The organism is Chloroflexota bacterium (assembly GCA_016887485.1).
In the GTDB taxonomy this organism is placed as follows: Bacteria; Chloroflexota; Anaerolineae; order Anaerolineales; family Anaerolineaceae; genus Brevifilum.
This window is the reverse complement of record CP069394.1, coordinates 2306861-2537546: the sequence shown is the minus strand read 5'-3', so window position 1 is coordinate 2537546 and position 230686 is coordinate 2306861. Positions and strand designations below refer to the sequence as shown.

Genomic DNA, 230686 nt, shown 5'->3' with positions numbered 1-230686 from the left:
AAGGGTGCATCCCGTGGCGGGATGCACCCTGAATGTCACCTTCCAATTTCACCTTAAGGATCAATCTTCATAGACGTTCAATATGACCTGGAATTTTCCCAATTCCTTGGACTGATAGACTGCCTCGAAGGCTTGCACCAACAGTTCTGAGACCTTGATGTTGGGATATTTCGCCGCTGCCAGCCCCACGGCCCCGATTGAGGCCTTGATGGGAATGTTCTTATCATCTGCCACCTTAATTTCAATCTTGCTGATCCGTTCATGCACCCTTTCTAAAACGGGCCGGAATTGAATCTTGGAGGGCAAGGCAAAATAGATCAGGAATTCATCCCCACCGATCCGGCCAGCGCCGTCATAGCTCCGGGTGGTGATGTTAAGGGTCCGCGCCAGTTCAATCAGACACTGGTCCCCCACCGCTTCACCATATTGCTCGTTGATCTTCTGCATATCATCAATGTCAACAATGGCCAGGCCGAAATATAGCTTCGTGCGTTTTGCCCGAGATAACTCACTTTCAGCACGCCCCAAAACAGCCCGACGGTTAAACAGCCCTGTCAGAGAATCAATGGTGGCCAGAACCTCCAGCCGCTCATTCAACTCTTCAACCTTGATATTCTTCCTTTGCAGCGATCGCTGAAGGCTGGCCAATTCGTTATTCAGTCTGGAGAAATTAGTGCCATCGGTGGCCTCATCCTCCGGGACAGGGAAAAAGATCGAAGCGGACTTATTTTCATTGACTTCTAAATCAAAGAAAAAGGATTCGAGGGGTTGATCTGAGATCCTGACGATCACCAGCCTTAGCCAGGCCAGCACCGAACAATAGACCTTGCTGTATGGGATTGGCATCATCGGCCAAAGCTCCCAATTCATCGCAGCCCGGTCAGTATCGCAGGTGTCGAATAATAGCTGCAATTTCCCCAGCGATTTATCATTGAAGATATCCCGCAGGTTCTTAATTTCAGTCCAGGAACACAGCCGCAGCCCATCAGCCATGACATATTCAAGGTCTTTTCGGCGGTCACAGATAAAGGTGGAAACATTTACTGAATTCATAATAATCCTCGTAATTCCCGGTATTGCCGCTGAATATAATATACACTGATCAATAATCGGGATCGCTTGCTTATTACTATTTTTTCAATGGATCCCTGCAAAATGCACTTTCGCGATATACCCCTTTGTCAATGTCACTGGCTGATATGAGATAAATAATTCTCTAACTTGCTCGATCAAGCAGTAATGGCATTTTGGTCTGATAGTTGAGGTCTATACATTATTATAAATCAAATGACTATCATTTAATCCTAAATTAATGATTTATTCCAACTTTTGGGTGCAATTCGATCATTTGGCTAAGGTACTGCCTGAGTATCGGTTGGCCAGGGCGTAATCGTCGGCTGCGAAGTCTCTTCCCCGCTTGTAGACTGGTCCTCATCAGCAACCGTGGCCGTCTGAGTTGGCAAAGCCATCGGTTCGCCAGGCAGCTCTGTCACGGTCTCCTCTGTAACCTGCTCAGTGATGGTCGGCGTAAGTGTTGTCTCTTGTCTGTCTTTCCACCAGCGGAAGCCAACCACAGTGCTGGCGAGTAAAAAGCTAACTACGGCCAAAATAATTATGCAGCCCACCATCCATTTCCGTTTACGGGGCCGCTTCGGTTTGAATTTCTTTTTTGGGGCCTCCAGCAGAACGACCGTGATATTATCATGCCCGCCTTGTTCATTCGCCATGCCAATCAAAATATCCGGCACCTTGTCCAGCTTTTTATGCATCAAGATTTCCCGGATCGCATTATCATCCACCAGGTCCGTGAGCCCGTCGCTGCAGAGCAGGATCAGGTCCTTTGGCTGAAGCTGCAACCCCTGATTGGCGCGGGCTGCCTCATCGTCCTCTCCTTCAAAGAACCATAACCTGAAATCCGGTTCCGGGGGTGTCTTCGAGCCTAAATATCGGCGGATGATGTGGGCATTAGGGTGGCCGTTGCCGCTCTCGGCATCAATTATTCCGGCGTCCATCGCCTCCTGGATCCAGGTGTGGTCGGTGGTAAGTTGAAAGAAGTGTCGCTTTCGTAATAAATAAATTCGGGAATCGCCAAGGTTTGCTGTATAAAGCCTGTTCCCAATCACCCAGGCACATGCGCAGGTCGCCCCCATCCCAGCCCGGCCATTATCCGCCTTGCTGGCCTGATAAATTGCCTGACTGGCATGAATGATCGCTTCGGAGAGCGTTTCTACTGGTTGGCTGCCATCACCGGCGGTCACGGTGTCCGTAATCAACCGAACACCCATCTCTGCGGCCACTTCCCCGGCCCGGTGCCCCCCTATCCCATCACACAGCACAGCCAGCACGGACCGCTCCTGTGCTTCCCCCGCATCTTCAAAGGCGGTCACGCCATAACGGTCCTCATTTTGTTTCCCGGTCATCCCGGGATGGCTTTCCGCTGCAAAGCGGAGGTGCGCATTCTCAGTTTCAATCATAGAAATGGCTCATATTTTTCAACAGAGGCTTTTCTGGAGTCTTCATCCGTTTTTATTGTAAACCTAAAGCCCAGTTCGCCAAAATAAACCAGGTCACCCGGCTTAACTTCTACCGATTCCATCCCCACCTGTTGGGCATTCAACCATACATCGGCATTGCCACCCACGCTGTGCAGCCAGAAGTGGTTGTCCAATTTATTCAGCCAGGCCCTTTCCACCGTCCATTTATCCTCAGTCAGATAAGGCGATTCGACTGCCAAATCATCTGGCAGGACAAACCGGGGACGTGTTACGGGAATGACGCCCGGGTCTTCCAATCCCAGCAGAGATTGCGCTGGGACAAAATATGCCAAAGGAGCCTTTTCGAGCAAGGGCAGCGGCCTTGGCGTCTGGCTGTCTTCACTTCCCGTAACTGCCCGTGGATGGGCTGCTTTATAGCTGTTTACTGCCTGGCGCACTTGCCAATAGATCAACAGAAGGACTGCCGCGCCGGCAATCACACCAGCCGCGATGCCGCCCGCTTTCAACCAATCAAAGCCTGGTGCAATTTCAGGTGTCACGATCCGCACCTCAACTGGCGAAGAGATCGTCTCGGCAGTCAGCCCCAACTGATCAGTAATTTCCACCTGGATGAAATGTTCACCCGATTCCTCATATGCTCCCAGGTCCCATTTGAAACTATCAAAAGGTTCATTGGTATTAATGTCCATCACGACGCCATCCACCCGCAGCCGACTGGATTCCAGCGCACGAGGATAGCCATCCGGGAATTGAACCAGGATCTCAATTGTCTGAGTGTCAGGTTCCAGAGTTTGCGTATCTCCAGCAGTCCCCCAGGTTCGTTCCACAAGGATCGGTGGTGAGAGCAGCATCGGATTAGGCGCCAACACATTAATCGTAAATGGCTGCCCTTCCCCTTCAACAACCAGGTCACCGAGGTCCACCGATACACCCAACGTGAATGTTCCAGACTCAGCGATATTCGATGTATAGGTCGCACTTTCTACCCGGCCCAGCGCGGCATGCAAACCGTTCAAATCCGGGATGCCCTGCAATCTGTCAAATTGGAGGAAATCACCACCCGTGTTTGCGGCCAGGGCCACCAAGGCCCCACCCTGATCATTACTCAAATAATAGCTGTCACCCACCATCCAGACATCCACCCGGATGCCCTGGTTTCGGGCTTGCTGCGTCAACGCATTGAGTGACTCAATTTGGGCTGGTTCCGGTGGCGGCGTGATATACAGGATCGTCTGATTGACGCCAAAATCAATGTGCTCATCCAGCATAGTCTGAATCGCAAGCTGTAAACTCGCCAGATCCGGTTCCATCAGCCTGAAATTGGGTTGATAGGTCGCCAGGCCGTTCATCCACGTCCGGGGAGTTGTCGTCCAATCCACCTGAGTGCCCTCATTGGTCACGATCGACCAGGCATCATCTCCCTTCAAGGAACTGCTGCGTGCCCAATCCGATAGAGCGGCACTCAATTTTTCAAAGCGTGAAATCCCGGAATCATCCCGCAAATCCATCTCCCGGTTGCCATTGATCGCCAGGGTAAAATGCACACCCCGATACTCCTCAATCAGGGCATCCACCGGCAGCGCTTTCCCATTCTCGATCACCTGCACCTGATCTGCGCCAAAGCCACCTAGTGGCTGGCTGTTGGCATCCAAAGCCTTAAATTCGAATTCGATAACGGGGAAAGTGCTCAGATCAGGGGGATGCACCACGACAGCTGCGGCCGATTGGGCCCGCACAACCGGACATACCCAGCCGGTCAGGAGGGCGAATAGCAGCCCGACAATTAAGAGAATTGATCGCTGCTGGGATAGGAAAACGCCAGGGACAAACCGATGCCCCTGGCGATTATTTACCTTCAATGAATCTGGCAGCGATGCTGTTTTCTTCATAGTCCTATTTTATTACGATTTTTCTTTTTTCTCCTTGGGCAGGGAGATGACTTCAGGATCCAAAGGCGTTTCAGCCGTAATCTCACGATAGGTCAAAGTCCAGGCAGAAAGCACATAGGCCTTTAATACCCCGCCCAGGAAAATGACAATCGGAAGAGCGATTGCAAAGAAGATTAAGGTCAGAGTTACGCCTCCCCTAACAGCCTCAATGCCGTTTGATGTGATGTTAATTATCACCGGGAGCAGACTCAGGATGATTGGAATAGCTAAGAACATACTCAACAAAGTGCCGCCAACGCCAAGGATCAGGAACATAATAGCGACATTTCCAAGATTCTTGATTAAAAGGTTCCAGGCCCGTTTGACAGCGTCTATGATGCCCAGGTTCTCTTCAACAATGGCAATGGTGGTGAACCGGACCAATGTGGTGATGAACCAGCCTAACGGGATCATCAAGATGCCCGCCAGGAAGAAAGTGCAAACGGTCAGGATCAGGATCGGGATCACCAGGATCACGCCCAGAATGAATCCGCCGATATTGACAATCAACGTCATGAGCAGCACTTTCCAGAAATGCGGCTTGAGGCCTTTGAAGATCATCCCAAAGGAAAGCGGCTTATCATCCTCAGCTGCCTGGTCAGCCATTGATGTCCCTTTGATCACACCAGTGGTACCCAATGTGCTTGCCATCAGGGAAAGGAATGAGATCGCCAGGATCAGGATAAATATACTGACGCCAACCAGCACCCAGACACCAGCCTGAACATCAGCTAATGAACGAAAAAATTGTTCAGCCGAATGCTGAGCCTCAGGTCCCAGGAAGGAAGGCATATCCTGATAACCATTGCTGCTCGTAGAATAATTAACATTGCTGCTTGCCCGTCCAGAGCCACTCGCGCTGCAGCCGGCCAGAATGCCGAACAGCCAGAGGATCTTATGCTTCCAAATCGTTTTCCAGGCTTTTGATAAAATTTCTCCGAATTTCATAACGATCTCCTTTAATTTTCTAAATGATTAATTTCCAAGATAATTCCAATCATAATTTAATTATAGTGGGATTCATTTTTCAAACCCAATAAAATCTAGGGAATTAAGCTGACGATATCCTATCAAAGGACTATCAAATATCTCAACGGCAGCAATAATTGACTCATCCCGACGGTTTTGATAGTATTAGAACTTGTAACTGACTGTTTTTCCGTAATTCATTTCAAGAGCCATTTACTGGTATCCTCAAAACCGCTCAATCTACGGTAAATCAACCCTGCGCCTTCATTAAGGACCTGCGTTTTGAAGGATGAACCCAAACACGAAGCTGAAATGATTTTCCTTTTCAAACAGATCTGGAAATACGACAAGGGCATGGTTCTTTCCATGACCCTCTATACCATTTTCTTCAGCCTCATCCCCATGATCGCCATTTACGTCCCCAAGCTGATCATCGATTCCCTCCAATCACAGAATTGGCAGCGGATCCTGATCATCATCATTGGCGGATTTATCCTCTCGGCTTCCTGCGCCTTTATGACTGAATTCCTTAGGGGTAATTACAGAATGCGGTTCAATGCCGTCCGCTATAAGCTGATCGAGCAGTTGAACCTCACCACGATGACAATGGCTTACCCCCTGACGGAAGATGCCGACATTCTGGATCAACTCCGCACCGTCTCCCAGACGCTGCTCAACCCCCATGCCGGGGCCGGTGGGATCATGGAGAAACTGCTCTCGATCTTTGGCAGCATCGTGGGTGTTGTGGGTCTGGTTGCCATCATCTCCACGCTGAATATCTGGGTGCTCCTGGCCCTTTTGGTCACCATTTTCGCAACCTACTACCTCAGTCTTCGTGCAGGTCAATTTGAGCAGCAAAACAGGGACGCCTATCATGGCGCCTATCGGAGACACTATTACACAACCGAGACCTCCGCGGATTTCCGCTTTGGGAAAGATATCCGCATGTACCAACTGGGCGGTCTGCTGAGGGCAAAACGGGAGGAAGCCGCTAAAAATGTAATGGTTCTGAGCAAGGCCGTTGCCAACAAAAGATTCAACAGTGAATTAGCCATTGCTACAATTGGCCTGCTGCGTGATCTGCTCATCTATGGCTATATCACTTATAGTTTGCTGCAGGGTGACATCAGCGCCGGTGATTTCTTCCTCTATTCCGGTGCTGCAACCACAGTTGTCTTCTGGCTCAGTGAGACCATGCGTGATCTCGGTTTTATCCAGGTCCAAAGCAACTATGTTCGTAACTATCAGGATTTCATCCGGGAAACTCGGATTCCAGCCGACAGCGGCCTGCCAGTGACGGCTCATCAGGTCGGCTTCGATATCGAATTTCGGGATGTCTCCTTTAAATATCCAGGCTCCGATAAATTGATCCTGGACCATCTGAACCTCAAGATCCCATATGGCGAGCGGCTGGCCCTGGTGGGCGAAAACGGCGCCGGCAAGACCACGATCGTCAAGCTGCTCACTCGCCTATACGAAGTCGCCTCCGGCCAAATCCTACTGAATGGACGTAATATTCAGGACTATGACTACACAAGCTATCAGGACCTGTTCTCCACGATCCTGCAGGATGCCAAGATCTTCCCCTTCACACTGGCTGAGAACATCGCCCTTGAGACGAATATTGATCCAGAGCGCCTGTCCAATGCTATTGAGCATTCCGGCCTCCAGTCGATGGTCGATTCCCTTCCGGACGGCTCGGAGACCTGGCTCCTCAAGATCCTCAATGAAAACGGCATTGACCTTTCAGGTGGACAGCAGCAGAGACTCTTCCTGGCTCGTGCCCTTTACGAAAACCGCCCCTTCATCATACTGGATGAGCCCACCGCCGCGCTGGACCCGCTGGCTGAATATGAGATGTATCAGTCTTTTGATCAGACCATCGAAGACAGATCGGCCATTTATATCTCACACAGGTTATCCAGCACCCAATTTTGCGATCACATCGCCTTCCTGGAAAACGGACGGATAACGGAATTTGGCACCCACCAATCCCTGCTCCAAAAGGACGGTCCCTATGCCGAACTTTTCGAGATCCAGGCCCAGTATTACCGGGAAAACGAGAAAGCTGAGGAAGGAGGATGTGATGCGTAAAAATGCTAAGCTGCTGATCTTCTTCCTGAAGGTCCTCCAAAGGTTCTCAAAAACATTCCTGCCGGTCTCATTTGTGATGGCGCTTGTGCAGGGCGTTTCCCCTCTGATCAATATCATCGTCCCCAAATTGATCATTGATGAACTACTGGGAGCGCAAGATATTCACCGGCTCATCCGACTTGTCGCCCTTTTGGCCGGTGCGAACCTTTTATTGAAACTGATCGAGACCGTCCTGACCCGGATCAAATCCATTGAATTGGAGAAAATCCAGTTAAAAGTTTCCGAAGCCCTCGCTGATAAAAGCCTCCATCTGCCTTATGAAGATATTGAAAAGAAATCGGTTCTGGACCTCAAGGAAAGAGCCCTGCAAGGCACTTACAACTTCTATGGATTGGTGGAGCAGATCGGTGTTACAGCAAGTTCACTGATCTCCCTCACCAGTCTGTTCGTCCTTTTGTTCACCTTCAATGGCTGGCTGATCCCAATCCTGACCGTGCTGACTTTGTTGAATAGCATCGTCTATAAACGCATCGCCAATCTCCGCTATCAGGACTCGGTGATCTCAATCCCATCAAACCGGGCGTTCTCCTATTATGGCCAACTGGCTAGCGATTTTTCTTTTGGGAAGGACATCCGCCTCTCCCACTGTGCAAAATTCCTACTGCACAAGGCTTCTGTTTATTTACAGGAAATCGTCGATATCTACAGCCGACAATATGATGAGATTGCCAAATTACAGGGAATCACCAACATCAATATGCAGTTTCAGGCCTTCCTGGTCTATGGATGGCTGGCCTGGCAGGCGTTCCGCAGCCTGATCACCATCGGTGACCTCACCATGTATGGCAGCGCTGCCCGTCAGTTCACGCAAGCCCTCACCAGCCTGATTGACAGCCTGATCAGCATCAACGGTTTAACCATGCATATTGAGCCCTACCGGGATTTCATAGAACTGCCAGAAGCAGCGAAAAACAACATTACCAACACAGAATTTGCTATTTCAGCAGATGGCCCATTGACATTCCGCTTTAATCAAGTCTGGTTCCGCTATCCTGATACCGACCGGGACGTCCTCAAGGACATCAACATCGAATTTCTGCGTAATGAGCGTCTCTCGATTGTCGGGCTGAACGGTGCAGGAAAAACCACCTTCATCAAGCTCCTTTGCCGCCTTTACCAACCCACCCAGGGCACGATCACTTTGAACGGTGTGGATATCAACAATATCCCCTTGGAGGAATACCTGCTGGCCTTGTCGGTGGTCTTTCAGGATTTCCAATTCTTAGGCTATTCGGTCGCGAATAACATCGCAGCCTCATCGAAGCCAGACAATAACCGGCTGGACCATGTGATCGATTTCTTTGGGATTGAACAAATTCTGGAAAAGCTGCCCAAGGGACTGGAAACTTCCGTAAATCGGGTGGTGGATAAGGAAGGCGTGAACTTCTCAGGCGGTCAGATGCAGAAATTCGCCATCGCCCGCGCCCTCTATCGGGATGCGCCGGTGACCATCCTTGATGAACCCACCTCCGCCCTGGACCCACGCAGTGAATATGAGGTCTATCGCAACTTCGACAAGCTCGCCCATGGGAAGACCGCTATTTACATTTCTCATCGGTTGTCCAGCACCCGCTTCACCGACAGAATTGCGGTTTTTAAGGACGGTCGCATCGTGGAACTGGGTACGCATGCCGACCTGATCATCGAGGGTGGATTGTATTCGAGGATGTATGCGAAGCAGGCCCAGTATTATCTTTAAGCCAGCCTAATAAGAAGGAATTACCTCTTATGCAAGAACAACCCATCGCCTTAGGTCGCACCGCAGAAATTTATGCCTGGGAAAATAACACTGTCCTCAAGCTCTTTTATGATTGGGTATCAGACGATAGTATTGCGTACGAAATGAAAATCCACAGCATCGTTCAGGAACACTTCCCTGTCATACCTAAGCTCTTAGGACAACATGATATGGATGGGCGAAAAGGATTAATTTTCGAACGGATCCAGGGCCCAAATATGCGCGATGAGATGCTTTGTCAACTCCTCAAAGCTCCGAAAATGGTTCGAGCCTTTGTTGAATTGCATAAAGCAATACACCAATCCGAGATTCCTGAACTTAACCCAGTAAAAAAACGACTCAGACGAGATATTGGGCAGGTTGAAATCCTGAGCCAGGATCAAAAATCAAAATTTTTGAAGCAGTTGGACAGCCTGCCTGACAAACAGAACCTCTTGCATTTTGACTTCCACCCCGGCCAGATTATCGATGCTCCAGATGGCCCTGTTGTCATTGATTGGATTACTGCCGGCCAGGGTGACCCCGCCGCTGACGTGGCGCGTTCGATTGCAACGATTAAATTTTTCACTGCACCTGCGGAAAGTCTCTTTAAACGCCTGGTGCTCAATTTATTTATTCAATGGTATTGCTGGTATTACCCCCGTCTTATGTGTAAATTTAATCCGGAAATTTCAAAAGCTGCCGTGGAGGCCTGGATGCCCCCCATTTTTGCCGCCAGGTTAAGCGAAAATGTCTCCGGTGAAAAGGAACAAATTCTGGCTTGGTTAAGGAAGAAGGGGTATTGAGTTTCACAGTCCCCGTTCATTCAGAACTAACTTACATTAGGGAGATGTCACGTGCCGCGAAGCGCACGTGACCTACGCCAGACCCCGCCATTTCATTTCGGTACCAAAGAAGAATATTATTCGTAGGGGAGCCCCTCTGTGGGCTCCCCAATATTGTCATTGCGAGGCGTCACGAAGTGATGCACGAAGCAGTCTCAAAAGCCGGATCTATAAAATGTAGGTCATACATGGTGAGATCGGATGATCACACTTGCATAAAGTCAAGACCACCCGCATAGCGGGTGGCTTGACCTGACCCTATAAGGGTCTTTTACTTGCAGCACCTCAAGGTGCCGCTTTCACTTCGTTCAAGCCTGGTGCACCGATTACCTAGCTACCCCTAAAGGGGTCTTCTGCTTCTTTCGTTGTGATCTTATCCGTCATCTGGTCGTGTTTCTCTTGCTCCCTCACATACTTCGCTATGGTCGCTTCGTTCAACCCCACCGTGCTCACATAGTATCCTCTCGACCAGAAATGCCGATTCCCATACTTGTACTTCAGATTCCCATGTCGATCAAATATCATCAGAGCACTCTTCCCTTTCAGGTACCCCATGAAGCTTGATACACTGTACTTCGGGGGAATTGATACGAGCAGATGAATATGATCTATCATCGCTGTCCCCTCTATGATCTCTACACCTTTCCATTTGCATAGATCTCTTATTATCTCCACTATGCTCTCTTTGTACTTGGCTTACACAATCTTCCTTCTATATTTTGGCGTAAATACTATATGATATTTACACATCCATTTTGTGTGTGCTAGACTCTTAACCATAGAAATCACTCCTTTCCGTTTGGCGGCTTGAACATCTGCCATTCTACCGGAGTGATTTCTTTCCTATAAGCCTTTGGCTTCCACCGGCTTAGCCGGTGGTTTTCTGTTTCGGGCGTTCCGCCCTCAACTCCCTAAAGGGTTAAGAAAAAGTCACGCTGGAAGCGTGACCTACAAATTTTGATTTACACATTCCCAATCGCGAAAGGGAAGGTGGCATGTAGTGCCAGATGAGGGTGGAAGATGTCACGTGGGCTTCGCGGCACGTGACCTACGCCAGACCCCGCCATTTCATTTCGGTACCAAAGAAGAACATTATTCGTAGGGGGGCCCCTCTGTGGGCTCCCAAATATTATCATTGCGAGGCGTCACGAAGTGATGCACGAAGCAAACTCAAAAGCCGGTTCTATAAAATGTAGGTCATGCATGGTGAGATCGAATGATCACACCTGCATAAAAGAAAAAGTCACGCTGGAAGCGGAACCTACGGATTCTGTTCCTGGCCTTCCCCACTTTTTGGGGAAGGTGGCACGTAGTGCCGGATGAGGGGTAAGTATCACATGCGCTTCGCGGCATGTGACCTACAAGCTAAATCTGGTATGTGCCAAGCGATTTATTCCCACTCAATCGTTCCAGGCGGTTTGCTGGTGATGTCATACACCACCCGGTTCACCCCCCTGACCTCGTTCACTATCCGGTTGGCGACCCGGCCCAGCACATCATAAGGCAGCCTTGCCCAATCGGCGGTCATAAAATCCTCTGTGGTCACCGCCCGCAGTGCAATCACTTCCTCATAGGTCCGCTGGTCCCCCATCACGCCCACCGCTTTCACCGGGAGCAGCACAGCAAAAGCCTGGGATGTGCCCACTTCGCCATCATCCTGCAAATGGAGCAGCCCCTCTGAATTCAATTCTTCAGTGAAGATCGCATCTGCGGCGCGCAGCTTCTCTACCCGCTCAATGGTCAATTCACCGAGACAGCGCACAGCCAGCCCCGGCCCGGGGAAGGGCTGCCGCCAAACCAGCTCCCGCGGCAGGCCAAGCGCCTCACCTACCACCCGCACTTCATCCTTGAAGAGATAGCGCAGCGGTTCCACCAGTTCAAACTGCATGTCCTCCGGTAAGCCACCGACATTATGGTGTGTCTTGATCCGGTGGGCATTGGCGCGCTCCGGCGCACGTGATTCGACCACATCCGGATAGATCGTTCCCTGCACGAGGAAATGCGGATCGCCCAGATCGTGCGCGGCCTGCTCAAACAAGCGGATAAAGGTCTCACCAATGATCCGGCGTTTCTGTTCCGGCGCGGTGACGCCTTCCAGCTTGTCGAAGAAATCCTCTATCGCGTAAAGGGTCAGCAAATTCGCACCCAGGTTCTCACGAAAGGCCTTTTCAACCCACAAGCCCTCATCCTTGCGCATCAGGCCGGTATCCACAAAAACCGCCGAAAGCTGATCACCCACTGCTTTTTGCACCAGGGCGGTGGCAACGCTGGAATCCACGCCGCCGCTGACCGCTGCCAACACACGGGATGACCCCACCTGCGCCCTTATCCGCTCCACTGCCTGGGAAATGATCGACTGCGGCGTCCAATCCCCCCGGCAGCCACAAATTTCATGCACAAATCGGCTCAGGATGGCCGATCCGGCAGGGGTATGACGCACCTCGGGATGGAACTGCAGGCCAAAATAGCCTCGGCTCGTGTCACTGATCGCCGCAATCGGGCTGTTACCGCTCTTTGCTAAGACGGTGAATCCCACCGGCGGCTGTTCGATCCGATCTCCGTGAGACATCCAGACCGAGGGATTATCGTCCTGCCGTAACAAATCCGATTCATCCAACACCTCAATCGTGGCGGGGCCATATTCCCGCTGGCCCGATGGCGCCACCTTGCCGCCAAGGGCGAGTGTGAGCAGCTGCATACCATAACAAATCCCCAAGACAGGCAGCCCCGATCGAATCACATAGTCCGGCAAGGTCGGAGCACCCACGTCATATACAGAACGGGGCCCACCGGAGAGAATAAACCCTTTAGGCGCCATTGCCATCACGGTAGTTTCCGGCGCATCCCATGGCAGCAATTCGCTGTAGACCTGGGCTTCCCGCACACGCCGGGCGATCAATTGGGTATATTGCGAACCGTAATCAAGGATGACGATGGTCTCAGTCATGGGCCTCCTCCCAGTCAGCGCTGACCAGATGCCAATGCCATTGTGGGATAGTCTGGTTGGGACCACCGTTGGTGATCAGACGGTAGCCAACCCTTTCAAGGTCAAATTTACTAATCAGGGATTGCACGAGATCAAAAAGGGCACCGTATGGCTCCCCAGTATCGAAATAAGCTGCCGCCAAAGTGGGGACAGCTTTTTTAGAAACGATCAAAATATGTAATGCATAATCCGGCTGAGGGTGTTGAAAAGCGACCCAATGGTCATTTTCTGCAAATCGCGCAACCGGAAGCAATTGGTCCATATGATTAAAAGCTAACCTCACAAGGGGTTGAATTATCGGCCAACGGGCAGCCTTCAGACCCAGCGCCAGGATCCTAGTCTTCAGCGAACTCGATCCGGCCATCATCTAAAGAAGAAATGCCCACCAGTGATTCCACAGGCACGCCCGCGGCAGAGAGCATCTCACGACCGCCTTCAAAAGTCTTTTCAATCAGGGTACCGATGCCCACCAGGGTGGCGCCGGCTGTCTCGGCCAGGCGGACCAGACCGGCAATGGTTGCACCGGAGGCCAGGAAATCATCAATGATCAGAACCCGTTCGCCATTTGCCAGATACTCCGGGGAGACGATCAGTTCGACCATATGCCCTTTGGTATGCGAAGGGGCCACTGTCAAATAAACCGTGTCGGGCATGGTCACGGGTTTATGCTTGCGGGCATAAACCACAGGCACATCCAGATACTTGGCGGTCATCAAAGCCGGGGCTATCCCGGAAATTTCCGCCGTCAATACTTTGGTAGGATTGGTATATTTAAAACGAGCGGCCAATTCTTGGCCGCAGGCATCCATCAAAACAGGGTCAACCTGATGATTAATGAAGGGATCAACTTTTAAAATCCCGTTTCCAAGGTTCTTACCTTCTTCTGCAATTCGGTTCATTAATGGTTCAAACAAAAAAAGCCTCCATCCCTGAGGATCGTAGTTGTTCAGACATTTTACATCGTTTTAAAGGAAAATCGGGTATTAAATTGGTATTTAACGCAATTTTAAAAATCCAGGTCAGACCAATCCGACTCTTCCGGTCCATCTACATCCCGTCGGCGTTCACGGTAGAGGATCTCTTCCAAAATTTTGCGATTGAAACTCACCAAATCGGCCATTAGACCGATCAGGAAAGTAAGAAAACCGATGATGAGCAGCACAGCCGTCAGGATCAGCGATTGAACATGTCCCCCGCCCATGCCCTGGAAATAGAAATAAAGAAAACGAATGCCCAAAGCTAACCCGGGAACCAGCAGAAGAAGGCTCAGCCAGGTAAAGACCTTCAGCGCCCGATACATGGCAAAGGATCGGATGATGGTCTTGGTGGAATTCACCACATAATTGCGCACGCTGCGGAAAAGCCGTGAGGGTCGCGTCGGTGCATTGGTTCGCACGGGGACAAAGACCACTTTAACTTGTTTCGCTCCGGCCTGGATCAATGTTTCCAATGTATACGAATAATTGCTGAGCACCAGGGTCTGCAGCGCCACCTCGCGGGTGATCGCCCGAAAACCGCTCGTAGCATCGGGGATTTTAAAGCCGGCTGAAACTGACACGACTTTCGAACCTAATTTCTGCAAGAAACGCTTGGTCGGTGAAAAATACGCCAGCGTCCCCACCCCGCGGTCACCGATCACCATTTCAGCCTTACCCTCAACAATGGGACCAACAAGCTTGGCGATCTCACTGCCGGGGTACTGGTTATCCGCGTCGGTATTGACAATCACATCCGCACCCAAGCCCAAAGCCGCGTCCAAACCGCGGGTATAGGCCCGAGCCAGACCCGAATGCCGGTCCATCTCGACGACATGGTCTGCGCCGTTCTGCATAGCAACGTTCACTGTATCGTCTACGCTGCCGTCATCAATGATCAATATCTCAACGGAAGAGAAGCCCCGGATCGCCCGCGGCAGTTGAGCCAGGGTTTCCGGAAGGGTGTCGGCCTCGTTATAACAGGGGATTTGAATGATCAGTTTCATGTTTTTTCTCAGGTATTGAATGCTGGAATTAGTATAACATGGGATAGGTTTCGGAGAATTGCAAAACATTTGTGGATTGCATCTGGTTGATCCAACCTTTTCCTCAATAAGTTGAAGCCCCTCTCCTAATCGTATAAAATGGGTACATTGAGATATAACCACCGTTCTACCCTAACTCACCAAAGGACTTTCCCATGAAATCCAGCAAAATGAAAACGTTCAATTATGCCATTGGGATGTTCGGCACCTCCATCCCAATCAACCTCCTCAAGACCTATGCCGCCATTTTCTACGTGGACCGGATGGGACTGACCACTGAGAATTTTGCCCTAATATTATTTATCTATACCTTTATTGATGTGATTGACAACCCGGTCTACGGTTTTCTTTCAGATCGCACCCGCACCAAGTGGGGCCGGCGCCGTCCCTGGCTGGTGATTGGCACCCCATTGTTGATCCTGGGGCTGATCGCCTTCTACAGCACCCCCGCTTTTCTCGCCGGGAATTCCCTCCTGGCCTGGGCCATGCTGTTCTATATCTTCACCGGCACCCTCGATTCGGTGATCAATGCCAACTATGCCGCCCTCTTCCCCGAGATCTTCGAAGACGACGCCAGCCGGGCCAAGGCCAACGCCTTGCGCCAGGCTTTCCAGTTGGTCGCCATGATCATCAGCATCGCCCTGACGCCGATCGTCACCGGCGCCATCGGCTTCAGCAATACGTCAATCGTTTACGGCATCCTGGGCGGTGTGGTGATCCTCTATATGAGCCTGACCTCCAAAGAAAGGCAGATTGATGAGGATGAAAACCCACCCAAGCTCTGGAACAGCATTAAAGACCTCGTCACCAACAAGAATTTCTGGATCGCCGGGCTGACCAACGCCTTCTATAGCGCGGCCATGTCCCTGGTCCTGGCGGGGCTGCCTTTCTTCGTCAAATACACCCTTCAAATTCCGGATTCTCAATCCACCATCCTCTTCGCCTCCGTACTCTTGATCGCCATCGGTTGTGTGGCTGTTTGGGCCTTGCTGGTCCGCAAACAAAAACTGATCCCTATCTGGCGGATCGCTCTGGCCTCCCTGGCTGTGGCTTTCGTTCCTCTGTTCTTCGCCAACAGTTTGATCACTGCTATTATCAGCAGCGCACTGGTTGGCTTTGGCTTTGCTGGCGTGATCACCACGATGGATCTGATCGGCGCCCGGATCATGGATGAGGACACCCGCAAACACAACGTACGGCGCGAGGGCATCATCGCTAACGCCCTCGGCTTCATGAACCGCCTGAGTGGACTTTTCACCAGCCTGGCCTTCCTGCTGCTCAGCGTCCTTTTCGGGTTCAAAAGCGGAGAGGTCCCCGGTCCCCAGCCTGGTATGGCTTCCCGCTTCCTGCTGACCGTCTTCCCCGCCGTTCTGATGGTGATCAGTCTGGGTTTCTCCCTGTTCCTCAAAATGGATACCCGCGGACCGGATGAGCCGGACGACCTTGAAGTCATGACCGACCTGGACGTAGCAGAAGAGTAAACCATGGCCCTGATCCAACTCGACTTCACCCCCGAAACCGTCAAAGTTTGCCTGCCGCTTTATATGATCGTCCCCGACCCAAAAAACCTGAGCGACCAGTCGCTGCAAGAGCGCAAGGTCCTCTATTTATTGCACGGTCTGAGCGATAACGGCAGCGCCTGGCAGCGCTATACCAACATCGAAACCATCGCCCGCCAGTTTGGCCTTGTTGTCGTCATGCCCTCCATCGGCCGCAGCTTCTATACCGATCATCCCAACGGTCAACAGTATTTCACCTTCCTGATGGAAGAGCTCCCCAAATACCTCAAGGATGTCTTTGGCCTGTCCCCAAAGCGGGAGGATACCCTGATCGCCGGGAACTCAATGGGCGGGTTTGGCGCTTTCAAAGCCGCACTGAATTATCCCGAACGCTTCGCCGCCGCGGCCAGTCTCTCCGGCGTGTTATCGCTGGAGATCCTCAAGCTGAACCCGGACGATCCCCGCTATCACGAGTTCACCTATATCTTTGGCGACCTGACCAAGCTCGCCGGCACGTCTCATGACACGATGGTCTGGTTGCAAAAGGCCGCCCAACACCCCCAGGACCTGCCCAAGCTCTACATGGCCTGTGGACAGCAGGATGACCTCTTCCCGCTCAACGAGATGTTCTATGGCGCAGCCCAGAAGATGGGCGTGCCGATCCAATATGACATGGAAGATGGCGGTCATGTCTGGCCCTTCTGGGAGAAATTCATCCAGCGTTTCCTGGTCTATGCCCTGGGCGAACCCAAAAAGAACAGTTGGGGCGAATGAACGAGATCACCCAAACCCTCACCTTCAGCATCACACCCGAGCAGCAGGGGCAATATCTGACCGTGCCCTTCACCATGGCGGAGGACATCGCTGAATTCCGGCTGACTTATCGCTATCCCCGGTTCCGGGATGAGGCGCAAGTCCTGCCAAATGGACAGTTCACCCCGCGTGATTCAATCAACATCATTGATCTGGGTCTGATCGCACCGGATGGCAGACAGGCAGGCGCTTCCGGCTCGGACAAGGCCAGCTTCTTCATCAATGGCAAAACGGCCACTCCGGGCTACTTCCCCCAGCCGCTGACCCCTGGCGAATGGCAAATCCTGGCCGGGGCCTACAGGATCGCGCCGGAGGGCGTGACCGTCACCTACGAGCTGACCTTCATCCCCAAACAGCGCCGTCTGTTATTGGGCGATATCCATACCCACACAGTTGGATCGGATGGCGTACTCACCCTGGATGAGCTGGCGTCTCTGGCCCAAAAACACGGGCTGGACTTTTTAGCGATCACCGATCACAACCAGATGGTCAGTCCCGCCGTCCTGGCCCGCATTCCGGGCATCACCTTGATCCCCGGCGTGGAATGGACCCATTATTGCGGCCATGCCAACTTCCTGGGCCTCGAAAAACCCTACGATGAGCCTTTCTTCACCAAAACCAACGAGGACATGCAGGCGCGATTTCAAAGTGCGCATGACCGCGGGGCGTTGATTGTGATCAACCACCCTCAGGATGATTCCTGTGGTTTTCAGTTTGACATGACAAAATTGCCGTTTGATGCCATCGAGATTTGGAATGGCCCGATGCGGGAAAGCAACCTGCGCGCAGTTGGCCTCTGGCACCAAATGCTAATTGCGGGGCAGAAGATCCCCGCTGTGGGCGGCAGCGATTTCCATCGGGAGAACCTCTTCCAGATCCTCGGCGGCCCCTGCATGGGCGTTTATGCCGGGTCGGATGCATCCAATGACATCCTGGCTGCGCTGCGAGCAGGACAAAGCTTTATCACCTTCGCTCCCAATGGCCCCACGGTAGATTTCTCCTCTGGTAAAGCGACCTTGGGCGGCACAACACCCTGGCAGGAGGGCTTGATGGCTCAGGTCAGCGCCAAGGGGCTGAAAGCGGGTGATGTCATCCGGCTGGTTAGTGCGGCAAAACAATTTGACCTGTTCCAGGCACCCACCGATGGCGATGCAGAGCTGACAACACAGGTGCCGGGTCCCGGGTTCCTGCGGGTGGAGATCTATCGCAGCTTCTTGCCGGGGATTCCACCCCTGCCGGCGCTGATCAGCAATCCAATTTATTTTTCGTGAGTGATTCGGTTAAATTTGAAGCAGGGAGAAGGTCATAATGAATGAGGAGAACAACTACAACGAGGATTTCGGTGGCGAAGATATTTTCGTCATTGCACTCATCATCTTCAGTGCCTTGGTTGGGGGACTTTTCCTCTTCTTAAATATTTACCATCCCATTGACCCGGAATGCCGAGTCCCTCCAGGTGTGATGGTTGATGGCGGGGCTGAAGCCAGCGTTTACACCTGGCATGACCTCAATGGCAACGGAATGATCGATTCCGGTGAGCCGCCGTTCCCTCGCGTTGAAATCCGCTATCCTTGCGACGACGATTACATCACCGATAAACGCGGTCGAGTTGACACAGTTGAATTCAAAGCGGGATGTGCCTGCTATTGTTGGGAGGGATCCCACGTTGAAGTTATCCCCCCAGAGGGCTATCTGCCAACCACGCCCATCCGTCAGGAACTGACCGGACATTCGCTGTTTTACTCATTTGGTTTCATCGCCGAATCCCCCTGATTTTTGATAGTTTCCCAGCCTTAGAAAGTCTGAAATATCTTCATTACTTCATCAGTATCCGTTAGGTCATTCAGGACATAGTCCGGCTGGTGTTCAACCAATTCTTCCGCTGAAGTATGCCCGGTCGCCACAGCCAGGACCTTGACCCCGGCATGTCGGGCGCATTCAATATCGCGGGAGGTATCTCCGATCACGAGGACCTGATCCCGGTCAATCGACCGACCCCATTGATCCTCCAACCGGGAAATCGCCAACCCCGGCAGGTCATTACGGTGCAGCCGTTCACTGCCATAAGCGCCAAAGGTGAACAGCGCCGGGTTAATCCCCACCGCGCGCAATTTATGCGGGACGGAGTCCCGAACGTTCCCGGTCACCAAACCCAGAGCATAGTCCGCCTGTCCGGTAAGCGCCGCCAGAAGCACCTCCACCCCGGGTAGCAGCAGCATCTGCAAGGTCGGCGCGGCCTCTGCGACTGCGCGGACATAGGCGTCAAATGCCGCCTCGCGTCCGGTATCAATTTGATCCGCTGGGAGCCCAGCCTCAGTCATCAGTTCGGTCACGATCTGCCAATCGGTCTTGCCCGCCATAGGGAAATCCACAATTGGGCCTGTCGTGCCAAAAACCTCCGTCAACGCCTGTGAAAGGCAGATTCGCCCTTCTTTGGCTGGGTTGAGCAGGGTGCCGTCAATGTCAAAAAGTAATACGCGGGGTTCGTTGTTTGCCATGCCCCCAATTCTAATCGCATCCGGGGCCAATCAACAAGCTTCCGGCTATTAATCCACCGCAAAGCCTCATTTCTGTGGTTAAATTAATGAAATCAATATTGTTGAGAGGATGACCAACCATGAAAAAATACCGCCTCTGCCTGGTGGGCTTTGGAAACGTTGGCAAAGCCTTTGCCCGTTTACTGTTGAAGAAAAAGGTCGAACTGGCTGATAAATATGACTTATCCGTTTCCGTCACCGGCATCATCACCGGTTCACACGGCCGGGCGGTCAATCCCGCTGGGCTGGACCTTGAGCAGGCACTTTCTCTTGTCGAAAGCGGCAGCTCTCTGGATTCGCTCAGCACGATGGATGCCCCTGCGGAGGCACTTGCCTTAATCCAGCAATGCCCGGCGGATTTCATGTTCGAGACTACCCCGGTGAACCCTCAAACCGGTCAACCGGCAATCAGCCACATCGAAAAAGCACTCGAGTCGGGCATGCACGCCGTGACCGCCAATAAGGGTCCGGTGGTGCATGGGTACCAACACCTGACCTCTCTGGCGGTAAAAATGGATAAGCGTTTCCTGTTCGAATCGGCAGTGATGGATGGCGCACCGATCTTTGCGCTCTTCCGTGAACCGCTGGTCGGCGCAAACCTGATCTCTTTTCACGGCATCCTCAATTCCTGCACTAACCTGCTGCTGGAAATGATGGAACAGGGGAAGAGCCTCGATGAGGCCGTGGATTTCGGCCGCTCGATCGGCATCACCGAGACCGACCCCAGCAATGATATTGACGGCTGGGATGCCTCCATCAAGGTGGCCGCCCTGGTCACCGTGCTGATGGGCACCCCCCTCACAACCCAACAGGTGGACCGCACCGGTATTCGCGGCGTGACCCCCGAGATGATCGCAGAGGCCAAAGCCGACGGGGAACGCTGGAAGTTGGTTTGTTCAGCAAAGCGGCAGGATGACCGGATCATTACCAAGGTCGCCCCGCAGCGGGTCGGTCCTGATTCACCTCTCTTCAGCGTCAACGGCACCAGCTCCTATTGCCAATTCCAGTTGGATGTGCTCCCCGGCCTGGGCGTGCTCGAAAGCGACCCCGGCCCCGAAACCACCGCGTATGGCCTGCTGGCGGATATGCTCAATATTCTGGAGGTAGTCTAGTCATGGCCTCACCCATCTACCTGGCGCTTGGCACCAATCTCGGTGAGCGGGAAACCAACCTGCAAAAAGCAATCGAGTCCCTGGCGCCCAAAGTGCGCGTGATTCGCAAATCCTCAATTTACGCCACCCCGCCCTGGGGTTATACCGACCAACCCGAATTCCTCAATCAGGTAATTGAGGTCGACACCACCCTTCAGCCGCTGCCCCTGCTTCACTTGCTCAAATCCATTGAAGCAGAGATGGGTCGGGAAGAAACTTTCCGTAATGGCCCAAGGCTGATTGACCTCGATATCCTGTTCTACGGTTCGGAGGTTGTTGAAGGCGAAATCATCACCATTCCGCATCCCCGGCTGCAGGATCGGGCCTTCGTGCTTGTGCCGCTGGATGAAATTGCACCGGATTTTGTTCATCCGGTTCTGAACGAATCCATCCATGATCTGCTCGCCAAGGTCGATCCGGAAGGCGTACGCAAGCTGTGAGCATCCTTGCGCTGGGCTTGATACTGCTGCCCGGACTGGCGGGATGGGCCTGGCTGGGTCGGCGCGGCCGTGACCCAATGGTCGCTCTGGCACAAATCATCGGCATCAGCCTGGCCACCATCGGGCTGCTGGCAGAGTGGGCCTTCACCCTTAGCGTCCGCTTCTCGCCGCTTGGGATAAGCTTGCTTATGGCAGGATTTGCGGGCCTTGCAATCTTTGGTTTCATCCGGTGCAAACCCCAATTTCACAAAAGCCAACTATGGGCCGCTTTAATCGGCCTGGCCTTGTTTGGCGGGCTGATCGCCTGGCGGCTCTATCAGGCTGATGGCCTGCTCTTACCGAATTGGGTTGATTCTCAGCATCACTACCTCATCATCCGCGCCATACTGGAACAACGCGGCCTGCCGGAAAACCTCACACCCTACCTCAACCAGCCTTTCTATTACCATTTTAGCTTTCATGCCGCCACAGCCCTCTTCACAAGCCTCAGCGGTCTATCCATCGACCAGTCAATCCTGACCTTTGGGCAGTTACTGAATGCTTCGGTTTCTCTTTCCATCTATGCCCTGGGGAAAACCCTTTGGAAGGATTGGCGGCCTGCCCTGGCAGCGGCTATCCTGGTGAGCTTCGTCACCCGCATGCCGGCCTATTTCCTAACCTGGGGGCGCTATCCCCTGACCGCCGGGCTGGTCCTGCTCCCCCTGGCGATGGCCGCGGCGCTCAGACTAAAACAAAAGCCCGGCAATAAACGCGAGATCGCCCTCCTGGGCCTCCTCACCGGTAGTGTGCTGTTGGCCCACTACTTCACAGCACTACTTTTGGCCTTCTTCCTTATTATTCTCATCTTGGCCGTTTTCCTGCCCCGCCTGAAGACCCTGCTGACCGCATTATTCAATGCCCGCGGAGTGTTGATCGGTGCGGGGTTGGGATTCCTGCTGGCTTTGCCCTGGGTGTTACGCGTGCTGAACCTTTCCGCACTAAGTACAGGCATCGAATCTAACCTGCCCGACGCACTGGATAGCTTCCAGGCCGCTACGGACACAGCCTCCTATATCTGGAAATTGCTTGGCCCAGCAAGCAACCATTGGCTGTTGATCCCGGCCGGGATTGGCTTGATCTGGGCCTTCATCAAACGCCAGCGAATCGTTTTTGGGGTTTGGACGGTTGTCTGCGCGGTCCTGGCCCTGCCGTGGAGCCTGGCACTCAAGCCCTTCAGGCCGGACCATTTTGCCATCACCTTTTTCCTGCCTCTCTCACTTTTCGCGGGGTGGGCTTTCTGGCAAGCGGGCGTTTTGTTGTCAAAATGGCTCAAGCGAAGCTGGATTACCCTCCTGATCCCTGCCCTGTTTGTGGCTGGCTGGGGCATCTGGGGCTACGACCTCAGCTCGCATATCGTCAATTCGGTGACCGTGCTGGTCACCGAACCCGACATTGAAGCACTGGATTGGGTGACGGAGAACACCCCCACCGATGCCCGGTTCCTGATCAATACCTCCTACTGGCAAAACAACAATTACCGCGGCGTGGATGGCGGGGGGTGGCTGTTACCTTATACCGGCCGCTGGTCCCTGGTGCCAACCGTGTTCTATGGTTTCTCGCCCGATAAAGACAATGTGCGGCAGTTGATCAAATGGGGAAAGGTCGCCAGCACCCTCACAACCTGTGACCCAGCGTTTTGGAAACTGGTGAATGAAGCCAATCTGAATTGGATTTACATCCGGGAAGGAACGGGCAGCCTGCAAGCCGAAGGTCTCGCGGGATGTGAAGGCATATCTGAAATCTATCAAAATGACCAGGTGGAGATTTTCCAAATCCTTCATTATTGAAACGTGGGAAACCCAAAATCCCTGAGATTTATCAGGGCAGCAATGGTAAGATTGAGATGTTACCAAAATGGCTTGATGCCACGCTCAACCCTTGTTCAATGACTGAGACCTTATGAAAATTGCGATTGTCACAACGAATTTTCCTCGGTGGGAAGGCGATTTCCGAGTGCCGTTCATCATTGATGTCGCCCGGGCCATTCAGGCCAAAGGCCACACAGTCCGGATCATCACGCCCCATCAACCTGGCACCAAACAGCACGAAATTTTCGAGGGAATGGAAGTCTTCCGGGCAAAATACCTGCCGGAAAAAGCGGAGGTCCTCCAAAAGGATTCGGCGGGCTTGCCGGCTGCCTGGAAGCGCGGTTTTATCTACAAATTAGCGATGATCCCATATGTCGCTGCGCTAACCGATGCTGTCGCCCGGCACGCTAAAGGCTGCGACATCATCCACGCGAATTTCAGCCTGGCCGGGTTTGCCTCCGCAATCACCCGCCCCTTCCATCACCTGCCCTATGTGGTCACAATCCACGGCAGCGATATTTTCAAAACCGTTGATAAGCCACTGCTTAAGATTCCGGTCAAAACTGCATTAGAACATGCCAGCCACATCATCGCCGTCAGCCAGGCGCTGGCTGAGGGTGCTGAAAGTGTTGGCATTTCACCAGAGAAGATCCAGGTGATCCCCACCGGGATTGATATCAGCAAGTTCCCTGTAGGCGCGCCGGAAGACCGGAAAGACACCCTGATCTATGTCGGCTCGCTGATCAAACGTAAGAGCGTTATCACCCTGCTGCAGGCCATGGAGAAACTCCGGGATCAATTCCCAACCCTGCAATTACAGATCGTTGGAGAAGGTGACCTGCGGCAGTCACTGGAAGTCTACACCGACCAGCATGCCCTGCGAGATCGCGTCCAGTTCCTGGGTACCCAATCCCAGGCTGATGTCGCCCGATTGATGCGGGAAGCCAAAATCTTCATCCTCCCCTCCACCGAAGAAGGCCAGGGCGCTGTGTTGGTGGAAGCGATGGCCAGCGGCACACCCTGCATTGGCAGCCGCGCCGGCGGCATCCCCACTGTCATCACGCCGGAAACCGGACTCACCTTTGAGCCAGGCAACAGCGACGAACTTGCCCAGGCGGTTACGACCCTGCTGGAAGATAAATCCTTCTGGCAGAGCGCAGCCCTTCAGGGCAGGGAACGCGCCAAGGCCCATTATGACTGGAACGTGCTGGCGGAGAGTATAATAGCCATCTACAATAACGTATTGCAGCAAAACTGACCCGCCAACTACGGGCTTGATATTTACTTGATGAATATGGAAAATAAACGCGGCTTATGACCCAGGAACCACAAGCTCAGACTAAACTCGATTGTTCGATCATCATCCCCAACCTGCACTCGCCAGTTATCGACCGGACGATCCAGTCCATCCTATCCCAGGAAACCGACCGCAGCTTTGAGATCATCGTAGTGGGGATGGATAAATTTGGGCTGGTGGAAAATTTCTCTGAGGTCAAATTCATCAAGACACCCGCACCGGTTGGTGCGGCGGAAGCCCGCAACATTGGCATCCGCGAAGCCGCTTCCGATTCGCTGATCTTCATTGATGCCGACTGCATCGCTCTGCCCGGCTGGATTGACACTTTCTTTGCTGATTTCGCCGAAGGCTGGCAGGTGGTTGGCGGCGGCGTCCAATCCCCCACGGATAATTTCTGGCTGCTCGTTTATAATCTCTCGATGTTCCACGAACAGCTTGCATCCCAGCCCCGCGAGGAACATCACTACCTGCCAACCCTCAACCTGGCCATGAAGCGTGAAGTGGTCGAAAAGGTTGGCCCCTTAAACGAGGCCCTGATGCGCGGTCAGGACATAGAATGGACTTCCCGCATGACCCACGCCGGGATCCACTTACTCTTCGAACCAGCCGCGATTGTGGAACATCACCCACCACGGCATGATTTTGAGGCACTCAGGAGAGACAATTACCGCTCAGGATATTACATGATTGATGTCCGCTATGAGCATCCTGAAATCTTTCACATGCCCGCCTTGTTGAAATCCGCCGCGGTCTGGCGAATCTTCAAGCCCTTGATCGCCGCCTGGACCACACTGAAGATTGTGGCCCGGACCAAAGAGGTTCGTAAAAACGCGAAAATCATCCCATACGTTTACCGATTGAAAGCAGCCTGGTGTGCCGGTGCTGCTGATCGTTTGGAAGGAAAGACTGTTGACTGAAAAATTGACTCGCGATTCCTTTTGGGCCGTCATCCCCACCTTTAACCGGGCCGATGACCTGATCGCCACCCTCGATTCACTCGCAAAATCCGAAGTGAACATGGAGCAGGTCATCGTGGTGGATAATGGCTCAAAAGACGACACAGTTGAAAAGATGAAAGCCAATTATCCTAAGGTGCACCTGCTGGCCCTGGAAAACAACATTGGCGCCACAGGCGGCTCCAATGCCGGATTCAACTATGCCCTGGCTCACGGCGCAGAGTATGTGATCCGGATGGACTCAGACATTGAAGTCGATCCTAATTTCCTGGCTCCTCTGATCGAAGTCGCCAATTCCGATCCATCCATTGGCATCATCAGCCCTAAGATCTACTTCTATAATCCCCATGACGTCATTTGGTATGGCGGCGTGGATTCAAAAGGTCGGTTCTTCAAAATAACGGATGGCTTCCGCGGTCAAACTGACTCGCCTGAAAACAGCCATATCCGGCAGGTCGATTACACTTGGGGGGCCACTATGTTGATCAGCCGGGTGGTGTTGGAGAAAACGGGCGGTTTTGACACAGACTTCTTTGTATATTATGAAGAATTTGACTTTTGTGACCGCGCCCAGGCTCTCGGTTATAAGATCATGTATGTCCCCGAGGCAAAGATCTGGCATAAAGTGGGCTCCATCTCCTATACAGCCTTTACGGCTTATAACTGGAATAAAAGTAAGATGATCTTCATTCGCAAACATGCGCCGAACATCTTCTCCAAGCTCTATTTCATCCTCTATGCCTTCGCTTATGCTTTCGCTGATGCCGCAATTCATGCTTTGAAACTTCGTGAGAGAATGGGCAATCGCGGGCCGTTCAAAGACACCCTTCGCGGGCTATGGAACGGACTGACCATTTCCCTCACTGAACCCCGGGAGAAGAAATGACATTACCGAACTTCCTGATCATTGGCGCTGCCAAATCCGGTACCAGTTCCTTATATATGTACCTGATGCAGCACCCCGAGATCTTTATGAGCCCCTCCAAGGAGCCCCATTTTTTCTCCTTCGATGACCAATCGAAAATGACCACAGGACCGGGCGATCCAATCCATGAAGCCATCACGGATTTTGACACCTACCAAGCCCTGTTTGATGGCGTGACGGATGAAAAGGCGATTGGCGAGGCATCCACTTCTTATCTTTATCGTCCTGAGGCAGCCGGGCGTATCCATACGATGCTTCCGGATGCGAAATTGATCGCGATTCTGCGCAATCCTGCCGATCGAGCTTTTTCTGCCTATATGCATGTTGTCCGGGATAAACGTGAGACATCTAATGATTTTGCTGAAGCCTTAACAAAAGAAGAAAGCCGGAAGGCTGCCGGTTGGGAACCCATCTGGCACTTCACCAATGTTGGACATTATTATGAACAATTAAAACGGTATTATTCCCTCTTTCCAAAAGAACAGATTCGGGTTTATCTATATGAAGACCTTGTCAATGACCTGGATAACCTGCTGGCAGAAATTTACGAGTTTCTCGATGTGGACCCCACCTTCGTGCCGGGAAGTCTGATGCGCTATAACGCATCCGGTAATGTCAAAAGTGAAACCGTCCAAAAAGCTTCAAAATGGCTCTTTTCCAGCCCCAACCCCATCCGGTGGGTCTCGCGCAAAGTGTTGCCAAGAAACTGGCGGATGAAGTTCGCTGCCTGGGTTCGTTTCAAGAACCTCAAACGACGTGAGATTCCCAATAAGGTCCGTGAACAGTTGGTCGATGCCTATCGGGACGAAATTTTACAGTTGGAGACTATGATCAATCGTGATCTCTCCTCCTGGCTATCTTAGGAAATTAATGAGGATAGGCCAAACGCGCCATCCCATATGGAGTTGATGTATGTCAATTGTTCTTATTCCAACTGCTTTACGAAAATCAAAAGCCTTTGAGCCTTCTGGATATCTTGTCGTTTATGACACAGACAAGCATGAAATCATCCAGCGGACAGAAATTATTGAACCTCCATATCGGAATGTTGATCCCAACCCACGCGGCGGCTATCGTGGGTTAAAGGGAATCAGTTTTCTTGGAAATCGTGTTACAGTTGCAAATGCCAGTACTATTTTCATCTATGATGAGACCTGGCAACCGATAAATTACTTTTTTCACCCTACATGTGCAGGCTTCCATGATATTCTGCTGACCGATGAAGGGGTATGGGTGACAAGTGCACGCACGGACATCCTCGCACTGTTGGATTTTAATGGGGAAATCATAAAATACTTCGATCTCCGTTCCAATGACCTGATCAACCAATATGCGAAAACACCTATTCAGCCTATCCTGAGTGACCGCGCCATCCGCAAGGGGAAATATGACTATCGCAACCCCTTATCTCATGACAGTGCCATCACCGATTCCCTGCATGTAAACAGCTTCGCCTTTCTTGAAAACGGAGACCTCCTGATCTCCTGTGGTTTGGTTAGGGTCATCTCCCGTTATCATTTCCACAAGTGGAACAATCAACTCAAAAATACAATCTTCTCCGGGCTTCTGCCCTGGCTCTATGACACCTATCAAAAGCTCTTCGTTAAAGAGAATAATAAATTTGAAGCCACCAAAATCACCAAAGAAGAATCCTACAGCCTGATTCTACGCTTCCCCCCAGACGGTCCACTCACAGAGAGCCTCATTCTGGATCATTGCGTCGTACCCAGTCACAGCATCCGAATCCTGCAGGACAAAACAGCGATCTATCTGGATACCAGTTCTGGGGAAATTCTTCATTTTGATCCCTTCACCAACAAGGTTTTTTCCAGAACTAAAATTGGAGAGCATTTTCTGCGTGGCGCCTGCCAATTGCCGGATGGCACTTTACTGATCGGTGATAATAATATCCTGATCCACTTTGACCTCTCCACCCTCACCGTTCTCTCCAAGGTCGAATTCTCTGAAGACCCTACCGAAGGTGTGTTTGATATCAAACTGCTACCGGACAATTTCTCTTTGCCGCCCAATTCATTTGTCAAGCTGCACGAAACAAAGTATCCTGTTCACCAAACGAGTCGTGAAAAGGAAAAATGATCAAACGGATTAAGGACACGATCGCCCAATATGTCAACATGCTAAAGGGGGAAGACCTTCGCGGCCAGTTGATTAATAATAGCATTCGCAGTGTGTTCTTGAATGGTGGCAGTAAGATTCTCTCCTTCCTGATTGGCACTTTTTTAGTGCGGCTCCTTGGAGATGACGGCTATGGTGTCTACAGCTATGTTTTTTCGCTTGCCTATATCTTAATCATTCCAGCGGAGTTTGGTATTTCAACGCTGCTTTTACGCGAAACCTCTAAAGGCCAAGTCAAAGAAGATAACGACACCATCTCAGGCAGTTGGCGATGGTCATTTAGAGCCACCCTATTGGTCAGCTTCATCTTGTTGCTTGTGGGTGCTGCCAGCGGCATGATCGGGAAGCAGTTCTTTGGTTCTGTGGAAACTTCCACTTTCTTCTGGGGCCTTCTCCTACTCCCATTACAATCTTTGGTCATTCTGATCAACGCTGCGCTGCGCGGGCTTAAAAAAGTAATTATTGGGCAGATTCCTGATCTATGGATTACGCCTGGACTTTTCACCGTCCTCATTATAGGTATTGGGTATCTTTCAAAACTGGATTTCACCCCACCTGTCGCAATGGCTTTACGTGTTGTTTCAACCTTTGTGGCTGTCGTGGCCAGTGTATTCTTTTTATTCAAGTACACGCCAAAAGCCATCTTGCAGGCAAAGCCTATTTATCATTCAAAAATCTGGTTATCCAGCGTTATCCCGTTGATCTTCTCAAGCGGAATCAATCTAGTAAGAAGCCGAACCAACATAATCGTATTAGGCTTCTTCGTAGACTCGGCAGCAATTGGAAGTTTTCAGGTTGCACTCAGCACTGCAACCCTGGCCTCTGTGGTGCTAACCGCCATTAATTCCATCATTGCGCCACAGTTCACTTCTCTGCATACGAATGGTGACAAGAATAAGCTGCAGCGCCTGACGGTTCTCAGCGCTCGGTTCGTCTTTGTGCTTAATTTACTTATCTCAGCCCTTTTCATCATCTTTGGTAAGAATCTACTTACCCTGGTCTTTGGCACCAAATTGATCGCTGCCTACCCTGCCCTGGTCGTCCTATTGATCGGCCAGGTGATCAATTCCTTCCTGGGATCGGTAAACATCCTGTTGAACATGACCGGCCATGAAAAAGATGTCATGAAAATCATAATTATTACCAGCATTCTCAATATCGTATTCACCCTTGTTCTAGCCCCTCTCACCGGCATGGTTGCAGGAGCAATTGCTGCTTCAGCATCCATGGCAGTTTCTCAAATTTGGATGTACATCATCGTACGCAAACGAATCGGTATCGTCAGCCACATTTTTGGCAAGGTAAAGTAGCACTTCAAAGCATACCAACCTCTCCCCACATCAGAATAACCCATAGGTATTATGGTAATTTGAGCCAGTAATTCATATACTCATACTAACAATTGTGTTAATCAATCCTTAGTTACTTAGGAGAAGAAAAATGAAACGGTTTCTCATCGCTTTTGCATTTGTTCTGCTCATCGGCCTCTTGACCGTGACATCGGTCTTTGCTGATCTTCCAGGCAGTGGCTGGTGGTCTTCCCTTTACGTCCAAAACCTGGCGACAGGCAGCGTTGATGGGACAATCCAGATGACCGCTTACGCTGGCGGCTCCAGCACAGATGTCTATGGCAGCGAATCCTACGCCTTTGATTTTGGCCAGGCGCTTGCCTATGATCCCGGCGTCACACCAAACTACGGTTCCGGCGGTTCATACATTGGCTTCGACTCCTCCCTCCCCAGTGGGTTCGAGGGTTCCGTCGTGATTTCAGCCAGCGTTCCCGTTGCTTCCGTCTCGGAAATCGCTAACTTCCCGAATGGTTCCGTTGGAACCAACGGCGGTACAGCCTGCGCCCGTTATCAGGGCATCAGCCAGGATATGGCCTCCACCGAATTAATGATGCCGAAAGTCAAGAGCAACTACTTCAATCACACCACAACCTTCTATATCCAGGCCGCCGGTGCTGATTCAGATGTGGTTTACACCTTCCAGATGAATGATGGCTCGATCTATACCGACACCATCTCAATTGATGCCAATAAGATGTATATGCTTGATCCCGCCTCAGCTGGCGTTCCAACTGAAGATTGCGGCACTGGCTCAGCGACATCCCCATGCTACGGTTCCCTGACACTTTCCGCAACCACCCCAATTGCTGCTGTCATCACCGAGCATCCCCACACCGGCTCACCTGCTGGCTATGCCCTCTCCACGAGAATGCAAAGCGCTGCAGATCAGGACACCGTCCTCTACCATCCTGCCGTCAAGAACGATTACTACGGCACCATGAATGCAAGCGCCGCTGTGATGAATGTCGGCTTAGCTGATGCTTACGTGCAGATCACCCTGACCGTGACCAATGTTGACAGCCGCCACTCCGCTTATATCGGCCAACAGTTCACCGATTTCATGATCCTCGCTCCTGGCGAAGCTCAAGTGTTTGATAGCTACTCCAACAACCTTGGTGGTATGCCTGCTGGCACCTATGCCTCGGCGGTCATTGAATCAATTGATAACGACGATTACGATCCTCAGCCACTCATCTCTTCAACCAATGACAAGAAACGGTCATATGTCCCCGGCAATTACGGGATCAACCTCTATGCTGGCTACCCAGCCAATAACGCCTCAACCGATCTCGCTGGTCCAAACCTGATTGAATTTGTCGGCAATATTACCGGTGCCGTCACCGTTCAAAATGTTGGTGGCTCCGCTGCGACAGTTCAGTTCTCATATTACGAATATGGCACGGACAATGTCTATGTTTTCGAAACTACCACTCCTTTAGCCCCGGATGCTGCGATCAACACCTACGGCATCTCAAATCAAACTGATGAATCCGTCTTCACAATCATAAGCGGCTTCACTAGTTTCAGCGAATTAGATGGTAAAACCTTCAGTGTGATCGTCCATGCTGACCAAGCCATCATTGGTCTGGTTGCTGAGAACTCCCCCACTAAAACTCGAGATATGTGCAACTACGAAATGATCAACTACGTTCCGTAAACGATCAGCGTATTACATAAATCAAGCAGGAGTCACTTCAATAGTGGCTCCTGTTTTTATAGGGTTATAATTATCATAAATTGAAAGGACTGCCATGAGAAAAACATTGCCTCTCATCTTCATTATTGCAACCCTGATTTTGGTCGGTTGCCAATCCACCCCAAGTACGGAGCCTGCTCAAGTTGATGTCAATTCAACTGAGGCATCAGAAAGTGGATATCCCATTTCTGATGGTTACCCTGTCGGAGAATATGAAATCACTTATGTTATGGGTCCAGACTTTTCAATTGACACCCCACTGAAAACCGGCGATTTAGTTGTCACTGGCACAGGTCCTGCTGGCGTTCCGATTATTCTAATTGACGCAACGGATGTTGGAGAATTACTGGGTACAACGGTCATTAGTGACGATGGAACATTCCAAATTGATTTAGCCAACGGCCTGCCCGAACAGCATCAGATTGGCATTCAACTTGGAGACCTGACCGGAACAGACCTTAACGCAAATGACTTTGTCTATAACGACAATTACTACGTCCGGCCATTAATTGGAATCATGTTTGATATGGCCCTCGTGGAAAACTAATCTTAATTCTGTTGGAAATCAACAGTGGGCGATGGAATATCGCCCACTTTGTCGTTAAATTTCAAATTCCTTCACTAAGGCACAATCGGGATATAGATGCTGTAATAAAAGGCCTGGTAGGACCAGAATTCCGTTTCGGTCATCTCGGGTGACGTTGCCAGGACATAGAGCAGCTGGCCAATGGAGAGCAGCCGGGTGTGGCTGGTGGTGTAATCCTGCTCCACAGGCAGTGAGACCCAATTCCCTTCCACCAGGATCAACCCTGTTTCCCCTGCGGCGTCCACCTCACCGCCCAAGAGATAGATCAAGTCATATATGCTGGCGGCGCCAAACTCAGCGCGGCCCTGCGGCATATCAACAAATTCCTCCCAGGGATCCTCCCCATTGGCATCACGGGATGGGAAATAAGATTGCGTGGACTGTAGTAATCCAGTCTCGTTTCGCCCACCCAGAATAACAATCCGGTCAGTGAGCGCCACAGCTGCCGCACCTTCCCGAGCGGTCTTCATAGGGGCACCCGGCTGCCAGGTATCCTGCACCGGGTCATAGATCCAGACGATATCGTTGGTTTTGTCACCATCTGACCCACCGAATAAATAAAGCAGGCCTTCATAATCCGCCAAAGCATAATTGGCAAGCGGTTCAGGCAGTGCTGCGCCTGTTGTCCAAATATCCTGCCGGGGATCATAAATTTCCAACGCTGCGGTTGGAGAGCCGCTTGAATCAAAACCGCCGGGGACATATATCTTCTCGCCAATCAAAACCGCCTCAACCTCCGAGACCGGTGTGGGTTTGACCGCTGCGGCGGACCAAATGCCGGTTGCCAGATCAAACCGATAAACATCACCAACGCCGCCTTCCGAACTCTGCCCACCGATGCTGAATATTTCATTGGAATACGTTACGAATGCCATACCGGTTTCAGGCTGGGGCAATGACGCCAATGCCTGCCAGCGTTCCGCCACATCTGCGGTGGGGACCATTGTAACCGGCGTTTCCTCTGCCGTAAAAAGGTTCGTTCCAAGTAAGACGCCAAGAAATATAATTACTAAAACGGCTACCAACCAGATCCAGCGGAAACGGGCCACTAAGCCAGGTGTATTCGTTTGCTCCGTCTGAGTGTCATCCTCGCCACCGGGTACGTCCACGATGCGTTGTTCAATGGCATAAAGAGTCGCCTCAGTGCGAGAGGAAACGCCTGCTTTCTCAAAAATGTTTGAGAGATGGACTTTTACCGTATTATGACTGATGGAGAGCTGCTGGGCGATTTCGCGATTGGTCAACCCTTCGGCCACCAGCCGGAGGATTTCTTGTTCGCGGTCACTAAGCAAATTTTCGCCACTCATTCCATCAATCCTGTTACTTTTCCAAAGCTTTCAGGTCAGCTTCGACCATCAATCGAACCAAATCCTCAAAGCCAACCTCTGGCTCCCATCCCAGCTGATCGTGAGCATAAGATGGATCGGCCAACAATGGGTATTCCTCCACAGGCCGGAAGAACTGGGGATCCTGAGCTACATATTCCTGATAATCCAATCCAACGACTTCAAAAGCAACCCGGCAGAAGTCCCGCACGGTATGCAGGTGACCAGAGCCGATCACATAATCATCAGGGTCATCCTGCTGGAGCATCAACCACATCGCTCGGACATAATCGCCGGCAAAACCCCAATCCCGTTGGCAATCCAGGTTGCCCAGGCGCAATTCATCGGCCTGACCGTTCACAATCCGGGCAACGGTGTGCGTGATTTTGCGGGTGACAAATTCCTTCCCACGCCGGGGGCTTTCATGATTGTAAAGGATACCTGCAACCGCAAACAATCCATAATGTTTGCGGTAATTTTGCGTCAAAAGGTGGGCATAGACCTTGGCTATCCCATAGGGATTCCGGGGATTCAAAGGCGTTTGTTCATTCTGAGGGGAAGTTCCAGCGTCACCGAACATCTCACTGGTGGAGGCTTGATAGAATTTTGACCGAGGCGTCACCTGACGCAAACAATCCAATATCCGGGCCACGCCTAAAGCCGTGGAATCGGCGGTCAAAACGGACTGGGTCCAGGAAAGCTGAACATCCGACTGACCGCCCAGGTTATAAACCTCATCCGGCTTATAGGTTTCAAAAATCTCATAAAGAGATCCCTGATCCGCCAGATCGCCGTGGGTTATTTCAATTTGATCCTGAATATGAGCAATCCGCTCGAAATCCACCGTGCTTGACCGGCGAACCATGCCGACAACACGATAGCCCTTAGCCAGCAAAAATTCTGCCAGGTAAGAGCCATCTTGTCCGGTAATCCCGGTGATCAAAGCAACTGCCAAATTGGTTTCTCCTAAATCGGTTACTCAATATCCTTTTCCATTATACCAAGTTGGCAATTATGGGTTTTTGATATTTCTGTCTTCCTTTTTCTTCCCTAATGATTATTAAAAAATATCGGGAATATTAAACCTTCAGGGAACACATAACCTTCTGAGTATAGCGCTGTTTTTCCAATAGTAACATTCCCGGCATTATCCGTTACGATCAGCCGGATAATAATCAGCTCCGTTTCGTTTACATTGATTATATAGGAAGAAGCCTCTTTGGCGAGCTTACTGTCCAAAGGTTGCCACTCACCATTGTTAACTTTCATATCGAGAGCATAATGACTTATCCCGGTTAACTGATCACCAGCAGTCCAGGTGATAGTAAACTGTCCGGTCAATATAGGCGAATTGATCGAACCAAAATTCACCCATGGATTAGTCTTATCCAAAGTTGCATTGAAGGTCAGGTCCGTACCCTGATTGCCCAGGGCATCGGTCGCCACAGCGAGGACGGAATAAGTCGTTGATTCGCCCAGGCTGCCGGCTTCAAAGGGGGCCTGCCATCCATCAGCACCGTTAGTGTCCGTACCGAGCAGAACCCATTCATCGCCATTCCAATTCATACCGTGGAACCAAAAGTCCACGGAGACGATATTGCTGTTGGTACTGCCCTTAATTACAGTTGCACTGACCTGGCCGCTGTTGGGCAGCAGGACTGTGCCATTGATCTTATTCAACGAAACGTCAGGGTCCACCCCTGCTGAACACTCCACACCCTTGACCACTTCCCGTATGGAAACAATCGAGGAGGGATTGCCCTCATAATCCCAGACCCGCAGGGCCAAATCAAAGGGACCATCAGGCACTTCCGTTTCGCACAAATTCACCTGAGCCGTGAAGGGCGTCGCAGTCTGTTCGTCAATCGTCATCCAGTCGCCATCATCATATCTCGCCAGAATTTCCAATTTGGTAACAGCGATATCGTCCTGGCCCCACCCTGAAACGGTCATCAGGGGATCAGTTTGATATGTCTTTGTAAGCGGTGCCGTCAGAGCGCCAGTCGGCGGATTCGCCGGGGCATTACCCGAGGTGTAGTATGCCTGTCCTTCGCCGCCGTAGGTTGCGGCTTCATACTCGAGCCGCGGGCGACCGCCCTGGGTTGCGGCATCCCAGTTTATTGAGACATCTTTAAAGGTGATATCCAGCGCAACACCCCAGATATAACCACTGACAGAAAGGTATTTCGTTTCGTCCGAAACAACCATGAAGTGAACATGGTGTCCGGTGCTGTAGCCGGTATCATCCACATCTGCTATATACTGCCCCTGCATCACGGGCGCGCCGACCTGTTTCAGGTTAGCTGGGACTGAACCCTGCGCAATATGCAGGTAGATCTGGTATGTCCAGGGTGTGGTGGAACGGTCCTGAATAGTTATGCTGTTGGTGCAAGAAGAATCTCCATTCGCACAGTTGTCCTTCCAATGGTAAACCGTCCCACCCTTGGCAGCCACCATGGGGAACATGGTGCCATCTGCAAAGTCAAAAGCATGGGTGCAGTAATAGGTGGGATAACAGGAGGTATGTCCCACAGACCAGGTCAGACGTTTGGTCAGGTTCTCCGCCCAGGGGAGATAGTAACCACCATACACCTTAGCGTCTTTGGAAATTGCAACCTGCTCCGCATCCACATCTCCCTGAATCGTTTTGGAAACATATTGAAATTCTGTCAGGACGTCATCAAATTTCTCTTCCCCGCTGACCATCAAAATCCATTTGCCTTCAGCATCCTGCTCAGCCATCACCAAATCAGGTTCGCGGCCAATTAATTCACCAGTCTCCGGGTCAATCGCTGCCAACCAAACAGCCGCGACCTGCCCATCATCCTGATATTGGATCATGTCAATAACATAAGACTCCGCCGGCAACCAACCTTCAGATTGATCAATCGCAGTAAGCACTACCTCAGCCAGATCCGAATCACCCCAATCCTGCGGGGTGGAATCGGTCTGGGCGACAACCTGATCCTCGTTCGATTTTCCGGGTAGTTCAAGCAGAGTCAATGCCAGTAAAGCCAGGCATAAAATGGCTAAAATAATAATCCCGAATTTCAATGTTTTACTCACATTAAGCTCCCTTTGCAATATCACCTGACCCTGGCCAGGCACCGGGGTATTTTTTTGATAATGTTTCAGAATAAACCTACCCCTACATGTGCAACATTCATGCCAGGCCGGAATGATTCTTCCGTCCTGAACCATTGAATAAAATTGTCAGGTTTAGGGATGCAATAAACGTTCCAATCCCGATCAGCTCGGTGGAAGAAATATTTATAGATCAAATGATAATGACAGATAATTCGAGCATTACTATGCCTATTAGTGACTTAATTATATTTGGTGTTTATTCAAAATTATTTGATTATATCCACATAACCTGCTTGATTTTGAATCAAAAATATGATAATATAGCATCCAATTGACGATAATCACTGTTTTCCAGAGTAATGTACGGTTAAATCTTGAAAATAGCGAATTTTTTTGTTTAATCTAAGGGGATAATTCTTCCCCGGCAATGAACAGAGCAAAATCGGAAGGAATTTGTCATGCCCAGTTCGTATTTAACACAAGAAGGTTATGATCGGCTGCTGAAAGAGCTGGACTATCTTCGTACGGATAAACGCACAGAGGTCGCAGACCGCCTGCGGAATGCGATGGAAGATGGCGAACTGATCGAAAACGCAGAACTCGAAGCCGCAAAAAATGAACAATCTTTCGTTGAAGGCCGGATCAAGGAATTGGAGATCCTGCTTGCCAACGCTAAATTGATTGAAGAAAACGCGAATAACGACACCATCCAGGTCGGTTCCAAGGTCAAGGTGAAAGAGGACGGATTTGACCCGGAAGAATACGTGATCGTTGGTCATGCCGAGGCTGATCCTCGGCTGGGACGCATCTCAAATGAGTCCCCTTTGGGCAAAGCGTTGCTAAATCATAAGGCTGGTGATAAAGTTAAGGTCGAAGCCCCTGGCGGTGCTTTTGAGATTGATATCCTGGCTGTAGGCTAGCCCACAAAAATCCGCTCAAATGCCCCGCCCGGGAAACCTGGACGGGGCTTTTATTTCATCAAATTAGGAAGGTATTATGCTCGAAGATTCATTCACGGAACTTGAACGCAACCGCTTGGATAAACTCCATGATGTCCAGGCGGATGGGCTGGAACCCTACCCCACCCGTGCAGAACAAACCCACACCAGCCAGGCAGCCATAGATGCTTTCACCAAGGCTGAAGAAGCTGGTGATGAGACTCCTATCAAGGTCACCCTGGCAGGACGTCTGCGGTCACTGCGGACCATGGGCAAGATCGCCTTCGCCCACATTGACGACCGTGCCGGCCGCATCCAGCTTTTCTTCCGGATCAATGACCTCGGTGAAGAAAAAATGGCGGAGCTGGATAAATATTTCGACTTGGGCGATTTCATTCAGGCCGGCGGCTATATGTTCCGGACCAAACGCGGCGAAATTTCACTTTATGTGGAAGATTACAAATTGCTGGCCAAGGCCCTGCGTCCCCTGCCGGCTGCCAAAGACGAAGTCGTCAACGGTGAAGTCGTCCGGCATGCCACGCTGAGTGACCCGGAAACCCGTTTCCGCCAGCGCTATGTCGACCTGGCCGTGAACCCTGAAGTACAGGAAATCTTCAAAATCCGGGCAGCGACTGTCCGCTTCCTCCGTCAGTTCCTGGATGAGCACGACTTCATCGAAGTTGAAACGCCCATTCTTCAACCCATCTATGGTGGCGCAGCTGCGAGGCCCTTCGTCACCCATCACAACCAACTTCATCAAGACCTCTTCCTGCGGATTTCCTTCGAGCTCTATCTGAAACGGCTGCTTGTGGGCGGCCTGGAAAGGGTATATGAGATTGGGCGCGATTTCCGCAACGAAGGCGTCTCCTTCAAGCACAACCCGGAATTCACCCAGTTGGAGTATTACTGGGCTTATGCCGACTATCTGCAGGTGATGGAATTCACCGAGCAAATGATCGCCTTTGTCGCCGAGAAGGTCCTGGGCACCACTAAGATTACTTTCGATGGCAAAGAGATCGACCTCACACCACCCTGGAACCGGGTGGAACTGCGGCAGGGTCTGATTGAAGCCACCGGCATTGATATCGAAGAACACCCCACCGCTGAATCACTGGAAGCCGCGATGAAAGCCAAAGGCCTCAAGGTCAAACCGGGTGCTGCCCGCGGGAAGCTGATCGACGCCCTGCTTGGCGACTTTCTAGAGCCGAACTTCATCCAGCCAACCTTCCTTTATAATTATCCAAGGGACATCTCCCCTCTGGCGAAGAATCAACCCGGCAATCCGGCAATTGTGGAACGCTTTGAAGGCTTTGTTGGTGGGATGGAACTCTGCAATGCTTTCACCGAATTGAACGACCCGCTGGATCAGGAACAACGTTTCCTCGAAATGGGCCGTGATTATGAAAGCGATGACGAAGAACGCCATCCAATGGATGACGATTATTTGAACGCCCTCAGCTATGGGATGCCCCCTGCCGGCGGTTTTGGGATCGGCGTGGACCGGCTGGTCATGCTGCTCACGGGCCGGCGCAGTATCCGGGAAGTGATCCTGTTCCCCCACCTGCGCAGCGTGGGCGATGAGGACACCGACGAATAACATCTGACATTTTTACCTTCATCCACCTGAAAGGCACGTCAAAGACAAACCGGTTGGTATGGACGAACAAGAACTGATCCAAGACGCACTCAATGGCAATCTAGATGCCTTCAATGGCCTGGTCTTGCATTATCAGGACATGGCCTATAACGTTGCCTATCGCGTGATGGGCGAACATGGCGCTGCCGGCGATGCTTGTCAGGAAGCATTCATCTCTGCCTACCAGAAATTGCATCAATACCGGGGAGGTTCGTTCAAGTCCTGGCTGCTGCGGATCGTCACCAACGCCTGTTATGATGAGCTCCGCCGCCGCCAACGCCGCCCGGTGACGCCTCTGACGCCTGAACTAGACGATGGAGAAACGCTGGAAGATCCTTATTGGATCGAAGATGACCAGGCCTCCCCAGAAGAACAAATGGAACAGGCAGCGCTGGAAAAAGCCATCCAGCATTGCATCAGCGAATTGGAAGAAAAATTCCGTACTATCATCGTTCTGGTGGATGTTGAGGGTATGGATTACGAGGCGGCCTCCGAAATTGCCGATACCCCCCTCGGCACAGTGAAAAGCCGACTGGCAAGGGCCAGGTCTCGGGTGCAAGACTGCCTTCAGGGGTTTTGGGAACTTTTGCCTGAAATCTTTCGTCTAAAGAACGAGGAAACAGAATGATGAACGAAAGACAAAGGGTCAAAGAACTGGAGCAGCTTTCTGCCTATCTGGACGGTCAACTCGATGAGACCGAACAGCGGCAGATCGAGTCGCGTCTGGCCAGCGAACCCGAATTGCAGGAAATGTATGAAGGCTTGCGTAATACCAAGTTGCTATTCAGCCGCCTGCGCCGAGTCCGCGCCCCACGATCCTTTACCCTGACTCCTGATATGGTCAAGGTTCGCAAACAAAAGCAGCCCTTCTTCTCCAGCGTACGCTGGGCAACCTCACTCGCAGCGATCCTGCTGGTGGTGATGTTCGGCGCGGAATACATTCTGGGTGGTTTTTCCAGCACCCAATCGGAAAGAGCCGTGGCGCCCATGCTTGAATCGGTTTATGTGCAGGATGAGGCCATACTGGCGGAGGAAGAACCGGAGGCAAAAGTCGCAGAACCACTGATCATTTGGGGTGTACCTGCTTCAGGTTCAGGTGGCGGCGGTGGCGATATTGCTGAAGGAATCGGGGGTGGCGCTGAGCCCTATATCTATGAAGAGTCTATCCCAATCGAGCCTTCCGGCGGCGGTGGTTACCCCATTGATACCGCACCAACTGAGGAAACAATGACCACACGGGTGATGGATAACGGCGAAGAAGGAGACCTGATCCTGGGGATCAACATGGACCAGGCCGGTGAAGTCGTTTCACTCAGCGAACAACCTCCTGCAAAAACATCCACAAACTGGTTGGCTGATCTCACACCCCTGCGCTGGGCTGAGATCGGACTGGCCGTGGTTGTCGTGGCTGGGGGGATCCTTTTAGTCGTCAAAAAGAAATCTTAGGGCGCTCCTGCTCAGATCTGACCTCACGCTGGAACAAAACACCACTGTTATTTCTTCTTCAAATCCCCTATAATTAAAAACACTAGCCAGTTACGAATCCAGTTATAAAAGGTGACATTACTCACCCACGATTCACTTCATTCTGACACAGGCTCGGTTTGACACATACCCCACCGCACGGTATAATCAGCTTTCGTGAATTTTTGTAAGTTGTGAACGGGAGAGAAGCGCTATGGAACAAGAACAAGATATTAAAGCAAAAGAGCGCTATACGGGGACAGTGCTTAAAACGACGCTTCAGGGCGCGTTGGTCAACATTGGTGTTGACAAACCTGCTTTTATCCACATTTCTCAGGCAGTTAAAGACGGCGATCCAAAAGCTCAGATCAACAGCATTGAAGAAGTGCTGAAGGTTGGAGATTCATTGGATTTCTGGGTCAAACGGGTCCGCAAAGACCGGATCGAACTGACCATGAAAGAGCCTTTGGCGATGGAATGGCGTGAGATCAAACCAGGCATGACCGTAAAAGGTAATGTCGTTCGTTTGGAAACCTTTGGTGCCTTTGTTGAAATTGGTGCAGAACGCCCCGGCCTGATCCATATCAGCGAGCTTTCACACAGTTACGTCCGCACCCCTGGCGAGGTTGTCCGGGAAGGCGACGAAGTGGAAGCCAAAGTGTTGGAAGTCAATCGCCGTAAGAAACAGATCAAGCTCAGCATTAAAGCACTCCAGGAACTTCCTGAGACCATGCAGGCCCATCAGCAAGCCAGCAACGTTGTCGAAGAAGAAACCAAAGAACCTGATCTGACCGCAATGGAAATTGCTTTACGGTCGGCCATGGAAAAAGCGGAAAACGAAGAAAAGAATGCCAAGAAGAAGTCCCGCAAGAACAAAGATGCGGATTCAGAGCAGGAAGATCTTCTTTCACGCACACTGGAGAATAAAGTTGGTCAAGAATCCTGATAAGCGACCCTCATCCTCCGAGATGAGGACCAATATCTGAATTAGAGACACCGGGGAGGTGCCGGAATAATCGGCCCTCCCTTTTTCTTTTAATGGATTATAGAGATACCTTTATCGATCTGATTGATCATGAGGCGCTGCCTTTTTAGGCGAGGAGGAAACATGACAACCAAGTATATCTTTTTCACCGGTGGTGTTCTAAGCTCCGTCGGCAAAGGCGTGACCGCAGCCGCAACCGGCCGTCTGCTGCGGGAACGCGGCTTCAATGTCGCTGTGCAAAAACTCGACCCCTATATCAACGTCGATCCCGGCACGATGAGCCCCTACCAGCATGGTGAAGTCTTTGTACTGGATGACGGCGCAGAGACGGACCTGGACCTGGGACATTATGAACGGTTCATTGACATCCGCCTGAACAAGGTCTGCAACGTCACAACCGGTCAGGTTTATGCCGAGGTGATTGGCCGTGAACGCCGCGGGGATTATCTTGGCGGCACCATTCAGGTCATTCCTCATATCACCAATGAAATTAAACGACGGGTCCGGTTGGTGGGTAAAACCACCGGCGCAGATATCGTCCTGGTGGAAGTCGGCGGCACGGTTGGTGACATTGAAGGCCTGCCCTTCCTGGAGGCCATCCGCCAAATGCGCTTTGACCTGGGCCGAGAAAATACAGCTTATGTCCACCTCACCTGGCTGCCCCACATCGGCGCAACCGGTGAACTCAAGACCAAACCCACCCAACACTCCGTGCGCGAACTCCGCTCGATCGGCATCCTCCCCGATCTGATCGTGACCCGCTCGGATTATGAAATTGACCCCGAAATCAACGAAAAAATCGCTCTGTTCTGCGATGTCAAACCCGATGCCGTGATCCCAATGGTCACGTCCTCCATCCTCTATGAGATTCCTCTCTTGCTGGATAAGACCTGCATTGCGGACATGCTGTTGGAGAGGCTGGAACTCAAACCCCAGAAACAACCTGACTGGACCGAATGGGAAGCGCTGATCGCTGAAGTGCGCAAACCCAAGCCATCCATCACCGTGGCTCTGGTCGGAAAATATGTTGAACTGCATGATGCCTACATCAGCGTTCGCGAAGCTCTCAAACATGCGGCCCTGGCCCACGGCGTGGAACTGGACCTGCGCTGGGTACACTCCACCGACCTCGAAAATGATATCGGTTGGGAAGAGTTGGAGGGCGTTGACGGAATCGTAGTGCCAGGCGGATTCGGCAGCCGAGGAATTGAGGGTAAAATTAGGACAGTAACCTTTGCCCGTGAAAACAAGATCCCTTATCTGGGATTATGTCTGGGGATGCAGGTGATGGTGATCGAATATGCCCGAAATGTGCTGCATTTCGATAAAGCCAACTCATCGGAATTCGACCACTCCACTCCAGCCCCGGTCATTGACCTGATGCCGGATCAGCACAACGTCACCGAAAAAGGCGGCACAATGCGGCTTGGTCTTTATCCATGCCATCTAATGCCCGGGACAAAAGCCAGCGATGCCTACCAGACCGATCTGGTCGAAGAGCGCCATCGCCACCGGTTCGAACTGAATAACGAATTCCGTTCGGATCTGGAAGCAGCGGGCCTGGTTTGTTCCGGTGTCTCACCAGATAACCGCCTGGTTGAGATCACCGAAGTGAAGGATCACCCCTTCATGCTGGGAACCCAATTCCATCCGGAATTTCTTTCCCGTCCTAACCGGCCACATCCCCTCTTCAGCGCTTTCATCAAAGCGGTTTGTGAGCGGGCGGGGGTTTGCGGCGAAAAATAAGACTGACAGGAGTTGCGATGAAATCGATCAAGGTCATTACCATCCTTTTCGTTGTGATGAGTATATTGCTCACGGGATGTAAGAGCGCTCAACCGAAAACAACGGACAGCTCCGAGGATAGTGCCTATCCGGTCGATGAGGCCTATCCCGTTTACGCCATTGATGCCACCCAACTGACTGAGGTCCCAGCCTGGACATTGACCACATATCTGGTCAATAACCAGGAAACCGCACACGGCGGCAAGACCTTCACCTTCCTGGCAGATGGCGCTTATACAATCACTACTGACAGCGGCAAGGAAGAAGGCAATTGGTACATCAATACCATTTCCAGCCCCATGCTTGTCCTGATCACCGGCGCCGAACAAGACCTGAGCTATGAGATCGTCACCCTGACAACCGATAGCATGGTCCTAAAAATTGACCAGGATGGCGCCATAATTGAAGAACAGTACCAACCTGCGAACTAACCAAAGGTTGATTCTTGTTTATAATAAGTATGATCTTAAGAACTATGAAAGGAATTTCTGAGGTACGACATGGATACAACAATTATTTCCATTAATGCATTACAAATTCTCGATTCACGCGGCAACCCCACCGTTGAGGTTGAGGTTATTCTGGGTGATGGCAGCTGGGGTCGCGCCGCGGTGCCCTCCGGTGCTTCCACCGGTGTGCATGAAGCACTGGAACTGCGTGACGGCGATAAAAACAAATTTGGCGGCAAAGGTGTTCTGAAAGCTGTTGAAAACGTCAACTCCAAAATTGCTGAACTGCTGCTTGGCGCAGATGCCACCCAGCAGGTTGCTATTGACATGGCAATGATCGATCTCGACGGCACCAAGAACAAGAGCAAATTGGGCGCCAATGCCATTCTCGGTACCGGCCTGGCGATTGCCAAAGCCGCCGCGAATTCACTGGGCCTCCCACTCTACCGCTATCTGGGCGGCACCTATGCTCACGTTATCCCTACCCCCATGATGAACATCCTCAATGGTGGCGCTCACACCAGCTGGCAGACCACCGATGCGCAGGAATTCATGGTCATGCCCCTGGGCGCTTCCACCTTTGCTGAAGGCCTCCGCTGGAGTGCTGAAATTTACCACACCCTCAAGGGTGTTTTGAAAGCCAAGGGTTACGCCACATTGGTCGGTGACGAAGGCGGTTACGCCCCGGCACTCAAGGCCAATGAAGAAGCTGTCGAGACCATCCTCGAAGCCATCGAAAAAGCCGGTTTCAAAGCTGGCAAAGATATCGCCATCGCTTTGGATCCTGCCGCTTCCGAGTTCTATGATGTGGACAAGAAAACCTACAACCTGCGGACCGAAGGTCGCGAACTCTCCAGTGACGAGATGGTTGCGTTCTGGGTTGATTGGGTCAACAAGTACCCGATCGTCTCCCTCGAAGATGGCCTGGCCCAGGACGACTGGGAGGGTTGGAAAGCCCTCACCGCTGAAGTCGGCGACAAAGTCCAGATCGTTGGCGACGACCTGCTGGTGACCAACCCCGAACGGGTTGCCAAGGCCATTGAAGAAAAAGCCTGCAACTCCCTGCTGGTCAAAGTGAACCAGATCGGTTCCCTGACCGAGACCATGGAAGCCGTTTCCCTCTGCCAGAACGCTGGCTGGACGGCCGTGACCTCCCACCGCTCCGGTGAGACCGAAGACACCACCATCGCTGACCTCTCCGTGGCGATGAACATGGGCCAGATCAAGACCGGCGCTCCCGCCCGTTCCGATCGGGTTGCCAAATACAACCAGCTGCTCCGCATCGAAGCCGAACTGGGTGACACCGCCCGCTATGCCGGCTGGGATGCCCTCAAGCAAAAGCACTAAATTTTCGAAGCAAATTACGAGCGACCTCCGGAACTTTCTTCCTCTGGAGGTCGCTTTGTATAGGTAGGGTGCGTTCCTGTTGAAAATTGATTACCAAACAATAAGCTAAGTAAGGCCTGCTCTAGTCCACACCATTCCCATTGGGGTGTTCGAAGAAAAAACACATCCTACAATAACAATTACCAACGACACACCCTATCCCCTGCCCCTCCCTCAAAAGGGGAAGAGTGTGAATACATAACTCGGAGGGTGCGCTCCGCCCATGAGCGCACCAGTTTAATAATCCTAATCTTCCCTTAACGCTTATCTGTTGACAGCGTTTTGATTTCAGATGCATAATGGAAGCATCAAATTAGTAATTTAATGAAAAAGTTCACCCTAAGGAGAGAATAATGAAACGTTTGAACCTCATGCTTGTGATTGGCGCACTGTTACTGGCAGCGCTGGCCTGTAGCCTGCCGGGACAGAACACAACGGAGACGCCTGAACCCAACGTCCCCACTGATGCCCCAACCGAAGCCATCACCGAAGAAGTGACCGAAGCACCCACCGAAGCGCCCACCGAAGAGGTCTACACTTGCGCACCCGGCATGCTGCCCGGTTACGCTTTCACAGTCGAGTTCTGCTATCCCAGTGCCTATGCTACCGGTTTCAACCAGGCCCTCATCGCTGAAGTGGTCCCAGACCCAAACCTGGCGCCCTGGGACTTTAACCCCGACATGATTGAGCTGAACTTCAACGGCTATCCCGTCCCCAATGATTACCATACACCCACCATTTGGATCTATCCCGTGGCGGACTACATAGCCCTGGAACCCAACACCCAAACCACGATCACCAACCTCCAGACGCTGCTGGCCAACCAGGACCCGAACCCCACCAGCATCCCCTTCCTGCCCAAATTCAACGCCGCTCAAATGATGCAAGCCCAGGTGAGTTACCTGACCTTCAGAAATGGCCAGGGCGTCCGCTTCGTCACTCAATACGGGCAGGCTGTCATGCCGATCAACAATGTCAGCGCTTTTTATGCCTTCAGCGGCCTAACAGAAGACGGCCAGTATTTCATCTCGGCCACCTTCCCGATCACCCACCCCAATTTCGCCGTGGACAACATGATCGAACCCGCAGAAGGTTGGGAGGTGTTTTCCAACAATTATGAAACCTACATCACCAATCTGGAAACCACCCTCGCCGGCCAACCCACCAACGCCTTCACACCGGATCTGGCCGCGCTGGACGCAATGATGGAATCCTTCCTGGTGCCAGTCGGAGCCATCCCCTAAATCTGGTTTGAGCCCCCATTAATTAACATCAAGGCGTCCCAATGGGACGCCTTTTTTCAGCCCGAATCCAGTTCTTCTCAGTAAATTCTCCAGTAGAATTAACTCCATGACCACCACCCTGCAAGAACTGGAAAATGAGATCATCACCTGCCGTCAGTGCCCCCGTCTGGTCGCCTGGCGGGAGGAAGTCGCCCAAACCAAGCGCAAAGCCTTTATCAACGAGCCTTATTGGGGGAAACCGGTCCCGGGATTTGGCGACTCCAACGCACGGATGGTGGTCGTAGGCCTGGCACCCGGCGCACATGGCTCCAATCGAACCGGGCGGATGTTCACCGGAGATGCCAGCGGAAAGTTCCTCTATCCAGCCCTCTTTCGTGCTGGTTTGGCGAACCAGCCAAACGGTGATGATCCGGAAGATGGCCTGGTGCTCAAAGACCTTTTCATCACCGCTATTTGCCGCTGCGTGCCGCCCAAGAACAAGCCCAACATAACTGAAATCAAAACCTGCCTGCCCTGGATGGCAGATGAGGTAGAGCGCCTACCATATCTTCAGGGATATGTCGCCCTGGGACGGATCGCATTTGATGGCATTCGCAGGATGTACAAGATGCAGGGCGTAGAGCTGCCGAAAATGGACTTCGGGCATAACACCCTCAACCAGCTCGGTGAAGGACTGCCCTGGCTGCTGAGTTCCTATCACCCCAGCCAGCAAAACACCCTCACAGGGCGGCTGACCGAAGCGATGTTTGATACCGTCTGGGAAAACGCCAAAGCGCAATTACACTAATTTGTTTATCCATCTGGGGATGGCTCAATAATGATTGAGTTTAGCGCACCATGGATGAACAACTGCTGGAAATTTTCCATCATCGCATCAACAGTATAAGGTTAATCAATTTCCAATCGTCTTTTACAAAACATTTACAGAAACCTTGTACGCGCTGTTACAATTCTTATACTCAATCAATATAATAATGATCTGTTTTTAAAATATTATTCTTGTTGGACAAAATAAAGATTTAATTTTTCTTGCATATTGTGGAGGCAGAACGTGTCTGAAACTCAAAATAAAAATAAAAAACGCCGTCGTGGACTGTGGATCGCACTGGTTGTTATCGCAGTTGTGATCATCATTGCTGGAATTAGCATCTGGCGGGCCCAGCAGGCCGCGACCGAACTTTTCGCTGGATTGGAAACCGAACCATATCAACGCCAGAATCTAGATGCCAATATTTACGGAACGGGAACCGTTGAACCTTCCCAATCAGCCGTTTTGACCTGGTCCACCAGCGGAATAATCGGTGAGGTTTATGTCTCCCTGGGCCAGGAAGTGCAAAAAGATGACATCCTGATGAGCCTTGATCCGGAATCTGTTTCAGTGGATGTCCTCCAGGCCCAAATTGACGTGATCAACGCCCAGAATAACCTGGACAACCTCAACGAGAACTGGCAATCCGACCTGGCCCAGGCCAAGCTGGACCTGCTCAACGCCCAAGAGGATCTGGATGACCTCTCAACCGATCGCGAGATCATGAACTATCAGCGCTGCACCGATGAGCGCATTCAGGACCTTGAAGACGACCTCGATCAGGCCGAAACCATTTATAAATACCGCCAAAATGCGGATACCCTCCAGGCCGTGAATACTGCCCAGGCAAATCTCGATTACTGCAATGCCGGATATACCGAAACAGAAATTGCCGAAGCCGAATTAAAAATCCAGCTAGCTGAGGCCAAAGTGGCCGACCTGCAGGAGCAGGTGGATATCCTGACTGAAGGTCCCGATCCCGATCGGGTTACCATTATGGAAACGCAGCTGGCTATGGCACAAAACCGCGCCGACAGCCTGCTGGTGAAAGCACCCTTTGACGGCGTGATCACAGCCCTGCCCGTTCAGGAAGGCGACCTCGTCCAGGCCGGCACCAAGGCAGCTCAGTTGGATGACCTTTCCAACCTCTATCTGGATGTCCAGATTTCCGAGGTGGATATCCCCCTGGTGGCTGTTGATCAACCCGCCGAATTGGTCTTTGATGCCTATTATGACGAAACTTTCTCCGGACATGTGATTCAAATTTCACCGGTTGGCAGCTCCGTGCAGGGCGTGGTGGAATATAACGTCCGCATCCAAATGAATGGCGACACCGACGGCCGGATTAAACCCGGCATGACAGCAGCCGTGAATATCATCGTGGAAGAAAAAGACGATGTTTTTGTCATCCCCAATGACGCCATTGTGATCGTTGATAACCAGGAAAGCGTCTTTGTCAAACGGGATGGCACGTATGTAGCAGTACCCGTCACCCTCGGCGGCTATTCCGACAACTACAGCGAAGTCCTCAGTGCCGATATCGAAGAAGGCGAATTGATCGTGATCAATCCCCCCGATGAACTGACCGGGAATATGCCTTTCGGCCCTGGCAGTCGATTCCAGGGCTTTGGAGATTAGAGATTCATATGACGAAGCAAGATGAAGTCATCCGAGTCGAAGATCTGACCAAGGTCTACCAGATGGGCGAAATCGAAGTCCATGCCCTGCGGGGCGTGAGCTTCTCCGTTCAGCGCGGTGAAGTGCTCGCCATCATGGGTCCCTCCGGTTCGGGAAAATCCACGTTGATGAACATGATCGGCTGCTTGGATAATCCCACAGACGGAAACTATTTCCTGGAAGGCGAGCTGGTCTCCACTCTGAAGGATGACCAGTTGGCCCTGGTCCGCAATCAGAAGATCGGTTTCGTTTTCCAAAAGTTCAATCTGCTTGCCCGGGCCACCGCTCTGGCGAATGTAGAACTTCCCCTGCGCTATGCCGGCATCACCACTGAACGCTCCGAACTGGCCCGAGAAGCGCTTGAAGCCGTGGGACTGGGCGACCGAATCACCCACCAACCCAACGAGCTTTCCGGCGGCCAGCAGCAGCGCGTGGCAATTGCCCGGGCACTGGTCAACAACCCGGCCATCATCCTGGCGGACGAACCCACCGGCAACCTGGATTCCACCTCTGGCGACGAGATTAAAAAGCTCCTGCTGGATTTGAACCAAAACAAAGGGACAACCCTGATAATCGTGACTCACGATCCGGAAGTCGCCCAAATCGCCCAACGGGTGATCCACCTGCGAGACGGCCTGATTGAAAAAGAGGAGGTTCTGGCATGAATTTCTTCCTCAACCTCAAAGAGGCCATGCAAAGCCTCAGCTCCAATAAAATGCGTTCCCTGCTGACCATACTGGGCATCGTAATCGGTGTCGCATCCGTGATCGCCCTGCTGTCAATCGGCCAGAGCGCCGGGGATTCGATCACTGGTGAGATTGAAAGCATTGGCACCAACGTCATCTACATCCTCAAAGGCAACGACGAAGAGGACGTGACCAATCCTGAAGACCTGACCCTGCGGGACGCAGAAGCGCTGGCGAGTTCTTCTCGGACATCCAAGATCGCTTACGTTGCACCAGTGGTCTCCGGCGCCAGTGAGATCTCCTACAGCGATGTGGGTGTTGAGTCTTCCATCTCCGGCATCACCCCGGACTATCAATTCGTCCAGAACATCACCATGGCGGAGGGTGAATTTATCACCGAATCCCAGGTTGAAGGCCGCAGCGCGGTCGTGGTTCTGGGACCACAAATTGCGGAAACCCTGATCGGTCGCAGCAGTGGCGTGGTCGGGCAAACCGTGCGAATCGGCGGCTACCCATACCGGGTGGTAGGCGTGACCGAGGCCAAAGGTGGCAGCGCTTTTAATAATCCGGATAACAATATCTATATCCCCATTTCCACCGCCCAAACCCGGCTCCCCCGCAGCGGTTCATCCAACTCAGTGCAATATATCCTGATCTCGGTGGCTCAGGCAGAAGATGCCGACGCAGCCATTGACCAGATCACAACGGTGCTGCGTTCCACCCATCGGATCCCACCTCGTAGTCCAAACGATTTCACCATCCTGAACCAGCAGGACTTTCTGGCCGTGGCAGCGTCAATCACCAACGTCCTGACAATCTTCCTGGGTGGGATCGGTGCAATCTCCCTCCTGGTGGGCGGCATTGGAATCATGAACATCATGCTGGTCTCCGTCACCGAACGCACCCGTGAAATCGGGCTACGCAAAGCGCTGGGAGCTCGCAAGATCGATATCCTGACTCAATTCCTGACCGAATCGGTGCTGCTGAGTATGATCGGCGGCCTTTTAGGGATTGCCCTGGGCTGGGGAATCTCCCTGGTTGTCAGCCAGATCGCCGTTCAATCCGGCACAATTCTGGATATCAACGTTACTCTAAATTCCATTCTGCTGGCCACCCTCTTCTCGGCGGCGGTGGGCATCTTCTTTGGCTATTACCCCGCCAACAGGGCGGCTTCCCTGGCCCCGGTGGAGGCCCTGCGCTACGAATAACGTAGATTCACCAATATCACAAGCGCCAGGCTGAAGTTAGAGCCTGGCGTTTTTTGTTCTTCTGGAACACAGATCATTTGTAGGGCGATCGTAGGGTAAGCGTCAAGTAATTATGCCGGTTATTTGGTAATATACAGGTAGCTAAGACACTTTTCTTCTCCTTCTGATGACCGCCAGGGTCGGCGTCCCTGGCGGTCCCCATTTTAATTAACACAGAGAAGGTCTTTCGCCAAAGGGAGACTATTCTCCCGCGTGCCGGCGATAAGATTCGTAGTCCGAATAATTTCCAAAATATTCTTCCACGCCATCCCCCTGCAAGGCCACAATTCGGTTGGCAATCCGATCCAAAAAGTAGCGGTCATGTGAGATGGCTAAAATCGTGCCGTCAAAAGCTAATAAAGCATCTTCCAGCACCTCACAAGAGGGGATATCCAGGTGATTGGTCGGCTCATCCAACAGCAGGAAGTTTGACCCGGTCAGGGTGATCAGGGCAATCTGCAACCTGGCCCGTTCCCCACCCGATAGCGAGCCCACTGCTGTGTCCCGCTGGTCATAGTCAAAGAGATATTTCTTCAAGAACGCAATCCCGCGCGATTCTGAAAAATTGCCGGCTTTGCAGATGGTTTCCAGCAGGCTGAGCTTGGGGTCAAGAGTTTCGAATTCCTGGGCGTAATAACCCGCCTTGATACTGGGCCCCAAAACAACTTCACCGGAATCGGGTTGCTCCTGGCCGAGAATGATCCTGACCAGCAGCGATTTCCCCACCCCATTCGGGCCGATCATCCCCACCCGGTCACCATAGCGCAGCAAAAGGTTGATAGCCTCCAGCACAGCCTGGTGAGTACTTTCGGGTGATGGGAAGCCCTTGCTCAACTCGCTAACTTCCAGCACCTTCTCACTGCCGCGCCAGCCACCCAGGCTGATCTCCATCTGGTCTCGTTCCAAAATTGGCTTCTCAATCCGGTCCATCTTATCCAGCCGTTTGAGAATCGCCTTTCCCCGGTTGGAGAATTTGACATTGTCATAGACCTTGCCCCACATCAGGAGCCGCTTGGCCGCCTGTTCCAGCCGGGAGATTTCCTTTTGTTGGGCCTGGAAGCGCTCCGCCTGTTTGGCTAGCCGGATTTGCTTATCAAACATATATTCCGAATAATTTCCCGGGAACTGCGCGATTCTCCCCAAATCAACCTCGAGAATGGCATCAACGACCATATCGAGGAAGTATCTGTCATGCGAAACGATCACAACCGTCCCGGAGAAGTCCTCGATCAGCCGCTGGAGCATCGCCTTACCATCCAGGTCCAGGTGGTTATCCGGCTCATCCAGCAGGAGGATATCCGGCCGCCCGATGATGATCTTGGCCAACCCGAGGAGCTTCTTCTGCCCGCCGCTCAAGTTGGCAACCGGCAGTTCCAATTCATGCGCTTCAAAACCAATCGAAGCCAGCAGCGTGCGAATCCGACCTTCCAAACCTGGGCCGCCCAGTTCAGCGAAACGTGCCAGGAGAGCTTCCTGCCGGTCAATTAACTTTGCCAGGCGTTTCTCACTGCCATAGACTACCGGATCAGCAAACTGTTTTTCCAGCGCGGCCAGTTCCTCTTCAAGCGCCAATACCTGATGCGCCCCCTCCCGCGCCGCCTCATAAGCCGTCAGGGCCGGGTCAAGGTCAAGATCCTGAGCCATGTAGGCCACCGTCAGACCCTTATCCCGCAGGAGAAAACCCGAATCCGGTTTTAATTCGCCCAGGATCAGCTTCAACAAGGTCGTTTTGCCGCTGCCATTCGGGCCGATCACGCCATAACAGCCTTCCTGAAGCTCGCAGGACGCTTCCCGGAAGATCGGCTTGGCGGGATAAGAAAAAGTCACTTTATCAAGACGAATTCGAATCATGAACTAATGTTATCATGCGCGGGTGAAGTCCACCCACGGATTTTTGACGCATTAATGAGATAATCTTGGTAGATTTTTATCCGGACTTTCCCTATAATAAAAGGGAACTCGTCATAATAAAAACATTGAGCCTTTGGAGGAATCATGGCCCGAAAATCACTTGGTTTTGTCCCCTTAATTTGGGACTGCCCATCCTGCGGTACTCAAAATCCCGGCCCCATCAAATCCTGTACTGCGTGCGGCGCTCCCCAGCCGGAAGATGTGAAATTCCTGCGGGTAGATGAAGAACAATTCAACTTCATCAAGGATGAAGCCCTGATCCGGATGGCCAAGGCCGGGCCGGACATCCACTGCCCCTGGTGCGGCACTCGCAACCCCGGCACAGCCACCCTCTGCAGCAACTGCGGCGGCGAACTGGGCCAGGGCGGCAAACTGCGGGCGACCGGCGGGAAAGTTCAAACCGCAAGTGAGGCCAAGGCCGAAGCTGAAAAGCCGCAGCCCGTGCCAGCTTCCCGTCCTTCCACTGCCAGTGGATTCAAGCAGCCTGCTAAACCCATGAATAAGAAAGGTATCATCATTGCGGTGGTTGTCATCGCAGTGCTCTGTTTGGCCGGAATCCTGATCCTAAGCTGGCTCAATAAAACCGATGCCACCACAGCAACCGTTTCGGACCTCTATTGGGAACGCAGCATCCAGGTTGAGTCCTACCAGGAAGTCATCGACAGTGACTGGTGCGACGAACTCCCCAGTGATGCCGTTGTGACAGCAACCTCTCAGAATTATCGCTATATCTCCGAAGACCCGGTTGTTAATGCCACCGAGGTCTGCGGTGATGAATATGTGGTCGATACCGGCACAGGTGTGGGCGAAGTGGTTCAGGACTGTGTCTATGAAGTCTATGACGAATATTGCGAATATCAAGCCTGGGCCTGGGTGGCGCTCGACCCAGTAACGATCTCCGGGCGAGACCTGGTTCCTTATTGGCCCAGCGTTTCTCTCGATGATGGCGTTCGTGAAGCAGGGAATAGCGAAGACTACGCCATCACCTTCAGAGCTGATGGTGAAGAATACACCTACTATACCGATGACGTGGATCTCTTCCTCCAAGCCGAACTCGGTAGCACCTGGACCATCAGTGTGAATCAAATGGGCAATGTGAGAAGCGCTGAACCTTACAATTAAGGTCTAATTTGGGTATAATCTTATAACCAATATAAATAAGAAAGGTTATTTGCAAAAATGGAGGAATACCCGATGGAACTATTTGATTATGCAAAAGTTGGCAAACCCGCTCCTTATTTCGAGATGCGCACCACCAAAAACATAGACACTCTGGATGAGGTCGCTACCCTGGATGACTACAAGGGAAAATGGCTGATCCTCTTCTTCTACCCTGAAGACTTCACCTTCGTCTGCCCCACCGAAATCCTGGCGCTCTCCGATCGCTATGAAGAATTTCTCGAGGTTGGCGCTGATATCCTCGGCGTCTCCACCGACTCCGTGCACTCGCACAAAGCCTGGTTGAACACCCCGCTGGACAAGAACGGCATCATGGGCACCAAGTATCCCCTCGCTGCCGATCGCACCCACGAAGTAGCTGAAGCCTACGGTGTGCTGGTGGAAGAAGAAGGCATCGCACTGCGCGGTCTCTTCATCATTGACCCCGAAGGCGTGCTGCAATATTCCGTGGTCCATAACCTTAATATCGGCCGCAGTGTCGATGAAACCCTTCGCGTCCTGGAAGGCCTGCAAGCCGGTGGGCTTTGCGGCGCTGACTGGGAACCCGGCGACGATCTGCTGTAGAACGGAGCCAAATCATGCCGATGCGCCTAAAAACACCGATGCCCCCACTTGAAGGGGTCACGGAATGGCTGAATAGTGAGCCGGATCTGGAAGCCCTCAAGGGGAAGCCCTTGCTGGTTTACTTCTGGGCCGTCAGCTGCCATATCTGCCATGATAATATGCCCAAGCTTCAGGCCTGGCGAGAGAAATTCGGCCCCAAGGGGTTGAACATGATCGCCATCCACTGCCCCCGGATGAAATCCGACACGGATGTGGAAAAGGTCAAAGAAGCGCTCAAAGAATACGGAATCGTGGAACCCTGTGGAATAGATAATAAGCACCTGGTCAAGAAAGCGTTCGACAACGACCTTTGGCCGGCTTATTTCATCTTCGACAGTGAAGGTCTGCTCAAGCGTCGGGCGGCCGGGAATGCCGGTCTCTCCATGCTGGAACCGATCCTCGAAAAGATGTTTGAGTAAACCAATTTATCCAAAGAGAAACAGCCCGCATGATGCGGGCTGTTTTTAGTTACCTTAGTGATTGACCGGGCTAATTTATCGCTGAAATGATCTCATCCCCACCGACCATCTGAATTTGCTGACCGGGCTTCAGAGACAAAAAATCCTCATCCCACTCGCCATTCAACAGTTTCCGGATCAACACCAAATCCCCTGCCAGCTTCTCAAACCGCCAGCCATTCTCGGCCGCGTCCTGCTGAGCCTTGGCCAGGGCCAGGCGCTCATCCGGAGCGCCCATCTCAATATATCCCGCCCGTTCATAATGCGCCTGCCACGCGGACATCGTCTCCATCAGGTAATCAGCGTTATCCTGACCGTATTTCTCGACATATTCCGCATAGATCGTGTCCGTGTCTGCGCTGCTCATTGCGCCAATTGAGAGCACCCCCGACTCGCTATCCGCCCGTTCAACAAAATCCTGCACATACCAGTAGGTGCCTGGGCAGGACTGGAACTGAGCGTCATAGCGGCCCCGGGAGCCTAAAAAGAGCGTAATGCAGTCATGCGCCCTTGGCAGCACCAGGGGAAGCTCACCAGCCCGCAGGCCATCGGTTGCCTTGCCGCACAGCCCATAGGCCAGCACAATGGCGTCATAGCCCTCCCCTGCCGTGGTCCGGTCAATCTCCTCCTGGAGCGACCGGCGCAGTTTCGCGGGCGTCCGGTGCAGGCCGTAATGGCGCAGGGAAACGTCCACGATCTGCGGTGACCGTGCAGCTGCCAAATAAACCGGGCGAGCCAGCACGTCACAGGCAAGGCACTTCAAACGCAGCGGTTTCATATCACTCAATCTGAATTACAGTTCTTTCCAGAACGCTTCCAGAGCACTGAAGGTCTTTTCGGGCTGTTCCCAATGCGGGAGCCCTCGGGTGGGTGGAATCCGCTCCGCCCGCCAATTTTCCTTTTCCTGCAGCATGCCCGGCAGCATCTCAAAGTTGGTATAGGGGTCCTGATCATAGATTACCAACACGGGTTGTTCCAAAACCTTGTAAACCGTTTCCCGGACCGCGGGAGTGAACAGTTTCCCGCTCAGGAAGTAAGTCGGTGCATATTGCGCGCCCAGTTGGTGAGCAGTCACATAGGCATAATCCACAAAACTGGGCGGCACATAACCCTCAAAACTCAGATTGAGGAAATGTTGAATACTGGGCCGGCTGGAAACGAGATCATAGAACGGTCGATTCCAAAGCGGAACGGCCAATCCGGCATAAACCTGGCTTTGAGCGCCATGTTGACGTGCCCGCTGGCTGATCTTATCCGTGCGGGGCTGCTTGAAACCGGTAGGTGAGATCATCACCAGGGATCGGATCCATTCCGGTGAGTAGACGGCAGCCAGAGCGGCAAATTCACACGATAAGGAGAGCGCCACAACATCCGCCGACTTCCCCACCACCTCGCGGATGAATTCCACAATGGCATCCTGATAGAGTCGGGCACTGTAGAGACGATCGGAGCGATCAGAGAAGCCAAACCCGGGCAGGTCCAGCGCATAGATCGGCCGCTTGCCACGGTAATGGTCGAAAATCGGCTTCATCTCCAGCGCGCTGGGGGCAGCGTTGATGCTGTGCAGCAGGACCAGGGGAGTCCCCTTCCCGCTCAGGTCAGCATAATAACCCAGCCTTCCGGCGTTTTGGGTCGTCACTTCAAAAAGGTCCGCGTCGAGTGCGCCGGTTATGCCTTGATGATGATTGATGTATTTCTTGCTGTAGACAATCCATCCGGCAATGGAGGTCAGGAGGGCCGCAGCCGTCCCGCCCAATCCCCAGAGGAGTCCTTTTCCAACTTTCTTAATTGTGTTATCCATTATTTTTTCCTCCCGGCCTTGCATTGAATGTCAGGTGGAGCGCAAAGCCACAGTGTTAAATTTAGCACATTTCAGGGGGAAGGGGAAATTCTCACCCTTACTGACCTCTACAGGACTAAATGGTAGAATCAGGGCAAGATTGAAAATCAGGAGCATCCATGAAATCCAAAACCTTATGGTGGATTTTGGGCGCGGTGGGGATCTTTTTCTTCATCAGCAGCCTGACCATCACCATCGTTGAATATTCCCGCTTCAAGGGCCAATCCTCCAACTTCCCAACCGGCAGCACCATTGCCGGAGTGCCGGTGGGCGGGTTGGATGCCGCCACGGCGGTCACCCGAGTGGAAGAAGTCTACAGCCTGCCTTTGGACCTGGTTATCGCAGATCACACCATTGCAGCTAACCCCGCTGACCTGGGATTTGAGATGGATGCTTTCTCTCTCGTCCAAACTGCACTGAACGAAGTTCAGACCGGCGGCTACTGGTCGTCCCTTTGGAACCGGGCCTCATCAGAGGCGGTCACTGTCCCCCTGGAAGCAACCGTGAATTCTGAAACATTACGAGCCTATCTTTCTAATGAAATTGAACCTCGCTATACGCAGGCCGGCACGCCGCTTTCCCCGATCGCCAACACCACCAACTTCGCCCTGAGCACAACCGGCAACGGGCTGGATCTGGATCAATCGGTCACGGATATCACCGCCGCCCTGCTGGACCCCGATATCCACCAGGTCACCCTCTCCGTCACCAACGCTGCAACCGGCTCACTGGACTGGTCTGCCCTGGAAGCCTTTCTCAAACACAATATCGAATGGACCGGTTTCGACGGGCTGGTAGAAGTCTATGTGCAATCCATGGAAAACGGGCAAACCCTGCACTTTGCCACCTGGGATGGCGTGGATGTTACCCCGAACATAGCAACCACCGGCGCCAGCACTATCAAGGTGCCAATCATCATCTCCCTCTTCCGTCATCTGGATGAGCCCACCCCCGATGTCGTAATCGGGTTGATGGAGGAAATGATCATCAACTCCGAGAATGCAGCCGCCGACACTTTGATGCAGTATTACCTTGATGAAGACCGGGGACCGCTGATCGTCACCGAAGATATGGAAGCCCTGGGAATGGAAAGCACCTTCCTGGCAGGCTATTTCTATTACGATGCGCCCTTATTACGCTGGATCGACACTCCCGCAAACACCCGCACCGATATTGATCTCGACCCGGACCTCTATAACCAGATCACCGTCGGAGAGCTGGGCACGCTGATGACCGGGATCTATCATTGCGCAGCGGATGGCAGCGGCCTGCTGACTGAGACCTTCCCCGGTGAGATCACCCAAAGTGAATGCCAGACGATAGTGAGCATCCTGTCCGAACTCAAACCGCTCCAGTTCATTGACACCACCCTGCCACCGGAAGCGACCGTGGCGGATAAATATGGCTACGTGATCGAGCTGGATGGGTTATTACATTCGATCACAGACGCTGCAATCATCTACACCCCTGATGCAGATTTCGTGATCGTGCTCTCCGTCTATCAATCGGATTGGCTTTACGAAGTCAATGGGGCGCGGGTCATTGGACGTCTCGCCCAGACAGTATATAATTTCTTTAACCCTAATAATCAGGCCTACTGGTGGCTGGACTGACCATGAAAGTGATATTGACGCACGAACAAGCGGATATGGATGCCCTGGCATCCCTGCTGGGCGCCTGGCTGTTACATCCGGATGCCCTGCCCGTCTTGCCGCGCGCTATCAACCGCAATGGCCGCCGCTTCATCAAGCGCTATGACGATCAACTCCCCTTTATTGAACAAAAAGACCTGCCTAAAGAGGAGATCACTGAGATCCTTCTGGTGGATACTCAATCGCTGATCACATTGAAGGGCATGGGTGAACAAACCAAAGTCGTCATCTATGACCACCACCCCCTGCGGGAGGACATCAACCCTGCCTGGGAACTGCACATGACGCAGTCCGGCGCCAACACCAGCCACCTTGTGGCGCTGATCCAAGATAAGGGGCTGACCCTGACACCCGTCCAGGCCAACGTCCTGGCAATGGGCCTCTATGAAGACACCGGGGCCTTTACCTATGGCTCCACCACCCCCGATGACCTCACGGCAGCAAGTTTCTGCCTGACCCAAGGCGCGGACCCGGACATCCTCAGCCACTACCTCTACCCCCCGCTCTCCAAATCGCAGCGCGAGCTCTATGACCGCCTGCTCAGGGCTGTCGAAACCACCAACGTGGAGGGACAGACCATCCTGACCGCTAAAGCCAACGCTTTGGATGTGAAAGATGAAATTTCCAGCGTGGCGCATAAGCTGCGTGATGTGCTCAACCCGGACGCCTTGTTATTGCTGGTGGCAACCACCCAGGGTATCCGTCTGGTGGCCCGCGCCACCAATGATCGAGTGGATGTGTCCGCGATTGCCGAAGAACTGGGCGGCGGTGGGCACAAACGGGCCGCTTCGGCCCTGATCCGTCCGGAGGGGCACTTGGATGAGGCCCAGACCCTCCAATTCCTCGATGAACAATATCAGCGGCTGATCAGTGGGCTGAGCAAACACATCCCCTCCCAGGCTTCTGTCGGCGGGATCATGAGCCGCGATCCTCTACTCCTCTCCCCCGAGACGCCGGCCAAGGAGGCCAACCGTCTGATGCAGCGTTATGGCTATGAAGGCTATCCCGTTGTGGCAGATGGCAAGGTCGTGGGCCTGCTCAATCGCCGAGAAGTGGACCGGACGATCAGTCACGGGCTGGACCTCAATGTCGGCAGTCTGATGACTGCCGGGACGGTGCAGATCACCCCGGATGCGCCCTTGGAAGAACTACAGTCCCTGATGGGCAGCACGGGCTGGGGTCAGGTGCCGGTGGTCAATCACGATGGTGAAGTGATCGGTATCGTCACCCGGACCGACCTGATCAAGACCCTGTCTGCCAAGCCCGACATCCCCGAACAAGAAGCCATCGTGAAAATGCTGGGTCAGGCCATTCCCCCTGCCCGGCTGGCACTGCTGCAAGCCCTGGCCGATGAGGCCGGGAATGTTAATTTACCGATATATGTCGTGGGCGGTTTCGTGCGAGACTTATTGCTCAATCGTCCCAGCCTCGATTTTGACATCGTGGTGGAAGGCGATGCGATCTTCTTCGCCAACCAGCTGGCAGCCAACTGGGGCGGGCGCGTGGTGGTCCACCGGCGTTTTGGGACCGCCAAATGGGAAATCAACGGCGTTCGTGAGAAATTATTAGCCCAATTGGATTCAGATCAGCAAAGTGATCCAGCTCTGCTGCCTGAAAGCCTCGACCTGATCACCGCTCGGACGGAATTCTATGAACAGCCGGCAGCCTTGCCCACCGTGGAAAGCAGCAGCATCAAGATGGACCTCCACCGCCGGGACTTCACAATTAACACCCTCGCCCTGCGGCTGGACGGTGAGCATTTCGGTCAGATCTATGATTACTGGGGCGGACTGAGCGACCTGCACAAAGGACAAATCCGAGTCCTGCATGCGCTCTCGTTTGTCGATGACGCCACCCGCCTGCTGCGAGGGGTCCGCTTCGAACAGCGGTTCGGGTTTGAAATTGAGCCCCGCACCTTGAGCTTGATGGCGGAAAGTTTACCGCTGCTGGATAAACTGACCGGCGCCCGCATCCGCCATGAGATCAACCTGATCCTGGCGGAACCCAAGGCATCCCTGATGCTGCGACGTCTTTCGGAGCTGGGCATTCTAAACGCGATCCATCCTGAGTTGTCCTGGGACGAAACCCTGCAGCACAACCTGGGCCTGGTGGAACTCACAGAGATTGACCCGGCCTGGGAACTGCCCGCACAGCTGGACAACCTCAGCCTGATCCAGGTCCTCCGCTGGCAGGTCTGGCTCGGGAAGCTGCCGCAGAGCGCCATCCATTCGATTGCCTCCCGGCTGCGGTTTAAATCCAACCTGAAAAAATTGCTCCTGGCCACCAGCCGGCTGATCCATGCCCTGCCGGAGCTGGACCAGGCCAAACCCAGCCAGGTTGCGCACCTCTGTGCTGAGGCGCCCCGCCTGGCGATCTATGCCGCCCACCAATCCACGCAGGATGAAGGTATTAAAACCCTGTTGTGGAATTACGCCAGCCAGTGGGCCGCAATCGAACCGGTCACCACCGGAAACGACCTCAAAGCGATGGGGCTAGCACCATCACCTGCCTTCAGCGACATACTCAGCGCGTTGCGGGATGCCTGGCTGGACGGCAAGATCCACACCCCAGAGCAGGAACAGGCGCTCGCCGAGAAATTAGTCGCCGAGGCCAAACTCACCTAACCTTTGTCTTGACCAATAGGCAAAAACCCTTGGACAAACCTTCTCCTTCCCAACTTAAATACAACCCGCAATCGCTCAATATCCGATCGGTGCGGGAAACTGACCTGCACGCCCTGGAATGGGATGGCGAATATCAGAAATTTCGCAGGATGTACGCCCAACTGTTCAGACAGAGCCAGCAGCAGAAAATCTTGATGTGGTTGGTCGAAATTCCCCTGCAGGAGATTATCGGGCAGGCATTTGTGATGTTGAGCAGCGGGGAAAGGGATGCCGCCGATGGTTTCACCCGGGCCTATATCTTCGCATTCCGGGTCAAATCCCATTGGCGAAACCAGGGGATTGGGTCCTATTTGATGGACTATGTCGAAAAAGACTTATTTGAAAAAGGATTCCGCTATGTAACATTGAATGTTGCCAAAGAGAACCCTGATGCGCGCCGGCTCTATGAGCGGCTTGGCTATAAGGTGATCGGGTCAAAACCTGGGATATGGTCCTACCAGGATGAAAACGGCAAAATCCAGCGCGTTAATGAACCCGCCTGGCGGATGATGAAACGGATCCAGTCCGCTTAGGCCTCTTTTACGGGCCAGCTTTCCAAAATTTCTTTTAACTTTTGGTAATCCTTATTGAATAATTGCCTGGGGACCAGCATTGCATTATTATTTTCAGCCGTGGACAGCACCAGGCCTTCTTTGATCTCCCGTACACCGGTGAAATCCGCTTTCTTCACTTCAATAGTCTTGGAATTCGGTGCGGTCCGGGTCAGGCCCTCATCATTCAGGGTAAGCTCAAATCCATCCCAGAATTTCATCCGTTTGGTCAGCCCGACATGCCCCAGCAAGCCCACAGCCAGCAGCGAACAGGGGATCAGCAGCCAGACCGATCCAAAGAGCATTTCGCCCACGTACATGTAGATGATTCCCAGTGAGACCAGCGCCAGGAGGACATAGGTGAACACCAGGTGCCTCCGGTTTTTCTTTAATTTTTCAAGATCAAGATGGAATGACTGCATTTGCGCCTCTTTTCAACATTGGTACAGCCATTATAGTATGACCCTGGATAAAATTGGATTCAGTCAATAAAAAATTAAAATTGTAGTATTGTTAATTTCGCTAAGCATAAAACTAATTCAATTCAGAGGGAAGATCAAAATGAAAATCAAATGGATGGTTTACTTTATACTAAGCCTGGTTGTTACCGCCTGCAGCGTTCAGGCCACAGGAACCACCGGTGAAGCCTTTGAACTGTATTTGCTGGAAGATAGCCAGGCCCACGGCTCAGATATCATCAACACCCCGCTAAATGACATCACCCTGGCTGAAACACCCCTGCTGACCACTGCCGACCTCGTCAGCTACGAACACAGCACCCACACCCTTCAGCTGACCGATGGGGGCTTTCAAAAAGTGACCGACCTTCTCGAAGAAGGCTTCCAGGTGGCAGGAATCCCCTTTGTGATCGTCTCTCGGGGTGAACGGATTTATGCCGGGGCCTTTTGGACAATGCTCTCATCCCAAAGTTTTGATGGCGTGGTGATCATGGATCCGGTATTCCTGACTGAAAGTAACACGATCCAAATCACGTTGGGCTATCCCGGCAGCGGCTTCTTCACCGGCACCGATCCCCGCGCCGATGCGCGGCTGATGGATGCGCTGGAAGGAGCGGGAGTGTTGAAATAAATAGAAGTTTTCATTTGACAAAGGGCTTCCCAATCTGTATATTATGATAAAGATAGGTTCTCAACTCCTGTTTTCTCAATAGGGAAGGTTTTTAAAAGAGAGTTGTCATGGAAAAATTTGAGATTAGACGGGCCTCGAACAATCAATATTATTGGGTATTTGTGGCTGCAAACGGTGAAGACATCTGCAACAGTGAAACATACACAGCAAAACAAAGCGCCATAAATTCAATTACTCTTGTTAAGGAAAAAGCGAAAACCGCGCCAATAATTGACAAATCCTAGAACATAATTTTTCTATCTTAAATTTAGCTTAGCCTAGTAAACCTATAATTCACATACTAGGTGAATTTCGCACGGTGCAGAATAAATTCTTCTTCTAAATTCACCATCCCCCATGCACTTAAAATCAAAATGACCCTCCGGAGACTCGAACTCCGAACCAATTGATTAAGAGTCAACTGCTCTACCAATTGAGCTAGAGGGCCATTTGAGGCCATTATTATAGCACAATCCATCCAAAATGTTCAACCCATTTAAGCAGAATCCAACCCAATCGCTGCCTTAACGGATTATCAATAATTTGTTAGAACTTTTCTAATAAATTGACTTACCTTATCATATATGTTACAATCTGAGACTGGAAATGCGACAGGTTTATTGCCCCACGGGGGGCAGCATGAGTTTTTTGGCATTATTGACTGAAATAAAAACAGCAGTACTTCGCCCTGACTGGCCTGATGCCTCAGGGCGCTTTTAATATCGCTAAAAGCACTAAATTGACCTCAAATGGGATTTCCCATTTATAAATTTATCAAAATGAAATTATTTAGTTGTACATAGGAGTACAAGAAAGAAAGTAAACAAGAAATGAGTAACAGCAAAATATTAAGAATTATCCCTATCGGGGGATTGGGTGAAGTTGGGAAGAACATGACCCTCTACGAATATGGCAAAGATGTCATCATCGTGGATGCGGGTCTGATGTTCCCTGAAAATGACATGATCGGGATTGACTATATCATCCCGGATTTCACAGACATCATCAAATCCAAAAGAGACCGCATCCGCGGGATCATCATTACCCACGGTCATGAAGACCACACCGGCGCCATCCAGCACCTTTTGGATGAGGTGCAGGCACCGATCTATGCCACACCGCTGACCTGCGGTTTGATTGAAGGCAAACTAAAACGAAACAGTCCCAGCACCAAAGCGGAGCTGAACCGAATCAACGCGGGTGACAAGATCCAACTTGGCGCGTTCAACATTGAATTCTTCCATGTCTGCCACTCCATCCCGGATTCTGTCGGGCTGGGGATTGAAACCCCTGGCGGACTGATCGTTCACACCTCCGACTATAAGTTGGACCACACCCCGGTGGATAATTGGCCCACCGACTATGCCAAGCTGGCGGATTTCGCCAATCGAGGCGTTTTAGCCCTGCTCTCCGATTCAACCAATTCCACCCAACCTGGCTGGACCAAATCCGAGCGCGTCATTGACGCCGCCTTGGATAAGGTCATGCAGGAAGCGGAAGGCCGCGTGCTCGTGGCCACGTTTGCCTCGCTGATCTCCCGCATGCAGCAGGTAGCCGATGCCGCCAAGCGTAATGGGCGCAAGATCGCCTTCACCGGACGCAGCATGGTGGATAACTTCAAAATCGCCAGCGAACTGGGCTACGTGGATATTCCCGACCGGCTCGTGGTTTCTATGGAAAAATCCCTTTCGATGCCAGACAATCAGGTTGTCCTGATGGTGACCGGCTCACAGGGTGAACCCCGTTCGATCCTCGGACGGTTGGCGAATGGCACCAACCACAAATTCGATGTACGGGAGGGCGACACAATCGTGCTCTCATCGCATCCGATTCCCGGCAACGAAGAATCCGTCTACCGGACAATCAACAACCTCTTCCGCCGCGGCGCTAATGTGATCTACGAATCGATCGCCCCAGTGCATGTCTCCGGACACGCCAGCGAAGAGGAGATCAAATTGCTCCTCAACCTGGTTCAACCGAAATACGTGATACCAATGCATGGCGAGCTGCGGATGCTGAAACAAGCCGCCAAACTCGCTGAACAAGTCGGCATTGCGAAGGATCACATTGAAGTGGTTGAAAATGGCCAGGTGATCGAGTTCGTCAATGGCGAAATGAGACTGGGCAAACGTCTACCCGGCGGCTATATCTTTGTAGATGGCAGCGGCGTGGGTGATGTCGATCAGGACATCGTCCGTGAACGTGACACCCTCGGACGCGATGGCGTTCTTATGGTCCGCGTGGACGTGGATGACAAGAACGGTCAGCTGAAAGGTGAACCTGAAATCACCACCCGCGGTTTCATGCTGGAAGACGAGTTCGAATCGATCCATAAAGGATTGAAGAACCGCCTGAAAGCCACGGTCAAGAAATCGAATGGCAATGGCACCCTGGAAAAAGAAATCCTGGGCGCTGTCAAATCCTATATCTTCTCAGAGACCAAACGAAACCCTTATATCTTCGTGGCGACCAACCGCAAATAATCCATTTGAACTACAGACAGCCCCTTCTCAGGGGCTGTTTTTTAATCCCAAATATCACCCGTTTGCCCAATGACATTAAGGTAGAATTGCACTAACCAACCGAAGGGCAAATTCCATGACACTCTTTCTCACAATTCTCAGAACACTTATGGCAGTGGCCTCTCCCCTCGCCGTCATCGTCTTCACCATGCTGACCGTCGCAAAGCTGGGTAGAACCTCCGGTGAACCCGCCTCAGAGGGCGAAACCTGCCTGCGCTGCGGGAAAAACCAGCCCGGTGGTGAAGGGCATTTCCATTACACTGAGCCTGTTGGCAATGCCCGGGAACGAGCCGCCAAACAGCAATTCTCAGCCGATTCGACTCCCATACTTGGCTCGGAAACCTATTTTGTCTGTGATAAATGCGCCCGAAGCTATCTTTGGGGCCAGGTGCTCCAACATTTGCTCATCGTGCTGTCCTATCCCCTCTATCTCTATGTCATCCTCCCCCTTGTGGTTCCCGACGGGTTTATTGCCAGCGTGGGGGTCGAGATCATTCTGATCATCCTCTCCCTTTCAGGCTTGATAGCGGCATTGGACATCTACCGCGCCGTCCGGCAAGGCAGCACAGCGCTGGATGAAGGTCGTGACAGAGTGGCCATTGGAAAACGCCGCCGTCAGTTGGGTAAGAAGTTCAGCTATTACACCCGCAGCGGCATGGGGCAGCTCCATAAATAAAAGATCATATCTTAAGCCCTCTTAAAGTTCAGAATTCGAATCTTAAAAACGTAACATTTTTAAGGAGAGTGCTGTACTTTGAAGAATCCTGCATGCTATAATACTAACTAACAGAGCGTCCTATAAGTTTCCCTAGGACGCCTTTTTTATCCATAGTAGTGGGATCAGAAATCATCCGCATGTCATTTGTCCATCTTCATGTGCACTCCACATATTCGATTCTTGATGGGTTTAGCCAGATCAAACCCCTGGTGAATCGCGCCAAGGAACTCGGTATGCCAGCAGTGGCCCTGACCGATCATGGCACAATGTTCGGAACGGTGGAGTTTTTTGATACTGCCAACGCCGCAGGGATCAAGCCGATCATCGGGTTGGAGACCTATCTGGCGCCTCGCAGGATGACGGACCGGGATTCGCAACGCGATAAACGGGCCGCCCACCTCCTGCTGCTGGCAGAGAACATGACAGGCTACCAAAACCTGCTCAAGATCGCTTCCGCTTCCCAGTTGGAAGGTTTCTACTATCGTCCCCGCATCGACCATGACTTTCTCGCCAAGCACAACGAAGGCCTGATCGTCACTTCCGGGTGCCTCTCCGGTGAAATCCCCCGCGCCCTTCATAACGATGACCTGCAGGGAGCGGAAAAGAAGCTCAGATGGTACCTGGATGTGTTTGGAGAGGACCGCTTCTTCATTGAGCTTCAATCGCATAAGATCCCTGGCCTGGCGCAGACCAATCAACGCTTGGTGAACCTGGGTAATCAATACAAGCTGCCTTTCATCGCCGCCAATGACGTCCATTACGTCAATCAGGAAGATGCCCGTTTGCAGGATGTCCTGCTGGCCATTCAAACCGGCAGCCTGCTTTCGGACCCCAAGCGGATGCGCATGGATGACGATTCCTATTACCTGCGCTCCATCGAGGAAATGCAAGCACTCTTCGGTCATATTCCCGGCGCACTTGAGAACACGGTTCGCATTGCAGAACGCTGTGAGGTAGACCTCAACCCAACCGGCTACCATTTGCCGCTCTTCACCGTGCCGGATGGCTTCACCACCCAGTCCTACCTGCGGCATATCTGCGATGAAGGCTTGAAACGAATTTATGGCGACAACGCCAGCGATCCGAAAATTCAGGAACGACTCAATTATGAGTTGGACGTGATCCACGACATGGGCTTTGACGCCTACTTCCTGATCGTGTGGGACCTCTGTATCCACGCCAAGGAAAAGGGCATCTGGTACAACGCCCGTGGGTCCGCCGCTGGATCATTGGTCGCCTACGCGATGGATATCAACATGATCGACCCCCTCGAACATGAACTGATGTTCGAGCGCTTCCTTCAAAAGGGCCGGGTCAACATGCCTGATATCGACCTCGACTTTCAGGATGACCGCCGGGCGGAAATGATGCAATATTGCGCCGTGAAATACGGTGAGGATAAAGTCGCACAGATCATCACCTTTGGCACCATGGGCGCTCGCGGCTCAATCCGCGACGTGGGCCGGGTGATGGATATTCCCATCTCCGAAGTGGATAAAGTCGCCAAGACGATCCCCGCCATTCCCGGCAAACCCGTGACCATTCAGGAAACCCTGGAATCCTCGGAAGAGATGCAGCAGCTCTATAACGCTGCGAATTTCTATAAAGAACTGATTGACACCGCCAGCAAGATGGAAGGCACCGTCCGCAACGCGGGAACGCATGCTGCCGGCGTGATCATCACCGATAAACCCATCGTCGAATACGTCCCGCTTCACAGGCCCACCAGCCAATCAGACGACAACCCGGTCAACACCGTCACCCAATATGAAATGTCCGTGGTGGATCACCTCGGTCTGCTGAAAGTGGACTTCCTGGGTTTGACCACCCTGACCATTATGTCCCGAGCCTGTGACCTGATCAAAGCCCGGCATGGCGTCAGCCTGGACCTTGGCACCATCCCAACGGACGAGTCAGAAATTTACGATTTCATCAGTCAGGGACATACCACCGGCCTGTTCCAATTGGAAGGTACGGGGATGACCCGTTATATCACCGAAATGCAGCCCAGGGAGCTGGCGCATGTGATCGCGATGATCGCACTCTATCGCCCTGGCCCTATGCAGTTCATCCCGGATTACATCAACCGCTTGCATGGCAAGGAAAAACCGACCTATCGCCACCCTGCCATGGAACCGATCTTCAAAGATACATTCGGCATCCCGATTTATCAGGAACAGATCATGCAGGCAGCCATGAAGCTGGCCGGCTATGAGGCGCGGGATGCGGACAGTCTGCGGAAAGCGATCGCCAAAAAGAAAATTAAACAAATTGAGATGCACCGCCAGAAATTCATCGATGGCGCGCAAAAGCATACGGGGATGAGCCAGGAAAATGCGGAGCAAATCTTCACCGATTGGGAAGAATTCGCCCGTTACGGTTTCAATAAAAGCCACGCCGCCGATTATGGCGTGATCGCCGTGCAGACCGGCTATCTCAAATACCACTACCCGGTCGAATACATGACTGCCCTGCTCTCGGCCTGGAAGAACGACTCCGACAAGGTCGCCACCTATGTGGCGGACTGCCGGGCGATGGGGATTGAAGTCCTGCCGCCGGATGTGAACACCAGCGGTTATGACTTCACCATCGAAGACTACAACGACCGCCCCTCAGCCATCCGATTTGGCCTGGGTGCAATCAAGAACGTCGGTCAAAACCCCGTTGACCTGATCATGGCGGCCAGCAAAGAAGGCCCTTTCACCGATCTGACTGATTTTGCCAAGCGCGTGGACTTGCGTCAGGTGGGCAAACGGCCCATGGAATGCCTGATCAAAGTAGGTGGGCTGGATCGTTTCGGCTCCCGCCAGATCCTGCTGCAGGAACTGGAAAGGATCATGGCCGTAAGCACCAGCGCTTTCCGGGCAAAAGAATGTGGGCAAATGTCATTCTTTGAAGCATCAGATGCCATGAGCGATGAAATCATCCTGCCGGAACCCGTTTACAACAATCAACGTGAAGAACTGAACTGGGAGCGGGAACTCCTCGGACTTTATGTCTCCAACCACCCCCTGCGTCCCTATCAGGACTACCTCACCAAAAGGGTGACCCATTTTTCCCATCAGCTCGCCGAAGTGAGCGATAAGAACAAGGTTCGGGTCGCTGGCATGGTGGACCGGTTCCGCCAACACACCACCAAAAACGGTAAAAGCATGGGCTTTGTCACCCTTGAGGATGTCTATGGCAAGTTTGATCTGGTCATCTTCCCCAAAGCCTGGGAAATGTATTACCCCCTGATCGAAATGGACAGCGTTCTGATTGCGGAAGGCCGAGTGGATAGCGCTCAGGGTGATCCCAAGATTCTGGTCGATAAACTGGTGCCGGTGCGCCTGGACGAGTTGGATGCAATGCCCGCCAGCCAGCCTGCAGCGCCTCCCCAACCTGAAGCCAGCGCTGCCGATCTTGCCGAAGATTTCCTGGACGAATACCTCCCGGACATCCCCTTTGGTGATCTCGACCTGCCCGAAAATGGCGCTGAAGATACAGAGCCTGTGGTGGATGAAGTTGAAGAGGCTGAAGAAGTCGAAGGTGAAGCGGAAGAACCAGTTGCTGAAGTTGTGAAGCCCGCACCAGAACCCACTGCTGAAACACAAGCCAACCCACCCGCTAATGACCCACCTGCTCCTTCACTGGAAGCATCAAAACCCGTCCAAACTGAAGATGACACACTGGACTGGGAGCCCTCCATCCCCATGCCGGATTTTGGCCCGGACCTGGATTTTGAAAACCAGCTTCAGGCCTCACCCGGCACAACCCCGGCCCCAAAGACCTTTACCGTCCCCACAGGGCCATCCATGACCGCTCAAGCCAGTGTTCAGACTACGACCGATGTCATGGTCCAGGAACGCCCGGAGCCTTCGCCATATTACATGGTACGGCCGCCACTGCAAAAACCAGAAGCGCTGCCCAAGCCCAACCAGCAGCCCCGCTGTATCACCATCACCATCCACTCCTGCGGCGATAAGTGCCAGGATGTGAACCGGCTGCGCCGGATCCACGATATTCTGATCTCCCGCCCGGGACGGGACACCTTTGCTTTCCGGGTGCGTGAGAAGGGTTATCTCTTCGAAATCAACTTCCCAAATGTCACCACCGGGCTTACCGAACCGCTGATCAGCCTTTTGGAAGGCATGATGGGGCCAAACAATATCGACATTATCTATCTGGAATAATCCACAGTTCTCTTTCCCAACATTAGCAAAATAGCCATCTGACCCCCAATCTGGTAGAATCTTTACCAGATCATTCATTTTGAACGGACATCTTATGGCGTATATTGAAATTGACCTCAATCCAGTCACCTTGCTCACAGTCGATGCCATCGGGAAACCCGGTGAGCGGATATTTTACCTTCAGGGGAAAGGCCCAGATCAGGTCATCACCCTCCTGGTTGAGAAATTTCAGGTGCAAACCCTCTCGCTCGCGATTGAGAACCTGATGACGGAGATTCGGGAGAAGAATCCAGAAATAATGGATGCCTCCCCCAACTATAAAGAAGATGAAATGACCCTCGAGCCCCCACTGGACCCACTTTTCCGGGTAGGCGAACTGAGCCTGGGCTATGACACCGAAAAAGATCTTATGGTCCTGATCGCCAAAGAGATTGACATTGATGAATCCGAGGGGCAGCAGAAAAATGCCAGCGTTGTCCGTTTCTGGTGCACCCGATCCCAACTTTGGGCAATGGGCCGCTGGGGAATTGAACTTTCCAGCCGAGGCAGACCCGTCTGGCCCTCCACTGGGGAACCCATTCTGCCCCCGGGTGAATTTTCACCCAAGAACAACGGGCACAAGACCACACCCTGACCAAACTTATGGACTCAACAAAAGAAGACATCCTGAGAACACTGCAGGAAGGCACCTTACTTCTGGAGGGTCAGTTTGTCTATGGGTCCAATACCACCCTGATGGTCACGGCCCAATTCGAAGGTCGTGAAATCAAGGCCGTTTATAAACCGGTCCAGGGGGAAAGACCCCTTTGGGATTTCCCCAAAGAGACTCTCGCCAAGCGGGAAGTGACTGCCTATCTGGTCAGCGAAGCCCTAGACTGGGACTTGGTCTCACCCACGGTCTTCCGGACGGATGAGGCGCTGATGGGGCCGGGTTCACTGCAACAATTCATTGATCATGACCCGGAATACCATTACTTTAGTTTCAACGAAGCCGACAAGGTTCGCCTGCCCGAAGTGATGCTCTTTGACCACCTGGTCAATAATGCTGACCGCAAATCCGGTCACCTGTTGGTTGACACTAACCGCAAGCTCTGGCTAATCGACCACGGCGTCTGCTTTCACAAGGAAGACAAGCTCCGCACGGTTATCTGGGATCACGCGGGTCAGCCTATCCCGGCAAACCTGTTGGCGAACTTAGCCATGGTTCTGCCCGCACTGGAACCAGATGGCACACTGGCAGAAGCGCTGACGCCGTTCCTCCTCCCAGCCGAGATTCACGCCCTGCGGGAGCGGGGCCAATGGCTGCTCGAAACCGGAATCTACCCTATCCCACCCGAAGACCGGCGTGCCTATCCCTGGCCGTTGGTATAATTAAGAAACTATGACCCCTTCAAACCTGACACTTATCCACAATGCCTCCCAACTCCTAACTCTCGCCGGTGGGCCGCAGCGCGGTCACAGGCTGGGCGAATTGAGCCTGATCCAGGACGGCGCAATCGTTATTGATGGCAGCCGGATCGTTGCCACAGGGCGCAGCGCGGCGCTCCTTGAGCGCTACTCCGAAGCGGACACCTTCGACGCTCAGCGCAAGGTTGTGATGCCCGGGTTTGTTGATCCCCACACCCACATGGTTTGGGCCGGGGATCGAGCGGGTGAATTTGAGATGCGCCTGCAGGGTAAAACTTATATGGAAATCATGGCTGCCGGCGGCGGGATTGTCTCCACCGTCAATGCCACTCGAGAAGCCTCAGTCGAAGCGCTGGCAGAACAGACCGGTGAGCGATTATCACAGGCTTTCCGGTATGGCACCACAACCGTCGAGGTCAAAACCGGTTACGGTCTGGAACTCGCCAGCGAACTCAAACAACTGGAAGTGATCCTGGCGCTGAATACGCGGGGTCCGATCTCGTTGGTGCCCACCTTCCTGGGCGCACATGCCATTCCAACCGAATATGCTGACCGCCCCGATGAATATGTCACGCTACTCTGTGAGGGGATGCTGCCGGAGGTGAAGAAATGGTGGCAGGAACATACCAAAGGCCAGCCGCTGCCCTTTGTGGATGTCTTTTGTGAGGATGGCGCTTTTGACCTGACCCAAAGCCGGCGCATTCTGGAGACAGCCAAAGAACTGGGCTATCCGCTCAAAATCCACGCAGATGAATTCAAGAACCTTGGTGGGGCTTCACTGGCCGCCGAACTGGGTGCCGCCTCAGCGGATCACCTGGTGCGAACTTCGGATGCGGATATCGAAGCCCTGGCCGCATCAGATACGGTTGCTGTGGCGCTGCCGGCCACGCCTTTCGGATTGAACGAAGCGGAGTACACCCCCGCCAAGAAGATCATCGCTGCCAATGGCCTCCTGGCCCTGGCAACGGATGCCAACCCCGGCACCGCCTGGGGTGAATCGATGCAATTTATCCTGGCGCTGGCCTGCCGCAAGATGGGCCTAACCCCCGCCCAGGCCATTGCCGCGGCCACGATCAATTCAGCCGCAGCGCTCCAACGGGCGGACAAAATCGGTTCACTTGAGCCCAATAAACAGGCCGACTTATTGATCCTAAGCGTCAGCGATTACCGCCATCTGGGATATCGTTTCGGCACCAATCTCGTATCCTACGTGGTCAAACAGGGCAGGTTCTACCCGATCGCCTGACCTGCCACTCATTCATAAACCGATCGGGGCTGGACATTATGACAGAATTCTTTTCCCTTAACAACATCCTCATCCTGGCAGCCGCCGGGCTTGTGCTTTTCATTGGCATCTTCGCCCTGCGCGGGGTGATCAAGATCGCTTTAAAAATCCTCCGGATTGTGCTGATTCTCTTTGCCATTGCGGTCATCGTGGGGGCATTGTTCGGATATCTGGATATTTCACTCATCTAAAACAAAGGTAGGCCCTGGCATGCAACCCGTCACCATCGAAGAAGCCCGCATCTGGTATCAGGATGCTGATCCCGTCCATGATTTTGACCATGTCCTGCGGGTCTATCGAGTGGCGGAGCGGCTGGCAAAAGCTGAAGGTGCAGACCTGGAGATCGTCAAGGCGGCCGCTTTATTACACGACTCAAAAGGCAGCGCGCCCGGCGGTGAAGGCCAGGAACGTGCCGAACACCATATCACCTCAGCTATTTTCGCAGGTGAAGTGCTTGCTGAAAAGGGTTGGCCGAAGGATAAGATCAAGGCCGTCCAACACTGCATCCGAGCCCACCGTTTTCGCGGCAAAGAGGATTCGCCTGAGACCATTGAAGCCCAGGTCATTTTCGATGCCGACAAACTGGACGTGTTGGGTGCGATTGGTGCTGCGCGTACCATCGCCTACGCAGCCCTGGATAGTCAGCCGTCCTATGCGGAACCCTCGGAACACTTCCTGGCAACCGGTCAGACTGAACCCGGGGAACCTCACTCCTCCTATCACGAGTTTCTCTTCAAATTACAGAACGTAAAAGGCCGGATGTTCACGGCAAGCGGAAAAGCGCTGGCAGAGGCCCGGCACACCTATCTGGTGGGTTTCTATGAACAGCTCCAGGCGGAAGCCCGGGGCGAAAAATGACTGGCATTCTTCCCCATCCTTAAGCTAAAATGAGAAGATGACAATGTTGAATGTGGCTGGCCGGAAATTACCGGCTGCCGTAAAGCCTTTTCTCAAGAAAACCCTGTACCGGTGGATTCCCCTCCGTTGGCGGATGGGGCGTCAATACTGGCAATGATCACGAGAATCCCCTCCTTGTAAACAAATCAATAACTCAATTGTCCAAAAGGAAAGATCCTTCCAACAACTTCTCACCTGCTATAATCATAGTTATCTAAACCATTCTTAATTGGCCTATTGTGTATATCACAAGCGACCAATAATTCGGAGTACAACTATGTTCATTTTGGGTACTATCGGAATACTCCAGGTTCTTTTGTTTCCCGGATTGATCGTCCGAAAGTTTTTTGATATGCCAAAAGGGTTCTGGCTCAGATTAGCCGCCATTATGGGCATCAGTCTGATCACTAACTACTTATTTGTCTTCGTAACAACCCTTCTGGGTATCTTCACGCAAATCACAGCCCTGATCTTCGTAGCCTTGGAAATTGCCGCATTAGTTTATCTATATCGAAAAGACATCCTGGCAACCTCGATCAGTGATTTCATAGTCACCTTCTGGCATGGGCTCATCTCTCCTATTTATAAAATCTTTCCGAAACTCAACACTGAGGATGAAGAAGAAAAAAACAAGGCAATCCTTAATATCTTTGCTATCCTGTTATTCGTGGCTGCATTAGTCGCCATCGAATTGACCTTTCGTATCTTCCGCTACAATATCGGCCAAATATTTAACAAATGGGATGCGGTCCTTTCCTGGAATAAATGGGCAACCATCTGGAGCTCCAATACCTTCCCCGCCCAAACAGAAGATTATCCCCAGTTGATCCCAACGAATTGGGCGATGATCTACGTCCTCATCGGAAATCATGCAGTCCAGTTCTTTGCCAAGTCAATCATGCCGCTCTTTGCCATGATGATCATGCTCGTCCTACTTAGTCTGGGTATTCAAACTAACAATCCCGGCTTTTTTATCTCCATTATCACCTTGCGTTTGGTCTTTAAGAAATTCCTAACCGATTACATAGCCTCCGGTTATGTGGATATCCCGCTGACCTTTTTCGGGTTAATGTCCACTGTTTTCTTATGGTATGTCTATAAAGAAAACGATACCGAAAAGAAATACAGATGGTGGATCCTCTCAACTCTATTTTCAGCAGGTGCGGCCATCACCAAACAAGCGGGCCTTTATTTCCTGGGTTTAAATTTCCTTTTGGGATTTTATTTCATGTTTGGAATTAAAATCAAACAAGCCTTTGTGGCAAACTGGAAGAGAATTCTTATCATCATTTCAATAATTATCCTTATCGCAATACCCTGGTATGGAATTAAGGCTGTCCAAATCGTACAAGGCGAAACGCAATCTCATATTGCCACTCCAATCCAATCCACAAACAAAGTCCATCAGGGAAATAATCGTGTAGATACAGCAATTTCAGCCCTGCTTAAGTTAAATAAGTATTTCTATTTCTTCTTACTCGCAATCCCAGCCGCCCTTTTCATTGACAACTTCTGGCGCTGGATACTAATCCTTTTTGTCATTCCCTACACACTGATTTGGTCCACATATGCCAGTTATGACACTCGAAACCTGGCAATAACCTTCCCGATATTTACCACAATCATTGGCCTGGGCGTTTGGGGATTCACCCAATGGATCCTTAAAGTATGTCAAAAGATTAAACTCCTACGACTCCCGCTCTTCCTCCCTTTGATCCTACTCATTGTCGGGCTGCTTTTTGGCCTAAATCACACCTATACTGAAACGTTCCTCGCTGAAAGACAGATTGACCTCCAAAAACAATTATTCAGCCCAGGATTAAATGAGCAATTATTGACCTACTTTGCTGATAAGCCAACCGATATCAAAATTTTAACTTCCTATCCTTTGGACTACATTCCAGGACTTCATGGGCAGGTCAATTTCTCTTTCAGCGATCTTGACCAATTTGAAGATTTTATTTATTCAGGTGATATTGATTATGTGCTCTATCCCCATTACACATCCCAGGAAATAAAAGAGGCAATCGCCGCAGGCGAGGAAGTAAGCCGGTTTACGGTCATTCTATCAAATTCCGATTGGATACCCTTCACTCTCATTGAAGTCAACGAGATTTCTGATTAATCTCACCGTTATTGATGTAAATTTGACCTAAACAGGCCAGCCGTTTTTTTGCGGTAAAATTCTGGCTGGAATTACAACGAAAGCTTTTTAACACAAGGAAACAAATGATGAAATTTAAATCGCTTTGTATCATAGGCATGGGATACATCGGCTTGCCGACCGCAAGCGTTTTCGCCAATCATGGCCTGAATGTCCTCGGAATGGACGTCAATTCTGATGTAATCAAGCACTTGCAAGCTGGTGAAGTCCATATCTTTGAACCCGGTTTGCAAAAACTCTTCCACCAGGCAATTGAAACGGGAAAACTGCAGGTTGCGACAGAAGTCTCCCCGGCAGATGCCTTCATCATCGCCGTTCCAACACCCTTCTTTGATGACAAATCAGCCGATATGCGCTATGTTGAATCAGCCGCCGAATCAATCATGCCCCACCTACGGCCCGGCAACCTGGTGATCCTTGAATCCACCTCCCCTCCACTGACCACAGTGGATGTCGTTGCGCCCATCCTTGAAAAGAGCGGTTTGAAAGCTGGTCAGGATTTCCTGCTGGCTTATTCACCGGAACGGGTGCTGCCCGGTCGGATCCTGGAAGAATTGGTGGGCAATGCCCGAGTCATCGGCGGTGTGGACCGCGCCTCAGCGGAAGCCGGTCGAGATCTCTATCAGACCTTTGTTCAGGGTGACATCATCCTGACCGATGCCACCACGGCTGAAATGGTCAAACTGATGGAAAACACCTCCCGCGATATCAATATCGCCATCGCCAACGAGTTCTCCCGCCTGGCTCAAAAATTTGGCGTGGATATCTGGGAAGCCATCGGAATTGCCAATCGGCACCCTCGGGTGGAGATCCTGCGCCCTGGGATCGGCGTCGGCGGCCATTGCATCAGCGTGGATCCCTGGTTCCTAGTCGAAGCCGCACCGGAAACCGCCCGCTTGGTTCGTACAGCGCGTGAGATCAATGATGCCCAACCCATTTTCGTTGCGGATCTGGTCGAACAGGCCGCCGGCATTATAAAAGACAAGACCATTGCCTTTTTGGGGCTGGCCTTCAAGCCCAATGTGGATGACCTGCGAGAAAGCCCAGCCGTTGAGCTGGCCCACGACCTGCAAGCCCGTGGAGCGGAAGTCCTGGCCTATGAGCCCTTTAAACCTGAATCGGGACTACCCGGCATCCACCAAGTGAACACCCTCGCAGAAGCCCTCAGGAACGCTGACCTAATCGTGCTGGCTGTGGCTCACGACCAATTTAAAGCCTTGGACCCCGTCGAGATCGCAGGGATGACCCCTGCAAAGCTTGTTTTTGACGGCGTTAAATCCTGGGACAAAGCCCAATGGGAAGCTGCCGGGTTCACTTTCACCGGATTGGCCCGGAGATTTTAGCCCTCTAATTCTGAAAAACACATCTAAATAAGATCACAAGGAGGCGGAGTTGCTTGGTGCGATGATCGGTGATATCGTCGGTTCGGTTTATGAATGGCACAACATCAAAACCCCCGATTTTGAATTCTTTACACGTGAATGTTTTTTCACCGATGACACCGTGCTGACCGCAGCGACCGCGCATGCCTTGCTGACGGATGGGGATTACACCCGCGCCTATCAGGATTTCTCCCGCCGCTACCCTGGCCGCGGCTATGGCGGGCGATTCGCCCAATGGATCTGGTCGGAAGATCCCCAGCCCTATAACAGTTGGGGGAATGGTTCAGCCATGCGGGTCAGTCCGGTTGGTTTCGCCCTCGACACAGTTGCCGACGTCCTGGCGGAAGCCGAACGCAGCGCAGCCGTGACCCATAACCACCCCGAGGGGATCAAAGGCGCTCAGGCCACCGCTCTGGCCATCCTGCTGGCCCGTCAGGGCGCGGATAAGGCTGTCATCCGAGATGAAATCAACGGTCGCTTTGGATATGACCTGAACCGCACCTTAGCTGAGATCCGGCCGGGCTACCAGTTCGACGTTTCCTGCCAGGGGACGGTCCCGGAAGCGATCATCGCCTTTCTGGAGTCCACGGACTTCGAAAACGCGATCCGCCTCGCCATCTCATTGGGCGGTGACAGCGACACCCTGACGAATATCACCGGTGGAATCGCCGAGGCCTTTTATGGCATCCCGGATGAACTTGCTAATAAGGGTAAAACTTATCTACTGGAAGAACTTTTGGAGATAATAGCGGAATTCATAAATCAAAAGGGGTAATTCTTGTCATTGCGAGGAAGCGCTGCCAAGCGCGACGAAGCAATCTCAGCTTTTTATTTAGCTAAGAGTAGGTACTCTTTCCAAATTCACCTAAATCTGAAATTCTTAGATTGCCACGTCACACCCTTCGGGTGTTCCTCGCAATGACAAAACAACTACTGTGTCGCGCAGGCAATGCAGGGGTCAAATGCTCGGACGACCCGTCCGACAGCCTTTTCAAGTTCCAGGTTGATACCCTGCGGGGTAATATACCGTTCACCGGCCACTTTCAGGGCTCGTTCGATCGCACCCATATTATGCACGGTGGGGATGATGAATTCCGCATCGGCGATCAGGCCATTCTCGATGGTGTAATGATGGATTAGTGGACCGCGCGGCGCTTCCACCAGGCCATACCCCTCACCATCCCGCAGGCTGTAGGGCACCGAGGTGTCTTCGTAGTCTAAATCCTCCGAAAGCATTTCAATCGCACGTTCAAAGGCATAGACCAGTTCAATCCCGCGGCAAAGGTCAAAGAGTAAAATCGGGTGCGCCGGTTTACCAAATTCCGTGGTTAACCGTTCCAAATAATAATCCGCACAGGGCGTTCCCATGGAACGAGTCAGGTTCATCCTTGCCAAACTGTTAGCCCGCAGCACCATCCCCTCAAAACTCGATTTCCCGGCAAAACTGTAGTCTGTTGTTTGATAATCCAAAAAATCACGGAAGCTCTCCGGCGGGAAGGTTGCTTTTTCATTTCCATTGGGACCCAGTACCCGGATAACGCTGCTGTTGAATTCCGGCCGGTTAACGCCTGTCGAGGCAATGTAACAAGCTGGTTCGTCATCCCCCCAGGTACCGATTCGCTCCTTCATCGCCAGAGACATATCCCAATATTCATCGAATAACTCGCAGGCGGTCGTGATCGTATCCTGCAGTTCCTTAAGCATCTGTTTGGCGTCTTCGGCTTTGATCCCGCTGGTTACACCGCCAATGATCGCTTTCACCGGATGGATAAATTGCCCGCCGGCCAGGGTAATCAATTTAGTGCCGATCTGGCGCACTTTGAGCGCTCGTTGGGCCAGACTGAGCTGCTGTTCCGGGTTCGCCTCGCTGTCCTCCATGTGAAAGATGGAACTGGCACCCACCCGATCGGGCATGGTGAAAATAAAGAGCGAGGTTGCCTGGTTCTGGATCAATTGGCCCAGCAAGAGCAGCTCGCGGATCTCATTAGCTAATTTTGGCGGTTCAACTTCGAGGGCATTTTCCAAGGCCTTGACCGAGGCGACATGGTGGGCTGTGGAGCAAACACCGCAAATCCGAGGGACAATCACCGGCATCTGTTCAGCGGGCGTCCCCTGTACAAAATAGCGAAATCCACGCATCTCGATTGCCTGAAATTGGGCTGAAACGACCTCACCATCCTGAACTTCCATTTCAACCCGGGCATGGCCTTCAATCCGACTGAGGGGGAATCTGAGGGTGGTCATCTTACAACACCTTTTCTTTCGGTCTCGGCGGACGGCCGCCTTCGGAATAATCTGTGAATTGGAACAGGAACAGCGAAAGCTGCGGAGAATGCAGCGCCTCCTTGATCTCTTCTGGCGGAATATCGGTCATTCGTTCAAATACCTGTTGAACACGGTCAAACCAGACCGAAGATTCCTTTTCTATATAGGCATTGGATGGTCCCCGGCAGCCCACACAAGGGTGCCCGGGTTTGGTGCAGATCGCCCGGCAACCACCCCGAGTGGATGATCCCACACAGAGGTAACCCTGATTGATCAGGCAAATATCCGGCAGGACTTCACCCTGCTGAAACCCAACCAAATGCGTGGGGCGCATATCTTTCAGCTTCTTGCGTCCGCATTCCACACAGACAATGCTGCCAGCCTCATAGCCTTCCGGATCGGTGAGGGCGGCCATGAAAAGCTCCGGCGTTGGCGGGCAGCCCGGCAGGTAAAGGTCCACATCCACAAAAGCATCAATGGGATGGCTCTTGGGTAAGAGGTGCGGCAGGTGATGGCGGGTGGATTGGGCCAGGAATATATTGCGAACGTCATCCCGGTCACCCAGGTTGGATACCCCGCCGGAAATCGCACAGGTGCCAACCGCTATGACCCGATCCACTTTCGCAGCAGCTTTTCGCAAATTGTAGATATCTTCGTCATTGCGCACCCCACCGCTGACCAAGAGAATCTCAGTATCATCCGGTACAGCCGTCGTTGAGACAACCAGCGGCATATATACCAGTTGATAATTATCGACCCACTCCGTAGCATTGATCAGGGAAACTTCGCAACCTGCACAGCCTGAAAGCTGCAATACAGCAAATTTTGGGAGAGGTTTGGCCTCTGACATGGCTTGCCATCCTAACTTGTCCTAATTCTCACGCCCACATGGTCGGACGTCACCTGTGAGCAAAATCTACCAATATTAACTCCATTTTACAGCATTGTGCCCTCAAAATGCCAAACTTTCGACTTTTGAATGGGTTTGGTTCGAATGACGCTCTATGTTAGAATCAACCGGTGGAAATCAACAACTGAGAAGAGGATCTCATGCAGCCTACACTCGATTTTATTAAGCAACTTGCCCTTGATGCCGGAAAGATCCTGCAGGATATGGCCGATGGCGAATTGGATATTCAACACAAAAGCGAGAAAGACCTGGTCACTCGTGTGGACCGGGCCTCAGAAGATTTCATCATCGGATCCATCAAGAAAGCCTTCACGAATCACACCATCAATGCCGAGGAATCAGGTCACACATCCGGAACGGCAGAGCATCAATGGTTCATTGATCCCATAGATGGCACATTGAACTTTGCCCACAGGGTTCCCTTTTACTGCGTTTCCATCGCCTATGCCTATCAGGGCGAAGTGACCCTGGGTGTGGTCTATGATCCCGTCCGCCAGGAGTGCTTCAGCGCAGAATTAGGTGAAGGCGCTCATCTCAATGGCAAACCGATCCATGTCTCGTCCTATGAGAAATTGGTGGATTGCATGCTGTCCACGGGTTTCCCTGGCAATCGCTGGGGCGCACCGGATGACAACCTGCACGATTTCTATCATTTTTCATTGGCCGCCCAAACTGTCCGCCGGTTAGGGTCCGCTGCCCTCGATCTGACTTATGTGGCGGCTGGACGACTGGATGGCTTCTGGGAGAAGAGCGTGCACAATTGGGACATTGCAGCCGCCGGGTTGATCGTCCAGGAGGCGGGTGGCGTGGTCACCAATATCTTTGGCGGCAGCGACTACCTCAAAGACCCTATCAGCATCGCCGCAGCTAACCCCGTCATTCACCCGCAGATCTTGGAAGTGTTGGCGAAAGTCCGCGAAGAATATAACTAACAAAAAACCGCTGGTCAATGACCAGCGGTTTTTACTAATTGAAGAAATAAATTATTCACTCTTCTTCAGGGTGGCAATCCCAAATAATTTATACAGCGGGCAGAAGCCGATTAGCCCAGTAATGAGAAAAATCACTGCCAGAACACCCAAAACAATAGCCCAAGCGCCTGAAAGCACACCGATAAAATAAAGTACTCCAACGCCAGCAGCAATAATAATGCGCAAAATGCGATCTAAACTACTCATGTTCTTCATAATTTCATAACTCCTTAGTTTTATTTATTATGATGGTTTCTGTCCGATTTTGGTTACATCTACTCTGAACCGACTTCTCCTAAAACTTTGATAAAATTGAGTAATTGGGAGGAAATTGAGATGCAATCAGCTCCAAAGGACCTCAAACCAGCCCGTTCACCCCTTCAGGGATTTCTGCCTTTCTTCTGGATGGCACTGGCCTGTACCGCGGGGATCCTGATCGAAGATACCCTCAAATTATCCGGATGGTTCTGGGCGGCAGGATTTGCATTGATGGCACTATCCCTGGTCCTTGCCTACACGCTGCCCAAGCGGTTCTCTTTCACGCATCGCCTCCGTCGATGGGTCGGAGCTGAACGACGTTTACCAACCGCTCTCCTGGTGGCTACGTCCCTCATGGGAGGCTGGCGGATGGCTGCAGCACTCCCCAGCTGCACACCCCAGGACCTGGCTTATTACAACAACCGCGGCACCGTGCAGTTGATCGGAATGGTCGTGGATGCGCCTGACCCCCGTGACACCAGCATCAACTTGACCATTATGGTGGAAAAACTGCAGCCCATTGAAGCCGCTCCCACTCTGGTCAATCCCCTGGGGGTCTCAGGAAAAGTGTTGCTGCAAGTGCCACCCGGAGAGGATTGGGCTTATGGCGACCGGCTGCAGGTCACCGGCAAGCTACAGGTCCCTTATGACAATGCTGATTTCTCCTATCAGGACTACCTCTCCCGCAAGGGGATCCGAAGCCTGATGGCCTATGCCACGGTCAGCCGAATAGACAGCGGTGGTGGCAGCTCCATCCGCGCAGCGCTCTTCACACTGCGTGAAAAGGGCTACGCCACCCTGCACACCCAATTCCCCTCCCCGGAATCCGACCTGCTGGCTGGGATCCTGCTGGGTCGTGATCAGGGACTCTCACCCCAATTGGAAAAAGCCTTCCAGCGGACCGGTACGACCCACATTATTGCCATCTCAGGGTTCAATATCGCGATCCTGGCCGGGCTTTTCACGGGGGTCACCACGCGCCTGCTGGGACGAAAATGGGGCTCGATTGCTGCCTTAGTGGGCATCAGTGGTTACACCATCCTGGTTGGTGCGGATGCTGCCGTGGTGCGAGCTGCCATCATGGGCGCGGCAGGCGTTTTTGGCGGTATGTTTGGCCGCCGGCAAAACGGGCTCAACAGTCTGGGAATGGCTGCCCTGGGGATGATGCTGCATGATCCGAATATTCCTTGGGACGTTGGGTTTCAACTTTCGATCGCTGCCACCCTGGGCCTGGTGCTTTATGCGCAGCCTATTGAAGAGTGGTTCCTGAACGTGATGAAAGCCAGAATGGCTGAGGAAAAAGCGGAACGACTGATTGGTCCAATCTCAGAGTTCTTCCTGTTCACCATCATCGCCCAGGTGATGACCCTCCCAATTATGGCCTATCACTTCGGCGGCATCTCCTGGATCGCCCTGATCGCCAACCCCTTGATCCTGCCAGTCCAATCGCTGGTGATGATCCTGGGCGGACTTGCTATGCTGGGAGGTCTGCTCCTGCCGGGGTTGGGCCGTCTGCTGGCTGTGCTGGCCGCGCCTTTTGTGACCTATACCATCAAGGTGGTCACCCTGCTGGCCCGATTGCCGGGTGGGGACTTCACCCTGCCAAAGTTCAATGCGCTCTGGTTATTACTCTTCTATGGCTTACTCTTCTTCCTGACGTTGATCCCCAAAGCCCAACAGCAACGGGCCCTGAAAAAAGTATTGACCCCGCAACTCGGTCTGCTGCTTGTGTCAGGACTGGTTGTGCTGACCTGGTGCAGGGTGTTGGGTGCACCGGATGGGAAACTGCACCTCACAGTATTGGATGAGGAAGGGACAGTGCTGATCCGAACGCCAACCGGAAACACCGTGCTGATCGGTGGCGGCAAACGCCCCTCCACCCTCAACCAAAAGCTGGGAGAAATGCTGCCGGCTGGGAAGCGCGCATTGGATGTCCTGGTAGCGGGCAGCGCTTACCGTGACGACCTCAACGCACTGACCGGCAGCCTGTCCGATCATCCCGCTGACCTGGCGCTGTGGGGCGTGGACCCGGAAGCCAACCAGACCACTACAACCGTTTACACCGTGCTTGAAACCAGCGGGACCCAAATCATACCAATGGCAGTTGGGCAGTCGCTCCAACTCGACGAGGGCATCCAATTGGAGGTGTTGTGGACAGGTGAGCGCGGGGCTGTGCTTTGGCTGACCTGGGATAATTTCAGCGCGTTGCTGCCCACCGGTAAGGTCGAAGAGAACTGGCTGGACGTGCCGCAAGCGCCTGACGTGGTCCTGCTGCCGGATAATCTGGATGTGGAGGATTTCCCTTTGAACCAAATAACCGCCTGGCAGCCCGCCGTGATCCTGCTCCCCCTGGCAGAGTCGGACTTGCCCCTCCACGGTGAGCATCCGGTCTTGTCTCTTCTGGCCGGTTATCCCATATCGGATACTTATGAGCATGGCTGGCTGCGGGTCAGCACAGATGGTGAGAAGTTGTGGGTCAATGGGGAATATTGAGCTCACGGGAAAATCTTCTGAGATTGCTTCGTTCCTCGCAATGACAAAATGAGAGAAAGTATCATGTCCCAGAATGACCAAAATGTCTCTCTTGTCATTGCGACGGAGCCGCCAGGCGGAGGAAGCAATCCAAAAAAGACAATAACTGAGATTGCTTCGTCCCTCACAATGACAAAATGGGAGTAAATGTCTTGCCCCAGAATGCCCAAAATGTCTTTCTTGTCATTGCGACGAAGCCGCCAGGCGGAGGAAGCAATCCAAAAAAGACAATAACTGAGATTGCTTCGTTCCTCGCAATGACAAGAACAAATCGCTTGCCCAATCGCCCAATTGAACCTAGAATTAACAGACAAATAAAAAACCATCTACTCGGAGGCCACAGGCATGACCAGCTTACCGCATGCTTATACCATATCGAAAGAACTTCTCATCAGCCAGAAACTTGGCACGCCGATTGTGGCGCTCGAATCAGCCGTGATCACCCACGGGCTGCCCCGGCCCACCAACCATGAACTGGCGGCCAATCTGGAAGCGGACATCCGCGCTGAAGGCGCGATGCCAGCCACCATCGCCCTGCTCGAAGGCCAGATCAAGGTTGGCCTAACCCCCAGCGAACTGGAAAAACTATCAAACCTCGACAAAACTCGCAAGATCAGCCCCCGCGATTTCGGGATTGCCCTCGCGAACAAATTGAGCGGCGGCACCACCGTGGCGGCCACCCTGCACGTCGCCCACCAGGCCGGCATCCGGGTCTTTGCCACCGGTGGGATCGGCGGCGTGCACCGCGGCAGCACCTTCGATGTCTCTGCGGACCTGCCTCAACTCGGTAAAACGCCAGTGTTGGTAGTCTGTGCCGGGGCCAAGTCCATCCTCGACCTGCCAGCCACCCGTGAGGTACTCGAAACCCAGGGCGTTCCCGTGATCGGTTATCAAACGGATGACTTCCCTGCTTTCTACACCCGATCCAGCGGTATGCCGGTGGATTACCGGGTGGATACCCCGGAAGAAGCCGCTGCCATCGCCACCCAATCCTGGGACGCCGGGATCCAGTCAGCCGTGCTGCTGGTAGTCCCCCCACCGGAGGAGACTGCCCTGCCGGAAGCCCAGATGGAAGAAGCCGTGTCGGCAGCGATCGCCGAAGCGGAAGAACTCGGAATTCACGGTGCGGCAACGACCCCCTTCCTGCTGCAGCGGATGAGCGAGATCACTAAAGGAGCCAGCCTGACAGCCAACCTGGCACTATTACGTAACAACGCCAAAGTTGCCGCCAAAGTGGCCGTCGCCATGTCTGCTATGAAAAAACCTCCTAGTCACTAGGAGGTTTCATTTTCTATTCAACAGGTAAAACCTAGTTCGGCCCAGGGGTGGGCGTGAGTGTTGGCCAAAGGGTTTGTGAGGGGGTTGGCGTGGCCGTCTTGGTGGGTGTCGGGGTCAGGGTTGGCGTTGCTGTTGAGGTACTGGTCCCAGTGGGCACTGGCGCTTCACCCGTCACGGTGAAGAACCCGGACACTTTCCACTCCGTTCCAACGAATATCTGAACCTCATAATTGCCGGCCAGCCAGGCATCGCTATCCGGGTCCCAATCGGTATAGCCATAACCGCCGATGCCGCCATCCCAGGGAATGGATTCATAATAGACCAGCTCGCCATCCCGATACCACAGTGCGCTCCACTGCGAACCTTCCGTCATGTTGTTGTAGCTGAATGTGCCATACAGGTGACCAACGGGATTCTCAAATGTGTCGGAGGGATTTACAGGCTGCAAGCCGTCATCAATTTGTTGGCCAAACACAATTCGGCTGAAGACAGCCTCTGTATTAGGCGTAGTCGTGCTCTCAAAACCATCCGAGACATCGCCTGGCATGCTGGGTGTGCTGGTGATCGAAGGCGTCTCCGTGATCGTGGGGGTCAGGGAAATGGTTGGTGTTAGCGTGATCGTCGGCGTTAACGTGATGGTCGGTGTGATGCTAGGGGTAGGCGAAGGCGAAATAAAATTATAAACCAATGGCTCAGAGTACCTGAAGATCACCAAAGCCCCTGGGATCAACAGAATCCCCAAAAGCAATAATCGCCAGGCACGCGTTATGCCCTTATGCCGTTTGGCAAAGAAAGGGATCTTCCGGCTCTTAATAAAGCCCTTGGTCCCAAATATTATTAACAGTAGGGCCGCAACAGCAGCAATGAATGTCGCTGTCAGGACCGTTGAATGGATATCAACATTTATCATAGAGAGGATTTTCCTCGATTTTTCCAAATTATAGCGTATTTTCGCAAATGGCGATCTTCCCATAAGCCTAAGTTCGGTTAAAATCAAGGAAGTATTGCTCACGATTGAAATCTGGTTATGACATTAGGTAAAGGTTTTCTACTCAATAATCGCTATCGCATCCAGGATATCCTTGGACAAGGGGGAATGGGAGCCGTCTATCGCGCCCTGGACGAAAATCTGAACGTCACTGTCGCGGTTAAGGAAAACTCCTTTTTCTCAGAAGAATACGCACGCCAATTCCAACGTGAGGCGCAAATCCTGGCCTCCCTTCGCCATCCCAACCTGCCCCGGGTATTCGATTATTTCGTGATCGACCAGGAAGGGCAATATCTGGTCATGGACTATATCGAAGGGGACGACCTGCGCCAGTGGATGTCCCGCGAAGAGAAGATCACTGAAGCGGAAGCCATCCAAATTGGCGTAGCCATCTGCAACGCGTTGATCTACCTGCATTCCCGCGTTCCAGCCATTGTCCACCGCGATATCAAACCCGGCAACGTCAAGATCACCCCGACTGGTGAAGTCATTTTGGTGGATTTCGGTCTGGTGAAAGTGATGGATAACAAAGAAATCACCACGACGGCTGCGCGGGCAATGACGCCCGGTTACTCCCCGCCTGAACAATATGGCCCCGATCCCACCGATCACCGCTCCGACATTTTCTCACTAGGCGCCACGCTATATGCCGCCCTGGCCGGATATCTGGCAGAGGACAGCCTTGCTCGGGCTACCGGCAAAGCCACACTCACCCGTCTCTGGGAGTATAGCCCCCATCTCTCCGATTTAACTATCGAAGCTATTGAAAAAGCGATCAATTTACGTTTTGAAGACCGCTGGCAAACGGCCCAGGAATTCAAAGATGCGTTAATTGCAGCCCGTCGCACACTCCCCCTGGACCAAAGGTCCAGCCCGCGTCTGGCAATGATGACTCAAACGGAACCGGATAGAAGAACCATTCCATCCCAACGAAAAATGACCTTACCCCCCTGGGCGGATAAGGCCTGGAAGGTTTTATTCGGCAAAAAGAAGAAATTTGACCCCATTTGGGCCATTTTTACCTTCCTGTCATTTGTAGTACTCTCTCTGTTGATCTATGTACTCCTCGATCCCCAGGGTTTTTCGTCCGTATTCCATACACCCTCGCAAACAACGGCCACCTATGTTGCCCGTGAAACTGAATCCATCGGCCTTTTAGGAACACCTGATCCAAACACCACCGAGTTTGTGATCAGCCAGACCCAAAACGTTACCCCAACCCCCACCGGTGGCAGCTCAGGGATCATCGCTTTCACATCTGACCGCAGCGGACTGCCCCAAATCTGGTCCATTGACGTTTCCACAGGGCAGACCACGCAGCTGACGGACCTGATGGATGGCGCTTGTCAGGCGGATTGGTCGCCGGATGGCAAACAGATCGTCTTCACCTCGCCCTGCACCAGAAAGCGCGTCTCCTACCCTGGTTCCAGCTTGTTTATCCTGAATGTGGAAAATCAGCAGATCACATCATTGCCGCCATCCCTGGAAGGCGATTTCGACCCAACCTGGTCACCCAATGGGCAGTGGATCGCCTATACCTCGCTGGTCAACGGCCAGGCTCAAATCATGAAAATCAATGTGGCCGATTTCGACACAATCATCCGGCTTTCCGATGGCACCTTTGATGATTTTCAACCTGCCTGGTCGGAAGATGGCCGGCAATTAGCCTTTATCCGGCTTCGCAGCGTGGGCCAGGTTTGGCTCATGGGCCAAGATGGCGAGAATCCCATCCAATTCACCCTTTCCGGCGCGATTGATGACAGCAACCCGGTCTGGTTTCCGGAAGAGGACCTGATCATCTTCAGCCAGGTGCTTGGTCTGGGCAGCCCCTCCAAACAGCTCTTCGGCATGCGTCTGGAAGATATCGGCCAATCGGAAGAATACATCATCCTCCCCGGCGCGCTCTCCAGTTACATCCCCCTGATGGATCATGCCGATATCGCTCCCGACGGGAACTGGCTAGCCTTCGACTATTGGTATTCTGATCTGCTATCCGATATTTACATCATGACCTTCCCTGGATCAAACCTAACCCAGGTCACCATTGATCCCGGGTTGGATTATGACCCAGCCTGGAAGCCCGTCCACTAATCCCTTTCCAAGTAAACAACCCTGGAGAATCAGTTGAGCCTGGTCATCAATTCCCTACTAAAAGAACGCTATCGAATCAACGCCGTTCTGGCGCAGAGCGGCATGGGGACGGTGTATCAGGCCTATGATGAAACCCTTAATATCCAGGTGGCGGTCAAAGAAAACCGCTACACCACCGAGGTACATTCCCGCCAGTTTCGCAACGAGGCCACCCTGTTGGCCGGGCTGCGGCACCCCAACCTGCCGCGGGTGATTGACCATTTTGTATTGCCAGACCAGGGTGAATATCTGGTCATGGATCTGATCGCCGGGCAGGATCTGTCGCAATGCCTAAACGGTCTCGGTCAGCCCATGCCGGAAGATGCGGTCATCCAAATTGGCGTGGCGGTATGCCAGGCGCTGGATTATCTACACAGCCGTAAACCACCCATCATCCACCGGGATATCAAACCGGCTAACCTCAAACAAACTCCTGAGGGTCAGATCGTGCTGGTCGATTTTGGCCTGGCAAAGCACTTTCAGCAGGGCGAAAAGACCACCACAGGCGCGGCAGGCAGCACCTCCGGCTACTCCCCCATTGAACAATACGGTCAGGGTGTCACTGATGCCCGTTCGGATATTTATGCCCTGGGCGCCACGCTCTATACCCTGCTAACCTGCGAAGTGCCGCCGGAATCCCTCACCCGCGCCATCGGGGAAGATCCCATTTTGCCCATCACCGCGTTCAACCCAAATGTCAGCCCTGACTTGGCTGCAGTGATTACTAAAGCGATTGCGATCCACCCTGAAGGCCGCTTTCCTTCCACCGCGGCAATGCGAGAAGCCTTGCTAGCAATCCGTCCCCAGGCAGAACAACCTGTCCTAAAACAGTCTTCTACTGCAACGGCCCCATCCTCTCCAACAGTCAGAAAGCGATCCATCTGGGCCTGGCTGGCACCGGTGCTGTTCGTGGTTCTGGCCTCCGCTGCCACAGCCATCTTCCTGCTCGGGAGAAACGGCGCAGAGACGCCAACAACAACAATCACCGCCACCACCGAGGCCACGACGCTACCTGCCACACCTAATCCGACCGATAATAATCCAACCATAGAAACTGAGCCTGTGGTCGTGATTGTTCCTACTGAAACACTCGCCCCTGCCACTGAACAAACCCCTCAACCCCAGATCGCCTTCGTTTCAGAAAGAGACGGCCTGCCACAGATCTATCTCGTGAACCAGGATGGCACTGGCCTCAAGGCCCTGACCCATGCAGCGGAAGGCGCCTGTCAGCCGGAATGGTCCCCGGATGGCAGCCGCTTAGCATATATTTCCCCCTGCCCTGGGCTGCAAGAACGTTATGATGGCGCAAGCATCTTTGTGCTCACGCTTTCCACGGGGCGCAGCGACCTGATCTCCACCCTCGCAACCGGGGATTATGACCCTGCCTGGTCACCAGATGGCAGCAAATTAGCCTTCACCTCGCTCCAAACCGGCAAACCCCAGATATTCATCTATTCCTTTGACAGCGGCCAAACGGAAAACCTGATGAACCGCTCCACAATCAGCCGTATGCCCGCCTGGTCACCGGAAGGCAGCCAGATCATTTTCGTCGCACCCAGCCCGGCGACCAACCAGCCGATCCTCTTCCTGGTGGATGCCGAAGGGCAGAACGAACCTCAGGCGATTCTAGGACAATCGTACACCCATGCCCTGCGGCCTGTCTGGTCAGAAGTTGATAACCTGATCCTTTTTGACCTGGGCAGCGGCGGCCTCCTCGGGCAGCTTCCCCGCTCTGGCGGCCTGAGCGACCCCATTGAAACAGGATTGAGGATAGCCCTCACCATAGATATCTCACCGGATGGCAAGATACTTTCCTTTGCCGGCGCACCAAACGGCGAGGCGCTCGATATTTACCTCCTGCCCCTTGGAGGGGGCGAAGCCGTCGTTATCGCGCCCAATCCCGCAGAGGACTATCAGCCTGCCTGGCGACCCTAACCTTCCCGGCTGATCAATTTCGTTTGTTGAAATCAATCAGTAATGTAACCATTCCCGCCACCAAAACATCTTAAGCAATAAAAGCAACTCAAGACGAAGGAGAAATAATGCAATATCGGCATTTAGGTAAAGCTGGTGTAAAAGTATCGGAATTATCCCTGGGCGCCTGGGTCACATATGGCAACCAGTTCGGTGTGCCGGAGGCCAAAGAGATCATGGCCGCCGCATATGATGCAGGTGTGAATTTCTTTGACAATGCCGAGGCTTATGCCTCAGGGCAGGCAGAGACCATCATGGGCGAAGCCCTCAAAGACCTGGGTTGGGCTCGCAAGGACTACCTCATTTCTACCAAGATCTTCTGGGGCGGCAGCGGTCCCAATGACCGCGGGCTCTCCTATAAGCACATCATCGAAGGTGTGAACGGCGCGCTAAAACGCCTCCAGTTGGATTATGTAGATTTTGTCTATGCCCACCGGCCCGACCCCGAGACCCCTATCGAAGAAACCGTCTTCGCTTTCAATCAAGTCATCCGCGAGGGAAAGGCTTTCTATTGGGGCACTTCCGAATGGTCCGCCGCTGAAGTCATGCGAGCAACCGACTTCGCCCGGCGCAATAACCTCCGACCGCCATCCATGGAACAGCCGCAATACAACCTCTTCCACCGGCGACGCTTCGAAGTGGAATATGCCCCGCTCTATAAGGAACTGGGCTATGGCACAACCACCTGGAGCCCCCTGGCCGGCGGCATCCTCTCCGGCAAGTACAATGACGGCGATATCCCCAAGGGCAGCCGCGCTGACCTGAAGGATTTCAGCTGGATGAAAGAACGCGCTCAGGATAAGGTCAAAATTGAAGCCTCCCGCAAGCTGGCAGAACTGGCTGCGGAATTGGGCATCACCGAAGCGCAGCTCTCATTGGCCTGGCTGCTCAAGAACCCCAATGTCAGCACGGTCATCACCGGTGCCAGCCGGGTGAGTCAGGTACAGGAAAATATGATAGCTGTGGATGCCAAAGAAAAACTGACCGACGATGTCATGGCACGCATTCACGAGATCGTCAAGGATATTGAGAATTGACCCTCCCTTCTACGTAAAGTGTGGTTCATCGAGACGCTCCAATGGAGCGTCTCACCTTTTTAACCGGCCCAATTTTGATTTCACTGCTTTACAGGTTAAAATGATTTAGCGAGTTCATTTTCAATCAATCAAAGGATCTCCTATGCCCCCCATTCTGTATCTCCTCGACGGTCATGGCCTGGCCTACCGGGCCTATTTCGCGCTCACCGCAGGTGGGACGCGCGCCAGTACCTTCCAGACCAGCAGCGGGGAGCCTACAGCCGGTGTCTACGGCTTCACCAGCATCCTCCTGCGCATTTTTGAGCAGGAAAAGCCCGACTACCTCGCCGTGGTTTTCGACAAGGGCAAAACCTTCCGCCATGAGATGTATGCAGACTATAAGGGCACCCGCGCCAAGATGCCGGATGACCTGCGTACGCAGGTGGAACGCATGCGGGAGATCGTGGATGCCTTCAATATCCCCCGACTGGAACGCGAGAACTACGAGGCGGATGATGTTTTGGGCAGCCTGGCGCGTTGGGCCTCACAGGAAAAAGGCCTGGGCGTCAAGATCATCACCGGCGATAAGGACCTGCTCCAGTTAGTCACCGATCAGGTGGTAGTAAACCTCGCAGGCAGCAAGCTCTCCGACGCCAAAGATTATTTCCCCGAAGATGTCAAAACAAAATTGGGCGTGATGCCCAATGAGGTCGTGGACCTCAAAGCCCTGATGGGCGACAACTCCGATAACATCCCCGGCGTCAGAGGCATCGGTCCCAAGACCGCCGTCAAGCTGCTGGATGATTTCGGCACTCTGGATGGGATTTATGATCACATTGACGAGATCAGCGGCCGGGCCAAAACCGCTTTGGAAGAACACAAAGACAACGCCTACCTCAGCCAAACCCTCGCCCGAATCGTGACCGATCTGGATGTGACCCTCGATCTCGACCAGGCCCGGATTGATCGCTTCAACCCGGCTGCGGTGGAGGACCTCTTCCGCGAGCTTGAATTCCGCACCCTCACCCGCCAGCTGAATACGTTGGTTAATAAAATGCACCCGGTGATGGCGGAAGGGGAACAAATGGACCTCTTTGCCAAAAACGAGCCGGAAGCCCTCTCTGTTGAAGACCAAAGCGCAGACCAAATCAAATCGATCATCGTGAACACGCCGGAAAGCCTGACCAAGATGGTGGAAACGCTCAACCAGGCCGAGATGATCGCCTTTGACACCGAAACAACCGGCACCGATGTGATGCAGGCCAAGCTGGTTGGCATCTCATTGGCTGTCAGCAAGGACGAGGGCTATTACATCCCGGTTGGTCACACCACGGGTCTGCAATTGCCGCTTGAGGACATTTTCAAAGCGCTGAAAGGCCCCCTGACCAATCCCAGGATTGGCAAAGCCGGCCATAACCTAAAATATGACTATCTGATGCTCAAACGTGCCGGATTGGAAGTTTCTCCCCTCAGCTTTGACACGATGATCGCCGAATGGCTGATCAATCCAGCCTCCCGCAACCTCGGCCTTAAGAGCCTGGCCTGGGTGCGGCTGGGATATGAAATGACCCACATTGAGGAGCTGATTGGCAAGGGGCGTGACCAAAAAACCATGGATCAGGTCCCAGTAGAAGAAGCCGGGCGCTATGCTGCGGCTGATGCTGCCATCTGCCTGCGGCTGCTGCCGAACCTGAAAGCCGACCTGGAAAAGCAGGAAGCCGAGAACTTGTTCAGCACCATGGAAATGCCCCTGATCCCGGTGCTGGCCGAAATGGAAGAGGCCGGTATCCTCCTGGACCTCGATTTCTTCAAGCGTTTCTCCAAGGAACTGGAGGAACGCATTCAGGAAATGGCACAGAAAATCCAGGGCGCAGTTGGCCGTGAATTTAACCTGAACTCCACCCAGCAGCTTTCCGAAGCGCTTTTCAGCACTTTGGGCCTGGAACCTCCTGACCGGGCAAAAAAGACCGCCTCCGGGCACTACTCGACCGCCGCTTCCGTGCTGGAAGCTATGATCGGGCAGCATCCTGTGATCGAGTGGATTCTGGAATATCGGGAGTTGGAAAAACTGCGCTCCACCTATGTGGACGCCCTGCCCTTGCAGGTGAACCCCAATACCGGACGGGTGCATACCTCCCTGAACCAAACCGGGACTGTTACCGGACGTATCGCTTCATCCGACCCCAATTTGCAGAACATCCCCACCCGCACCGATATCGGCCGCCGGGTGCGCAATGGCTTCATTGCCCCCAAAGGCTCCGTCCTGCTGGCTGTGGACTATTCGCAGATTGAATTGCGGATCGTGGCCCACATGGCGCAGGACAAGGCCATGCTGGCAGCCTTCCGAGCCGGGCAGGACATCCATGCCACCACAGCCGCAGCTGTCCACGGCTTTGACCTGGCAGACGTCACGCCCGGTATGCGCCGCCATGCCAAAGCGATCAATTTTGGCCTGATCTATGGCATGAGCGCCTTCGGGTTAACGAATGCCACCGACCTGACCCTGGCCGAAGCGGAAAACTTCATCGAGACCTACTTCAAGGAATTCCCCGGCGTGAAGACCTATCTGGAAGGGATCAAGGAAAAAGCCGCCAAAGACGGCTATGTTGAGACCCTGCTGGGGCGCCGGCGCTACTTCCCCAACCTGCAGAAAGGCGCAAGCCATATGATCCGCCAGCGGGAGGAACGCGAAGCGATCAACGCCCCCATCCAGGGTACTGCTGCCGATATCATCAAGATCGCGATGCTCAAGCTCCCGGGCGAGCTGGAAAAAGCCGGGCTGCATGCCAAGATGGACCTGCAAGTGCATGACGAATTGATGTTTGAAGTGCCGGAAGACGAACTGGAAGCCACCACCACCCTGGTCAAGGACGTGATGGAAAACGCCTACAAACTGGATATTCCCCTCAGCACAGAAGCCAAAGCCGGTCACAGCTGGGGTGAGATGGAAAAGATTTAAGAGATTACAAGGGGAAACAACCCTATCGGAAAAATTTACTCAGCCATGCTCATGTCGGTGATGTAAATCAGGCCAATGAGGATGGCTGTGTACTATCTCAGAATGAGTATGTTCGTGGGAATGTCGGCCGATTGCCTCTTCACCCTCGGGGTGGTCATGGTCGTGATGCTGGTCCGGGTGAAAATGGGTGTGGACATGCGTCACAGGATCATGGTGATGTAAATGGCTGTGGGTTTCCCTGAACAGCAGGTAAACAGAACCCGCGAAAACGATCAACGCAATCCATTGGAGCCACGATAAGATGTCCCCCAACAAGATTGAAAACAATAAACCGAAGAATGGCGCGCCGGAGAAGATCAGCTGTGAGCGAATCGCGCCCAGGTTCTGCGCGGCTGTTATGTACAGCAAAATGGAAAGGCCATAAGATACGGCACCTAACCCCAGCGCAGCCGCCAGGGTCAGAGGCGGCACCTGGATAGGTGCAGCGATCAGACCCAACGCTAGGTTCACACTGCCGGCAGCGATCCCCTTCCAAAAGGTGCTCTGAGCTGGCGTGATCCCATCAATCAGCGCGGTGAGATGGTTATCCACGCCCCAGCAGATGCAGGCCAGGGCCACCAGGCCACCCGCCTGGAAGCCGGCAACCCCGCCTGTCCAGGCCATCAGAACCGCTGCTGCCAAGACGCCAATCGCCGCGAGCCAGCCCCGCCCGGAAAGGTGATCTTTGAAGAAAAGCACGCCAATAATCACCGTGGCGGTCATTTCCATATTCAGCCAAAGTGAAACGGATGCTGCCGCCGCAATCCGCAGCCCGGCCAACAGCAGCACCGGCCCTAGAAGGCCGCCAAACAGGATCGCGCCTGCCAGTCGTAAGGCATCCCGCTTTGGCATCCGCCAGGGCAAGATGAGCGGCCTCTCCCTCAATAGGATCAATAAAACACCCAATGCCGCGCCCAGGTAAAGCAGCCCGGCTAGTTGCAGATCAGTAAGAAAGGTTAACAGGGGTTTGCCCAAGGGAGCCGCCGCGCCAAATAATAGCGCAGCCACTAACGCGGCAAAGATTCCAAATCGTCTTTGTTTATCCATTACCAAAATTATATAACATCCATTTCCCCCATGTCGAATGAACCGCTATGCTTAGGCTGGTACGCCGACCCGCCCATATAGTTGCTCACGGATCTGCGAAACCTGGCGGCGCAGACGGTCATCCGTTTCCATCAGATCATTGACCTTGTCACAGGCATAGAGCACCGTGGTGTGATCCCGTCCGCCGACAAAGTCCCCAATTTGCGGCAGGGAGACGCCACCCTCTTCGCGCATCAGATACATGGCGATCTGGCGGGGCAGAGCGACCTCGCGGGTGCGTTCCCGACCAAGTAACCGTTCTTCAGATACGCCAAAGGTGCGGCTGACGGCGTGCAGCACGTCATCAGGCTGCAAATCCGTGCCCTGCGGCAGGAAGTCAATCAGCGCGTTCTGGGTCATTTCCAAAGTCAGCGGGATGCCGCTCAGGTCTGAATAGGCCAAAACCCGATTGAGTGCGCCTTCCAACTCACGAATGTTGGACTGCACCTGACGGGCAATGAATTCCATAATTTCAGCGGGGACGTTCCGTCCGGCGCGATCCGTCTTGGTCCGCAAAATGGCCAAGCGGGTCTCAACATCCGGCGCCTGCACATCGGCTGTGAGGCCCCATTCAAAACGGGACCGCAGCCGTTCTTCCAGTGCACCCAAAGCCTTGGGTGAGCGGTCAGAGGAAATCACGAGCTGCTTGTTCTGCCCGTGGAGGGTGTTGAAGGTGTGGAAAAATTCTTCCTGGGTCGATTCCTTGCCTGCAATGAATTGAATATCATCAATCAACAGCACATCCACCTGGCGATATTTCCCCCGAAAAGCAGGAGTGGTATGCGTGCGGATGGCATTGATCAGGTCATTGGTAAATTCTTCTGAGGAGACATAAAGTACGTTCAACCCAGCAGGCTGGCAGGCATTCCCAATCGCATGCAGCAGGTGAGTCTTGCCCAAACCGACGCCGCCATAGAGGAACAGTGGGTTATAGGCACGAGCCGGGCTTTCTGCCACAGCCTGACAGGCCGCATGGGCCAGTCGGTTATTGGAACCAACCACGAAATTATCAAAGCGATAGCGTGGGTTGATGTTGGTGTTCTGGGTGGCTGAACCCGTCTGAGCGTGAACCGTGGTAACGACAGGTTCAGGTGTGGTTGGGGACGGGGTTGTTACCGACCAAACCCTGACCTTGATTTCCACCGGTGTGCCGATCATGCCGGTCAGCAAGCGTTTCATTTTGGCACTCAGCCGGTCATCAATCCAATCTTTGGCATAAGCGTTTTTAACGCCGACCTCAACAATATGTTCTTCTTCGTCGTAATTGAGAAATTCTGCACTGCGGACCCAGGTATCAAAGGATGCCTTGGACATCTCCAATTGAAGCTGACCTAATGTCGCTTGCCAGGCATGTTCTGCTTTCATGAAGTTCTCCTCTCAGTCCAGTGCCGCAATGTACCACTATGCGCAATAAGTCCAATAACAATAAGTTTGACAAAAAAACACCACTGTAAAAACCTACCAGTGGCGGAGGTAATTCGACTAAGTTTAATAATAATATTGCTATCGTACCAATGAGTTTAGTCGCCCGCTCAATCAGTTTGTATCATGTATTTTAACAGACAACCCGATTCGTCTCAAGCGGATTCAGTCCATTTTTGCTAAAAAAAAGAGATTCTTTAAGAAGGCCTGACCTTAAAAAATATGACTCTTTTTATATAAAATATTTGATCACTTTGTCTAACTATGAGTCGCCCTATTAGCAGATAGAGTCCCCTCTAACCCCCCATATATGGGGGGTAAATTCTCTCGGGTAGAAATAATGGCGTATATTGGGGATCTGCCGATTCTAGGTTGCCCGCTTTAATGCTCAAATGTTCGAAAATTAGATTCAGATTCTGGAATCAGCCTTCTGAGTCCTTAACCATCATTCCGGCAGCCCTGCGCCCAATCTCCACAGCGAAGTTCGTACCCCGATCCCAGGGGTAAACCTGGCTCATACTGGCAAAATAAAGGCCCTCCAGCGGGGTTTGAATCGCGGGGATATTTTGCGAATGGTCAACCAGCGGCACAGGCTGGGCATAACGCGTGCGGAACAGCCAGGTCTTTTTGACCCAATCCGGTTTGAAGTCCGGGTTGAACTTGACCAGATGCGGCATGAACTTAACCAGGATCTCTTCTTTGGAAAGCTCAAAGTTCTCATGGTCCTGGGGCAGGTAATCGCCAATATAAAGGATGTGATCACCACCGAAATGTTCAGAGGGAAGGAAATTGGTATGCTCCACCAACGAGAGGAACGGATACCCCACGTTCTTGGGGATGTTGTACCAATAGTAACCCTGCTTGGAAAGTTGGTGCTTAAGCGATAAGACCATCACCACCGCACCCATGCTCTTCAATGACAGCAGACCGTCCAGATATCTTTCGGGCAGCGATGGGGCAAGCTTCGCCAACAGCGCCGGGGAGGTCGTTGCCAGAGCCTGATCGTAGACGGCATCTTCCTGTTCCGTCAAGACCCGCACTTTTCCATCTTCAGTGGACTCAATGGATTGAATGGCTGTATTTAATTTCAGCACCACACCCATCTCTTGCAGCCGTTCCGCCAGCTGGTCGGCAAAGGCCTGGAAACCGCCTTCGAAAGTGCCCAGCCGGGTGGTGCGGGCATGCAGCCGCGCCCACATCCAGGCCATGTTCACCACCTTGGCATATTCCTCACCAAACTTGCCGATCATCATCGGCTCCCACATCGACTCATAGACCTTATTGCCGGCCCATTTCCGCATCCAGGCATCCACGGTCGTCTTTTCAAGCGACTGCCAGTTATTGGTCAATCGCAGATATAAGCCCACCAGCCCAAAGCGGATCTTATTGATGCCCCAACCCAGTCCGGGGTAGAGCAGTGCGTTAAGGATCGAATCAAAGGGGCGGAATTCTCCCTTGTCATACATCACCGTGACGGGACGCGGGAATAGGACTTTATCTGTCCAGCCCAATTCCTCAATCAGTCCCAGCATATGCTCATCGGAATGGAACCAGTGGTGATAAAAACGCTCAACTGACCAATCCCACTCGGGTTCCTTGAAACCGGCGGCCAATCCACCGACATGATCCGAGGCTTCATAGATGGTAACCTGCTTACCCGCCCGGGCCAGGTCATAGGCCGCGGCCATACCGCCAATCCCGGCGCCAATCACGGCCGCCTGTTGTTTGTTCGTTGTCATTACCTTAATCCTTCAATTCAGTTTTGTCATCAAGGGGTTCAATATCGGCCTGAGCTTCCATCTGGTCCACATCGGTCGTCCATTTCAAGCCTTCACGGATGAAATAGACCGCGCCGACAACCGTGATCGGCACCCAGAGGGCAATCCGCAGGACGAGGGCATAACCCAGCGCTCCCTCGGCAGCAATGCCATAGGCTTCCAGCATAGCACGGCAGGCGGCGTCAAAGGTACCCAGGCCGCCCGGCGCCGCCGGGACCAGCAGAACCAGATTGACCACGCCATTCAGCAGCATCAACTGGCCGAAATTCAGCCCCAGCCCCAGCGCCTGATCAACACTCCAATAAAGGCCCGTTTCCAACAGCCAGATCAGGATCGAGCTCAACAGGATCATCAAAGCCTGTGCGGGAGAGCGCAGGCTCATCAGGCCATCCAGGAACTTGTCGGCCACATCAATCAAAGGTTTACGTCCTCGTTCGGGAACGATCTTTTGGATCACCCCGTGGATCACCTTTTGAGCTGGTTTCGGGAAGACCGCGATCAACACAAAAACGGCCAACCCTGCCAGGAAGATCGCCACCGCCCAGGTTGCCACGCTGCCCAACTGGGCAAAAACGCCACTGCCAGGCAGAGAGGTTAGCTCACCCAGGTTCAGCAGGACAAAACCCATGACCACCACGGCATCAAAGATGCGCTCGACAACAATGGTCGCCAGACTGCCAGAGATGGAGACAGACTCACGCCGCTTGAGAACCACGGCCCGCAGCACTTCGCCCATCCGCAGCGGGAAAACGTTATTGCCCATATAGCCAATGTTGATGATCGGGAAGAGCGTTTTGATCGATGCTTTCTTGAGCGGATTGAGCAGCAGTTGCCAGCGCCAGGTGCGCACAAGGACGCCCACGAAGTAGATCGCCAGGCCTGGTAAGAGCCACCAGTAACGCACGGTCACCAGAGTGGACCATAACTCCTGGTAGTCAATCTTCCTAAATGCCAGGTAGAGGAAAACAACCGAAATCAGTAATCCCACCCAAAAAAGCCATTGTTTTGTATTTCGTTTCATGCTTTCGATTCTACCATGTGGCAGGTTTTTAACTGGTTGAAGTTTTATTGAGATGTAGGTCATGTGCCGCGCAGCGCACATGACAATCTCACCATGGGGCGGCCACAGAGAGCCGCCCCTACATCACAACCATTCGTAGGGTACTCCAAGCACATCGTATGACACACGTGTTATAACCGCATTACCACCCCCGGATTTCCTTCTTCGCACATCATCGCGTTGCCCCTCGATGGTATACTTTCAGGCATGTCACTGTTGACCGCAAACAACCTTTCAAAGTCCTTCGGGCCGGACGATATCTTCGACGGGCTCTCACTTTCGATTCCCCAACGCGCCAGGATCGCGATTGTTGGGGCGAACGGCGTGGGCAAGACCACCCTGCTGCGGATACTGCTGGGCGAAGATGTCCCCTCCAGCGGCACCATCCAACAGGCCAAAGACCTGACCGTCGGCTACCTCCCGCAGGAAGCCACCCTCATAGAGGAAGGCACTCTTTGGCAATCCTGCCTGAGCTCCTTTGCGGACCTGATCACAATGCAGGCCGAACTGGAAGACTGCATGGCCGCCATGTCGGCCCCCGAACAAGCCGAAGAGGCCGTTGCTCGCTACGGCGCACTGGAACAAACCTTTGAGCGCCTGGGTGGCTATACCTATGAAGTTCGGATCAAGCAGACTCTCACAGGGTTGGGTTTTGACGAAAAAGATTATCACCGCCCAATCCGACAGCTCTCCGGCGGCCAGCGCACCCGCGCCTTGCTCGCCCAGCTGCTGCTGGAAAGCCCTGACCTTTTAATGCTCGATGAGCCCACCAACCACCTCGACATCCAGGCCGTGGAATGGCTGGAATCCTTCCTCAAGGATTGGGATGGCGCACTGGTGGTTGTCTCGCATGACCGTTACTTCCTGGACCAGGTGGCACAAACCGTCTGGGAGATGACGCCCGCTCTCGAGGTCTACCGCGGCAACTATTCCGCCTACCTGACCCAGCGGGAAGAACGCTATGCCCGTCGTTTGGCGGAATATGAGGCCCAAACCGCTTTCATTGAAAAAGAACAGGAATTCATCCGGCGCAATATCGCCGGTCAGAACACCAACCAGGCTAAGGGACGCCAGCGCAGGTTGGAACGCCTGCTGGAAGATGCCCGTCTGGCCCCGCCCCCCAATGAACCCCGGCGGATGCACATCAACCTGAACACCAAGGGCCGCTCCGGTGACCTGGTGCTGCGCACCCACAGCCTGCAGGTCGGTTATCATGATGAGGGCCGGCCGCTCTTTGACTGCCCGGACCTGGTGCTGATGCGACAGGAGTGTGCTGCCATCATCGGGCCCAATGGCGCAGGCAAGACCACCTTCCTTAAGACCATTCTGGAGCAGATCCCACCTTATACCGGGACAACGCAACTCGGTGCAAGCCTGGAAATTGGCTATTTCGCCCAGGCGCATGAAGGATTAAACCCCAACAACACCCTGGTGCAGGAGATCAATTCCGTTGCCCCCCAGTTACTCCCCGCCGAAGTGCGCAATTTCCTGGCGAAGTTCCTCTTCACCGGCGATGACGTCTTCCGCAGAGTCAGCACCCTTTCAGGTGGTGAGCGGGGTCGTTTGGCACTCGCCAAGCTCTCGCTTTCCGATGCCAACCTCTTGCTGCTGGATGAGCCCACCAACCACCTTGACCTTCCGACCCAGGAAGTGCTCGAATCGGTGCTCTCCAATTTCCCCGGGACGATCCTGCTGGTCTCACATGACCGCTATCTGATCGATTCACTTGCCTCTCAAATTTGGGAAGTGGAACCCCAGGGACAGCGCCTGCAGGTCTTCAAAGGTTCCTACACCCAATTCAAAGCCCAAAAGGATCGCCAACGGGAAGCGCAGGCTGAGGCTGAAAAACAGGCCCGCCTTGAGGCAGCCGATCACCCGAAAAAGACCAAAACAGCGACCAAACATGGTAAGGCTCTTTCAAAATACGAGCAGAAGAAGCGTCAACATCGCCTGGCTGAGATCGAAACGGAACTGCAGGCTCTCGAAAAGCAACAGACCGAGATTTCAACCCAACTGGAGACGCCTCCCGATGACCCGGACGAGGTTCTGCGCCTTGGCGACGATTACGTGAAGCTTCAGCAAATGATGGAAAGCCTGATGGCGGAGTGGAGCCACATTGAGGAAGAATTATCGGTTGAATGATCGTGGCACGTATTGTCACCCATTCTCATTAGCCCCTCATATTTTGGTGCTTATATTGCACCTTCCACTTTCTACATATATGATTAACCTGTTGGATTAAACCCAAATCGGAGACTCAATGCCCTCGAAATGGCTGCAATGGATCATCCTTGGCCTGCTTTTCTTCGCACTGGCGGCCACACCCACCCCGGCGGAATCACAATCCGGGGCGGTAGTTGTCCGAATCCCTGTGGCGAGTAGTGAGGCCAGCGGGCAATCCGCTTATACCGTCACCAGCCAACTGGCAGCCCAGCCTCAACGGATCATCGATTATGGCAGTTTCCTCTGGGTCGTGATGGACCCCGCAGACATGGCCAGCCTGGATTCGAGCGGCATCAACTACCAAACCATCGACAATCCCTATACGCTTACCCTCGGCGGTCAATCCTTTGACCCCCTGGAGGGCGTCCCGCAGGTCGAACCGGATCGAGATTCCCAATCTAGGGCAGTCACTGAAGCCGGACCGCACCTGATCCAATTCCACGGTCCCACCAAGGATGCCTGGCTGAAGAAACTGGAAGCCAGCGGATTGGAACTCATCCAATACATCCATCCCTACACCTATCTCGTCTGGGGAAACCTCAATGCCCTATCTCGGGCCAGTGCGCTGGATACGGTCCGCTGGACAGGTGACTACCTGCCTGCCTATGCCCTCTCCACTGATGGTTTCTCACTCAATTCAGAACCCCTGCTGGTGCGGGTGATGATCTTCCCGCAGGCAGGACTCGATAGTACCCTCAGCGCCATTGAACTTCTGGGCGGCCAACTCCAATCTGTGAGCACCGGTGCCGACCCGGATTTTGATCTGGCCACTTTCCTGATCCCCGGCGATCAGCTTCCTTCAGTTGCCCGGCTCCTTGGCATCTATACCATTCAACCGGTCCCGTTGGACGGCGGCGACCGCGGCGAAGTCAGCACTCAGGTCAATGTCAACAATGTGGATGGCAGCAATATCGCCACGCCCGGTTACCTGAACTGGCTGGCCAGCGTGAATCTCTCCGGTGAGGGCGTGGTCATCGCCAACGTGGATAGCGGTATCGACGAGTCCCACCCGGACCTGGTCAATCGGATGCTGCCTTGCACCGGCTCCACCTGCGGCGGCAGCCTTAGCAGCAGCCACGGCACCCACACAGCGGGCATTATGGCTGGTGACGGCGCCAGCGGCCTGATGGATGACTTCGGGTTCCTGCGCGGTCTGGGCATGGCGCCCGGGGCAGGGCTGGTGGAACAGGTTTATAAGCCCACCTATCTGGAAACTGATGGGATGCTGACCCTAATGACCCAATCCGTGGAAAATGGTGCGGTGATCTCCGGTAACAGTTGGGGACCTTCCAGTTATCCTCTTGGGTATGACATAAATACCCGCCTGGTGGATATCGGCGTGCGCGATGCTGATCCCACAACAGAAGGTATTCAACCGTTATCCTTCATCCTTTCAATTGATAATTACAACTTAGCAACAGGCTATTCTCTTGGTACGCCTGATGAGGCGAAAAATATCATCTCTGTTGCGTCGACCTATTTACAGAATTGGGATGGCTCACAGATGTCGAATATTAATGACATCTCTTCTAATTCTGCTCATGGCCCTGCCCAGGACGGCAGAACCGTCCCTCTATTGGTTGCGCCTGGCTGTGAAGTTGACTCCACATACCCTGGCGATGATTACGGGTTAAAATGCGGCACCAGCATGGCTTCCCCCCAAGTAACTGGGGCAGTCGCACTCTTCTATGAAAAATATCGCCGTGCATTTGGCGGCGATCCCAGCCCGGCCTTGGTCAAAGCGGCGTTCCTGCCCGTGGCGCATGACCTTGAGGGGAATTTCAATTCAGAAGGTGGAATCCTTGGTCATCCCTTCGATTCCTATCAGGGTTGGGGGCGCCTGGATGCTGAGGCCGTCCTGGATCCCAGCGATGATCTGGCTGTGATCTATTTTGACCAGGAAACCCTTATGGACAACACCGGGGAAACCTGGAGCTACACCTTCACCTCGCCCGCCCCCGTTCCGTATTTGCATGCCATGCTGGCCTGGACGGATGCACCCGGCCCGGTCATCGCAGATGAAGACCTCCCAACCTCAGCCGCGGCCTGGATCAACAACCTGGATTTCACCCTCACGATCAACGGCGACACCTACCTGGGGAATGATTTTGACGCCAACGGGCTTTCGATAGCCAACGGCATCACACCTGATGGCATGAACAACACCGAAGGCATCTTCCTCGAAAACCTACCCGCCGGAACCTATACCTTCACCGTGACAGCCGTAAATATTGCCGGGGACGGTGTGCCCAACCTGGGTGATGAGACCGATCAGGATTTCGCCCTGGTGATTTACGTCTCCAAGGATGCCTTCCCATCCCAGGCGACCTTCCCCATTTTCTTCCGTTAGACACTCCCCCATACCCAAGGGCCTTTTCCACATTCCGATGAAAAGCCACAGCCGTAACGCTTATCTCCCATCACCTTCAGGTAAGCTGTCGCGTTTTTTGGTTGCCATTACCATCCTCGGGCTGATCCTGTCCGGCTGCAACTTCCCACAAGCCACGGCAGAAATCTCCCCTGCCAACCAGCGCCAGACAGAAGTCGCTGGAATCCTCAACCCTGAAGGCATGGCGTCTGAATCGACAACGCCTTCCCTCCTGACGCCCGAACCCACGCTCAGCCTAACCCAATCCCCAACCGATAATCCCCTGGAGGGACTCGTCGTCCCGGAGGGCTATCGAGCTTACGTTACCCAACAGGGCGACACCCTGCCCGCCCTCACCCAGCATTTCTCGGTCGACGTAAGTGAAATCCAATCCGACGCGATTCTCCCAGCACAAGACCTGCTGGAGCCCGGCACGGTGCTGCTGGTCCCGGACGTCTTGGGCAAAACCCTTTCTGCGGAACAGTTATTACCGGATTCCGAGATCCATTACGGCCCGACCGTTGGTGATTTTGATACGATCGCCTTTGCCCAGTCATGGGCCGGCTATCTGATGACCTACACCGAAGAAATCCACGGTGAAATCCTGACCGGGCCTGAAATCATCCAGCTCGCAGCCATCGAATCCAGTATCAACCCCCGGTTGCTCCTGGCCTTTGTCGAATTTCGCTCCGGCTGGGTCACCAGTCACCCGGAAGGCGCATCGCTGGATCTTTATCCCCTCGGATTTGGCGCTGGGGCGGACACCGGACTCTATAAAGAACTACAAATTACCGCCAAGCTTCTGGCCCTGGGCTATTACGGCTGGCGAGATGGTGAATTGCGCTTTATGGACTATGATGGCGGCGGCACCGGACGGCTGGACCCTACCCTCAATGCCGGGACGGTGGCCCTGCTACGTTTATTCAGCACGCTCTACACAATTGACGGTGTGGATTGGGCGCTCTATGACCCGGCTGCCTTCCTGACCCTCTACCGATCCTGGTTTGGCGACCCCTGGCAGCGGGCGGCAGCCGTGGAACCTTACTTATTTGCAGATACCCAGCAGCCCGAATTGGTCTTCCCCTTCACACCGGGCGAAGCCTGGAGCCTGACCTCCGGACCGCATATCAGCTGGCAAACAGGCACTCCCCGCGGCGCACTCGATTTTGCGCCCATCACCGGCGAAAGTCAGTGTGCAGTCTCCTTCCGCTGGGTCACGGCCGCGGCCTCGGGATTGGTCGTTCGTTCAGAGCGGGGCGTGGTGGCGATCGACCTGGATGGCGACGGGGATGAGGGCACCGGCTGGGTGCTGCTCTACCTGCATGTGGCGGAACAGGACCGGGTCGCTGTCGGCACCTGGCTGGAACGGGATGACCCCGTGGGGCATCCTTCTTGCGAGGGCGGCAATGCCACCGGTACCCACCTCCATTTCACCCGTAAATTCAACGGGGAATGGCTGGGCGTAAGTGAACCGCTGCCGCTGGTGATCAGCGGTTGGCAGGCCGTGGCTGGTGAGAAACGCTATGAAGGTTATTTATTCAGGGGGAATGACGTGATTCAGGCCGATCCCAATGGGATGGGCAGCTCTTTGGTCATCCGCGAGGATTAGACCACTCTCAACATCAATTCGGAATCATCCAGCCAGGCCACACCGGTGGCAGGGCCGGTCTCATCCAACAGGATGGGTAATAATTCTTGAAAAGCGGTCAGGCTGCCGCTGGTGTAAAACCGCAGCTTTCCGGCGTCCGGGGATGGATTAAGCAGGTTGCGTTCTGTGAGCAAACGCCGTGTCTGGCGGGCAATAGCCGGGGCGGGGTCAATTGTGCGTACATCCGGTCCGGTGATCAACTCGATCAGCTGGATCACAAAGGGATAGTGGGTACAGCCCATCACAACCGTATCAATCCCCTCTGCCAACATCGGCTGCAAGGCTTCTTCCAGGATCTCTCGGGCTTGCGGGCTATCCAGGTCACCGGCTTCAATCTGTTCCACCAGTCCGGGACAGGTGCTTTGGAAGATTTGTACATCGTGGGCAAACCGCTCCACCACCGAAGCATACAGCTCCCCCGCGAAGGTCGTCGGCGTGGCCAACACCCCCACCTTGCCGGTGTGGGTTGTTTCCGCGGCGGGCTTAACGGCCGGTTCCATCCCCACAAAATGCACATCCGGAAAAGCCTGCCGCAGGTCATGCAGCGCCACAGCCGAGGCCGTGTTGCAGGCCACCACGATCAGCTTCGCGCCTTGTGCCAGCAGAAAACGGGTGACGCCAAAAGCATAATTGCGAATTTGGTCCCGGGGCCGGGAGCCATAAGGTACATGCGCCTGATCACCCAGATAGAGCAGGGTCTCATTGGGCAACTCGCGCCGGATCGCCCGCAGGACGGAAAGCCCGCCCACGCCGGAATCAAATATGCCGATTGGCTTTTGAATTAAATTCACTGTATCCACGCCAAAAATTCTATCATGGAAAGATTCATATGCGTTCAATATCGAAACTTCCTATATAATAAAAGGGTGCTTTTTTTGTGCAGAAATTATCATTCTAGGAGGGTATTCAATGGAAAATTGCCTTGTACCAATTCTAATATTATTTGTTGGTTTTGCAATCTTTGGCTTAATAAAAAGGCTACAGTGGCTTGAACAAAATAAGGAACGATTACCAAATATATATAAATTGCATGTTAAATTGTCAAAAAGTGGTGAACCCCTATATATGACTTTAGAATTTCTTCCTGATCAAATAGATATTGATAATACTTCATTTATTAATAACATTAATCTAAAATGGGCATCTATTATGGAAAATGAAGAAGATGTAAAAATAATTAATAAATATTCTTATGGGGGGAAAAATTATAAACGGATGATAGTATATAGGTTAACTATTGCATACACCTCGCAAATAGGGTTAGATTCAAGGTTGAATTTTAGATCTACATCAATAATCGATGCGAAAAAATATAAAGAAGTAGCCAAAAGAATTAATCATATATCAGGTTACACCCCCCAAAATCTAGGAGGAAAGAAAAGGGAGTTATAAAAACCAAATCTATTATCATATATACCTCTAATTAAAAAGATAAAAATATACATAACTAAAATGAGGCTGCCCCAGGGAGCGAGGCAGCCTCGGCTCAGCGGCCACGGCGTGGCCGTTCACCAGCAATTATTCAGCCGATTTCTTCGAAGTAGGCTGACCCAACGGATAGGGTTTGAACAGGAAAAAGGCTATGATACAGGTCAGAGCCACCACCGGGCCGATAAACACCACACCCAATTTCCAACCCAGCAGCAGCGCCAACACAGAGCCAGCCAAACTGCCCATAAATTGGTTGATCACACCCTGTACAGCGAAATACATCCCAGCGCGATCCCGACCGGTCTCTTTGGCATCCGTTGCTGCAATTTGAGCCGGGAAGGCATAGGGAATGGTGAAAAAGACGCCAATTGAGAAACTCGCAATGACCCCGGCGATGATCCCAACGATAATCGGTGAGATGGGCAAGCCTAAACGTGTCCAGCCCAGCGGGAAGATCAGCATTGCCAAAGCGAAGACCAGCAGGGCCAGCCTGAAAGCCCACTTGGCACCTTTCTTCTTCGAAAGCCAGTTGAACAACAGCAGCATGATCGGCACGGGAGCAAAAGCCGCCGCGTTCATAAAGCCCAGTTGAGAATCGCTCAGGCCCATCATATCCGCCGCCATGAAAGCGATCCCGCCCAGGAAGAACTGCAGCCCAAAATAGAAGGTTGCCACCGAAATCATATAAATTCTGAAGGTCTTGTTCTTGAGTGTCAGTTTCACCGATTGCCAAAGCGGTACATCGGCAGCCTTTTCGGTGGAATCCGGGGCATTCTCAAGCGTGGACGATTCTCTGATCACCATAATTGGCCCAACGAATGAAATGAAAACCGGCACCAACATCCAGATCGTGCCTCGAATGCCAAAATGCTCAAACAGGATGGGCGCCACCACATAGGTTAGGACATAGCCGGCCGTGTTGAAGAATGTCTGCCAGGAGGCCACCCGCACTCGGGACTGTTCATCAGTCACAATTTCAGAAAGCGCTGCCAGATAGGGCACGATAATCAAGGTATGAAAGAAGAAATACAGTGATGAGACCACTGCCACAAAAATGGCATTTCCCCAATGGCCTTCCGCACCCAGGCTGTTACCTGTGAAGGGAGGATACCAAAGCAGCAAAAAACAAAGCACCGTGGGGATCAACCCCAGGATCATCAACGGCCGCCTGCGCCCCCACTTGCTCTTGAGGTTATCGGTCCAGGCAGCAATCGGAAGGTCTACCACACCGTCCAGAATCCTTGCCACCAGCATCCCGACTGCATAAGCCCCTGCAGGCGCCAACACCAGTGCGCCTGCCTCCACCCGGGTGAGCGCAGGCCGATAATAATAGAGCAGATAGGTCATCACGATCTGATACATAAAGCCAGGCCCAAAGCCCCCAATGGCATATATCGGTTCTTGCCAACGTTTTAGCGTTTTCATAAAGAGGTCCCTCCGAATGGTATTGAATCGAATTTATAAACCTGCCCCCAACAGGGTTTATCGCTCATAATAGGCTTTCAAAGCCTCCACTGAAGATGTGTCGCCTGCGGTACCAGGCTGGGTCTGGGCCATCGCCTGGATCACAAATTCCAACCGGCTTGCTTCAGCCAGAATGGCCTCAGGGACCAGCGGCCTGGGTTGCGCACCGGCAAACGATTCAAAGTTGCGCCAATAAATCTTTTCAAGCACCTCTTCGGGCAGGTGTATTCCCTGGAAGGTAGCTTCTTTGCCCCCAAATAAGAAACCCTGATGGGAAAGCTGGAAGGGGCCATCATGTTCCAGGAATCCACGGATAACTTCAACCCGAGCCAGGCTTTCTTCGACCTGGATGCCTGCCTCACGATCGGCCAGCAGGGCACGAGCCCCGATATCCGTCCCAAAGATGATCCGATCCTGATATTTGAGGAAGAAATCCCGCGCTTTTTCAGGATCCGCACTGAAATTAAAGTACATTTCGATCCCAGGCGTCAGGTCCACATGCATGTTTGGATAGCGGTCAAAATATTCCGCCAGCCTATCCAACTGAGCAGAGAGGAAGAAGAAATGGGCAAAGGTGACATTTAAATTCGGATGCCGATCAAGCACATTCAACACCTGGCGGTATTGAACCTCATTATTGATATAGGTCCCATCCCCATAGAACCAGCCCATCTCCCTGGCCCAATCCGGCACCTTAACAGGGTCCCAAAATTCTTCGGGATCATTGACATGGAAAGTCAGCGGCATCTGGGTCTCAGCCAGCTTCTGCCAATAGGGTTCATAGACTGGGGAGTCGAAATCCGGGATGGGCAGCAGCTTGCGCATTTGCACTTTCCCCTCAATCATCTTGATCCCATCCGCGCCCAGCCCTCTTAGCGCCATGACATAATCAGCGAAGGCCGCGCCAACCTGATCCGGCCTCACAAAGAGCGGCGAGATATCCATACCGCCAAAGAGGTACACCCGCTCTGGGAAAGCCGCCTTAAGCAGCACCGCATCCGGCACCAGGCTCAAGCGGGCCATATCCGGCGTGCAGACGACCGAGAATTTCTCGATCCCGGCATCATCCAAGATCGCCATCAGGGAATCCTGATAGCCATAGAACGCATAATGGATATGCCCATCAATAATCTTGCGCTTTTGGAATTCCATCGAGCCTCCCTGTGATGTTAAATGACCTGGCCGGTTTCCTCTTTCCAGGTATGGATCATTGTTTTCACGTTCTCAAGGGCCACTACTGTTTCTTCACGGACGTTATCCACCGGTGAAAGGATGAAGCCATCCGGACCCAATTCCTTCAAAGCTGTTCGTACTTCCTTCGCCACGTCAGCAGGTTCGCCATGCTCCACGGTCAGATGCCCGTTCACGCCGCCCCACAGACACACCTTCCCCTTCAGCTTCTCCTTGGTCAACGCCAGGTCAAAGGCTTCCGGGTCCACACCGATCAACACATCTACACCTGCCTCAGCGATCAGGTCCAACAGCGGCATGGCCCGGGCAGTGATGATATAACCAAACTTCGCACCTGCCCGATGCGCCAAATCCGCATCACGCCGCAGTTCCAGCAGGATCAGCTCCCGCCAGCTCGCGGGGGTGAAGAAATCAACGTTCTCATACCAGGCCCGCTTGATATACAGGTCCACGCCTGCATCCAGGACAACCTGCATCCGGGCCCGATTCCACTCAGCGATCATCCCCAACAGATCCCGGACGAATTCGGGGTGATCATAAATATCATAGACCAGGGTGTTCAGCCCGTGCACCCAGCCGATCATGTCCGCCCCCACACCCCAGCCGCCTGCCACTAACAGGCCTTGCTCTTTGGCGAAATCCAGATAGGGCGCTGTATTTTTCTTGAAATCAGCCACTTCAGCTTCTGTCGGAGGGATCAGCAGGTATTGAAATGCGGGCAGGTCCCGGGGACCTTCCACAATAAATTTGATGGAACGGGGAATCAGGTAATCATCCAAAAAGGGAATATGGTCACCCCACCGCCAATCATCTGTCTGGCGCACTTCAGCCGTGAGGTCGCCCGCTGGCGTATGATAGATTTTACGAAGCAAAGGAGCCGCGCCACCCACCGGGGTGGAGACACTCGCTCCCTCCCAAACCTCCGGATGGTAGGACACGGGCAGACCATGCAGGTTGTAATGGTCATTCCTGACATGGGGCGGTCTGGGTGGCAGCTCCACAACAGCATCCAGCCCCACATTCAATTGATGCTTGATAAATTCAAGGTAGGAAGCGGAACTTTGGTGCAGCGCACCAAAGAGCATGAAACTACAGGGGGGATGGTCCGGTGTTTCGCAATTCAGGGCGGCCAACATGCGGTCGCGCGAAGAAATTGTTTGATTCATCAGTTCGCCTATGGATTAATTTATCTTAAAGCGATTATATAATTAAGTACGATTGTTTTTCAATCTTTTCGTAAAAATCCCCTGGAAAAGACTAAATATTAGCTATCTAGGCTTGTTCTTGAAGCTGTCAATCACTGCCATCAGCGCCGCAACATCATCCAGCTTTGATCCTAACTTGGTTCCAGCCAGGCGCGGGAGCGGTTTCTGTTGACCCCGAAGGCCAGCGCTCAACACCGCCTGTAACGGACCCAGCAGGGCATCTCCCAACAGGTCACCCGGGTGACCAAAGACGACCAGATCCGGGTCCAGCATAGCCACCAGCCAAACCAGTGCTTTCCCTAAGTTCTCACCAGCCTCTGCAACCACTGCCAGGGCTTCTTCTTCGCCATTGCGGACAGATCTAACCAGGTCATACGGTCCAAATGGTTCCGGCCAGTGCGCCGGATATCTTAATTGTGCCAACTCAGCCATGCCAAACCCGCTGGCGAAGCCCGTCAGCGACCCCGGCCGTCCCAAACCAGCCGGTCCGTCCTCAGCCATCTGCATCGCGCCAATTTCACCGGCGATATCATTTGCTCCGTGATAGACAGCACCATTCAATACCATACCCACGGCGACCACCGGCTCCATATCAACCAGAATGACATTCTCCAGCCCGATCCCCGCCCCAAAGGTTGATTCAGCCAACGCGGCGGCCTGGCTGCGTTGTTCCACAAAAACCGGCAGGTTATAGCGGACGGTAAAACGGCCCTTCAGTTGGGCCCCTTCCCATGTGGGCAGGTCAGGTGGGATAACCATCTCCCCTTTCAGCAAGTTCACCGGCCCGCTCACCGCTAGTGAGATTGCTTCCGGACTGGGCAAGCCCTGAGCGCGGCAGACCCTGATCAATTTGTCCGCCTGGGCACAGATCGCATCAAAGCCCTCCAGGAACGGCCGGTCCGCTGGGGTCTCCATCTGCATCCGTTCATAGATCAAGCCATTCATATCACCATAAACAGCGCTTGTCTTAGCACCGGTGATGTTCATCCCCAGGATGCGGGATCTGATGCTCAGGTCTTCAAGTGGATTGTGGATCGGTCGTGTGACCATATCTTAGCGGTCCTCTCAGGGTTATAAATATCACGCGCGATTAATTATACGTCAAACTCCACAGCCAGTTGCTGAACCACCCTTATCTCGTTCCCTACGTTAACGCCCCCCACCAAAAACCTTAAAATTCGGTTCAACCTAAAAAAAGCGCTTGACAAGCTGGCGTAAAACCATATAATAACAATCAATATATTATTGTACAGTTGTCTATTATTTTACATCTCACAATTCTCTGTCTTTTTTTTACTTTAAGGATATTCGCTATGGCCAGAAAAATGGATCGGCGTGTTCAACGCACGCGCAAACTGCTCCGAGATGCTCTGATGAACCTGATCATGGAAGATGGTTACGACGCCATCTCCATTCAGGACATCACCGAAAAAGCCAACCTGGGCAGGGCCACCTTCTACCTGCACTTCAAGGATAAAGATGAATTGCTGCTGGATGTTATGGAACAATTCATTGACGACTTCATGGCACAGGTTCCCCAGATAACCGAGGCGCAATGGCGGCTGGATGACAACAAAGCCCTCGTGCGCATTTTCGACTTCGCAGCGGAACATTATGACCTCTACCGGATTTTGATTATCGGCAGCGGCGGCATCACGGCAGCCAACCAGCTGCGGCAAAGCGTTGCGGACAATATTGCCAATTTCATTCAACAGGAGATTGATGAGCTCAATGCAAAACCGGTCATCCCCACCGAATTCATCGCCAATCATTTCGCCGGCTCCCTGCTCTCCACAATCTACTGGTGGCTGGACAGCGACTTATCCTACACCCCCGAAGAAATGGCCGACATGTTCCAAAAGGTCAACACCCTGGACCGTAAGGTCCTGATGGGCTTCGCTCCCGAGGTGGAAGAGCCCGAAGACGATAAGAATAAAAAGAAGCGGCGTCCCAAAGAAAAGTCCACTCCTCGCAAGGATAAGAAAGACGCTAAGAATGCCAAGGACGAACAAGAGCCCAAAGCCCAACCGGCTGAGAGCGAAAAAAATGAAAAAGAAGAAGGTCTTGAAGCATGAACATCCTATTGATCTACCCGGAATTTCCAGATACATTCTGGAGTTTCAAGCACGCCTTGAAATTCGTTCACAAGAAATCCTCCTCGCCACCCCTCGGACTGCTGACTGTGGCGGCGATGCTGCCCTCCACCTGGGACAAACGCCTGGTGGATATGAATGTCTCCCGCCTGAAGAAGAACGACCTGGCCTGGGCAGATATGATCCTGATCAGCGCCATGACCGTGCAGCGCAATTCCGTCATCGAGGTTCTGTCGCTGGCAAAAGAGACCGGCAAGCCAGTCATCGCCGGCGGTCCGCTCTTCACCGCTGAACCGGACGCCTTCCCCGAAGTGGATCACCTGATCCTCAACGAGGCGGAGATCACCCTGCCGATGTTCCTCTCGGATCTTGGCCGGGGCAAACCCCAGCGGATCTATAAAACCGACGAGTATGCTGACATCACCAAAACCCCAGTCCCCCTATGGGAACTGATCACCCTACGCCACTATGACTCGCTCAGCCTGCAGTTCTCACGCGGCTGCCCCTTCAACTGCGATTTCTGCAACGTGACCGCCCTGCTGGGACACCGCATGCGCCTGAAAACCACCAAACAATTGATCGCTGAACTGGATAAAATCTATGCCCTCGGATGGCGGCGAAGTATTTTCATCGTGGACGATAACTTCATCGGCAACAAACGAATATTGAAAGAAGAGGTTCTCCCTGCGTTAATTGAATGGCGCAAGGGAAAGAAAGGCTGCTTGTTCACAACGGAAGCCTCGGTCAACCTGGCCGATGATGATAAATTAATTAAACTGATGGTTGAGGCTGGGTTCACTCAGGTGTTCGTAGGGATTGAGACGCCTGATGATGTTGCCCTGGCAGAGTGCTCCAAGAGCCAGAACCGAAACCGAGACCTGGTCTCTTCCGTGAAGAAACTTCAACAAATGGGTCTGCAGGTGATGGGTGGTTTTATTGTCGGTTTTGACAGCGATGATGATACTATCTTCGACCGGATGATCGAGTTCATCCAAAAGAGTGGTATAGTAACCGCGATGGTCGGCCTGCTGCAGGCTCCAATCGGCACCCAACTTTATCAACGCATGCTACGGGAAGGCCGGATCAGCAACTCTTATTCCGGTGATAACGTCGATGGCGAATCAAATATCACACCCATCATGGACCCCAATCTGCTCAGTAAAGGTTATCGCAAGATCCTGGATTCAATCTACTCCGCTAAAGGATTTTATAACCGGGTGCGAACATTCCTAAAAGAATATCAACCCCATCGCCACACAGTCACGCTCCAATGGCAGGAAGTAGCTGCTTTACTCCGCTCGATTTTTGAAATTGGAATCAAAAGCGATGAGCGGAAGGAGTACTGGCGGCTGTTCTTCTGGTCGCTGTTCCACTGCCCAGATAAGTTCCCCCTGGCGATCACCTTCAGCATCTATGGCTATCACTTCCGCAAAGTGAATGAGCTGCACGTCGCCTGATCGCACTGCCAAAACAACACAAAGTCCGGTCTCTTCCGATGCAAGACCGGACTTTTCTATTGATTCAATCGGAATCAAAACGCCCATTCCTGTTATAATAATCTGCGCATAAAACGTTTATGGCGGTACCCAGCAAATCTTTCTGATTTTAATGAAGGCTGCCGGCGTACTGCTTTGACTTTTAACTTCGATTGTCATAGAATTGAAAATTGCACGTCAGTATCATGAGCGTCTATTCCAAGGAGCAAGGAAGGTTTTTTAGATGAAAGAATATAAGACTGAATCAATTAGGAACATAGTCCTGGCCTCGCATAGCAGCGCCGGAAAGACAATGCTGGTTGAAGCTTTGGCAAACTTCACCGGGATCACCACCCGTATTGGTCAGGTTGAAGATGGCTCCACCATCTCCGACTTTGACGATGAGGAAATCCGACGCGGCATTTCACTGTTCACCTCTGTTGTGCCAATGGAATTTAAGAACACGAAACTTAATTTTCTAGACACTCCCGGCTACACCGACTTCATCGGCGAGGTGATCTCAGCAATGCAGGTTGCAGACGGCGCTTTGATCCTGGTCGACTCCGTTGCCGGGTTAGAGGTTGGCACTGAAATGGCGCTTCAATACAGCGAACAGTTCAAACTGCCCAGGATGCTCCTGATCAACAAGATGGAGCGGGATAACGCGAATTTCCAAAAAGCGCTCCAGTCTGTTCAAGAACATGTCGAAACCCGCCTATTACCTCTGCAGCTCCCCTGGGGTGAAAAATCAGATTTCAAAGGTGTGATCGACCTGCTTTCGATGAAAGCCTTTGAAGGCAACAAGACTGAAGGCGTTGAAATCCCCGCTGAATACAAAGACGCTGCAGAAGAAGCTCACATGACATTAGTTGAAGCCGCTGCCGAAGGTGCCGACGAACTATTGGAAAAATATTTTGAAGAAGGCGACCTCTCCGACAAGGAAATCATCCGCGGTCTGAAGAACACCATTTGGGAAGGCAACTTCATCCCAGTGCTAGTTGCCGCCGGCGCTCACAAAGTCGGCCTCTTCCCACTGTTGACCGTTCTCACAAATCTAATGCCCTCCCCCGCCGATGTCAGCCCCAAAGTTGCGCTGAACAGCAAGGGCGAAGAAGTTACCCTCGAACCAAAAGATGACGGTCCGCTAGCCGCTTTTGTCTGGAAGACCACCGCTGACCCCTTCGTGGGTAAGCAGACCTTCTTCCGGGTCTTCTCCGGCAAGATGATCGGCGATGAACGCGTTTGGAACAGCGCCAAAGAAGAGGAAGAACGCCTCGCTGGCATGCAAATCCCCCAAGGCAAAGAAGGGATTCCCACCAGCTTACTGCATTGTGGCGATATCGGTCTGGTTGCCAAACTGAGTGTCACCACCACGGGCGACACACTTTGTGACAAGAACAACCCCCTGACTCTGCCCAAAGCCGATTATCCCAATGCGCTCTACCAGGTCGCCCTGTTCCCGAAGACCCAGTCTGACGCAGCCAAACTCAGCAGCACGCTGGCAAGGCTCTGCGAAGAAGATATGACCCTTTCCTGGCACAATGAAGCCGCCACCCGGCAGACCATTCTGCAGGGTATGGGCGATCAACACATTGATGTGGCTATTCGCCGGGCAGAGAACAAGTTCCAACTCGGTCTGAACATCGAAGAACCCAAAGTGCCCTACGAAGAGCACATCTCCCGTGAAAATTCAGCCATGTACCGCCACAAGAAACAAACCGGCGGTGCCGGTCAGTTCGGTGAAGTGCATTTGCGGGTCGCCCCTATTGAGGGTGAGGATTTTGAGTTTGAAAATGCCATCGTCGGCGGCGCCATCTCCAACAACTACATGGCCTCCATCGAAAAAGGTATCCGCAACGTGATGAAGGAAGGTGTAGTCGCTGGCTACCCCGTCCACAATGTGAAAGTTTCGGTCTACGACGGTAAAGAACACCCCGTCGACTCCAAACCGATCGCATTTGAAATCGCTGGGCGTGAAGCCTTCAAACTGGCCTTCAAAGATGCCGGCGCAGTGTTGTATGAGCCAATCATGCGGGCACAGGTCATTGTCCCCGAGAGCAACATGGGTGACGTTCTGGGCGATATGAACTCCCGCCGGGCCCGTGTGCAGGGTATGGACACCCAAAAGGGTAAATCCACCGTCACCGCCAATGTCCCGCTGGCTGAAATGCTCCGCTATACCACCATCCTCCGCTCCATGACCGGCGGGCGTGGTTACTTCACCATGGAATTCGACCACTACGAAATGGTCCCGCAACACCTGGCACAGGAAGTCATCGACGCCAAGAAGCGTGAGGACGAAGAAAACGAAGAGTAATCTCTTCCCATCTGAACATCAACTGCCCTGGAGATTTTCCAGGGCAGTTTTTTTATCCTTGCGATAAAATAGACTTATGATGCTAAACGATCAATGGATTTTCATTTCCCCCCATCTGGATGATGTCGCCCTATCCTGCGGCGGCCTGGTTTGGCGCCTGGCAAAGGAAGGCCAACAGGTCTCCATTTGGACGCTTCTAGCCGGAGACCCGCCGGATGAAGACTATTCCGAATTCGCCCGGGCCAACCACCAACGCTGGGGAATTTCTGGCGGGGAAGCCATCGCTATGCGGCGGAAAGAAGATCAGGCAGCCTGCGACCGTTTAGGTGCGGCTTTCCGTCATTTTGATTTACTTGACGCCATCTATCGCCGGGATTCCAGAACCGGCGAAGCCGTGGTGAATAATAATGACGAACTGTTTGGCAAACAGCCGGAGCCAGAAATGGTCTCACTGATGACAGAGCTGCTGTCCCGCGAAGCCCCCGCTGAGGCCCAGTTAGTGCTGCCGCTTGGCTTGGGCGGTCACATCGACCATCGTCTGGCCGCGACCGCCAGTGAGAGCTTTCAACGAACAGCCGCTTTTTACCTCGATTTTCCCTACATCCTCAATAATTTCGAAACCCCGATCCTGAAATCCGGCGAGCTCCAAAAGATCCCTGCTCAACTAAGTGAAGAGGCTCTGACCGCCTGGCAGGACGCCGTTCTTTGTTATGTATCACAAGTTGGCGATTTCTGGACTGATGAAGCCGAAACCCGCCTGGCACTGCGAAATTACCTGGCCGGGGGCGGGGGAAGATTGTGGATCAGGATTTAATCAAAGACCTGGGGGAAAAACAAAGAGACGAGAAAATCAATACTCGATCTTCTCGTCTCAGTGTCACCCTGAATACCGATAAATAATACCTATAGGGTGATCTTATTCTCTTCACCAGCTAATAATCGTTTGATATTTGCACGGTGGGTGATCCAAATGATCCCACCCAGCAGCACACCAAACAGGATGAATGCCAGTTGAGCATACTTCAGCCAAAACACCACCGGGATCAACAAAGCTACAATTAAATTCACCAGGCTCATCAAACGGACCTGCTTGACCACCAAAAACCAGGCCAAAAGAAAACCCAGGAAGGTCGGCAGGCCAAAATAGGCACCCAGCAGGCCAAAGATCGAGGCCACGCCCTTACCGCCTCGGAAGTTGAGCCAAATCGGGAAGATATGGCCGACAATGGGCATAATGGATACCAGCAAGATATCTCCTATGCCATCAAATAGCAATTGGGCGATCAACACTGGAACAAAACTCTTCATGAAATCCAGCACACCGACCACAGCGCCTAATTTCCAGCCCAGGTTCCGGGCAATATTGGTAGCGCCGATATTTCCGCTGCCCACTTCACGGATATTGATCCCCCGCCATTTGGCTGCCAGGTAACCAAAGGGGATCGAGCCAATCAAATAGGCCACAATAACACTGATAATTAGAAGTAAAGTCTGATTCATCACATGCATTAACCAACAAGAAGCGCAATAGTTACTGTTTTGATGTTAATAACAGGCTAACAACTGTAAACCCGACGAAAGCCTATCTATTACCTGTCATTTATTTCAATTAGCTTGAAATCTTTTGTAAAATCTCCAATATACACATACATTAGTAAATCAGTATTTTTTCTCACCTCCTTCAATAAGGAGGTAAAACCAAATGACAAACCCTATGACTCAACGTCCAACCAGTATGACCTTATTAATTTCAATAGTTCTGCTTGCAGTAGGCTTTCTTGATACCATTCTCAATGTGATAAGTCTGCCTAACAACCTGGGAATCTGGGCGATGTTCGGTGCTGGATTTTTGTTGATCGTGGGATCCCTGATCGACAATATCTAAAAAACCAAGCAAGAGCCGCTCCCACTGCGTTTCAGGTCAGGTATCATCTTGACAGCCTGCCTCCCGTCAGGTAAAATCGTCATCACCCTGAAAAAAGGGGCCTGTAGCGCAGCTGGGAGCGCGCCTCAATCGCACTGAGGAGGTCGAGGGTTCGAGTCCCTCCAGGTCCACTTTGGTGCCCCGCAGCAAGAGGGCACGGGGTACAATAATTAAAAATTGGGCCCATAGCGCAGTTGGGAGCGCGTCTCAATGGCATTGAGAAGGTCGAGAGTTCGAATCTCTCTGGGTCCACCTAATAAGCGCCTTTCGGGGCGCTTTTTGTTTTAAGGCCCATAGCACAGTAGCCCCCTGATAGGGGTAGCCCCCCTTTTCGGGAGTCCCTTCATTTTACATAAGCACCTTAGCCTGTAATGGATTTTCATTTTCAGTGATTCAGAAGTATGATTAGAAGGAAGAAGAATGATTGAGGATTCATACCACTGCAATCTCCTGTGAGGGAACGCCCCCTTATTGCGAGTTAGTCATGCATCTCAAAAGTCATGAGATGGATAATTTACTAAATGAAGCTTCACGAAGACATTCGTTTTCATGAAGCTTTTTCTTTACCAGAAGGATTATCAACTATGAAAAACATCTATTTATACGGTGCCAATTGCACCAAAGCCGTCTGGGACGATCTTCAATTAATTTTGGATAATCCTGAGAATCTCATCATCGAATATCCCCATGAGATCACCGAAAAAGCTGAAACCATTTCAGACATCGCTCAATGGGCCTACGATACCTACGGCAAAGACCTGAACTGCAACTGCCTCATCGGTCACAGCATGGGTGGGCTGATTGCCCTTGAACTGGTGACTAAATTCGGTGTTCGCTGCGAAAAGGTGATCCTGATTGAGAGCAACCTCAAACCCGCCGAGAAATTCTATCGTAACCTGATGACACCAGAGAACATGGCCATCCATGGGGCAAAAATCATCCCGATGATCAAAGGCGAAGCGCCGTTTTACAGCGATGAACTCAAGCAATCCCTCCAAACCGACTTCGATTTCACCGATCTCATCCATAACAGCACCATCGAAATCCACGGGATCTTTGGTGACCGGGGAGAAGCCAATTACAAGGACCGCATCTCCGATTTGAACCTTGGCAAAGATATCGAAAACAACATCAACTTCCACTTCATCCAGAATTCCTGCCACATGCCTATGGTCGAAAACCCAAAAGCTCTGGCTGCCATCCTGCGAGAGCTCTGCTAACCCCTCACAATCCATCCCCAAATCAACTTCGATGATTTTCCTTAACAGCCTCCCATGAATGATAGAATGGGAGGGGTTATTACTTCCTACTGCCAATATGTGTCACAGCCAAAGGGAAAACATATGGAATATAAAGTCGCTGAAATATTGGATCACGAAAAATGCGCCCGCTTCAACGAGTATGGGATGGAAGGTGCCCAGCGTAAGAACCCCGACCGGCCAGTCAGCTTGTTGAGCCTCTCCGCCCGGCAGGAAGTCAATGCCGCTGAGCTGCGCGGCCTCTGCTTCAAACGCTTCGTTGCGGATATCACCATCGAATGCGAGCAGATGCCTGAAAAGGGAGCGATCATCAAAGCCGACAATCTAGCACTCGGTATCCTGCAGGAAGGTAAAGCCTGCTGGCCGGAATGCAAGCTCTTCCAGGAGGACCTCCCCTGCCCCCTGCGGGACGGCGTCCGCTATGCCTGGGTGGAAGAACCCGGCGATCTCTGCCTGGGAGAGGTGTTTCAGGTTGTGGATTCTCCCAAGCCGTAACTTTTGAGGAGCGTATCACTTGGATAAAGCCGAATTCACCAGGATCAAACAACAGGCCGAGAAATTTACGCATTCCTCCTTTTTTTACGCTGAATTTGAAGAATTGAATGACTGCGCTCTGATTGCGGATAATGACGAGCTGATTTTAGTGCAGGGTGAAAACCATGAAAACCGGTCTCAACAATACCTGTGGGCCGCAGACAGTGTCGATATGCTGATACCGGCCTTGGCGGAAGAAGGCCCATATCTGCTGACCTTTGTCCCCCGCGCCTGGGTATCGACATTGAACGCTGCCGGCTTGAAAGTCAGAAGCATCTGGCATGACTACTTCAGGCCCAATCTGGATGATATTGAGGAACACCCCAATATCGCGTTCGACTTTTTATCCGCAGATGAAACCGATGCAGCTTCCGAAATTACCCTGGAATGCCGGAGGCAGAGCAGGGGCTTCACTGGTCAGACACCGGACTGGCTCAGGCAATGGTTGACCAATAATGACGCCGTGACCCACCCTGCCATATTGACCTACCGGCTTCCTGATGGCGAGTTGGCAGGCATTTTATGCACCGGCTTATATGGGCAGGATCAAAAGAATGGGCCGATCATCTGGATCAGAGAAGTCGCTGTAAGACCCGCCCACCAGGGGAAAGGCATCGGCCGCCACCTGCTGACCCAGGCCCTGCAATATGGTAAACACCATGGTGCGAGGAAAGCATTTCTCGCCGTGGATGAGGAAAACACCAGCGCCATTCACTTGTACGAATCGATGGGGTTTGTTGCAAGTGAGGAGGAGGGAGAGATTAATATGGTTAAGGCTGCGATATAGAAAAGTATTTTTATCTTCCCCATAATGATGAAGCTAGCATTGCAGTAGAGTAATCCAGTGGTTATAAATAGTTGTTTTTGCTAAAGCCCTACAAGTAAATTCCTCACCTCATCCGGCCCTTTGGGCCACCTTCCCCTCAAGGGGAAGTCTAAATTTCCTTAAGGCTTCCCCCTGGTGGGGAAGCTGGCTGCGAAGCAGACTGATGAGGGGAAATATATCATAACCAACAATAGGGTGGAACTATGAGCTCCAATAACAAACATAATGACAAACTCACCCCTCTAGCTCAACAGCTTCGAAAGAATATGACCAAAGAAGAACGCCATCTTTGGTATGACTTTCTGAAACAGCTCCCTATTACAGTTAACCGCCAAAAAGTCATCGGCAGATATATTGTGGATTTCTATTGTGCCAGTTCGAAGTTGGCGATTGAACTGGATGGCTCGCAACACTTTGATAATGTTAGAAAATCAATAGATTTAGAACGAGATAATTACTTTCATGGTCTTGGGATTACTGTCAAGAGATATTCGAACAATGAGGTGAGCGAGGATTTCGAAGCAGTTTGTAATGACATCCGCTATTTTCTCTTTCCCGAAGAGAAATAATCCACCTCATCCGCCCCTGTGGGGCACCTTCCCCTCTCCCAAAGGGACTGCGTCGCAGAGCTCCTTGAGGGGAAGGCTAAAAGTAGGCTTCCCCGCACCCTCCGTTACACTTCGGGTGTTTCGCTTCGCTTCAGGTAAGCTGTCTGCAAAGTAGACTGATGAGAGCAATATGAAATATCAATCTCGTCAACTATACAAATTCCTCACCTCATCCGGCCCTTCGGGCCCCCTTCACCTCAATGGGAAGGCTTAAGAACTTGTCTCTGGGTACACAAAGAGATCATGTTTCGGTTAAGGCTTCCCCCTGGTGGGGAAGCTGGCTGCGAAGCAGACTGATGAGGGGAAAATTGTAATTATCAAATTCTTCTAGTGAAGGAGTTTCCGCACCCCACTGATATACACTGTGGAATAGACCAACAGCAATGCCAGAACAATATTCACCACCCGCCACACCTTGGGCTGGTTCAGATAGCGCCGAAACCTAGTGGTTTGGTCTGTTCCTCGTCAAAGGTGTAACTCGCCCGCAGGGTGTGCCAGGTCAGCCAGAGAATATACAACGCCCCGGCAATCCGCAAGCCGACCTCGAAAGCAGGGATCTTTTCAATCAGGAAACCAAAGACCAGTCCATTGAGGGTCAGCATCATGAAGAAGCCCGAAACCATCCCCAGCATATACGGCAGGGTGCATTTATACCCATAGAGCCCGCCCATTGAATAAGCCCGGATTTAAAGCATTCTTAACCTCCGAAAATGAATCCTTAGATTAAATATCTGTGATTCCTCCGTCTTTGGTGATTGAATCCCCATTATGAAATATGTTACAATCAGTGGATAATAACAAAAACATCATGGCAGGAGTAGTAGACCATCCGCCAGCGAGCCGGGGAACGTGAAAGCCCGGCAGGTGTTACGGAACGCCAACCAAGGTCGAACTCGCCTGACTCATCCCCCAGGGGATAGATGGCACCGGTGAACCCCCAGTAACCGGTGACGCCCACCGCCCGTTAACGCGGCCCAAGCTGTCCGACCTTGATGGAGGTACGGGAAGCAGGGTGGTACCGCGGCGTCAGCGACGTCGTCCCTGTGTGGACGGCGTTTTTTATTTAAAGGCAGGTTCAGGATGCAAGCACGACATGTCACAATTTCAGCTTCATCCACTCCCGAGGGAGGTTGTTTCCGAGCGCCTGATCGTAGGCCGGCATTCATTGCCGCAGCTCACAATTCCGGCTGCCCTGCCCTCCTTCTGCGGTAAAATGAGACCCGGTGCCTGTGAACCGTTTCAAACACAGGCGATGATTTATCGCTCACCGATTGAACTTTTTTGGAGAAGATTATTTATGTCAGACCCGACCAGTATTCCAACTTATAAACCTGAAGAGATTGAGCCCAAGTGGCAAAGCCGCTGGGATGCCGACAGTCTCTACCATTCGGACATCGACCCGGACAAGCCCAAGTTCTATGCTCTCACGATGCTGCCCTACCCCTCCGGCGACCTGCACATCGGTCACTGGTATGCCATGACGCCCTCCGATTCCCGGGCACGCTTCAAGCGGATGCAAGGCTTCAACGTGATGTTCCCGATGGGCTTCGATGCCTTCGGGCTGCCGGCTGAAAACGCCGCCATCCAGCGCTCGATCCACCCCAAACAGTGGACCTACAGCAACATTGACAACATGCGCCGCCAGCTCCGCTCGATGGGCGCCATGTTCGATTGGCGCCGGGAAGCCGTCTCGGCCGACCCTGAATATTACAAATGGACCCAATGGTTCTTCACCCAGTTCTTCAAGAACGACCTGGCCTATCAAAAAGACGCCCCGGTCGATTTCTGCCCCCATTGCAACACCACTCTGGCTCGCGAGCAGGTGCAAGGCGAAGACCGGCACTGTGAACGCTGCGGCACCCAGGTCATCAAGAAAAACCTGCGCCAGTGGTTCTTCCGCATCACCAACTACGCCGATGAACTGCTGGATTTCTCCGAGATGGATTGGCCCGAACAGGTCCAAACCCTCCAGACCAACTGGATCAACCGCTCCGAAGGCGCTTCCGTGGTCTTCACCACCGAAGACGGCGATGAAATTGAAGTCTTCACCACCCGGCCCGACACGCTCTGGGGCGCCACCTTCATGGTTCTGGCGCCGGAACACCCTCTGGTGGAAAAGCTGACCACACCCGAGCAAAAAGATACCGTTGAAGCCTACCAACAGGAAGCCAAACTGATGGGCGACATACAGCGTGAGGCCGCCGACCGTGAAAAGACCGGTGTCTTCACCGGCGGTTATGCCATCAACCCGGTCAACGACGAGAAAATCCCGATCTGGATTGCCGACTACGTCCTGATGAGCTACGGCACCGGTGCGATCATGGCTGTCCCCTCGCACGATCAGCGCGACTTTGAATTCGCTCGTAAATACGATCTGCCGATCATCATTGTCATCCAACCGGACGATATGGGCCCCATCGCTGTGGAAGATATGACCGAAGCAGTTCCCGCCAAGGGCTCAATGGTCAATTCCGGTCCACTGACCGGCACTCCCGGTGATCAGGCCTTCGATAAGGCAATTGCTTATATTGAAGAACGAAACGTAGGAAAGCGCGCTGTGAACTACCGCCTGCGTGACTGGCTGATTTCCCGCCAGCGCTATTGGGGCGCGCCGATCCCGATCATCCACTGCGAGAAGTGTGGCGCGGTGCCGGTGCCTGATGAGGATCTGCCCGTATTGCTGCCTGAGGATGTCGAGTGGCTGCCCACCGGTGAAAGCCCCCTGAAGCTGCACCCGACCTGGCGCTTCACGACCTGCCCGGTCTGCGGCGGCAAGGCTGAACGCGAAACTGATACCATGGACACCTTCATGTGCTCCTCCTGGTACCACCTGCGCTACCTGAGCCCTGACTACGATCAAGGCCCCTTTGATCCGAAGGAATATGACTATTGGATGCCCGTGGATATCTACACCGGCGGGATTGAACATGCCACCATGCATCTGATCTACACCCGCTTCTTCCACAAGGCCCTCCGTGACCTGGGCATCACCAAAGGCAAGGAGCCCATGCTGCAGTTGCGCAACCAGGGCATGGTGCTGGGCGAGGACAACGAGAAGATGTCCAAGAGCCGCGGCAACGTGATCTCCCCAGATGACCTGGTGGCCGATTATGGCGCCGACACCGTCCGGGCCTACCTGATGTTCTTTGCCCGTTGGGAACTGGGTGCCCCCTGGAACAGCAGCGGCATCGAAGGCAGTGCCCGCTGGCTGCGCAAGGTTTGGTACAACTTCCTCGAGCCGGTGGATAATGCCAACACAGCGGATAAGGAGACCCTCAAGGTCCTGCGCCGCAAGGTCCATCAAACCCTGGCCTCCGTCACCCACGATTTCGAGACCTTCAACTTCAACACGATCGTATCTGGCCTGATGGAACTTCAAAACGAAATGACCACCGCCAAAGCCAATGGCGCATTTGGCAGCGAGGCCTGGAAGGAAGCCGAGAGCATCTACGTGCGCATGATGGCTCCCATCACCCCACATATCGCCGAGGAACTCTGGGAAAAGACCGGGCATGACTACTCGGTGCACACCCAGCTGTGGCCCGAAGTCGATGAAGCCGCCACCAAAGAAGACGAGATCACCCTGATCATTCAGGTGAACGGCAAGCTGCGTGATCGCATTGTGATGCCGGTGGACGTCAAGGAAGAAGATGCCAAAGCCGCCGCCCTGGCCAGTGAGAACGTGATCGCCTATCTGGAGGGCAAGGCCCCCCGCAAGGTGATCTATGTGCCCGGCCGGCTGGTCAACATCGTGATCTAAGTCCCGACACAAAAATCAACAAACATACGCAGAGGTGGTTTTCTGACCGCCTCTGCTTTTTTTGTGTCGAGACAAGCCCCCATCGTGTTATCTTAGGATGAAATTATTGAAATACCCATCACGAAATCCAGGTTCGTGTAAAATTGTGGTATTAGATCATCATTAAAAAGAATGAAGAGGCCAAAACATGGGACTGAAACAATCCCGCAAAATAATCATCCTGCTACTCGGCATACTCCTTCTCGCATCTCAGGTCGGCTGTTCAGGCCAAAAACTGGATTTTCAGGTTAGTGAACATCCAGCCAATGACCTTATTCCCAATGCATTTACTAACCATACGGTATCAACTGCCCAATTTGACCTGCATATCCAGGATTCCATCTTTGAGACGGAGATGGGACAGGAACTCTATGACCTTATATTGGCGGATTACACAGCCCTTTCCACCCTCTTACAGGCGGATAAGCATCTAGACATTTACGTAATGGATGAGCCGCTGGTGGATGACATTCTCCTGGATGGAACATCGATCTATTGTTCAATAAAAGACGTGAAAAAGGGCTATTACCAAACTGCCCTGGTCAATGCCTATACAGGCTTCAGCCTGCCCTGGAAGCTCGCCGGTGTGGAAGGTGCTGTTTTCGGAAATGAAATAGAGGTAGATGAACTGCAGGAATACTACAGCGACGAGGCCAACTATAAGACGCTCTCCCTTTTCCCTTCTTTTTTCTTCGGGGTCTACACCGACCATAACACGCTCGAGACTGCTCGGGATACCGCGGCCTCACTTGTCAATTTCATCGTGGCGGAGCAGGGACCAGACGCGCTCTATCAAACGATCTCACAAACCGATTACCGTCAGGCCTGGCTGGAATCGATTGGTGTCAATGGCACATACGAACCCGTATATGACCTGGGCTTCCTAGAAGAGATGGCTTTTTCATCTTCCGAAGACTACACCATGATTTTTACCTCGGCGAACAGGACCTATTCTTTCTCCGAAAATTTCACCGATTCACCCACACCCATGATGTATCTGCTATCCAATTTTAATACCGGGATGGAGAACATGATGGCCTATATCAAGGATGCGGCGCCTGGCTACTTCGCCCAAATCGAACCAACTTGGGAAGCACCCATCTATTATTATTTCGATGGCGACCTGAGACGGTCCTACTCAGAGCCATCTAAAGCCAGTCTCTATTTCCCCAGTTACTCACTGTCGAACTTGATCTACGAAACAACACTCTACCTATTCCCTGAACCAAAAAGTGAGACTCAGGTCTGGAAGAGTGTCGGTTTAGCGGAATACATGTTCACAATGGCCGATGTGCCGGATCTTGGTCTTTATAATTATTTCAGCCTCTCAGCCGATGACCTGACAGGGAATGACGCTCTTTTCCTTACCGCCTTGCAGGAATATTACCTCTCCAAATCTGATTATCCTGAAACCCTGAACGACATTGATAATGGATTGGTCTATGAAGGGATGGCCATGGTGGCTCTTTCCAACCCATTGCTGGATATCGAATACCCCCGAATGGCCACCTGGCCCATCGCAGCATTTACCAACCAGGAAAATAAATATCTTGCTTATCCCGGTAATTCATTGACCTATCCTGAAGCCTATCTGTTCACTAAATATCTTGTGGATATATTCGGCCTGGAAAGCATGCTCGATTACTGCTCATATTCATCGGCCACAGCCTTTGAAAATACCTTCGGCCTCTCATTCTATGATGCCTTTGCTGATTTCCGAGCAGCCTATTCCATTGATAATTAAGGAGAATCGTCATGCGTTTTGAAGACACCAACTGGATGGGTGTTGAGGAATATCTCAAAAAAGACGATCGGGTGATGCTCGTTCTTGGCGCATGCGAACAACATGGCTATTTGAGCCTGCTTACGGATGTCAAGATTCCTCAAAAGCTGGGCGAGGCTGCCAGCAAAGCCAGCGGTGTGCTCCTGGCGCCACCCCTCAATTTCGGCTGCTCACCCTACTTTCTCTCCTATCCCGGAACGATCAACCTGCGCCTGCACACCTATCTTGATCTGGTCGAAGACATCCTCCGCTCGCTCTACGGCGCTGGGTTCCACAAAGTGCTGATCCTCAACGGTCACGGCGGCAATACCCCGGTGCGATCCCACCTCGTGGAATTGGCAAATGAACTGCCGGACCTGATGATGCGCTGGTATGCCTGGTGGACGCGCCCGGTAGTGGCACAGATCAGCCAGGAGAACGGCCTCATTAACCAGCACGCCAATTGGGAAGAAGCCTTCGATTTCACCATCGTGTCCGATATGCCCAAGGAGATCAAATCTGTGCCGAAATCCAGCGGTTATATCCACGGCAAAGATGCCATCCGGAAAATCTATGACGATGGGATGTATGGCGGCGCTTATCAGGCTGACCCTGCCATCATGCAGGAAATTTTCGATGCCTGTCTGGCGGAAATCCTGGAATGGCTGAAGTTTGAATAGGCAATCACACCCATAAACAAGGCAAAGGGTTAGCTAGAGTGTTGGCTAACCCTTTATTGATTCAATTTTGATTTTTACCCCCGCTTTACACCATCCCCTGACCAAAATGTTATAATTTTTACAAGATTTTTCACAATTATTCCCAGAAAGGTATTCCATGAGCCATCAAAAGAAGGTTATCGTCACAGAAAACGCTCCCGCCGCCATTGGACCTTATTCCGCTGGTGTCAGCACAGGGCATCTGGTCTTCACCGCCGGTCAGCTGGGCATAGATCCCGCCACCGGTGATCTGGTTGAGGGCGGCATTGAAACCCAAACCCGCCAGGCGCTCACCAACCTGAAAGCCGTTCTTGAGGCAGCCGGCACCGGTTTGGATCAGGTCATCAAGACCACAGTCTTTCTGAAGGATATCAATGAATTCGGCTTGATGAACGCCATCTATGGCGAATTCTTCACCTCCAATTTCCCCGCCCGTTCAGCCTTCCAGGTTGGCGCGCTGCCCAAAGGCGCAGCAGTGGAAATTGAAGCCGTGGCCCTCCTGCCCAAAGGAGAGAAGTAGGCCAAATTAATGGATAAGCAACAAATTCTGGTCGTGGATGACGAACCCAATATTGTTCAACTGGCGCGGCTCTACCTCGAACGCGATGGTTACGCCGTAAGCTCCGTTGGCAACGGTCAAAAAGCACTGGACGCTGTACGCAGCCAACATCCCGACCTGGTGGTTTTAGATGTAATGCTTCCGCAGGTGGATGGCTTTGAAGTCTGCCGGCGCCTGCGTGCGGAAGACAACTCCGTACCGATCATCATGGTCACCGCTCGTGATGATGATATCGACAAGATCCTAGGACTGGAACTTGGCGCGGATGACTACCTGACCAAGCCCTTCAATCCCCGTGAGCTGGTTGCACGGGTGCGGGCTGTCCTGCGCCGGGGCGTCCCACCTCAACTGCAGGCCGCTGAAGAGCCGCTTCAAATTGGTGATCTGGAAATAAATCTCGCCGGACGTGAAATCCGCATCAACGGCAACCTAATAGAACTGCGTACGCAGGAGTTTGAAGTCCTAAAAGTCCTGGCCGAAAACAAGGGTATCGTCCTCAGCCGTGAACAACTGCTGAGCAAAGCCTGGGGCTATGACTTCTATGGTCAGACCCGGACCGTTGATGTGCACATCGCCCAGCTGCGCCGCAAGATCGCAGCCAGTGAAATCCAAATCGAGACGGTCACCGGCATCGGCTATAAGCTGGTTGTCTGATGTTTAATTCTCTGCGTTCCCGCTTGTGGTTGACCTACGCCCTGCTGATCGGCTTGGTGCTGTTTGTGGTGGGCACAGCTATCGTGCTGGTGGTCTACCGCGGCAATATCCCGCTTCAACAAGCCGCCATCAACCTACAAGCCCTGCGGGTCAATGCCCTGCCCAGGCTGCAATCCGTGGGCGACCTGGACGCAGATATCCTCCAAACCTTACTCGTCAATAACACCAACCAAATCCGCGGGCGGATCGTGGTGCTAACCAATGACGGACGGGTGGTGGCCGATTCACTGAATGTGGAAGGTGCTAACCTGCCCGAATTTGGCGACACACCAATCCTCACGGAAATTGGCACCCTGCCGAATTTTTATCGCGATTCCGCAAAACAGAATTGGTATTACATCATCGAGCGGATCAACCAAGACCGACTAGCCTTTTTTGCAGTCAGCCGCCCCCGTTTTCAAATTGTCACCATCTTCCGCGATCAATACCTGGCCCCCCTTGCACAGGCTGGTCTGCTTGCACTGCTGGTAGCCTTCATCCTGTCATTGCTCATGTCGCGCTGGATCACAGCGCCCTTACGGCGAATCAGCCGGGAAGCCCGGCAGGTTGCCGATGGCCGCGCCCATCCTATCCCGCTGGAAGGGCCCGAAGAAGTCCGCCAACTGGCCGCCTCTTTCAATACCATGACCCACCAGGTGCAGGAAAGCCAGCAATCCCAAAAGGACTTCATCGCCAATGTTTCGCATGAACTCAAGACGCCGCTGACCTCCATCCAGGGGTTCGCCCGCGCCATTCAGGATGGCACCGCCCATTCCCCCGAAGAGCTGGCCCAGGCTGCGGATGTGATCGGCATGGAAACCGCCCGAATGCATCGCCTGGTCCAGGACCTGTTGACCCTGACCAAGCTGGAAGCCGGATCCATCGCCTTTTCATTTGAGACATTGGATATCAACCCGCTTTTGGACGCCGCCCAACATAAATTCACACCCCGAACGGAAGCTGCCGGTATTCAATTTGACATGCGAAAATCAGAAACCCCCGCTTTTGTCTACGGTGACCCGGACCGCCTGATGCAGCTGCTGGATAACCTTCTGGATAACGCCCTGAAGTTCACGCCCGCTGGTGGAAGAATCACCCTTCGCTGCGAACTCAATGGAGAAACAGTGTGGATCCATGTAATTGACTCAGGAAAGGGAATCCCCAAGGACGAGCAAAACCGAATCTTCGAGCGCTTTTACCAGGTGGATAAAGCCCGGACAGGCGGAGAGGTCCGCGGCTACGGGCTGGGCCTGGCTATCTGCCAGCAAATCGTCCAGGCCCACGACGGAGAGCTTTCCGTCACAAGTCAACCTGGGGAAGGCAGTCATTTTGTGGTAAAAATACCTCTACAACAATGACTAACACACTGAAACGCCAAGTCTCTGTAATCATTCCCTGTTATAACGAACAGCGGACCATTAAGCCTCTACTGGATGGCTTATTGGGCCAATCCTTCCCTGCCGAAAATATGGAGGTCGTCATTGCAGATGGCGGCTCCAACGACGGCACCCAGGCAGCCATCGCTGAATGGCAGGCTGAACATCCCGAGCTGCAAGTGGTCCTGATCGAAGATCACACCCACAGCATCCCGGCAGCCCTCAATTCCGCCATCAAAGCCTCGCACGGTGAGATCATCGTACGGCTGGATGCCCATTCCAAACCCCATGATGAGTATGTCGCCCGTTCCGTCGCGGCATTGGAAGCCGGATTGGGTCAAAATGTCGGTGGCGTTTGGGATATCCAACCTGGCAGCGATAATTGGATTGGCCGAAGTATTGCCGCAGCCGCCGGACATCCAATCGGCGTGGGTGATGCTCGATATCGTTTCACCGATCAGGCCGGCACCGTGGATACCGTCCCGTTTGGCGCCTTCAAGTGCGAGCTGATTGACAAGATCGGCCTCTATGATGAAACCCTGCTCGCCAACGAAGATTACGAATTCAACGCCCGGGTGCGTGAATCGGGCGGTCAGGTCTGGCTCGATCCGCAGATCCGATCCGCCTATTTTGCCCGTCACAATCTGCGTGCGCTGGCACGTCAATATTGGCGCTATGGTTACTGGAAACGCCAAATGCTCCGTCGTTACCCGCAAACCCTGCGCTGGCGTCAGGCCTTGCCGCCTCTCTTTGTCCTCGGGCTGGCAATCCTGCTGGTGGCCTCCCCCTTCCTCGGTCTGGCACGCTGGGCCCTGAGCGGAATCCTGGCAATTTATGCCTTTGTCCTGCTTTTAGCGGGCATCCAACTGGGAATCCGGAAAAAAGACACCGCCGTGTTGATCGGAGTCCCTCTGGCAATCGCCACCATGCACTTTTCCTGGGGAACTGGGTTTCTTTGGAGCCAGGTTTCTCCCCCAAAATCGTAATAAATGTTAAAATGTAAAATATGAAATCGCAATCTCGGCCACGACGATGGTATTTACGCGCCTCTGAGAGAGTCTTTATCCTTTTCATAGGTGACGTCATAATGGCAGCCGTAGCGCTGTTTTTTGCGCTCTATTACTGGGCGGCTGGTGATGCCTGGATGGAATTCTCCCTGGAATTCATCACCCAAAGGCCTCCTGTTTGGTTCTTCATGCTGCCGTTCTTCTGGATTATCCTGCTGGTCGAGTTGTATGATATGCACCGGGCCAGCAAGCCCGTGGATACTTTGAAGGGAATCGGGTTGGCAACCCTGATCAATGGGCTTGCCTATCTGCTGATCTATTTCACATCCCCACCCAACTCACTCCCCCGCCGGGGTGTCGCAGTCTTCATTATCGCCGTCGCCCTCCTTACCCTTGCCTGGCGGATGATTTATATCCGGATTTTTACCGCACCTGCCCTTCAACGGCGGGTGTTGATCGTTGGTGCAGGGAAAGCCGGTCAGGCCATCGTGAATGTGATTGATGCGCAATCACCAGAGCCGTTCTTTATGGCAGGGCTGATAGACGATGACGAATCACTAAAGGGAACCCAAGTTGGTCAATATACTGTTCTCGGTGATAGTCAGGATCTACCTCGAATCATTGAAGAACAGGAAATCACCGACCTGATCCTGGCCATCACGGGAAAAATGCACGGCCGAATGTTCCAGGCAATTCTCGCGGCCCAAGAACAGGGTGTCAACCTGACCTCCATGCCGGTGATCTATGAAGAAATTCTTTCCCGCGTTCCCATTTTCCTGCTCGAAGCGGAATGGATCGTGCGATCGTTCGTGGAGAAAGCCCACACTGGCCTGGCCTATCAGCTTTCCAAACGGTTAATTGACTTTGCTGGGGGCTTGATCGGTTTCATGATTATGGCGTCCCTTTTCCCGCTGATAGCGCTCGCTATCATTCTCGAATCCGGCTTCCCCATCTTCCTCCAGCAGGAAAGGCTCTGCCGAGGTGGACAATCCTTCAATATCATTAAATTCCGCACCATGAAGGTGGATGCCGAAAAAGATGGCCAGGCACGGATGACCGAAGAAAACGACGATAGGGTCACCAAGGTAGGTTGGTTCCTACGAAAAACGCATCTGGATGAACTCCCCCAATTTATCAATGTCATTCGGGGTGAAGTCAGCCTGGTGGGCCCTCGGGCCGAAAGGCCGCAGATGGTGGAGCAATTTCAAAAAGCCCTGCCCTTCTACCGGGCACGTCTATTGGTCAAACCGGGCATCACCGGCTGGGCTCAGATCAATCAAAAATATGCCGGGAACGTCAAAGAAACCGCCATCAAACTGGAATACGATCTCTATTATATTGAGCACCGCACCATCCTTATGGATATCGCCATCATCCTGCGCACCGTGGGATCGGTCATCGGTTTTAAAGGCCAATAACCCCAGGAAGAACCCCTTATGGATATATTTGGAAGACGCATACGTAATCGCTATTTGCTGATGGGGGATATCTTCTTGAGTCTGGTTTCCGTCATGGCCAGCTTCATCATCCGCCTGGAACTGTTCGCCATCTTTGATACCTATCGAATTTCGCTGCTCTGGATGCTGGGGCTTGTCATCGTTATCAAACCGATTATTTACTATTTCTTTGGAATCTATCGCCGTTTGTGGCGTTATGCCAGCATCCGTGAATTGGTTTTGATCATCATGGCCGTCTCAACGGCCTCCATCATCGTTTCCGCGATCATGATCACTTTATTCGCCACCGATGTTTTCACTGGCTTTCCCCGTTCGGTATTGGTCATTGATTGGTTATTATCCATCCTATTCGTTGGCGGTTTGCGCTTCATTTTCCGGCTGGTGGCTGAGACAACATCAACCGCAGCCCACGGCGCCAAGAAAAATAAGCATCAACAAAAAGATGTCCTGGTGATTGGGGCTGGGGATGCCGGTGCGATGGTGGTCCGCGAACTGCAAAAGAACCCCCAGTTGAATATGAATCCCATTGGATTCATTGATGATGACCCAGCCAAATTGAACAGTGAAATTCATAGCATCAAGGTTTTAGCCTCACTATCCCAGATAGATCGAGTGCTGGAGACCCGACCTGTAGACGAGGTGGTCATTGCCATCCCCAGCGCATCCGGCAAGATCCTCCGACAAGTCGCCGATGCCTGCCGCCAGCAAGGGGTGCCATTCCGCACAATGCCCGGCTTGTATGAACTACTGGGTGGTGTGGTGAATGTCAGCCGCCTGCGTGAAGTGGATATTTCCGACCTTTTGCGGCGTGAACAGGTCCACATGGACTCCACTGCCTTGGGTGAAGTGCTCAGGGGCAAGACCGTCATGGTGACCGGTGCCGGTGGATCAATCGGCCGGGAACTCTGCCGGCAAATCGCCCAATCCCAACCCGCCCGAATCCTGCTCCTCGGTCATGGTGAAAACAGCATCTTTGAGACCATGCTTGAACTTCGAGATAACCATCCCAGCCTTGAGACCCAGCCCCTGATCGCCGATGTGCGCGATCTTGGCCGTCTGCAAATTCTTTTTGAACGCTGGCAGCCAGAGGTGCTTTTTCACGCAGCCGCCCATAAACACGTCCCGTTGATGGAAAGCAACATCGAAGAAGCCATCACCAATAACATCCTGGGCACGCGTAATATTGTCACGGCAGCCCTGGAATTTGACGTCCAGCGTCTGGTGATGATCTCCACCGACAAGGCAATCCGCCCAGTCAACGTGATGGGCGCCACCAAACGCCTGGCCGAGATGATCGTGCTCAATGCCGCCCGAACCCACCATAAAGCTTTCACGGTCGTCCGCTTTGGTAATGTTTTGGGCAGCCGGGGCAGTGTGGTTCCCCGCTTCAAGCGCCAAATCGCAAAAGGCGGTCCGATCACCATAACCCACCCTGAAATGAAACGTTATTTCATGACAATCCCCGAAGCGGTACATCTCGTGCTGCAAGCCTCGGCGATGAGCCAGGGTGGAGAGGCATATGTCCTGAATATGGGTGAGCAGGTGAAGATTCAGGACCTCGCCGAAGACCTAATTCGGCTTTCCGGGCTTGAGCCAAACAAGGATATCGAAATCATCTATACGGGCATCCGTCCCGGCGAGAAACTCAGCGAAGACCTCTGGGACCAGGGCTTCGCCTATTCCCATACCAATCACCCAGATATCAACCAGGTGGACAGTGAAGAAGCCCTTTCGAGCGACGAGCTCAACGCCATTCTGGATAAACTCGTGACCCTGGCGCATGCTGGGAAACCCGAAGAGATCCTTGAGATTCTCAGCCAGACAATCCCTGGCGCGGCCATTCAGGCCCAGAGTGCACATCTGGATATGGTAGAATAATGCCCCTTAATTCATTCAAATAATCTTGTTGATCCAATCGACTAATTTTGCGATCAACTTTTAGAAGGAAATCATGACCAAGCTTACCAAAGCAGAATGGGATGCGTTCATTCAAAAACACCCGGATGCCCACCTCCTGCAAACCCCCAATTGGGGCGACCTGAAAAGTGATTATGGCTGGACACCGGAATATTTACGCCAGGGTGACCTGGGCGTGATGATCCTCTTCCGGCGCCTGCCTCTTGGGCTCACCGTAGCCTATGTCCCCCGCGGCCCGGTCGGGACAGGCGATTGGCCTAAGCTCTGGGAAGCAGTGGATGCCCTCAGCCGAGAGCGCCATGCTATATTCCTGCGAGTGGAACCGGAAATCTGGGAACCTGTTCCGGATGATTTCACCGAAACCCACCTGCCCGGTTTCCAACCCAGCCAACAGACCACCCAGCCTCCCCGCACCGTTCTGATTGATATCAGCGGAACCGAAGAGGACTGGCTGGCTGCGATGAAGCCCAAGACCCGCTATAACATCCGCCTGGCACAGCGCAAGGACGTGATCATCCAACAAAACAGTGATGTCAGCGCTTTCCACCAACTGATGGAAACCACCGGTGAACGGGATGCCTTTGGCATTCACAGCCTGGACTATTACCAGGCTGCCTATGATCATTTTGCCCCCGATGGCACCTGCACCCTGCTGATGGCCAGTCACGAAGGCCAACCTCTGGCGGGATTGATGGCCTTTGCACAGGGCAATACCGCCTGGTACCTCTATGGTGCATCCAATAACCGTGAACGCAACCGGATGCCCACCTATCTGCTTCAATGGGAGGCCATGCGCTGGGCCAAAGAAAAAGGCTGCCGGACCTATGACCTCTGGGGCGTTCCTGACCAACCCGAATCCGAACTGGAAGCGAAATTCGCAGATCGCTCAGATGGTCTTTGGGGTGTTTACCGCTTCAAGCGCGGCTTCGGCGGCGAGGTGCGGCGTACAATCGGCACCTGGGATAAGGTCTATATGCCCCTGCTCTACAAGCTCTATCAGATTTACACCGGAGGGAAAGGGAACACCCCCGCATGACCACACCGACCTACCGGATGGAAACCGTCGAAGTCACACAACCCAAGGATTGGAATGATCTGATCGTCAATCTGGAGGGCGCCCATGCCCTGCAAACCTGGCAATGGGGACAGGTCAAGGCACAGGTCGGCTGGCAAGCCCATCCCCTCGTTTGGCGAGATCAAAAAGGCACGGTTTGCGCCGGTGCGCTGTTATTACAGCGCAGCATCCGCCTTGGTGGGTTCGCGTTGAAAATGAGCGTGATGTACGTTCCCCGCGGTCCCATGCTGGATTATGACAATCAGCCTTTGGCAAACCAGGTCATTGACGATCTGCAAAACTATGCCCGCCGCAAGGGTGCCATCTTCCTCAAGATCGATCCCGCTCTCGTTCTGGCATATGGCCAACCTGGCACTGAGAAAGACACAGATTACAGCATCGGCCTGGATTTCAGAGATGATCTCGTCCGGCGGGGATGGGTTTTCTCGAATGACCAGATCCAATTCCGCAACACAGTCATCCTTGATTTACAGGAGGACGAAGAAGCCCTCCTGGCAAAAATGAAATCCAAGACCCGCTACAATATCCGCCTGGCAGAGCGGCGAGGGGTGACCGTCCGGGTTGGCGGCATGGATGATATCGACCTGCTCTACCGGATGTATGCCCACACCTCCGTTCGAGATGACTTCTTGATCCGCGGTAAGGACTATTACGCCTACGTTTGGCGCACATTCTTTGAGGCCGGGCTGGCAGAACCTCTAATTGCGGAAGTGGAAGGAGAACCGGTCGGCGCAGTGGTGATCTTCACTTTTGGCGAGCAGGCCTGGTATATCTATGGCATGTCACTGGATGAACACCGCGAGAAAATGTTCACCTACCGCCTGCAATGGGAAGCCATGCTGCGGGCCAAAACCAAGGGCTGCACCTTATATGACCTCTGGGGCGCACCGGATGAATTCGACAAGAGCGACCCGATGTGGGGCGTTTACCGCTTCAAAGATGGCTTTGGCGGCACAGTGCACCGAACCCTCGGTGCCTGGGACTATCCCGTGCGGCCTGTCATCTACTGGCTCTACAACCGGATTCTTCCAAAAATTCTGGATTTGATGCGCCGTCGGGGAAAATCGGAAACCAAGCAAGGACTGGACGCATGATAGAGCGACTTCACTTTGCCCATCTACCCACGCCGGTGGAAGAAATGCCCCGGCTGACCCAAACCCTGAACGGTCCTCGTCTTTGGGTCAAACGTGACGACCAAACCGGACTGGCTTTTGGCGGCAATAAAACCCGTAAGCTGGAATACCTGCTGGCGGACGCTCAAAATCAGGGCGCAAAGACCTTGATCACTGCCGGTGCTGTCCAATCCAATCACTGCCGCCAGACGGTCGCCACAGCCGCCAAATTCGGGATGGAATGCATCCTGGTCCTCTTTGGTGAGCCGCCCAACCCGCCGGATGGCAACCATTTCCTGTTTCACCTGCTGGGAGGCGAACTGGTCTTCACCGAACGTGACAACGTGCAAACTAAACTGGCAGAAGTCTATGAACAGGCTAAATCGGATGGCCGCCAACCTTACCTGATCCCTTATGGCGGTTCCAACCCAATCGGCGCGAGCGGCTATGTGAACGCCATGCTGGAACTGGCGGAGCAGAACTGTGATCCGGATTGGATCGTCTTCCCCAGCTCCTCCGGCGGCACGCAGGCCGGGATGCTGGTTGGCGCACGGATGAGCGGCTACAAGGGTAAGATCCTCGGCATTAGCGTGGACGAACCCGCAGAGGTGTTAAGGCCACGGGTGGCAGATCTAGCAAACCAAACCGCAGCGTTCCTGGGGGAATCCTTTACTTTCTCTCCGGAAGAGGCACTGGTCAACGACAATTACACCGGTGAAGGTTATGCCATTATGGGTGAAATGGAAATAGAAGCCATACAGCTTTTTGCCCGCCTGGAAGCTCTGATGCTCGACCCTGTCTACACCGGACGGGCTGCCGCGGGGCTGATCGACCTGATCCGCCAGGGATATTTTCCAAAAGAGGATACGGTCCTCTTCTGGCATACCGGCGGCACCCCAGCCCTTTTTGCGGGGAAGTATCAGGAGCGGCTGATCAATTAAAGTAGGTTGCTCCCCGCTCCGTTTCACTTCGGGGGCTATGTCGCACAGCTCGCAATGACTAATCAAATTACAGGGCACACAACCCTCTTGTCATTGCGACGGAGCCGCAGGCGGAGGAAGCAATCTCAGAATTGGTGCGCACAAAAGAGGTGCACACCCTACATAGAATAAATCAAAAACCCCCGGATGATCCATCCGAGGGTTTATTTTTCCTAAGAAAACTGCTAATTTTACAGGCCAGCCGCATCGCGCAGCAGGTCGGCCTTGTTGGTCCGTTCCCAGGTCAAATCCAGGTCGTCCCGGCCAAAGTGACCGTAGGAGGCCAGTTGCTGGTAGATCGGACGGCGCAGGTCAAGATCACGGATGATCGCACCGGGGCGCAGATCAAAGAATTCATTGATCAGTTCAGCGATCCGGGAATCATCGATCTTGCCGGTGCCGAAGGTCTCCACGTTGACGGAGAGTGGGTGCGCGACGCCGATGGCATAGGCCACCTGCACTTCACAGCGATCCGCCAAACCAGCGGCAACCACGTTCTTGGCAACCCAGCGGGCAGCATAAGCGCCGGAGCGGTCAACTTTTGTCGGATCTTTCCCGCTGAAGGCACCGCCGCCATGCCGGCCCATGCCACCGTAGGTATCGACGATGATCTTGCGGCCAGTCACGCCGGCATCGCCCATCGGGCCGCCGGTGACAAAACGACCGGTGGGGTTGACATAAATCAACAGGTCGTCGTCAATCAGTTCTTCAGGGAGCACAGGTTTGATGATCTGTTCAATCACACCTTCGCGAATCTGCTCGTGGGTGACATCAGGATCATGCTGGGTGCTGATCAAAACGGTATGGATCCGTTTCGGTTTGCCATATTCATATTCCACCGTCACCTGGCTCTTGCCATCGGGGCGCAGGAAAGTGAGGCCATTTGCCTTGCGCACTTCCGCCAGCTTGCGGGTGAGCTTGTGGGCGTAGTAAATCGGCATCGGCATCAGGGTTTCGGTCTCGTTACAGGCGTAACCGAACATCATCCCCTGGTCACCAGCGCCAACCCCTTCAATATCCTCGTCTTCTTTCATTTCACCGGATTTGAATTCGCTGGCCTTGTCCACACCGAGGGCAATATCGGGGGACTGATTCGCCAGAGCGATCAGCACACCGCAGGTGTTGCCATCGAAGCCCTTCTCAGAGCTGTCATAGCCGATCTCGTTGACCACTTTACGGACCAGTTCGTCAAAATTGACAAAACCGGTCGTGGTGATCTCACCGAGTGCCATGATATACCCGGTCTTGGTGGCGCATTCGCAGGCCACACGGGAGTATTTATCCTGGGCAATCAAAGCATCCAGCACAGCATCGCTGACCTGGTCACAAACTTTATCGGGATGGCCTTCTGTGACCGATTCCGACGTGAACAGGTATTTTTGCAAATTCATAAATGTCAACGTCATTGTGAGAACCTCCATGTCTCATTAAAGATTAGCGCCCCATCTGGCTCGTGCGAGAGGGGCGTAACATGTCGTTTCAGCTTGCCTCTCATCTTCCAGAAATCGCTCTGCCGGATTTGGCACCATAAAAGCTAAGCTTTCTGGTTGCCGAGGTATCATCGGGCCGGTCCCTCCACCTCTCTGGATAAGAGTGCCGCATAGGGCTATTCAATTTTTGTTGAACGGTTTGGATTATAACACCAAAAAAGAAAAATGCAAATTATAGTGGATGAATCGTATACACTTTATCCGCAAGGTGCAAAAAAGAATCAAGAGAGATTGCTTCCCACGCCGCTTCGCTTCGGGGACTATGTCGCTAGCTCGCAATGACAATACCATTCTGTCATTGCGAGGAAGGTGTCTTGCACCGTACGAAGCAATCTACGTGATAAATTTGGTGGGTTGGTAACCCACCCTACACCTGCAGGTAAATCGAGATAATTGGTGCGCACAAAAGATGTGCACACCCTACATGCTTCGTCAAGACCAGCCACACTGTAGGTCACGTGCCGCGCAGCGCACGTGACAAAACCATTGTGTCATTGCGACGAAGGTACCTTGCACCGTATGAAGCAATCTTAGTGATAAATTTGGTGGGTTACCAAACTCACCCTACACCTGCAGGTAAATCGAGATAATTGGTGCGCACAAAAGATGTGCACACCCTATATATTCCATAATGACAAGCCACACTGTAGGTTACGTGACGCGCAGCGCACGTGACAAAACCATTCTGTCATTGCGAGGAAGGTGTCTTGCACCGTATGAAGCAATCTCAGAAAATTGGTGCGCACAAAAGATGTGCACACCCTATATATTCCATAATGACAAGCCATACTGTAGGTCACGTGCCGCGCAGCGCACGTGACAAAACCATTCTGTAATTGCGAGGAAGGTGCCTTGCACCGTACGACGCAATCTCAGTGATAAATTTGGTGGGTTGCCAAACTCACCCTACACCTGCAGGTAAATCGAGATAATTGGTGCGCACAAAAGATGTGCACACCCTACATGCTTCATCAAGACCAGCCGCACTGTAGTAGGTCACGTGCCGCGCAGCGCACGTGACAAAATAAAAGAGATTGCTTCATGTCACCTTAGGAGTTCCTCGCAATAATAGGGAGAATATCCTTGCAAGGGGAAGCAATCTCAATTGACCAGGGAGTACATCAAATCCTAATGCTTATCCCTCCCCTCGCCTGCTATATCGGTGTTCCATCAGGTCCCAGCGCAGTTCAAAACGGGCGTCTTCACTCAACTGGTGCAGATCCAACAAACCATCGGCGATCTGGCGCAGGGTATAGACCGCCAGGCTGTCATCCGTCACTTCGCCATCGGCGTCAAATCCGGCGTGCTCATCAAACAGCTCACCCAGATCATCATAAACGGCCTGCACGGCATCCATGTTTGCCAGGAAGGTGTCCAGAATCGCTTGCAATTCCGCCGGGTCCTCACCCATCTCCGTCAGGTCTTCGATCCGCTGTTCCAGACGTTCGACCACATCATCGGTATTGTCAATCCGTTCGCCGGCATGCTCATAGCGCTCGAACATGTCCGCATACATCTCTTCCAGCCTGACAAAAGCTTCCTCAACCGGCGGTACGTCTCTTTGAGCGGCGACCGTCTGGGTGGGGAGAGCCAACAACACTACACCTGCCAAAACAGCAAAGGTCAACAGGATCTTACTTAGCTTTTTCATCACATAACTCCTTATGTCAGAATAGAGAACGTTTAGATGTTCCCATCATAAAACCCGCGCGTAAGGCGGGTTTTGTGATTCTGTAAGAAGTCTGTAAATATCCCCCGATACCGTTTTTACATACCATCTCCTGGCAAGGTGTAGACCTTGCCTGATCCTTCCAGCAGCCGCGGGTTCACCCGACCCATCCACTTTTCGGGCAGGTGCAGCTTCTGGAAGCCGCCATAATCCTCATACAGCTCGTGGGCGTCCCGGGTCGCCAACATCGTCCAGCGCACACCTTCCTGATCCAGCGCCTCCAGAATCATCTCAGTTAGCCATTTACCCAGGCCCTGTCCCTGATACTTCTCCAAAACAAAGACATCACATAGATAGGCAAAGATCGTGTAATCCGTGACAACCCGCGCAAAGCCTACCTGCCAGCCGTTGTGATAGACCCCGAAACAGAGCGAATTTTCAATCGCTTTCTCGGTCGTGGCAAGCGTTCTCCCGGTGGTCCAATAGGCCTCGTTGGATAGGTAGCGATGGATCACCTCGATCTGCAGCCTGTCCTTATCGGTACTGATGGTGAATTCACCTCGTTGGAATTCCATCTTCTCTTCTCCTTCGCGTTTAGCCCTTTTGATCCGGGTGGGTGCGGCTCATCCATTTTCCCGGCACTTCAAGGGGGTGATAATCCCCATAATGTTCATATAAACCGTGGGCGTCACGGGTGGCCAGCAGGGTGCGCTCGATGCCCATCCGGTCGGTATACTGCCCGGCCGCCTCCACCAGCCACTTCCCCAGCCCTTGCCCGCGTTGAGAGGGATCCACAAACACATCACACAACCAGGCAAAGGTCACCTGATCTGTGACCAACCGGGCAAAGGCCACCTGCTCCCCCCGGTGATAAATGCCCAGACAAACTGAAGTGTGGATCGAGGTCTCGATCACCTCAGGCGGCCGTCCCTGCGCCCAATAGGACTGACGGTCCAGAAAGTCCACGACCTTTTCCAGCTGCAACCTGTCCTTATCGAAGCTGAGCAAGAATTCACCCCGTGTCTCTTCCTCCAATCCCGCTTCCGGTTGGAAAGGGCGCTCGGGGTCATAATCCTCGGGCAGCGGCTCAATCAGATCGCGTATGCGAACCCCGTCTTGATAACTGAAATGATAATGCAGCGGCTCAACACCTGCCAATACCTTCGGCAGAAAGACATGGATATTATCCACCACCTCCGGCGCGTTGCAGGCCCACTCACGCTTCACCCACGCCAGTTCACCTTCATGGTTGCTGACGAAATTGCGATGCGTCACCTCAACCGTGAAGATCACAATCCCACCGGGTGGAATCTCATAGCCATCCCAGGTCAGCAATCCGGCGAACTGCGGGTGCGTGTTTTGATAACCGGTCTCCTCCGCCACCTCGCGGATCATCGCCTGGCGAGCGGTCTCACCCGGCTCAATATGACCACCAACGCCGTTCCACAAACCCTGGTTGGGTGGGAACTTACGGTGGAGCATCAGAACATCATCCCCATTGAGCAGGAAACAAAGCGTGAATGCAGGGTTAAGGGTCATGCAAAAACCTCCAACAGGTTAGCAGGGTTCGCTTCGGTGATCTCCAACGAATCCAACCCGTGCCAGGCAGTGAACTGATCGAGAGTCTGCTTCAAACCGACCAACAGCTCATCATCCAGGGTCATCTCCGGCTCCAGGTAGAGCGCTTTGACCTCCATCCGCTTCTGCTTGCGGTGCGCCTTGGGGTCCAGTCGACCCACCAGGCGACCTTTGTGCAGGATCGGCAGGCAGAAGAAGCCATATTGGCGATCCTTGGCCGGAGTATATGATTCCAGGCGGTAATCAAAATTGAATAAGTCCAGGGCGCGGTCCCGGTCCGAGATCAGGGGGTCAAAGGGCGAAAGCAGGGTTGTGTAGGTCGCGGTCAGTTCCCCCGCCAGTGCTTGTTTTGCCAGCGCCAATCCATCCGGGTGAATATAGACCGGTTGATCCCACGCTGCTACCTCAGCTCGATAGAGTCGCCCCTCCGCGGTCAGGCGTTCCAGCCGCTTGGCCATCCCGGTCTTCAGCAGGTAATAATAATTCGCCACCCATTCAACCCGGGCAGCCCCCAAAGCGCGCACCGCCATCAATGCCAGCTCATCGCGCACTGTTTCCAGATCCTGGGCATCGGCGTCGTCCCAATCCGGCAGCACCCGCTCCCGCAGGTCAAAATAGCGGCGGAAGTTCTCCCGCCGAGAAACCATCAACTCGCCGGTGATCATCAAACGGTCCAGCGCGATCCGTTCATTTTTGATGCCGCCCCAACCCGTCTCGATCCGCTCCGATTCAAAATCCATCGAACTCAGCGGGCCGTTTTCGCGCACCTCTTCCAGCACCCGCGCCAACAGGTCCTGATGCTTCTCGGCCCAGCCCCACCAATAGCGCCCAACCCGCTTATCATGCAGGCCCCGGCCACGGAATGTCGGGTAATATTCGGTTGGAATATAACATAGCGCGTGCGCGTAATATTCAAAAAGCTGCCCCTCCGCGTGTACCTCATCCAGCCAGTCCGGGTCAAAATCACCCAGGCGGCTCCAGAGCACCAGATTCTGACTGCGCTGGACCACATGGATCGTGTCAATCTGCAGATAGCCCATCTGCCGGATCGCGGGCAGCAGGTCCGTCTTGACGGCAGTGGTTGAGGGCGGGGTCAGCAGGCCTTGCGCGGCAAGCATCACCAGGCGCACGGCTTCAGGGGTCATCAGCATCAAAGGGTCACTCCTCGGTGTTATCCAGCGGCGTCACTGCGGTTGGCAGCGATCAACAGGGCTTCGCCCAGGGCACGGGCCTCGTTTGGGGTCAGGAAAAGATGGGTCTCCCCGGCACGCAGGATCTTCTCGCCCGGCGGGCAGGTTTCAACAATCGTCAGGCAGACATTGTCCTCCAGGTCCTGATCCTCACACTCATAAAAAATTTCAATTTGAAGGGTTTTATCCAGCAAATGAATCGTCATGGTGAGCAGCCTCCATCGGGATCCAGCTGTTGGTCTTACCCCAAATCATAACATTAATCGAGGCCGGAAAGCGAGTGATTAGGCTTGAAAAAACACCGGTTTTTTGCCATTAACTGAAGCAAATGGCCCCAAATTCGCCCCATTTAGAGGAAAAAAGCATCCTGATAGTTTCTGAGAGTCCCTTTTCGGTAGACTCGGGTTTACTAAAAGAGAAAAACCGTGCCGCGCCTTCTCATGCGGCTTGTAAGGAGTTGAAAAAATGGAAGTTCCACGCCATTGGCGATTAAAGAAACAACGGTACGCACTGGTTGGCGAAGTCTGCCCCCACTGCCAGGCCAAGATCTTCCCGCCCCGGGATGTCTGCCCGGAATGCGGCGGCGAGGCCAAGACAGCCTATACCTTCAGCGGTAAGGGCGAGGTCTATTCCTTCACCAAGATGGGCAACGCTCCGGCCGGCTTTGAAGCCCAGGCCCCCTATACCGTGGCGCTGATCAAACTGGAAGAAGGCCCGATCGTCACCGCCCAACTCACCGACCTCGGCGAAGAAAAAGTTGAGATCGGCATGCCGGTCGAGATGGTCACCCGCAAGCTCCGCTCCGATGGCGACGAGCGCGGGATGCTGGTCTATGGCTACAAGTTCCGCCCGGTGATGAGCGCGTAGATCACATCAAACAGTTCAATCCTGCCCCCGGTATTGCCGGGGGCTTTGTTTATGGGGAGGTTTGCATGACTGAAAAAACTAACATTTTCCAGCGGCTGATCCATCTGAAACCCAAATGGGCGATCCTCAGCTTCATCCTGCTGGATCTGTTCAGCATCGGGCTGGGGATGGGCGTCCCATTCTTCACGATCCTTCTGGGGCTGCCGGTGGGCTGGTGGCTGGCCCGGCGACTGGGGGAAAAGCCGCAGACCCTCCATGCCCTGCTGGGGAGCCTGCTCAAATACGCCGCTCTGACCGCCGCGTTCTCAATGTTGGTCCTGGCGGTCATCTGGCTGCCCTCGCTCAAGTGGCTCTTTGACCCCAGCGCTGACCTGGCCAATTACGGCATGCCGCTGATCCTCTTCGAGCCCCTGGCGAGCTTCATCGGCTGGCAGGTGCTGATGGTATTGATTTCGCCGTTTTTACAGATGCTGATGACGGTGTTTGGCGCGGTGGTGACGTGGTGGAGGGAAGAGGAAGAAGATAGAAAACTTTTTACTACGGGCAAGTGACTTACAAAAATATTTTGTAAGAACCAGAAGTCAGCTCATATTACACTGTCAAAAAGTTCAAAAATAAAACAATAATTAGTAAATACACCTTTTAAATAATACACGATTCATTTTCTTAGTCGTTATCGAACAACAGCAATATTAATATGTTGTAGGAGTTTGATAATTCTTTCCTGTTATTCTTGGCTCTCAGTATGTAAACTTAAATCAACATAAACTTTTTCAAGTATTCTGATCAATTTTTTATCAAGTGTTACAATATGTTGTAATATAGCCGCATCATCGCAATTCCTTTATAAATTATGAGTAAGTACATGGAGGGAAATGATATGAAAATGGAATTACGAAGTAAAGCCATTGATAAAATTTATAAACGGCGAGACCGGATAGATATGCCGGATTATCAGCGAGAAGAAGTTTGGCCTATTTCAAAGAAACAGCTTCTAATAGACAGCATATTGCAAGGATGGCATATCCCTAAATTTTATTTTCAAATGGTTGATAAGAATTCATTTGAATGTGTTGACGGTCAACAAAGACTATCTGCAATTTTTGAGTTTTTTGATAATCAGTTGCAACTATCTGAAGAATCAAAGAAGAAATTTAATGCTTCTACATACAATGAGTTACCTGACGATATTTCAGACAGTTTCGATGATTATGAAATTGAAATAGAAGAAATTGAAGATGTAAATGAAAATGAACTTGAAGAATTGTTTCAAAGATTACAATTAGGAACTCCCTTAAATACTGCCGAAAAATTAAATGCAATTAGTGGAGATATGAGGGATTTCTGCCATGAGATTTCTTCAGCTAACTTCTTTGAAAACAAAATCCCATTAAGAAATACACGGTATGCGTATTTTGAAATTGCAACTCGTTGGTTATTACTTGAAGCAAGAGGAATTCAACCGCAATTACGTTTTCCACAACTTGAAGGATTCTTAAAGGAAAATCGAACATTTAGCAAAGAATCAGAGACTGCAAAAAAAACAACTCGTGCTCTTGATTACCTTGATCAAGCCTTTCCTGAAAAGTGTAAGGTGTTACGAAGTCGAGCTAATGTTTTGTCTGTGTGTATGTTAGCTTCCAGAATAATTTCACATGGAATAGACAGAAATACTTCAAAAAAATTTGGCGATTTTATCCAATCCTTTTTCGATGATTTAGCAATTGAAGTTGAGAAAGGCGCAGAAAGTTCAGAAAAAGACTTTTTGAAATATCAACAATCGATCTCATCAGGTTCTGCATCTGGTCAGTCCATAACTACTCGACTTGATATTCTAAGTAAAAAACTCGCTCGTTTTTCTCCAGAATTCGCGCCAATAATTGGAGTATTTCCAAATGTGGAAAGCGAAACAATAAATGACTTAAATGATTTAGCAGAAGATACCAAAGAGAGAATATTCAAAATAAATAAAAAGTATTCAGGACAAAATGGTGAAGATTTAATTAAAATGACAACAAAGGTGTCAGAAGGATTAACTCTTTTAAACCAACCATGCAAATCAAGTACTTCGTTTGGAAATTTTATTGATTCTTTATATTTCATTTTTTACGAGGGAACCGGATCATGTAAACGATTGTCGTCTCCCCCTCCAGACTTTGTGATTGATATAAAAAATATTAGAACAATAATTAGGCATGATATTGACCATGGCAAAAAAACAGATACCCAAAAGAAGAATATCAAACTTGCGGACGCATTCAAAAAATACAGTGGCAAAGTTTCTATAGGAGAGTGCTCACCAGAAGAAATTCTGACGACACAAATTCGTCTCCTGATTGCTGCTGTAAAATTTCTTGCTGATTTATAATTTCCCCCTCTCCCCTGGTGTATAATTCCCTCAATCACGCGGGCGGTCATCTCTCATCTGCATCAACCGAAAGGGGAGAATATGGCAGAAAACACTGAGCAGGTATTTTTCACTAAAAAACATTCCCGGTTAGCGAATATAGCACAACTAGCCAAGATCATCGGCTGGATCTATCTTGTCATTGGTTTGATTTACGCAGTCTTTAGTTTTCTTGAGGTTAAAGACATAATATGGATTCGACTCGGTCTGCCAGTCGCCGACTACACCTCATTGTTCCCTGAAGAGTTAAAATACGCTTCTACTTCAACTGGCAAAATCATTCTCACAACAATCACGAACATTCTTCACCCCATTATCTATTGGCTGGTCCTCAGGGCTATATCTGCTGGGCTAAACATGATCCTCGAAACCGATCTGAACTATCGAGGCGCCGCAGAAGATGGGGAGGAACTCGCAGAGGGCAGCAAGCCCACAGCGATGCGTGCCATCGTCACAGAAACCGCCAGGGTGCTCAAAGGTACATTCCACAAGAAACCAACTGACCCCGCAGCAGAAGAAGATCCCGATCTCAAATATACCGAGGGGGATCAGCCTGTCTTCTATGATCCCAAGCAGGTCTTATGGCTGGATAAATGGCTGAGGATTGCCGCCGTTATTTCCATCGCCCGCTACATCCTTCATGCTTTATTATTGATGGACCCCGGCCAGCAAATATTCCTGTCATTTTTTACACATGCTGACAGCATGAGTATTCTAGCCTGGATTGGCACTGTCCTATACTCTCTGCTCAACCTGGGCGTCCGATTTATGTCCGTCTTCTTCCCAATGATCGCATTGGGAGCGCTTCTCAAGGTCCTGATGGAAATGGAATTCACGAGCCGCGGCGTGGAGGAGTGAGCGCGCGGCAATCCTATCGATCATGAAAGCTACCGATAGTTATTCTATCGGTGGCTTTTTTATTTATTTTCTAATTACACTGCGTATTTGTGATATACAATGAGTAACGAACCCATTTCATTCCGCCAGTTTGGACACCCTATGAATCAACCACTCTCCGCCCATCTCAAATCTTTCATCCTGCCCTTCCTGATGCTGATCGCACTGCCGGCATCCATCAACTACACCGAGTATCGTTGGGGCGGTCACGCATTGGTCACCAACTCTCTGGCCAGCGCGATTGCCGGGGCCGTCATCGGCCTGGCAGGGCTGACACTATTGTTGGTCTCCATCCGGCTGATCATCGTCTATGCCAACACCACCGTGATGCCCTGGATCCCCTCGGAGAAGCTGGTCATCCGCGGCCCCTATCGCTATGTCCGCAACCCGATGATCCTCGGGGTCGTACTGGTGATGGTCAGTGAAGGGCTGCTGCTGGGCTCAAATGGCATTTTCATCCTGGCGCTGGTTTTCTTCCTGGGCAACACGCTCTATTTCATCCTCTCGGAGGAACCCAAACTGGAAGAGCGCTTTGGGGAAGATTACCACCGCTATAAAACCAATGTCCGCCGTTGGGTGCCACGGTTGAAGCCGTGGAAAGGGTAACTCAAATCGCTTTACCATAATATTTTCACCCTGGCCATCTGGCCAGGGTGAATTCCGTCCATTGGGGGCTATCTGCAGGTCAGTTTCCTTTTTATACTAAAAGTACTTTCGGGGAGGAAGTCACCTTTCCTCTCGTTCCCTTTTTGTCCCAAGATAAAGGAAAGCCCCATGCCTGCCGAGGAAACCGCCAAGAAACAACCACTTTTGTCTCCTATTCTGCGCTGGTTCATGCTGGCGATGGTACTGGCAAATATTGCCGGAATGATGACGCCCATGCTCTTGCCAATCTATCTGACGGATCTTGGCGCGGATATCACCGATGTGGGCCTGGTATTCACCCTGACTTCCGCAGCGGTTTTGATGCTGCAGATCTTCGGAGGCTGGGTTTCTGATCAGATCGGTCGCCTGCGGGCCGTGGCGATCGGCAGTGTGGGCGGGGTCATCGGGCTGGGCGCGATGCTGCTTGCACCCACCTGGCAGTGGATGATCGCAGCTCTGATCGCCTATCAAATTCCCTTTGCCCTGGTCGCCCCCAGTTTTCAGGCTTTCATCGCCGAAAACTCAGCGGAAGAGAATCGCGGCAAAGTGTATGGGATGACCAATACGATCTTCCAGATCACCGGTGTGATCGGGCCGCCTTTGGGTGGGTTACTGGCCGGCGCTTTTGGTTTCAAGTGGATGCTGGCCGTCTCTGCTGTTCTCTATACTGCTGCTGCCATCCTACGAATCTGGATGGCCTCCACAAAGAAATCCGAGATGCCTGAGCAGCCCACGCAAAAATTAAACATGGGCTCCTTCAAGCGCAGCATGGTCAGTATGCTGGGTATGTTGGTGGGCGGTGGATTGATCACCTGGATCTTCATCACCGATGGGATCGGCGATATCGCCTTCCGAATGTCCGGCGAATTGCAGCCACTCTATCTGAAACAGCTTGCTGATATCAGTGTGGAGCAGATTGGCCTGCTCGGTTCAATCAATGCCATCGCTTCCATGTTCGTCCCGATGCTCTCTGGCAAACTGGTTGATAAGCACGATGAACGCCTGCCCCTGATCATCGGCTTTGCGTTGATCTTCGGCGCCTTCATGATCTTTCTGCAGGCGGATAGCTTCCTGATCTTCGCGGCCAGTTCGGCTGTCTTCGGCTTTGGCGGCGGGATGCTGGGCCCACCCTATCAATCATTGATCTCAAAAGTGGTCCCTGCCAACAAGCTAGGTACTTTCTCGGGTGTGTTCAACAGCAGCCGGGGGTTCATCTCCCTGCCAGCCCCATGGCTGGGTGCGCAGCTCTGGAAGCGGGTCAGCCCCCAGACTCCCTTCATTGTGACGGCGGTCGCCTCACTGCTGATCATGATCCCGATATGGTTCAAATTCAAAGCGCCGGAAAAGCCTCTGGAATTTGGCGAACCCCAGGTTCAAGTTGAACCCGCGCTGGTGAAAACCGGCGAATAAACACGATAAAGGGCGGTGGTCCCCACCCTAATCCCACCGCTTCATCTCTTCTCCTCAGAGACGCCCCTCCTCACCGGGGCGTCTCTTCCAATTTAACGCTTCCGGTTGACACCTCTGGGGCATTATTATAGAATCACAGCATACTTTGATTCTCTCAGCCGCGTAACTTTTTGGGCTGAACTCCGGTTAATAAAGGAGGACTTATCGATTCATAAAACCATTAGTAAACGATGGATTGATGCTACCGGAGAACAAATCAATTGATGTCACCATTGTTTAAATCCCTCACCATTACCACTCCGGTCCGAATTAGTCCATCCCCTATCCGTATTTGAGATCTTATCGGTCAATTTATTATGCACGTATATTCACTTTCAACCTAATTACGTCTAAAGGAGACATCATGAAGGACTTGTTTAAAGTTTCAACCCGCACAATCGTTGCCATCGGCATTGGCGCAGCGCTCTTTATGCTGCTGTTCATGTACGTCAAAGTTCCCTCCCCAATTCCGGACACCAGTGTCCAAACTGCATATGGCTTGGGTGCCTTCATGGCCACCCTTTTTGGCCCGATCGCTGGTGCTCTGATCGCGTTCATCGGCCATGCACTGAGTGATGCAATCCAATATGGTTCACCCTGGTGGTCCTGGGTAATCGCCAGCGGCGTTGCCGGCTTCATCTTCGGTTTCGCTTTCAAGCGCACAAAAGTTGATGAGGGCGAATTCAAACTCAAGGATATTCTGACCTTCAACCTGATCCAACTCATCGGCAATGCCGTGGCCTGGATTGGGGTTGCCCCTCTGCTGGACATCCTGATCTATCAGGAACCCGCCAGCTATGTCTTCACCCAGGGTATTGTCGCAGCAGCTTCCAACTTCGTCACAACTGCCGTCATTGGCACACTGTTGCTGGCAGCCTATGCAGCCACCCGCACCAAAAAAGGCTCACTCAAGAAAGCTTAGGCCTGAAAACACGTTTTGATTAACCAAAATGGCTGTCGCGAACAATTGACAGCCATTTTCCTTTACAATTACATTTTTACGTTTCCAGTGCAATTGAGAATCTTGGGTACAATAACCATCTAGACCCAATGGACTGTGTGAGCTGATGACCAAAACGCCAATCATTGAATTTGACAACTTTTTCTTCCAATATTACAGCCAGGCTGAACCCACACTGCATAACATCAACCTGAAGATCTATCCCGGTGAAAAGGTCCTGATCGTTGGCCCCAGTGGCAGCGGCAAGAGCACCCTGGGCCACTGCATCAATGGGCTGATCCCTTTCGCCTATAAAGGTGAGATCAATGGCAACCTGAAGATCAACGGCCGGGATACGCAGGAGATGAACATCTTCGAACTATCCAAGCAGGTCGGCACTGTTCTGCAGGACTCTGATGCGCAGTTCGTGGGCCTGTCCACGGGGGAAGATATCGCCTTTGCCCTGGAAAACGATAGCATCCCCTTTGAGGAGATGCACGAAAGGGTTAAAAAAGTCGCCAGCATGGTGGATATGCAGCACCTATTATCCTCATCACCCTTTGAGCTCTCCGGCGGCCAGAAGCAGCGCACATCGCTGGCTGGTGTCATGGTAGATGATGTGGATATTTTGCTTTTCGATGAGCCATTAGCCAACCTTGACCCCGCCACTGGCAAGACCGCCATTGAGATCATCGAAGATATCCATCAGAAATCTAAAAAGACCGTTTTGATCATCGAACACCGTCTGGAAGATGTGCTCCATCAGCATGTTGATCGCATTTTGGTCATTCGGGATGGCCGGATCATCGCCGACCAGAACGCGCATGACCTGGTCTCATCCGACATTCTGACCGATACCGGTATTCGCGAGCCGCTTTATGTGACCGCCCTGAAATATGCCGGCGTCAATGTCACCAGCGATCTACTGCCCGGCTATATCACCACATTGAAGACCGAACTGGAGAAAGACGCCCTTGTCAATTGGTATGAGAGCGTACAGCATCCGGATGCCAAGCCCGCAGCCCCTTCCATCCTCTCCATTGAAGGCCTAAATTTCTCCTATGATGGTATCCGCTCGATCCTGAGCGATATCAACATTGATATTCAGGAAGGAGAAATGGTCTCGCTGGTAGGTAGGAACGGGGCGGGCAAATCCACGCTCTCCAAGCTGCTCTGCGGGTTCGAAAAACCCGACTCCGGCATCATCCGCTACTATGGTGAAGACATCGCTGACAAAACAATCAAGGAACGGGCCGAATTCATCGGTGCGGTTCTGCAAAACCCCAACCAGATGATCTCAAAGCCCATGATCTTTGATGAGGTTGCCCTAGGATTGCGCTTCCGGGAAGTGCCTGAAGAAGAAGTGCAGGAGCGGGTCAAGAAGGTGTTGGAAGTCTGCGGCCTCTCACCCTTCATTGACTGGCCGATCTCAGCCCTGAGTTATGGCCAGAAGAAACGGGTGACCATCGCCTCAATCCTGGCTTTGGGGCCAAAGATCCTGATCCTCGATGAGCCCACCGCCGGGCAGGATTTCCGCCACTACACTGAGATCATGGAGTTCCTGCTGGAGTTAAACAAGATGGGCGTCACCATCATCCTGATCACTCATGACATGCACCTGATGCTCGAATATACCCCACGGGCCATCGTGCTCTCAGAGGGGCAGCTTGTTGCCGATACAGCGGCTTCAGTCGTGCTGACGGATAGTGAGGTGATCAAAAAGGCCAGCCTCAAGGAGACCTCGCTCTTCAACCTGGCCCAGATGGCTGGCATTCCGGACGGTACCGCCTTTGTGCAAGGTTTCATTGACTACGATAGGGGCGTGAGGAATTAATGAACGCCAAAACCAAACTCTTCTCCTATGACCTTTTAGATACGATTATTCACCGATTATCGGGCCTGACCAAGCTGATCTGCTTCCTCTTTCTGACCTTTGCGGTGATGTATTCCTACGATATCCGCGTCATTCTGATCATCATGGCGTTTTCCGTTTACCTTTTATGGGTCTCCAAGATCAAATTCCGCCAGATCCGAACCATGGTGCTGTATGTCGTCATCTTCATCCTCACAAACGCCATCATTTCCTTCCTGTTCGCCCCTGAAATGGGCGTGGAGATTTACGGCACACGCCATAATATCTTCAAGATCTATGGCAAGTTTTATCTGACTCAGGAGCAATTATTCTATTCCGTGACGAAGATGATCAAATACTCTTCCGTCATCCCATTGGGCATGATCTTCTTGCTCACCACGAACCCCAGCGAATTTGCCTCATCTCTATGCCGAGTCGGCGTGCCCTATAAGGCATCCTACGCCGTGGCGCTGACCCTGCGTTACTTCCCGGATGTTCAACGGGATTACCGGGATATCAGCCTGGCCCAGCAAGCACGCGGGCTGGACCTTTCCCGTAAGGTCAAATTTGTCAGCCGGGTAAAGAATTCCCTGCTGATCATCATTCCGCTGATCTTCTCCTCGCTGGACCGGATCGAGCTGATCAGCAACGCGATGGACCTGCGCGGTTTTGGCAAAAGCCGCACCCGTACCTGGTTCTCAGCCAGGAAATTCACAACCCAGGATTGGGTCGCCATCGTCATTTCCGCCCTGCTCTTCTTTGGCTCGATCAGCGTCTCCATCTTCATCAACCACAGCCGTTTCTACAACCCATTCATTTAGGAGGTTCCCATGAAACCCATCCTCGTCTTCCAAACGGATTTCACCTACGCTGAAGGCGCTGTCTGCGCGATGTATGGTGTGGTGAAGAATGTGGACCGTGAGCTGGAGATCATTGACGGCACGCACGAAATCCCCAAATTTGACACCTGGAGCGCTTCCTACCGGCTTTATCAATCTATGGCTTTCTGGCCCAAGGGGACGATCTTCGTCTCTGTGGTGGACCCCGGTGTGGGCACCCCGCGCAAGGCCTGCGTCGCCCAAACTGCGGACGGCTATTATGTGGTCACGCCCGACAACGGCTCACTGACCCATCTCAAGGCCTGGGTGGGCATCACCGCCATCCGAGAGATTGATGAGAATGTGAACCGGCTGAAGGGCAAGAACACCGAAGCGGTCAGCGTCTTCCACGGGCGGGACCTTTTCTCCTATTGCGCAGCCAAGCTCGCCAGCGGTCTGATTGATTTTGAAGGCGTCGGACCTGAATATGACGTAGATGAAATCATCATGCACCCCCTGCTGAAACCCGAGATCAGCGAAGGTAAGGTAACGGGCATATTTGAGATCAATGACCCGAATTTCGGTAATGACTGGACCAATATCCCCACCAAGGATTTACAAAAGGCCGGGTTTGCCTATGGTGACACCCCGCTGCTCACCATCCGGCATAATGGCAAAGAGGTGTTTTCAAAACGGGTGCTTTTCCATCAGTCCTTTGGCTATGCCAATAAGGGCGATGTGATGATCTATAACAATGAGTTGATGCGAATCTCGGTTGCCGTGAACCAGGGCAGTTTCACCGAGGAATACCAGATCGGTTTTGGTCCGGAGTGGACAATCACGATCAGTAAATAAGATACGTATCTTTTGTTCCTCAGCGTAGGTAAACAAAAAAGGTCGTCTCAAAAGAGACGACCATTACTTCTTAATAACCCAAATTTCTCAATCCTAACTTGCTTATTCCTCTACATTCAGCCGAACCCGGGTCATCAATCCCGCTGCGGCCACGTTCAACAAGACCGCTGCCAAACAGGTCGCCCAAAACCCAATGTTGAATAAGGTTGGGCCAATCAAGTCACCCATCATCCGACCAATCGAATAACTAGCCAGGGTTGCTGAAAGCATCGTTGCCCGGGTGGATGGCATCACCTCGCTCATCAAAGTCAATGCACTGACCAGCAATATTTCAAACGTGATATAGAAGAAACCCAAGCCCACCATCGCCAGGTTCAACCTTCCGCCCAGGAAGGGCAGGAGCGCTGCTGCCAGGGCATTCAAGCCCAGGAAAATCCAGATCATCCGGCGCTTACCAATAGCATCCAGCCAAATCCCGGTGAAGACCTCACCGCCCAGCTCAGACACACCGATCACCACCGAGGCAATCGTCAGCGCAGCAAAATCCAGCCCAAAACCCTGTTCAATCCACAGTCCAAAGACCAGGTTCACCAATTCATTGGCCATGGCGAATAAAACCCCCGCCAGCAAACCTGCCAAAGCAGGCCAGGTCCGCAGGATCCGGCCAAGGTTGCGCCAGAAGGTGTTTTCTGTGGAGTGGTCAATCCGTTCTCCCGGGACAGTAATAAGAACCACAATAAAAAGCACCACGCCAATTATGGCAAAGAAAATGAAAGGTGTAAACCACATATAGGATTCGATCAACCAGCGCACCACCGGAATTCCCCCGATGAATGCCAGCGCCCAGCTCAGCTCAGTGATCGCCAGAACCCGTCCCCTCCGTTCATAAGGGACATGATCGCCCAGATAAGCACTCAATGATGGAATGAACACAACATTACCCAAAAGGGTCAGGCTGATGCCAATAATAAACGTCACGAAAGATGGGCTCAGGCCCACCAGGCCGCTGCCGGCTACAAAAAGACCAATGCCCAGCAGAAAGCCGGTCTTGCGGTTACGGGTATCCGCCACCGTCGCCAGGAAGGGCCCAAAGATACCCAAGAATGAGCGAATGGACAGGGCCAATCCCAATGAGGCGGGTTCAACCCCCAGTCCGCGGGCAAAAACAGGAAGGAAGGGATAAACCATCCGGTAACTGGTGTTAATCACCGTCCGGGTGAGGGTGAACACAAATAAATCAAACTTTAATTTCAATGGTTTAATCGACATATCGCCCAATTATACACGCAACGCCATGCGAGAAACTAGACAAGCATTGTCATAATTAGTAAAATAATACTATAATTGGCTTATTGGGAATCATGTGGCTGTTATTTGTCGCCACAACAAAAAGTTCGCTTAGATAATAAGGAGTTCGAAATGGCAAAGATAATCGACGTAGAAGGCATTGGTCCAAAGTACGCTGAGAAATTAGTGAAAGCTGGCATCACAACCACAGGTAAACTCTTAAAAAAAGGCGCAACCCCAAAAGGCCGTCAGGAAATTGAAGAAATGACCGGCATCAGCCACGGTCTCGTTCTCGAATGGGTCAACCATGTTGATCTCTATCGGATCAAGGGCGTCGCACAGGAATATTCCGATCTTCTGGAAGAAGCCGGCGTGGACACCGTCCCTGAACTGGCCCAGCGCAATGCTGCTAATCTCCATGCCAAGATGGTTGAAGTGAACAATGCAAAGAAACTCGTTCGCCAGCTTCCCAGTGAGAAACAGGTTGCCAGCTGGGTTGACCAAGCCAAGGCCCTGCCCCGCGTTATCCAATATTAAACACTAAATACATTACGCCATCTAATCCAACATCCCTGCCCCCGAAAGGTGCGGGGCTGTTGGATTTTTAATTTAGTGGGATAATTAGAATCTGCAGAGCCCAATATTGAATGTGGTTTTTCACCAACTCACTTTCAAACGCCCTGATCATGAAACTTTCTTTTAGAAATGTCCTTCCCATTGTTATCTTCCTACTTCTGATTCCCCTGACCTTCTCTGCTTGTGCGGGCAAGGATACCCCAACTTCTCTGGTACCCACCAAGACTGCTGAGATCGTGGTAGTAGGCTCAGAGCCCACCAAAGCGACTTCCATCCCAGTCACGATTTTCCTGGCGGGCTCACTCCCGGTGGGCAGCGTAGACTTTGACGCGTTATCTGGTCTTCCCCTCTCTAGCAGCCCCGATGCCGATCTTTGGTTCGGTCCCGTCGCCAAGGTTCCTGAGGGCGACGTGATCCTGACCAGCACCTGGGTCTATGCCCTGGCCGCCCCATTCCCCACGCTGGTGGACGGCGTGACCCTGGCTGATCTGCAGGCTTTTTGGTCCGGCGAGACCGTGACCGACATGCTGACCGTACCCTACCTGAAACTACCTTCCGCCCTTGCTAATGTTTGGGAAGCCCAGTGGGGTGAACACGACGCCGCCCGGATCATCATCTCAGATGAACCCGTGGCCGCCGACAGGCTCTGGGAATCGGATGCCTGGGTAATCGTGCCTTTTGATTCGCTCGAACCCAAGCTCAAAGTCATCACAGTCGATGGAACCTCTCCCCTAAACAAGGGCTTTGACCCAGTCACCGCTCCTTTGGTGGTCAGCTTCCAGCTCATCGCCCAGACAGAGGCCGGGCAAGCTCTCTCAGCAGAAAATCTTGAAACGCTCAACACCGCCATCACCGTCACCAACCGTGACCCGGAAAAAATGACCTCTCTGGTGATGACTGGCGTCACAGCTCTGGTGCGCGCCACGGCTGACAAAATGGAAACCAATGGTGTAAATTACCCAGGCGAGAAAATTCGTGATTGGCTGTCCAGCGCGGACCTGACCCATATCAGCAACGAGGTCTCCTTCTATGAAGACTGTCCCACACCTGACCCAGACTCGGAAATGCTACTCTTCTGCAGCAGCCCGGATTATATTATGCTTTTCGACTATGTCGGAGTTGACATCATCGAACTGACCGGCAACCACAACAATGACTCAGCCTATGTCTGGGGCGTGGATGTGATCCCGTTCTCCCTTGATCTCTATGCCGAACACGACATGGTCTATTTTGGCGGCGGCATTAATTTAGAAGATGCCCTCACCCCTCTGACCCTCACCGACCATGGCAATAAACTGGCCTTCATCGGCTGTAACGCCTCCGGACCGGATTATGCCTGGGCCACTGATGAGCACGGCGGCGCTGCCCCCTGCGATGACTATGAATGGATGGCTGAAGAGATCGCCCACCTCACAGCAGAGGGTTATCTGCCCATTGCGACTTTCCAGTATTTCGAGGACTACTATAACTATGCCAGCGAGCATCAGGTCCGGGATTTCGGATTGATGGCTGATGCCGGCGCAGTAATCGTGAACGGCAGCCAGGCCCATCTTGCCAAGGGCATGGCTTTTCAGGATAACGCTTTCATCCAGTATGGCCTCGGGAACCTATTCTTCGACCAGATGGGTATCATTGATCAATACGGCAACCAAATCATCGAGACCCGCTGGGAGATCATCCAGCGCCACACCTTCTATGACGGCCGCTACCTCAGCACTGAACTGTTGACCGCCATGCTTGATGATTACGCCCAGCCCCGGCCGATGACGCCGTCTGAACGATCCGCCTTCCTCCAAAGCCTGTTTGACGCCAGCGGGTGGGAGACACGGTAAAATTAAATTAACCAGTCCAATCTGTCGAAAAGGATTGTCACTATGGCTTCGATTGCAAAATTCTCTCCAAAAGGACAATACACCATCAAAGTGGTCAGTGACCGCTCAGGGGTCCGCGCAGTGACGCTGCGCGCCTGGGAAAGACGCTACAACTTCCTTGAACCTGAGCGCCTCGACAACAATTACCGGCTCTATTCTGAACGGGATATCCAGGTGGTGCGCTGGATCACCCACCGCCTGTTCAACGGCCTGTCCATTAGTGCGGCCGTTCGCGAATATCAGGCAATGCGCAAGCAGGGCGTATGGCCCGAGGCGTTGCCAACCCTCGAAGCTCCCAAACCTATCCAAAAGCCGGAATTTCCCCCTGCCCGGTATGCCGAGATGTTATATGAAGCCTTTGCCGCCCATGATGAGATTCGGGTCAGGAAAATCCTCAACAGCGTGCAAATAATGTTTGATCTTGAAACGACTCTTTTTGAGATCTTCCAGCCCTGTCTTTATCATATTGGCGACGCCTGGTTCCACGGTGAAATCCGGATCGCGACTGAACATTTTGCTTCTTCCTATATCGAAGGCGTGCTTATGAACCTGCTGCAGGCTTTCCCAATTGACATCTCCGCCCCAACCATTCTGGTCGGCTGCGCACCGGAGGAATTCCACGAGATTGCACCGCTAATGCTCTCTGTGCTGCTCAGGCGAGAGGGATACCGGGTGGAGTTTTTGGGCGCGGACCTGCCGATCGAAGATCTGGTGCTTTATGCAGAAGACACCAATGCAGACATGGTGATCCTCTCTGCAGGATTTGAACATACCGCCCAGCCCCTCTTCAAGATGCAGGAGCAACTAAATACGCTCCCCAAGAAACCAAAACTGGGATATGGCGGGCGTTATTTCAATGAAAATAATGATGCCCGGGAAGCAATGAAGGGGATTTTCCTCGGCCGCAGCCTGGCGGATGCCATCTCACGAGTGCATGAGCTGGTAGATTAATTGAAATTGTCATATACGCCGTGCGGCATGTGACCTACAAACATCCATAATTCATAATCTCTCGTAGAGGCGAGTCTCCGTGCTCGCCCTATTGGGTAGGTCACGCTTCCAGCGTGACACGAAAATGTCACGTAGATGGCTTCGCCACCATACGTGACCTACGAAAGTCACAAAACTACATTGCGATAAATTACTTCCGAAATTGCAGATAAAAACAATGCTCCAGCACATCCGACCGAACACAGGTCAGTCCCACCTGCTCCGCCAGAGCGGTGTAATGGGCAGCATCCCGCTTCTCGCCCGGCCAGCGCATCCCATATCCCGTTCCCCGCTGCTTCCCCCTGACCCCATACCGCAGGTAAACCACGAAATAATCCGACCCTTCCAAGGGCTCTTCCGGCTGGGTCACATCCCACAAATGTAAGCTGCCACCCGGCTCTAGCACCCGCTGAGATTCCATAAAAACAGCGATCTGATCTTCACGTTTTGGAAGATACATCAAAGAGAAAAAAGCCGTCAGGGTGGGGAAAAGCTGTCCTTCAAAACCCAACCGGCGAGCGTCCATCATCACCTTATGGTGACCATCCGTCGTTTCCAGCAGTTCATCCATCCGCTGGTCAATGGCAATCACATCCCGGCCCAGCAACTGACCGATCACGCCCTCACCACCGCCCCCGATATCCAGCACGGGGCCCGTAAAATCATAATCATCGAGTGCAATTTCAAGCTGGGGAAAATCATAACCCACAAGTTCCATACTGCCCCCTAAATCTCAGGATTTCCGCCGGATAACAGCATCCGTCATGCGCGCCACCCGGGACATCACCGCCACATCGTGCACACGGACGATATCCGCTCCCCGGTCAATGCTGAGGGCCACCGCTGCAGCAGTCCCTTCCACCCGTTCTTCAGGCGGTAAATCAAGCGTATAACCGATGAAGGACTTGCGCGAAGGGCCCACCAGCAAGGGATACCCCAAGGCTTTGATCTCATCCATCCGGTCTAATAATTCGAGGTTTTGTTCAACGGTCTTTCCGAAACCAATCCCCGGATCCAGGATAATATACTCATCCGGGATACCCGCTTCATGAGCCAGGCCCACACTGAACAGCAGTTCATTGCAAATATCCGCGATCAGGTCATCATATTCCACGCCAACCACGTGCCCACCCAAGCGGGCCTGCACTTCTGCACTGCCGGGTTTCAAGCGGTTATGCATCAGCACCACCGGCGCATGATGCGCCGCGGTCACACCTGCCAGTTCCGGATCCGCCCGGAATCCCCAGATATCGTTCACCCAGTCCGCTCCCAGGTCCAGCGCCTGCCTGGCCACCTCAGCCTTATAAGTATCCACTGAGATCACCACCTGCGGGAACTTCTTCCGCAGCGAAGCGATCACGGGCAGCACCCGTTCCAGTTCCTGCACCTCGCTGACCGTATCCGCGCCAGGTCTGGTGCTCTCACCGCCGACATCGAGGATATCCGCACCATTGGCGAGGAAGCCCTCCGCCTGATTGAGTGCCTGGCTGACAGCATCCTCCCGCTTCAGCAGACCATCACCGGAGAAGCTGTCCGGGGTAGCATTCATAATACCCATAATATAGGTCCGCTCCCCCCAGGGGAACGGGGCAAGAATTTCGGAAGTCATAGGGTCACTTTCCATTTTCAAGGGGTCTCAGTCATGCTGACAGGCTGCGCTTCAGTGAGCAGTTCCACATGATCAATCGGCCCGCCCATGCTGTAGAGCGTGATCGAATAATCAAGCTGTCCACCGGAAATCAACGTGAAACTGTTTTCCCAGCGCCGCACGGCCACGATCCGCCCGTCTTTGTCAAAGGCTGTGGCGCTGATCCAGACATAATCCGCATCCGCCTGATCCGCGGAGAGCGAAACAGTGCCGCTCACGGTGCCTGTCAGGCCATCATCACTCACTGTCAGTGTCTGTTCATCAATATTCAAATCAAGATAGCGGTCATCCCCAGGCATCACAGGTAGGGAGAAGTCCAGCTCAAAAGAAGCCCTCCGGTCAGCAGGCAATGGCGGATCGAAATAGGCGATCAGGGGCAGTGCTGTACCCGCAGGCAGCAGGTTGAGCGACATGATAGCCGTTTCCTGCATGGCAGTTTCTCCCTCACCAAGGGTGATGATTGCTGAAACATTTTCCAATGCCCTCTCGGAATTATTTTCATAAAGCACAAAACACCACATCCCGCCCAGCGCATCCAGATAACAATCCGGGGCGGCTGGGATTACCTCTTCATCGGTCGGGACGGATGTTGTCTGAGCGTCTTCTGAAGTCGGGGTGGCCGTAGGTGGCGGAGTAGGCGTGATCGGGATCAACAATTGCATCCCCACCGTCATCGCCCGCGGGTCAATATCCGGGTTGGCGGTCATGAGGTCCGCGACGCTGATGCCGTAATAATAGGCGATCCCACCCATATCATCATTGGCTCGCACTTCATAATAGACATCGGTCGGGGTCGGGGTTATCGTGGGTGAAGGCGTCGGGGTGACATAATCCGTCGGCAGCGGCGTGACCGTCGCAGTATCAGAGGGATAGGGCCGCAAAGTGCCATCCAACTCAGTGGTGTCAGTGGGGGTCAGCTGGTTAGCGCCCGTTGAACAGGCTGAAACCAGCGTGCCCGCCAAAATGAGCAGAAAAAGGTAATTTTTCCATTTCTTACGCATGCTGGCATTATACCAGCGAAGGTTCAGGTGGGAATAGCGGGATACTTTCCCCCGAGGGGTGTTAGAGATTCGTTAGATCGCCCCGTGCGGCCTTGCCATCACCCCGTAAGGGGGCTATAATCTGGAAAGATAAGATTTAGGAAGTAAAGCATGCCAACGTATACGTACCAATGTGAAAATTGCGGGATCCGGTTTGATCAGTATCAAAAATTCACGGATGACCCGCTGGTTGTTTGCCCGGAATGCGGCGAATCTGCCCTGCGCAAGGTTTTCCAGCCGGTGGGTATTGTGTTTAAAGGTAAAGGCTTCTATGCCACCGACAACCGCTCCCCATCCGGCCAGACCTATTCCTCCGAAAGCCACGAACACGGCAAGAAGGAGACCACCGAAGCCAAAAGCGAGACCAAAACGGAAAGCAAGAGCACCCCAACCGCCTCTAAAGGCGACTAATACCCCCATTAACCCATTTAGGCTGCCAACTACGGCAGCCTTTTTTATTCTCAGGGTAATACAATCTCAATTAAAGAAAACCATCCCTGCGCCAGTTTGCGCTATAATCCTATTACCGTCAAAACGCTAAAAATGAGTGCAAAATTATGAAACAATTGCTTCAGAATATGAAAACGGGTGAACCGCAAGTGACCGAAGTGCCCGTCCCGCAATGTCAGCCAGGGACCGCCCTGGTCCAAACCGCCGCCTCGCTGGTCTCCTCCGGCACTGAGCGGATGGTAGTCGAATTCGCCAAGCAGGGGCTACTGGGCAAGGCCCAGTCCCGGCCGGACCTAGTGCGGCAGTTGATCAACAAAGCCCAACGTGAGGGCTTGCTGACCACCTTCGAAGCCGCCATGAACAAGCTGGATCAACCAATGGCGTTGGGATATTCCTCAGCAGGCAGAATAGTTGAAGTCGGCGAGAGCCTGCAGGGCTTCAAGGCAGGTGATCGAGTCGCCTGTGCGGGCGGCGGCCATGCTGTCCATGCGGATTTCGGGGTCATCCCCCAGAATCTGATGGTTCTCATCCCCGATGGCGTCACTTTTGATCAGGCCGCCTTCACCACCGTGGGCGCGGTCGCCATGCAGGGCTTCCGGCTGGCGGATGTGCAGGTTGGCTCCCGGGTCGCCGTGATTGGGCTCGGACTATTGGGCCTGCTCGCCACCGGGATCGCCTCGGCAGCCGGGTGCGATGTGTTGGGCATTGACCTTGACCCTGAGCGTGTGGCTCTGGCCAAATCAATGGGCGCGAGCAACGCCGTCACGCGTGGTCAGGCTGAAGAAGCCGCCAGTGTGTTCTCCCATGGCCGCGGTGTGGATGCCGTCCTGATCTGTGCCGACGCCGACACCAATGACCCGATCAACCTGGCGGGCGAGATCGCCCGTGACCGGGCAAAAATCGTGGCGGTTGGCGCGGTGGGGCTGGAAATTCCCCGCAATGCCTACTATGCCAAGGAACTGGAGGTGTTGGTTTCCCGCTCCTATGGCCCCGGCCGTTATGACCCCAAATTTGAAGAACAAGGCCAGGACTACCCCATCGGGCATGTCCGCTGGACCGAAACCCGTAATATGGAAGCCTTCCTGGACCTGATGGCCCAGGGCAAGCTGGATGTCTCCCCATTGATCACCCACCGGATTCCAATTGCGGATGGACAGCAGGCGTATGAGCTGCTCACCGGTAAGGAACCCTATCTAGGCGTGCTGCTCACCTATGGCAGCGATCCCCGTCCCAAGGACAACCGGATCGTCAACAAGCAGGCCCCACCCGTCCGAGTGCAGCCCGGTGAGATGCTGGCATTGGGTGTGCTGGGTGCGGGCAATTATGCCCTCTCCACATTCCTGCCCTCCATCAAGAAAGTAGGCAGCATTGCCCCCATTGGGGTCGTCTCCGCTTCCGGTGTCAGCGCACAGCATGCCGCCCGTCAATACGGCTTCGGATTTGCAGCCAGTGAGCCTGAAGCGGTGTTGGGCGACCCTGCCATCAACCTAATTGCAGTCCTGACCCGGCATAACCTGCATACGCCGCAGGTATTGGAAGCTTTTGCTGCCGGTAAACACGTCTACTGCGAAAAACCACTAGCAATCAACAAAAAACAACTGAACCAGGTCACCAAGCTGCTCAAAAAAGGCGGCCAGCCCGTCCTGATGTTGGGCTTCAATCGGCGCTTTGCTCCCCTTGCGGTCAAACTCAAAGCCTTTGTGGACCAGCGCCAGGAACCGCTCTATGCCCATTTCCGGGTGAACGCCAATGTAATCCCTGCGGATCACTGGATCAATGACCCCAAGGTGGGCGGCGGCCGGATCATCGGTGAGGGCTGTCACTTCATTGACTTCCTGACCTTCCTGGTCGGCGAAAACCCGGTGGAAGTGACCACCACTGGCCTGCCGGATAACGGTAAATACAGCGAAGATAACGTCGTGATGACCTTCCGCTTCCCGGATGGTTCCGTCGGTGTGGTCAGCTACCTGGCGAACGGTGACAAATCCTTCCCGAAGGAATATGTGGAAGTCTTCACCGGCGGCCGGGTGGCCGTGCTGAATGATTGGCGCAAGCTGGAAACAGTCGCCAAGGGCAAGCGCAAAGTGGAACGCAGCCTGCTCAGCCAGGATAAAGGCCATAAAGATGCCTGGCGCGCTTTCTTGAAAGCCGTTCAGCAGGGACAGGAACCCCCGATCCCCTATGACCAGCTGATTGGCGTGACCCAGGCCAGCTTTGCGGCCCTCGACTCTTTGCGTAATGGTAAACCAATTAAAATTTAGGGTATTCCAGATTCGCGGATATTAAATCTTAAACCCCGGCAGCCATCGCCCTCAATATAGGCGCGATCTTGGAAAATCGAGCGTTGGATGCCTGGCGGGAGGTTTGCCCCTAACCCTGGAAACTATGAATAAAATCGTAAAAGCCTTCAAATCCCTCAATCAACTCGGCCCCACCCAAACGGGGCTCTTTGGCCTCTATCAGTTGGGCCTGCGCAGCAGGCATTACTGCCGGGTGACGCCCAGCGTGCTGTCTGGGCCGGTGGATCCACCCACCCTGGGGCCGATCGCCCATTTCCCAGCCATTCCACCCGCCCAGGTGGACCTGACCCTGGCGCATGCGGATGAAATCACGCGGGGCAAGGTACGGCTCTTTGGTGCCGCCCCGGTTCCTCTAAACCTCGACGCAGGGATTTCCTCCCAGCATTGGAGCGAACTGGAACGCACGCCACCGGATGTCGACATCAAGCTGATCTGGGAGCCGGGGAGGCTGGGCTGGGCATTTTCACTTGCCAGGGCCTATGCCTACAGTGGTGACTGCCTTTACGCCAAAGTGTTCTGGGAAAAAACCCTCCACTTTTTAGAAGTTCACCCACCTAATCTTGGCCGCCAATGGCAATCCGCTCAGGAAGTAGCGATCCGCTTGATGGCGCTGGTCTTTTGTGACCGGGTGCTGGCCACCAGCCCCGAATCGACCCCCGAAAGACGTCAGCGGCTCTGGCGGGCTGTAGCGGAACACGCCCAACGGATCCCGCCGACACTGATTTATGCCCGCGCCCAAAACAATAACCATTTGCTCTCCGAAGCTGCCGGGCTTTATACCGCCGGGCTCTACCTTGGTGACCACCCGGAAGCCCAAAAGTGGCAGCATTTGGGTTGGCAATGGCTGAACTGGGGCTTCCTCAACCAAATTGAGGAATTTGGGTCCTACGTTCAAAACAGCGTAAACTATCACCGGCTGATGCTGCAAATGGCCCTCTTCACCGACGCCCTTCGCCGTGACGCAGGAGAGCCGGATTGGCCAAATGCCACCCGCCGCCGGCTGGCGTCAGCCACCCACTGGCTATGGGCGCTGACCGACCCACAAACAGGTAAGGTCCCCAACCTGGGGGCCAATGACGGTGCCTACATCTTCCCCCTTGCCGCCCAAGGCTTTGACGATTACCGCCCGGTGGTGGAAGCTGCCTCACGGGCCTTTCTGGATCAGTCCATCCCCGAATTTGAACCTCAAGGCGAGATGGCGGCCTGGTTCGACTTGGAAGGACAAGCCCTCGCCGAAGAATTTTCCTCTCAGGCATTCGATGACCTGCGGGTGACCGGCAGTTCTGGACGGGCTTTCCTCCGCACCGCTACCTTTAACGACCGCCCCTCCCACGCGGATCAGCTCCATGCCGATCTCTGGTGGCGGGGGGTGAACGTTGCCCCAGATGCGGGCACCTATAGTTATAACGATGCACCGCCCTGGGATAACGCTCTGGCCTCCACCTTTGTGCATAACACCCTGATTCTGGATCGTCAGGAACAGATGCAGCGCGCCGGCCGCTTCCTTTGGCTGGACTGGGCGCAGGCTGACATTCTGGCATATGAGATGGACGAGGACGGCCAGATCATCCGCCTGGCAGGAGAACACGATGGCTATCGCAAGCTGGGTATGCTCCACCAGCGCCTGGTGGAAGCGGCCGAAGATGGCTGGCTGGTGACCGACAGGGTCCTGCCCTATGGTGAAGCCAACACCACCCCGCATAATGCCGAAATCCGCTGGACGTTGCCGGACTGGCCCTGGGAGCAAACCGCGCCCAACCAGCTCAGACTGACCAGGCCGGCTTTCAGCTTCACCCTCACCCTCAGCGGCATTGAACGTTTTGCCCTGGTGCGCGCCGGGGAATGTGTGCTGGGCGCCATCGAAGCCCACCCGACCTGGGGCTGGGTCTCTCCCACTTACACCGTCAAACAACCCGCCCTCCAAGTGATCGCATCAACGGATGGACAACTGCCCCTGAAGATCATCTCCGAATGGAAATTTACCGACCAGATGATGAATGCCGCCAAAAAAGAGGCTAAACTCACATAGGATTCACATCACCCCATATGGTACAATCGGTCCGCTCTGATGGTGATGGAGTCCACCGATAACCGCCCTGATGCTGATGACTCCTGGAAAATCTATACCAGGAGGATCAATATCCATGCAAAAAGTACTCATCATCGGCCTGGGGGGCTTCGCAGGCGCTGTCCTGCGCTACTCACTCAACGGATTCGTCCAAAACGCAACCCAAAACAGCGCATTCCCTTACAGCACCCTGGTCATCAACCTGCTGGGTTGTGTAATAATGGGGGCGCTCTCAGAGCTAGTTGAATCCTTCGGCTTCTTATCCACTGAAATTCGCTCCTTCCTGTTCATCGGGCTGCTGGGAGCTTTCACCACCTTCTCAACCTTTGGCAACGAAAGTTTCAACCTCCTGCGGGAAGGCAACCATCTGCTTTCCATGCTAAACGTCGGTCTGCATATCCTCCTCGGCCTCGGGGCCATTGGTTTGGGCCGTCTGATCATAGGTTTGCTTTGGAAGGTGGCTTGAGGCACTTGCATTCGTTCCCCCAACTCTCACATCATCGAGTAAAATTGTTAACAATATGCACATCCTGCTGATCCACCAAGCCTTTGCGGCATTGGATGAACCCGGTGGCACCCGCCACCATGAACTGGCACGATATCTGGCTCAAAAGGGGCACCAAGTCACCATCATCGCCAGCCCTGTTAGCTACCTCACTGGCAACGGTCAGCAGAAGCGAGTCCGCAAGCAGGTGGACGATCTGGGCGTCACCATCATTCGTTCCTACACCCTCCCAGCCCTCCATCGTTCTTTTGTTTGGCGAATATTGAGCTTCCTCAGTTTTATGGTCTCTTCCTTTATCAACGGGCTTTTTGTCCGCAAGGTGGACCTGGTCTGGGGAACGACACCGCCGATCTTTCAGGGACCGACAGCCTGGCTTTTGGCCCGTCTAAAAGGCACCCCTTTCCTGCTGGAAGTGCGGGATCTCTGGCCAGCATTTGCCGTGGCTGTTGGTGTACTGAAGAACAAGACCCTGATCGGGCTTTCGGAGTGGCTGGAACAGTTCCTTTACAAACGTGCCGACCTGGTAATGGTCAACTCCCCCGGCTATATCGAGCACGTCAAAACCCGGGGCGCTCGTGAAGTGGCATTGATCCCCAATGGCGCTGACCCGGCGATGTTCGACCCGACAGACGATGGCGCGGCTTTCCGCCATGCCCAGGGACTTGAAAACCAGTTCGTGGTGCTCTATGCCGGTGCACATGGGCTCTCGAATGACCTGGATGTGGTGCTCGATGCCGCAGCGTTATTAAAAGGCAACCCTGCCATCCGGATTGTTCTATTGGGCGATGGCAAGGAAAAACCCCGGCTGATGGCAAAGGCAGCGGAATTGGGACTGACCAATGTGCTCTTCCTGCCACCGGTCCCCAAGTCCGGTATGTCCGAGGCTTTAGCCGCCGCAAACGCCTGTTTGGCAATCCTGAAGCCGATTGAACTTTACAAAACCACCTATCCCAACAAGGTGTTTGACTACATGGCAGCCGGCAGGCCCGTGATCCTGGCAATTGACGGCGTTGTCCGGCTGGTAGTCGAGAATGCGCAGGCGGGGCTCCCCGTCACACCGGGTGACCCAAAAGCCCTGGCAGATGCAATTACCGAACTGGCCAACAACCCCGCAAAATGTCGTACAATGGGTAAGAATGGCAGATCGGCTATAGAAAACAAATTTTCGAGAATTGAACTTGCGGAGAAATTCACCGCACTCCTGGAGACAATGAGGAGGAGAAATGCCTGAAAAGATCTTGGTTGTAGACGACGAAATCTCTTTACAGGAAACTGTAGCTTATAACCTAAAAAAACAGGGGTATGAAGTGCGGACCACTGGCAACGGCGCCGAAGCATTGGACCTAGCCCGCGAGATAAAACCAGACTTGATCATTCTGGATGTGATGCTGCCGGGGCTGGATGGATTCGAAATTTGCCGCATTTTGCGCAAAGAGATGACCACACCTGTGTTGATGCTGACCGCACGCGATGACGAAATTGATCGGGTTGTAGGTCTTGAAGTCGGCGCCGACGACTATATGGCCAAACCCTTCAGCATGCGAGAACTGATTGCCCGGGTGAAAGCAATGCTTCGCCGAGTACGATTGATCCGCGAGGAAGTCAACACTGGTGAGGGCGGCGAAGGCAAACCCAAGCAGGAGATCATGGAGTTCGATAACCTAAAAATCGACATGACCCGCCGGGAAATCACTGTGGATGACGAAGTGGTCGCCTTCAAACCCAAAGAATATGAACTTCTCACCTTCCTGGCCCAACACCAGGGACAGGTGCTTTCACGGGAATTCATCCTGGAACGCGTTTGGGGTTGGGACTTCATCGGTGACAGCCGCACGGTGGATGTCCACGTTCGCTGGCTGCGTGAAAAGATCGAGCCAGATCCAGCCAATCCACGGCGAATTATCACTGTGCGGGGCGCCGGATATCGCTTCGAAGGATAATCCATGCAGCGCCTGATCCGGTGGCGGATTGCCTTACCATACATTGCCCTGTTAATCCTCTCGCTGGCTGTGTTCACCGGCTTTGTGGTGAACACCATCCGCCAACAGGAAAAGGATCGGTGGCATTCCCAATCACTGGAAACGGCGCAATCCATCGCTCTGCAGGCTCAGGGGCTCTTCAACGGACCGGGGGAATCTGAAGCCCTCAGCCAACTAACCCTATCTCAGACAGAAATTTATAGCTTTGATATCACATTCCTGAACCTGGATGGTGAGATCATCGCGACTTCCTTACCCGCTGAATTGCAGCCCCAGGACCCTATCAGGATACTCGGAGTCAGCCAGGCGCTCGAATCCGGCGAGGGATTCGGTCAGACCAATTCCACCCTGGGCACGGCGCTGACAATTCGGGATCCAAACGGCATTCCCCTGGGATTGGTCCAATTACAAATCCCAGTGTCGCATTATTTCACCAACATTAACGAGATCATCCTTGAAAGCCTGGCCGTGGTCATCATGAGCCTGAGCGGGCTGATCATGATCGCCCTCTTTGTCCGCGATCTCTCCCTCCAGCCAATGGCCTCGCTCACCATCGCCGCCCAACAAATGAGCATGGGCAATTTTACCAACCTGGAATTCCCTGAAAATCCCCAGGAGCTAAAAGAACTCAGCAATGCGCTTCAATCGATGGCGAATGACCTGGGTGCCCAAATTGACGCTCTGACCAGTGAACGGGCCAAGCTTTCAGCCGTCCTGAACCAAATGACGGATGGCGTGATCATCGTGGATGCTGATGGCAAAGTCCAACTGCTGAATCCCGCTGCGGAAAGACTGTTTGATATCAGGGAATCGACCGCTTTGAACCGCTCTGTGGTGGAAGTGATGCGCTATCACCAGCTGGTGGAACTTTGGCGAAAAGCCAAATCCGGTGAACGGGAAAGTATCACCCTTGAGATCGGCCCCCAGCACCTCTTTCTGCAGGTTGTGGCCACACCGCTCAGGACCGCCCTCCCCGGCAGCACCATGATCCTATTACAGGACCTGACTCAGCTGCGCCGCTTGGAAACCGTCCGGCGAGATTTCATCAGCAATGTCTCGCATGAGCTGCGTACCCCGCTCGCAAGCCTGAAGGCCCTGGCGGAAACGCTTCAAGAAGGCGCTCTTGAAGATCCTCCTGCAGCCCAACGCTTCATCATCCGCATGGAAACCGAGATTGACAACCTAACCCAATTGGTCAATGAACTCTTGGAGCTCTCCCGGATCGAATCCGGCAAGGTTCCACTCTCCTTCCATCGCATCCGGCCCTGTGACCTACTGCTGCCGGCGACTGAAAGAATGTCCCTGCAGGCGGAACGTGCCGGCCTGGAATTGATCCTGGACTGCCAGGAAGACCTCCCTGCCGTATTTGCCGACCCCGACCGGATCGGACAGGTTCTGATCAACCTGATCCACAACGCGGTCAAATTCACACCGCCTGGTGGGAAGATTACCGTCTCGGCCTATCGGGATGGCGACCATATCGTCTTTATCGTCCGGGATACAGGTGTGGGCATCGCCGGTAAAGACCTGGCCCGCATCTTCGAACGCTTCTATAAGGCTGACCGGGCTCGGGCCGGTGGTGGTACCGGTTTGGGGCTTTCCATCGCCCGACACATGATCGAATCGCATGGTGGGGTGATCTGGGCGGAAAGCGATGAACAGGTAGGCAGTTCCTTTAACTTCACCCTTCCTGTTGCCTGATGTTAACCGGTTCTTTACTATGTTTTAGTATTCTTTAACTGATTATTGGCAAACTCCAAATACACAGATGTTATGATATTTATGCGGGCGATTTCCATTACCATGAATATGGTGAATTTCATCCTTTGATACACTATGACACGAATATGCCAATGTTAAAATCTGATCCGGCTGAATTGCGAACTATGACACCTGAAAAAGAGGCAAAGTTGCCAAAACCTGCCCCAACAAGCATCAACGTTGGGGAAATGGAAGGCAGCCAGGACCTGGCGAATCTGCCTATTAAACTGAGGGTGGATAAGCTCTCTGTTTTCTACGGGAAGTATAAGGCCGTCAATGAAATCACAATGCAGATCCCCAAGAACCGGATTACCGCGCTGATCGGACCTTCCGGCTGTGGAAAATCCACCCTGCTGCGCTCTTTCAACCGGATGAATGACCTGGTCAATGGCTCCCAGGTCGAAGGCCAGGTTTTGCTGGATGGCAAGAACATATATGGCCCCGATGTGGACGTTGTGGATATCCGCCAGCGGATCGGTATGGTCTTTCAGCGGCCAAACCCCTTCCCTATGAGCGTTTTTGACAACGTCGCCTACGGACCCCGGCTGTATGGAATCCACAAGAAAAGTGTGCTCACGGAAATTGTAGAACGCTCACTGCGCCAGGCCGCTGTCTGGGATGATGTCAAAGATAAACTGCATCAATCCGGCTTGGAACTCTCCGGCGGTCAACAGCAGCGCCTTTGCATTGCACGAGCGATCGCCGTGGAACCCTCCGTGATCCTGATGGATGAGCCTGCCTCAGCCCTTGACCCAATCTCCACCCTCAAGGTGGAAGATCTGATGGAGGACCTGAAATCAGATTACACCATCGTGATTGTGACCCACAACATGCAGCAGGCCGCCCGTGTCTCCGATTTCACCGCTTTCCTGATGATCAACGAACAGCGATCCGGCACCCTGGTGGAATATGGCCCCACTGAACAAATCTTTACCAATCCCCAAAATCGCCAAACGGAAGAATACGTTACTGGTCGTTTTGGATAGAATGATATAAAATAACCAAACTAACCGATCCATCCTTCGGGAGCGCGACATGCCACGTCAGACCTTAGACCGAGAAATCCATCACCTTCAAGACGAAGTTCTGCTTTTAGGCAGCATGGTTGAACAGGCCATGCTCAACGCCATTGACACACTCAAACGGCGGGATATCGAATCGGCTCGGAAGGTTTATCGCAATGATGACCTGATCAATGAAAAGCGCTACGCCATTGAGAACCGTGTGCTGATCCTCTTTGCCACCCAGCAGCCCATTGCGCACGACTTACGCCTGCTGGCCGCCATTTTAGAAGTGATCACCGAACTGGAGCGGATGGGTGATTACGCCAAGGGAATCGCCAAGATCGTGATGAAGATCGGTCAAAGCGATATTCCGATCCCCGGCCGGGAAATCAGCCGGATGGGAGACCTCGCCGTTGGCATGCTCCACCGAGCCCTCAGTGCTTTCATCACCGAAGACGTCGCCATGGCTTACCGGATCCCCAAGGAAGATGAATTGGTGGATGATCTCTATAACCAGATCTATCGCAAGATGATGGCCGCGATGATCGCCGACCCCGAGATCATTGACCACTCCAATTACATCATGTGGGTTGTCCATAACATCGAACGGACTGCCGACCGCGTGACCAATATCTGCGAACGCACCATCTTTATCGCCACCGGAGAGCTGCTCGAGATTGATGCGACGGATGATGAATGGGATGACGAGGATGAAATCTAAATTTTCATTCGAACATAAAAATTAGACTGAATATAACCGGCTTTCGAGCCGGTTTTTAATTAGTGGGTTCTCCAAGAGTTATCAAGTATAATCTTGATAAAATAAGTTATATTTCATTTTTGGAAGGTACGTCGTGTTAAGAACAAATACCACCCCAGGTAAACTCATCATTGTTGAAGGCATTGACGGCAGCGGGAAATCCACCCAAATTGACCTGCTCTATAAATGGCTTCAGGCACAGGGCCGCTCGGTCTATTTCAGTGAGTGGAACTCCTCTCAACTGGTTAAAAGCACCACCAAACAAGCCAAGAAGAATAAAACCTTCACCCCAACCACTTTCAGCCTCCTGCAAGCTACAGACTTTGCAGATCGCTGGGAAAACCGGATTCTCCCCCTCCTAAAAGCCGGCGTGATCGTCCTGGCTGACCGCTACGCATTCACCGCGTTTGGGCGTGATGTCGCACGCGGGGTTGACCGGGAATGGGTCCGCAACCTGTATTCCTTCGCCATGCAGCCTGACATCGCCCTGTTCTTCCGGGTTCCGTTGGATGTCGCTGTGAAACGGATCACCAGTGCGCGCGCTTCCCTGAAATATTATGAAGCCGGTATGGACTTGAAACTTTCCGAAAGTCGTATCGAAAGTTTCCATATGTTCCAGGAACGAATTCTCAACGAATATGACAAGATGGTCGATGAATTTGGTCTGACCGTCATTGATGGCACCCTGACAGTTCAGGCCCAACAGCGCCTAATGCGTGAGATCGTTCGCAAGGAATTGGAAGGCTGGGAGGGCTTACCGATCCCCGATGCCTCACCTAAGACCCTGCTAAAATCTGATATTTACAGTGGGAAAGGAGGCGCTAATGTCTAAACCTAATTTCTATGGCGCTGGTTTCCCCTATCGTGAGATCGTTGATCTGCCCGGCAAGCTCATCGTGCTGGAAGGCTCCGACGGTGTCGGCCGCTCAACCCAGACCCAGCTGCTCCGTCACTGGCTGGAAGATGAGGGCTTTGCCGTCTCAGATACCGGCTTGCGCCGGTCCGGCCTGACCCAAAAGGGCCTTGATGAGGCCAAGAACGGTCACACCCTCAGCCGGATCACCATGAGCCTGTTCTACGCGACCGATTTTGCCGATCGGCTTGAAAATCAGATCATCCCTGCGCTCGAAGCTGGTTTCGTGGTTCTTTCTGACCGTTATTTCTATTCCATTATGGCCCGCGACATCGTCCGCGGCGCTGACCCGGAATGGGCCCGCAAGGTCTATGGCTTTGCCCTCAAACCGGACCTGATCCTCTATCTCAAAGCAGATATCACCGACTTGGTCTCCCGCCTGATCCATGGCCGCGGCCTGAACTATTGGGAAGCCGGGATGGATATCCATCTGGCGGACAATCTCTTCGACAGCTTTGTGGATTACCAATCCAAGATCGGGATGCAGTTCAGCCAACTTGCCAAGGAATACAAATTCGTCACGATTGATGCTGGCCGGCCGGTATCGGATGTCTTTTCTGATCTGCAAAGCCATATCCGAAACCTGCTGGAAGACCAACACCCAATCATCGATATTGACCTGTAGACTGCACAATTCAAATCCGGCTTAAGAATTAAGGAGGACATCAAATGGGAAAATCATCTCCACAAGTCCTTTGCCAATTCGGCATTAATTTCATGCTGGAACAGACCCAACGCCTGGTCGATGAACTGCCAGGGGTCCAACTCGGGCGTGACATTGAAGCCATCCACCGCATGCGGGTAGCCTCCAGGCGCCTGGCGACTGGGCTTGATATCTTTAGACCTTGCCTTCCGAAGAAAAAATCGAAGCTCTGGCGGGACGAAATCCGCAAGGTAACCTATGCCCTGGGGAATGCCCGGAACCTGGATATCCAAATCGCACAGCTGACTGAGCTCTATGTTGAAAAGCTAGAAGCAACCAATAAGCCTGGTTATAACCGGCTCCTGCTCAGACTCAAACAAAGCCGTTCCAAGGCCCAGAAGAAGGTCAATAAGACCGCATTCAAGCTAAAAGAGAGCCAGGCCCTTGAGGAGATGGCCCTCTGGTTTGAAAAGCATCGTGAAGCTGAACCCCTTGCCGAATCCTATCCCCCTTCACTGCTGCCAAAAGCCTACCGGGCGATTACTGCAGCCCTGGAAGATTTCCTGATGCATTCAGATTTCATCGCCTCAGAAGCGGACAGTGACAAGCTGCACGCCATGCGGATTGCCGGGAAACGCCTGCGTTATACGATGGAAATCTTTGCACCGCTCTATGGCGGAGATCTGGAGCCTTTCATCCTGGCGATGAAAGAAATTCAGGACACCCTGGGCGAATTTCACGACGCCGACGTGTGGATTTCATGGCTGCCAAAGTTCGTGGATAAAGAAAAGGCACGTATTGAAGACTACTTTGGCAATACCGGCCCCCTCGAAAGGCTGATGCCCGGGATTCATCACCTGATGGCATATAACGAACAAATCCGCTCAGATGCCTACCAATCATTCCTGATGACCTGGCAGACCCTGGCTGACGACAACGCCTGGCAGATCCTGTGTGAAATGCTCACCCCACCGCCCCTCCCTTTGGAAGATGAACTCGAGGATGTGGACTTCCTCAATGCCACGGATGAACTACCGGACTGGATCGAAGAGGAAGAAAACGACGATGATGAAAACACTGAAGAAATCTTCAACTTCACCGAGTTGAGCAAAGAAATGTTCGCAGTTGAAGAACAGGAGGAAACTCCCGAGCCGCCTCAAGAAAAGCCCTTCAGCGCTCAGGACACGGACGAAGACAAGTTCATTGACCTCACAGACACCTTCCCAACTGAGGAATAAACCTAAATCCGAAAAAAATGATCCCCTGCCCAAGCGGGGGATTTTTTATGAATCAAGGCGCTTGTCTGGTAAAATTCAATGAACTAATCTTAAAATGAAGGTTCTTATGACGTTTAATGTTGACAAAATACGCTCCGATTTTCCCATCCTGCAAACCAAGATCAATGGCAAACCGCTGATCTACCTCGATAATGGGGCAACGACCCAAAAGCCGCAGTGTGTAATCGACGCGATCACGGATTATTACACCCACTACAACAGCAACGTGCATCGCGGCACCCATGCACTTTCCAACCTGGCCACCGAAGCCCATGAAAAGGGTCGCAAAACCGTGCAAGACTATATCAATGCGGCCTATGACCACGAAGTGATCTTCACCCGCGGCACCACCGAATCCATCAACCTGGTGGCGTTCTCCTTTGGGCAGGCTTTCGTGAAGCCCGGCGATGAAGTAATCGTCACAGCGATGGAACACCACTCCAACTTCGTACCCTGGCAGATGATGTGCGAACGCCAGGGGGCCAAGTTCCGAGTGGTCCCCTTTGATGAGAATGGCGAACTGCGGCTGGACATCCTGGCGAATTTGTTGAACGAGAAAACCCGGATCGTTTCCTTTAACCACGTTTCCAATTCACTCGGGACGATCAACCCCGCTAAAAAAATCATTCAGATGGCGCATAACGCCGGGGCAGCCGTCCTGGTGGATGCCGCCCAGTCCGTCCAGCACATCGAACATGACGTGCAGGCGCTGGATGCGGATTTTTATGCGTTCTCAGGCCACAAGATCTATGGCCCCACCGGGATCGGTGTGCTCTATGGTAAGGAGAAATGGCTGGATGCCATGCCCCCCTATCAGGGCGGCGGCGAGATGATCGATACCGTCACGGAAGAACACACAACCTATAACAAATTACCCTTCAAATTCGAAGCCGGGACGCCCAATATCGTCGGCCCGGTTGGGCTGGCAGCAGCAATTGATTACATCAACCAATTTGACTTCAACGAGATTCGGGCCTACGAAGAAGACGTGCTGGAATATGGTCACGAGCGGCTGAGCGAAGTGCCCAGCCTAACGATCTATGGCAACTGCCAACACCGGGCCAGCATTCTGGCCTTCAACGTCAGCGGCATCCATCACTATGACCTGGGCACCCTACTCGATACAAAGGGCATCGCCGTGCGCACTGGTCACCACTGCACCCAACCGATCATGACTTTGTTGAACATTGATGGCACAGTACGAGCCTCCCTGGGAATCTATAACACCAAAGCAGAGATCGACGCCCTGATTGAGGGAATCTACAAAGTTCGTAAAATGTTAGGACGGTAATGATGGCAACCATTGACGAGATTCAGGCCGAAATTGTTGAAGATTTCTCCTTCCTGCCGGAATGGGATGAACGCTATGCCTATCTGATCGAACTCGGGCAGAAGATGCCGCCTCTGCCGGAAGAATACCGCACGGAAGACAACATCGTCCGCGGCTGCCAGTCCACCGTCTGGCTGCACCGCGAATGCCAGGACGGTAAAGTCCTGCTGCAGGCTGACAGTGACTCACTGATCGTCAAAGGCCTGGCCGCCCTGCTGATGCAGATCTACTCAGGGCAGCCCGCCGAGGATATCCTCAAGGCGGACTTGAGCTTCCTTGAGGGCACCGGCCTAAGCAAACACCTCTCCTCCCAGCGCGCCAACGGTCTGATGGCGATGATCGATGAGATCAAAGCCTACTGCGTGAAGTGCGCGGCTGGTGAAATATGAAATTTCCATTTTGTCACGTGCGCTGCGCGGCACATGACCTACAACTGTAGGGTGGGTTACCAACCCACCAAAAATCATGCAACCCGTAAGATCGCTCTCTGTGGGCGATCTTTTTTATATACCAGGTGGAAGCACAAAATAGGAGAAGCCGCAACAAACCCCTTCCCGCCTTCGGCCCCCTTCCCCTCAAGAGGGGAAGGGCTGGGGATGGGGTAAGAATAGCCCTGATTCTCGCGAATCAAACCAAAACTTAACCCAACCTTTACTGCGGACCGATTGTTATTGACCCCGCACTCGGTTAGAATTAGAGTGATATGAACAATAAAACAACACAAATCTTATTAACGAATGACGACAGCATCCACTCTCCCGGTCTCTGGGCGGCAGCCGAAGCACTGGACCCCCTGGGCTACGTTCATGTGGTTGCACCCCGCGATCAACATTCCGGCGCTGGCCGCAGCATGCCGATTCACACTTCCGGCATCATCGAGCGTATGGCCCTCACCGTCAACGGACGGGAATGGGATGTCTTCGCAGTCGATGGCTCCCCTGGCCAATCCATGCTGCACGGTATTTATGATGTCATCAAAGCCACTCCGGACATTGTCGTTTCCGGGATCAATTACGGCGAGAATGTCGGCTCAGGCGTGACCGTATCCGGCACAATCGGGGCGGCGATCGAAGCTGCCACACTCGATATCCCAGCCCTGGCCGTCTCAATGCAGACCGGTACAGAGCATCACTTCTCACTCTCCCAGGATATCGACTTCAGCGCCGCCGGCCATTTCACCCACCTTTTCGCCAACTGGATGCTCCACACCCCCCTGCCAAAAGATGTGGATATCATCAAAATTGATGTCCCTTATGGCGCCACTCCCGAAACCCCCTTCGAATGGACGCGCCAGTCACGCCTGCGGTATTACCTCCCCAAACCGGTTGATCGGCCGAATTTGATGGAGCCCGGCCCACTGGGTTATGATATCCTGACGGATTTCTCCCAGCTGGAACCTGGCAGCGACCTCTATGCCCTGCTGGTCGAGAAAAAAGTCTCCGCCACACCCCTCAGCATTGACCTGACCTCTCGAGTGGACCTGGGTGAATTGGATTCAATGCTCAAAGGCTAAACCACAGCAAGTTTCACGTGCTCATTGAGAGACTCTGTAGCCAGAGTCTCTTTTTTTTATAACACGGGTAAAAAATCGAAGAATTTTCCGTTTAGCAAAAATCATGCTATTATTGATGAGTCAATCCACAATTTAGCCCTCTTTCAATCAAAAAATCATTTTTTTCATCCCGGACCTATCCAATCTATTCGTCACATATGGAGGAATCATGCCCAGGAACAAAGGACTTCGCTATCTAACCTTCGGCTCGCTCTATTTCACCCAAGGAACCATTCAAGGTTTCTTCGCCGCACTCAACGCCCTTTACCTGCTCAGTCATGGACTGAACATGACTGAAGTGGGCGTTTTTGGTTTCATTGCCCTGCTGCCTTTCGTGCTAAAGATTGGACTGGGCATTCTCTCCGACCGGGTTAACCTCTTTGGGATGGGACATCGTAAACCCTACATCGTGATTGGCTTAATAGTCCAATTACTTTGTCTGGTATTCACACCTTTCATTGACCCCGGCCAACATTTCTGGGGATATGTGGCAATCGCCTTCACCCTGCAAATGGGCATGGCGCTCTATGACACCTGTACAGACGGTCTGGCATTGGATACCACCCCACCGAAAGAACAGAGCACCATTCAAGGCTTTATGGTCGGTGGGCGGGCCATTGGTGTGATCATCGCCGCATCTGCGGTGGGCTTCCTGGCGGAAAACGTCTCCTGGCAAGCGGTCTTCTGGACTCTGGCAGCCCTAACGCTCTTGCCAACCCCACTAGTCCTGGCCATCCGTGAAGAGGATCGAGATGTCGAAAAACGGTTTGAGTGGCGAGCATTCAAAGCCTTTAATGGCAAGACCTTCCTGGCCGCCGGTTTGGGAACTTTGATGTTTGTGATCATTCTGGGCGTCAATCAGCTGATCAATCCCTTTCTGGAGGAGCAGCTGGGCATCAGCCTGACCACGGCTGGCTTCATCACATCGCTCTGGGGTGTGGGTATTGTTGGCGGGAGTGTGCTGGGCGGCTGGTTATTGCGCAAATTCCAGCCCAAACCTGGCTTATGGGTGGCTGTGATCCTGCTGAGCTTGTCGATCCTTTGTGTTGCCTTCCTCATCGGGCCGGAATTTGGGCTTGTCGTGGCCATTACGGTGGTGATCTTCTTCGGCGTGACCTATGGCGCATATCAGACGGAATATTTTGCGGTGGCGATGCGTATGGTGGACCCCCGAATCGCAGCTTCCATGTATGCCATCCTGATGGCCTTCACCAATATCGGCCAGGGGATTGGCATGTACCTCTCCGGTGCACTGGCGGATGCATTCGGCTACCGAGTCACCTTCCTGGTGCTGCTGGGGTTGAATCTGCTGATCCTGCCACTGCTGCAGGTGGTCTTCAAACCGGAACCGGTTACTGCGGAAATAGCTTGATAAAAAGGCGGGCACAGCTCCCAAGGGAGGCAGGTAGTCCCCGCCTCTATAGCAACTCGAAACCCTTGTAGGTCATGTACTGCGGCAAAGCCGCGCACGTGACATGATAAATTTTGAACGTTGGTCACGCATGGTGAAGCCGCAAGGTTGAGCCTGCACGACTAATTTTGTCACGCTGGAAGCATGACCTACTAATAACATCTTAAGCCTTCCCCCCAAGGAGTAAAACGACGCAGCCCCTTTTTGGGGAGGGGGAAGGTGATGCAGAGCGTCGGATGAGGGAAATATCCTTGTTTAATCAAACCCTCTACTGGGCGGATACAGCTCCCAAGGGAGGCAGGCAGTCCCCGCCCCTATAGCAACTCGAAACCCTTGTAGGTCATGTGCCGCGGCAAAGCCGCGCACGTGACATGATAAATTTTAAACGTTGGTCACGCATGGTGAAGCCGCAAGGGTGAACCTGCGGGACTTTTTTCGTCCTGCTGGAAGCGTGACCTACGAAAACTGAACAAGCCTTCCCCCTGGGGGGAAGGTGACGCAGAGCGTCGGATGAGGGGAAAATTCAAAAAAAATAACTACTTAATAGAGCGGGTAAATAGCCCCGCCCCTACGATATTACATTTTATTTATAAAAACGGACGGCTTACCGCCATCCTTGTAAATTTCAATAAAATCACCCTACTCATTCAAAGGCAGCACAAGCTTGAAAACCACCCCACCTGCCGGATGGTTCTCACCGATCAAAGAGCCGCCGTGCGCCTCAGCCAGTTTGCGTGCAATGGCCAATCCCAAACCAGTCCCACCGCTGGCCCGGTCACGGGCTTTATCGCCGCGATAGAAGCGCTCGAAGAGATGCTCCAGCACATCATTGGGAATACTTGGTCCGTTGTTATGCACCGCAAAGATCGCGGAATGGCCCTGACGTTGCAGGCTGATCTCAATCATGCCGCCCTCAGGAGTATACCGCATGGCATTCTGCATCAGGTTATCAAGGATCTGTTGCAAACGCTCCCTATCACCCAGAGCGATCATTAATCCGGATGGACAGACCGATTCAATCCCAACCTTTTTACCATCCGCCTGGGGCTGGAACCGGGCTGCCAGGTCCTTGCACATCGCGTTGAGGTCCACATTGCGCATGTTCAGGGAAAGTTCCCCGGCATCCACCAAAGCCAGCGTCCGTAAATCGTTCACCAAACGGGTCAACTGGTGGTTTTGCGCGCCGATCAGGGCAAGGTTCTCAAGGGTCAGCGGATACACACCATCCTGCAGGGCTTCAAGATGCGCCCGCTGGATAGCAAGAGGATTACGCAATTCATGGGCAATATCAGCGGTCATCGATTGACGCCGGTCTTCAGCGTCTTCCAATGATACAGCCATTTTATTGAAAGATTTTCCCAGTGATGCCAGTTCCCCGCCCCCGCGAACCTTCACCCGCTGGGATAGATCGCCTTCCGCCATTTGGTTCGCGGCCTTGGTCAGCCCATGCACCGGCCGGAGGATCAACGAGGAGAGAATCAACGCGAGGACAATAGCGATCCCACCGGAGATGCCCGCCGCCAAAAGCGAGGCGTTGTTCACCCGCTCGATCAGCAGCTCATCAAAATCATCCGGCAGATCCGCAATCCCGCCATCAGGGATGAGATAACCCACAACCTCACCATCCACTTCCAGGACAATGGATTGCGACAGCATATTTTCAGTTACCTGGGTGCCGACTTCGATCTCATCGGGACTCAGCACTACCGTTCCAGCGGGGTCCGTCACAACATGATCATTGGCATTGACCCCCGCAGAGGGGTTGCCAGCAGCATTCTCATTGGCACCAGTGGCCCCCGTGCCCGAACGCCCAACCTGGCCGCGCCCACTCCCAGTACCGCTGGTGGTATTCGCGCCTGAGCCGGTTGTGGATACATCCTCCGCCCCAGTCCAGCTGCTATTTTCGGCATAATAATCTTCCAAATTGGCGGCAAGGTTTTCCAACCCAATCTGGCCGCCGTGGATCAGGAAGGTTTCCACTTCCTGCTGAGTTGTATACCGCGCCACCACCGCCACTGTACCCAGGGCGATTAAAATGATCAGTGCAAAGGAGCCAAGCAGCCGCCAACGCATAATTACTTACTCTCTTTCTTAAAGCGGTACCCCTTGCCAAAGACCGTCTCAATATATTGAGGGTCCTTGCTGTCATCGTTCAACTTGCTGCGCAGGTTCTTGATATGCGCGTCAATGCTGCGTTCATAACCTTCATAAGCCACGCCCTGACAGGCCTCCAGCAGCTGCAAACGGGAGAAAACCCATCCGGGATGTTCCGCCAGGGTTGCCAGGATCGAAAATTCAGTCGGCGTCAGGTCCAAAACCTCGCCCGCCTGGGTGACGGTGAATTCCTGCGGGTCAATCTCAAGATCATTGATCTGCAATGTGCCAACAGGCTCTGCAGCAGGCTTCTGCACCCGCCGCAGCACGGCCTTCACCCGGGCTACCACCTCCCGCGGGGAAAATGGCTTGGTAATGTAATCATCCGCACCCATCTCAAGCCCCAACAGCCGATCCAGCTCTTCCACCCGGGCGGTGGTAATGATCAGTGGGGTGTCATCCGTCTGGCGGATCTTCCTGGCAATGTCAATCCCATCCATTCCGGGCAGGTTCAAATCGAGTAAAACCATATCGGGGTGATTGGATTCCCAAAGCGCTAGCCCCTGGTCACCGCGATTGGCAACCAAAACGTCATAGCCGCTGCGCTCCAGATAAGCTTTCAGGACATTGGACAGCTCTTTTTCATCTTCTATGATCAATACTGTGGTCATGACATTATTATAGCCCCTTCGGTTCCCGGGTGTTTTATCTTCACAACTTCTTCACATCTTCTCCATTGCTTCTCCAACAGTGCCATCTATCATAAAGAACGTAAGATTTGAACGTTTAGGAGTGAACTATGAAGAAACGAAAATCAACATTAACGCCAAAACTCCGCCAAAATTGGTGGTTGGATGCTGGCCTCGGGATCAGCGCAATATTGGCTATCCTCACAAGCATCTACTTCCTGATCTATCCCAACACAGGATATCAGGGTGGTCGTAATCCATATTACAACATGACCCTGATCTTTTCCAAGCAAACCTGGGATCTGCTCCACACCTGGACAGGCACTCTGGCGATCATGGTAGCTCTGCTGCATGTCATCATCCACTGGACCTGGATTAAAGGGACCGCTGTTCGGACCTGGCAGGTCATCACTAAAAAGCGGAACGGGTTCGGCCTTCGCCTGACCTATAACATCCTGTTGGATATCACCATCGCACTCAGCTTCCTGATCTGCAGCCTTTCCGGGGTCTACTTCATGCTCAACCCATCCAGTGGCCAAACAGCAACAAGCTTCCTGTTCAATAAGACCGCCTGGGACATGATCCATACCTGGAGCGGCGTGACCTTCGCTGCGACAGCATTACTGCACATTGTCCTGCACTGGAAGTGGATCACCAATATTACCGGCAAGATGTTTGGCACCCATAAAACTAATAAGCAAACCGGCCAGGCCATTCTGGAGCCTGTTGAAGAATCAATCTAAATCCAGAATCAATAACAATATCTTAGAAGAACTGGAGTTACACAATGGTTAAAAAAGTTTTTGTAGGCGTATTGATAGCAGCGGCTTTTGGACTGCTGGTATTTGGAGCGGTCAACCGCACACTGGCTAAAGGACTCGACACCGAACCCCTGGCTCTCAATGAGAGCGCCGAATTAGGGTATGGTGGCAACAGGAATGGTTACACCGAAGAGATTCAAAATCAAGTTCTCGATGGTGGCGTTGATGATTGCATCGCTGACGGCGAAGCCTACGGCTATGGTGCTGGCGATGCCATTGGCTACGGCCCCGGTGATGGTACCGGTTACGTGGACGGCCCCGAAGATGGCTCCGGCTATGGCATTGGTGTCGGTAACGGCAACCAACCCGTGGACGCTCCCCACGACGGCACCGGTGACGGTATTGCCGATGTGGACGAATGGCTCACCTTCAATGGTACAGTCGAATCGGTCTCCTCCTACCTGGTTGTGATCGTTCTGGATGATGGCACGGTCTTCGATCTCGACGGCCGCACCCTCAGCTACATCACCGACATGGGTTTCACCCTCAATGTTGGCGACAGCGTGTCCTTCCTCGGTTTCTATGATGACGGTCTGCTCGAAATCGGCCAGATGACCAATCTGACAACCGGTGAGAGCATCACCATCCGCACCGATGACGGTACCCCCCTCTGGGCTGGCAACACCAATAGTGGTAGTGGTCAGCGTGGCGGCGGCAACGGCGGTCGTCGGTAAGCCGAACAATTACCTAAGACCCTGGCTGCCCGTTATAAAACGGGCAGCCTTCTTTATTTAACGCATCCGTCCAAGAGTCCAGCGAATTGCGGAAATGGATGGATTGATTTACAATCATGTTGTTTCTTTTATTTAAGGATTGCATTCAACAGCCAGAATAATACCTTGTTGAACGAGAGATTAATCATCAATTCTTTCACAACTTGAAGGCACCCTTAGTGTTGTAATTATGAATCATCATGCACCAGAGAGGACTACTCACATGGACAAGAAGGACAAGCTGCCGTTTCTGACCAAGATCATCTATGGAACAGGTGACCTCGGTTTCAGTATGAACAACTCCATCATCAGCTCGCTATTTCCCATCTTCATGATGGATGTCATCGGCTTATCACCCGCTCTCGCTGCGGTCATTTTGTTTGTCGGCCGGAGTTGGGACTATGTCAACGACCCAATTGTTGGCCACCTCTCAGACCGAACACGCTCTAAATGGGGTCGCCGGCGTCCCTTCCTGCTCTTTGGTGCCATCCCCTTCGGTCTCTCCTTTGTCTTGCTTTGGCTCAGCCCAAATTTCAGCCAAACAGGTCTCATCATTTATTATTCAGTGGCTTATATCATTTATGAAGCCATGGCCACAATCGTTTACATGCCCTACTATGCCCTGACCCCGGAACTCACCGAAGACTATGATGAGCGGACCAAGCTGACCAGCTACCGGATGCTCTTCAACATCCTCGGCAGCCTGGTAGCTTATGTTTTCCCAATGCTGGTGATCGGCTCAATGGTTCCTGACAACACCAAAAAGGTGATGGTTATGGGTCTGATCGCAGCCGCCATCGCTGCTGCCCCCCTATTCCTGGTCTTCTTTGGTACACGAGAGAAAAAGGAATACATGCTTGAGAAACAACCCAAGCTGATCCCTTCGCTCAAAGCTGCCTTCAAGAACCGCCCCTTCATCTTCGGCGCAGGCATCTACCTGCTGACCTGGATGACGATCGTGGTGCTGGAAACCAACCTGCTGATCTACATCAAATACATACTCGAACGCCAGGGCCAGAGCAGCTTAATCATGGCAAGTATTTTTGTCACCGCCATCTTCGCTTTGCCAATCTGGAACTGGGCAGCCAAGCACTGGAATAAGAGGCTGGCCTATATCATCGGTGTGTCCTTCTGGGCCGTGGTGATGATCGTGCTTATCATGGTCACCCCGCAGACACCCTTCTGGATCATCATGATTTTATGTGTCATGGCTGGTATTGGCGTCAGTGCTGCACAGGTGCTTCCCTGGGCCATCATCCCAGACGCAATTGAATGGGATGAATGGATGACCTTCGAACGCCATGAGGGTATGTTCTACAGCCTGATCACCCTGCTGGGCAAGATCGGCAATTCCATCGCCGGACCGGCTTCCCTACTCGTCCTGCAGGCCACCGGTTACCAGGCCGGAGCGGCAGTCCAACCCGACAGTGCCCTTCTCGGTATCCGTCTGGTGATTGGCCCCATTCCAGCCATCCTTTTGGTGGGTGGGATCGTCTTCGCCCTCTTCTATCCCCTCTCTCGGGAACAGCATCACAAGATCGTTGAGGAACTTCGCATCCGTCGTGAAGCCCGCAAACAGGCCAAAGCCGAAGAAAAGCCTATCGCCGGTGCGGAAGAAGTCGCCTAGAACTTTCCCTGGAGAACGCGTTTGCATATCCTGACCGATCACAAACTGCACCAACGATAAATTTCAAACCGACCCTTTGGCAGGTTCAACCTGCCAGAGGGTTTTTTATTTACAAGGGAAAATCAGGGATTATTGATGAAGAAACTCTCCCGACTGACAAAACTTATCTATGGCTTCGGCGATGTCGGCTTTAGCATGACTAGCACCATTGTCGCCGCCTATTTCCCCATTTTCCTGACAGATGTGGTCGGGCTAACGCCGGGCATCGTAGCCATCGCCCTATTCATCGGAAAAAGTTGGGATTATATCAACGATCCCCTGATCGGTTACCTCTCAGACCGGACTCGCACCCGTTGGGGGAGAAGACGTCCCTTCCTACTCTTCGGCGCGATCCCATTTGCCGTGGTCTTTGCCTTCCTCTGGTTCAAACCCGCCTTCGATTCCCACACGGCACTGCTGATCTTCTACACAATGATGTACATCCTCTATGATGGGATTGTCACCTTTGTCAGCATGCCCTATTTCTCCCTGACCCCCGAGCTGACCGAGGACTACGATGAACGCACCGAGTTGACCGGCTACCGGATGTTCTTTTCCATCCTCGGCGGGCTGATCTCCTTCGTAGTCCCAATGATGATCATCGGCCAGATGGCCCCAGGCAACGCCGGCAATGTTTTTCAGATGGGACTGATCTTTGGCATCGCCTCAGCCGCCCCCCTGATCCTGGTCTTTTTTGGGACGCGTGAGCGTCCCTATTTCACCCAGCTTGAGCGTCCCAAACTCAAAGACTCGCTCAAAGCCGCAGTCAAAAACAGGCCCTTCATTTTCAGCGCCGTGATCTATCTTTTCACCTGGACCAGCATGGCGATCATCGAAGCCAACTTGCTTTTTTATATCAAATATGTCGTCCAGCGGGAAAATATGAGCGAGATCATCATGGCCACGATCTTCGTCACAGCCATCATCTCCCTGCCACTCTGGGACTGGGTCTCCAAGAAATTCAACAAACGTAAAGCCTATATCTATGGCATCGCGTTCTGGGCGGTTGTACAGGTCCTGCTGATTACCGTCTCCGCTACCAGTTCACTCTATTACCTGCTTGGGCTTTGCGTCCTGGCCGGGCTGGGCGTGGGCGCGGCCCATGTGCTGCCCTGGTCAATCATCCCGGATGCTATCGAAGTGGATGAATTGAAGACCGGTGAACGCCATGAAGGCATGTTCTACAGCCTCGTCACCCTGGCCAGCAAGGTCGCCAATTCGATTGCCGTCCCCCTGGCGCTGGCGGTGCTGGACCTCAGCGGCTATATCCCTAATGCCGCCGTTCAGCCCGAATCCACCATCACGGGCATCCGGATGGTGGTGGGCCCGATCCCGGCGCTGCTGCTGGTGGGCGGGATCATCTTTGCCGTCCTCTACCCCCTCTCCAGGGATGAGTACCATGATGTCGTTCAGGAACTCGAAGTGCGCCGCAGCCAAACAGATCAACAGGAGTCATTATGAGCCAAATATCCATTCAGAAAGTGTCAACCCATCACCAACGCCGCCAATATGCGACTTTTCCCTGGCAGATCTACAGAGATGACCCCCTCTGGGTGCCGCCCCTCGTGCCTGACCGCATGAAACAGCTTGACCCAGAAAAGGGCACATTCTACCAGCACGGCATAGCAGATTTCTTCCTGGTCTATAAGGACGACAAGCTGGCCGGGACAATCATGGCAGCGGAAGACCACTCCTCCAACGAATCCCGCGACCGTTCGGATGCCATGTTTGGTTTCTTTGAATGCATCAATGATCAGGGTGTTGCAAACGCCCTCTTCGATTGTGTTAGGGACTGGGCAAAGGAGCATAACCTGACCCAGATGATTGGTCCCTTTCACCAGGACTATGATTCCGCCTATGGCGTGCTGATCGAAGGCCGTGACCGGCCCCCAGCCATCAGCTGCGGTCACACCCCAGCCTATTATGAGGATTTAGTGGTCAATTACGGCTTCACACCCTACCGACCGGATAATATCGCCTTTGCGGTGGACATCACTAAAGACACCCGTGAATTCCAGTTGCTCCACAAACTCGCCGAAAAAGCCAAGGAACGCGGCGTCGCGGTGATTCGGGAAGCTCGCCTGGAAGAATGGGACCGGGAAGCAGACCGGGTGCATTATTTGCTCAACAAGGCCCTCTCCCACCTGGTGGACTATGTGGGCTGGGATCGGGAAGCCCTGAATGACACCCTGGAGCCGTTCCGCAAATATGCCGACCCTGAGCTGGTACTCTTCGCCGATGTAGGCGATCAGACGGTGGGGTTTTTCCCCGGCATCCCCAACCTCAATGAAATCCTGCACCACCTAAATGGCCTGCGCTATCCCTGGGACACCCTGAAACTGCTGCGTTATAAGAACCTGACGCCAAAATGCCTGGCGATCAAAAGCGTCTTGGTGCTGCCGGAATACTGGGGCTCCGGTGTCAGCCTGATGCTCTTCTCGGAGATGCTGAAGCGCGCCCGGGCCAAAGGCTATGAATGGGTGGACCTGTCGCTCACTTCCATCGACAACCCCAAGACCCCCATGCTGGCTGAACGGATGGGCGGCTGGATTTATAAACGCTATCGTGTCTACCAGTTACCGGTGGAATAGCCCAATATTATAGCAAAGGAAACATAAAAATCGCGGCTTTCGAACCCTTTGTTTGACAATTCTTGAATTTTATAAAGAATATATGGGTTCTTGATATAAATATAAAAATCCTGTAAAATCGAAAATAGGCAATGGTATTCCCCACTCATTCAAGAACTTTTTCGCACAAGGCTCGAATGACACACATTCAAGGAAACAGATTATGAACGTCATAAAAGTATCAGCTAATTCCAGAACCGCTGCCGTAGCAGGGGCAATTGCAGGTGTAATGCGTGAACACCGATACGCAGAGGTTCAATCTATTGGTGCTGGCGCAGTCAATCAGGCTGTAAAAGCAATCATCCTTGCCAAAGGGTATCTCGTAAACGATGGTATTGATATTATCTGCGTCCCCGAATTTGTTGATGTTGAGATTGACGGCAAAGTTCGGACGGCTATCAAACTGGTCGTTACCCCTCGCGGCGAGGAATTGCCCCCAGTGGGGGAGAATGAGAACGACTCGGCGGAGATTCCTGAACTAACGGAATAAAATCAGCATAATCAATATAAATCAAAAAATAAAACAGACGCTCGGACGCGTCTGTTTTTGATTAATTTGCATTGAATACAACAAATTGTTACAGATCGAAACGGACTTCTTCCTTGCCGATCAGAATCTCCTGCACTTTCTCGATGACCAGTGCCAGGTGTTGGGGTTTGGCGACATAATCCAGATCATCAGAAGGGACGGTGAGAACCGGACAGAGATCAAAGTTCTCCACCCACTCCTCATAAAGGTCATTCAAATCCGCCAGGTAGTTTGCACTGATCGTCCGCTCAAATGAACGGTCCCGCATTGCGATTCTGTCCAGGAGTGTGGGCACAGAAGCTCTCAAATAGATAACCAGATCCGGTGGCGGCAGAAACTCCACCAGAACCTTATAGAGTTCCTGATAGGTTTGATAATCACGATCGGTAATGGAATCCTGCAAGAACAGGTTATGAGCAAAGATTTCAGCGTCCTCATACACGCTGCGATCCTGGATCACCGAGCCGGGGCGGTTCATCAACTGCCGGTGAATCCGCAGACGCCGCATCAGGAAATAGATTTGGGAATGGAACGCCCAGGACTGCATATCGTCATAGAAATCCGCCAAATAGGGGTTCTCAGCAACTGGCTCAAAAAAAGGCGACCAACCCAGTTCATCACTGATCAACCTTACAAGAGTGGATTTTCCCACGCCAATATTTCCCGCAACAGCGATAAATTTATCCATACAAACGACTCTCCTGGTATTGATTTTGGGTCACTCCCAATATTCATCTCATTATAAGCCGTATCGAAAAGCGGTTCAATCCGAGGCCTTAAAATACTGCTGATTTTAAGCTAAAAAGGCTGCCAGTTTTCACTGACAGCCTTTGGTTTCAAATGGGTAAGGCTTATTGCGCCAAACGTTCTTCGCGAGCCTTCTGGATCTTCTTCTGCATGGCAAACTTGGTCACTTCAGCCGCAGCCGATGGCACCAGGATCAATGGGAGGATTTCCAGCCATTGCGCCCAGCCCAGTGCTGCTGTATTGAAAATGGGCTGCAGGAAGGGGATGTAGATCACCAGCATAATGAGCACCAGTGAACCCAGCACCGCCCAGTTCATCAATTTGTTCTTTAGCAAACCAATCTTCAACAGCGGGTAATACTCAGAGCGTGCAGTAAAAGCCCGGAACAATTCTGAGATACTGAGGGTGACGAAAGCCATCGTCTCCGCAAACTCAAGGCTCCCCTGGTTTAATCCAAGAGCAAAAGCGCCCAGAGTCACGGCTGTGATCGCAATCGTCTGCACCACAATGCCAACCAGCATGAATTTATTGATGATCGGCTCGTTGGTCGGTCGTGGGGGCTGATCCATGATATCGGGGTCGCCCGGTTCAGTGCCCAAAGCAAGCGCTGGGGCGCCATCCGTCACCAGGTTGAGCCACAGGAGCTGGATCGCTGTCAGCGGGACAGGCCAGCCGAATAATGTCGCCAGGAAGATCACCATGATCTCAGCAGCATTACAGGAAAGCAGGTAATAGACAAACTTACGGATGTTGCTGTAAATCACCCGGCCTTGTTCCACGGCGGAAACAATGCTGGCGTAGTTATCATCGGTCAGGACCATGTCGGCTGTGCCCTTGGCCACGTCCGTGCCCGTGATCCCCATTGCCACGCCAATGTCGGCCCGTTTGATGGCAGGGGCGTCGTTGACGCCGTCGCCGGTCATAGCGACCACTTCATCATTGGCTCGCAGGGCATCCACAATACGCATCTTATGCTCAGGGCTGACCCGGGCATAGACATCGGTTTCCATCACGTTCTGGATCATTTCCTCATCTGAGAGATGATTGATCTCAGCACCGGTCATCACCTTATGCCCAGCCTGGAGCAGACCAATTTCTTCTGCAATGGCACGGGCGGTATTGGGATAGTCACCAGTGATCATGATCGTGCGAATGCCGGCGTCACGAGCAGTATTAAGAGCTTCCTTGACCTCTGTCCGGGCAGGATCAATCATGCCGATCAGGCCAACGAAAGTGAGGTCCTTTTCCAGCTCTTCGCTGTTGATTTCATCCGGTAAAACCGGAAGCATCCGATAAGCAACGCCCAACACGCGCAGCGCACTGCCGGTCATGGCGTCATTAGCAGCCAAAACTTGCTTGCGGCGATCATCAGTCAGCTTCTCGTCGCCATTAGTCATGGTTTGAATATGGGAACAGAGGTTCAAAACGACATCCGGCGCACCCTTGACGGCGATGATATGCCATTCACGCTTTTCATCTTCCGCCAGAGGTGAAATATCGCTATCTTCCGGCTTTTCAACGGAATGGATCGTAACCATCCGTTTGCGGGTAGAGTCAAAAGGAATCTCCTGCTGGCGGGGATAGGCGACATTCAGAGCCTTAGCCGAAGCGCCAGCTTTCAAAGCAGCCACTAGGATAGCGCCTTCGGTGGGGTCCCCGATCATCCGGAAGGTCTCCTGACCATCCTGTTCACCGGCGTGTTCCAGCTGAGAGTCGTTATTCAGGGTGCCCAACCAGAGCGAGGTTTTAACCGCTGGATATTTATCCAGCGAGACTTTTTCATTATTGACCGTGAAATCACCTTTTGGAGCATACCCACTGCCGGTCACGTCCACGAATTGGTCACCTGACCAGATGCGGGTCACGGTCATCTCATTCTGAGTGAGGGTACCGGTCTTATCGGAGCAGATCACGGTGGCGGAGCCCAGGGTCTCAACCGAGGAAAGTTTGCGGATCAGGGCGTGGCGGCGAACCATCTCGCGCATACCCAGTGCCAGGCTGATGGTCACCACAGCGGGAAGACCTTCAGGCACGGCCGCAATCGCCAGGGAGACGGCGATCATAAAGAGGTTAGTGAACTCCTCCAAGGCAGCGGGGCTTAAGATGTTGCCAAAACCACTATCAGCAATAAAACGAACCGCACCGATCACAAAGACCAGGCCACAAACCGCCAGCGAACCCCAACCCAGCACTTTGCCAAGTTGGTCCAGCCGGCGCTGAAGTGGTGTCTCTTCATTTTCAACGGATTGGAGCATGGTGGCGATCATACCCAACTGAGTTTCCATACCGATGGAAACGACCACACCTTTACCGCGGCCATAATTGACCAGGGTGCCCATGAAGGCTGTGTTTTTCCGGTCGCCCAGCGGGATATCCGCTTCCAAACGGGTTTGGGCGTTCTTCTCAACCGGCAGCGATTCACCGGTCAGCGAAGCCTCATCCACCCGCAAGTTCACAGCTTCAAGCAGACGGACATCCGCAGGGATATAGTTGCCTGCTTCCAGGAAAACAATATCGCCCGGCACCAATTGGGCGGCGGGGACTGAAATCCTGTGCCCATCGCGCAAAACCGAAGATTCGGGGGCGGCCAGCTTCTTCAATGCCGCCAAAGCAGCTTCAGCCTGGCTTTCTTGAATGATGCCCATGATGGCATTGAGAACCACAATCGCCAGAATAGCGATAGCTTCCACATAATCACCCAGCAGAGCTGAAATAATCGATGCCGCCAGCAGCATGTAGATCACAAAACTGTTAATCTGAGCCCAAAGCATCTCCCAAAAGGTTGTGGGGGGCGCCTCGGTTAACTCATTGAGGCCATATTTTTCCTGGCGTGCCTTAACTTCCTCAGTTGAAAGCCCTTCCTCCAACGGCGTTTCGAGCTTCTCTAAAACGTCCACGTTGGACATGGAATGCCAGGAAATGGACACACCCTTTCCGGTGGTCTTTTCTGAAACGAGACTGTCTTCGTTCATATATGAATACTCCTGTAAGTAAAAATTCAAATAATAATTTTACCCACCAGCGTTTTTGTTACCCTAAGATAATCTAAGGGTTGTTTTGATGCGGGCGCAAATCCATATAATTATATCTGATTAAACCTCTAATGGTTCAGACCCACTCAGGCCGATTGCGGGCCGGTTGCCACCACCACACTGCCATTGGGCACGCCCAGGTCCGCACCAACCACCGTACATTTAACCTGCAGCAGGAAAAAGATTGGCGCTTCCACTGCGGAAAGGGTCTCATAGTTTCCCATGCCTTTGGAAAGAATCAACTCCGCATTGTTGAAGCGTTCCAGAAAAGCCGGACTGCCGGCTGAGATGACGGTCCCAATAATCCGGTTGCCATTGTCAATGATCTCGGCCACCTCATCAAGACCAGCATCCAAAGCATCCTGCAAGGTCACATCGTTCAAAACCGGGCCCCCTTTAACCACATAGGTAACCGGCTTATCCAGCATTTCAATCAACACCTTATCAAAGACCGCTTCACCGGCGTTATCACCCAAATAGAGAATTGAACTGGCTGACTCAATCGCCGCCTTCAGTTCTGCCATCCGGTCAACCGCAAAAGGCTGCTTCTGAACACGTTCCACCACTTCCCAAAGATCATATTCCGGGCCGGGGCCAAAGTCAATGATATTCCCGGCGATGCTCATCCGCACGGCTGATTCCAAAGGATCATCCGCCTCCGCCACGATCCGACGCAATTCCGGCAGCAGGGACAAAGCTTTCTCGGTGGATTCCCGCTTGACCCTCATATAAGGGTCATCTTTCCCGGTCAATTCCCGCACTAAAGCATGTACTTCCGAAGCGATTTCAGCCGGGGTCTCACCAGGTGGAAAAGACTGGAGAATGGAAAGAGTTTCCTGAACCACCTGATGTTGCTGTTCAGGGTTAGCGTCAGCCATGCGAGCGGCCTGCAGGGCCTGGCGCAGGGTACAGTGGTAACAATCAAGGTATGTTTTCATGCGGATTATTATAGCAGGGGTTGCTTGAATCAATTAACACCCGAAAACAAAAAAGACGCTCTTTTTGAGCGTCTTTCTTTCTATTTCATCAGAGGTTATCTGGATTAGGGTTCAATCCGGGTGCCGGAAGGGACAATGGCCCGTTTGGGGATCACCACGATGCCATCCTTGACGGAGTACATATCCGTCTCCAGCTCCGTACCCAGCGGGAAGGGCCTGATCACCACATTAGCACCCATCCGAACGTTTTTATCAATGATCGCGCCTTCGATATCGCAATTCTCACCGATACCCATCGGGATATCACCGGAATCATCGTAGTAGTCCGCCCCCATCATTATCGAATCCTTGATCCGGGTGTCACCTTTGATCATACTCCTAAGACCTATAATCGAATGCTCAATGGTCGCATCCTGAATGTTGCAGCCCTCCCCAATCAACACATCATGCATTTTACAATTGGCCATTTGTGATCCAGGCAGGAAACGGGCATGGGTATAGAGCCTGAGGGATTGGTCATAGATATCAAACGGCGGTTTGGGTCGAGTCATTTCCAGGTTAGTTTCATAAAACGAGCGGATCGTCCCAATATCACGCCAATAGCCTTCAAATTCATAGACCTGAACCTTCAGGCCATTCTTGACGCAATGAGGGATGATGTCATAGCCAAAATCATCAAAATTTTGGCCGCCCTGGCGCAAGGACAGTGTCTTTACCAGCGTGTCCTGGTTGAAGAAGTAAATGCCCATTGAGGCCAGGTAGGGTTTCTCGGGGTCATCACGAGAGACAAATGAATCCAATACAGCGGCATCTTTGGGCTTCTCAGCAAAATCAACAATCTGACCTTGTTCGTTACACTTCAGAATGCCAAACGAGGAGGCGTGCTCCCTGCCGATCGGCTGCACAGCCACGGTGACATCGGCTTTATTATCCCAGTGACATTGCGCCATCTTGGAATAATCCATCCGGTAAAGGTGGTCACCGGCCAGGATCAGAACATATTTGGACGGGGACATCTGAATTTGAAACAACTGTTTGCGGACGGCGTCTGCAGTGCCCTGATACCATTCCGTATGCTCCATAGTTTGTTCGGCAGCCCAAATCTGGACCCCCCCGACATGGAAATTATCAAAATTGTAGGTACCGGAGATATGCCGGTGGAGGGAAACGGAATTAAATTGAGTCAGGACAGCAATTCGGAAAATATTGGAGTTGATGCAGTTACTAATGGGGATATCAATCAAACGATATTTTCCGGCAAACGGGACAGCGGGTTTGGAACGCAGCATGGTTAGCGGGTAGAGGCGCTTACCCTGACCACCTCCCAAGATCACCGCAAGTACATCATTAAGACTTGGCATAGCTCTCTCCTTCCTGAGGAGTTGTGGTGTGAAGTGACCTCTTTTCGGCTTCATCTATTGTAAACTAAAAATCACGCTGACAAACAAAAAATCGCCAAATTGGCGATTTTCTGTTGTTATTTCTCAGTGCGTTCCCGCACAAGCTGAAGGATTTCCTCCACCGAATGCAGGGTTCCTTCACTCACCGGCCCCAACATCTGGGCCAGTTCCTCTTGCCGGTCTCTGCCCGAAAGGGTAAGCACATCCGAGATCGTCCGGCCATCCACCATCTGCTTGGTGACCTTCAAGTGCTGTTCGCCAAATGCCGCTAATTGCGGCAGATGGGTGATGCACATCACCTGGTGCTGACGGGAAAGGCTCCACAGCTTCTCACCAACAGTCATCCCAACCCGGCCGCCAATGCCCTGGTCAATCTCATCAAAGATCAGGGTCGGCACCTGGTCCGCATTAGCCAACACATCCTTAAGGGCCAGCATCAAGCGGGAGGTCTCACCACCGGAGGCAACTTTTACCAGCGACTTGAAGCCTTCACCGGGGTTAGTCTCCACCATAAATGCTACCCGGTCATATCCCGTGCTGTCAAAAGCCACCCGGCTGCCATCCCCAAGGGGAATGCCTTGTTCATCCGGGCGGGTCTCGATGGCGGCCTGGAACCGGGCATTCGCCATTCGCAGGTCATCCAGCTCCACCTCCACCAGCCCGCCCAGTTGTTCGGCGGCTGCATGGCGGCGGTCACTCAGGACCCCGGCTTTTTGCGCCAGGACTTCCAACAGTTCAGCTTCCTGGCTTTCCAACTCACCTAACCGTTCTTCAGCGTGAGTGATGGAATCCAGTTCACGCCTCGCCCGTTCACCAAAAGCGATCACTTCTTCCAGGCTGTTGCCATATTTTCGCTTCAGGTTATTGATGAGGTCGATCCGCTCCTCAATCCGGTCGAGGGCGCGGGGGTTGAATTCGATATTCTCAGCGTAGTTCTGCAATTCCAAAGCCAGGTCCTGCAAAGCTGCCAGGCTGGTCTCGGCGGTTTCAAGATAAGCGGTGGTGGAAGAATCGATCCGGGCCAGGCTTTGCAGCGAAGCCGTCACCTCACCCAAGAGCTCACTGATCCCGCGAACCTCGGGGTTATCATCCTCGATCAGGCTCAGCGCGTTCTGCGCATGGCTGGCCAGGCTCTCGGCATTTGCCAGGCGGGTGCGCTCCTGGCGCAATTCGTCTTCCTCGTCTGCCTTCAATTTAGCGGCGTCAATTTCCTGAATCTGGAAAGTGAGCATGTCCGTCCGCCGGGCGGCATCCTGCTCGCTCAGGCGGAGGGTTGCCAGCTGCTGGCGCACTTCCATCAGCAGGGTATAGGTCTGTCGATAATCGGCTAATTCCGGTGCCAGGTCTGCGAAGCTATCCAGCAGATGCAGATGGCTGCGGACCTGGAGCAGCGAGAGGTGCTCGGACTGCCCGTGAATATCCACCAAATAGGAACCGATCTCCCGTTGGAGCGCAGCCGTCACCACACGACCATTAATCCGGGCGGTGTTGCGGCCTTCATTTCGAATTTCACGGGAAAGGGTCACATACTCGGGGTCATCCAGCAGTTCTTCCGCTTCCAAAAGCCGCTGAACAGGCTCGCGAATGGCCGGGTTCAGGAAAAACGTCGCTTCAATCTGGGCGCGGTCATCCCCGGTGCGGATGGTGTTGGTTTCCGCCCGCCCGCCGAGGACAGCTTCCAGCGCGTCCAAAATGATGGATTTGCCAGCGCCGGTCTCACCCGTGAAGATCACCAAGCCCCGGGAAAATTCCAGAGATAGTTTTTGGATGATGGCGAAGTTTTCAATGCGAAGTTCAGTCAGCATAAGTTGATTCTACCAAAATTCATCAGGGACGGCGACGGCCGGAAAGCCGGTAATAGGCGGATGGCGCTGCCAGGATCATGTAGAGCATCTGATAAGCAAAAGGAAGCACGCTGTAGAGCGAAAAAGTCCCTTCACCCAGGGTAACGATAACATTGAGCAAGCCAATCAGAAACAGGGGCAGAGCGCCCAAAACCACGGCAATCCTGACCAGCTTGAATAATTTCGTACTGCGCCGCTTACGGACGATCAGCCGGACCACCTCCGCCACTGCCACGCCTGCGGCTGGGGCCAGGAGGAAGATATAAAATCCGACGAATGTGCCCAACAGACTCCCGAGAAAGGAGATGACCACCGTGGCGATAAACGCCCAGACATAATCCAAAGGCTTGCTGGTGTCAAAAACCTTTTGCTGCTGGTTGACACAATCCTTGCAGCGGTAACCAGTCGGGGTCAGGACCGCCTCAGAGGGCGTGATCGGCCGGTCGCATTTATTGCACCGCAGCGTGACTTCCGGTTCTTCAGGGGTGATTTTGGGTTCAGTTGAATTTTCCATTGGCTTTTACACTTAATAAGGGGTTATGTTCCATATAGGCTGTGAGGTTGCGATAAAAATAACCGGGGTCCTGAAAGCGGATCATATGCAGGGACTTCTCATGGGCCCGCACCTGCACACAGTCGCCGCTGGCCATCGTCAGGGGCTCCTGCCCGTCCACGCTGACCACAGCCTCATGCTCTGTGCGGACGGTGATGCAAATTGACGCGCCTTCCGCCAAAACCACAGCGCGGTCCACGGATAAGTGCGGCGCAACCGGTACCAGAAGGATATTACGCGATTCGGGCGGCAGGATGGGTCCGCCGGCAGCCAGGGCATAGGCCGTGGAGCCGGTAGCCGTGGCCGCAATCAGCCCATCTGCGCTATATCTGGCGATTCGGGCGCCTTCCAGGTCAGCTTCCACCTCAATTGGGCGCACATGCCGTCCCCGGGCCACCACCACATCATTGATCACGTCAAAAGCGGTCTCTTCAAAGCCCTGTCGGGAGCAGCGCGCCAGAATCATCATCCGCTCTTCATAGCGGAAATCGCCCGAGAGCAGCTTGGGCAGCATATCGCGCCAGCTCTCCCGCTTGACCTCCACCAGGAAACCGAAATGCCCCACATTGATCCCCAACAGGGGAATCCCCGCCGGAGCGCAAAGGTGACCGGCCCGCAGCATCGTGCCATCCCCACCCAGAGCGATCAGCGCGTCAAATTCCTGTGCCTGAACAGCCTGGCGCAGGTCCGGATCGTTCAACGAACCGGCAGCAGCCTCGGCACCCTCAGCGCGCAGGAATTCGGCAACATCTTCTGCCAGCAGGAGGGAATCCGCAATGACCGGATTGGCCAAAACGGCGATCTTTTGGGGGGATGAGTGCAGTTGGGACATATCGCCCTAATTATAGCCGCTTTTAGTTGGCGGACCAAATTGCATGGGTGGAGGTTAAAGCCTAGACGGGCTAATCTTTGAGCATTTTTCGATTGGGCAATGTACGTAAGAATAATTAATGTTTACGACATTTTGGGAACGGCAAGAGAAAAAGGATATATAATTTAGTAGGCTATGTGGAATATAGTTTTTTCATCAACAAACGTTTTCGGATATTGAGAATGGGAAATCTGAACCGAATACAAGTACTTTAGGTTTACTCACATTCCATTTGAAGAAGCTTTTTAACTTATTTTTATCCCCCACCATTTTATGAAGAAATTGTAACAATACGAATGGATGATTTAAGTATTGAAATGCAAATGTTTTTTGAGCAGATATCTAGGGAAGAGCTTAAGAGACTAGCTATCGATCTAATCAAACAACTTGCAGAGTTTGACCCTACTGAAATGATCATAAATTCGTCTGAAATAATTGCTAGTAGGTTGGGACATGAGGATGATTTGGTCGAATATCTTAAAAGCGAGACAAAACAATAGTTTAAAAAACCGATCTCGATAGCATTATTGGATAGAATTCTAAAGGGGTTGTTATGAATAGTAATTCGAATTGTTGGAAATGGATAATTGCTTTCTTAGGATTTGTTCTCCTCGGCTTTGGGTTAAGTCCATATTTTTGTACGCTTTTTTCTAATAATTTAGATTGGCAAGATCTTCTTGTTAATGTTCATCCGGAACTTATTGGTATGGGTTTTACAATCCTTGTCCTTGATTTCATTACTCATAAATACCTTGAGCGGGAGGAAAAACGCAGAATACTTAGAAATCTAGGCAACCCCTCAAAATACTTCTCAATTGATGCATACTATCAGGCCAAAAATAAGGAATGGTTAACTGATGGCTCGATGGTTAATGCGCAATTGTCATATTCTGTTTTAAAAGAAATAGATTTGAGTAAGGTAAATTTTGAAAATGTAGTCCTAAAGAAAGCCCACCTCGAAAGAGCGATATTTGTAGAAGCTATTCTTATTAATGCTGTCTTTGATGAGGCTCACCTGGAAGGGTGTAAATTTATCAGGGCACATATTGAAGGTGCATCTTTTGAAGAATCTCACCTGTCGGGGACAGATTTTACAGATGCAATCTACAACAGTAAGACTTGCTGGAAGAATGCGACTTATGATAGTAAAACCAATTGGCCAAGAGAATTTTCTCCTGAAGATGCTGGATGTATACGCCTAGATCCTAAAGATATAATTACGGGGGCGAATTCATCCACAGATTATAATCAACACATGATGTAAATTGTTGTTTGGTCTAACATTCTCAACTCATATCATTTCCTAACCCTCATATTTTAAGTAGGGAGTCAAAATGCCAGAATTGCATGATTTAGTGAATGAATGGAGAGAAGGGGGATGCATTAGGTCTGTAAAGTGGCATACTGTCAATGACGACTTCGTTTGTGACATTTGTAGATCTAGATCAGAAAAGGAATTTCTTCTTGATGAGGTTGAGAGTTTGATGTCAGAATGTGATAATTGCAGGTGCTGGGTAACACCTATTGTCGACATTCAAGCATTTGGCGATTCTTTAGATTTCACTCCGGAAGAAGGCGAATATTTTTAGAAAATTATTAGCCATATAGGAGAAGCGAATTTATCCGCTCGGATAACACCCTCACTCCACCCAGGTGATCACGGGCAAATTCTCCGGGTCAAAGCCACCGGCATCCTAGGAATAGCTCATCATCGTTTGAGTGTGTAATCAGCCAGAGGGGGGCAATCTACTAGAGCCCAAATTAATCAATGACCAAATTCGCTAAAATGGCGTTATTTTGGGGTGACGCGTGCAGTTGGGACATATTGCCCTAATTATGGCCGTTTTCAGTAGGTGAACCAAATGGGCGTGAATTTTCTCACACAGCAGGACACACTCTGAATAAACGGTGTTCAATTCCCCTGGATTTTTTCCAGAGCCTTTTTTGTTTCCTCATAGACACGGTCATCTTCGTAACAAAAACCAGTATCGTGACGTTTCATGGCTCTTGTGAGTGCCTCTACTGCTCGCTCATCACCTAATGCACCAAGTGCTGTCGCTGCATCTCGTCGAACGCCATAATTCGCGTCATTCAAAGCATGTATCAGTGGCTCTAACGCTCTCAGATCTCCGATTTCTCCAAGAGCTTCTGCAGCAAAAGCCCGTACACCAAAATCCTGATCTTTCATGGCTTCGATCAGTGGATCGACAACATCTGAATTGCCAATCTTTTTAAGCGCAAGGACAGTATTTATCCGAACACTCCGCTCCTGATGAGATAACGCTTTCGCCAGTTCGCTAACATTTTCACTTGGGGACATTTCTAATCCTTCCACCAGTTTGAGGATAATTTTCCTGCTTGTAAGACGCTAATTATTTATAGTAATAGAGGCTTAATCTATAAGTATGTGGGCATTATTAGACCAATATAGTCATTGGTTGTGCAAAGGACTCTGCAAGGGAATTTTTAGGGAGATGCCTGGTGAAAGATAATGGAAGGTCGATCACCAATACCGGCGATCCTTATATAAGAAGATATTGTCTATGGCCCAAACTGCACAACTTGGCTAAATTCTTATCATTTTTATGTTATCACATATTGGTTATGATAACTTGATCCCCAAGAGGACTATCTGATTCTCTTTTTCTAAAATCCGAGAACACAATCCCAATGGGTTGATACTTTTTCCGAATGGTTTCCTTTCCTTTTTATTTTACAGGCTTGCGTTTCCCTATTTTTTCTTTATATAATTAATATTGACGAAATCCTTGCTTCCCATCCCAAATAAATTCACCGCATTTTCTAAAGCTGCTTCCTAACTGTTCTCGGGCCAAGCAATTCATATCTTTTCGGAATAAAAAGCCTTTTATTGACAATTTAGTGTATTTAAGGAGTAGAGATGCCTGCAAATAATCCTGATGAGATTTCTGACCCTTCTACTAACAAACAGCAGGAAAAAAGAAGACCGAATCGTTGGATCTTAGCTTTTTCCTTTATAACGTCGGTTTTATTTGCTGGATCACTGATTTGGGGATATTCTGAGCGGAACCGAGTGAAAACGTTAGAAAATGAGTTATTAGATGCAAGATCATCAACACCCATTGTTCAAACAACACAATCATGTGAAGAGATTGTGAAGCCAACGGAACAAGAAACCGCTAATTATTCTAATGGATCAGAATTAATTATTTCTAATTTCAAGGCTGCTTTTGAAAGTGGGGATTATGAACAGGTGAGAGCGCTTTTTACTGATGACGGTGTATTGACAACGGCATCCAATGTCCATGACGCCATAATGACGGATGATACCAGTCATTTGGCTGATCGAGTAGATGAGCAAGAATTTATCCGTTTGGCAACAATACATGGTGACCGTAGTCAGGAGTTCATTATTCTTGGGGATCCCTTAATGATTGGGGATAATACACTTGCTTTCGCCTGGGAATGGGGGGATGGCGTAAATGGAACGGCGTTACTCCATCTTCGAAACGGGAAAATCGTCATTTGTATTCTTAATCCAGCGCAGTATCAAATACCATTTACGGGAAAATAATTTTCTTAAATTATGAGGGCAAAATTTCTTGATTAATTTTTTCAGTCCTGACAAAAATAGTTAAGTCCTATTGATCAGGATTAATATTCTGTTTGCCAAGGTGGAAAAAAATATTTATCCGCTTGATACTCCCCTCACTCCACCCAGGTGATCACGGCCAGATTCTCCGGGTCAAATCCATCGGCGATAAATTCCAGCGATAGCTGCGGAAACGCGACCCGATAGATCGAAACCACTTTGACCTGCCGTAACCCCACCGCTCCATCCGCTGTCCATTAAAAGTTCACCATGAATTAGGGGTTCAGCCAGCCCGCGAGTTCAATCTGATAGAGTCCAACATTAGTCAATGACTGGATTGGCCAAAACGGCGATCTTTTGGGGGATGGGTGCAGTTGGGACATATCGCCCAAATTATGGCCGTTTTCAGTAAGCGGACAAAACAGGCTGGTTGTGGGTTAGAGTGCTGCCACGCTCACGCTCAATATCAAGGGCGCCTGGGCCTTCGCAACTATATGCGCTCCATGGAATGTGAGAATTTTGTTGGCGCTACACACATCGCGTTAATGAAAAACCGCCCGCATTATTATCTGTGGGGTCTGGCTGTTGAGCCCGCCAAAAAATCCCTAGGCATTGGTTCAGCGCTCATGCAACCACTTTTGGCCCAGGCCGATGCCCAAAAAATGCCAATCTATCTCGAAACCCATGATGAGAAAAATGTTCGGTACTATCAGAAACATGGTTTTGACCTTTTACATACGGCTTGCATACCAAAATATCAGTTATCATTTTGGTGTATGATGCGGGGGTCAGTTTAGAATAGGCTTGAAGGCAAAGGGCTGATCCTGTGCTGTAATATTAGAAAAGAAAGACAATTAAAATTAATTTGAAAGCATAACCGCTCGGGCAAAAGCTCGACCTTCCCACAGGTCAGGGTTATTAGTCCAATTAATTAATAATAATAATCCCATGATTTATCAGCATACCATGCGATAATTACGCCATTCCATATTACAATAAATTAAGAAGTTGTTTTTTTAGCATTTAGGTCGGCTCAAAAAAGGATCGTCTTACATGCTTCCCTATGCCTTTATCCCCCTGGCATTTCTTTTCGGCTCTTTTCCGTTTTCAGTTTGGTTAGGAGAGATCCTGCTTGGCGAGGATGTAAGAAAGTTTGGTGATGGCAATCCGGGTGCGGCTAATGCCTTCAAGACTGGAAATAAATGGGTCGGTCTTTTAGCTTTGGTGTTAGACGTCAGCAAAGCCGCTGTTCCGGTCGGTTGGGCTTATTTTAATTTTGGAATACGAGGTCTGCCCATGCTGCTGATTGCGGTCGCGCCAATCCTTGGGCACGTTTTTTCACCTTTCCTCCGTTTCCATGGCGGTAAAGCATTGGCGACCGCTCTGGGTGTCTGGATAGGGCTAACCATTTGGAAACTATCCATCCCAGCGGTTCTGGGGGCAGTGATAGGGATAGCGCTTTTTACGCCTCCAGGTTGGTCTGCAATCCTTGGGTTGAGTGGAATCTTGGCGGTACTCTTTCTTTGGCTGCCTGAGCCACTTTTCCTTGCCGTTTGGTTCGGTGAAGTTCTTATCCTGGGATGGACTCACCGAAATGATCTGCGCAAGGGCATCCACCTTCGCCCATGGATATCAAAGTTGTTCTCGAATAAAAAATCATGATTTCAATATTGGTTGATTATTTAACGGTCACCTTAATCGACCATATTATCTTCTTTCAGTTGGTCCTTTTGCTGATTCTATTAAGCAATATTTGGATCACTCACCGCATCCGGCGTTATTCTCCAACAGAGAAATTTCCTGTGGTCTCCATTCTTATCCCAGTTCGCAACGAGGAGAGTTGCATAGCCGGTTGTGTTCAATCTTACCTTGGACAGGATTATCCTTCCTTTGAGGTAATTGTGCTTGATGATCAATCAAACGATGCCTCAAGAGCCATCCTAGAAACGATTGCACTTTCCGAACCCAACCTGCGAATCATACTTGGGGTGCAACCCACTCATGGTCAAGTTGGGAAAAACTGGGCATGCAGTCAGCTTTCCCATCAGGCACAAGGTGAGTTGTTGTTTTTTACAGATGCCGATACGGTCGCCCGACCAGATACATTAAAAACGGTTGTCACTGCGTTATTAGGTGCGCAAGCAGATTTAATTACTGGTTTTCCCAAGCAAGAAATTCATACCTTGGGCGAAAAGGCACTGGTGCCATTCTTTTCCTGGGCGTTCCTTTCCTTTGTCCCTCTATTATTAGCCTATCAACTTAAGGTGCCTTTTCTTTCTGTCGCAGTTGGACAGATGATGTTATTCCGCCGTGAAGCCTACTTGGATATTGGTGGACATGATGGCATTATCTCTTCTGTCGTAGATGATATCAGTTTAGCTCGAAGAATTAACGAAAAAGGGCTGCGTTGGAGAGTGACTTATGTGGCCGATTTGATTGCCTGCCGGATGTATCATTCAAGCCGAGAAGCAGTAAACGGATTCACAAAAAATCTATTTGCAGCCTCCGGTTATCGTTTACTTCCTTACCTGTTCACTTACCTATGGCTATTCATTATGTTTTGGGAGCCATTGTTTGTGATGGCATTACTGGTCTTTTGTGGAACGCTTAAGGCTCAACCTTATGTCCTAATGATTTGTATAGCATTATCCTATCTGCTTTGGCTTATTCCGTATCTTGAAATGAAAATCCCGTTCTATCTTTCTTTCTTCTATCCTTACACAGTCCTTGCAAACATTTGCGTTGCTTTTCGCTCCTTGATCCATACCCTGGAAGGACGCATCACATGGAAAGGCCGAGCTGTTGACAAGGCTAGATGGAAATGGTTCTGAATTGGAGTCACAATAATTTATTAAAAAATGGAAAATCAGTGTTAACCCATGATCAAATATTCTCAGCTCGTATCACTTTTTTTAAACAAATGAAATCAATGTCTTATTCGTTCGTTCTTAGGTAGAACTACCCGAAGTGGTACCGGGCTTACAAATTACATATAATCGCAGGTACAATTAAAAAGTAATTTCACTTTAGTTTCACAACTGTTACGCATATTAATAACCCCTGTTAATTTTTGGGTATTAATTTTCTTATTAAAGCTCAATACTAGAGAAGGAAAAAAGAAATGGACGAGAAAAGCGAAGCCTTCCAACCGGAATCACAGCCTGAACCGGTAACATCGGATTCGGCCGAAGTTAAAAAACAAGACCAGGATAAAAGGTCCGAAAAACAACCCCCTAGTAAATTTGTGCGCTTTTTACGCAAGGGCCTGATCGGCTTGTCGATTGTCGCTGCCATCTTTTTTGCTGGTTTTCTCACAAACCATTTTGTCCGTTACAGTCCCCTTTCCAAAGAGCTGGAGCAAACCAAAGTCGAACTGGAACAGGCAAATCTGGAATTGGACGACCTTGAGCAAGAAAACGCTCGCCTGACAACCGCCAATCAAGACGCCGAGAATGAGATTGTCGCCCTGGAAGAGGAATTAATTGCTGCCAGAGCAAATATGAAATTCTACCAGGTTTTGGTGGATGTCAACACCGCCCGTATCGAACTTTTCTTAGAAAATATAGAGGGTGCTCAGGCAGCGCTGGCGGATACCCAGGATAACCTTGAAGACCTGCAACCCTTTATCGAGGAAGTGGACGCCGATTTAGCCCTCAGCCTGCCCCGCCGGCTGGAACTGATTATTTCGGGCCTTGCGCGGGACCCTGAAACCGGATTGATTGACCTGGAGTTGTTCACCAAGGATCTGCTTGAGCTTGAACCGCTGCTGGTTGTGGAATAGAAGGAATTTCGATAATATTAGAAATATTTTGATTTGCGCTCGGTTAGCGGTTCGGACCATTCGAAGGGCGCGTGTCGAGCCCATGTGATGTGGTTAGGATAATAACAAGATATACGCTCTTGTATCTTGGAAAGGCTTATCCAGTTGTCATTGAAGGTTTGTTTAACGAAACTGGCAATCCTTGATCAGAACAGGTTGACTTGCAGAATCGGAAAATGAATTACATTGGGTGTCATATTTGGAAAAAAGGTATCCCGATTGATTGGATCCTATTTTAATATCCGAGTCGATGACTAGCCTTTATCCACTCAGTTGTTGGTTCGAACTGCCTAAAGGTCATATCAGGTCCAGGATCTGGTCTGATCCTTGTAATTTTGAACCCTTTTACTGTGGGGTGTTAAAAAGAGATGCATTTGAGATCATGCTTCAATGGCAGACTCAGGGGTGAATATTGTTCATTATCAATTTGTTTTTTCTCATGTCTCATGCTCCTAAGTAGGAGTTTTTTGCCTTTGTCTTGTCACCTGGCAATTGGAGATTTCCGGTGCGCCTCTTTCAGAGAACTTCAATGACTTCTAACCGAATTAATTCATCTACGATATCCTGAATTTCTGTGGAATAATCTGGTTCTACACCGGATTTCTCCATGATATCAGCAATTGTCATCGGTCTTGCCTTGGGAAAAGGCAGGTGGAATAGAAATTTCCCCTGGGGAGTTGTCAGGCTGATCTTGTGTTCTTTTCGCTCCCTCCCTGCACCTTCCCAGATCGTAACACCGCTGAAGCTATCACCAGAGCGAGCTACTGAAAAGTTCGCGTCTTTGTCTTTTTTCTCACGCACTAAGCGGGTTAAACCTTCCCCCGGGTTATCCTTTTCGAATTCAGTCAGATCCAGTTCGAGATATATTTTTGGTTTGATCAGTGTGAAGCGAAAGTAAGGTCTCTTCTTTTCAAAAACTTCAGTTTTCTTAACTATCTCAAGGTCTGTTAGAGCATCCAGGAAATCCTGGGCTGTCCGTATATGTAAATTGAGTCTGGAGGCAGCTTCGGAGGCTGAAATATCCTGATAGTTTGCCAATAGCTTAAAAAAATCCTCAGCGTACTCTTTTGAAAGGGAAGCTCCTAATTTTGCAGCAGTTTGATAATCCATCAAGCACCTCATGTTACATGAAAGGGTTTAAACGCAGGGCATTCATTTTTTCAATGATTTGAGATTCCTGTCCGTTTTTGGATAATTCCAGAAATTCACGAATCAGATTTCCTAGGGATTGGCAGAGTTGATCGAAATCCAAATCCATTTTGAAGAGTAAATAATCTTTTTCAGTAATATTTACCGATATATTGCCGTCAAAATCAATCGCGACCCAGGTATCCTCTAGATAATCCTTTTTTAAACCAAGCAAATAAGGAGTATCCTTTCCGGGTAAGGCCAGCACAAAAATGACCCGGTTGTCTTCTCGAAAAGCGAAGGCAAGTAAATTTTTGGTCATAAAATCAACAAACCGGATCATTTCGGTTTTACTGATGGGTACCTGTCCGGTTGGACGGGGACGGGCAGAGAAGCTATCCCCGGTATCTTCTATGGGAAGTGCAGCCAGCTCAAAGATCTCCTGTCCTCTCCAGCGGAGTTTCCTGTTGAAGGTTAGGTAAGCGACCACCATCAAGGAGATATACATACCAACCAGGAAAAGGGGAATTAGATCTATCTGGCTTTTATCTTTAATGGCAGAAGGAGCGCTGACACAAACCAGAAACGTAAAAATCGAAAATAAGGTCACTGCCAAAAACCCGGCATTCCGTGTCCTCAGGAAGGTGATGAAAGGCATCACTGATATAAAAAAGTACATTACACCAATCATATATAAGGCAGGACCAAATCCAGCCAGTGAGGCTACAGTTAAAAATATAGCGATCAATCCAATTGGGAACAAGATTATCTTCAGAACGCTAGAATCTTTGGTTTTTCTTTCAAAAAACATGGGTTACCTCTCTTTTGCTGTATGATATACTTCATTATATATGAAGTATATCATAAAAATAGTATAAGTCAATAGTGATTCTGTGGTATTTTAAGACCTGGTTTCAGGGATATACCCATTAACTGCAACTCTTTATTTACTTGAAAGAACAAGGTAGGGGTAACTATTCGTGGAAAAAGTGTAAAATTATGGCCTATAGGGAATTGACCGTTTATCCCCCCGTTCGTCCCCCTCATTCCACCCAGGTGATCACAGGCAGGTTCTCCGGATCAAAGCCACCGGCGATAAACTCCAGTGATAGCTGCGGAAATGCCATCCGATAGATCGAATCCTCAGTGGTCAGATAGAACGCCATTGAATCAGGCTGCCAAACCACATCCCGAACCGGCAGGTCCGTCAGGGTTTGCAGGATCGTGCCTCTGGTACTCTGATAAAGCCGGGCACCGCTTTCACCACCCTCCTCCGTGCCCCAGGCCACCATCCAGTTCCCGCTGGGGGAAACACTCGCCATCCGCTCATCCGAAAGCGAAAAACCGCTGCCATTGGCTGAAAAGCCGATCAGCCCTTTGACGCCCACCGCAATGAACAGGTCATTCGGTTCAGCATATAGCCCGGACCAATCCCCCACCATCTGCAGTGACCTAACCGCGCTGCCGGCTGCCACCAGATAGACCCCGCTCAACATATTCTTCTCAACAGCCTGGCTTTCATCCAAGATAAAAGCATAGGATGGCGCATTGGGGTCAAGAGCCGCCAAACGGAACGCCCCACCCAGCAGAACGCTCTCCGCCAGCGAATCCACATTGACCTGACGCAGCTCGAACGGTCCATCCGCCGTCTGGGAATAGCTCATCATCGTTTGGGCGTTCAGCCAGCCAATGAAAACCTCTCCCTGGCTGCCGGGAGATGGCAGATAGAGTGAGTTCTGGTTATCAAATCCGGGAACGCTCACCCCGGTCACAACCTCCGAACGCCACCCGGTTTCTTCCGTGTAATCGCCCAATTCCTGAGTGATCAACCAGTTGCCGCTGGGGGACCAGAAAGGTGACGCGCTGTGGGAATAGAGCCCATTCAGCCGTTCAATACTGCCTGTGGTCGAATCCCAGAGATAGAGATCACTCGAGGTGACGTTCAAAGCGGCGGTAAAAGCCAGGTATCGCCCATCCGGTGACCAGGCCAGCCCATCCTCGCGGGTGACCGCTCGCAGGGTGTCAAAAGCACGGGTGCCTTCCTCATTCACGATCTTCCGCTGCACAACCAGGCTCAGCAAGGGTGTCAGCTTGGTGACCGTGGTGGAAGGGAGGTCAATCTGATAGAGCGCAAATTCATCTGTGTTCAAAGGCGAGCCCGCCCGGACGATCAAGGTGTGTCCATCAGGAGAAAGTCCATTGATCAGGTCGGAGGTATAGATTGGCGCAGGCAGGGAGATCTCCAAAGTCACGCCGGCGTCCACATCATAAGCCAAAAGCAGGCCCGGATCGTCAGGTGCCGGGAAGACTAGCCAGGGGCCATCGACCGCGACGGTTGGGCGGGGCGTGGTCGTCGCAACGACCTCTGTTGCCGTGGGGGTCAGCAGGGGCACCTCTTCCCCAATGGCAGCCTGCTGGGTGGCATTGATCGCGTCATTGGTCGCCTTGCGGGCCTCAGCCGTGGGCGTGCCGGACCAGGAAGCCGGGGTTGCCGTTGTCAGCCGGCAAGCCAGGCTGACCAGCATTAACACCAACAATACCCCTATCAGATGTAGACTGGACTTTTTCATCTTTCGATCCGTTCTCAATCCTCGAGGATCTGCAGGCTGGACATTGAGGCCACCAGCGCTTTCAACCCCAAACCCTCAAAATAGACTTCAACCGTCTCATCCCCATACTCTAATATACTCTTTCGAACCACACCTTTTCCATAGGTGGGATGCATCACCTGCATCTCTGGCTGGAATCGCTGTTCAACCGCTTTCGGTGGTGTGGGCTTCTTACGTCCGCTGGTCGAACCAAAAGGCGTTTCCCATTGGTAAGAAGACCGATCGTAGGTCTCCGTCGTGTCATAGGAGTGGGTGAATTTACCCTTGATTAGTTCCTCCGGCAGATCCTCAAGGAAGCGGGAAGGAATCATATCCTCATAGCTGCCATAGGGGGTTCTCCGCCTGAGCGCCCGGGTGAGGTAAAGCCGGTTTTTGGCCCGGGTCATCCCCACATAGAACAAGCGGCGCTCTTCCGCCATCGATTCAGCATCATCCTTGGACCGGCTGTGCGGCAGAAATTGTTCATCCAGGCCAATGATGAAGACCTGGGGGAATTCCAGCCCCTTGGCGGCGTGCAGGGTCATCAAGGTGGGCGCATCCAACGAATCGGGCAGAGTATCCTGGTCGGCCATCAAAGCCATCGCTTCCAGAAATTCCGCCAAATCCCGATCCTCATACTCCAACAGAACCTGACGCAGTTCTAAGACGTTGCCCCAGCGGTCCTGATCTTCTTCACTTTCATCGGCGATGTAGCTTTCATAGTCCGTATCCAGCACGATCTCATCAAACAGCTCGCCCAATGTAATGCGGTTCAGCTTCTCTCGCCAACCCCGCAGCAGCTTGCTGAAGGGCAACAATCGCTGGGCAGAGCGTTCCAGCGCTTCCACAAAGGGCGCTCCTTTTTCGGTGTTCATCGCCAGCAGCACTTCCCCGCTGCTCATCTCGGCCTGGCGAGCAACCGCATTGAGCTGCTGTTCGGTCACAGAACCAATCCCGCGGGGCGGCGTATTGATCACCCTTGCCAGGCTGACCTCATCCCGAGGGTTATAGATCAGCCGCAGGTAAGCGATCACATCCTTCACTTCCCGGCGGCCGTAAAACCGCTGGGTGCCAACCAGCCGGCAGGGCATGTTCGCCCGGCGAAAGGCTTCTTCCAGTTGGCGGGATTGGGCGTTGGTGCGATACATGACCGCGAAATCCGATTCATTAGCCAGCCCCATACGAGCCTGACGGTCAATGGTTTCCACCACATATTCCGCCTCAGCCTTGTCGTCATAGGCTTCCTTAACCACAATCGCCTCACCAGAGCCGCGGTCCGTGAAGAGTTTCTTCTGGGTCCGGTTGGCGTTCTCATTGATCACCGCGACCGCACCATCCAATATCTTCTGAGTGGAGCGGTAATTCTGTTCCAGGAGGATCTTGCCCGCATCGGGATAGTCCCTCATGAACCTTTCCACATTGTGATAGTCTGCACCGCGCCAACGATAAATTGACTGGTCCTCATCGCCAACCACAAAGATGTTCTTGTGGAAAGATGCCAGGTGAGAGAGCAGCTTATACTGCGCCATATTGGTATCCTGGAATTCGTCCACCAGGATATGTGTGAAGCGCTGAGCATACTTTTTACGCACTTCCGGATAGGTTTCCAGCAGCGTGGCGGCATAGAGCAGCATGTCGTCAAAATCCATCGCGTTGCTGGCGATCAGATAGGCCTGATAGGCCTGATAGATCTCTGCGATGACTTCATCCCGATAGCCCTCAATAGGGAATTCATCCGGTCCCAAGAGGTCATTCTTGGCTTTGCTGATCAGGGAATGCACCTGACGCGGGCGATAGTCCTTATCGTTCAGGCGTTTCTCTTTGATCACCCGTTTGATCAATGTGAGCTGGTCATCGGAATCGAAGATCACAAAGTTATGATCCACGGGCAGGTAGGAAGCTTCCCGGCGCAAAATTCGACCGCATATCCGGTGGAATGTGCCCAGCCAAAGGCCATCCGCCTTATTGCCTAATAATCCCGCCACGCGGCTTTCCATTTCGCGGGCCGCCTTATTGGTGAAGGTGACCGCCAGGATTTGATAGGGCTGAACGCCCAGCACAGCGATCAGATAAGCCACGCGATAGGTCAGCACCCGGGTCTTTCCGGAGCCTGGCCCAGCCAAAACCAAAACCGGTCCTGACGGCGCGGCGACAGCATTCTTTTGTTGTTGATTGAGTTCGTTGAGTATATCTGCCATGATGACCAAAATTCTACCGTTGCCACAGAGCTGCGTCAACGGAACTTGGGGTGCAATTGAGAACCCGGAATAAAGACTTAGCAATCTATTTGTTGAATCTTAAAACACTATCACAAATCTAATAACACTGTCATTATAGAATGGATTTGACCGACAAACAAAAGCAAATAACCATAAGTCTTTGTAAATCTATCTCGCCACGGTTTTGATCCTCTCATTTTGGCTGGCCTGGCATCCAACCCAAACCAGCTAAGTCACCCGGACCTCGTGTGACAGAAAAAAGGCCGCATGAGTCAGATGCGGCCATTAATTTATTTATTTAAGCCTTCGTAGGTCTCGCTGGAAGCGTGACTAATCCGCGCAATATTGAATTTTCCATCAAGCAATTAAAAAGTCACGCAGGTTCGGCTCTGCCTCACCATGCGTGACCTACGAGTTGATAATTCTTGTTAATCGCTAAATATTGAAGCGGATTTCGATCACATCCCCATCCTGCATCACATATTTCTTGCCTTCCACGCGCAGCCGTCCCTGATTACGGGCTTCTGCAAAGCTGCCCAGGGTGATCAGGTCATCATACGAGACCACTTCGGCGCGGATGAATCCTTTTTGCATATCGGAATGGATCACACCGGCAGCCTCAGGCGCCAACGCCCCACGCGCCACCGTCCAGGCATGGGTTTCCTTATCGCCAGCGGTGAAGAACGACTGCAATCCCAGAAGGTCATAGGACAGCTTGATGAACCGGTTCAACCCAGGTTCTTCAATGCCATACTCCACCAGGAAGATCTCCGCCTCTTCAGCGGGCAGCTGGGCGATATCCATCTCCAGCTTGGCCGGCATACTGACCACTGTGGTTCTGGCAAAAGGCGTCTCAATCTCGATAGGGGTCTGATCCTCTGCGTGATTGACGACGATCAGTTGGGGCTTCTTACTGAGGAAACCATAGCTTGAGATCATGAACTCCTCATCATCGGTGAAGGTCTCGTTGCGCAAGGGGATTTCCTCGGTCAGCAGCGCTTGCAGCTTCTCAAAGAGTTCCGTCTCCCGTGCCACCACAGCCTTGTCCCGCCCCACGCCGCCCCGTTTGCGTTCCTCTTCCAGCCGCTGGAGCTTGCGTTCCACCAGGATCAAGTCATTGATGATCAATTCGGCTTCCATATTCGCCAGGTCACGCTTGGGATCAATGCTGCCATCCCGGTGCGGGACCAGGGGGCTGTCGAACTGGCGCACGACATGGATGAAGCCATCCATCTGGCCCAGGGTGTTGAGCAGCGGACCGGAAATGCCGCCCTCCGCAGCCTTGCCCTCGAGCCCGGCCACATCTGCATAGGTCACCTTGGCATAGACGATCTTCTTGGATTTGAACATCTCCGTCAGCCGGTCCACGCGCTCATCCGGGACGTCAATCACAGCGGTGTGCACTTCCACCTTACCGCCGCTGATCCCTGTGGGCACGTCGCCGCGGGTTAGTGCGTTAAAGAGCGTGGTCTTGCCGGATTGGGGTAAACCGATAATGCCTAATTCCATCTTTCACTCCATCAAAAACTCCCCTGCCCAGGTGGACAACGGAGAAAATAAACCGTTTTATGTACCCCCAATGATACCTGAGAACAGCGGATTTGGCAGGAGGTTTCACAAGCTTCCATTTCCCTTGACCCCTCCTTCAAACCAGCTTAGAACGTAGGGTGTGCACTTTTTTGTGCGCACCAAATTTATCCTGCAGAACCAAATTAATTACTAAGCAAGCGTATCTTTTAAATAAATCAATATTTTAATTTTGACCGTAGGGGCGGGTCTCCGTGCCCGCCCCAAAAAGAATGCTTTTACGAACGACCACTACTCCCAGGGGAAGCGGGCAGGGTCGCCCCTACCCACATTGATCATAGGGTGTGCACTTTTTTGTGCGCACTAAATTTTACCTTAGCACCTCTTCTTTTTGGTGCGCTCAAGTTCGGAGCGCACCCTACTTGCTTGACCCCTCCCACAATCCAGTTTAAGATTGACACCAGAATTGTCCCAACAGGGAGGAATAGAGATGATTATTTTAGAACCAAGAAATATGCATTGGGTTGGTGGATCCAAAGATGATGAGAAAGACTTATGTGCGCATGGCAATATATTTCTTGAAGTCAATGGGATCACACTAGTTGATGGTAAAACTGAAGATTTTACTGTAAGTGCAGCTGCTATATTTTTGCTCCGCACGCTTGAAACTGATTACATCAAAGATAGCTTGCACGAAAACCAAATCTTCCCATGTTGTGGTTTTTATATGGCTGTAGATGAGCACTCAGAGAATGCCATTATTCCTGGGTGCTTTGATGGCGTAGATTTTGATGTTCTCCATGAGTTTGGTAATATCAGACTATTATTTGATGATAAAGAATATATTGTTTCAGAGAAAGAATGGTGCGAGGCTATCCTCCATTTTTCCGCTCTTATCAAAGCATTTTACAACTCATGCCGACCAAAGGTTGTTGATAGCAATGATTTCAAAAAAGCTGGATATGAGCGATTCCTATCTGAATGGGACCGGCGGGTTAAAGCCGCCAAAGCAGTATATCAGGACTGATATCCAGGTTTCTTAAACATGTCCATTGACGAATCCCGCATTATTCACCTTGACCTCCCCCACGTGAACGGTTAAAATGGAGTCTCACTTGCCGAAGTGGCGGAACTGGCAGACGCGCACGACTCAAAATCGTGTACCTACGGGTATGAGGGTTCGATTCCCTCCTTCGGCATCAAAAAGTCCTCACGTTTTGTGAGGACTTTGTCTTTTAATTGTTCTTGAGATGCGCGACGGTGACGCCGTCTCCACCTTCCGTCCGTCCACCGGATTCAATCCGGCTGATATGCGGGTTAGCGGTCAGGGCGTCCCGGACCGCATCGCGCAAGCGACCGGTACCCTTACCATGGATGATCCGCACAAATGGCAATCCTACCAGATAGGCGCGTTCAATATAACGATCAAGGGCATCCAGCCCCTCATCCACCCGCTGACCGCGGATATCGAGCTCCACGCCCGGCGAGTCCTGAGTACTGGGTAATATCACCCGGCCGGCTTTGGGCTTTTTCGGCTTGGGCGCGGTCTCAGGTTCCGGCTCACCCTTGCGGATCACATCCCCCAGGCGCGCCCGGATGCGCAGCATACCAATCTGCACTTCCACTTCATCTTCGCCAATAGCCGTCACGACGCCGTCCTGGTCAATTGAGCGCAGGTGCACCTTCTCGCCGAGGCGTAACGGTCCTTTGGGCTTCCGCACTGGTTTTGAAGGTGTTTTGCGAACAACGGGCTCTGCGATTTCCTCTTCCAGCGCTTCCACCACCTCTTCCACCTCGTCCACAGCCTCCAGCGGCTGGCGGGCTTTGACCAGTTGACGGCGGAGCGTCTCCATCTCCTCGCGCAAACTCTCAAGGTCTTTCTCGGCGCTTTCACGGGCCGATTCCAGCACGCCATAGCGTTCATCCTCAATTTTATCCAGCCGGTTCGCCAGCTCATTACGGATCGCTTCGGCTTCGCGGCGGGCTTCGTCAGCCTCCTCGCGGGATTGCCGCGCCAGGTCTCGCTGGCGGTGAATTTCATCCAGCAGGTCCTCCGCCCTAAGGTCCGCAGGGTTGATCTCCGACCGGGCTGAGTCGATGATCTCCTCCGGCAGCCCTAGCCTCTCGGCAATCGCCAGCGCATTGGAACGCCCCGGCAGGCCGATCACCAGGTGATAGGTGGGGCGCAAAGTCTTCAGGTTAAATTCCACACTGGCATTCAACACGCCTTCCGTGGCGTGAGCATAGGCTTTCAGTTCGGGGTAATGGGTGGCGATCATGCTGGTGATGCTGCGGTCCAATAGGTGGGTCATCACCGCGCGGGCCAGGGCGGAACCTTCCTGCGGGTCCGTGCCTGCGCCAAGCTCATCCAGCAGCACCAGCGAGTGACTGTCAGCGGATTTGAGGATCTCCACAATGTTGGTCACATGGCCGGAGAAAGTGGAAAGCGATTGTTCAATGGACTGCTCATCGCCGATGTCGGCAAAGACGTCTTCAAACACGGTTAACTCCGAGCCGGATTGGGCAGGGATCTGCAGGCCGGATTGCGCCATCAGCACCAACAGGCCAATCGTTTTGAGCGTCACAGTTTTGCCACCCGTGTTCGGCCCGGTGATCACCAGGGCATAGGTTTCCTTATCCAGATCAATATCCAGCGGCACCACTTTTTTCGGGTCCAGAAGCGGATGCCGGGCTTTGTATAGCCGGATCGTGCTGCCGGGGTGTTTACCCTTTGGTGTTTCAGGTAAAGCTCGTAACTGCGGCTCGCTGGCATCCAGGTCATCGGCATAGCGGGCGCGCATGAAGGCCAGGTCCAGCACTGCCAGCACCGTCACCATCATATTGAGAGTGTCCGCGTACATCGCCACCGAATGGCTCAGTTCCGCCAGGATGCGGCGGACTTCGTCACGTTCGGCCAACTCCAGCTCACGGTAGCGGTTATTCCATTCCACCACAGCCAGCGGCTCGATGAACAGGGTTGCACCCGAAGCCGACTGGTCATGGATCACTGCCTTGATCCGCCCCTTGAATTCCGCCCGCAAAGGCAGCACGTTGCGGCCGTTGCGTTGAGTGATGATCGGTTCCTGCAGCATTTTCGCCGTATTGGGGTCGGAGATGTATTTCTGCATCCGGGCCATCATCCGCTCGAAGGTGATCTTCATCTCCCGGCGGATCTCACCCAGCTTCTCCGAGGCCGAATCCTGCACCTCACCGCTGTCCGAGATCGTCTTGCCGATCAGGTCCACCAGCCCCAACCCCACCGGTAACCCATCCACCAGGCTGACCAGATTCGGGACGTCTGCGGCCACATTCTCCAGCGTGCGCCGGATGGTGCGGGCCACGATCAGGGTATTGCGGATGGCGAGCAGATCCCCCGGTTCCAGCACCCCATCGCGCCGAGCCAGTCCCACCATCGGACGGATATCCTGTGCCATTTGGAACGAAACATCCGAATCCAGGCTGAGGATATGCCGCGCCTCGCGGGTTGCGGCCTGGCGCAGCTTGGCCTCTTCCAGGTCAGGGGTGGGCGTCAACTGGCGCGCCAAATCGGCTGAGGCGGAAAAATCTGCATAGTCCACCAGCCGGTCAATGATCTTCAAGTATTCGAGGGTATGTAACGCTTTTGTGTTCATGCGATGGAAAGTGTATCACGAATAATGGGGAATAGTGAGAGGTGAAGGGCAAAGAGGGAGAAAAATTCAGAGATAAATTTATTAAACTTCGATAATTTCTAGAGAAGTTTTAGTGTGGTAATAACCAAGTGAAGTACATAAACCTAATATCACTTTTCTAAGCTATATGTAGATATCGTTTAGAAAATCGCATTACTATAAAATTAATTTCAAGTCCCAGCCAAAGAGATTCCACATTTTCTCAATAAGGATAATATACGAGTCCTTTATACAAATTTCTATTTGATTAACAAATTGAGGATTTACTTTTCTTTCTATTGGAATTCTCTTCATATCTTGAATATTAATAGAGCTTTTAACCTCACCAGCAGATGTAATTATCTCACTATGATGCCCATGAACAATATTTGATAGATATGAATAAATTGGCTTTTGAGCTAGCTGGTCATCAATTAACGTTGAAATTTGAGGCATATTATATTTATCATTTTTGAAACTTGCTACTTGTAATTCATTAAATAAACCTTCTGAATAAGTCTTGCTATCTTCAAGTAACGATTCGTAATCAACTTCGCTTCGGAAAGGTTTAACGTAATATTTGCTAACATTTATCCGATAAGTGATCTGTCTAGCCAACCTTTCTAGAGCCATAATATTTGGATCAGATAACCAAGAACATATAGCAGCCGTCTCAAGAAATGAACGGATACAAGAGAATGCGGAGAGCGGAAAACCATTCATAATATTTAAGGCATAACCTGAGAAATATTGAATAGTTGCATCATATAGGATAGATATTAGCGCGATTGAATTGTTCACTTGATTAACATTATTTAAAATCGTAATTTCCTTAGCTAATACAGATTGTTCAGTAAATTTATAATTAAATCCTATTGTATGATTATTGATACGAGTTATTTCGCTCACTAGTTCATCATTAACCATCTTAATTCCACTCCCATTTATTTTTTCCATATATGCTTAGGGTAAAAGTGTAACCTCAATCTCCTCTGCGATCACAACCTCCTCAGTACTCACAGCACAGCGGAAGGCGAACACTTCCACGCCCAGTTCGCTCACCCGCCGCAGCTCTGCTGCAAAGTCCGGGTCAATCCGTTCGAAGGGCGCGAAGCGGCAGGCATCCTCACGCTGGGCAATGAAAACCGCACCGGCGCGGTGGCCCTCAGCAGCCAGCTTCTCCAGCTCACCCAGGTGCTTGCGCCCGCGTCCGGTCGGCGCATCGGGAAACATCCCCACCCCATCCTCAGCATAGGTCACGGATTTGACCTCCACCCAGCAGACCGCTTCTCCATCCGACAATCTGAAGTCCAGCCGGCTGCGTCCATAGGGCACTTCCGCTTCAATTTGGGGATAGGGGAATGCCTCCAGCGTCCCCAGTTCCACCGCTTCCCTGAAGAGCCAGTTTGCCATATAGGCGTTCACTGAACATAAGCCCCCATCTGCCAGCTCACTCAACACCAGCGTGTAGGGCGTCTTGCGGTCCGGGTTCTCAGCCGCCTCCAGCCAGACCCGGCATCCCGGCCGCAGCGCGCCGGTGAGCCTTCCGGTGGTGGGGATATAGGCTGTTGTCGCGCCGCCACTCTCAAGATAGACACCCGCGGTGAAGCGGTTGCCCTTCTTGATGAAGGTCGCCGGGACCAGCTCGCCAAATTTCATTTCTCTTTCCCTGCCGCTCCCTTGATCTCCGGGTGGATCGCCCAGAGCCCGCGGGCCACTGCGTAGTTATAGATCACCTGAGCCGCGGCGATCACAGACTGCCGCGCGCCAAAGACGGCCGGGTTGACCACGTCAATCATGTCCCCGTGCAGCAGTGCCAACAGCAGCGCTTCCGTCTTCTGCATAAAGCCCTTATCCTCCAGGGCCGGGTCCAGCTTGCCGGCATCCAGCATCTCGATCAGGGTCAGCATATTTGCCTGCACGGCATTCACGTCAAAATCCGCCTTGGGCTCAACAGCTAATAGCACATTGATCGCCATCAACTCCCACGAGGTCAACAGGTCCACTTGGTTGCCAGATTTACCTTTCATTATTATTTCCACCTTCCTTTCGGAAATTTCACCTAATCCACAGGGGTGCGCCAGGTGGCAAAACAAAAACCGCTATGGTTCAGATTTTTAATCCTACCATAACGGCCTTCAGATTTGCTGCGCTTTCGCGCTCTCTCCTTAACCTACAAGGAGCGTCTTAAGGTAACGCTCCCTGAAGGCGTGGGTTCCGCTAACATAGAGGAGAAAACTGGTTTTCACTAGTTTTGGTTAGCCTGGTCAGTCCCCAGAACCCTTTTTCAATCCTGACTGTTAAAACCATTGTAGAGATTTACGCGCCCGAATACCACCTGCCAGGGAAGTCATTCACCCACTTCCCCAGTAGGGTTCAGCGGATTAATCCTTTCGTGATTGAACTGTTGGTCCTTTGGGTCTGGCCTATTTCTTTGTCACCGCTTTTCTGATCCTTGGGTGCATATCATAACCGGTGAAATTTTCCACACTGTAGAAATAAAAAGCCTGAACAGCCTTGGTCACCTCACTGCTGGCGGAATAAATTTTGTCATCCGAAATGGACATTGATTTACCCCGGACAAGATCAAGTAAGATATCCTCGGTCTGCTTGAAGAATTTATCATTTTGGATTTTCCAGTCCAATTCTCCTGCTTTCAATTGGTAAATGGCAAATTCCATTATTGCTCGAAAATCCTTGATGTCCATTCCGCTGGCAACCATATACTTAACTTCATAGGCCCAGCCCTCAAGGTTCCCGCCACCCTTGCTGGCCCTTTCTTTCTTCGCACCCCCTAAGATCTGGTCCACGAGCAGGAAAAAGGCTGTGGCGCCAACAGGGGCCCAGATCCAATGCTGGGAGATAGGCAAAGGGCGTTTCAAGAAGGTCAGCACCAGAGCCCCAATCACGCCAACCGCCGTCAACACCAATGCCAGAATATGAAGGGCTTTCAAAAAGCCGGATTTATAATTTTCGATGAGGGTTTGGAGGCCATAAAATATTGCCGCTGTCAATGCGCCCAGAATGGGTGCCCCGATCTGCCAAAAAAGCCTCAACCCAGGCCGATCTGTTGGCAGAGCAAAAATACTCCCAGCCAGTTTAGCTAATAAAAACAAAAATCCCACGCAAAGGATGATCGTAACGGTAATATAAATATTGGATTGATGCTTATCCCAGGATTTGCCTGGATTCTGCCGCTTCCAGACCTCCTCAACGGTAGCATCTTTGACTTTACGATTAGAACCCTTATAAACCCAGATATGAGTATTGGATGCTGCTGAGCCACTATCCATGAATAATGTCCCCAACAACAATATCAGCGGAATCCCCAAAAACCCCAGCCAGAACATCGTCCAGAAGATCGTCATCGTGCCCTCCTCCCCGAATATTCAAAACCAGATTTCAATAGCTTTATTGTATAGTCAATTGAAAAATAATGTCAATATATTAAAAGGTAAGACGCCTATTAAGGCGTCTTATGGTAATAAATCAGTATTGTTAGTTCTTAATCGGTTACTTCAACCGCTTTTGGTTTCCAGAAGAACATTAAAATGGCTGCCAGGAAAGCCAGCCCACTGCCAAACAGGAATGGCGCCGATGGGCCAAAACCGCTCCACCCACCAACACCCTGCCAGAGCAGACCGGCAATCAGCGAAGCGGGGAAGTCAATAATGCCAAGGATGGCGTTATATGTCCCATAGGCCGTCCCACGCAGTTCCGGCGCAACCAGGTCGGCCACCATCGCTTTCGCGGTCCCATAAGCCAGACCGTAATAAATGCCGTAGGTCACATACAGGACCCAGATATGCCAGGGGCGCTGGGCCAGGGCAAATCCCAAATAGATCAGGGCATAGATCAGCCAACCGCCAATGATCACCTTGCGCCGGCCAATCTTATCCGATAAAGCCCCTGCCGGGGTGGATATCAGGCTATAGACCATATTGAAAACGGCCAGCATGATCAAAATGCCTAATACGCTGATCCCGCGTTCCTGTGCCCGCAGCACGAGGAAAGCATCCGAAGAGTTACCGAGATCAAAGATCCCCACGATCAGCATGAAAAACAGAAAAGGTTTCCCCAGACCTTTGAATGTGATCTTGGGCGCTTTGACGGCTTCACCCCGCTTGACGTCCTTCGCCCCAATGACCAGGCTGAGCACAGCGATAAGCGCAGGCACCAAACTGATCAGGACCACCGTTTTGAAGGTGCTCGCGCCCAACTTCACCGTATTGGACTGGGCCAGCCAGATCACCAAGGCCGAGATCAAGAGCCCAAGCACAGCTCCGGCCGTGTCCGCAGCCCGGTGAAAGCCAAAGGCCAGGCCGCGCTGCTTGGGTTCAATCGAATCAGCCACCAGAGCATCCCGCGGCGCAGTCCGCACGCCCTTACCGACCCGATCAGCCCAACGAACACCGGCTACCACGCCCCAAGTATCCGCAATATAAAAGAAGGGCTTCGCCAGGGCGGAGATGGCATAACCAGCCACGGCAATCCACTTGCGTCCTCCCAGCTTATCCGACAGCCAGCCCGAAAAAACCTTCAGGATGCTGGCGGTGGCTTCTGCAATGCCCTCAATCATCCCAATGATGCTTGTTTGGACTCCCAGCACATTGGACAAAAACAGCGGCAGAATGTTGATCACCATTTCACTGGATATATCCATAAAAAAGCTGGTCAGACTGACCGCCCAGACGTTTCGGGGAAGCGATTTGATCTTTGTCCCAAATTTATTTTCAGTCATATTTTTCCTTCATAATAAGGAACACGTACTAAATCAGTAAAAATTAATCACAAAGCAACTACAATCACAAGTCTACTACCAATTGTTCCCTGGGCAGATTAAAAACGCCTGTTTAAATATGAACAGACGTTTTTCAAACCTTGTTTTATAGTTAATCCACCAACGCCATTAAGGGCTAAATCGAGTAGAACTTCAAATTTGATAATATCCAATCCATCCGCAATAGATCAACCGGGATGAGTTTCTCTTAATTCTGCTTGAAACGGTAGGAGCGGAAATCAATCACCGGACGATAGCCGATCTTTTGATAGATCGAATTGGAAGTGGGATTTTCGAGATCGGTGAACAAATTAATGAATTCATAACCCATGTCCAGCAAGTGCTGGCTGAGCCGCGCCACCAGGGCGGTGGCATAACCGCGCTGGCGATGTTCCGGCGGGGTATAGACCGCGCTGACCGTGATGGAATGCTTCAACGGGCGGGTTTTCATCGCCATCGCCACCGGTTGGCCCTCATCTACCCACAGGAACATCTTCCCCTCATGAATTACTCGCTCGGCCCAATCAGGCTTGAGGGGCTCCTCCTTGCCAAGCGCTTCATTTTCAAACGCCTGGATCCATCCAGCAATCCGTTGGGCATCCTCCGGCCACGCCACTCTGGAATGTCCCGGAGGAATCTTCGGCAGGTTGACCTGGCGAAGTTCATAGATCCGCTGGTACATCCCCACCTCCCCCTCCAGCCCTGTAACGCTTTTCCAGTGCTCATAAAATGCCTCGGCGCAATCGACAGAGCCGATCACGCCGGGAATGCCAATTTTATTTTCTCGCAGGTGTTCGATCAACGAGGGCAGTCCCAACCCAAAATCCACCCCTTCCGCCAGAATCAGGTTGTGCGGCGGGGTCATCACAGCCGCCAGCAGCAGTTCACCGGAGTGACCACGGACTGAGATGAAAAGCGGATTATCATAGGCAGCCGGGTCCTGCACTAGACGCTCACAAATCCCGAGCATCAGGTTGTTGATCGCAGTCTGGGCATACAGTTCCTCGCCCACTGCCGCCAGGAAAGCCCCCGCCTCGTCATATCGCTTTAGTTTTATGTCCATAACCTTGCTCCTGCCTATGGCCGGATTTAATAAATACTTATATTCAACAACCTTGATTAAAACATTATGCCACAATCATACATAATTAAATTCTTTAAATCGATATTTAAAATCGTGTGCGGCATATCCGGCGCGAGGGTCACTGTCACTTCATAAAAACCGCCCCACCTTGAGAATATAACCACTCGTACGGTCACTTCTTCATCCAAAATAATGACTCTTGGAACGGGATCGATCTGCCGGATTCTCCGTTTCTGCTGATCAGTAAAAGGATTGCCCCAACTATAGCTACCGGCCTCAGGTGGGCTCCCAATCTCCTCAGACAACACATCCAAGCGCGCCTTGCTGGTAATTACTTCATTTTCACCATATTGTGCATGACCAATCCGATAAATCTGATATCGCATAATGTCAAATAAAACAAACTCAAAATAGCCCGCCTTGGTCCCATCAGTTTCGATGAAATCCGTACATTCACAGGAAGTCGGATTGAGATCAGGGTCACATTCGCCTAATTGTGCCTGATATTCTTCAACAGTCTCAAAACGTGGCTCGCTTGTTTTATGAGAATAGACAATTGAATATCCGGTATCGAAACCAAAATCTAAGTAATAGACAAAATCCAAAGTGTAACCCGGTTTGATCCGCAGATGGGTTAGGGCTTCCAAGAGCTGGTTGGGATCAAATACAACCTCAGGATCATATATCACGGCATCGTAATATTGTTCGGGGAAAGGCTGGCTGCGCACCAGGGCCGTGATGGCCGAGGCGGTCTTTTGCGTTGAGATGGGATTAAGCCTGCCTTCAATTCCCAGCCAACTGCACGCAGATAACGAAAAGAGCATGCACACAGTTAGAAGCATTAAGACCCAACGTTTCGAGGTTTTCATTGCGACCCCTTTTTCTCCAATAGAATCCATACCATTAACCCTGCTTAGAACAAGACCCCGCAATCATATGGGACAACATTATCTTCTTCGATCAATTCATATTGGTAGGGCCTTGTTAAAAGGATTTCGACTGTCACATCGTAGAAGCCACCCCAATAGGTAAAATAAACGAACCGGACAGTGACTGAATCACTATCAATCACCACAACCGGCGTGAAGTCAATCTCCCGGGCAGCATTGATCTGCTCTTCAGTTAACTTATAGCCAAAATCTTCGTTGGCATTCATTTCAATTATTTCTTCCAACCGCTCCTGGCTGGCAACAATTTGGAGGTCATTGTAATAGGCATGCCAGAATTGATAAAACTGTTCCCCCATCATTTGCACCAGGCTCAATTCAAAATAACCCTCCTGACTGCCATCCGTCTCAATTAAATCGCTATAATGGCAGGATGCCGGGTTAGTTTCGATGTTACATTCGCCATATGCGGCATCGAAGGCTTCAATACTTTCAAAACGGGCAACAGTCGTCTTATGGGCATAGATGATTGGGTATCCACCCAGATCACTCATCCAATAGACAAAATCCAACGTATAGCCTGACCTCATATGCAGATGGGTTAAAGGTTCCAGAAGCAGATTTGGGTCAAACTCTTCCTCTGTCACAGGAGCCTCGGGATCGAGATAATAATCCGGGAGCTGCTGTTCACCAACCAAAACCCTTAGGGCTGTCACCGTATCTTGCCAGTAGTTCATGTTCTGCCCGCCATCACCATCATCCAGCCTGGTGACCGGCGTTCTGGTCGGTGCCGCGGTCGGAGTAACCGTTGGCGTCGCGGTCGGCGTCACCGTTGATGTCGCCGTTGGCTGCAAAGTCTCCGTAGCGGTCGCAGTCGGTTGGGTCGCCGTGGGCGTCTGCGTAGTATCCTTCCCAAACAGGTTGCAGGCTGTCAGCGAAAAGAGCAAACAGATTGTCACTGTTATCAAGATATATCGATTAATTGGTCTCATATCACCCTCACCTTGAAATGCTGCAATCTAAAAAATCCGCGACTCTCAATAGATAATGCCACAATCATACTTAACAAGAGCCCTGGAAAAGCTCGGGATAATTTTCGTTAGTGAATGAGTCGATATTGTATAGATTGTTTCCGTAAATCCCCCCCAATGAGTAAACCACACTACTCGAACTTTGACTCTTCCTGGCCCAAAGGTGATTTGCGGGGTGGGGTCAATCTTCAAAGCTTCTCTCTTTTGAGTTTCAGTCAGCTCAATGCTTGAATCATCGCGTCCGATCGAATTGACCAATTCAATCAACCGCTCTTCGCTGGCAACAATCTCCACATCGTCATAACATGAATGCCAAAACAAATAAAATTGGCCGCCCATCATTTTCAACAGCACCAGCTCAAAATACCCCTCTTCGCTGCCATCCGTCTCAATAAAATACCAATAGTGGCAGGCGGTTGGATTAGCTCCCTGCTCACATTCCTCACTTTGATCCAGATAGGCCCAGGCGTTATCCAATGGTGGGTCGGTAATCCTGCGAACATAAAGGAATGGTTCGCCGCTAATTGCCCCCTCAAAATAGACATAATCCAATGTATATCCAGGTTTGAGGTGCAAATGAGGTAGATATTCCAGCAGTTCATTCGGATCAAAATCCCCTTGTGGATCAGGAATATCATTTACGATATCATCATCTGTGAGATTTTGCCCCCGGACGAAATCCCTGAACGCTGTTACCGTAGCCTGCCAATCCGGCGATTCAGTAGAATTATCTGATTGTGGGCTCGAGGAAGTACAGGCGGTCATCATGAAAATTAAACCCACCAACACAAGATTGAACCCTCGTTTTATCAACCCCATAGCACCCTCCCTTACCACATTTTGTCATCGCTCACTGGAATTACCATTATTGTATCAGAGAGCATAACCAAATTACCCCCACACAATCAAAAATAAAAACAGCCCCATAGTGACTATGAGGCTGTTGATTTTTGATAACTTTTACTTGGTTTTATGCACCGCCTACACCAAACACATTGCTGAGCACAAAACCAACCAAGAAGCTGAAGGTCGCCACGCTGAGGCTCAGGCCCGCCATCTCAAAGAAACGATGCGCAAAGTTCAAATCCTTCGCCACCGAAATATAGAAATTGAATAGTGCGATGATCACCACGGATGTCGTGACCGAGATAGCCAGGGCAACATAAGCATTATTCAAGACCAGGAAAGGCAGGATCAGCAAGGCTACCGTGACCACATAGGCAATGCCGGTGTAAATCGCCGCTCGGATGGGGTTTTTCTCAGTGTCCTCTGAACCGGTCGATAGGTATTCCGATGCCGCCATCGAAAGCGAGGCCGCAATGCCCGTCACCAATCCGGATAGGGCGATGGTGTTCACATCGCGGAATGCCAGGGTGAGCCCGGCCAGCGCACCGGTCAGCTCAACCAGCGCATCGTTCAGCCCTAACACAACCGACCCGGCATAGACCAAAGCTTCCTCATCCAACATGTTCAGCAGCTTTTCTTCATGGCTGTCTTCATCATGGATCACAGCTCGCGCTTCGGGAATCTCGTCCTCAATCAGCTCATAATTCACCTGAGCGCGCTCTTCACCCCGCTCCATCAGCTTGAGACCAAAGGTCAGCCCAAAAAACCGGGAGATGACCGTGTATAAAGCTACTTGAAAGCGGTTGGGCTGAACCTCTTTGCCCGTATAGGACTTCCAGATCTCAGAATGCCGCTTTTCATCCGCCCCGATTTCTTCCACGATCTTGCGATTATTCTCGTCTTTGATGCTTTTGGCAATATTCCGATAGACCAGATACTCGGTGATCTCGGTTTTTTGCGCCTTTAATAATTCCTGTCTAATTTCAGGCGATATTTCCATTCAAAACTCCTCTATGGTATTGGTGTGCCGATGTGTTGGTGTTAGGTCCCTGATTCTTTTTCTGCTTTCGCCTGGCAGTCCGGGCAAAGGCCATAAAATGACATTCTCGCGCCGATCAGCTTAAAACCACTTTGCTCATCAATTTCCTGGCGGATTTCCACAAGATGATCGCTCGGAATATCCATGATCGTATGGCAGTTGACACAAATCACATTGATATGCGGATCAATGTCCGCATCATAATGGACCGTGTCATCCCCAGCCTGACCGATCACGTGGATCGCGCCCAGATCTGAAAGGGTATTCAGCGTATTATAGACCGTCATCAAAGATAGCGACGGCATCTCCTCCTTGAGCTCATCATAAATCATCGCCGCAGTGGGATGGGTGTCGTGCGAAACCAGATAAGCACAAATCCTCCGGCGCTGGGGAGTGATCCGGCAGCCGGCTGTTTTTAGAGTATCAATAAGGTGTTGAACAGAATTCATTTTAACCTACTTTATAATCATTACAAATATTATGTAATTATAGATTACCCAAAATGAAATGTCAAGACATTAGTTCATGAATGGAGAATTTGCTGGATTACAATATAAGTATTGTTTAGCCCCCAATCGCGAAAACCATTTTCACATTATGGCTAATGAAAAAAGCAATCCCAAATTAATGACCATCGCTTCGCTCCTGATCCTGAGCATTGGGTCGTTTCTCAGGCTTTACCACCTGGGTGTCGTTGGATTCACCAGCCCCTGGACTTTAGGCGGCCTATACCTTGAATTTTCCCGTCAGATCTTTTTGAATCACTATGCTCTGCCCACCACCATCCCCAATTATTCGTTGGGTGGGCTGCCATTTGCCTATCCCCCGCTTCCATTCTATTTTGAAGCCTTCTTCGCCTTCACCCTGGGCCTGCCAAAATTCCTGGTGACGAATGCCCTCCCGCCTTTGGTCGGCTTCCTGGCGCTGGTCGCTTTCTTCCGCCTCACCAAGAAAATCATCCAAAACCCCTTAGTACGATTACTAGCCCTCGCCCTCTATGCCATCCTCCCGCTCAGCTTTATGGATCAGGTGGAGGCTGCGGGGCTGGCGGAGAGCTTTGGAGCCCTATTCATCATCCTCCTTCTGGATGCCTTTTGGGAATTCACCCAAAGCCCAAACGATAAAAAGAAGCTCTTTCTGGCAGCCACCATCTGGGCTTTTTGCATCACCGCTTCACCCGCCAGCGCCTATGTCTCCGTCTTTATCTTTTTCAGTTTCTTCCTTAAGTTGTTGAAACAGGAAAAGGGACGGATCAAACAACTGCTGCTTAATATCCTCCTTCTGGGCGGGACAGCTGTCATCCTCTCAAGCGTTTATTGGGGGGTTGTGCTTTGGAAGCATGGGCTGGCATTCTTTATCGAGAGTTTTACCGGCCAGCATACGGCTTACATCAATTTCCTGCTCAACGCCCTGTTGAGCATCCATCAATTCTCTCGAGCGCCGATTTCCGCCATATTCCCCCTGCTGTTCATCTTCACCCTCTGTGTCCTGATTTATTTCAGACAATACAGCACCCTGCTCCTGCTGGTCCTTGCCAGCCTGGTTCCCAGAGAGCTTTGGATCATGGGAATCATCGGGGTGGTCTTTCTCGGTTTTGCCCTGGACCTGATGATTCTGAAACGCCAGGCCCGTGAGCTGCCTCCCAGGAAAAAATGGCTGCCCTACATCATCCTGCTGCCGCTGATTGTCATCCTGGCAGCCGTTGACTCGCTCCATTTCTGCCTCAATCGGGAGCTGATCTCGCCCGACACCATCCTCAGCAATGATCAAATAGCCTTATTGGAGAATATTGACGCGATCAATCCCACCCAGGCTGACCTGGTCGTGATCGGCGCCGAGACCTTCTTCGAGTGGGCGCCATACCTCTCCCAGACTACCGTGCTAAATGAGTGGTATGGTACCGAGTTCGCACCTGAAAAAGCCTGGCTGGTTTCCTTCAACGAATCGCTTATAGCCTGCCCTGATCTGCACTGTATCAACCAGCTCATCAGGGAAAACTTCAGCCAAAGCGCCCTGGTCCTGATTGACGTCAACGCCCTTCCAGAACTTGACCTCTCCATTGATGCCGGAGAGATTTCCGAATATCAAGACAGTGGAATATATTATTACTATCTGGATTGAAGATTAATTAGCGCTTTAGATCTTTCATTCTATTCCCGTTATATCCAAAATTAGGATCTCGTCATTTTCATAGGCGGTTTCCACACCCGGATACCCCCTGGCATCTTCCCAGTGAAGCCCGAATACGTTTGACTTACCGATGGTGGAGGTGTTCAGCTTTGGAATAATCAGGTAATCAACGGCGATGTCATTCTCCTGCAACCAGGTGATCAGAGGTTCCATTCCCCGCGAATATTGATATTGGATCTGATCATATTTAGCGATCCTGCCCGAAAAATCCGGCATCCATTCATATCCCTGAACCAGAGAGACGCTGTTCCGCCCGGTCAAGGAGACCATCCACTCCGAATAATCTTCCTCAACCCACCCTTCCCCGGATAACATCAGAAAATTCGAATTGGCTGGGGTTGCTTGCCCGATCCAGCTGATGCTTTCCAATTCCTGAGCGCTTAATGGTTGCGCATATCCGATAACAGAGATCATACTGCCGATCACGGTATAAATCAGGACGAAGGCACCCAGAAGTTTAAATACAAATGATTTAATAAAGCCAGGGTGTCGGG

At 52.1% G+C, this 230686-nt stretch carries 197 protein-coding genes, 4 tRNA genes, 1 pseudogene and 1 riboswitch (1 of these 203 only partly in view); of the genes and pseudogenes, 130 read left to right on the top strand and 72 right to left on the bottom strand.

The features are described 5' to 3' along the window. Positions 1–60: 60 nt before the first annotated feature. From JR338_11530 to JR338_11515, 4 genes are all read right to left on the bottom strand, one after another. Complete coding sequence (locus tag JR338_11530) at positions 61–1053, bottom strand: GGDEF domain-containing protein (protein QRN83029.1); 993 nt, start codon at positions 1051–1053, stop codon at positions 61–63. Between the two features lie 299 nt (positions 1054–1352). Then, the gene (locus JR338_11525) at positions 1353–2474 is read right to left on the bottom strand and encodes a serine/threonine-protein phosphatase (GenBank protein ID QRN83028.1); all 1122 of its coding nucleotides are present in this window, start codon (positions 2472–2474) and stop codon (positions 1353–1355) included. Then, positions 2471–4384, bottom strand: coding sequence for a hypothetical protein (locus tag JR338_11520; protein ID QRN83027.1), 1914 nt, complete (start codon positions 4382–4384; stop codon positions 2471–2473). Before JR338_11520 ends, JR338_11525 begins: the two co-directional genes overlap by 4 nt. 12 nt (positions 4385–4396) lie before the next feature. Then, the gene (locus JR338_11515) at positions 4397–5371 is read right to left on the bottom strand and encodes a hypothetical protein (GenBank protein QRN83026.1); all 975 of its coding nucleotides are present in this window, start codon (positions 5369–5371) and stop codon (positions 4397–4399) included. A 303-nt stretch (positions 5372–5674) separates the two neighbouring features. On the opposite strand from JR338_11515, the gene JR338_11510 reads away from it, so the two are divergent. Genes JR338_11510 through JR338_11500 form a run of 3 tightly spaced genes read left to right on the top strand, consistent with a single transcriptional unit; the run spans position 5675 to position 10069 of the window. Continuing rightward, entirely contained in the window at positions 5675–7486 is a 1812-nt protein-coding gene (locus tag JR338_11510; protein QRN83025.1) for an ABC transporter ATP-binding protein, read from the top strand. Then, positions 7479–9245: an ABC transporter ATP-binding protein gene (locus JR338_11505; GenBank protein ID QRN83024.1), complete on the top strand. Its 1767-nt coding sequence runs from the start codon at positions 7479–7481 to the stop codon at positions 9243–9245. The genes JR338_11510 and JR338_11505 overlap by 8 nt, the downstream gene beginning before the upstream one ends. 29 nt (positions 9246–9274) lie before the next feature. Continuing rightward, complete coding sequence (locus tag JR338_11500) at positions 9275–10069, top strand: aminoglycoside phosphotransferase family protein (GenBank protein ID QRN83023.1); 795 nt, start codon at positions 9275–9277, stop codon at positions 10067–10069. Between the two features lie 369 nt (positions 10070–10438). Here the strand turns inward: JR338_11500 and tnpA are convergent. The 5 genes and pseudogenes from tnpA to JR338_11475 all read right to left on the bottom strand — a co-directional run bounded on the left by tnpA (position 10439) and on the right by JR338_11475 (position 15075). Then, positions 10439–10888, bottom strand: a pseudogene (tnpA, locus tag JR338_11495) (IS200/IS605 family transposase). Between the two features lie 610 nt (positions 10889–11498). Continuing rightward, positions 11499–13055 carry a glutamine-hydrolyzing GMP synthase gene (gene guaA, locus JR338_11490; GenBank protein ID QRN83022.1) on the bottom strand — a complete coding sequence of 519 codons (1557 nt, stop codon included), beginning with the start codon at positions 13053–13055 and terminating at the stop codon, positions 11499–11501. After that, positions 13048–13356 carry an HIT domain-containing protein gene (locus tag JR338_11485; protein QRN83021.1) on the bottom strand — a complete coding sequence of 103 codons (309 nt, stop codon included), beginning with the start codon at positions 13354–13356 and terminating at the stop codon, positions 13048–13050. Before JR338_11485 ends, guaA begins: the two co-directional genes overlap by 8 nt. A gap of 73 nt (positions 13357–13429) precedes the next feature. Then, positions 13430–13993, bottom strand: coding sequence for a xanthine phosphoribosyltransferase (gene xpt / locus JR338_11480; protein QRN84426.1), 564 nt, complete (start codon positions 13991–13993; stop codon positions 13430–13432). A gap of 107 nt (positions 13994–14100) precedes the next feature. Then, positions 14101–15075 carry a glycosyltransferase family 2 protein gene (locus JR338_11475; GenBank protein ID QRN83020.1) on the bottom strand — a complete coding sequence of 325 codons (975 nt, stop codon included), beginning with the start codon at positions 15073–15075 and terminating at the stop codon, positions 14101–14103. A 194-nt stretch (positions 15076–15269) separates the two neighbouring features. On the opposite strand from JR338_11475, the gene JR338_11470 reads away from it, so the two are divergent. From JR338_11470 to JR338_11455, 4 genes are read left to right on the top strand one after another with little or no spacing between them, the layout of a single operon-like run. Next, positions 15270–16595: an MFS transporter gene (locus tag JR338_11470; protein QRN83019.1), complete on the top strand. Its 1326-nt coding sequence runs from the start codon at positions 15270–15272 to the stop codon at positions 16593–16595. Positions 16596–16598: 3 nt separating this feature from the next. Further along, on the top strand, positions 16599–17387 hold the full coding sequence (locus JR338_11465) for an esterase family protein (protein QRN83018.1): 789 nt from the start codon (positions 16599–16601) through the stop codon (positions 17385–17387). After that, complete coding sequence (locus JR338_11460) at positions 17384–18697, top strand: PHP domain-containing protein (GenBank protein QRN83017.1); 1314 nt, start codon at positions 17384–17386, stop codon at positions 18695–18697. The genes JR338_11465 and JR338_11460 overlap by 4 nt, the downstream gene beginning before the upstream one ends. A 37-nt stretch (positions 18698–18734) precedes the next feature. Beyond that, complete coding sequence (locus JR338_11455; protein ID QRN83016.1) at positions 18735–19199, top strand: hypothetical protein; 465 nt, start codon at positions 18735–18737, stop codon at positions 19197–19199. A gap of 20 nt (positions 19200–19219) precedes the next feature. Here JR338_11455 and JR338_11450 read toward each other — a convergent pair whose 3' ends face one another. Next, a complete protein-coding gene (locus tag JR338_11450) occupies positions 19220–19924 on the bottom strand; it encodes an HAD hydrolase-like protein (protein QRN83015.1) in 705 nt (234 codons plus the stop codon). Positions 19925–20043: 119 nt separating this feature from the next. On the opposite strand from JR338_11450, the gene JR338_11445 reads away from it, so the two are divergent. The 11 genes from JR338_11445 (at position 20044) to JR338_11395 (ending at position 32307) form a co-directional block, all read left to right on the top strand. Beyond that, positions 20044–21075 (top strand): homoserine dehydrogenase, encoded by a 1032-nt coding sequence (locus JR338_11445; protein QRN83014.1) that lies wholly within the window; start codon positions 20044–20046, stop codon positions 21073–21075. Between the two features lie 2 nt (positions 21076–21077). After that, positions 21078–21554, top strand: coding sequence for a 2-amino-4-hydroxy-6-hydroxymethyldihydropteridine diphosphokinase (gene folK / locus JR338_11440; GenBank protein QRN83013.1), 477 nt, complete (start codon positions 21078–21080; stop codon positions 21552–21554). Then, complete coding sequence (locus tag JR338_11435) at positions 21551–23380, top strand: hypothetical protein (GenBank protein QRN83012.1); 1830 nt, start codon at positions 21551–21553, stop codon at positions 23378–23380. The genes folK and JR338_11435 overlap by 4 nt, the downstream gene beginning before the upstream one ends. A 112-nt stretch (positions 23381–23492) precedes the next feature. Then, complete coding sequence (locus JR338_11430; protein ID QRN83011.1) at positions 23493–24659, top strand: glycosyltransferase family 4 protein; 1167 nt, start codon at positions 23493–23495, stop codon at positions 24657–24659. 56 nt (positions 24660–24715) lie between these two features. Continuing rightward, positions 24716–25615: a glycosyltransferase gene (locus JR338_11425; protein QRN83010.1), complete on the top strand. Its 900-nt coding sequence runs from the start codon at positions 24716–24718 to the stop codon at positions 25613–25615. Continuing rightward, positions 25608–26540 (top strand): glycosyltransferase family 2 protein, encoded by a 933-nt coding sequence (locus JR338_11420; protein QRN83009.1) that lies wholly within the window; start codon positions 25608–25610, stop codon positions 26538–26540. Before JR338_11425 ends, JR338_11420 begins: the two co-directional genes overlap by 8 nt. Continuing rightward, complete coding sequence (locus tag JR338_11415; protein QRN83008.1) at positions 26537–27442, top strand: sulfotransferase; 906 nt, start codon at positions 26537–26539, stop codon at positions 27440–27442. The genes JR338_11420 and JR338_11415 overlap by 4 nt, the downstream gene beginning before the upstream one ends. Before the next feature lie 49 nt (positions 27443–27491). Next, on the top strand, positions 27492–28676 hold the full coding sequence (locus JR338_11410) for a hypothetical protein (protein QRN83007.1): 1185 nt from the start codon (positions 27492–27494) through the stop codon (positions 28674–28676). After that, entirely contained in the window at positions 28673–30025 is a 1353-nt protein-coding gene (locus JR338_11405) for an oligosaccharide flippase family protein (GenBank protein QRN83006.1), read from the top strand. Before JR338_11410 ends, JR338_11405 begins: the two co-directional genes overlap by 4 nt. A gap of 130 nt (positions 30026–30155) precedes the next feature. After that, positions 30156–31721, top strand: a complete 1566-nt coding sequence (locus tag JR338_11400; GenBank protein QRN83005.1) for a hypothetical protein — start codon at positions 30156–30158, stop codon at positions 31719–31721. A 94-nt stretch (positions 31722–31815) separates the two neighbouring features. After that, positions 31816–32307, top strand: a complete 492-nt coding sequence (locus JR338_11395; GenBank protein ID QRN83004.1) for a hypothetical protein — start codon at positions 31816–31818, stop codon at positions 32305–32307. A 74-nt stretch (positions 32308–32381) separates the two neighbouring features. Here the strand turns inward: JR338_11395 and JR338_11390 are convergent, their stop codons facing one another. The 3 genes from JR338_11390 to JR338_11380 all read right to left on the bottom strand — a co-directional run bounded on the left by JR338_11390 (position 32382) and on the right by JR338_11380 (position 36737). Then, positions 32382–33653 carry a helix-turn-helix domain-containing protein gene (locus tag JR338_11390; protein ID QRN83003.1) on the bottom strand — a complete coding sequence of 424 codons (1272 nt, stop codon included), beginning with the start codon at positions 33651–33653 and terminating at the stop codon, positions 32382–32384. 13 nt (positions 33654–33666) lie between these two features. Beyond that, positions 33667–34626: a GDP-mannose 4,6-dehydratase gene (locus tag JR338_11385; GenBank protein QRN83002.1), complete on the bottom strand. Its 960-nt coding sequence runs from the start codon at positions 34624–34626 to the stop codon at positions 33667–33669. Between the two features lie 95 nt (positions 34627–34721). Next, positions 34722–36737: a M23 family metallopeptidase gene (locus JR338_11380; protein ID QRN83001.1), complete on the bottom strand. Its 2016-nt coding sequence runs from the start codon at positions 36735–36737 to the stop codon at positions 34722–34724. 479 nt (positions 36738–37216) lie between these two features. Between JR338_11380 and greA the strand changes: the two genes are divergently transcribed. The 13 genes from greA to JR338_11315 all read left to right on the top strand — a co-directional run bounded on the left by greA (position 37217) and on the right by JR338_11315 (position 51024). Next, complete coding sequence (gene greA, locus JR338_11375; GenBank protein QRN83000.1) at positions 37217–37678, top strand: transcription elongation factor GreA; 462 nt, start codon at positions 37217–37219, stop codon at positions 37676–37678. Positions 37679–37754: 76 nt separating this feature from the next. Beyond that, the gene (gene lysS / locus JR338_11370) at positions 37755–39293 is read left to right on the top strand and encodes a lysine--tRNA ligase (GenBank protein QRN82999.1); all 1539 of its coding nucleotides are present in this window, start codon (positions 37755–37757) and stop codon (positions 39291–39293) included. Positions 39294–39351: 58 nt separating this feature from the next. Continuing rightward, entirely contained in the window at positions 39352–39960 is a 609-nt protein-coding gene (locus JR338_11365; GenBank protein QRN82998.1) for a sigma-70 family RNA polymerase sigma factor, read from the top strand. Then, a complete protein-coding gene (locus JR338_11360; GenBank protein QRN82997.1) occupies positions 39957–40778 on the top strand; it encodes a hypothetical protein in 822 nt (273 codons plus the stop codon). Before JR338_11365 ends, JR338_11360 begins: the two co-directional genes overlap by 4 nt. A 232-nt stretch (positions 40779–41010) precedes the next feature. Beyond that, positions 41011–41742 carry a S1 RNA-binding domain-containing protein gene (locus JR338_11355; protein QRN82996.1) on the top strand — a complete coding sequence of 244 codons (732 nt, stop codon included), beginning with the start codon at positions 41011–41013 and terminating at the stop codon, positions 41740–41742. Positions 41743–41904: 162 nt separating this feature from the next. Beyond that, on the top strand, positions 41905–43527 hold the full coding sequence (locus tag JR338_11350) for a CTP synthase (GenBank protein QRN82995.1): 1623 nt from the start codon (positions 41905–41907) through the stop codon (positions 43525–43527). Positions 43528–43544: 17 nt separating this feature from the next. Next, positions 43545–43997: a hypothetical protein gene (locus JR338_11345; protein ID QRN82994.1), complete on the top strand. Its 453-nt coding sequence runs from the start codon at positions 43545–43547 to the stop codon at positions 43995–43997. Positions 43998–44066: 69 nt separating this feature from the next. After that, positions 44067–45362: a phosphopyruvate hydratase gene (eno, locus tag JR338_11340; GenBank protein ID QRN82993.1), complete on the top strand. Its 1296-nt coding sequence runs from the start codon at positions 44067–44069 to the stop codon at positions 45360–45362. A gap of 392 nt (positions 45363–45754) precedes the next feature. Next, positions 45755–46645, top strand: coding sequence for a hypothetical protein (locus tag JR338_11335; GenBank protein ID QRN82992.1), 891 nt, complete (start codon positions 45755–45757; stop codon positions 46643–46645). 106 nt (positions 46646–46751) lie between these two features. Beyond that, positions 46752–47432 (top strand): uracil-DNA glycosylase, encoded by a 681-nt coding sequence (locus JR338_11330; protein ID QRN82991.1) that lies wholly within the window; start codon positions 46752–46754, stop codon positions 47430–47432. A 264-nt stretch (positions 47433–47696) separates the two neighbouring features. Beyond that, on the top strand, positions 47697–49091 hold the full coding sequence (locus JR338_11325; protein ID QRN82990.1) for an efflux RND transporter periplasmic adaptor subunit: 1395 nt from the start codon (positions 47697–47699) through the stop codon (positions 49089–49091). Positions 49092–49099: 8 nt separating this feature from the next. Then, positions 49100–49795: an ABC transporter ATP-binding protein gene (locus JR338_11320; protein QRN82989.1), complete on the top strand. Its 696-nt coding sequence runs from the start codon at positions 49100–49102 to the stop codon at positions 49793–49795. After that, positions 49792–51024, top strand: coding sequence for an ABC transporter permease (locus JR338_11315; GenBank protein ID QRN82988.1), 1233 nt, complete (start codon positions 49792–49794; stop codon positions 51022–51024). The genes JR338_11320 and JR338_11315 overlap by 4 nt, the downstream gene beginning before the upstream one ends. Positions 51025–51264: 240 nt before the next feature. Here JR338_11315 and JR338_11310 read toward each other — a convergent pair whose 3' ends face one another. After that, positions 51265–52914 (bottom strand): ABC-F family ATP-binding cassette domain-containing protein, encoded by a 1650-nt coding sequence (locus JR338_11310; protein QRN82987.1) that lies wholly within the window; start codon positions 52912–52914, stop codon positions 51265–51267. A 144-nt stretch (positions 52915–53058) separates the two neighbouring features. On the opposite strand from JR338_11310, the gene JR338_11305 reads away from it, so the two are divergent. The 3 genes from JR338_11305 to JR338_11295 all read left to right on the top strand — a co-directional run bounded on the left by JR338_11305 (position 53059) and on the right by JR338_11295 (position 55175). Further along, on the top strand, positions 53059–54096 hold the full coding sequence (locus JR338_11305) for a zinc ribbon domain-containing protein (GenBank protein QRN82986.1): 1038 nt from the start codon (positions 53059–53061) through the stop codon (positions 54094–54096). Positions 54097–54168: 72 nt separating this feature from the next. Beyond that, positions 54169–54717, top strand: coding sequence for a peroxiredoxin (locus JR338_11300; protein QRN82985.1), 549 nt, complete (start codon positions 54169–54171; stop codon positions 54715–54717). Positions 54718–54731: 14 nt separating this feature from the next. Continuing rightward, the gene (locus JR338_11295) at positions 54732–55175 is read left to right on the top strand and encodes a redoxin domain-containing protein (protein QRN82984.1); all 444 of its coding nucleotides are present in this window, start codon (positions 54732–54734) and stop codon (positions 55173–55175) included. Between the two features lie 70 nt (positions 55176–55245). Here JR338_11295 and JR338_11290 read toward each other — a convergent pair whose 3' ends face one another. Both JR338_11290 and JR338_11285 read right to left on the bottom strand, forming a co-directional pair. Next, positions 55246–56001: a DUF1638 domain-containing protein gene (locus JR338_11290; protein ID QRN82983.1), complete on the bottom strand. Its 756-nt coding sequence runs from the start codon at positions 55999–56001 to the stop codon at positions 55246–55248. Between the two features lie 6 nt (positions 56002–56007). Continuing rightward, complete coding sequence (locus JR338_11285) at positions 56008–57015, bottom strand: alpha/beta hydrolase (GenBank protein ID QRN82982.1); 1008 nt, start codon at positions 57013–57015, stop codon at positions 56008–56010. Between the two features lie 158 nt (positions 57016–57173). Between JR338_11285 and JR338_11280 the strand changes: the two genes are divergently transcribed. Genes JR338_11280 through JR338_11270 form a run of 3 tightly spaced genes read left to right on the top strand, consistent with a single transcriptional unit; the run spans position 57174 to position 61902 of the window. Beyond that, positions 57174–58667, top strand: a complete 1494-nt coding sequence (locus JR338_11280) for a serine hydrolase (GenBank protein ID QRN82981.1) — start codon at positions 57174–57176, stop codon at positions 58665–58667. A gap of 2 nt (positions 58668–58669) precedes the next feature. Next, the gene (locus JR338_11275) at positions 58670–61330 is read left to right on the top strand and encodes a CBS domain-containing protein (GenBank protein ID QRN82980.1); all 2661 of its coding nucleotides are present in this window, start codon (positions 58670–58672) and stop codon (positions 61328–61330) included. Between the two features lie 29 nt (positions 61331–61359). After that, positions 61360–61902, top strand: coding sequence for a GNAT family N-acetyltransferase (locus JR338_11270; GenBank protein QRN82979.1), 543 nt, complete (start codon positions 61360–61362; stop codon positions 61900–61902). Here the strand turns inward: JR338_11270 and JR338_11265 are convergent. Beyond that, entirely contained in the window at positions 61899–62342 is a 444-nt protein-coding gene (locus JR338_11265; protein QRN82978.1) for a hypothetical protein, read from the bottom strand. The genes JR338_11270 and JR338_11265 overlap by 4 nt on opposite strands. A 139-nt stretch (positions 62343–62481) precedes the next feature. On the opposite strand from JR338_11265, the gene JR338_11260 reads away from it, so the two are divergent. Both JR338_11260 and JR338_11255 read left to right on the top strand, forming a co-directional pair. After that, entirely contained in the window at positions 62482–63009 is a 528-nt protein-coding gene (locus JR338_11260; protein QRN82977.1) for a hypothetical protein, read from the top strand. A gap of 107 nt (positions 63010–63116) precedes the next feature. After that, positions 63117–63293, top strand: coding sequence for a DUF1508 domain-containing protein (locus JR338_11255; GenBank protein QRN82976.1), 177 nt, complete (start codon positions 63117–63119; stop codon positions 63291–63293). A 130-nt stretch (positions 63294–63423) separates the two neighbouring features. Here JR338_11255 and JR338_11250 read toward each other — a convergent pair. Further along, positions 63424–63496: transfer RNA gene (locus JR338_11250), tRNA-Lys, on the bottom strand. A 382-nt stretch (positions 63497–63878) separates the two neighbouring features. Here JR338_11250 and JR338_11245 point away from each other — a divergent pair. The 11 genes from JR338_11245 (at position 63879) to JR338_11195 (ending at position 78370) form a co-directional block, all read left to right on the top strand. Further along, complete coding sequence (locus tag JR338_11245; protein ID QRN82975.1) at positions 63879–65531, top strand: ribonuclease J; 1653 nt, start codon at positions 63879–63881, stop codon at positions 65529–65531. Positions 65532–65679: 148 nt separating this feature from the next. Further along, entirely contained in the window at positions 65680–66246 is a 567-nt protein-coding gene (locus JR338_11240) for a hypothetical protein (GenBank protein QRN82974.1), read from the top strand. A 179-nt stretch (positions 66247–66425) separates the two neighbouring features. Next, positions 66426–70460: a DNA polymerase III subunit alpha gene (locus JR338_11235; protein QRN82973.1), complete on the top strand. Its 4035-nt coding sequence runs from the start codon at positions 66426–66428 to the stop codon at positions 70458–70460. A 94-nt stretch (positions 70461–70554) separates the two neighbouring features. Next, on the top strand, positions 70555–71094 hold the full coding sequence (locus JR338_11230) for a DUF3090 family protein (protein ID QRN82972.1): 540 nt from the start codon (positions 70555–70557) through the stop codon (positions 71092–71094). A gap of 8 nt (positions 71095–71102) precedes the next feature. Further along, positions 71103–71831, top strand: a complete 729-nt coding sequence (locus JR338_11225) for an SCO1664 family protein (protein ID QRN82971.1) — start codon at positions 71103–71105, stop codon at positions 71829–71831. 10 nt (positions 71832–71841) lie between these two features. Continuing rightward, positions 71842–73113 (top strand): imidazolonepropionase, encoded by a 1272-nt coding sequence (locus tag JR338_11220; GenBank protein ID QRN82970.1) that lies wholly within the window; start codon positions 71842–71844, stop codon positions 73111–73113. Between the two features lie 38 nt (positions 73114–73151). Further along, positions 73152–73343, top strand: a complete 192-nt coding sequence (locus JR338_11215) for a hypothetical protein (GenBank protein ID QRN82969.1) — start codon at positions 73152–73154, stop codon at positions 73341–73343. Positions 73344–73362: 19 nt separating this feature from the next. After that, positions 73363–74010 (top strand): HD domain-containing protein, encoded by a 648-nt coding sequence (locus JR338_11210; protein QRN82968.1) that lies wholly within the window; start codon positions 73363–73365, stop codon positions 74008–74010. A gap of 316 nt (positions 74011–74326) precedes the next feature. Beyond that, a complete protein-coding gene (locus tag JR338_11205; protein QRN82967.1) occupies positions 74327–76174 on the top strand; it encodes a phospholipid carrier-dependent glycosyltransferase in 1848 nt (615 codons plus the stop codon). Between the two features lie 107 nt (positions 76175–76281). After that, a complete protein-coding gene (locus JR338_11200; protein QRN84425.1) occupies positions 76282–77556 on the top strand; it encodes a nucleotide sugar dehydrogenase in 1275 nt (424 codons plus the stop codon). 49 nt (positions 77557–77605) lie between these two features. After that, positions 77606–78370 carry an ADP-ribosylglycohydrolase family protein gene (locus JR338_11195; GenBank protein QRN82966.1) on the top strand — a complete coding sequence of 255 codons (765 nt, stop codon included), beginning with the start codon at positions 77606–77608 and terminating at the stop codon, positions 78368–78370. A gap of 155 nt (positions 78371–78525) precedes the next feature. Here the strand turns inward: JR338_11195 and JR338_11190 are convergent, their stop codons facing one another. After that, the gene (locus tag JR338_11190) at positions 78526–79839 is read right to left on the bottom strand and encodes a Ni/Fe hydrogenase subunit alpha (protein QRN82965.1); all 1314 of its coding nucleotides are present in this window, start codon (positions 79837–79839) and stop codon (positions 78526–78528) included. A gap of 1 nt (position 79840) precedes the next feature. After that, complete coding sequence (locus tag JR338_11185; protein ID QRN82964.1) at positions 79841–80710, bottom strand: hypothetical protein; 870 nt, start codon at positions 80708–80710, stop codon at positions 79841–79843. 200 nt (positions 80711–80910) lie between these two features. Here JR338_11185 and JR338_11180 point away from each other — a divergent pair, with 200 nt between their 5' ends. Next, the gene (locus JR338_11180; GenBank protein QRN82963.1) at positions 80911–81702 is read left to right on the top strand and encodes an inositol monophosphatase; all 792 of its coding nucleotides are present in this window, start codon (positions 80911–80913) and stop codon (positions 81700–81702) included. A gap of 51 nt (positions 81703–81753) precedes the next feature. Here the strand turns inward: JR338_11180 and JR338_11175 are convergent, their stop codons facing one another. After that, positions 81754–81960 carry a DUF2892 domain-containing protein gene (locus JR338_11175; GenBank protein ID QRN84424.1) on the bottom strand — a complete coding sequence of 69 codons (207 nt, stop codon included), beginning with the start codon at positions 81958–81960 and terminating at the stop codon, positions 81754–81756. Positions 81961–82077: 117 nt separating this feature from the next. Between JR338_11175 and JR338_11170 the strand changes: the two genes are divergently transcribed. Further along, on the top strand, positions 82078–84492 hold the full coding sequence (locus JR338_11170) for a ComEC/Rec2 family competence protein (GenBank protein QRN82962.1): 2415 nt from the start codon (positions 82078–82080) through the stop codon (positions 84490–84492). Between the two features lie 384 nt (positions 84493–84876). Further along, a complete protein-coding gene (locus JR338_11165; protein QRN82961.1) occupies positions 84877–85809 on the top strand; it encodes a pseudouridine-5'-phosphate glycosidase in 933 nt (310 codons plus the stop codon). A 31-nt stretch (positions 85810–85840) separates the two neighbouring features. Here the strand turns inward: JR338_11165 and JR338_11160 are convergent, their stop codons facing one another. Then, entirely contained in the window at positions 85841–86719 is an 879-nt protein-coding gene (locus JR338_11160; GenBank protein QRN82960.1) for a hypothetical protein, read from the bottom strand. 117 nt (positions 86720–86836) lie between these two features. Between JR338_11160 and JR338_11155 the strand changes: the two genes are divergently transcribed. From JR338_11155 to polA, 4 genes are all read left to right on the top strand, one after another. Then, a complete protein-coding gene (locus JR338_11155; GenBank protein QRN82959.1) occupies positions 86837–88888 on the top strand; it encodes a serine/threonine-protein kinase in 2052 nt (683 codons plus the stop codon). A 33-nt stretch (positions 88889–88921) separates the two neighbouring features. Next, a complete protein-coding gene (locus JR338_11150; protein ID QRN82958.1) occupies positions 88922–90862 on the top strand; it encodes a serine/threonine-protein kinase in 1941 nt (646 codons plus the stop codon). Between the two features lie 107 nt (positions 90863–90969). Continuing rightward, positions 90970–91938 (top strand): aldo/keto reductase, encoded by a 969-nt coding sequence (locus JR338_11145; protein ID QRN82957.1) that lies wholly within the window; start codon positions 90970–90972, stop codon positions 91936–91938. A 142-nt stretch (positions 91939–92080) separates the two neighbouring features. Continuing rightward, a complete protein-coding gene (gene polA / locus JR338_11140) occupies positions 92081–94876 on the top strand; it encodes a DNA polymerase I (GenBank protein ID QRN82956.1) in 2796 nt (931 codons plus the stop codon). A gap of 39 nt (positions 94877–94915) precedes the next feature. On the opposite strand, the gene JR338_11135 is transcribed toward polA, so the two are convergent. The 4 genes from JR338_11135 to JR338_11120 form a co-directional block, all read right to left on the bottom strand. Continuing rightward, positions 94916–95962, bottom strand: coding sequence for a DMT family transporter (locus JR338_11135; GenBank protein QRN82955.1), 1047 nt, complete (start codon positions 95960–95962; stop codon positions 94916–94918). Between the two features lie 51 nt (positions 95963–96013). Beyond that, entirely contained in the window at positions 96014–97366 is a 1353-nt protein-coding gene (gene dnaA, locus JR338_11130) for a chromosomal replication initiator protein DnaA (protein ID QRN82954.1), read from the bottom strand. Between the two features lie 479 nt (positions 97367–97845). Beyond that, on the bottom strand, positions 97846–99162 hold the full coding sequence (locus tag JR338_11125) for an NAD(P)/FAD-dependent oxidoreductase (GenBank protein QRN82953.1): 1317 nt from the start codon (positions 99160–99162) through the stop codon (positions 97846–97848). A gap of 4 nt (positions 99163–99166) precedes the next feature. Beyond that, entirely contained in the window at positions 99167–100222 is a 1056-nt protein-coding gene (locus JR338_11120) for a flippase-like domain-containing protein (GenBank protein ID QRN82952.1), read from the bottom strand. Positions 100223–100468: 246 nt separating this feature from the next. On the opposite strand from JR338_11120, the gene JR338_11115 reads away from it, so the two are divergent. The 3 genes from JR338_11115 to JR338_11105 all read left to right on the top strand — a co-directional run bounded on the left by JR338_11115 (position 100469) and on the right by JR338_11105 (position 106461). Next, positions 100469–102403, top strand: coding sequence for an ATP-binding cassette domain-containing protein (locus tag JR338_11115; protein ID QRN82951.1), 1935 nt, complete (start codon positions 100469–100471; stop codon positions 102401–102403). 118 nt (positions 102404–102521) lie between these two features. After that, entirely contained in the window at positions 102522–104834 is a 2313-nt protein-coding gene (locus JR338_11110; protein QRN82950.1) for a S8 family serine peptidase, read from the top strand. Between the two features lie 37 nt (positions 104835–104871). Then, entirely contained in the window at positions 104872–106461 is a 1590-nt protein-coding gene (locus JR338_11105; GenBank protein QRN82949.1) for a hypothetical protein, read from the top strand. Here the strand turns inward: JR338_11105 and JR338_11100 are convergent. Next, a complete protein-coding gene (locus JR338_11100; GenBank protein ID QRN84423.1) occupies positions 106458–107291 on the bottom strand; it encodes a glutamate racemase in 834 nt (277 codons plus the stop codon). The genes JR338_11105 and JR338_11100 overlap by 4 nt on opposite strands. A 118-nt stretch (positions 107292–107409) precedes the next feature. Between JR338_11100 and JR338_11095 the strand changes: the two genes are divergently transcribed. After that, positions 107410–107892, top strand: a complete 483-nt coding sequence (locus JR338_11095) for a hypothetical protein (GenBank protein ID QRN82948.1) — start codon at positions 107410–107412, stop codon at positions 107890–107892. Positions 107893–108018: 126 nt separating this feature from the next. Here the strand turns inward: JR338_11095 and JR338_11090 are convergent, their stop codons facing one another. From JR338_11090 to JR338_11075, 4 genes are all read right to left on the bottom strand, one after another. Continuing rightward, entirely contained in the window at positions 108019–109356 is a 1338-nt protein-coding gene (locus JR338_11090) for an MFS transporter (protein QRN82947.1), read from the bottom strand. A 57-nt stretch (positions 109357–109413) separates the two neighbouring features. Further along, positions 109414–110547: an amidohydrolase family protein gene (locus JR338_11085; GenBank protein ID QRN82946.1), complete on the bottom strand. Its 1134-nt coding sequence runs from the start codon at positions 110545–110547 to the stop codon at positions 109414–109416. 17 nt (positions 110548–110564) lie between these two features. Next, positions 110565–111752 carry a hypothetical protein gene (locus JR338_11080; protein ID QRN82945.1) on the bottom strand — a complete coding sequence of 396 codons (1188 nt, stop codon included), beginning with the start codon at positions 111750–111752 and terminating at the stop codon, positions 110565–110567. 102 nt (positions 111753–111854) lie between these two features. After that, positions 111855–112841, bottom strand: coding sequence for an ROK family protein (locus JR338_11075; GenBank protein QRN82944.1), 987 nt, complete (start codon positions 112839–112841; stop codon positions 111855–111857). Positions 112842–113104: 263 nt separating this feature from the next. On the opposite strand from JR338_11075, the gene JR338_11070 reads away from it, so the two are divergent. The 4 genes from JR338_11070 to JR338_11055 all read left to right on the top strand — a co-directional run bounded on the left by JR338_11070 (position 113105) and on the right by JR338_11055 (position 118490). Beyond that, on the top strand, positions 113105–113866 hold the full coding sequence (locus tag JR338_11070; protein QRN82943.1) for a TetR/AcrR family transcriptional regulator: 762 nt from the start codon (positions 113105–113107) through the stop codon (positions 113864–113866). Beyond that, entirely contained in the window at positions 113863–115341 is a 1479-nt protein-coding gene (locus JR338_11065; protein ID QRN82942.1) for a B12-binding domain-containing radical SAM protein, read from the top strand. Before JR338_11070 ends, JR338_11065 begins: the two co-directional genes overlap by 4 nt. Before the next feature lie 262 nt (positions 115342–115603). Beyond that, positions 115604–117676, top strand: a complete 2073-nt coding sequence (locus JR338_11060) for an elongation factor G (protein QRN82941.1) — start codon at positions 115604–115606, stop codon at positions 117674–117676. Positions 117677–117752: 76 nt separating this feature from the next. Next, the gene (locus JR338_11055) at positions 117753–118490 is read left to right on the top strand and encodes a PIG-L family deacetylase (protein ID QRN82940.1); all 738 of its coding nucleotides are present in this window, start codon (positions 117753–117755) and stop codon (positions 118488–118490) included. 89 nt (positions 118491–118579) lie between these two features. Here JR338_11055 and plsY read toward each other — a convergent pair whose 3' ends face one another. Continuing rightward, positions 118580–119176: a glycerol-3-phosphate 1-O-acyltransferase PlsY gene (gene plsY / locus JR338_11050; GenBank protein QRN82939.1), complete on the bottom strand. Its 597-nt coding sequence runs from the start codon at positions 119174–119176 to the stop codon at positions 118580–118582. A 202-nt stretch (positions 119177–119378) separates the two neighbouring features. On the opposite strand from plsY, the gene JR338_11045 reads away from it, so the two are divergent. The 7 genes from JR338_11045 (at position 119379) to JR338_11015 (ending at position 122788) form a co-directional block, all read left to right on the top strand. Next, a complete protein-coding gene (locus JR338_11045; GenBank protein ID QRN82938.1) occupies positions 119379–119561 on the top strand; it encodes a hypothetical protein in 183 nt (60 codons plus the stop codon). A 97-nt stretch (positions 119562–119658) separates the two neighbouring features. After that, a tRNA-Ala gene (locus tag JR338_11040) sits at positions 119659–119731 on the top strand. A gap of 48 nt (positions 119732–119779) precedes the next feature. Next, positions 119780–119852, top strand: a tRNA-Ala gene (locus tag JR338_11035). Positions 119853–120184: 332 nt separating this feature from the next. Next, positions 120185–120820: an alpha/beta hydrolase gene (locus JR338_11030; GenBank protein ID QRN82937.1), complete on the top strand. Its 636-nt coding sequence runs from the start codon at positions 120185–120187 to the stop codon at positions 120818–120820. Positions 120821–120943: 123 nt separating this feature from the next. Next, positions 120944–121354, top strand: coding sequence for a hypothetical protein (locus tag JR338_11025; protein QRN82936.1), 411 nt, complete (start codon positions 120944–120946; stop codon positions 121352–121354). Positions 121355–121373: 19 nt separating this feature from the next. Continuing rightward, on the top strand, positions 121374–122180 hold the full coding sequence (locus JR338_11020; GenBank protein ID QRN82935.1) for a GNAT family N-acetyltransferase: 807 nt from the start codon (positions 121374–121376) through the stop codon (positions 122178–122180). A 242-nt stretch (positions 122181–122422) separates the two neighbouring features. Then, positions 122423–122788 carry an endonuclease domain-containing protein gene (locus JR338_11015; protein QRN82934.1) on the top strand — a complete coding sequence of 122 codons (366 nt, stop codon included), beginning with the start codon at positions 122423–122425 and terminating at the stop codon, positions 122786–122788. Positions 122789–123252: 464 nt separating this feature from the next. Here the strand turns inward: JR338_11015 and JR338_11010 are convergent, their stop codons facing one another. Beyond that, the gene (locus JR338_11010) at positions 123253–123498 is read right to left on the bottom strand and encodes a LysE family transporter (protein QRN82933.1); all 246 of its coding nucleotides are present in this window, start codon (positions 123496–123498) and stop codon (positions 123253–123255) included. 113 nt (positions 123499–123611) lie between these two features. Further along, positions 123612–123785: a hypothetical protein gene (locus tag JR338_11005; protein ID QRN82932.1), complete on the bottom strand. Its 174-nt coding sequence runs from the start codon at positions 123783–123785 to the stop codon at positions 123612–123614. A gap of 339 nt (positions 123786–124124) precedes the next feature. Here JR338_11005 and JR338_11000 point away from each other — a divergent pair, with 339 nt between their 5' ends. From JR338_11000 to JR338_10945, 12 genes are all read left to right on the top strand, one after another. Continuing rightward, positions 124125–126587, top strand: a complete 2463-nt coding sequence (locus JR338_11000) for a leucine--tRNA ligase (GenBank protein QRN84422.1) — start codon at positions 124125–124127, stop codon at positions 126585–126587. A 187-nt stretch (positions 126588–126774) separates the two neighbouring features. Then, positions 126775–128370 (top strand): hypothetical protein, encoded by a 1596-nt coding sequence (locus JR338_10995; GenBank protein ID QRN82931.1) that lies wholly within the window; start codon positions 126775–126777, stop codon positions 128368–128370. Between the two features lie 11 nt (positions 128371–128381). Further along, the gene (locus JR338_10990) at positions 128382–129068 is read left to right on the top strand and encodes a creatininase family protein (protein QRN82930.1); all 687 of its coding nucleotides are present in this window, start codon (positions 128382–128384) and stop codon (positions 129066–129068) included. Between the two features lie 157 nt (positions 129069–129225). Then, a complete protein-coding gene (locus JR338_10985; protein QRN82929.1) occupies positions 129226–129627 on the top strand; it encodes a RidA family protein in 402 nt (133 codons plus the stop codon). A 9-nt stretch (positions 129628–129636) separates the two neighbouring features. Beyond that, entirely contained in the window at positions 129637–130320 is a 684-nt protein-coding gene (locus tag JR338_10980; protein ID QRN82928.1) for a response regulator transcription factor, read from the top strand. Then, entirely contained in the window at positions 130320–131717 is a 1398-nt protein-coding gene (locus tag JR338_10975) for a HAMP domain-containing histidine kinase (protein ID QRN82927.1), read from the top strand. Before JR338_10980 ends, JR338_10975 begins: the two co-directional genes overlap by 1 nt. Continuing rightward, on the top strand, positions 131714–132721 hold the full coding sequence (locus JR338_10970; GenBank protein ID QRN82926.1) for a glycosyltransferase family 2 protein: 1008 nt from the start codon (positions 131714–131716) through the stop codon (positions 132719–132721). The genes JR338_10975 and JR338_10970 overlap by 4 nt, the downstream gene beginning before the upstream one ends. A 101-nt stretch (positions 132722–132822) precedes the next feature. After that, entirely contained in the window at positions 132823–134160 is a 1338-nt protein-coding gene (locus JR338_10965; GenBank protein ID QRN82925.1) for a sugar transferase, read from the top strand. Between the two features lie 18 nt (positions 134161–134178). Continuing rightward, entirely contained in the window at positions 134179–136077 is a 1899-nt protein-coding gene (locus JR338_10960; protein ID QRN82924.1) for a polysaccharide biosynthesis protein, read from the top strand. A gap of 73 nt (positions 136078–136150) precedes the next feature. Beyond that, positions 136151–137152 carry a peptidoglycan bridge formation glycyltransferase FemA/FemB family protein gene (locus JR338_10955; GenBank protein QRN82923.1) on the top strand — a complete coding sequence of 334 codons (1002 nt, stop codon included), beginning with the start codon at positions 136151–136153 and terminating at the stop codon, positions 137150–137152. After that, positions 137149–138285: a peptidoglycan bridge formation glycyltransferase FemA/FemB family protein gene (locus tag JR338_10950; protein QRN82922.1), complete on the top strand. Its 1137-nt coding sequence runs from the start codon at positions 137149–137151 to the stop codon at positions 138283–138285. The genes JR338_10955 and JR338_10950 overlap by 4 nt, the downstream gene beginning before the upstream one ends. Next, positions 138282–139244 carry a D-cysteine desulfhydrase family protein gene (locus tag JR338_10945; GenBank protein QRN82921.1) on the top strand — a complete coding sequence of 321 codons (963 nt, stop codon included), beginning with the start codon at positions 138282–138284 and terminating at the stop codon, positions 139242–139244. Before JR338_10950 ends, JR338_10945 begins: the two co-directional genes overlap by 4 nt. Positions 139245–139474: 230 nt before the next feature. On the opposite strand, the gene JR338_10940 is transcribed toward JR338_10945, so the two are convergent. From JR338_10940 to JR338_10915, 6 genes are all read right to left on the bottom strand, one after another. Beyond that, entirely contained in the window at positions 139475–140674 is a 1200-nt protein-coding gene (locus JR338_10940; protein QRN84421.1) for a methionine adenosyltransferase, read from the bottom strand. Positions 140675–140771: 97 nt separating this feature from the next. Continuing rightward, positions 140772–140877: riboswitch (SAM riboswitch) on the bottom strand. Between the two features lie 1031 nt (positions 140878–141908). Beyond that, positions 141909–142424: a hypothetical protein gene (locus tag JR338_10935; GenBank protein QRN82920.1), complete on the bottom strand. Its 516-nt coding sequence runs from the start codon at positions 142422–142424 to the stop codon at positions 141909–141911. 116 nt (positions 142425–142540) lie between these two features. After that, a complete protein-coding gene (locus tag JR338_10930) occupies positions 142541–143017 on the bottom strand; it encodes a GNAT family N-acetyltransferase (protein ID QRN82919.1) in 477 nt (158 codons plus the stop codon). A gap of 19 nt (positions 143018–143036) precedes the next feature. After that, positions 143037–143981: a GNAT family N-acetyltransferase gene (locus tag JR338_10925; protein ID QRN82918.1), complete on the bottom strand. Its 945-nt coding sequence runs from the start codon at positions 143979–143981 to the stop codon at positions 143037–143039. Continuing rightward, a complete protein-coding gene (locus tag JR338_10920) occupies positions 143978–145174 on the bottom strand; it encodes a YcaQ family DNA glycosylase (protein ID QRN82917.1) in 1197 nt (398 codons plus the stop codon). The genes JR338_10925 and JR338_10920 overlap by 4 nt, the downstream gene beginning before the upstream one ends. 17 nt (positions 145175–145191) lie before the next feature. After that, a complete protein-coding gene (locus JR338_10915) occupies positions 145192–145416 on the bottom strand; it encodes a hypothetical protein (protein QRN82916.1) in 225 nt (74 codons plus the stop codon). A 259-nt stretch (positions 145417–145675) separates the two neighbouring features. Between JR338_10915 and JR338_10910 the strand changes: the two genes are divergently transcribed. From JR338_10910 to JR338_10865, 10 genes are all read left to right on the top strand, one after another. Beyond that, entirely contained in the window at positions 145676–146077 is a 402-nt protein-coding gene (locus JR338_10910) for a Zn-ribbon domain-containing OB-fold protein (GenBank protein QRN82915.1), read from the top strand. 65 nt (positions 146078–146142) lie between these two features. Beyond that, entirely contained in the window at positions 146143–146628 is a 486-nt protein-coding gene (locus JR338_10905; protein QRN82914.1) for a hypothetical protein, read from the top strand. Between the two features lie 329 nt (positions 146629–146957). Then, positions 146958–148445 carry a DUF262 domain-containing protein gene (locus tag JR338_10900; GenBank protein ID QRN82913.1) on the top strand — a complete coding sequence of 496 codons (1488 nt, stop codon included), beginning with the start codon at positions 146958–146960 and terminating at the stop codon, positions 148443–148445. Between the two features lie 81 nt (positions 148446–148526). Beyond that, positions 148527–149342: a hypothetical protein gene (locus JR338_10895; protein QRN82912.1), complete on the top strand. Its 816-nt coding sequence runs from the start codon at positions 148527–148529 to the stop codon at positions 149340–149342. A gap of 141 nt (positions 149343–149483) precedes the next feature. Then, positions 149484–149987: an isoprenylcysteine carboxylmethyltransferase family protein gene (locus JR338_10890; GenBank protein QRN82911.1), complete on the top strand. Its 504-nt coding sequence runs from the start codon at positions 149484–149486 to the stop codon at positions 149985–149987. 168 nt (positions 149988–150155) lie between these two features. Next, positions 150156–151436 (top strand): MFS transporter, encoded by a 1281-nt coding sequence (locus JR338_10885; protein QRN82910.1) that lies wholly within the window; start codon positions 150156–150158, stop codon positions 151434–151436. A 403-nt stretch (positions 151437–151839) separates the two neighbouring features. Beyond that, complete coding sequence (locus JR338_10880; GenBank protein ID QRN82909.1) at positions 151840–152397, top strand: ECF-type riboflavin transporter substrate-binding protein; 558 nt, start codon at positions 151840–151842, stop codon at positions 152395–152397. 145 nt (positions 152398–152542) lie between these two features. After that, the gene (locus JR338_10875) at positions 152543–154249 is read left to right on the top strand and encodes an ABC transporter ATP-binding protein (GenBank protein QRN82908.1); all 1707 of its coding nucleotides are present in this window, start codon (positions 152543–152545) and stop codon (positions 154247–154249) included. After that, the gene (locus JR338_10870) at positions 154249–155088 is read left to right on the top strand and encodes an energy-coupling factor transporter transmembrane protein EcfT (protein ID QRN82907.1); all 840 of its coding nucleotides are present in this window, start codon (positions 154249–154251) and stop codon (positions 155086–155088) included. Before JR338_10875 ends, JR338_10870 begins: the two co-directional genes overlap by 1 nt. A 9-nt stretch (positions 155089–155097) precedes the next feature. Then, positions 155098–155940, top strand: coding sequence for an SAM-dependent chlorinase/fluorinase (locus JR338_10865; protein QRN82906.1), 843 nt, complete (start codon positions 155098–155100; stop codon positions 155938–155940). Between the two features lie 102 nt (positions 155941–156042). Here JR338_10865 and JR338_10860 read toward each other — a convergent pair whose 3' ends face one another. Further along, on the bottom strand, positions 156043–157209 hold the full coding sequence (locus tag JR338_10860; GenBank protein ID QRN82905.1) for an MFS transporter: 1167 nt from the start codon (positions 157207–157209) through the stop codon (positions 156043–156045). A 150-nt stretch (positions 157210–157359) separates the two neighbouring features. Between JR338_10860 and JR338_10855 the strand changes: the two genes are divergently transcribed. From JR338_10855 to JR338_10845, 3 genes are all read left to right on the top strand, one after another. After that, positions 157360–157764: a DUF4332 domain-containing protein gene (locus JR338_10855; protein ID QRN82904.1), complete on the top strand. Its 405-nt coding sequence runs from the start codon at positions 157360–157362 to the stop codon at positions 157762–157764. Between the two features lie 149 nt (positions 157765–157913). Next, positions 157914–159635 (top strand): CapA family protein, encoded by a 1722-nt coding sequence (locus JR338_10850; protein ID QRN82903.1) that lies wholly within the window; start codon positions 157914–157916, stop codon positions 159633–159635. 42 nt (positions 159636–159677) lie between these two features. Then, a complete protein-coding gene (locus JR338_10845) occupies positions 159678–160625 on the top strand; it encodes a MerR family transcriptional regulator (protein ID QRN82902.1) in 948 nt (315 codons plus the stop codon). Between the two features lie 190 nt (positions 160626–160815). Here JR338_10845 and JR338_10840 read toward each other — a convergent pair whose 3' ends face one another. The 3 genes from JR338_10840 to JR338_10830 are packed head-to-tail and all read right to left on the bottom strand — an operon-like array spanning position 160816 to position 163313. Then, on the bottom strand, positions 160816–161382 hold the full coding sequence (locus JR338_10840; GenBank protein QRN82901.1) for a class I SAM-dependent methyltransferase: 567 nt from the start codon (positions 161380–161382) through the stop codon (positions 160816–160818). Between the two features lie 15 nt (positions 161383–161397). After that, a complete protein-coding gene (gene folP, locus JR338_10835; GenBank protein QRN82900.1) occupies positions 161398–162288 on the bottom strand; it encodes a dihydropteroate synthase in 891 nt (296 codons plus the stop codon). A 2-nt stretch (positions 162289–162290) separates the two neighbouring features. Further along, on the bottom strand, positions 162291–163313 hold the full coding sequence (locus JR338_10830; GenBank protein ID QRN82899.1) for a LysM peptidoglycan-binding domain-containing protein: 1023 nt from the start codon (positions 163311–163313) through the stop codon (positions 162291–162293). Between the two features lie 150 nt (positions 163314–163463). Here JR338_10830 and JR338_10825 point away from each other — a divergent pair, with 150 nt between their 5' ends. The 16 genes from JR338_10825 to JR338_10750 all read left to right on the top strand — a co-directional run bounded on the left by JR338_10825 (position 163464) and on the right by JR338_10750 (position 181266). After that, on the top strand, positions 163464–163763 hold the full coding sequence (locus tag JR338_10825; GenBank protein ID QRN82898.1) for a zinc ribbon domain-containing protein: 300 nt from the start codon (positions 163464–163466) through the stop codon (positions 163761–163763). Between the two features lie 146 nt (positions 163764–163909). Next, complete coding sequence (locus JR338_10820) at positions 163910–166063, top strand: bi-domain-containing oxidoreductase (protein QRN82897.1); 2154 nt, start codon at positions 163910–163912, stop codon at positions 166061–166063. Positions 166064–166187: 124 nt separating this feature from the next. Next, positions 166188–168131 (top strand): alginate lyase family protein, encoded by a 1944-nt coding sequence (locus JR338_10815; GenBank protein QRN82896.1) that lies wholly within the window; start codon positions 166188–166190, stop codon positions 168129–168131. 115 nt (positions 168132–168246) lie between these two features. Then, positions 168247–168636 carry a fluoride efflux transporter CrcB gene (gene crcB, locus JR338_10810; protein QRN82895.1) on the top strand — a complete coding sequence of 130 codons (390 nt, stop codon included), beginning with the start codon at positions 168247–168249 and terminating at the stop codon, positions 168634–168636. A 55-nt stretch (positions 168637–168691) separates the two neighbouring features. Further along, positions 168692–169906, top strand: coding sequence for a glycosyltransferase family 4 protein (locus JR338_10805; GenBank protein ID QRN82894.1), 1215 nt, complete (start codon positions 168692–168694; stop codon positions 169904–169906). Further along, the gene (locus JR338_10800) at positions 169899–170615 is read left to right on the top strand and encodes a response regulator transcription factor (GenBank protein QRN82893.1); all 717 of its coding nucleotides are present in this window, start codon (positions 169899–169901) and stop codon (positions 170613–170615) included. The genes JR338_10805 and JR338_10800 overlap by 8 nt, the downstream gene beginning before the upstream one ends. Positions 170616–170618: 3 nt before the next feature. Then, entirely contained in the window at positions 170619–172355 is a 1737-nt protein-coding gene (locus tag JR338_10795) for a PAS domain-containing protein (GenBank protein ID QRN82892.1), read from the top strand. A gap of 248 nt (positions 172356–172603) precedes the next feature. Further along, positions 172604–173401 carry a phosphate ABC transporter ATP-binding protein gene (pstB, locus tag JR338_10790; protein QRN84420.1) on the top strand — a complete coding sequence of 266 codons (798 nt, stop codon included), beginning with the start codon at positions 172604–172606 and terminating at the stop codon, positions 173399–173401. 49 nt (positions 173402–173450) lie between these two features. Continuing rightward, positions 173451–174140: a phosphate signaling complex protein PhoU gene (gene phoU / locus JR338_10785; GenBank protein ID QRN82891.1), complete on the top strand. Its 690-nt coding sequence runs from the start codon at positions 173451–173453 to the stop codon at positions 174138–174140. Positions 174141–174273: 133 nt separating this feature from the next. Next, positions 174274–175011, top strand: a complete 738-nt coding sequence (gene tmk / locus JR338_10780) for a dTMP kinase (protein ID QRN82890.1) — start codon at positions 174274–174276, stop codon at positions 175009–175011. After that, positions 175004–175717 carry a thymidylate kinase gene (locus JR338_10775; protein QRN82889.1) on the top strand — a complete coding sequence of 238 codons (714 nt, stop codon included), beginning with the start codon at positions 175004–175006 and terminating at the stop codon, positions 175715–175717. Before tmk ends, JR338_10775 begins: the two co-directional genes overlap by 8 nt. 44 nt (positions 175718–175761) lie before the next feature. Next, positions 175762–176973: a CHAD domain-containing protein gene (locus tag JR338_10770; GenBank protein QRN82888.1), complete on the top strand. Its 1212-nt coding sequence runs from the start codon at positions 175762–175764 to the stop codon at positions 176971–176973. Positions 176974–177079: 106 nt separating this feature from the next. Next, positions 177080–178303, top strand: a complete 1224-nt coding sequence (locus JR338_10765; protein ID QRN82887.1) for a cysteine desulfurase — start codon at positions 177080–177082, stop codon at positions 178301–178303. 2 nt (positions 178304–178305) lie between these two features. Next, positions 178306–178731 carry a SufE family protein gene (locus JR338_10760; protein QRN84419.1) on the top strand — a complete coding sequence of 142 codons (426 nt, stop codon included), beginning with the start codon at positions 178306–178308 and terminating at the stop codon, positions 178729–178731. Positions 178732–179045: 314 nt separating this feature from the next. After that, positions 179046–179855 (top strand): 5'/3'-nucleotidase SurE, encoded by an 810-nt coding sequence (surE, locus tag JR338_10755; protein ID QRN82886.1) that lies wholly within the window; start codon positions 179046–179048, stop codon positions 179853–179855. A gap of 208 nt (positions 179856–180063) precedes the next feature. Continuing rightward, positions 180064–181266 carry an MFS transporter gene (locus JR338_10750; protein QRN82885.1) on the top strand — a complete coding sequence of 401 codons (1203 nt, stop codon included), beginning with the start codon at positions 180064–180066 and terminating at the stop codon, positions 181264–181266. A gap of 678 nt (positions 181267–181944) precedes the next feature. Here the strand turns inward: JR338_10750 and JR338_10745 are convergent. Next, positions 181945–183378 carry a HAMP domain-containing protein gene (locus tag JR338_10745; GenBank protein QRN82884.1) on the bottom strand — a complete coding sequence of 478 codons (1434 nt, stop codon included), beginning with the start codon at positions 183376–183378 and terminating at the stop codon, positions 181945–181947. Positions 183379–183380: 2 nt separating this feature from the next. Then, complete coding sequence (locus JR338_10740; protein QRN82883.1) at positions 183381–184070, bottom strand: response regulator transcription factor; 690 nt, start codon at positions 184068–184070, stop codon at positions 183381–183383. Between the two features lie 128 nt (positions 184071–184198). Here JR338_10740 and JR338_10735 point away from each other — a divergent pair, with 128 nt between their 5' ends. The 6 genes from JR338_10735 to JR338_10710 all read left to right on the top strand — a co-directional run bounded on the left by JR338_10735 (position 184199) and on the right by JR338_10710 (position 190408). After that, a complete protein-coding gene (locus tag JR338_10735; GenBank protein ID QRN82882.1) occupies positions 184199–184831 on the top strand; it encodes a DUF4405 domain-containing protein in 633 nt (210 codons plus the stop codon). Between the two features lie 44 nt (positions 184832–184875). Continuing rightward, positions 184876–185583, top strand: a complete 708-nt coding sequence (locus JR338_10730; protein ID QRN82881.1) for a hypothetical protein — start codon at positions 184876–184878, stop codon at positions 185581–185583. A gap of 262 nt (positions 185584–185845) precedes the next feature. Further along, positions 185846–187249 carry an MFS transporter gene (locus JR338_10725; protein ID QRN82880.1) on the top strand — a complete coding sequence of 468 codons (1404 nt, stop codon included), beginning with the start codon at positions 185846–185848 and terminating at the stop codon, positions 187247–187249. A 135-nt stretch (positions 187250–187384) separates the two neighbouring features. Continuing rightward, entirely contained in the window at positions 187385–188749 is a 1365-nt protein-coding gene (locus JR338_10720; GenBank protein ID QRN82879.1) for an MFS transporter, read from the top strand. After that, positions 188746–189879 (top strand): GNAT family N-acetyltransferase, encoded by a 1134-nt coding sequence (locus tag JR338_10715; protein ID QRN82878.1) that lies wholly within the window; start codon positions 188746–188748, stop codon positions 189877–189879. The genes JR338_10720 and JR338_10715 overlap by 4 nt, the downstream gene beginning before the upstream one ends. 202 nt (positions 189880–190081) lie before the next feature. Further along, a complete protein-coding gene (locus tag JR338_10710) occupies positions 190082–190408 on the top strand; it encodes a stage V sporulation protein S (protein ID QRN82877.1) in 327 nt (108 codons plus the stop codon). Positions 190409–190496: 88 nt separating this feature from the next. Here JR338_10710 and JR338_10705 read toward each other — a convergent pair whose 3' ends face one another. From JR338_10705 to JR338_10675, 7 genes are all read right to left on the bottom strand, one after another. Next, on the bottom strand, positions 190497–191135 hold the full coding sequence (locus JR338_10705) for a deoxynucleoside kinase (GenBank protein ID QRN82876.1): 639 nt from the start codon (positions 191133–191135) through the stop codon (positions 190497–190499). Positions 191136–191298: 163 nt separating this feature from the next. Further along, the gene (locus JR338_10700) at positions 191299–194166 is read right to left on the bottom strand and encodes a cation-translocating P-type ATPase (protein QRN82875.1); all 2868 of its coding nucleotides are present in this window, start codon (positions 194164–194166) and stop codon (positions 191299–191301) included. 146 nt (positions 194167–194312) lie between these two features. After that, a complete protein-coding gene (locus JR338_10695; protein ID QRN82874.1) occupies positions 194313–195164 on the bottom strand; it encodes a DUF89 family protein in 852 nt (283 codons plus the stop codon). Between the two features lie 104 nt (positions 195165–195268). Beyond that, positions 195269–196525, bottom strand: coding sequence for a glucose-1-phosphate adenylyltransferase (locus JR338_10690; GenBank protein ID QRN82873.1), 1257 nt, complete (start codon positions 196523–196525; stop codon positions 195269–195271). A gap of 116 nt (positions 196526–196641) precedes the next feature. Continuing rightward, complete coding sequence (gene recN / locus JR338_10685; protein QRN82872.1) at positions 196642–198369, bottom strand: DNA repair protein RecN; 1728 nt, start codon at positions 198367–198369, stop codon at positions 196642–196644. 22 nt (positions 198370–198391) lie between these two features. Then, positions 198392–198922: a hypothetical protein gene (locus JR338_10680; protein QRN82871.1), complete on the bottom strand. Its 531-nt coding sequence runs from the start codon at positions 198920–198922 to the stop codon at positions 198392–198394. Continuing rightward, positions 198906–199793 (bottom strand): NAD(+)/NADH kinase, encoded by an 888-nt coding sequence (locus JR338_10675; protein ID QRN82870.1) that lies wholly within the window; start codon positions 199791–199793, stop codon positions 198906–198908. Before JR338_10675 ends, JR338_10680 begins: the two co-directional genes overlap by 17 nt. A 335-nt stretch (positions 199794–200128) precedes the next feature. On the opposite strand from JR338_10675, the gene JR338_10670 reads away from it, so the two are divergent. The 3 genes from JR338_10670 (at position 200129) to JR338_10660 (ending at position 201421) form a co-directional block, all read left to right on the top strand. After that, entirely contained in the window at positions 200129–200332 is a 204-nt protein-coding gene (locus tag JR338_10670; protein QRN82869.1) for a hypothetical protein, read from the top strand. 53 nt (positions 200333–200385) lie between these two features. Then, positions 200386–201096 carry a pentapeptide repeat-containing protein gene (locus JR338_10665; protein QRN82868.1) on the top strand — a complete coding sequence of 237 codons (711 nt, stop codon included), beginning with the start codon at positions 200386–200388 and terminating at the stop codon, positions 201094–201096. A 70-nt stretch (positions 201097–201166) separates the two neighbouring features. Next, entirely contained in the window at positions 201167–201421 is a 255-nt protein-coding gene (locus tag JR338_10660; protein QRN82867.1) for a hypothetical protein, read from the top strand. Positions 201422–201744: 323 nt separating this feature from the next. Here JR338_10660 and JR338_10655 read toward each other — a convergent pair whose 3' ends face one another. Further along, entirely contained in the window at positions 201745–202152 is a 408-nt protein-coding gene (locus JR338_10655; protein ID QRN82866.1) for a HEAT repeat domain-containing protein, read from the bottom strand. Between the two features lie 579 nt (positions 202153–202731). On the opposite strand from JR338_10655, the gene JR338_10650 reads away from it, so the two are divergent. From JR338_10650 to JR338_10630, 5 genes are all read left to right on the top strand, one after another. Next, positions 202732–203385 carry a nuclear transport factor 2 family protein gene (locus JR338_10650; protein ID QRN82865.1) on the top strand — a complete coding sequence of 218 codons (654 nt, stop codon included), beginning with the start codon at positions 202732–202734 and terminating at the stop codon, positions 203383–203385. Between the two features lie 392 nt (positions 203386–203777). Further along, positions 203778–204200: a GNAT family N-acetyltransferase gene (locus JR338_10645; GenBank protein ID QRN82864.1), complete on the top strand. Its 423-nt coding sequence runs from the start codon at positions 203778–203780 to the stop codon at positions 204198–204200. Positions 204201–204456: 256 nt separating this feature from the next. Continuing rightward, positions 204457–205065, top strand: coding sequence for a glycerol-3-phosphate acyltransferase (locus JR338_10640; GenBank protein ID QRN82863.1), 609 nt, complete (start codon positions 204457–204459; stop codon positions 205063–205065). Next, a complete protein-coding gene (locus tag JR338_10635) occupies positions 205062–206234 on the top strand; it encodes a glycosyltransferase (GenBank protein QRN82862.1) in 1173 nt (390 codons plus the stop codon). Before JR338_10640 ends, JR338_10635 begins: the two co-directional genes overlap by 4 nt. Positions 206235–206524: 290 nt before the next feature. After that, entirely contained in the window at positions 206525–207184 is a 660-nt protein-coding gene (locus tag JR338_10630) for a hypothetical protein (GenBank protein ID QRN82861.1), read from the top strand. A 555-nt stretch (positions 207185–207739) separates the two neighbouring features. Here JR338_10630 and JR338_10625 read toward each other — a convergent pair. From JR338_10625 to ychF, 5 genes are all read right to left on the bottom strand, one after another. Further along, on the bottom strand, positions 207740–208333 hold the full coding sequence (locus JR338_10625) for a hypothetical protein (GenBank protein ID QRN82860.1): 594 nt from the start codon (positions 208331–208333) through the stop codon (positions 207740–207742). Between the two features lie 13 nt (positions 208334–208346). Beyond that, positions 208347–209162 (bottom strand): hypothetical protein, encoded by an 816-nt coding sequence (locus tag JR338_10620; protein ID QRN82859.1) that lies wholly within the window; start codon positions 209160–209162, stop codon positions 208347–208349. 232 nt (positions 209163–209394) lie between these two features. After that, entirely contained in the window at positions 209395–210921 is a 1527-nt protein-coding gene (locus JR338_10615) for a PD40 domain-containing protein (GenBank protein QRN82858.1), read from the bottom strand. A 14-nt stretch (positions 210922–210935) separates the two neighbouring features. Beyond that, positions 210936–213137, bottom strand: coding sequence for a UvrD-helicase domain-containing protein (locus JR338_10610; protein ID QRN82857.1), 2202 nt, complete (start codon positions 213135–213137; stop codon positions 210936–210938). A 456-nt stretch (positions 213138–213593) separates the two neighbouring features. Further along, entirely contained in the window at positions 213594–214667 is a 1074-nt protein-coding gene (ychF, locus tag JR338_10605; protein ID QRN82856.1) for a redox-regulated ATPase YchF, read from the bottom strand. A gap of 508 nt (positions 214668–215175) precedes the next feature. On the opposite strand from ychF, the gene JR338_10600 reads away from it, so the two are divergent. Beyond that, positions 215176–215712 carry a hypothetical protein gene (locus JR338_10600; GenBank protein ID QRN82855.1) on the top strand — a complete coding sequence of 179 codons (537 nt, stop codon included), beginning with the start codon at positions 215176–215178 and terminating at the stop codon, positions 215710–215712. Positions 215713–215802: 90 nt separating this feature from the next. Further along, positions 215803–215884, top strand: a tRNA-Leu gene (locus tag JR338_10595). Positions 215885–215920: 36 nt separating this feature from the next. Here the strand turns inward: JR338_10595 and JR338_10590 are convergent. From JR338_10590 to JR338_10535, 12 genes are all read right to left on the bottom strand, one after another. Next, positions 215921–218317: an endonuclease MutS2 gene (locus tag JR338_10590; GenBank protein ID QRN82854.1), complete on the bottom strand. Its 2397-nt coding sequence runs from the start codon at positions 218315–218317 to the stop codon at positions 215921–215923. 195 nt (positions 218318–218512) lie between these two features. Beyond that, a complete protein-coding gene (locus JR338_10585; protein ID QRN82853.1) occupies positions 218513–219292 on the bottom strand; it encodes a hypothetical protein in 780 nt (259 codons plus the stop codon). Between the two features lie 6 nt (positions 219293–219298). Next, positions 219299–219994, bottom strand: coding sequence for a DNA/RNA nuclease SfsA (sfsA, locus tag JR338_10580; GenBank protein QRN82852.1), 696 nt, complete (start codon positions 219992–219994; stop codon positions 219299–219301). Then, positions 219991–220365: a hypothetical protein gene (locus JR338_10575; protein ID QRN82851.1), complete on the bottom strand. Its 375-nt coding sequence runs from the start codon at positions 220363–220365 to the stop codon at positions 219991–219993. Before JR338_10575 ends, sfsA begins: the two co-directional genes overlap by 4 nt. A 396-nt stretch (positions 220366–220761) precedes the next feature. After that, positions 220762–221703 carry a hypothetical protein gene (locus JR338_10570; GenBank protein ID QRN82850.1) on the bottom strand — a complete coding sequence of 314 codons (942 nt, stop codon included), beginning with the start codon at positions 221701–221703 and terminating at the stop codon, positions 220762–220764. A 137-nt stretch (positions 221704–221840) separates the two neighbouring features. Next, a complete protein-coding gene (locus tag JR338_10565; protein ID QRN82849.1) occupies positions 221841–223076 on the bottom strand; it encodes an MFS transporter in 1236 nt (411 codons plus the stop codon). Between the two features lie 247 nt (positions 223077–223323). After that, positions 223324–224085, bottom strand: a complete 762-nt coding sequence (locus JR338_10560; GenBank protein ID QRN84418.1) for a GNAT family N-acetyltransferase — start codon at positions 224083–224085, stop codon at positions 223324–223326. Between the two features lie 149 nt (positions 224086–224234). Continuing rightward, entirely contained in the window at positions 224235–225098 is an 864-nt protein-coding gene (locus JR338_10555) for a hypothetical protein (GenBank protein QRN82848.1), read from the bottom strand. Between the two features lie 14 nt (positions 225099–225112). After that, positions 225113–226078: a hypothetical protein gene (locus JR338_10550; GenBank protein ID QRN84439.1), complete on the bottom strand. Its 966-nt coding sequence runs from the start codon at positions 226076–226078 to the stop codon at positions 225113–225115. A 45-nt stretch (positions 226079–226123) separates the two neighbouring features. After that, complete coding sequence (locus tag JR338_10545) at positions 226124–226936, bottom strand: hypothetical protein (GenBank protein QRN82847.1); 813 nt, start codon at positions 226934–226936, stop codon at positions 226124–226126. A 151-nt stretch (positions 226937–227087) separates the two neighbouring features. Continuing rightward, positions 227088–227963: a VIT1/CCC1 transporter family protein gene (locus JR338_10540; GenBank protein QRN82846.1), complete on the bottom strand. Its 876-nt coding sequence runs from the start codon at positions 227961–227963 to the stop codon at positions 227088–227090. A gap of 41 nt (positions 227964–228004) precedes the next feature. Continuing rightward, a complete protein-coding gene (locus JR338_10535; protein ID QRN82845.1) occupies positions 228005–228451 on the bottom strand; it encodes a transcriptional repressor in 447 nt (148 codons plus the stop codon). 148 nt (positions 228452–228599) lie between these two features. On the opposite strand from JR338_10535, the gene JR338_10530 reads away from it, so the two are divergent. After that, the gene (locus tag JR338_10530) at positions 228600–230123 is read left to right on the top strand and encodes a hypothetical protein (protein ID QRN82844.1); all 1524 of its coding nucleotides are present in this window, start codon (positions 228600–228602) and stop codon (positions 230121–230123) included. 24 nt (positions 230124–230147) lie between these two features. Here JR338_10530 and JR338_10525 read toward each other — a convergent pair whose 3' ends face one another. Then, positions 230148–230686: the final stretch of a glycosyltransferase family 39 protein gene (locus tag JR338_10525; protein QRN82843.1), read on the bottom strand. It continues 988 nt past the right edge of the window; 539 of the gene's 1527 nt are visible here — the last part of the coding sequence; the start codon falls outside the window, past its right edge; the stop codon is at positions 230148–230150.

Coding starts and splice junctions, on each gene's coding strand:
- JR338_11530 (QRN83029.1), bottom strand. CDS start 1,053: ATGAATTCAGTAAATGTTTCCACCTTTATCTGTGACCGCCGAAAAGAC.
- JR338_11525 (QRN83028.1), bottom strand. CDS start 2,474: ATGATTGAAACTGAGAATGCGCACCTCCGCTTTGCAGCGGAAAGCCAT.
- JR338_11520 (QRN83027.1), bottom strand. CDS start 4,384: ATGAAGAAAACAGCATCGCTGCCAGATTCATTGAAGGTAAATAATCGC.
- JR338_11515 (QRN83026.1), bottom strand. CDS start 5,371: ATGAAATTCGGAGAAATTTTATCAAAAGCCTGGAAAACGATTTGGAAG.
- JR338_11505 (QRN83024.1), top strand. CDS start 7,479: ATGCGTAAAAATGCTAAGCTGCTGATCTTCTTCCTGAAGGTCCTCCAA.
- JR338_11500 (QRN83023.1), top strand. CDS start 9,275: ATGCAAGAACAACCCATCGCCTTAGGTCGCACCGCAGAAATTTATGCC.
- guaA (QRN83022.1), bottom strand. CDS start 13,055: ATGACTGAGACCATCGTCATCCTTGATTACGGTTCGCAATATACCCAA.
- JR338_11485 (QRN83021.1), bottom strand. CDS start 13,356: ATGGACCAATTGCTTCCGGTTGCGCGATTTGCAGAAAATGACCATTGG.
- xpt (QRN84426.1), bottom strand. CDS start 13,993: ATGAACCGAATTGCAGAAGAAGGTAAGAACCTTGGAAACGGGATTTTA.
- JR338_11475 (QRN83020.1), bottom strand. CDS start 15,075: ATGAAACTGATCATTCAAATCCCCTGTTATAACGAGGCCGACACCCTT.
- JR338_11470 (QRN83019.1), top strand. CDS start 15,270: ATGAAATCCAGCAAAATGAAAACGTTCAATTATGCCATTGGGATGTTC.
- JR338_11465 (QRN83018.1), top strand. CDS start 16,599: ATGGCCCTGATCCAACTCGACTTCACCCCCGAAACCGTCAAAGTTTGC.
- JR338_11460 (QRN83017.1), top strand. CDS start 17,384: ATGAACGAGATCACCCAAACCCTCACCTTCAGCATCACACCCGAGCAG.
- JR338_11455 (QRN83016.1), top strand. CDS start 18,735: ATGAATGAGGAGAACAACTACAACGAGGATTTCGGTGGCGAAGATATT.
- JR338_11450 (QRN83015.1), bottom strand. CDS start 19,924: ATGGCAAACAACGAACCCCGCGTATTACTTTTTGACATTGACGGCACC.
- JR338_11445 (QRN83014.1), top strand. CDS start 20,044: ATGAAAAAATACCGCCTCTGCCTGGTGGGCTTTGGAAACGTTGGCAAA.
- folK (QRN83013.1), top strand. CDS start 21,078: ATGGCCTCACCCATCTACCTGGCGCTTGGCACCAATCTCGGTGAGCGG.
- JR338_11430 (QRN83011.1), top strand. CDS start 23,493: ATGAAAATTGCGATTGTCACAACGAATTTTCCTCGGTGGGAAGGCGAT.
- JR338_11425 (QRN83010.1), top strand. CDS start 24,716: ATGACCCAGGAACCACAAGCTCAGACTAAACTCGATTGTTCGATCATC.
- JR338_11415 (QRN83008.1), top strand. CDS start 26,537: ATGACATTACCGAACTTCCTGATCATTGGCGCTGCCAAATCCGGTACC.
- JR338_11410 (QRN83007.1), top strand. CDS start 27,492: ATGTCAATTGTTCTTATTCCAACTGCTTTACGAAAATCAAAAGCCTTT.
- JR338_11405 (QRN83006.1), top strand. CDS start 28,673: ATGATCAAACGGATTAAGGACACGATCGCCCAATATGTCAACATGCTA.
- JR338_11400 (QRN83005.1), top strand. CDS start 30,156: ATGAAACGGTTTCTCATCGCTTTTGCATTTGTTCTGCTCATCGGCCTC.
- JR338_11395 (QRN83004.1), top strand. CDS start 31,816: ATGAGAAAAACATTGCCTCTCATCTTCATTATTGCAACCCTGATTTTG.
- JR338_11390 (QRN83003.1), bottom strand. CDS start 33,653: ATGAGTGGCGAAAATTTGCTTAGTGACCGCGAACAAGAAATCCTCCGG.
- greA (QRN83000.1), top strand. CDS start 37,217: ATGCCCAGTTCGTATTTAACACAAGAAGGTTATGATCGGCTGCTGAAA.
- lysS (QRN82999.1), top strand. CDS start 37,755: ATGCTCGAAGATTCATTCACGGAACTTGAACGCAACCGCTTGGATAAA.
- JR338_11365 (QRN82998.1), top strand. CDS start 39,352: ATGGACGAACAAGAACTGATCCAAGACGCACTCAATGGCAATCTAGAT.
- JR338_11360 (QRN82997.1), top strand. CDS start 39,957: ATGATGAACGAAAGACAAAGGGTCAAAGAACTGGAGCAGCTTTCTGCC.
- JR338_11355 (QRN82996.1), top strand. CDS start 41,011: ATGGAACAAGAACAAGATATTAAAGCAAAAGAGCGCTATACGGGGACA.
- JR338_11350 (QRN82995.1), top strand. CDS start 41,905: ATGACAACCAAGTATATCTTTTTCACCGGTGGTGTTCTAAGCTCCGTC.
- JR338_11345 (QRN82994.1), top strand. CDS start 43,545: ATGAAATCGATCAAGGTCATTACCATCCTTTTCGTTGTGATGAGTATA.
- eno (QRN82993.1), top strand. CDS start 44,067: ATGGATACAACAATTATTTCCATTAATGCATTACAAATTCTCGATTCA.
- JR338_11335 (QRN82992.1), top strand. CDS start 45,755: ATGAAACGTTTGAACCTCATGCTTGTGATTGGCGCACTGTTACTGGCA.
- JR338_11330 (QRN82991.1), top strand. CDS start 46,752: ATGACCACCACCCTGCAAGAACTGGAAAATGAGATCATCACCTGCCGT.
- JR338_11320 (QRN82989.1), top strand. CDS start 49,100: ATGACGAAGCAAGATGAAGTCATCCGAGTCGAAGATCTGACCAAGGTC.
- JR338_11315 (QRN82988.1), top strand. CDS start 49,792: ATGAATTTCTTCCTCAACCTCAAAGAGGCCATGCAAAGCCTCAGCTCC.
- JR338_11310 (QRN82987.1), bottom strand. CDS start 52,914: ATGATTCGAATTCGTCTTGATAAAGTGACTTTTTCTTATCCCGCCAAG.
- JR338_11305 (QRN82986.1), top strand. CDS start 53,059: ATGGCCCGAAAATCACTTGGTTTTGTCCCCTTAATTTGGGACTGCCCA.
- JR338_11300 (QRN82985.1), top strand. CDS start 54,169: ATGGAACTATTTGATTATGCAAAAGTTGGCAAACCCGCTCCTTATTTC.
- JR338_11295 (QRN82984.1), top strand. CDS start 54,732: ATGCCGATGCGCCTAAAAACACCGATGCCCCCACTTGAAGGGGTCACG.
- JR338_11285 (QRN82982.1), bottom strand. CDS start 57,015: ATGGATAACACAATTAAGAAAGTTGGAAAAGGACTCCTCTGGGGATTG.
- JR338_11280 (QRN82981.1), top strand. CDS start 57,174: ATGAAATCCAAAACCTTATGGTGGATTTTGGGCGCGGTGGGGATCTTT.
- JR338_11275 (QRN82980.1), top strand. CDS start 58,670: ATGAAAGTGATATTGACGCACGAACAAGCGGATATGGATGCCCTGGCA.
- JR338_11265 (QRN82978.1), bottom strand. CDS start 62,342: ATGCAGTCATTCCATCTTGATCTTGAAAAATTAAAGAAAAACCGGAGG.
- JR338_11260 (QRN82977.1), top strand. CDS start 62,482: ATGAAAATCAAATGGATGGTTTACTTTATACTAAGCCTGGTTGTTACC.
- JR338_11255 (QRN82976.1), top strand. CDS start 63,117: ATGGAAAAATTTGAGATTAGACGGGCCTCGAACAATCAATATTATTGG.
- JR338_11245 (QRN82975.1), top strand. CDS start 63,879: ATGAGTAACAGCAAAATATTAAGAATTATCCCTATCGGGGGATTGGGT.
- JR338_11240 (QRN82974.1), top strand. CDS start 65,680: ATGGCAGTGGCCTCTCCCCTCGCCGTCATCGTCTTCACCATGCTGACC.
- JR338_11235 (QRN82973.1), top strand. CDS start 66,426: ATGTCATTTGTCCATCTTCATGTGCACTCCACATATTCGATTCTTGAT.
- JR338_11230 (QRN82972.1), top strand. CDS start 70,555: ATGGCGTATATTGAAATTGACCTCAATCCAGTCACCTTGCTCACAGTC.
- JR338_11225 (QRN82971.1), top strand. CDS start 71,103: ATGGACTCAACAAAAGAAGACATCCTGAGAACACTGCAGGAAGGCACC.
- JR338_11220 (QRN82970.1), top strand. CDS start 71,842: ATGACCCCTTCAAACCTGACACTTATCCACAATGCCTCCCAACTCCTA.
- JR338_11215 (QRN82969.1), top strand. CDS start 73,152: ATGACAGAATTCTTTTCCCTTAACAACATCCTCATCCTGGCAGCCGCC.
- JR338_11210 (QRN82968.1), top strand. CDS start 73,363: ATGCAACCCGTCACCATCGAAGAAGCCCGCATCTGGTATCAGGATGCT.
- JR338_11205 (QRN82967.1), top strand. CDS start 74,327: ATGTTCATTTTGGGTACTATCGGAATACTCCAGGTTCTTTTGTTTCCC.
- JR338_11200 (QRN84425.1), top strand. CDS start 76,282: ATGAAATTTAAATCGCTTTGTATCATAGGCATGGGATACATCGGCTTG.
- JR338_11190 (QRN82965.1), bottom strand. CDS start 79,839: ATGACCACCCTCAGATTCCCCCTCAGTCGGATTGAAGGCCATGCCCGG.
- JR338_11185 (QRN82964.1), bottom strand. CDS start 80,710: ATGTCAGAGGCCAAACCTCTCCCAAAATTTGCTGTATTGCAGCTTTCA.
- JR338_11180 (QRN82963.1), top strand. CDS start 80,911: ATGCAGCCTACACTCGATTTTATTAAGCAACTTGCCCTTGATGCCGGA.
- JR338_11170 (QRN82962.1), top strand. CDS start 82,078: ATGCAATCAGCTCCAAAGGACCTCAAACCAGCCCGTTCACCCCTTCAG.
- JR338_11165 (QRN82961.1), top strand. CDS start 84,877: ATGACCAGCTTACCGCATGCTTATACCATATCGAAAGAACTTCTCATC.
- JR338_11160 (QRN82960.1), bottom strand. CDS start 86,719: ATGATAAATGTTGATATCCATTCAACGGTCCTGACAGCGACATTCATT.
- JR338_11155 (QRN82959.1), top strand. CDS start 86,837: ATGACATTAGGTAAAGGTTTTCTACTCAATAATCGCTATCGCATCCAG.
- JR338_11145 (QRN82957.1), top strand. CDS start 90,970: ATGCAATATCGGCATTTAGGTAAAGCTGGTGTAAAAGTATCGGAATTA.
- polA (QRN82956.1), top strand. CDS start 92,081: ATGCCCCCCATTCTGTATCTCCTCGACGGTCATGGCCTGGCCTACCGG.
- JR338_11135 (QRN82955.1), bottom strand. CDS start 95,962: ATGGATAAACAAAGACGATTTGGAATCTTTGCCGCGTTAGTGGCTGCG.
- dnaA (QRN82954.1), bottom strand. CDS start 97,366: ATGAAAGCAGAACATGCCTGGCAAGCGACATTAGGTCAGCTTCAATTG.
- JR338_11125 (QRN82953.1), bottom strand. CDS start 99,162: ATGACAACGAACAAACAACAGGCGGCCGTGATTGGCGCCGGGATTGGC.
- JR338_11120 (QRN82952.1), bottom strand. CDS start 100,222: ATGAAACGAAATACAAAACAATGGCTTTTTTGGGTGGGATTACTGATT.
- JR338_11115 (QRN82951.1), top strand. CDS start 100,469: ATGTCACTGTTGACCGCAAACAACCTTTCAAAGTCCTTCGGGCCGGAC.
- JR338_11110 (QRN82950.1), top strand. CDS start 102,522: ATGCCCTCGAAATGGCTGCAATGGATCATCCTTGGCCTGCTTTTCTTC.
- JR338_11105 (QRN82949.1), top strand. CDS start 104,872: ATGAAAAGCCACAGCCGTAACGCTTATCTCCCATCACCTTCAGGTAAG.
- JR338_11095 (QRN82948.1), top strand. CDS start 107,410: ATGGAAAATTGCCTTGTACCAATTCTAATATTATTTGTTGGTTTTGCA.
- JR338_11090 (QRN82947.1), bottom strand. CDS start 109,356: ATGAAAACGCTAAAACGTTGGCAAGAACCGATATATGCCATTGGGGGC.
- JR338_11085 (QRN82946.1), bottom strand. CDS start 110,547: ATGGAATTCCAAAAGCGCAAGATTATTGATGGGCATATCCATTATGCG.
- JR338_11080 (QRN82945.1), bottom strand. CDS start 111,752: ATGAATCAAACAATTTCTTCGCGCGACCGCATGTTGGCCGCCCTGAAT.
- JR338_11075 (QRN82944.1), bottom strand. CDS start 112,841: ATGGTCACACGACCGATCCACAATCCACTTGAAGACCTGAGCATCAGA.
- JR338_11070 (QRN82943.1), top strand. CDS start 113,105: ATGGCCAGAAAAATGGATCGGCGTGTTCAACGCACGCGCAAACTGCTC.
- JR338_11065 (QRN82942.1), top strand. CDS start 113,863: ATGAACATCCTATTGATCTACCCGGAATTTCCAGATACATTCTGGAGT.
- JR338_11060 (QRN82941.1), top strand. CDS start 115,604: ATGAAAGAATATAAGACTGAATCAATTAGGAACATAGTCCTGGCCTCG.
- JR338_11055 (QRN82940.1), top strand. CDS start 117,753: ATGATGCTAAACGATCAATGGATTTTCATTTCCCCCCATCTGGATGAT.
- plsY (QRN82939.1), bottom strand. CDS start 119,176: ATGAATCAGACTTTACTTCTAATTATCAGTGTTATTGTGGCCTATTTG.
- JR338_11045 (QRN82938.1), top strand. CDS start 119,379: ATGACAAACCCTATGACTCAACGTCCAACCAGTATGACCTTATTAATT.
- JR338_11030 (QRN82937.1), top strand. CDS start 120,185: ATGAAAAACATCTATTTATACGGTGCCAATTGCACCAAAGCCGTCTGG.
- JR338_11025 (QRN82936.1), top strand. CDS start 120,944: ATGGAATATAAAGTCGCTGAAATATTGGATCACGAAAAATGCGCCCGC.
- JR338_11015 (QRN82934.1), top strand. CDS start 122,423: ATGAGCTCCAATAACAAACATAATGACAAACTCACCCCTCTAGCTCAA.
- JR338_11010 (QRN82933.1), bottom strand. CDS start 123,498: ATGGGCGGGCTCTATGGGTATAAATGCACCCTGCCGTATATGCTGGGG.
- JR338_11000 (QRN84422.1), top strand. CDS start 124,125: ATGTCAGACCCGACCAGTATTCCAACTTATAAACCTGAAGAGATTGAG.
- JR338_10995 (QRN82931.1), top strand. CDS start 126,775: ATGGGACTGAAACAATCCCGCAAAATAATCATCCTGCTACTCGGCATA.
- JR338_10990 (QRN82930.1), top strand. CDS start 128,382: ATGCGTTTTGAAGACACCAACTGGATGGGTGTTGAGGAATATCTCAAA.
- JR338_10985 (QRN82929.1), top strand. CDS start 129,226: ATGAGCCATCAAAAGAAGGTTATCGTCACAGAAAACGCTCCCGCCGCC.
- JR338_10980 (QRN82928.1), top strand. CDS start 129,637: ATGGATAAGCAACAAATTCTGGTCGTGGATGACGAACCCAATATTGTT.
- JR338_10975 (QRN82927.1), top strand. CDS start 130,320: ATGTTTAATTCTCTGCGTTCCCGCTTGTGGTTGACCTACGCCCTGCTG.
- JR338_10970 (QRN82926.1), top strand. CDS start 131,714: ATGACTAACACACTGAAACGCCAAGTCTCTGTAATCATTCCCTGTTAT.
- JR338_10965 (QRN82925.1), top strand. CDS start 132,823: ATGGCAGCCGTAGCGCTGTTTTTTGCGCTCTATTACTGGGCGGCTGGT.
- JR338_10960 (QRN82924.1), top strand. CDS start 134,179: ATGGATATATTTGGAAGACGCATACGTAATCGCTATTTGCTGATGGGG.
- JR338_10955 (QRN82923.1), top strand. CDS start 136,151: ATGACCAAGCTTACCAAAGCAGAATGGGATGCGTTCATTCAAAAACAC.
- JR338_10950 (QRN82922.1), top strand. CDS start 137,149: ATGACCACACCGACCTACCGGATGGAAACCGTCGAAGTCACACAACCC.
- JR338_10945 (QRN82921.1), top strand. CDS start 138,282: ATGATAGAGCGACTTCACTTTGCCCATCTACCCACGCCGGTGGAAGAA.
- JR338_10940 (QRN84421.1), bottom strand. CDS start 140,674: ATGAATTTGCAAAAATACCTGTTCACGTCGGAATCGGTCACAGAAGGC.
- JR338_10935 (QRN82920.1), bottom strand. CDS start 142,424: ATGAAAAAGCTAAGTAAGATCCTGTTGACCTTTGCTGTTTTGGCAGGT.
- JR338_10930 (QRN82919.1), bottom strand. CDS start 143,017: ATGGAATTCCAACGAGGTGAATTCACCATCAGTACCGATAAGGACAGG.
- JR338_10925 (QRN82918.1), bottom strand. CDS start 143,981: ATGACCCTTAACCCTGCATTCACGCTTTGTTTCCTGCTCAATGGGGAT.
- JR338_10915 (QRN82916.1), bottom strand. CDS start 145,416: ATGACGATTCATTTGCTGGATAAAACCCTTCAAATTGAAATTTTTTAT.
- JR338_10910 (QRN82915.1), top strand. CDS start 145,676: ATGGAAGTTCCACGCCATTGGCGATTAAAGAAACAACGGTACGCACTG.
- JR338_10905 (QRN82914.1), top strand. CDS start 146,143: ATGACTGAAAAAACTAACATTTTCCAGCGGCTGATCCATCTGAAACCC.
- JR338_10900 (QRN82913.1), top strand. CDS start 146,958: ATGAAAATGGAATTACGAAGTAAAGCCATTGATAAAATTTATAAACGG.
- JR338_10895 (QRN82912.1), top strand. CDS start 148,527: ATGGCAGAAAACACTGAGCAGGTATTTTTCACTAAAAAACATTCCCGG.
- JR338_10890 (QRN82911.1), top strand. CDS start 149,484: ATGAATCAACCACTCTCCGCCCATCTCAAATCTTTCATCCTGCCCTTC.
- JR338_10885 (QRN82910.1), top strand. CDS start 150,156: ATGCCTGCCGAGGAAACCGCCAAGAAACAACCACTTTTGTCTCCTATT.
- JR338_10880 (QRN82909.1), top strand. CDS start 151,840: ATGAAGGACTTGTTTAAAGTTTCAACCCGCACAATCGTTGCCATCGGC.
- JR338_10875 (QRN82908.1), top strand. CDS start 152,543: ATGACCAAAACGCCAATCATTGAATTTGACAACTTTTTCTTCCAATAT.
- JR338_10870 (QRN82907.1), top strand. CDS start 154,249: ATGAACGCCAAAACCAAACTCTTCTCCTATGACCTTTTAGATACGATT.
- JR338_10865 (QRN82906.1), top strand. CDS start 155,098: ATGAAACCCATCCTCGTCTTCCAAACGGATTTCACCTACGCTGAAGGC.
- JR338_10860 (QRN82905.1), bottom strand. CDS start 157,209: ATGTCGATTAAACCATTGAAATTAAAGTTTGATTTATTTGTGTTCACC.
- JR338_10855 (QRN82904.1), top strand. CDS start 157,360: ATGGCAAAGATAATCGACGTAGAAGGCATTGGTCCAAAGTACGCTGAG.
- JR338_10850 (QRN82903.1), top strand. CDS start 157,914: ATGAAACTTTCTTTTAGAAATGTCCTTCCCATTGTTATCTTCCTACTT.
- JR338_10845 (QRN82902.1), top strand. CDS start 159,678: ATGGCTTCGATTGCAAAATTCTCTCCAAAAGGACAATACACCATCAAA.
- JR338_10840 (QRN82901.1), bottom strand. CDS start 161,382: ATGGAACTTGTGGGTTATGATTTTCCCCAGCTTGAAATTGCACTCGAT.
- folP (QRN82900.1), bottom strand. CDS start 162,288: ATGGAAAGTGACCCTATGACTTCCGAAATTCTTGCCCCGTTCCCCTGG.
- JR338_10830 (QRN82899.1), bottom strand. CDS start 163,313: ATGCGTAAGAAATGGAAAAATTACCTTTTTCTGCTCATTTTGGCGGGC.
- JR338_10825 (QRN82898.1), top strand. CDS start 163,464: ATGCCAACGTATACGTACCAATGTGAAAATTGCGGGATCCGGTTTGAT.
- JR338_10820 (QRN82897.1), top strand. CDS start 163,910: ATGAAACAATTGCTTCAGAATATGAAAACGGGTGAACCGCAAGTGACC.
- JR338_10815 (QRN82896.1), top strand. CDS start 166,188: ATGAATAAAATCGTAAAAGCCTTCAAATCCCTCAATCAACTCGGCCCC.
- crcB (QRN82895.1), top strand. CDS start 168,247: ATGCAAAAAGTACTCATCATCGGCCTGGGGGGCTTCGCAGGCGCTGTC.
- JR338_10805 (QRN82894.1), top strand. CDS start 168,692: ATGCACATCCTGCTGATCCACCAAGCCTTTGCGGCATTGGATGAACCC.
- JR338_10800 (QRN82893.1), top strand. CDS start 169,899: ATGCCTGAAAAGATCTTGGTTGTAGACGACGAAATCTCTTTACAGGAA.
- JR338_10795 (QRN82892.1), top strand. CDS start 170,619: ATGCAGCGCCTGATCCGGTGGCGGATTGCCTTACCATACATTGCCCTG.
- pstB (QRN84420.1), top strand. CDS start 172,604: ATGGAAGGCAGCCAGGACCTGGCGAATCTGCCTATTAAACTGAGGGTG.
- phoU (QRN82891.1), top strand. CDS start 173,451: ATGCCACGTCAGACCTTAGACCGAGAAATCCATCACCTTCAAGACGAA.
- JR338_10775 (QRN82889.1), top strand. CDS start 175,004: ATGTCTAAACCTAATTTCTATGGCGCTGGTTTCCCCTATCGTGAGATC.
- JR338_10770 (QRN82888.1), top strand. CDS start 175,762: ATGGGAAAATCATCTCCACAAGTCCTTTGCCAATTCGGCATTAATTTC.
- JR338_10765 (QRN82887.1), top strand. CDS start 177,080: ATGACGTTTAATGTTGACAAAATACGCTCCGATTTTCCCATCCTGCAA.
- JR338_10760 (QRN84419.1), top strand. CDS start 178,306: ATGGCAACCATTGACGAGATTCAGGCCGAAATTGTTGAAGATTTCTCC.
- surE (QRN82886.1), top strand. CDS start 179,046: ATGAACAATAAAACAACACAAATCTTATTAACGAATGACGACAGCATC.
- JR338_10750 (QRN82885.1), top strand. CDS start 180,064: ATGCCCAGGAACAAAGGACTTCGCTATCTAACCTTCGGCTCGCTCTAT.
- JR338_10745 (QRN82884.1), bottom strand. CDS start 183,378: ATGCGTTGGCGGCTGCTTGGCTCCTTTGCACTGATCATTTTAATCGCC.
- JR338_10740 (QRN82883.1), bottom strand. CDS start 184,070: ATGACCACAGTATTGATCATAGAAGATGAAAAAGAGCTGTCCAATGTC.
- JR338_10735 (QRN82882.1), top strand. CDS start 184,199: ATGAAGAAACGAAAATCAACATTAACGCCAAAACTCCGCCAAAATTGG.
- JR338_10730 (QRN82881.1), top strand. CDS start 184,876: ATGGTTAAAAAAGTTTTTGTAGGCGTATTGATAGCAGCGGCTTTTGGA.
- JR338_10725 (QRN82880.1), top strand. CDS start 185,846: ATGGACAAGAAGGACAAGCTGCCGTTTCTGACCAAGATCATCTATGGA.
- JR338_10720 (QRN82879.1), top strand. CDS start 187,385: ATGAAGAAACTCTCCCGACTGACAAAACTTATCTATGGCTTCGGCGAT.
- JR338_10715 (QRN82878.1), top strand. CDS start 188,746: ATGAGCCAAATATCCATTCAGAAAGTGTCAACCCATCACCAACGCCGC.
- JR338_10710 (QRN82877.1), top strand. CDS start 190,082: ATGAACGTCATAAAAGTATCAGCTAATTCCAGAACCGCTGCCGTAGCA.
- JR338_10705 (QRN82876.1), bottom strand. CDS start 191,135: ATGGATAAATTTATCGCTGTTGCGGGAAATATTGGCGTGGGAAAATCC.
- JR338_10700 (QRN82875.1), bottom strand. CDS start 194,166: ATGAACGAAGACAGTCTCGTTTCAGAAAAGACCACCGGAAAGGGTGTG.
- JR338_10695 (QRN82874.1), bottom strand. CDS start 195,164: ATGAAAACATACCTTGATTGTTACCACTGTACCCTGCGCCAGGCCCTG.
- JR338_10690 (QRN82873.1), bottom strand. CDS start 196,525: ATGCCAAGTCTTAATGATGTACTTGCGGTGATCTTGGGAGGTGGTCAG.
- recN (QRN82872.1), bottom strand. CDS start 198,369: ATGCTGACTGAACTTCGCATTGAAAACTTCGCCATCATCCAAAAACTA.
- JR338_10680 (QRN82871.1), bottom strand. CDS start 198,922: ATGGAAAATTCAACTGAACCCAAAATCACCCCTGAAGAACCGGAAGTC.
- JR338_10675 (QRN82870.1), bottom strand. CDS start 199,793: ATGTCCCAACTGCACTCATCCCCCCAAAAGATCGCCGTTTTGGCCAAT.
- JR338_10670 (QRN82869.1), top strand. CDS start 200,129: ATGGATGATTTAAGTATTGAAATGCAAATGTTTTTTGAGCAGATATCT.
- JR338_10665 (QRN82868.1), top strand. CDS start 200,386: ATGAATAGTAATTCGAATTGTTGGAAATGGATAATTGCTTTCTTAGGA.
- JR338_10660 (QRN82867.1), top strand. CDS start 201,167: ATGCCAGAATTGCATGATTTAGTGAATGAATGGAGAGAAGGGGGATGC.
- JR338_10655 (QRN82866.1), bottom strand. CDS start 202,152: ATGTCCCCAAGTGAAAATGTTAGCGAACTGGCGAAAGCGTTATCTCAT.
- JR338_10650 (QRN82865.1), top strand. CDS start 202,732: ATGCCTGCAAATAATCCTGATGAGATTTCTGACCCTTCTACTAACAAA.
- JR338_10640 (QRN82863.1), top strand. CDS start 204,457: ATGCTTCCCTATGCCTTTATCCCCCTGGCATTTCTTTTCGGCTCTTTT.
- JR338_10635 (QRN82862.1), top strand. CDS start 205,062: ATGATTTCAATATTGGTTGATTATTTAACGGTCACCTTAATCGACCAT.
- JR338_10630 (QRN82861.1), top strand. CDS start 206,525: ATGGACGAGAAAAGCGAAGCCTTCCAACCGGAATCACAGCCTGAACCG.
- JR338_10625 (QRN82860.1), bottom strand. CDS start 208,333: ATGGATTATCAAACTGCTGCAAAATTAGGAGCTTCCCTTTCAAAAGAG.
- JR338_10620 (QRN82859.1), bottom strand. CDS start 209,162: ATGTTTTTTGAAAGAAAAACCAAAGATTCTAGCGTTCTGAAGATAATC.
- JR338_10615 (QRN82858.1), bottom strand. CDS start 210,921: ATGAAAAAGTCCAGTCTACATCTGATAGGGGTATTGTTGGTGTTAATG.
- JR338_10610 (QRN82857.1), bottom strand. CDS start 213,137: ATGGCAGATATACTCAACGAACTCAATCAACAACAAAAGAATGCTGTC.
- ychF (QRN82856.1), bottom strand. CDS start 214,667: ATGGAATTAGGCATTATCGGTTTACCCCAATCCGGCAAGACCACGCTC.
- JR338_10600 (QRN82855.1), top strand. CDS start 215,176: ATGATTATTTTAGAACCAAGAAATATGCATTGGGTTGGTGGATCCAAA.
- JR338_10590 (QRN82854.1), bottom strand. CDS start 218,317: ATGAACACAAAAGCGTTACATACCCTCGAATACTTGAAGATCATTGAC.
- JR338_10585 (QRN82853.1), bottom strand. CDS start 219,292: ATGGAAAAAATAAATGGGAGTGGAATTAAGATGGTTAATGATGAACTA.
- sfsA (QRN82852.1), bottom strand. CDS start 219,994: ATGAAATTTGGCGAGCTGGTCCCGGCGACCTTCATCAAGAAGGGCAAC.
- JR338_10575 (QRN82851.1), bottom strand. CDS start 220,365: ATGAAAGGTAAATCTGGCAACCAAGTGGACCTGTTGACCTCGTGGGAG.
- JR338_10570 (QRN82850.1), bottom strand. CDS start 221,703: ATGACGATCTTCTGGACGATGTTCTGGCTGGGGTTTTTGGGGATTCCG.
- JR338_10565 (QRN82849.1), bottom strand. CDS start 223,076: ATGACTGAAAATAAATTTGGGACAAAGATCAAATCGCTTCCCCGAAAC.
- JR338_10560 (QRN84418.1), bottom strand. CDS start 224,085: ATGCTCGGGATTTGTGAGCGTCTAGTGCAGGACCCGGCTGCCTATGAT.
- JR338_10555 (QRN82848.1), bottom strand. CDS start 225,098: ATGGATTCTATTGGAGAAAAAGGGGTCGCAATGAAAACCTCGAAACGT.
- JR338_10550 (QRN84439.1), bottom strand. CDS start 226,078: ATGAGACCAATTAATCGATATATCTTGATAACAGTGACAATCTGTTTG.
- JR338_10545 (QRN82847.1), bottom strand. CDS start 226,936: ATGGGGTTGATAAAACGAGGGTTCAATCTTGTGTTGGTGGGTTTAATT.
- JR338_10540 (QRN82846.1), bottom strand. CDS start 227,963: ATGGAAATATCGCCTGAAATTAGACAGGAATTATTAAAGGCGCAAAAA.
- JR338_10535 (QRN82845.1), bottom strand. CDS start 228,451: ATGAATTCTGTTCAACACCTTATTGATACTCTAAAAACAGCCGGCTGC.
- JR338_10530 (QRN82844.1), top strand. CDS start 228,600: ATGGCTAATGAAAAAAGCAATCCCAAATTAATGACCATCGCTTCGCTC.